Consider the following 230,686-nt stretch of genomic DNA (forward strand, 5'->3'; position numbering starts at 1 on the left):
GTTGCATCGAATTAAACCACATCATCCACCGCTTGTGCGGGTCCCCGTCAATTCCTTTGAGTTTCAACCTTGCGGCCGTACTCCCCAGGCGGTCAACTTCACGCGTTAGCTTCGTTACTGAGTCAGTAAAGACCCAACAACCAGTTGACATCGTTTAGGGCGTGGACTACCAGGGTATCTAATCCTGTTTGCTCCCCACGCTTTCGTGCATGAGCGTCAGTACAGGTCCAGGGGATTGCCTTCGCCATCGGTGTTCCTCCGCATATCTACGCATTTCACTGCTACACGCGGAATTCCATCCCCCTCTACCGTACTCTAGCCTTGCAGTCACAAATGCAGGTCCCAGGTTGAGCCCGGGGATTTCACATCTGTCTTACAAAACCGCCTGCGCACGCTTTACGCCCAGTAATTCCGATTAACGCTCGCACCCTACGTATTACCGCGGCTGCTGGCACGTAGTTAGCCGGTGCTTATTCTTACGGTACCGTCATGAGCCCCTCGTATTAGGAGAAGCCTTTTCGCTCCGTACAAAAGCAGTTTACAACCCGAAGGCCTTCATCCTGCACGCGGCATTGCTGGATCAGGCTTGCGCCCATTGTCCAAAATTCCCCACTGCTGCCTCCCGTAGGAGTCTGGACCGTGTCTCAGTTCCAGTGTGGCTGGTCGTCCTCTCAGACCAGCTACAGATCGTCGCCTTGGTGAGCCTTTACCTCACCAACTAGCTAATCTGATATCGGCCGCTCCAATCGCGCGAGGTCTTGCGATCCCCCGCTTTCATCCATGGATCGTATGCGGTATTAGCACAGCTTTCGCTGCGTTATCCCCCACGACTGGGCACGTTCCGATATATTACTCACCCGTTCGCCACTCGCCACCAGGATTGCTCCCGTGCTGCCGTTCGACTTGCATGTGTAAGGCATGCCGCCAGCGTTCAATCTGAGCCAGGATCAAACTCTATAGTTCGATCTTGAATTTTTTGCACATTTCTATGCAACTCATAAATTGGAATCAACGTGAACTTCATTTCTGAATTTCACATCTTTTTTACTTCATGAGCGTTTGTAAGCCAATTAAGACTTAGTTCCAAAGAACTTGAGCCTCTCGCTTCAAACGCCCACGCTTATCGGCTGTATGTTTTTAATGATCCCGAAAGCAGCATGTCGCCACTTTCTTTTTTACTTCACCGTGATCAGCGAAGCCTTGTATTCTACAACGCTTTTTTGCGCTTTTCTTAAAAATCCTAAGTTTTTTATTCCTCGGCAAAAAAAGATGGCCGCTAGACACGATACCGATCAGGGCTTGTTTTCACCCTCAAGATGAGCGCCTGCGCAATTTCTGCTGGCGGCAAGACCTCATCAGCAGCCCCTTGCAAAATGGCTTCCCTGGGCATGCCGAACACAATGCAGGAGGCTTCGTCCTGAACATAGTTGTAACTCCCAGCGTCTTTCATCTCTCGTAATGCCTTGGCCCCGTCGCTCCCCATGCCAGTCAGCATCACACCATAAGCATTACGCCCGACAACTTTTGCTGCTGACTTAAACAACACCTCCACTGACGGTTTATGCCGATTGACTGGTTCACTGTCCTCCACGACCGCCAGATAATTGGCACCACTTCGATCAACACGAAATTGCAATCCTCCCGGCGCGATGTAGGCATGTCCAGGCAAAAGTCTCTCACCATTGACCGCCTCTTGCACAGCCAACTTACTCAATCCGTTTAAACGGGCTGCAAAAGTCTTGGTAAAACCAGGGGGCATATGCTGGGTAACCACCACTGCTGGAAAGTCGGCGGGTAACCTGATCAAGATGTCTTTGATCGCCTCTGTCCCCCCCGTTGAAGCACCTATAAAGACCAGCTTCTCGGTAGAAAAGCTAGTCTTTACAGCACCAATAGACGGCACTACCAACGCTCGCTCTCGAGGAGCAGTCACTTCACCTGACGGCGAAACGGTGACACGTCGCACATTGGCCTTTGCCGCAACACGCACCTTCTCAACAATTTGATCAGATAAATCACTGAGACCATCCACCACACCAATTCTGGGTTTTGAAACAAAGTCCACCGCACCTAACTCCAGCGCTTTCATTGTTGCCTCAGCGCCACGTTCGGTTAGAGTAGAAATCATCACCACCGGAGTTGGCCGCAGTCGCATCAAACGGGCCAAGAAATCAAGGCCATCCATACGCGGCATTTCGATATCCAGAGTGATGACATCTGGATTGAGCTCCCGGATCATCTCTCTCGCCATCAAAGGATCATTGGCTACGCCAACACACTCCATATCAACCTGGCGATTGATTATTTCAGAGAGCAGACTTCGAACCAGCGCAGAGTCATCAACAACCAAAACACGAATTTTCTTCACCAACACCTCTCAAAACAAATCAACTGAACCACCGGAAGTCGACCTAACAACTGTCGCAGCGTTTCCTTTGCGCTCTTCTACCGCAAGAGTCTCAGGATGAGCGTGCGCCAATCGTTTGACGAGTGCTTTTCCAGAGGCAGGAAAAAAACAAACTTTTCTAGGGTGAATGTCCAAAACGTCCTGCGAGACGACAGGAATGCGCTCCGTCGCCAAGTAATCAAGCACAAACTTGGTATTTCTTTCACCAACATTCATTGAGGTGAATCCCGCCATCACTTGGGCTCCACCGAAAACCTTCGCCTGCATTGACTCCCTGCGGGCTCCCGACTTCAAAAGATGATTAATTAGCAACTCCATGGCATAGGACCCATAGCGCCCCCCCCCTTCTGCGCCGTCGCCATCAGGCAACATGAAATGGTTCATACCACCAGCGCGAACCCGACTATCCCAAATGCAAGCAGCAATACATGAACCCAAGACTGTCATCACCATCAGGTCTTCGCTAGAAACAAAGTACTCCCCTGGCAGAACTTTGACCGCATCGTATTGGAAATGGTGGTCAGCGTAAAAAAAAGAGGCTTCACCCGGACTACGAGGCAGCGATTTCAAGCGATCGAGCTGAGACACTCGCGCGCCGATCAACAGCTTTGCTCTTCCCTGCCCGTCGTCTGTCTGAGTAGACGTTCGACCTAAACCGGAAGAAGGTGAATTCATAAGAAGGCTACCGTATTGGCTAAAGATAAAGAATGTGGCACAAAGCGGCAAGCACTACAGACTCAGGCTCGCTCATACACCGTTTTGCCTCTCAAAACAAAGAGGTCACGGGACTCACTAAAGTTCTCAGCATGCCCAACAAACAACAACCCCCCAGGAGACATGACGCGATGAATGCGTTCAAGAACGCTACGCTGCGTCGGTCCATCAAAGTAAATCATGACGTTTCGACAAAATACCACATCAAATAACTCTTGAAATGGCCAAGAATCTCGAACCAAATTCACAATCTTAAAATCCACCAGCTTCTGTAGCTCCGGCTTGATTCTGACCATACCAGCATTTGATCCCTTGCCGCGCAGAAAAAAATTACGGAATTGATCGTTGTTGATATTTCTTAAATTCTCAATTCGATAAATTCCGTTTGCAGCCGTGGCAAGTACCTTTGAATCGATGTCACTCGCAACCAAAGTCAAACCAGGATTCGTCCCCAATGCATCAATTGCCGTCATCAGTATGGAGTAGGGCTCTTCACCTGTCGATGCCGCACAACACCACACTTTCCATTTACCTTTTTGCTTATGACGCCTCAAGTATTCATGAAATATTTTGAAGTGATGATCCTCACGAAAAAAGGATGTCAGATTCGTCGTTAAAGCGTTAATGAACTCCTGCCATTCAGGTCCATCACTGGACTCAAGCCACCCTAAATATTCATTAAAACTACGATGTCCGGTTTCACGCAAGCGTCGTGACAAACGGCTGTAAACCATTGCATGCTTGCCATTGTGAAGACTAATGCCGGCACGCTGATAAATAAGCTTCTGAACTCTATCAAAATCCGCATCAGTCCACGCGAACTCCCTGCCTTGAGCCTCAGATGAATTACCGTCTCGGAGGGTTGTGAATGCCAGCGAATCGGTCATGAAATGGTATCGATAAGGTCATCAAGCATCAGCGACAAGGCTCATATCCAAACTAGACATCAGCTTCTCAATATCCAAAAGAATAAGCATCCTATCGTCCAATGAACCCAATCCAATAATTGCATCGGAATCAATGATACTTTCAATATCTGGGGCACCCCGCATCTGGTCAGGCACAAGGCCCATCACATCACTCACTGAATCAACAACAATTCCAACAATACGTTGATGAAGATTCAAAATAATAACAACTGTAAATGCATCATATACCGCATTTGCGCAATTAAATTTCAACCGCATATCGACTATCGGGACAATTGTTCCTCGCAAATTAACAACACCCTTGATAAAAGATGGCGCATTTGCAATACGAGTAGGAGACTCATATCCGCGAATTTCTTGCACCTTCAATATATCAATACCATACTCCTCGCGATCAAGTCGAAAAGTTAAATACTCACAAACCTTTGCACTCGATTCATCAGCTATTTTTTCCATACCAGTTGACTCATTCATAAATCCAGCCTATTAGAGAATCAGTGACGTGAACGACGCACCAATGCACCGGTATCCAAAATCAGTGCCACCTTACCATCACCAAGAATAGTTGCACCAGATACATTGGGGACTTTTCGGTAATTTGACTCAAGATTTTTTACAACGACTTGCTGCTGCCCCAGCAGTTCATCCACCAGCAGAACAACTCTACTACTATCAGCCTCTATAACCACCATAATATCGCTAACTTTATCTGAATCGTATCTTGGCACTTGGAATACCTTCTCCAACTCGATAACAGGCATATATTCATCACGCACTTTTACCAACTGCGCGCCCTGACCCACAGTACTGACTGCATCAGATTTGACTTGGAATGACTCAACCACCGACGACAAAGGCAAGATATAGACCTCATCACCAACGCCAACGGACATACCATCCATAATCGCCAAGGTCAGCGGCAACCGAACAGACACCTTCATCCCGTTGCCCTCGGAGGACTCGATCTCCACCGTGCCATTCAGTGACGCAATATTTCGCTTCACAACATCCATACCAACACCACGACCCGAAACATCCGTCACCGCTTCTGCGGTTGAAAAACCAGGTGCAAATATCAGTTGCCAAACTTCAGCGTCGGACATCTGGTCTGAGACATCAAGCCCACGCTCTCTCGCCTTCGCCAGGATCTTCTGCCTTGACATTCCTTTGCCATCGTCGCGAACTTCAATCACGATGGAACCGCCCTGATGGGACGCAGAAAGTGTGATCGTCCCCGTTTCAGGCTTCCCGGCTCGAACGCGTTCTTGAGGGCTTTCGATGCCGTGATCACAACTGTTTCGAACCAGATGGGTCAACGGATCGGTGATTTTCTCTACAAGCCCCTTGTCCAATTCGGTTGCCTCACCCTGGGTCACAAAATCAACCTTTTTCCCAAGTTTGCTCGCCAAATCACGCAACATCCTGGGAAACCGGCTAAACACAATTGACATCGGAATCATCCGGATTGACATGACAGATTCCTGCAAATCGCGCGTATTGCGATCAAGATCTGTTAGTCCAGTCAGCAACTGCTGGCAAACCGCAGGGTCCAATGCTCGGCTGTTCTGTGCCAGCATAGCTTGGGTGATCACCAGTTCCCCCACCAGGTTAATCAGTTGATCCACCTTGCTGATGGCCACCCGAATGGTCGCGGCCTCAGGCGGTGCAGCACTTACCGCAGGTACTCTGGTGGCGCTTTGAGCCTTGGCCCCCACCTCCACCACTGGAGAAACAACCATCGGCGCCACTTCTGGTGCGTGTGGTTGCGGCGCCCCAGGCGCACCATCAAAGAAGCCAAAAATGGGCGCATCAGCAACCACTCCCCCTGTGGGTTCAGACTGCGCTACGACAGAAGACGCCACCGGTTCATGAAACACATCCGAAGCCCCAGAATCAGGAATATCAGAGATAACAACATGCTCTCTGGAGACATGGAACGCAAACAAATCCAACAAATCCTCATCGGAGGAGGTTGTGTGTACTTCAAAAACTCGAGAGTCCACAGGAGCACCGGAAAGCGTCATGGGTTTGATGTCACCCAATCCAGGGATATCCCGAAACAACTCAACAATGGCTTCGGCCTGAGTCGGCTGATCTAACTTAACCAGTCGAATCTCCAGATGACGCTGATCACCATTATTTTTTTGCACCGCAACGACAGCAGGAGTCGGCTGCAAAACAACTGCTGGTTCAACAGGCATTACTTTGACAGGCTCAGGGGGTGGAGCGACCGAAGCAGGAGGAGGCATCTCCCCGGACACCAAGGCACGAATTCGATTGACGAGGCCTGCGGTAGCAGGGCCTTGACCGACATTTCCAGATTGATGGCAAGCCAGCAAACCGCGCGACGCATCTGCAGACTCCAGCAGGACATCAACCATCGAGGCATTGGGTTTGAGTTCGTGCCGCCGAAGCTTATCCAACAGCGATTCCATCTGATGGGTCAGTTCTGCCACATCCGAAAAGCCAAACGTTGCCGCACCGCCTTTGACGGAATGTGCACAACGAAAAATACCATTGAGTTCCTCGTCGTCTGCCGTCTCCAGATTCAGCCCCAGCAACATCTGTTCCATCAGATCCAGATTTTCACCAGCCTCCTCAAAAAATATCTGATAAAACTGGCTCAGGTCAAAATCCGCACTTGACCCGCTGCTCTCATGATGTGCTTCAGCCATGTCTATCTCCAGAAATCTAATTCATTAAATTGACGAAAAACGTCATTACTTGATAACTTTCTTGATCACCTCAATCAGCCGGTTTGGATCAAACGGCTTGACCAACCATCCGGTAGCACCTGCAGCTCGCCCGGCCTGTTTCATGAGGTCGCTTGACTCAGTGGTCAGCATCAAGATGGGAACTGTTTTGAAGTGAGGATGTTCACGCAATTTGCGCGTCAAACTCAGACCATCCATACGTGGCATGTTTTGGTCTGTGATCACCAGATCTATGGGCTGCGCCTGAGCCTTCTCAAAAGCATCTATACCGTCAACCGCTTCAACGACTTGATACCCGGCTCCAACCAAGGTAAACGCCACCATCTTGCGCATGGATGGTGAATCATCGACAGTGAGAATGACAGGCATGGGTACTCCAACAATATCAAAAAAGCTCAACCGACCCCGCCTGCATTTCATCCTGAGTCACAGGGTTGGGGCGGTCCGGCACATCTTCCACAAAAGGAACAGCTTCACCATCCTCTGAGCCCATGGAGTCCGAGGCCAGGCGGTAAGCACAACCCTGCAAAATCTTGGAGGTATGAACGATCAACTGGGAAGCCATATCCTGAAACTGCAATTCAGTCAGTGCGGCATGCAGACCAGCGCGTACCCCTTCGAGCTCTTGCATGGCGACCAACGCAGGGTCAGACAGATCGGCACTCGCCGCTGTAAATCTCTGCATCAGGTTTTCCATGGTGTGGGTTAACAAGCCATCCAGTCGTTTCAAGTCATGAACCACCACCAACAACGAATCCTGCACTTCAGCCACCAGCATGACTGGCAATGCCACAGTAGGGGTCGAAAATGTTGGCTGAAGTGACATTTGAAATGGGATCTCCGTTCAGAGCACCTTAAAACAAGCAGAATCAGGCCTGCGGACAATCATAGCGCCAATCATGCTTAACGAAAATCAAAAAAAACACGCCGTATTACGGGTGCTCCATTTGGAAGACTCTGCGTCCGACCACCTGCTGGTCAAGCGTGAATTTCAAAAATCGGGAGCACCCGTTGACATCATGCGGGTGGAGAACTTGAAGACCTTCAGGAGCGCGCTACTGGAGAATGACTTTGATGTTGTTTTGGCGGATTATCGCCTTCCAGGCCTCACTGCGCTAGACGCCTGGGCATTGATGAATGAATTGTCTGTTCGCCTGCCTTTTGTGTTGCTGTCTGGTGCCATTGGGGAAACTGCCGCAGTCCAGGCGATCCAGGCTGGTATCAGCGACTATCTGCCCAAGGAAGACCTCTCCAAACTTCGCCATGTGACACAACGCGCCATTGAAATGCACCACATTGTGCTGGCCAGAGAACAGGCTGATGCAGAGTTGAAACACTCTCAAAAACAACTCGCCAGCTTTGCCGAACAGCTTCAGTCCACCATTGAGCAGGAGCGCGCGGCCATCGCTCGTGAAATCCACGATGACATCGGTGGCTCCCTGGCGGCCATCCGTTTTGACCTGGCCTGGATGGAAAGACATGTGTCAGAGACAAACGTGCTGGCCCATGTCCACGCCGCCACGGACATGCTGCAACATGCGGTGGAGGCCAGTCAGCGCATCATGATGAACCTGCGCCCGGCCATCCTGGACCAAGGACTGGTGGCCGCCATCCATTGGCTCGGCGACAGCTTTTCCCGCCGCACCGGCATTCCCACCCAGATCAAAGCCGAGTTGACCAACGACTCCCTGTCCAAAGACATCCAACTCACCGCCTACAGAACCGCACAAGAGGCACTGACCAATGCCGGCAAATACGCCCAATGCACACAGGTCAAAATTGAGTTGGCGGGGGATGAACATTTTCTGACCCTTGAAGTGGCAGACAATGGCCTTGGCATGACCGATCAGCACACAGGCACGTCAGGGGGATTTGGGCTCACAGGCCTCAAGGAACGGGCCAAGACTGTCGGCGGTTGGCTCGATGTCAGCAGCCAACGGGGTCAGGGCACGGCCATCACCCTGTCCATACCCCTCAGCAACAACTCAACCATCAAACAGGAGCGATGAGCCCATGATTCGCGTCATTTTGTGCGATGACCACGCCATGATCCGGCGCGGTATCAAAGAAACGCTCTCTGAAGCGGTAGACATCCAGGTTGTTGCCGAAAGTGGCTCCTACTCAGAGGTTCGCGAAGTTTTGCGCGCCCATCCGTGCGACGTGCTGGTCCTCGACATCAACCTGCCAGGCCGGGGTGGACTGGAGGTGCTGGCCAGTTTGCGCGAGGTGGACTCCCCCATCAAAGTCCTGATGGTGTCCATGTTCCCGGAAGACCAATACGCCATCCGCTGCTTGAAAGCGGGTGCACAAGGCTATTTGAACAAGGCCGGAGACCCGGCTGACCTGATCACAGCCGTTCGCACCGTGGCCCAGGGACGCAAATACGTCACCGCCAATGTGGCCCAAATGCTGGTGGACAACCTCAACACGCCAGAAAACACCAGTGCTCACGCCTGCTTGTCAGAACGTGAGTTACAGACCTTGTTGAAAATTGCCTCCGGCAAACGGCTGTCCGACATTGCCGAGGAACTCATGCTCAGCCCCAAAACAGTCAGCGTCTACCGGGCACGGGTTCTTGAAAAGCTCAAACTCACCAACAACGCCGAGATGACGGTATACGCCATCCGCAACGGCCTGGTCTGAAAACCCGTTACTGGATCGCAAACACCTCAATGGCCCGCTGCATCAGCGCCATCACCGGCTCGTCCAGCATCGGTAAGGTGGCCGCCATGCCAATCAAACCCACCGACAAGGTCACCGGAAAACCGATGGCGTAGATGTTCATTTGAGGCGCCACCCGCGACACAATGCCCAGCGCCAGATTGGCAAACAGCAGCATCCCGATCATCGGCAGCGCGATCCACAGCCCGCTGGCAAACAGGTCCACCCCCAAATCCAGCACTTTCATTTGTTTCAAGGCTTCCAGAAAATTCTGGTCCACCGGAAAGTTCTGAAAACTTTTGATCACCGCCATCAGCACCAGCAGATGGCCATTCATCACCACAAACATGAACAGGGTGGTCTGGCCAAAAAAGCGTGCCACGGCACTGGCCTGGGTGTTCAAGCTGGGGTCAAAAAACGAGGCAAAACTCAGCCCCATCTGAAAACCCACCACCTCACCGGCCAGCTCAACCGCCGAGAACACCACACGAATCGCAAAACCGATGGTCAGACCCACACCCACCTGCTGGAACACGGCCCCCAAAGCGGCGCTGTCGGTGATGCTGATCACCGGTTGCTGGCCCAAACTGGGCTGGGCTGCCAGCGCCACAAAAAAAGCCAAGCCAATGCGGGCGCGCACAGGAAAAGACCTGGACGACAACACCGGAGCCGAGGTAAACACCGCCAAGGTGCGCAAAAAGGGCCAGATCAGGGGCGACAGCCAGGCTGTCAACTGCGCTTCCGTGAAGGTGATCATGGCCTGCGCCAGCTCACATCACCGCCGACGGGATGGCCTCGATGGTGCGCCGGATGTACTCAATCAAAGTAGTCAACATCCAGGGTCCAGCCAGCGCAAATACAGCCATAGCCGCTATCAGTTTGGGAACAAAAGCGAGTGTGGCCTCATTGATCTGTGTCACCGCCTGAAACAGACTGACCAGCAACCCCACCACCAGAATCACCCCCAGCACCGGGGCTGACACCATCAACATCATCCACAGGGCGTCTTGCCCCATGGTCAGTACCATTTGTGCGTTCATGGTTCCACCTCAGGTGACAAAACTGGCCGCCAGGGACCCGATCAGCAGGTTCCAGCCGTCGGCCAGCACAAAAATCATGAGCTTGAACGGTAGCGCCACCAGCACGGGCGACAGCATCATCATGCCCAAGGACATCAACACGCTGGCCACCACAATGTCAATGACCAGAAAGGGAATGAAGATCATGAAACCAATCTGGAACGCCGACTTCAGCTCACTGATCACAAAGGCCGGAATCAACACCCGCATGGGCGCTGTGGTGGCATCGGTGTTGACATCGAGCTTGGCCAGTTTGACAAACAATGCCAGATCGGCCTGCCGGGTTTGCTTGCTCATGAAGGAACGCATCGGCGCCTCGGCCAAAGGCAAAGCCTGTTCAAACGACAAAGTGTTATTGCTGTAAGGCAGATAAGCGTCGGCATACACCTTGTCCAAAGTCGGTCCCATGACAAACAGGGTCAGGAACAAAGACAAGCCCACCACCACCTGGTTCGGCGGTGCCGACTGTGTACCCAGGGCTTGGCGCAACAGCGACAACACAATCACGATGCGGGTGAAGCCCGTCATCATCAACAAAATGGCCGGCAAAAAAGACAGCGCCGTGAAGAACAGCAGCGTCTGGATCGGCACGGAAAAACTCATGCCCGAACCGCCTGTGCCCACCAACAGGGGCAACTGGGCATTGCTCTGGGCCAGCCCCAGCGTGTGCAGACTTAATAGCAAAATTGCCGTCAAGCCCTTTATTATCAAGGCTCTTTCGCTATTATTTTTAATACATTCCATCAACAACTCACTCTCGCACCTGAATGACCGACGGGTCTGGCGCGTGAGCGGCGTCCGCGCTCCCCGAGCCTGCTGCGCTGGTATGCAAACAGGTGATGGCCTGCGCCGTCACCCCCAGCGTCAACCAGACACGGGCGTCAAGCGGCCCAACCTCGACGGTGACCACACGCTGGTGCGGCCCCACCGCCACAGCAGAAATCACCTTGGCACTCACCACCCCGCCCACCGCACCCACACCCATCCGGCGTTGCAACCATTTCAGCCCAAACGGAATCGAGGCCAGCACTGCCACGGCCAAAACAAGAGGAAACCATGCGGACAACATCGTTGACTAACCTTTGCTGACCCGGCGCAAACGCTCCGACGGCGTCACCACGTCGGTCAGGCGAATACCAAACTTGTCATTCACCACCACCACCTCACCCTGGGCGATCAAGTAGCCATTGACCAGCACGTCCATTGGCTCACCCGCCAGTGCGTCGAGTTCAACCACCGAACCCTGACCGAGCTGCAAAATGTGCTTGATTGGCACCTTGGTGCGGCCCAGCTCCACCGACAACAAGACCGGGATGTCCAGCACCCGGTTGATGTCGTTAATCGGCGCGTCGCTGTTGTACCCGGAAGACGACGAGTGGTTGCGCGGCAGGTCTTCAGACAACACCCCACCCGACTCGGGCGAGGCCGCCGTATCGGTGCTCTTTTGCTCCATCAAGGCCTCGGCCCAGTCGGCCAGGCCGTCGTCTTCTGCGGGTTTGTCATCAGTTGCCATAGTGATCACCTTTCCAGTTGAGGTCATTTGTCCTCAAACATTTTTCAATTTTGAGAGCGTACTTTGCATTGTGTGTACCGTATTGGCATTCAAACAGCGGCACACCGTCGACCTTGGCCTGAATCCGGTGCTGGCGGTCCAGTTCGATGAAGTCGCCCGGTTTCATGGCCAGCAGCTGCTCAACCGTTGCATCCGCGTGCGCCAGCTCGGCCACCAGCACCACCTCAGCCGCCTGAATCTCCTGTGTCAGCACATTGACCCAGCGACGGTCCACCTCCATGGAGTCGCCCTGGGTGGAGGAGTACAACACGTCGCGAATCGGCTCCAGCGTCGCATAGGGCATGCAGAAATGGATGGCCCCTGTGATTTCACCAATTTCAAGATGGAACGAGGTTGACACCACAATTTCACTGGGAGTGGCGATGTTGGCAAACTGCGGCTGCATTTCAGAGCGCTGGTAATCCAGCTCCAGCGGGTAAATGCCCAGCCAGGCTTTTTTGTACTCCGCAGTGATCACATCCACCAGTCGGTTGATTACTCGTTGCTCGGTGGCCGAAAAATCCCGACCTTCAATCCGCGTCTGGAACTTGCCAATGCCGCCATACAGCGACTCGATCACCCCAAACACCAGCGCCGGTTCACACACCACCAGACCACTGCCGCGCAGGGGCCGGATCGCCACGATGTTGAAGTTGGTCGGCACCGCCAGTTCGCGCAAAAACGCGCTGTAGCGTTGCACCGTGACCGGGCCCACCGAAATTTCTGGACTGCGGCGGATGAAGTTGAACAAGCCCACGCGCAAGTTGCGGGCAAACCGCTCGTTGACGATTTCCATCGTGGGCATACGCCCACGCACGATGCGTTCCTGGCTGGAGATGTTGTAGGCACGAACCTCACCGGTCTCGGCAACCTCTTCCGTCAGCTTCTGACTCTCCCCGGTGACCCCCTCCAACAGGGCATCAACTTCTTCCTGGGATAAAAACGATTCACTCATGGCCAACCCGGCAAGTCATCATTGAACAATCAAGCTGGAAAACAGGACCGCCACCACCGGGTATTGCACAGGCGCCTTTTTGCGCACCTTTTTGCCCGGCACCGGCTCGGGCTCCGGCTCACCGCCCCCAAACGGTTTGGAACACTCGATCAGGATGTCGTCAATCAGCTTCTGTTTGCCCTCTGCCGTCAGCAAATCGTCGGCCAAACGCTGCGACAGCAGCATCAACACACCACTGCGAATGGTCGGCATATAGGCCTTGACGGTGTCAACGGCTTTTGCGTCGAGCACTTCCAGCGTGATGCCCACCTGGGCCACCCGCTCACCACCCGGGTCGGCCAGATTGACCACCATGTTGTCCATCGGCAAATAAACCGGCGGTGTTTTTGCCACATCATGGGCTGCCGTGGCATGCGCTGCAGGCTCGGCGCCGCCCTCTTCATCGGCCGCAGCCGCGGCAGCACGCTGTTTGCTGATGACAAAAAAGGCACCGCCCCCGCCCAGCACCAACAGCAGGACAACGCCGATGATGATGATCAACATCTTCTTGCTTTTAGGTTTGGCAGCATCTGCCCCTGCTGCTTCAGGTTTGGTCGCCACGATGGTTCCTTTGGTACTTAAACACGGTCATTATTGGGTTGACATGCCTTTCTGATGGGCCGAAAAGCTCCCCAAGCACAAGGTATCTGTCCCCTTAGCGAGTCTAACGTCACACGTACAGGTCCAAGGCCCGTCCCACAGACGGGTTGCCTGGACGAGCGGCAGCGGCTTGCACCGGCTCCATGGTCACCGCCGTGGTCTGGCGCGGTGTGGGTCTGGGCTGGCGCCCCTCACTGGGGGTGTTGCCCTGGCCCGACGTGCCAACCGACATACCGGTCAGCTGCAACCCCTCGCCCGACAACATGGTCTTGAGTTGGGCTGAGGCACTCTCCAGCGCCTGGCGCACATCGGGCTGGTTGCTGCGAAAATCCACCTGGGTCTGGTCCCCATCGATCGAAATGCGCACCTCCACAGGCTCGTTACCCAGACCATCCAGCGTCAACTCGGCGTTTTGCACACCTTGGGTGGCCCAGTAACTCACGGTTTCGGCCACTGGGGTGTCGGGCACCACGGCGGACGCAGCGGCAATTTCATAGGTCGAGCTGATGCCCAGCCGGTCCGCCACCGCACCACCTGCGGCACCCTCCAGACCGGTACGCACTTGCCCGGTGCTTGCCTTGCCGTCCCGGCGCTCTGCCGACGAGAGGGCAGAGACATCGACGCTCAAAAGCGTGCTTGCCACACGGTCGGTCTCTGGCGCAGCCTGCATCAGCTGGTTGCCGGGTTGCAGACGGGCCTCACGAGACTCCAGCTGCCCCTGCAACGCGGCATGCGACTGGGTCGTGCGACGGCTGTTCAACAAATTGCTCACATCCGAAGCCACGGCCGGTGTTGCGCTGGTTGTTGTTGCCGAGACCTCCCCCAGGTCTGCGGCTTGGCGTTTGTCTGCCGTGCCTTTGCCGCCGAGCAGCGCAGGTGTGACAGGGGGCGTGGCAGCTGGAACTAAATTGATAGCCATCAGCCCTTGACCATCAAGGGCTAGAGGCACATTTTGTGCATGATCCTTGCCTGAGGTCAGATCATCCCCTGCGGCACCCTGGCTGGTATCTGACGGCAGACTCTGGACATCTGGCGCTGACAGAGAGGACATCAGGTCAGCAAAACCGCCGCCTTCGCCGCCCTGCCCGCCCGTGCCAGCGGTGCGAGCACTTGTTGCCTTGCCTCGGCCAGCTTCGGTGCTGGTCGTTTTGGCCCCTTCCGGGGCGCGGGTGGATTCGATGCTCATATGTCATTCTCCGCTTGAAGGCGCTGTTGGCGCTGTGATTGTTGGCTGGCAAACTCGTCCATCTGCTTTTGTTCCTGGCGTTGGCGGGTTTTGGCCATGGCCAGCTGGCGGGTCGCCAGCACCTGTTTGAAACTGCTGAGCCGACATCCGGCCTGCATCAGCAGTTGCCGTGCGGCCTCGATCCGTTGTGTGTGGTTGGCCAGCACCCCCTCTTGCATCTGGATCGCTTGGTCCAGTCGCCCGACAAACTGGTAGTGGTGGCGCAGCATCTCTGGCGTGGTGCTGATTTGTGCACCCTGCAGCCAACGCTGCTCGGTCTCCACCGCGTATTGCTGGAGCTGTTGCATCTGGTCTTGGGCATGGGCTTGGGCGTGCAAGATGTTTTGCAAGTGCGCCTGCGCCTCGTCACGCCGGGTGGTGGCCAGGTCGATCGCCAGCAACAGTGTTTTTTGTCCGGACATGGCTTACCTGCGCGCCATCGGGGTCAAGGCATCACGCATGCCGTCCAGGCTCGCGGCCATGGGTGCGGCCTCAAACATGTCCTGCTGCAGGAATTGCACCATAGGCTCATGCAGTGCAATCGCTTCGTCCAGCGCCGGGTCAGAACCGGCGGCATAGGCACCAATCTGCACCAGATCACGCGCTTTTTCGTAACGTGAATACACCGCCTTGAAGTTACGCGCCAACTCAAAATGCTCGCGCGACACCACGTTGTGCATCACCCGCGAGGCAGATTGTTCGATATCGATGGCCGGAAAATGCCCAGCCTCAGCCAGGGTACGCGACAACACGATGTGGCCGTCCAGAATGGCGCGTGCCGCATCCGCAATCGGATCCTGCTGGTCATCCCCCTCGGACAACACGGTGTAAAAAGCGGTGATCGAGCCCACGCCATGTAGCCCATTGCCACTGCGCTCCACCAGATGGGGCAACTTGGCAAAACAGGATGGCGGGTAGCCTTTGGTGGCGGGCGGCTCACCAATGGCCAGAGCAATTTCGCGCTGCGCCATGGCGTAACGGGTGAGAGAGTCCATCAACAGCAACACATGTTTGCCTTTGTCGCGAAAACTCTCGGCCACGGCGGTGGCGTAGGCGGCGCCCTGCATGCGCAGCAAGGGTGGTGCATCTGCGGGGGCAGCCACCACCACCGAGCGGGCACGGCCCTCTTCACCCAGAATGTCTTCGATGAACTCCTTGACCTCGCGGCCCCGTTCGCCAATCAGGCCCACCACAATCACATCGGCCTGGGTGTAACGCGCCATCATGCCCATCAGCACACTTTTGCCCACACCCGAGCCCGCAAACAGGCCAAGCCGCTGACCACGTCCCACCGTCAACAGGGCGTTGATGGCGCGCACCCCGGTGTCCAGCGTCACCCGCACCGGGTCACGGTCCATGGCGTTGATGGGTTTGCGGTCCAGTGGAATGGAGGACACCTCCGACAGCGGGCCTTTGTAGTCCATGGGCAGGCCCTGGGCGTCCACCACCCGCCCCAGCAAGCCATCGCCCAGCGGCAAGCGCAGCGCCCCCAGGCTGCTGGTGCGCTCACTCTGACGGCGCTCGCCCAACCGGGGCGCCACCACATAAGCTGCAGCGGGCTCGACACTGGCGCCGCTAGACAGGCCGTGGACATCGCCCGCAGGCATCAAAAAAGCCCGGTCGCCGGAAAACCCAACCACCTCGGTGAGTACCGGCGCTTGCCCCTTCATGCGAACCCAGCATTGCGAACCGACCGGCACACGGATGCCCACAGCCTCCAGCACCAGACCAGCAAGGCGCGTCAAAGTGCCCCGCATCTCCAGGCTGACGCCGACTTCCACCCGCTTTTGGGCATCGGCCAAAAAGTGGGCCCACTTCAGGGTGGCTTCAGGCGGGTTCACCGGGAACCTCCCAGGTGCTGCTGAGGCCCAAGGTGGCCACCGCACGCTGCCAGCGTTTTTGCAAAGTGCCGTCAATCACCGTACCGGCAGATTCCACCAGACAACTGCCGGGCAACAGCTCCGGGTCAGCACGCAGGCTCAAGCCGATACCGGCAAAGTTGGTCTGGATCTGTGGACCCAGCGCGGCCAGATCCTGGGGGTGGAGTTTGACAACCGCTGTTTTGAACTCAGCCCCGAGCAGGCCAATCGCCTCGGTTAACACGGGCATCACCACCGCCGGGTTTACCGTCACTTCGCGGCGCAGCACCTGGCGGGCCAGTTCACAAGACAGCGCCAACACACCTTGGGCCATGGCCTGCTCAGCGGCCTGCTGTTCTTGCTGGGCCGACTCGAAAAGTGCGGTCAGTTTGTCTGCGGCTTCTTGCGCCTGGTTGTCCAAAAAAGCCTGCATTTGCTGTTGCAATTCAACCTGTGCCTGCAGCTTGCCTTGCTCCACGCCAGCGGCATAACCTTCTTGGTAGGCCTGCTGCAACTGCGACTCGGTTTGAGCGGCAGCGTCTTGCTCTTCGCGTGCTTTGGTTTTGGCTGCCAATAGCTGGGCAGCGGTATCCATGGCGCGAAACTGCCACTGCTGGACCGCGTCAATTTCCTCACCGGGGATAAATCGGGCGTAGTTGTTCATGCTCATACCATCGCGTCATCACCACCACCACCAATCACGATGGTGCCCTCGTCGGCCAGACGCCGCACGGTTTTCAGAATTTCCTTTTGCTGCGCCTCCACCTCGGACAGCCGCATCGGCCCGCGCGACTCCAGGTCTTCGCGCAGCGACTCGGCCGCGCGCGAGGACATGTTCGAGAGAAATTTCTCCTTGAGTTCCGGCTGAGCACCTTTCAGTGCCACGATCAGCACATCGGAAGACACTTCCTTGAGCACGGTCTGGATCGCCTTGTCGTCGAGCTTGATCACATCGTCAAAGACAAACATCTTGTCCATGATCTTCTGCGCCAGATCGGGGTCATGGTTGCGGATCGACTCGATCACCGTGCCTTCAATCGCGGTACCCATCAGGTTGATCATCTCGGCCGCTGCCTTGATGCCGCCCAAGGACGATTTACGCATCTTGTCGCCACCCGCGAGCACCTTGAACAAGACCTCGTTCAAGTCTTTCAGCGCCGTCGGCTGGATGCCTTCCATGGTGGCCACACGCAACATGACCTCGTTGCGCTGGCGTTCTGTGAAGAACTTCAGGATGTCGGTGGCCTGGTCAAAGTCCAGGTGCACCAGAATGGCGGCCACGATCTGCGGGTGTTCATTGCGCAGCAGCTCGGCCACGCTGGAGGGTTCCATCCATTTCAGGCTCTCAATGCCCGAGACGTCGCCTCCCTGCAAGATGCGGTCGATCAACAACGCTGCCTTGTCATCCCCTAGGGCGCGTTTGAGCACCGAACGCACATAGTCGCCCGAATTCGACACCAGCAAACTCTGCGCAGCGGCAATGCTGGTGAACTTGTCCACCACCTCGGTGACACGCTCGCGCGTGATGGTTTTGGTTTTGGCGATGGCTTCGCCGAGTTTTTGCACCTCTTTAGGCGACAGATGCTTGAACACCTCCGATGCCTCGGCTTCACCCAGAGACATCATCAGGATGGCAGCATCTTCCAGACCGTCAGATTGCGACATGGTTTACGTTTCCCCGGTTCATTGCCTGGTGGATGCGGGCCTGGCCATCAAGCCGGTGCCTCGCCATTGATCCAGGTTTTGACAATATTAGCAACTGCGGCCGGGTTGTCACGTGTTAGTTTGCGCGCCTCTTCCAAAGCGAGGTCACTGGCGCTCGGCTCATTGGACAACAAACCAGCTGCCGAGGGGCCCGCCAGCATGGGGCGGTCGGGCTCATCCGACTCGATCGCGTCCAGGCCACCCATGGACGGGGTCTTGAGCTCCTGCATCGGCTGCGCCATCACTTTGAGCGCTGGCCGAATCGCCCCCATCAGCACCAAAGCAGCAAACAACAAGGTGCCCAGCGGCCAAGCCAAACTGCGTGCCAGGTCTTGCAGCTGCGGCTGCTGCCACAGAGGCACATCGTCAACAGACACCTTGTCCAGAGTGAAAGGCGCGTTGACCACATTCACCGAGTCACCCCGGTCAGCGCTGAAACCAATGGTTTCGCGCACCAGTGCAGTCATTTTCTCGAGTTGGGCATCGGTCAAAGGCACGATGGAGGTTTTGCCTTTGGCATCGGTGGTGGTCTGGTGGTTGAGCACCACCGCTGCGCTGATGCGCTTGATCATGCCGGTGCTGCCGCGCACCACCCGTATGGTTTTGTCCACCTCGTAATTGATGATGGATTCTTTTCTGCCACCGGTGCCAGCGGCAGCGTTGGCCCCATTGGCTGCTGCGGGGGTTTGCGCTGCACCGTTGATGGGTGCAGCCGTCGGGCCAGGTGGCTGGTTGGTCACTGCGCCCGGTACACCGGTGGGCACCGCGTTGGCAGCGGCGTTGGTGCTCTCCAGCAGTTGCTGGCTACGGATGGCGGCCGCTTCGGCGGTCTGGTTGGGCTTGAACAACTCAGAGGTGGACTCGGTCTGTGAAAAATCCAGCTCGGCGGTGACCTGGGCGCGCACATTCTGGCGACCCACCACCGGCTCCAAAATATCCAAAATGCGTTTGCTGTAGAGCTGCTCAATCTGCTGGACATGCTGCAGCTGCTGGGCGTCTGCCCCCATGCCCAACTCACCCTCTGGCGTGGCAGACAGCAGTTTGCCGGTGTCATCGAGCACACTCACCGCCTTCGGGTCCATCTCAGGCACGCTGGAGGACACCAGGTGAATGATGCCTGCCAACTGGGCCCGGTCGAGCGAGCGTCCGGCATTCATGCCCACCACCACCGAGGCCGAGGGTTTCTGCTGCTCCCTGAAAAAACCGTTCTGGTTGGGCAACGCCAAGTGCACCCGGGCGCTTTGCACCGAGGACAGCGCCTGGATGGAACGTGTTAACTCGCCCTCCAAACCACGCTGAAAGGTCAGCCGCTCCTGGAACTGCGTCATGCCAAAGCGGTTGGCGGTATCCATCAACTCAAATCCGGTGATGGCCCCTTTGGGCAGCCCCAGCGAGGCCATTTTGAGACGTGTGTCGTAAACCTTGTCCGCCGGCACCAGAATGGCACCACCACCCTCCGCATATTTATAAGGCACATTCAAGGTGGTGAGCTGCGCCACGATGGCGCCACCGTCTTTGTCGGCCAGGTTGGCATACAACACTCGCCACTCGGCTTGACGGCCCATGACCAAACCCACCACACCAATCATCACAAACAGCACCACGCCCACAGCCAGGCGCATTTTTTGGCCTTGATCCAGCATGGCCAGGCGTTGGCTGAAGCTGGGATTGACAGAAATGGCTGGCAGAGCAGTGGCGGCGGGCATGGGGGTCTTCCGTAAGAGGGGTGCTTGACGCAACTCGGATGCCGATGATTATTTGACACACCTCTGAAAACATGAGCTTGATAAGACCGTGTTTTACCCCCCACTTCAAATTTATGTTTTGACAGGGGCACTCTAGCATCCCTCCATCCCAACCTGCGGGCACCCAAACGCCATGAACCTCAGACTCACTCCCAACACCATGCCGCTCAGCAGCCTGCGGCCCACCATGCCGGGCGGCAAAGCAGCAGGTCAAGTGACGGGTGCCGAGTCCGAAGGGTTTGCGGGTGCTTTAAAAAGTGCGCTGGGCTCGGTGAGCGCCGCGCAAAACGAATCGTCCCGCTTGCAAAAAGAAGTGCAGCTGGAGAACCCCAAGGTCAGCCTGGAAGAAACCATGGTGGCGATCCAGAAAGCACAGATTGGCTTTCAAGCCACCTTGCATGTGAGAAACCGGATGGTGCAGGCCTACACCGACATCATGAACATGCAGGTCTAGGTCTACATACAAAAATAGCTGCCAGCCCTTGATCTACAAGGGTCAGCAGCTATTGATATATGACTAGTCAGGTCAGTGCAAGTAGGCGCGCTGCCCTTCCAGGTTTTGCTCGCAGTGAGTCAACCAGGGCTCAGCTAGGTAACGAATCTGCGCATCGTTGTTCAAAATACGCTGCATGATGCGCGTCTTCTCGGCACGCTGTTCCGGCAGAAGCTGCTCGGCGCTGGCGCGAGCGCGCAGTTGTTCGATCAACACCGCACAGGCACCTTCAAAATGGACCACCTGCTCCCAGTCTTCCGACTTGGCGGCATCCAACATGCGGGCGCTGCTGTCTTCGATGGCTTTGTAATAGTCAATGAGTTGTTGTGACATGACTCAGGCTCCCATCAACGACATATTTGAATAACTGGACATGGCCCGACGAGTGGGTGTCATCACTGCAGGCGCAGGCACGGTGTCTACCGGCTCTGGGAGCTTTTGAACCTTGCCAATCTCCTTCCAACCTTGCGCCACGGGCTCGATCAAGCGTTGAACCTCTTGCAACAAGAGATCGTCATTGGTGGCGTTTGCTAGCATCAAGCGTTTGGAACAGTACCCGTACAACGCACCGAGATTTGCAGCCAACTCGCCCCCCTCCACAGGGTCAAGGCCTGTCGTCAGACCCTCTTGCAAAATGCGCAGGGCCTTGGCAATGGCATTGCACTTTGTCGCAACGTCGCCTCGCGCTAAAGCCCCCCGGGCAGTCGCCATCGACTCCAACAAGCCGTCAAACAACAAACTCACGATCTGGTACTGATCAATCGTGTGCATGCTGGTCTCGATGTTGATTCGTTGATAGGCTGATGCGGCTCGCGGGTTGTAGGCTGTGAACATGGTGATTTTTCCGTTGTGTTTCAGAAGCTCTCTCACCATTTATCGGCTGTTGGTTGCCAAACTGAAGGGTCAAAGGTCGATCACCGTGATTAACCCGTGCTCTTGTTCCAAGTCGTCACCTGCTGCGCAATGTAGGCATTCAATCCGTTCAAACTACTCATTTGTTTATCCAAAGCGTTGTACTGGCGGGTAATACGTTGCTCAAAAGCATCCACCCGATCATTCGCCCGCTGCTGGTCTTTGTCATTGCGTTTGAGAGACGCCTGCAAGGTGTCGTCTTTCGACTTGAAAAACCCGTCGTTCGACAACAAGTTGGTGGTCAACGCTTTCACCCTCACGGCGATGCCATCAGCCGCACCACCGCCCGTGCTGCGAAACAAATCTTTGACCTGATCTGGATTGTCATTGAGTGCCTTGCTCAGCTTGCTGGAGTCTACAGACAGGTTGCCACCACGCTCCTGAACGATACCGATATCGGCCAGCCGTTGGAAGGGGCCACCACTCGTGCTGACAGACTGGATGGCCGTGCGCAGCACATTTTGCAAGGTGATAGCAGTGGAATCACCTTGCAGCAAACCAGCGGACTTGGTTGCAGCGTCGTACTTGGTCGCCTCTTGTAGCAATTGATTGATGTCGTTGTACGCCTTGACAAAAGCATCCACCTTGGCTTGCACCGCCGAATTGTCCTTGGACACCGTGATCTCAATGGGTGATGTAGTTATCTGCTCAACTTTGAAAGTCACACCAGAGATGGTCTTGTCAAAGGTATTGGTAGCGGACGTCACCGCAATGCCATTAACCTTGGCCTTGGCATCTGTGCCAGCCTGTGAGACAGTGCCATTGAGCGTTGTCAAACGCGACAGGCCGGTCATATCGGTGTTGTCAGCAGGTACACCACCTTCATCCACTGTGAGGTTGAAGCCAGCCGCCTCACCCGTGGCCTTGCTGCGCAACAGCAAACGCTCACCAGAGGCATCCGTCAACACGGTGGCGGTGACACTGGCATTGGCGCCGTTGATCTTGCTGGCAATGTCAGACAGGGTGTCACTGGCCGTCACGGCAATGTCTAGCGCCTGACCACCACCAGACGTGAAAACCCCGGCTAACCACGCCCCCTGCTCTAGTCGCAAGGTACCCGCTCCGACGGCAGTCCCCACAGGGAGCACTGGCGCCGAAGCCGTGGCTTGCGCCTGGGCCAAGCTCTGTACCTCCACCTTGAAACTGGTCGGCAAGGTACCACCCACGGCAGAGGCGCTGACATACTTGCTATCAGACGACGTGGTAGCCACCCCATTCCACCCCGTCAAACTGGTCAAACTGCCCGCGGCATCTGCCAAAGTCGAAACCAGCGATTTGATTTGGCCAAACGCAGAAATTTTGGTATTAACCGTGGCTGCCTGCACCTTCAAGGTGTCAAGCGGCCTTTTCTCTAATGCCACCAATTGGGAAATGATGCTTTTGACATCCAGTCCATTCGTGGCAAGGCCTGGTGAAGAAATGGTGGCCATACAAACCTCCTGAAAACTAAACTGCTCGCATTTTGCGGCAGTTGACCGATCTGCAAAAGCCAGTCAAACCACGCAGATCACACCTATTTCTGGTTCCTACTGAGCGAACCCCAAAAACCAAAAGAGCGGCGACAGAAAAACCGTCGCCGCCTGGGCATCTGTGACAAGGAATGCAGAGGAGGCACCCTTGCCTGTATCAACCGCGCGTTGTGCGATTAACGCAGCAGAGCCAACACGCCCTGCGGCAACTGATTGGCCTGCGCCACCATCGCCGTACCCGCCTGCTGCAAGATCTGAGAACGCGACAAGTTGGCAGTTTCTGCGGCAAAGTCAGCATCCAGAATACGGCTGCGTGAGGCAGACAAATTCTCTGACGTCACTTGCAAGTTAGCAATAGACGTCTCAAAACGGGACTGTATAGCACCGAGATTAGCCCGTTCACCGCTGATGTAAGCCAGTGCCGCATCGACCGTTTTGAGCGACAGGGTCGCCTTGCCGAAGGTAGTGATATCCAGCTCAGACACCTTTTTGAGGGTCGAATTGAGCGTGCCACCAGCCGCACCAAGCGCTGTGGTGGTGGTCGAAACCGCACTATAGGACTTGTCAGAGTCCAAGGTAATATACCCACTTACACCCACATTCTCCACCGAGGAAGCAGCCAAAAGAGTTTGTGCCGCACCTGCTGTGGCCACGCCGCCACTGCCGTCCCCGACCAGCTTCTGCACAGTCACAGCCCCGCCATTGACCGATGCGGTATCTCCAACCGCAATGGTGTTGCCAGAAGCATTTGTCAATATGATGCCCGTACCCAGTTCGTTGAGCTGGGCTACGACACCTGTCTTGGATGACTTGTCATTGATAGCCGAAACCGCACTGGAGAGGCCATCCGAACCCGCCGTGGCGGTAATCGAGAACGACACCGTTTCTGCAGTGGCGTTGTCAGACAGCAGCGTCACACTATACGCACCAGCAGCACCAAAACCCAGCTGCGCCTGTGTGCGCGCCGTGGCGGTAACCCCGGTCTTGCTGGTCTGCAGATTGATGTCTTCAGCCGTTTTTTTGCTGTGATCGTTAGCTGTTACCGCAATGGCAGCGCTGCCAAGTGCACCATTGATAGCAATAGTGCCACCCACAACACCGTTGGTTCCAAAGGCAGTGCTAGCAGCAGCAACAGTCGCAGATGCTGCGGCCCCAGACGCAGGAGTACCAGAGACTTGGCTATTGCCATAGACATTGGTTCGCAGATTGGCCGTAGCGGCCGTGATGGTCTGGTTGGCGTTGGCACCCACTTGGAACTGTTGTGTGCCAAAGCTGCCGTCAAGCAACTTCGCACCATTGAACTCAGTGGTTTGCGAGATGCGGTCCAGCTCAGACACCAACTGCCCTACTTCAGCCTGCAGTGCCTGGCGGTCACTGGCACTGTTAGAGGCATTGGCAGATTGCACCGCCAGTTCACGCACACGCTGCAGAATGTCGCCAGAAGCTTTGAGTGCACCTTCAGCTGTTTGCGCCAGAGAAATACCGTCGTTGGCGTTACGCACGGCCTGATTCAGGCCCCGGATCTGACCCGTAAAACGCTCCGAAATGGCCAGACCCGCTGCGTCATCCTTGGCGCTGTTGATGCGCAGACCCGATGACAGGCGTTGGATAGAGGTGTTGAGCGAATTCTGGCTCATGCCCAGATTGCGCTGCGCGGTGAGCGATGCCACATTGGTGTTGATGGTAGCTGCCATGATGATCTCCAATAAAGAACTGACTGAATATGGCGTTGCCGCCAGCCCGGGGGCTGCATCATGCAATCCCCTCACGTTTGCAGTGCTTGCGAGCCTTCTGTAAACAACGGGCCATCAAATGGGTCCGTTGCTAGAGTTTTCGGACTCCCAGCAGAAAACTTGAGGCCCCAACACCCAATTTATGCTGTTTTTTTGTTCGCAGCCACCACACCCAGCCCGCCATGGGCATCCGGCAAGGGACAAGAGCAGCACGCACACCCAAGCTCAAAAACCCAGATTTGACGGGCTTTTCGGATGTTTATTGAGGCACTACCGCACGCCGCCATCTCCACAATTCATCCATGTTCTGCGTTGCCCGCCTGGCCCCAATGGAAAGCAATGTGCGTTACGAGTCTTTAAGGAGTTAACTATGGCTTCCACCATCAATACCAATGTTGCGTCGCTCACCGCGCAACGCAATCTGGGCACGAGCCAGGGTTCGCTCAACACCTCTATCCAGCGTCTGTCATCGGGCCTGCGCATCAACAGCGCCAAGGATGACGCAGCGGGCTTGGCCATTTCGGAGCGTTTCACCAGCCAGATACGCGGTTTGAACCAGGCGGCACGCAACGCCAATGACGGCATCTCACTGGCTCAGGTCACGGAAGGCGCCATGAAGTCAGCAGGCGACATTCTGCAACGTGTGCGTGAACTGGCCGTGCAATCTGCTAATGCATCCAACAGCGCCAGCGACCGCCAGGCGCTACAGGCTGAGGTAGGCCAGTTGGTGGCTGAACTGGACCGCATCTCGCAAACCACCGAGTTCAATGGTGCGAAGTTGCTGGACGGCAGCTTTGGTACACAACAATTCCAGGTAGGGGCCAACGCCAACCAGACCATCACTGCCTCCACCGCCAATCTGCGTACCAATGTGTATGGCAACAATCAGGTGTCAGGCACCAACGCGGCTGGCGCGACGGCAACAACAGGTGCCACACCGGCCGCAGCCTATGGCACCAACGGTGTTGCGGCTGGCACCCTGGCCGTCAATGGCGCGCTTGGCAGTGCCGCCATTGCGGTTGCAGCGAACGAACACAGCAAAAAAACGGCCGAGAGCATCAACCTGCAAACCAGCAAAACAGGGGTTACCGCCACGGCGCGCACGCAAGCGCAGCTGGCTTTTGGCGCCACCGGCGCCTACAGCCTGACGCTGCAGTCTGACAATGCAGACGTCCAAACGGTGTCCTTTGCGATCACAGCCACGGCGGGTGCAGAAGGCCTATCTGGCGCCATTTCTTCGATCAACGACAAATCCGCCAAAACCGGGGTTGTGGCTCAGCTCAATGAAACGGGGGACGGCATCACTCTGACAAACGCCGCGGGCAACACCATTGCAGTGGGTGACACCGGGTCCACAAATGGCGGAGCCGTGACTGTGACCAAGTTGGTCGGCGACGGTAGCGGCGGGGTGGCCACAGCAGGCACAGCGCGCACGCTCACGGCTGATGCCGTGGTTGAAAATGTGGGCGTGAGTGGGTACATCACCCTAGATTCTGATAAGTCCTATAGTGTGGTTTCAACCACCACCACAGCGCTGGGTACGGCTGGTAGCACGCTTAACTCGACTCTCAAAAAGGTGTCTGAGTTGGACATCACCAGCTTTGGCAAGGCGACCCTGTCACTTCAGACGGTTGACGCGGCACTGAGCTTCATCAGCGGCGAACGTGCCAAGCTAGGTGCCCTGCAGTCTCGGTTTGAAACATCTATTGCCAGCCTGAACATCACCTCAGAAAACCTGTCTGCCTCACGCAGCCGCATTCTGGATGCTGACTTTGCCGCAGAAACCGCCAACCTGAGCCGCGCGCAGATTCTGCAACAAGCCGGTACCGCTATGGTGGCACAGGCCAACCAGATCCCTCAAGGGGTGCTGGCTCTGCTGAGGTCTTAGTGACGAGGTGTGCCGTCCATAGCTCGCCTGCTGACCTGCGTGTGGGAGAGTCCACCAACCAAGGTAGGATACCCGCACGATGACACAAGCCGATCACGACCCGCTCAGCCTGCGCATACAGTCGGCCATGGCCGCTGCTGACTGGCCTTTGCTTATCCGCCTCTGCAAACAAGCTTTACGCAAGAAGAGTCGCCACTTGGTGGCGCATCGGCTGCTCGGCTTTGCACTCCATCGCCATCATGATCCGGAGGCGGCAATTGCCGCCTACAAACGCGGCGCAGCAGTTTGGCCCGATGACGCAGAACTGCTGATCAACTACGCCAATGTGTTGCTGGAGTTGGCACGCCAACCCAAAGCCCTTGCCATACTGGACAAGGTCGTGCAGTTGCGCCCAGACCACAGCGCATGCTGGAGCAAGTTGGCGCAATCGTGTTACGCGATTGGTTTACACCAAAAAGGGTTTGATGCCAGCCAGAAAGCCCTGGTGTGCGCCACAGACACCACACAACGTGTGGCAGCGCTAACACAGTCTGCCATCCACCGCCGAGAGCTGGGGCAGGTACGCCAAGCCGTCAAAGATTGCGAGGAGGCCATTCACCTGTCGCCCACCGACCCCACTGGACACACCAACCGCATGTTGTTCATGCTGGCTGATCCCGGTTATGGCGCAGCGGACATGCTTGCAGGCGCGCAGACCTATGCACGCACCTTTGAGGAGCCGTTGCGGGCGGGCTGGTCAGATTTTGCCCAACTCGGGCGCGACCCTTGGCGTAAGCTGCGCGTAGGTTTTCTGTCACCCGACTTCCGCCACCACGCGGTGATGTACTTCATTGAAGGTCTGCTCTCGTTGTTGGACCGAGGCCAATTCGAGGTGTGGGCTTTTTACCTCTACCCCAGCGAAGACACCGCCACCGAGCGGATACGCTGCCATACAGATCACTTCGTTCGGCTCGATGGACTGACAGCGCAAGAGCAAGCACGCCGCATCCAGGAAGAACAGATCGACGTGCTGATCGACCTGGCCGGCCATACCGGCAACAACGGCTTGCTGGCTATGGCCCACAAGCCTGCTCCGGTGCAGATCAGCACCATTGGTTACCCTGGCACCACAGGGTTGCGCGCCATGGACTGGTGGATCAGTGACAACGTCACCGACTCGCCTGACGCAGACCTGTTCTATGTGGAGCGGCTGTACCGACTTCCTACACGCTGGGCTTGTTATCGCCCGATGAGCCGCAACCCGCTGTGGCGTTACCAACCGGCCTATCAGGTGCGCCCAACACCCGCTCTCCAGAACGGCTACATCACCTTCGGTTCTTGCAACAACCTGGGCAAGCTGACAGACGAGGTGCTGGCACTGTGGGGACAACTGTTGACGGCAGTGCCCGATGCACGCCTGCTGATAGAAGGCAAAAACCTGGGCAATGAAGAGGCGGCCAACAGTTATCGCCAACGTTGTCTGCGTTTGGGCGTAGACACTGAACGACTGGTGCTCGTGAATCATGATGGTGGCAACCAGTATTTGACCTACCACCTGATCGATATCGCGTTAGACCCGTTTCCACTTGTCGGCGGGACAACATCGAACGATCTGCTGTGGATGGGGCTGCCGCTCGTCACAATGGATGGGGATAGCCTGCGGTCCCGCATGAGTGTTGGCTTGCTGGCCCACCTGGGGCGACACAATTGGATCGCCCGCAGCACCGATGAATACCTGCGTATTGCAGCCGAGCTGGCCTCAGACATGACCGCTCTGAACCAATTTCGATTGGGGCTGCGTGACGAAATGGAGAACAGTGTGCTGATGCGTGAGGACGTCTATGTGTCTGAGTTCGGTCATGCGATGCGCAAGATGTGGATGCATTGGTTAGCCGAGTCGGCCCATCCGGATTGGACACCCGAGCAGGTCTCTGCACAAATCAATGAATGGTTACAGACCCGCCCTTTGCCCATGGGGAATGCACCAGAGTTTCATGTGGGGGTGGCTCCTGGCGAGAGAGTTCCACTATCGAGTGCTTATGAGCGACTGCAAACCCTGCTGGAAAAAGCCAAAAGTGGCCTACAGCCTGTGGCAGGAGAAGCGTCCAACGTGCTGTCCAACCCGAACTGGAAAGCAACAACCGAGTTGGCGGAGCGCATTTTGTGTGCCAAACCACATGACCCGGTGGCACTCACCGTGCTTGCCGAGATTGAAAATGCCCACGGTCACCTCGATTTTGGCCGCGTGTATCTAGAGCAGGCCCTGCGATCCTTGGCCGAACCAGAGCCAGCAGAGCGGGTGCTGGCACGCACACACGAGTATGTGCAAGCAGCTCTTGTGTATTTGGCCCAGCCGCCGCTGCCCTCTTCGCGCCCAGCCACGTCACTACCCGAGAGTTTAGCGACCGCAAACACGGCCTAGCCCTTATCTGGATTGCACTTGGCGCTATAGATCTGAGTCTTTCGGTACGTGGCGGTTTACGTTATTTCTTACGCCGCAAAAACCCCTGTGGTGCCACCGTGATCTGTAATTGCTGTTCAAGCGCCGTGTCCACCTCGAATTCGGGGTGCCCTGACAGCCACTGCCGTACGGCGGTTTTGGGGTTGTTGCCGACATCCCAAGGCCGATCAGCAAAAAACTTCGGCGGCATGTCGTCCACGAAAGTATCAAAGACCACGCAGTAACTTCCTGCGCTGACCAAAGACGCATAAGCGTTCAACTCACCCAGCACATGGTCGTGCGTGTGCATTGAGTCGAGCATGACCAGCACGGTCTTGTACCCAGATGCGGCGGCATGCACCTGTTGCACCACATCATCTGCCACGGACGACCCCTGAACCATCTGAATACGGGTGGCCATGGGATGCGCCTCGATGGCGGCGCGGTTATGCGCACGAATGTCAATATCAATACCGATCACCTTGCGCGCCGAGTCGCGAGGATCGAGCGTGGTACCGGCCTCAATGGCATCACACATGTCCAGCAGCGCCAACAAGGAAGCACTCAGTATGAGCGAGCCGCCATGCGCGATGCCAGTCTCAATGATGAGGTCGGGACGCAATTGCCAGACCAATTGCTGCACGCCCACCATGTCCTGCGGGTACTGAATGATGGGGCGCCCCAGCCAATCAAAGTTGTACACGTATTTGTGCTGCATGGACTCGCGCAACCAAGTCTGGGACAGTGCCCGGAAGGCTTGGTCTTGGGCATAACTCTGCACACGCTCACTACGCTCTTGAGCAAAGACCTGTTCGGGAGATGGCTGTGGTGATGAGGGCATGTGTTGCATCCTGTAATAAGTTATCTGAGGTCAAGCGATAGACGTTGTGAATCTATGGTTGTGTTATCCCGGACGGGTGGTCTTTGGGACGCAGAGTATCCGCCGTAGGCAGTAAACGGGCTGGGTTGCCAACCACCACTGCGTGATCTGGAACATCGCGCGTCACCACGGCGCCAGCCCCAATCAGGGCACCGGCACCAATGCGAACGCGGGGGAGCACGCTGGCACCAGCGCCGATGAAGGCATCTTCACCGACCCAGACACAACCACACAGCGTGGCCCCTGGCCCGACAAACACACCGGCCCCCAAAACACACTCGTGGTCCACGACAGCGCGGTGATTCACGATACAAACATCTCCAAGCGTTGCCTTCGCCGCGACAACGGCCATGGCCAGAACTTGTCCACCGGCACCCACCCTCGCCCATGGACTGACACTGGCCTGCGGATGGATCAGCGTCGGCATGTCAACACCCTGCTGGTTTAGGCTCGCCTGGATGCGCTGGCGATGGTGGCCCTGTCGGCCCACTGCCGCCGCACCATACAAGCGCAGCGCACTCGCCTGTGTCTGGCGCCACTGAAGCCAACCACTACACCCAGCCAGCACCGGCACCCCTTGCCGCAAAGTGGGCACCGGCAGTTCGTCAACAAACGCCACAACGCGGCCTTGCTGCTGCTCAATCATGTCCAGCAAAACAGTGGCATGGCCAGAACAGCCCCAGATGACCCAGGACGTGCACTGCAAAGATGAAACACCTTCACGCTCCAGCATGTTGCAGTGCCTCCCGCACGACCGCCACCACGCGGTCAATATCGTGATCGGTCATGTCGTGAAAGCTCGGCAAGTTCACAGCGCGTTCATAGACACTTTGTGCGTGCGAACCCGTCGGTCCGGGCGGCATCCAAGTCAGCGTCGACAGGGGCGCAAAGAACGGCCGAGCGTCAATATTGGCCTGCTTAAAGCGATGCAGGAGTTCGTCAGCAGACAAAGGAATGTGCTCGGCTACAACCACTGTCGGCATCCACGCACCAATACGAGTCCCCGGCAGTTCAGGATTCATTGTTATGCCAGACACGTCAGCAAAGGCCTCTCGGTAGCGCTGCATTATTTCAAGCTTGCGCGAAATCAATGACTCCACACGCCGCAACTGCGCACACCCGAAAGCAGCTTGCAGGTTGGACATCTTGTACTTAAAACCCAACATGTCGGGCCAGAACTGACGCGTCTGCCCTTTCACTCTGCCATGGTTAGACAGGGAGAGCACTTTGTCATAAAGCGCCTGCTCGTCGGTCACGAACATGCCTCCCTCGCCAGTAGTGATGGTTTTGGAGCCGTGAAAAGAAAACGCACCAAACACACCCAAAGCTCCTGCGCGGCTGCCACCATACATGGAGCCAATGGCCTCGGCAGCATCCTCTATGACCGGAATATCGAACTCACGCCCCAGAGCCAGCAGCGCATCCATGTCGCACAAGTTACCGTACAGATGGACTGCGATGATGGCGCGTGTACGGGGTGTGATGGCAGCACGCACGGCAACCGGATCAATGCACCAGGAATCCGGCTGAATATCAACCAGCACCGGGCGTGCACCCAAATGCAACACTGGAGCCACCGAAGCCACCCAATTGGTATCGGCCAGGATGATCTCATCACCTTCGCCAACCCCCAGGGCAGCAAGCCCCATATGCAAGGCCCCGGTACAGCTCGATGTTGCAATGGCGTACTTCACACCAATGTGTGCAGCAAAGGCTGCTTCAAATCGATCCAAGTAATCGTAGCAATGTGGGCCCCAGCCATTGCGTGCGGCGTCTGTCGCCAGCGCCACCTCTTCATCAGTGATAGATGGGCGAGACAGTGGAATACGTCGATTGCTATTCATTAAAACACCTCCAGGCGCGGCACGGCCACAACAAACTTCCCACCCCATTTGTGCACGTAGTCCAGCTGCGCGGCGACTTCATCTCGCAGATTCCATGGCAGGATTAACACACGGTCGGGCCGGTGGGAACGTAAGTGGGCTCCGTCAACAATGGGGATTCGGCTGCCCGGCAAAAACTTGCCCAGCTTGGCGGGGTTTTTATCCACCACATAAGGCAGCAAGTCAGGTCGCACACCGGCAAAGTTGAGCAATGTGTTGCCCTTGGCGGCGGCGCCGTAGGCACCCACGGTGAGCCCTTGAGCCTGACACTGCAATAAAAATGTGAGCAATTTGCGCTTGATACGTAAGGCCTGGGACTCAAAATCTCTGTAAAAACTCTGCCCCAACATACCGGCTGCGGCCTCGGTGGCCAGCAGTTGCTGCACACGCGCTGCGGCCTCTGGTGTGGCCTGCGGGTGGTGGTGGACATCGGCACGTGTGGCAAATACTCGCAAACTGCCGCCGTGGGTGGGTAACTCTTGCACGTCTATCACGGCCAACCCGTTGGCAGCAAAAATGCGCTGCACGGTGGTGAAAGACAAATAGGAAAAGTGTTCGTGGTAGAGCGTGTCAAACTGGCATTGCCGCACCAATTGAAGCAGGTGCGGAAACTCAAACGTGGCCACACCCTGTGGCTTGAGCAGCACCGCGAACCCGGCCACAAAATCGTTGATATTGGGCACATGCGCCAGCACATTGTTGGCCACCATTAGGTCAGCGGCATGGCCTTGTGCAACAAGCTCACGCGCCAGCGTCACACAAAAAAAACGCTCGATGATGGGAATGCCTTTGGCACGCGCAGCGGCCGCTGTGCTGGCGGTTGGCTCAATACCCAAACAGGATACCCCGCGCTGCGCCACATATTGCAACAGGTAACCATCGTTGGCGGCAACTTCAACCACATGGCTCTGTGGCCCCAATGCAAGACGCGACACCATGTCTGCCACGTAAGTCTGCGCGTGAGCCAGCCAGCTGCTAGCGTAAGAGCTGAAATAGGCATATTCAGCGTCAAACAATTGGTCAGCTTGGGCAAAGTCTTCCGTTTGCACCAACCAGCATTTCTCACATACCAACACGCGCAACGGGTACCAACGCTCGGGGGCATGTAATGCCTCTGGGCTCAGGTAGGCATTTGACGGTGGCGCACTGCCCAAATCGATCAGGGGCAGGGTGACCGGCGCGCCGCAATGCCTGCAGGTCATTGGGGCATAGTTGGCGCAGGTATTCACAGACAAATTCCTTCAAAAACATCGGTGAGCGGGGCATGGGCGGTGTCACGCGCGGATCGCTCAACGATCGCCATTGGCCAGGCGATGCCCAGGCGCGGGTCTAGTGCATCAACCCCACCCTCAAGTTCTGGTGTGTGCGGTGTGGAATGGCAGTAGATCAGTTCGGCATGGTCACTCAAGGTTTGAAAACCGTGGGCAAAACCCGCTGGAATCAACATGGCTAGCCCGTTCTCTGGCGACAACTCCTGCGCATGCCATTGCAAAAACGTGGCTGACCCGGCACGCAAGTCAACCGCCACGTCCCACACCACACCCCGCAAGCAGCTGACCAACTTGGCATCGGCAGCTGGCGAGTGTTGAAAGTGCAAACCACGTACCGTGCCACACCGGGCCGTGTAGGTGTGGTTGATCTGTGCAACAGGCATCGTCCAACCTGCGGCAGCCAGCTCTTGTGAACAAAACAGGCGCGACAAAAAACCACGTGCGTCACCCAGGCGCTGGCGCTCAATACATTTGAGGCCATCTAAAGAACTTGCTCGAACAGCGAAGCGAGTCATGCTGAGGCCTCAAACGCTGCGATATCAGCAAAACACAAGTCGCGCACGTCAGCACCAGCAAACTGCGCCCGGTACCAAGCCATGGTGCGCCCCACCGCGTCTTGCAAGCCCCAGCGTGACTGGACGCCCAACACTGTGCGGACTTTGGCCACTTCTAACGCCAAGGCATTGGCTTCGTGTGGCTGAAAACTATTGTTTTCATAGCTGGTTGTGCAATATTCATGAGGGCTTGAGGCCAACTTAATCACATCTCTGACCGATGCCACCTCGTGGGAAGGCGGGCCAAAGTTGTAGGCACCAGCCAACGTCGGTTGCGCCCATAGCTTTTCGGCCAAGCGTACATACCCCGCCAACGGCTCCAGCACATGCTGCCAGGGGCGGGTGGCGTTCGGATTGCGGATCACCAACGGGCGCTGTGCTTGCCAGGCCCGCACCGCGTCGGGGATCAAGCGGTCAGCCGACCAGTCTCCACCACCGATGACGTTGCCTGCTCTGGCGCTGGCCACGGCCACGCCCGATGTTTGCAAAAATGAAGCGCGGTAACTGGCGATGACAAGCTCAGCAGCGGCCTTGCTGGCGCTATAAGGATCGTGCCCACCCAGTGCGTCATCTTCACGGTAGGGGTAACACCATTCGCGGTTGTGATAAACCTTGTCTGTGGTGACGGCAACCACCACACGCACCGAGTCCAAGCCACGCACGGAATCCAGCAGGTTGGCGGTCCCCATGACGTTCGTGGCAAAGGTATCCAGCGGCTGCTGGTAGCTGGTGCGCACCAGGGCTTGGGCAGCCAGGTGGAAAACAACTTCCGGGCGGGCCACTCTGACCAGATTGGCCAGCGACTGGGCGTCTCTGATGTCGCAAAAGTGGCTATCCAAAGACTGCATATTGCCCAGCAAGGCAAACAAATTGGGCTGAGTGGCAGGCGGCAACGCAATGCCGATCACTTCCGCCCCCAAACGCTGCAACCACAAGGCCAGCCAAGCGCCTTTGAAGCCGGTATGCCCGGTCAACAATACCCGCTTGCCTTGCCAAAAAAGGGCGTCAGGCCGCATTACCAAATCTTCCAAGGCGCTTTGCCAAACGACCACATGTCTTCGAGCATGGTCTTTTCCCGCAGGGTGTCCATGGGTTGCCAGAAGCCATGGTGCTCAAACGCCATGAGTTGACCATCTGCAGCCAAACCAGCCAACGGTGCGGCTTCCCAAGGCGTACTGTCATCAGCAATGCGCTCAATCACTTGGGGGGACAAGACAAAAAAGCCGCCATTGATCAAACCCCCATCACCACGCGGCTTCTCCGTAAAGCCCTGCACCACTGCACCATCCATTTGCAGGGCGCCATAACGCCCGGGTGGCTGTACCGCAGTCACGGTGGCGAGTTTGCCGTGTCGGTGATGGAAAGCAATGGTGGCTGATATATCCACGTCGGAAACACCGTCGCCATACGTAAAACAAAAGGCGTCTTCGTCGCGCACGTACTCGGCTGCACGTTTAAGGCGACCGCCCGTCAAGGTGTCCTCACCCGTGTCAACCAGTGTCACCCGCCAAGGTTCGGCATGCTTGCAATGCACCTCCATGCGGTTACTCGCCATGTCAAAGGTCACATCGGACATGTGCAGGAAATAGTTGGCAAAGTATTCTTTGATCACGTAACCGCGGTAGCCGCAGCAAATCACAAAGTCGTTGACGCCATGGGCGGAGTACATCTTCAGGATATGCCAAAGGATGGGCTTGCCGCCAATTTCAATCATCGGCTTGGGTTTGAGGTGGGTTTCCTCAGATATCCGGGTACCCAAGCCCCCGGCCAGAATGACTGCCTTCATGTCACCACCCGCTCAAGCTAAATAGATGTTTGACTATAGAACCGAAAGAAGCCCATCTAGCGGTGCAATTGGCCAACATTTCACCTTCAATTCCAGATGCAAGACCACCATGTAGGAATTTGCCTTACATGATGCCATCCCAGCGACGACACCCGCAACATCCAAACACTGATTCAAGTTTTTGGACCAGGCTTCCAGAATCGGTCCCAAGGTGATGAACACGGCAATTAGGCCGCAAACACCATCCAATTGATTGACCTATTTTTCTGGAGCCGACCATGAACGACGACCAACTCTCCCGGGAAATCCGTGATGCCAACCTCACCTACTTGATGCTGGCGCAAAACGTGATTCGCCGCGACAAGGCCGAGGCACTGTTTCGCCTGGGCATCTCGGAAGAATCGGCCGACATGATTGCGATGCTGTCTCCTGCGCAGATCTTGAAGATTGCGTCGAGCCCGATGCTGCTGTGCCGCTTCCGCGTGGATGACGACATGGTCTGGAACCTGTTGACCAACCACAACGCCGCCAAGGTGGACAACGACGCCACCACCAAGTTGCATGCCAGCATCCTGATGGCCGGCCGTTTCGCCGAAGCCCTGTAAGGAGTTGCACCATGGCCACCACATCAACCAAAAGCGTCTTGAACGACTCCAAGCAGGTGGAACGCGCTGTCGCGCTGATCCAGCTGGGCGCGCGTCTGCAGGTATTGGAGAGTGAAACCAATCTCTCCTACGAGCGGCTGCTGCGCCTGTACAAAGAGGTGGCTGGCAAGTCGCCTTCCAAAGGCCAGCTGCCGTTTTCTACCGACTGGTTTCTGACCTGGCAGCCCAACATCCACGCCTCGCTGTTTCTGAACACCTACGAATACCTCAACAAGGTCAGCGCCCTGGAGGACATTGAGGCGATCATGAAGGCCTACCGGCTGTACAGCGAGCAAATCGCCAACTGCGGCGTGGAGCCGCTCTTGAGCATCACCCGCGCCTGGCGCCTGGTGAAGTTTGTCGACAACCACATGCTGGCCATGACCAAGTGCAGCAAGTGCGGCGGGCATTTTGTCAGTGAGCCCTATGAGAATTCACGTCACTTTGAATGCGGCTTGTGCACCCCGCCAGCACGCGCGGGCAAGGGGTCTGCGGGTGGCGGCATCTTGCTGCACTGAATTTGCTTCTATTAACATAGCGAATAGCCCATGCCCGATAAGGGCTACGGGCTATTTTTTTATATAGCTCAAGTCGCCTGAAAGCGGGACGATATGATAGAGATGCAGGACGCGCCATGCGTGCGACCCCACTTCTCTAACAATCGCCCCTCTTAAGTAACCCGCCTATGTTCGTTATTGTTGGTTGGCTGATCGTGATGGTGTGCGTCTTTGGCGTGTACATCTTTCACGGCGGCAACATCATGGTGGTCTTGAAAGCTCTGCCATTTGAGTTGATCACCATTGGTGGCGCCACCTTGGGCGCCTTTGTGGCCAACAACCAGATGAAGGTCATCAAGTCCAGCATCAAGGGCTTGGGCACCTGTTTCAAAGGCAGCAAATACACCAAAGCCCGCTACATGGACCTGCTGGCCCTGCTGTATGACATCTTGCAAAAGGCCCGCAAGGAAGGCCTGATGGCTATTGAAAAAGATGTCGAAGACCCCCATTCGTCTGAAATATTCAAAAAACATGGTGCGGTAGGCAGTGACCACCATGTGGTGGAGTTCATCACCGACTACTTGCGCATGATGGTCTCGGGCAACCTCAACGCCCATGAGATTGAGTCGCTGATGGATAGTGAAATCGACACCCACCACGCCGAAGAACATGCCGCAGTGGCTGCGCTGCAACGCGTGGCTGGTGGCTTGCCCGCGTTTGGTATCGTGGCCGCTGTGCTGGGGGTGGTGAACACCATGGGTTCGGTGGGGCAACCACCGGCTGTGCTGGGCGGCATGATTGCATCGGCCCTAGTGGGGACTTTCCTGGGTATTTTGCTGGCTTACGCGTTTGCTGAGCCACTGGCAGGCCTGCTGGAGCAAAAGGTGGAAGAAGCCGGCAAAGAATTCCAGTGCATCAAAACCACGCTCTTGGCCAGCATGCAGGGCTACAACCCTGCGACAGCCATCGAATTTGGCCGCAAAGTGCTGTTCTCGACGGAGCGCCCCTCATTTGTCGAACTCGAAGCGTTCGTCAAGAAGAAATAAACATCTGAATCACCAGCATGGCAACCGACGCCAAAAAACTCCAGCCCATCATCATCAAGCGGGTGAAAAAGGCCGGCCATGTCGCCCATGGTGGCGCCTGGAAGATTGCCTACGCCGACTTTGTGACCGCCATGATGGCGTTCTTTTTGCTGATGTGGCTGCTGGGTAGCACCTCAGAAGGGGATAAAAAGGGCCTGTCAGACTACTTTTCGTCCCCCTTGAAAGTCGCCATGGAGGGTGGCCCGGGTGCCGGGGCCAGCCAGAGTGTGATCAATGCCGGTGGCAACGACCTGACACAGACCGCTGGCCAGTCCAAACGAGGTGATGGTGCCAGCCCTGCGGCGCGCAAACTCTCAGGCGAACAAGACCGGGTTTCCCGCGCCAGGAAAGACGCCCAACAGATGGCGCAGTTGAGCGCCAAGATCAGCGCCATGATTTCGAACAACCCCAAGTTGGCGGAGTTCAGTGACCAGATCAAGCTGACTATCACACCCGATGGTCTGCAGATCCAGATCGTGGACGATCAGAAACGCCCGATGTTTGACAGCGGCAGCGCCAGCGTCAAACCTTATATGCGCGACATCCTGCAACAAATCGGGCTGGCGCTGGTGGACGTGGACAACAAGCTCAGTGTCGATGGCCATACCGACCAGACGCCCTACGCCAGCGGTGTGCGTGGCTACAGCAACTGGGAGCTCTCGGCAGACCGGGCCAATGCCAGTCGGCGCGAGCTGATGTCTGCGGGTGTGCTTGATGACAAGGTGGCCCGCGTCATGGGCCTGGCTTCAAGTGTGTTGCTGGATGAAGAAAATCCGCGCAGTCCGTCCAATCGTAGAATCAGCATTACCATCTTGACTCGCGAGGCAGAAGAACGTCTGCTGGGAGCCAGGCGGGTGGAAGCGCCAGCGACAACTGAAAGTGCAACAAAACCGGATCAAACAGGTGTTGCCCCCACTGTCAATCCCTAAGCTTACGTGACATCATGATCGGAAATCACTTTATGACAATTCCAGTGTGCGCCATTGAAAGGTTACCTTATGGCCAATGATCTCAAGTTCTTGGTGGTTGATGACTTCTCCACCATGCGGCGCATTGTGCGCAACCTGCTCAAGGAAATTGGCTACTCCGAAGCGGATGAGGCCGAAGATGGCGTGGTTGCGCTCAACAAGTTGCGAAATTCAAGCTTTGATTTTGTGGTGAGCGACATCAACATGCCCAATATGAACGGGTTTCAGTTGCTCAACGAAATCAAAAAGGACGACAAGCTCAAGCACTTGCCAGTCTTGATGGTGACCGCCGAGGCCCGCAAGGAAGACATTGTGATGGCAGCCCAGCAAGGCGCGGCAGGCTACATCGTCAAGCCGTTCACCAAAGCCACGCTGGAAGACAAAGTCAACCTGATCCTGACGAAGCTGGGGATGAAATGACTGCAGGCACCCCTTCCGGTTCTGTGACTGGCACGCCAGAGTTGTCTCAAGACATTCACCATCGCATTGGTGTTCTCACGCGCCAGCTGCACGATTCGCTGAATGGCTTGGGGCTGACAGACAAAGTCAAAGATTGGGCAGATGAGATTCCTGACGTCAAAAGCCGTCTGTCCTACATTGCCCGATTGACCGGCGAAGCCGCCGAAAAAGTGCTTAACAGTGTGGATCAAGCCAAGACACACCACGACCACATTGCTGCTGAAACACGCCGCATTGGCGCACTGATTGTCAAGGACCCGGTGGCGGCTGTGGCCAAAGGCCATGTGATGAACTTCATCACCGATGTCGAAGAAGCAACCAAACACATCGACAAAAACCTGACCGACATCATGATGGCGCAAGACTTTCATGACCTGACCGGGCAGGTGATCTCCAAGGTCGTCAATCTGGCGGCCAACATTGAACAGCAGTTGGTGCAACTGCTGATTGTCACGGCCCCGACGCAGCCGGTTAATAAGCCGGTTGAAACACCCACAGGCACTTTTGTGGTGCATGAGCACCCCGTTCTGCAGGGTCCAGTGGTCAACCCCGAAGGCAATCCCGACGTGGTCAAAGGCCAGTCCGAGGTGGACGATTTGCTCGCCAGCCTGGGCTTTTAAGACAGGTCAAAACAAGCAGGGAAACGCCCTGCTTATCGCGCTTTAGTTCCAGAAGCGCAAAAAGACAATGGGAAGAACACGAGGTGTCTTCCCAACATGGAATCCAGCAGTCAAGATCGCAACTTACCCGCATCAGAACGCAAGCTGCAAAAAGCGCGTGACGACGGTCAAGTCGCACGCTCACGCGATTTGGCGCATCTGGCTGTGTTGGGTGGCGGCGCTGTGACACTCATGGCCTTGGCACCCGCCATGTTTGGGCATTTCAAAACCCACATGGGTTTGCAATTGCTGTTTGATGCCCAAACCATCAAAGACCCGATGATCATGCTGAACCGCCTGGGTGCCATGACAGCCGTGGGGCTGGTGGCCAGCGCTGTTTTTGCCGCCATCGTCAGTGTCATCGCCATCCTCGGCACCGTTGCAACAGGCGGCTGGGTGACCAGCCTGAAACCAATCACTCCAGACTTCAGTCGCCTCAATCCACTCTCGGGTTTTGGCCGTTTGTTCACCAAAGACAAGGCCACCGAAGTGGGCAAGATGACATTCATCGCCTTGATGTTGCTTCTGGTGGGCTTCAACTACCTCAAAGGTGGCCTCGACACCCTGGGCGCGCTCGTGCTGCAGCCCTCAGCCAAATCCTTGAGTTACTTGGCCGACTGGATCACCACGGGCATGGGCCTGATGCTGTTGGTGGTACTGGTGGTCGCCATGGTGGATGTGCCGCTGCAATCTTTCCTGCACAAGTCGCGCATGAAGATGTCTCACCAGGAGATGAAGCAGGAAAGCAAAGAGTCTGACGGCAACCCGCAGATGAAGGGCCGCATGCGCCAACGCCAGCGCGACATCGCCAATGGCAACAGCATCTCCAAAGTGCCCAAAGCCGACTTTGTGCTGATGAACCCAACCCACTACGCGGTGGCGATCCAATACGACGACAAAACCATGCCGGCCCCGAGGGTCATTTCCAAGGGCGCGGACCTGCTGGCCTTCAAGATCCGTGACCTGGCCAAGGAAAACGCGATCCCCGTGCTTCAGTCCCCCATGCTGGCGCGCGCTTTGTACGCCAACGCGGAAATTGACCAGGACATCCCCACCAGCCTGTACACCGCCGTCGCCCAGGTGCTGGCCTACATCTACCGGCTCAAAGCCGCCATGCGCGGGGACGGCCCCTTGCCAGGCGAGGTGCCCGTGCCCTTTGTGCCACCAGAACTGGACCCTCTGTCCAAAGTGATTGCGGCTGAAACACCATGAACATAAGCTTCAACACCGTCAAAACCTGGTTTGGCAACAACTCCGCACTGATGCAGGGGGCGGCAGCCCCCATGCTGGTGGTGGCCATTTTGTCGATGATGGTGCTGCCTCTGCCGCCCTGGATTCTGGACACGTTCTTTACCTTCAACATCGCTGTGGCGCTGATGGTGATGATGGTCGCAGCCTACATGCTCAAGCCACTGGACTTTGCCGCCTTCCCAGCGGTATTGCTGCTCACCACCTTGATGCGGCTGTCTCTCAACGTGGCCTCTACCCGTGTGGTGCTGCTGGAAGGCCACACCGGCCCGGGTGCGGCCGGTGCGGTGATTGAGGCCTTTGGCCACTTTTTGATTGGCGGCAATTTTGCCGTCGGTCTGATTGTGTTCTCCATCCTCGTTGTTATCAACTTCATAGTGGTTACCAAAGGTGCAGAGAGGATTGCAGAGGTTTCTGCCCGCTTCGCGCTGGATGCCATGCCCGGCAAGCAGATGGCGGTGGACGCCGACCTGAACGCCGGCCTGATCGATGAGAAGGAGGCCAAACGCCGGCGCGCCGAGGTGTCTGAAGAAGCTGACTTTTTTGGCTCGATGGACGGCGCCTCCAAGTTTGTGCGTGGTGACGCGGTGGCAGGCATCCTGATCTTGCTGATCAACATCTTTGGCGGCTTCACAGTCGGTGTGCTGCAACATGGTCTGAGTGCCTCCCAAGCCGCAGACGCCTACATTCTGCTGGCGGTAGGTGATGCGTTGGTGGCACAGATCCCTGGCTTGCTGATCTCGGTAGCGGCAGCCATGGTGGTGTCACGCGTCGGCAAGGAGCGTGATCTGAGCGGGCAGATCGTCAACCAGATGTTCATCTCGCCACGGGTGTTGGGCATCACCGCCACCATCATGGGCATTCTGGGCATCATCCCCGGCATGCCACATGTTGTGTTCATCGGCATCGCCTTGTTGCTGGGTTATGGCGCCTGGACGCTGGCGCACAAGCCCGCACCCGTTGAAGAGGTCGCTGCGGCACCCGTCGCCGCAGCGGATGGCGAAGCCAGCTGGGACGATTTGCAGCCGGTCGACCAACTTGGCCTGGAGCTCGGTTACCGGCTGATCACCTTGGTGGACAAAAACCGCCAAGGCGATTTGTTAACCCGTATCAAAGGTGTGCGCCGCAAATTCGCCCAGGAGGTGGGGTTTTTGCCGCCGCCAGTCCATGTGCGTGACAACCTGGAACTTAAACCCAGCGGCTACCGCATCACCCTGCGTGGCGTGATTGTGGGTGAAGGTGAAGCCTTTCCTGGCATGTTTCTGGCCATCAACCCGGGTGGCATCAGCACCCCGTTGATCGGCACACCCACCACCGACCCCGCATTTGGCCTGCCAGCACACTGGATCGATGCCCAGCAAAAAGAAGCGGCACAAATGGCCGGATTTACCGTGGTTGATTCCGAGACTGTGATGGCCACGCATTTGTCACACTTGATGCAAGTTCAAGCGGCGAAATTGCTCAGCCGAACCGAAACCCAACAACTGGTAGAACACGTGGCCAAGCAGGCACCCAAACTGATTGAAGAAGTCATCCCCAAAATGGTTCCGATTGCCGTCTTTCAGAAAGTGCTGCAGCTGCTGCTGGAAGAGTCAGTGCACATCCGGGACATTCGCACCATCATCGAGTCACTGGCTGAGCACGCAGGTGCCACCAACGACCCGGCCGAGCTGGCCAAACGGGTGCGCGTGGCCTTGTCACCCGCCATCGTTCAGCAGATTTACGGCCCAACCCATGAGCTCAACGTGATTGCCATCGACCCATCGCTGGAGCGCCTGCTGGTCCAGGCCCTGGGCAACACCACGGGTCAAGGACAGGCACTGGACCCGGGTGTCGCCGACATCCTGACCAAAAAAGCCGCTGAAATGGCCCTCAAACAAGAAGAAATTGGTATTCCCGCCTGCCTGCTGGTGCCCGACCAGATCCGCAGCGCCATCGCCCGGCTGGTGCGTCGTGTCGCACCGCGCTTGCAGGTGTTGGGGCACAGCGAAATACCTGAATCACACACCATCCGAATTGGCCCCATCCTTAAAGGCGCAGCATCATGAACATCCAACGCTTTACTGCCCCCACCGCCCGGGAAGCCCTCGCCAAAGCACGCATGGCTTTTGGGGACGGCACCTTGATTCTGTCCAACCGCCCTACCTCCTCGGGTGTGGAAGTGGTGGCCACCGGAGAGGACACGCTGGAAGCGCTTGACCGCAACGAGGAAGCACGGCAAAAACAGCGTCAGACCCAGACCAAAAGCGCGCCAGCCGCCAACCCGGACAGCCAGGTGATCGAAGACACCGCCCAGCTCGCCATGAGCACCCTGTCGTTTCAGGACTATGTGCGTGAGCGCATGCTGCGCCGTCGTCACGAAGCTTTGGCCGTTCAAGCCGCACCAGCGCCCCAAGAACGGCCAGAACCACCCGCACGTGTGCCGAGCCGTCCCGCGCCCATGCAAGTTGCTCGCACCGTGTCGGCGGCACCAGATATGGCCCCAATACAAGTGAAAAAGGCGGCCCCACGTGCCCCGCTGGCCGCGCCCAGTGCCGCCCCGTCGCAAGGCATTGTGGACGAATTGCATGCCATGAAGACGTTGATTGAGGACCGCTTCAACACCCTGACTTGGCTTGGCCAGGCACGGCAGAACCCGATCCACTCCAACTTGATGCTCAAACTGATCCGCTCCGGCTACTCACCTGCACTGGCCAGAACCATCATGGAACGTATGCCGGAAGACCTGAATGCCGCCGACGCCACACGTTGGGTCATGGACGTGCTGACCCGCAATCTGCGCACCGATGCCGCATCCAGTGCCATCCATGAACAAGGGGGCACCTACGCCCTCGTGGGGGCCACCGGTGTCGGAAAAACCACCACCGCAGCCAAGTTGGCCGGCTTGTGCGCACGCACCTACGGCCCGGCCAGCGTGGGTCTGATCACACTGGACACCTATCGGGTGGGCGCCCATGAACAGTTGCGCGCCTATGGCCGTATGCTGGGGGTGGTGGCCCATCTGGCGCATGATCGCGCCGCCTTGCAAGACCTGCTGGGCCTGTTGTCCAATAAAAAGATGGTGTTAATCGACACCACCGGCATTGCCCCCAACGATCCGCGCAAACGCGACATGATGGATACGCTGGACCTGCCAGAAATCCATCGCCTGCTGGTGCTCAACGCGGGTGGCCACGGCGACACCCTGGATGACATGGTCAACTCGTTCAAAACAACCGGGCTGCAACAAACGATTCTGTCCAAAACAGATGAGGCGGCCAAGATTGGCCCGGCACTGGACGCCACCATCCGGCACCAGCTGGTACTCAGAGGTGTCACCACCGGCCAAAAGGTCCCTGAAGACTGGGAACGCGCTGATGCAAGCAACCTCGTTGCGATGTCGATGCGTGCACCGGCCAAGTCGGCGTTTGATCCCAAGATGACAGACTTGGGCTTCTTCTTTGCCGAGTCCACCCGGATGCAACCGGGACAACTTCATGCTTGAACCTTGCATCAATCAGGCCGCTGGCTTGCAAAGCCTGGCTTTGCAACAGGTGCCCCGACTGATTGCGGTCACCAGCCATGGCCAGCAGCAAGGTGAGTTGCCCTTGCTCTGGGGACTGTGTACCAGTTGGGTCAGCATGGGGTTGTCGGTGATGGTGCTTGACGGCCACACCCCTGAATCACCGGATAACCCGGGCCTGGCGCAATGGCTCAACAACCCGCTGGATCGCCAGGGGGATGAGGGCAACCCGGTCTCGTGGACCGTCATTCCTGCGGCACAAGGCCTTGCCCGCTTGTCGGTGCATGGGCTGCTGACCAGCCCCGTAGGAGAATTGTTCAAGGCCTATGCGGTGGTGCTGGTGTATGCCGACGCCGAATGCTTGACTCTTTTGCTTCGCGGCAGCAGCTTGGCACCCCTGGTGGTTGTTCCACCGGCCCAGGCGGCCACAATCACCGCCTACCAGGCACTGAAACACCTGTTGGTCAATGGCCAACTGCGACCAACTGTTGCTAACATCGTGGCCGACGCCAACACCACCATGCCCAAGCCACTGTCCTCACCCGTCCAAACCGTGATGAACTGTGCCTCGAACCATCTAGGCTACAGTGTCAAACCGGTGACCATCACCGCCAGCGCCCGGGCAGACCGCTCGCAGGACGATGTCACCCGGCTGGCCATGCAACTGCTTGAAAGTGCCATCCAGCTGAACCACGCGCCGCTGGGGAGGGTCCATTGATGTACACCGCCAAGGGACAACTGGACCGCAATGCCTTGATTCGCCAGTACCAGCCCTTGGTGCGCAAGCTGGCGCACCACATGATGGCCAAACTACCTGCCAACGTGCAGGTGGATGATTTGATCCAGGTCGGTTTGATTGGTCTGTCCGAAGCGCTGACACGGTTTGAGGCCACCCAAGGTGTGCAGTTTGAAACCTTTGCCACCCAACGCATCCGCGGCGCCATGCTGGACGAACTGCGCGAAAACGATTGGGTATCGCGCGGCACCCGCAAGAGCCAGAAAGAAATTGAGGAGTCTCTGCGCCGCCTGGAACACCGACTGGGCCGCAGCCCGCTGGAGAGCGAAATCGCAGCTGACCTGGGCATGAGCCTGAGTGACTACCAGACCCTACTGGGCAAGGTCAAAGGCACCCAGCTGGTTTATCTGGAAGACATGAACCACAGTTCAGATGACGAAGACAGTTTTCTGGATCGGCATATGGGTGACACTGAGGCCGACCCCCTGAACATGCTGCGCAACCAACGCCTGCGCGAAGCACTGGTGGCGGCCATCAAGAACTTGCCAGAACGCGAGCAGTACATCATGAGCATGTACTACGAGCAGGACATGAACCTGAAAGAAATTGCGGCCGTGCTGGACGTGACCGAGTCACGCATCTGCCAGTTACACAGCCAGTCGATTGCCCGCCTGCGGGCCAAAATGCGCACCCACTGAGTCGCGGTGGCATTGGCACAACGCCAATCAAAATTGACTGTCTCAGCACACCCATCCGTAAAAGCCCGCGCACACCACGTTGACGCACACAAGCGTGCATCAACCAGCAACAACAAGACGGTTAGGCGCTGACCACCTGAAATTCACCACTTTGACGACCGGCACTGCCATAAGGCTGGCGGGTGAACCTGCCCGCTGCGGGAGCATAGGTGGGGTTGCGGGTGGCCGGAATCAGGGTGCCCAGCGAGCTCTCGGTAAGAAAGCTGCGGCGCATCAAAGCCTCCCGACAGGCATCAAAAGCCGCCATCGTTTGGCGCATACGCAGCTTGAGAGGAGATGTAGCCTGACGGTCTAAGACAGAGAGCGGCGGCAAACGCGACATCGCGATGACGGCTGCCTGCAAATCGGCACTGGCCTGGACCAGATCGCCAGATCCAGGGTCCAGCAAACAACGGGAGACTTGGTTGAGATGAGTGTCAATGGTGTCCAGATGTGACTGGATCAAGCGGCTTGGCATGGTGCACCCCCTGAGCTAAAAGCCGGGGCAGTGTCACCGCCCCGAATCAAACGCTGCTGCGTTTCAACATGTCCTGTGCGTTGGACAACAACTTGTCGGCAATCACGCCGGGGTTGACCACATAGGTGCCATCCGAAATGGCTTGTTTGATCGTGCTGACCTTGGCCATGTCGACATCTGCCACGTCCATTTCCAAGGATCGGGCCAAGCTCGACACGGTCACCGCCACACCTGCTGTTGGCGCGCTTTTGGGAGCACTGGCGCCAGGTTTCACCTGCGCACCCGCCACCTGGCCACTCTTGGCAGGTAAGGAGGCAGCGGTGCTGCTGATGGCAACGTGGTTGTCTGTGGGCTTGATGGTGGTCATGGTGGTCTCCAAAACTACTATAAGAGTAGCCTCGTAGGATCACTTTCGGCAAAAACAGCCGCAACTTTAAACCTATTTGCGAAATCGCCTCAAAACTCACAACACAACCCTCACGGTGCGCTCGTCAGACACCGTCCCGGTGATGACCTGGCCATTCTCCATACGGACCATCGCATTCTGACCAACCACCCCGGCAGACAAGGCTTGCGCCCGGGCGGCAATCTCAAAACCGACCCCCACGGCCACCACGCGTACCTGGGCGCCGGTTTGAAACACCTGCGCAGCCTTGACCATGTCCTGGCGCAGGGCTTGGCCCGTGGACAACAATCGGGTGGCGGTCTTACCCACCCAAGCACTCTGGTTGGCCACGATGGCAGCGTTACCCTCTGCCCAATCGACCTCCATCGCCATGGCATCAGAGGCCTGCAGTGTGGCGCCGGGCGCCACTTGGCCTTTGATCACCCAGGCCGGGCCCATGGCCTTGATCGTGATCGGCAAAAAAACATTCCACTTGACGGCCCCCTGAACACAGCGCAAACCCAGACGTGCTTTACCCCACAGCCGGACATTGGGCGGCAAATAGGGTTCAACATGGGCGCAGGGCGCCAAGGTCAGGCGACGGTCCAGCTGACCAACCACCACCTCCATGCGCAGCGGCAACTCGCTGCGTTGTTGAGACAGCATGTCATTGACCCAACGCTGCGCCGACACATACAGATCATCCCCCTGGGCAGCGGGCGTGGCCATCTGGGCATGGCTGGCATGCCATGAAAAAGCCGCCACCCACAGGGTGGCAAGCATCAGGCGGCGAGACCATCGCAAGAAGTGATTCAACATGACGTACCCCTAGACAATGACAGTCACTGTAATCGTGGCACCCCTGGACAGACGGCACAAGTAAACGGGGTTTGCCCCTTTATTCGGGGTTTAGAAAAGCGACAGCGTTTTCATAATCTGCCAGACCGTGATCCGCCCGCCTCACAAGCAGCGGCTCCACATCACAGAAAGCAGAGGTGTTTGATGTTCGCTAAGTTAACCAGTGGTTTGGACTTTCATGCCAAAGCCTTGGTGCTGCGTGCCGAACGCCAACGCATTCTGGCCAGCAACATGGCCAACGCCGACACCCCCGGCTATGCCTCGCGTGATTTCAATTTCAAGGAAGCCCTGAGCCAGCAGACACAAACAAGTGATAGCGAACTCTCCAGATCTGGCAAGGGCTTCAGCCTCAAAAGCAGCCAAGGCACCACGGACAGCAGGCACCTGCAACTGCCCGCCGTGGTCAACAGTGAACTGAGCGGCAACAACGCCATGGGTTACGGTGTGCAGACCCAACCCAGCGTGGACGGCAACAGCGTCGACATGGACCGCGAACGGGCCAACTTTGTTGACAACTCGGTGCGTTACGAGTCCACCCTGCGTTTTATCAACGGCCAGTCCAAAACCATTTTGGCCGCCATTCAGGGTCAATAGCCCTGACACCTGCGGAGCAACACCATGTCGATGTTTTCAATTTTCAACGTCTCGGGCAGCGCCGTCAGCGCCCAGTCGCAGCGCCTCAATGTGGTGGCCAGCAACCTGGCCAACGTGGATGCTGTCGCCGGGCCGGACGGCCAAGGCTACAAAGCCCGCCAGGTGGTGTTCCAGACCACGCCCATGGGCGGCGACGCCACGGCCGGGGTCAAGGTCAGCTCCATTCAGGAAAGCAACGAGCCGTTCAAGCGCGTGCACAACCCGAACCACCCCTCGGCCGATGCCGATGGGTATGTGAACTACTCCAACGTCAACCCGGTGGAGGAGATGGTGAACATGATCTCCGCCTCGCGCTCCTACCAGAACAACGTCGAAGTGATGAACACCGCCAAATCCCTGCTGCTCAAAACGCTGCAGATGGGCCAATAACTCTTTAAGGACGCCCTCATGTTGACCGGAACCTCCTCTGCCACCAGCACCAGCGCCTCGACCGTTGGCGCCAAAACCACCACCCAATCCAGCTCGGAGGTGGCACAAGACCGTTTTCTGAAGCTGCTGGTGGCGCAGCTCAACAACCAGGACCCGATGAACCCGATGGACAACGCCCAGATGACCAGTCAGATGGCGCAGATCAACACGGTGACCGGCATCCAGCAGGTCAACGACACGCTCAAGAACATGGGCGACCAGTTCACCGCCATGCAGATGCTGCAGGGCTCCAACATGGTCGGGCGCGACGTGCTGCTGGCGAGCAACACCCTGTCCATCAGCGAAGGCAAAGCCGCCGGTGTGGTGAGCTTGGCGGCACGTGCCGAGAGTGTCAAGGTCGACATCCTGTCGCCAGCCGGCACCGTGATCGACACCATCAACCTGGGCGCGCTGGGGGCCGGCCAACACAACTTCTCATGGGATGCCTCCAAATACAGCGCCAGCGGCAACCCCACGTTCAAGGTCACCGCCACCCTGGGTGGCAAAGCCATCGACAACACCGCCATGGTCCGAGCCAAGGTGCAATCCGTCAGCAGCGAAGACGGCGTCATGAATGTGCAGTTGGCAGGTCGCAGCGCCGTCCCCTACAGCAGCATCAAAGCCATTTTGTGAACACCCATTGATTTAACAAGGAACCCACCATGTCATTCCAAACCGGACTCTCAGGGCTGAACGCCTCCAGCCGCAGCCTGGACGTGATCGGCAACAACATCGCCAACGCCAACACCACCGGCATGAAATCCTCGCGCACCGAGTTCGGTGACCTGGTGGCCTCGTCGCTGGGCGCGGCTGGCGGCAGCGCCGGGGCGGGCATTGGTGTCGCTGTGGCGGCCATTGCGCAACAGTTCACCCAAGGCAACATCAACACCACCGGCAACAGCCTGGATGTGGCGATCAACGGTGGTGGCTTCTTTCAACTGACCCAGCCTGATGACTCCATCGCTTACACGCGCGACGGCTCTTTCAAGCTGGACAAAGACGGCTACATCATCACCAACACCGGCGCCAACCTGATGGGTTACCCAACGGACACCGCTGGCAACACCACCAGCACAGAGGCCGGAAAACTGCAGCTGCCAACCACAGCGCCCATCGCTGGCAAACAGACCACCAAAATCACCGCAGAATTCAATCTGGATGCCAGAGCGGTAGAGGCTGCTTCGGTGACCCCACCTACCCCAAGAGGTACCTATGGCACAGCACTGCCGGTGTATGACTCCCAGGGAACACCGGTTCCGCTCAACCTCTATTTCTCAAAAGCAGCCACCACCACCACCGACAACTGGGACGTGTATGACGTCGCCACCGGTGGCACACCCTTGTTCCAAATGCAGTTTGATGGCAACGGCAAACTGGTGTCACCCCTGACCTCCCCGACCCTGACGATTGCAACACCATCGACCACCACCCCAAGCATCACCGCGACACTGGACATCAGCAAGGTGTCCCAGGGTGGCTCGGCCTTTTCCGTTTCCAACTTGACACAGGACGGCTATGCCCCTGGTGAACTGACGGGCATCAGTATTGGTGAAACCGGCGTCATCACCACCCGCTACTCCAACGGTCAAACCCAGTTCAAGGGAAAAATTGCCCTGACCGACTTCCGCAATGTCCAGGGCTTGCAGCCGCTTGGCAACAACGCCTGGGCCGCCACCTACTCATCGGGCGACCCGGTGCAGGGTGAACCTGGTGCGGGGCGCTTCGGCGGCTTGCGGTCTGGCGCCCTGGAAGAGTCCAACGTCGACCTGACCTCCGAGCTGGTCAACATGATGACGGCACAGCGCACCTACCAGGCCAACGCCCAAACCATCAAGACACAAGACCAGATCATGTCCACGCTGGTCAACCTGCGTTGATAGACCTGAACCCTTTGCGATTCTGACCAGGAGCCACCATGGACCGTCTGATTTACACCGCCATGACCGGGGCCAGCGCCGCCGCCAACCGGCAGGCTGTGTTGTCCAACAACCTGGCCAATGTCTCCACCAATGGTTTTCGGGCCGAGTTGTCCACCTACCGCGCCGTACCGGTGCGTGGTGAGGGCTCCACCACCCGGGTCATGGCGCTGGAAGCCACACCGGGCTTCTCGGACCTGCCCGGCGCTCCCCAGCGCACCGGGCGCGGCATGGACGCCATGACCACCGGCAACTCCTGGTTTGGTGTGCAAGGTCTCGATGGCACCGAGGCCTACACCCGCAACGGCTCCCTCGAAGTGGATGCCGAGGGGACGCTCAAGACCAATACCGGCTTGACCATTTTGAGTGATGGCGGCGCGCCCATCGTGGCTCCCATCGGCGCCGAGGTGACACTGGGCAGCGACGGCACCGTGACCGCCAAGGTGGGCAACCAGGCGCCCACCGGCATTGGCCGCCTCAAACTCGCCACACCCGATGCCGAAGATCCGCTCAAACGGGGTGAGGACGGCCTGTTTCGCACCACCTCGGGTGAGCCGATGCCCAACGACACCAACGCCCGCCTGCAACTCGGGGTGATCGAGGGTTCCAACGTCAATGCGATCGAGACCATGGTCGGCATGATCCAGACCGCTCGCCAGTTCGAGGCCCAAACCCGGCTGATGCAGACCGCCGAGCAAGACGACCGCGCAGCGGCTCAGTTACTCAGCATGCAAGGCTGATTTTTTTCAGGACACACCATCATGATCAACTCCCTGTGGATTTCCAAAACCGGCATGGAAGCCCAGCAAATGCAGCTGGATGTGATTTCCAACAACTTGGCCAATGTGTCCACCAACGGCTTCAAACGCGCCACCGCGGTGTTTGAAGACCTGATGTACCAGAACCTGCGCCAGGTGGGGGCCAACAGCACCGAGCAATCCACCCTGCCCACCGGCCTGCAAATCGGCCTGGGTGTGCGCACCGTGGCCACCAGCCGCTCCTTCACCCAAGGCAATATGCAGCAGAGCAACAACAAGCTCGATGTGGCGATCCAGGGCGACGGTTTTTTTCAGGTGACGATGCCCGACGGCACCACCAGCTACACCCGTGATGGGGCTTTCCAGATCAACTCGGCTGGCGCCCTGGTCACCGCCACCGGCCTGGCGATTGCCAACGGGGTCACCGTGCCGGCCAATGCCACAGCGGTCACCATCGCCGGTGACGGCACCGTGTCCGCCACCATTCCAGGCACCACCGCGCCGCAAGGTATTGGCACGATTGCACTGGCACGTTTCATCAACCCGGCCGGCCTGACACCACTGGGTGGCAACCTGTATGCCGAGAGCCTGGCCTCAGGTCAGCCGCAAGCAGGCACCGCTGGCGCGGATGGCATGGGCGCACTGATGCAAGGTTTTCTGGAAACCTCCAACGTCAATGTGGTGCAAGAGCTGGTGACCATGATCCAGACCCAGCGCGCCTATGAAATGAACTCCAAGGCCATCCAGACCTCGGACCAGATGCTGCAGAAGCTGGGCCAACTCTAAGCTCGGAGGTTCACCATGCGCACACACGCTAAAAATTATTTTTATAGCAACAAGCCCTTTCATCTATTGGGCCTAACCTGCTTTTTATCCATATTCATGAGCGGGTGTTCCTCCTTGCCCCAGACGGTGGCAGTGGAATTCCCCGACACCACGCCCAGCCGCCCGATCGCCTCCACCGAACCGATGGCCGGGCCAGCCAGTGGCAGCCTGTTCCAGAAGGCCAGCTACCGCCCGGCCTTTGAGGACGCACGCGCCCGCGTGGTGGGGGACCAGATCACGGTGCGTATTGTGGAGAAGGTCACCGCCAAACAGGTGTCGTCGTCCACCGCCAACCGCACCACCTCGGGCTCGGCCAGCGTCAGTGCGTTCCCGCTGATATCAGACGTCGACCTGGCCAAGCTGAGTGCCGGTGTCGGCACCAAATCGGCCAACGACTTCTCGGGCAAAGGCGGCACCGAGAGTGCCAACACTTTCGAAGGCACCATCTCGGCCACCGTGATTGAGGTACTGCCCAACGGCCACCTTCGGGTGGCGGGAGACAAGCAGATCGGCGTCAACCAGAATGTGGACGTGATGCGTTTCTCGGGCACGGTCGACCCACGTCTGATCCAGCCCGGCAATCTGGTCAACTCCACCCAGGTGGCCAACGCCCGCATGGAATCCAAAGGCCGCGGCGCGCAAGCCGAAGCGCAAACAGTTGGCTGGTTAACCCGGTTCTTTTTCAGCTTTTTGCCGTTCTAAAGTTGCGCAGAATCGTGCCGAGGGGTAATCCACATGCACGCTACAGCCAACACACCACAGTCAACTTTTGCCACACGCTCACGCGGGGTGTGGCTTTTTGCCGGGTTGGCCTTGTTACTGGCCGCCAGCCTGCCGAACACGGCAGACGCCGCCCGCATCAAGGAAGTGGCCGCCGTTGAGGGCGTGCGCAGCAACCAGTTGACCGGCTTTGGGCTGGTGGTGGGTCTGGACGGCACCGGTGACCAGACCACCCAGATGCCCTACACCACCCAAGGCCTCACCAATTACCTGCAGCAACTCGGCATCACCCTGCCTGCGGCAAACGTGTCGCAGTTGCAGATGAAAAATGTGGCTGCGGTGCTGGTCACCGCCGAGCTGCCCGCCTTTGCCCGCCCGGGGCAAGCCATTGATGTGAGTGTGTCGTCGATGGGCAACTCCAAATCGCTCAAAGGTGGCATGTTGATCTCGACCCCGCTCAAAGGGGCTGATGGCGAAATCTACGCTGTGGCTCAAGGCAGCCTGGTGGTGGCCGGTGCAGGTGCATCAGCAGGTGGCAGCAAGGTGCAGGTGAACCACCTGAGTGCCGGGCGTATTCCCAACGGTGGCCAGGTGGAGCGGGTGGTACCGACGCCGCTGCAGGAGAGCAACGGCATCACCTTGGGCTTGCAGGCGTCCGACTTCCAGACCGCCCGCAGCGTGGCGCTGGCCATCAACCGGCGTTTTGGCGCGGGTTCGGCCCAGGCGCTGGACGGCCGCACCATCCGGGTTACTGCGCCCACCGAGCCCGATGCACGTGTCACCTTCATGGCGGAGCTCGAAGAGTTGCCGCTGGAAAACTCGGTGCCCTCGGCCAAAGTGGTGATCAATTCACGCACCGGCTCGATTGTGATGAACCAGGCGGTGAGCCTGGGCGCCTGCGCCATCGCCCACGGCAACTTGTCGATCAGCATCACCAACACGCCCACGGTGAGCCAGCCCAATGCGCTGTCACAAGGGCAGACCGCTGTCACCAACAAGGCAGATATCCAGATTCGCCAGGAACCTGGCATGTTGATTGAGTTGCCTGCCGCACCACAGCTGTCTGACGTGGTGCGAGCGCTCAACTCATTGGGTGCCACGCCGCAAGATCTGCTGGCCATTCTGCAGGCGATCAAGGCCGCAGGTGCGCTCAACGCCGAGCTGGAGGTGATCTGATGAGCATCGGTCAAAGCACGTCGTTGTCCAACGCACTGGCGGCGGATGCCAACTCGTTGGGCAAACTCAAACTGCAGGCGGGTCAGGACAGCCCGGCAGCCATCAAGGAAACCGCCAAACAGTTCGAGTCGCTGTTCATGCGGGAACTGATCAAGAGCATGCGTGAAGCCACCATGAAGTCCGGCATGCTGGACAACCCTGGCAGTGATCTGGGCACCGACTTGCTGGACCAACAGTTTGCGGTGCAGATGTCGGGCCAGCCCGGTGGCCTGTCCGACATGATTGCCGCACAACTGTCGCGCCAGATGGGTGTGGCCATGCCCGACGGCCCACTCAACACCGGCAAACTGACAACGCCGCCGATGAGCACGCTGCAAAAATCGGCGTCTCTGGCGGCTTACAGCGCCAACGCGGTCAAACCGACCAGCAGCCAAAGCGGTTTTGTGGCACGCCACACCGAGTCGGCGATCCGCATCGAGAAAGAAACAGGCATCCCGGCCAGCTACATGGTCGGGCAGGCTGGCCACGAGACCGGCTGGGGCAAACACGAGATCAAATTGCGCAACGGCCAGTCCGCCAACAACCTGTTTGGCATCAAGGCCGGTCCGGGCTGGAAGGGTAAGGTGGCCGAGGTCACCACCACCGAGTATGTCAACGGTGTGCCCGAAAAACGCGTGGCCAAGTTCCGCGCCTACGCATCCACCGATGAGGCGTTTAGAGATTACGCCCGGCTGATCACCCAGTCGCCGCGTTACGCCAAGGTCAGCCAGCAAACCGGTTCGGCCTACGCCTTTGCCAGCAGCCTGCAAAAAGCCGGCTACGCAACCGACCCCAACTATGCGGTCAAGGTCAGTCGCGCCATTGAAACCACCCAGCGCCTGCAAGCCCGCACCCAAGTTATGGCCCAAACATCATGAGCGGCATTCTTAACGTCGCCACGCGCGCACTGATGGCCAACCAGACCATCCTGCAAACCACGGGCAACAACATTGCCAACGTCAACACACCGGGCTATTCGCGCCAGAACGCGGTGTTACAAACCGTGGAAGGCCAATTCACCGGGGGTGGGTATATCGGCAAAGGCGTGGATGTGGTCACCATCCAGCGCAACTACAGCGCCTTCCTGACCCGCCAATCGGCCTTGGCGGGGGCCACTGCCTCAGGCGACAGCGCCCGCGCGGACAAACTCAAGCAGCTCGAAGCCTTGTTTCCCGGCGGTACCAATGGCCTGGGGGCTTCGGTCAACGACATGCTCAACGCCTTTGCCGATGTGGCCAGCGCCCCCACCGATTTGACAGCGCGTACCGTGGCGCTGACTCGGGTGGATGAAGCCGCATCACGCATGCGCAGTGCCTCCACCACGCTGGACGACCTGCAGCGCGCGGTCAAACAGGAGCTGGAGCAAAAAGTCAGCGCCGTCAACAGCCTGGCCAACAGCATCGCTACCGTCAACGACCAGATTGCCCGCGCCCAGGGCACCGGACAGGCGCCCAACGACTTGCTGGATCGCCGCGACCAACTGGTACGAGATCTCAACCAATACATCCAGACCACCTCCATCCCCGCCACCGACGGCACCGTGGGCATTTTTATCGGTGGCAGCCAGGCCCTGGTCCTGGGCACCAGCGTGGCGCCGTTGAGCATCGTCAAAGATGACTTCGGTGACCCTTTGAAGAGCAAGCTGGCCATCACCCACAGCGGACAAACCACCACGCTGGATGAAAACACGCTCGGTGGCGGCGAAGTGACCGGTTTGCTGAAGTTTCAGAACACCGACCTGGCGGAAGGCCGCAACCTGCTGGGTCGGTTGACCCTGGCCATCAGCACCAGCATGAATACGCAGCACGCGCTGGGGCTGGATCTGGACGGCAATCCTGGGGGGAATCTGTTTACGCCAGCAGACATCAATACCTCGAGCAATATCCTCAAGCCAAGCACCCAGGCTGCCAGCACAACCTTGACGATGGGCATTGCCGATGTCACCAAGTTTGAGGCTTCAGACTACGAAATCACCTTTACCGGGGCCGCTGCGGGCAGCATCACACGCAAGTCCGATGGTGTGGTGACGGCATTCACTGCCGTCCCAATCACCATCGACGGTCTGACCATTGCAGCCGCCGGTGCAGCCAATGTGGGTGACCGCTTTTTGATCAAACCGTTCAGCACCGCCGCCAGCGACATCAGCGCCGAGTTTTCAACACCTCGTTCCCTGGCTGTCGCCAGCCCGATAGCGGGCAAGATGGGCAGCACCAACACCGGCAGCCTGCAACTCGCCAGCCTCACCGCCAAAACCAATACACCAACCCCGCCCCAACCGGCCCCTGTGACGATCTCTTTCACGGGTGCCAACAGTTACACCCGCAGCGACATCGCAGGCACCTTCACCTTCACGTCGGGACAAGCCATTGCTTCTGCCGATTGGTCGGTGGTTCTGCAAGGCGTGCCAAAAACAGGGGATACCTTTACCGTGGTGGGCATCAAGGACACGGCCAACAACAACGGCATAGACTTCAAACTCAACTCGGGCAATGCCTCGTCGATGATGGGACTGCGCGACACGGCCATGTTTGACGGTGCCGCGTTGACCGACGGTTACGCCAGCATGATTGCGCAGATTGGCATCCGCAGCCAAAGTGCCAACTACGCGGCCGAGGTCTCCGGCACCATCGCCGCCAATCTGGAAACTGATCGCACCGGTGTCTCTGGTGTCAACCTGGATGAAGAGGCCTCCAAGCTGCTGCAGTACCAGCAGGCCTACCAGGCATCCGCCAAAGTCATCCAGATCGCGCAGAGCATTTTTGACACCCTGATCCAGACCATGAGCCGCTGAACCAGCGCCATCAGGAGCAAGACATGAGCAACTACAGCCGCATTGGCACCGCCAACACCTACGACAGCGCCGTTCGCAACATTGCCAACCGGCAAACCGCCTTGGCCAACCTGCAGGAAAACCTGACCTCGGGCAAACGTGTGGTGCGCGCCAGCGACGACCCGACCGCCGCCGCCAATGCCGAACGGGCCATGACCCGCATCAGCCGCATTGCCACCGACCAGCGGGTGCTCGAATCCCAGCGCAACGCCATTGCCCAGGCCGAAAGCACCCTGGGTGATGTGACCGATGTGCTGCAGCGTTTTCGTGAACTGGTCGTGAATGCCGGAGACGGTGTGCACAGCAGCGCCGAGCGCCGCTCCATCGCGCTGGAGTTACAAGGGCTGCGTGACCAAGTGTTTTCGCTGGCCAACACCAAAGACACCAACGGACTGCCGCTGTTTGGCGCCCTGGCCAGTGCGCTGGCGCCATTTGTCGGACCACAAGCAGGCGCCCCGGATTACAACTTCCAGGGTTTGCCGGGTCAGTCCGCCAGCAACGACGTGGCGATACCTTTTACCCTCGATGGGGATGCCGCGTTCATGCATGACCCAACGCGTGACCGGGTCTTCAACGTCAATGTCAGCAATTCGGTGGACGGTCTGATCTCAGCAGACCGAACCCTGACCACCAGCGCCATCTCGGTGACCAACTCGGCCACCGTCAAGGCCACTGCCGACGCGGCAGCGGCCGTCGCCCCGCCCAACAACGTGCCCTACCCCAGCTACGCGATTGCGTTCACGGCGGTCGACTCCACCACGGTGCCCGGCACCACCACCGCCACTTACAGCATCACCGAAACCCCTGCAGTGAACCCACCTAGCGCCCCGGTCACGGTCAGCTACCCGACCGGCACCACGTTTGACATCACCGGCATTCCGGGCATGTCCTTGACGGTCAAGGGCACCCCCAAGGTCAACGACACGGTCACCATTGACTCCAGCGCCAGCGTATTCAGCGTGCTCGACGATGCCATCAAAAACATCCGGGAAGCCCCCAACAACAATGGCGCGGCACAAGCGGTGAGCCAGGCCTTGAACAACATCGATATCGGCATGGAGCGCATCTCGGCAGCGCGTGGTCAGGCGGGGGATTTGCTCAACCGCGCCGACCGCATCACCGCCAACCAGGAAAACCGCGGTATCCAGCTGGAAGCGGACCGCTCCCGTGCGGAAGACCTGGACATGATCAAGGGCATCTCGGACTTCAACAACCAACAAACTGGCTACCAGGCAGCGCTGCAAACCTACGCCAAGGTGCAGCAACTCTCGCTGTTCAACTTCATCAGTTAAACCATGGCGGTGGGTTTCATGAACGATGTCTCCTTGGCCTACCAGTTTTTGTGGAACGCACAGCGCCAGCCTGACCGGGTCTGGCTGTACCTGGAGCCTCTGGCAGATGGCCCGGTGAACGCCAGTCATCTGCTGGCGGCTTTGCGCCGACAGTGGTCAAACCCCTGCGTCAAACTCACCCTGTCCAGCACCAACGCCGGCTTGCTGATGGACCTGCTGGCACAGACCCCTCCCGACCTGGCCCAGGTGGAAGTCGCCGAGCGGCTGCTCTCCGACCAGGCAATCAAACAACAGGTGTCGCGCGCCCAACAACGAGGCCTGCAGCTGGTCTGGCGCGGCGAACCCGGCACACGCCCCCGGCCCGATCACACGCACAGCTTTGAACAAACCCTGCTGAGCTTGAGTCCAGAGGACGCGCTACAGAACTTGCGTTTGCTGCGTGCACAGTCCATATCGGGCACCCCCACCAGGGTGTCACCGGACACCTTTGTCAGTCACAAGCTGCTCGACGGCGTGGCCAACGTGGGCTTACTGAACTACTTCCTGGACCAGCAAGGTGCCAGCGCCCTGATGGGCTGGCCCTGCGAAGAGGTGATGTTTGCTTACCGCCAAACATCCGCCCAACCCGCTTGGCACGCATTACAAAGTTTGCTCGCGTTGATCGAGGACGATGCCGCGATCGAAGACGTGGCCTGTGCCATGAGCCAAGAGCCTCTGCTGGTTTATCGGCTGTTGCGCTTCGTCAATTCGGCCGGGCTGGGGCTCAAAGGCGAGATCACGGCCCTGCGCCACGCCCTGATGATGCTGGGTCTGGTTCGCGTCAAAAGCTGGCTGCAGGCGCAGTTGCCCCAAGCCTCCAGAGACCTCAACCTGCACCCGATTGCCACGCTGACCGTGATGCGCGCCCGGTTCATGACCGAGCTGCTGGACGCGGGCGCCGCCAGTGAACTGCAGGATGAACTGGCCCTGTGTGGACTGCTGTCACAGATAGACCTGCTGATGGGTGAGCCGCTGCAGGTGGTCTTGCAAGCGCTGGCTTTGGCGCCACGGGTCAGTGCCGCATTGCTGAACCACAGTGGCCCGTACTGGCCCTATCTGGATCTGGCGATCACGCTGGAAAGTGGTCAAGCCCAGGCCACCCAGGCGGCCTGCCTGCGCCATGGGCTGGATGCCGAGAGCGTCAACCTGGCACTTTTACGCACCATCAGCACACCGTGCACCAGCCCGGCCGCAGCCCGGGGCTTTTTCAGGCCACCAGGGCCAGCGCGCCAAAGTCACCCACACGCTCACCCAGGCCTGCACTGACCAGCTCACAGCCCTCGGTCAGCGGCGGCAACTTGCCCTGCACCGCCGCACGCAGGCGTGGCAGCAGGTAATTGCGGTGGTGCCAGTAGACACTGCCGCCAATGCTGATGCGCGCCAAGTCGAGTGTGGCAATCATGCTGTAGAGCATCCGGCCCATCACCTGGCATACATCATCTATAATGGCTATAGCCCTTTCATCACCTGCATAGATTGCTTCAAAAAGAATAGCTGCATTGGCATAACCTTCTGGGGCAAAACGGCGCGCCAGGGCGTTGCCGGCGATCAGGCCCTCAACATCCCCCACATTGCCGCAGCCACACAGAGCGTTGTTGTTGTCACTCACAAAAATGTGCCCGGCGTGACCCGCATTGCCGTTCTTGCCACGCAGCACATGGCCGTCGACACAGACCCCGGTGCCAATGCCGGTGCTCCAGGTCACATAGGCGCAGTTGGCCATCGGTACACCCTGGTCTTGCAAAGCACCCCAACGCCGCTCGGCCTCCAACGCACCAATGCCATCGTTTTCAACCCGCACATGGCCGAAGGCCGCACGCAGCGGGGCTTCCAGCAAAGCGGTTTTCCAGTCATTGGGCAGGCCACGCGCGGGCCCGGCCTGGCCACCACAGATATTGGGAGCAGCCAGCTCCACCAGGCCCTGGTTCAACACAAACGGACCACAGGACGACACACCCACCCGCGCAATGGCCTGCACCGGCACACCTGCCGCCGCACAGCTTTGCCCCACCAGCCGGATGATCTGCAAGGCCAGCGCGTCATTGCCACCGGTGGTGGCGGTCGGTTCGGCCACTTTGCCACGTACACCCTGATCATCCACCACCTGGACGGCCACCTTGGTGCCGCCAATATCGACACAGGCCACCGGCGGGCTGCCAACCGGCAAGGCAAAACTCTCGATCGTGGGGGTGATGGGATGCGTGTTCATGCTGTGAGTTCTCAAAAACGAGGGAAGGTAAGGATGGTCAGATGCGACCGTAATCATCGCTCAAACGGATGATGTCATCCTCACCCAGATAGTCACCAAACTGGACTTCAACAATTTCCACCGGACCTGTGCCCAGGTTGGCCAGCCGGTGCACCTGGCCCAAGGCGATGTCACAGGACTGCCCCACACCCAGGTCAAACACCCGCTCATCCAGCGTGACCCGTGCGGTGCCCTGCACCACCACCCAATGCTCGGCGCGGTGCGCGTGTTTCTGCAGGCTGATTTGCTGACCCGGGAACACACCAATGCGTTTGATTTTGAACCCGGGCGCTTCAGACACAGTTTCAAACCATCCCCAAGGGCGTTGTGTCCTTGGGTTGTCAGGTGGATTCAGGGGCGTCATGTTCCAGGCCATCTTGGTGCGTAGGCCCTGATGCTAACCCTTTCAACACGCGCTGATTACAGAGTGATTTCAGCGACCAGCGGTTTGGCTTGGGGCAATGATCCACCAGCGTGGTGCCTTGCTGGCGCCAGCCCAACGGGCTCGGGGACGACCTGTGCTCAGCGCGGCAGATTGGCCTGTGTCCAGCGCACGATGTCAGCCGCCCCCATGGCACCCGCCTGGCGCGCCACCTCGCGCCCACCGACAAACAGTGCCAACGTTGGAATGCTCCGGATATGGAAGCGCGCACCCAAGTTCTGATGAGCCTCAGTATCGACTTTGACCACGCGCACCTGCGGCTCCAGCTGTTTCGCTGCCTGCTCAAAACCCGGCGCCATCTGGCGGCACGGGCCGCACCACGGAGCCCAGAAATCGACCAGCACCGGGATCTGGTTGCGGCTGATGTGTTTGTCAAAACTGGCCTCGTCCAGCGCAGTGGAATGCGCTTCAAACAAAGGTTTGTGACAACTGCCGCAGTCAGGCGCGCTGTCCAGTTGGCTGCGCGCTACCCGGTTGGTGGTGTGGCAATGGGGGCAAACGATGTGGAGGGAGTCGGTCATAGGAGCACCTTTCTGCCCTTCAAATGCCGCCAGTTCCGGCAAAATCAAGCCAGGGTCAACTCACAACACCCGGGCAATACCCGCGGCGACCAGACTCAGGATGATCGTGGTGGCAAAAGGCAGAAAAATCTCTCTGCCAAAAATCTTGAAACGGATGTCACCCGGCAAACGGCCAAAGCCCAGCTTTTGCAACCACGGTGTGAAACCGTTGAGCACAATCAGCGCCAGCAGCACCACAATCAACCAGCGGATCATGGCCGGGCTCCAGTCGAAGTTCGCTGAAATGGACGAGGCATGGTGTCAGAGCGTGTGGGTCTTGTCGCCATGCTCAAAACCCATCGCCTGCCAGGGTTCCCCCTTGTAAAAACCGATCACTTTAAAAAACTCGCCCATTTCGTGCTCCATGATCAGTTTTTGCGCCATCACCCGGGTTGGCAGGTCAGCGGCTTCCATATAAGTCAGCAGCCCGCAGTTCATCAAAAAACGCGCCTGATTGCAGTAACCCAGCACATCCAAACCGGCGTTGTTACCCGCCAGCGCGATGCCGGTGAAATTGACGTGGGCGGTGATGTCCTTGAGCCCGACCGCCACCAGCGGGTCGCTGTCGGCCTGGTGCGCGTGGTGGCACATCAGGGTGCCCATGTGGCGTTGTGGGTGGTAATACTCGGCCTCGGGAAAACCATAGTCCAGCAAAAACACCGCCCCCGCGCTGAGTTTGTCACTCAGCGTGTGAATGAACGATTCCCCCTGCTGGTGGATTTCGGTCAGGTAGTCGTGTTCACCGGGAATGTCCATCGGTGGCCGCAACTCGGTGGGGCGGTCCTGCCAGACGAAGTTGGGGGTGCCATCGACTGCGGGATCACCCAGAACCACACCCCGCTCAAACCAAGCGCCCTGCACACGGGCCAACAGTTTGACCGGCATCGCATCCAGCACCTCGTTGCCCAGCACCACGCCTTGCAGGGTGTCGGGCAGGGCATCGACCCAGCACACCACATCGGCGAACTCAGCCAACTTGGCTTGTTGGCGCGCGCGCAGGCTGCCGGAAATATCCAAGATAGTGTATTTTGATAGCAGAACACCCTTCTCTTTCAGGGCCTGCAGAACTTGCAGTGCCAAAGCGCCGGAGCCCGCACCAAACTCCCAGACCGCCGATGTGCCCGTTACCTGCAGCGCCTGCGCCACCTGGTTGGCCAGGGTCCAGCCAAACAGCGGTGTCATCTCGGGGGCGGTGACAAAGTCACTGCCCGCCTGGCGTTGGCCGTCCAACACGGTGTAGGGCAAGGGGCCAAATTTGGCACTGCCATGGGCGTAATAGCCCAGGCCGGGCGTGTACAGCGCCTGGCTCATGAAGTGGTCAAAAGGGATCCACCCACCAGCCTGCGAGAGGCCTTGGGCGATGTGCTCTGCGAGCGTGTTCGTTAAACTTGGGGCTGTTGTCATCACCACCGGATTGTCCCCGAATGTCCACCTCCACGCCCCCAGCCCCTCGCCAACGCACGGTTTTGATCACCGGCGCGGCCAAGCGCCTGGGCCGTGAGATCGCCCTGACCTTGGCCAAAGAGGGCTGGCGCGTGGCGGTGCATTACCGGGATTCGGTCGAGGAAGCAGCAAAAACCGTAGCAGACTGCAAAAGACTGGCAGGGGCTTGCGCCTCTTTTCGTGCCAATTTGGCCAGTGAAACCGCAGTGCGCAACCTGCTGCCCACGGTGATTGAAGAATTTGGCCATATCGATGCGCTGGTCAACAGCGCCTCCACCTTTGAGCACGACACCGCCGCCAGCTTCACCTTTGCCGCACTCGAAAAACATGTGCGCAGCAATGCCGGGGCCGCCATTTTGCTGAGCCACGCCTTGTTTGAACACTTACAAACCCAAGGTGACGAGGCCCGTGGTGTGATCGTCAACCTGCTGGATCAGAAGTTGTGGAACCCGAACCCGGATTTCATGAGTTACACCCTGTCCAAGGCCGCACTCGAAGCTGCCAACACCATGCTGGCGATTGACCTGGCGCCACGCATGCGGGTGGTCGGTGTGGCGCCGGGCCTGACCCTGGCCAGCCACCTGCTGCGCCCGGAAAACTTTGACACCCTCAACAAACTCTCGCCGCTGGGCCACTCCTCCACGGCGGCCGATGTCGCCGCCACGGTGTCCTTTGCGCTGAACAACAAGTCGATGACCGGCACCACCCTTGTGGTGGATGGCGGCCAGCACCTGGTCCGCGCGGCATAGTGGTCAAGACGGTCCTGATCACGGGAGGTGCACAGCGGCTGGGCGCGGTGCTGAGCCGCTGCTTCGCCCAGGCTGGCTGGCAGGTCTGGTGCCACTACCAGCGCTCGGGCGCCACCGCCGAAGCGCTGCGGGCTGAGCTGGCAGAACACGGGCAGCAGCTGTACACGGTGCAGGCTGATCTGGCCGATGAGACCCAACGCCAGCAGATGATGGACAAGATTGTGGCGACCACCGGGCCCCTGCACTGCCTGGTCAACAACGCCTCCAGCTTTGAGCCCGACACGGCAAAAGACTTCAACATCCAGGCCGCACGCCAGCAACTCGAGGTCAACCTGCTGGCGCCGATGGCGCTGACGGCGGCACTGGCCCGAAGCATCCCGGCCGATGACACCAGCGGTGAACGCAGCGCGATCCATGTGCTGGACCAGAAGGTCTTCAACCTCAACCCCGACTATTTCTCCTACACCAGCTCCAAACTGGCGCTGGAACGGCTGGTGGCACTGCAGGCGCAGGCGCTGGCGCCGCAATTGCGGGTCTGTGGCGTGGCACCCGGCTTGATGTTTGTCAGTGGCCCACAAACCCAGGCCAACTTTGAACAGGCCAGCCGCATCAACCTGCTGCGCCGCCCGATCGATCCGGCGCAGGTGGCAGCGAGCTGCCTGTTTCTGGCCACCAACCCCTGTGTCACCGGCGTCACCCTCACCGTGGACAACGGGCAGCATCTGCTGCCGCTGCCACGCGACGTGATGTTTGTGGTGCAGGACCTGCAGAAAGGCGACGCATGACCCCTCTCGACCCGAGCACCTTGGCGCTGAGCTGCCGCAGGCTGTTTTTGCGCGACCACATTGTGGACATGACCATCGGCGCCCATGCCTTTGAAAAAGGCCGCAAGCAGCGGGTGATCTTCAACGTCGAGTTATTTGTGCCCTATGCCTGCTCCACACCAACCACCGACCAGTTGGACGAGGTGGTGGACTACGACTATGTCCGCGAGGTGATTCACCAGCGGGTGCAGGCCGGGCACATCCAGCTGCAGGAAACCCTGTGTGACGACTTGGCCACCCGCCTGCTGGCGCACCCGCAGGTGCTGGCGGTGCGGCTCTCAAGTTGCAAACCTGACGTGTACCCGGACTGCGCCGGGGTCGGTGTTGAAGTCTTCCGCGCCAAACCCTCTCTTTGATCAACGACCAACCCGCCATGAGCTCCTACACCCAAGGGTTGCAAACCCTGACCCTCTCCGGGCTGCGCTTTGATGCCAGCCTGGGCATTCTGGAAACCGAAAAAACCGCCCCGCAACCGATCCTAGTGGATGCCGAGCTCAACCTCGGCCCGCAGCCTCTGATGCCCCGTGACGACGACATCACCCATGTGCTGGACTACCGCAAAGTGCGCAAAATCATCATCGACGAATGCACGGCTGAACACGTCAACCTGCTTGAATCGCTGATCGGCAAGTTGGCCAACCGGCTGATGCAGCTGCCCAACGTGAAGGGTGTACGCGTGAAAATTGCCAAACTCGAAATTTTTGCCGACTGCGAAGTGGCCATTCGTATGGAAACCGGGCAATGGTGAAGGACAAACCGATGACAACTCTCTGGACTGAATCCACCAACGACAACAACGACACGGCCCTGGCCGACGAGGCTGTGTCGCCCGCTCCCACCCCGCACAAAAGTGAGCACGAAGCCGCTGTGCGTGCGGCACGTGAGGTCCATAAACTCGAAAAACGCCTGTGCCGCCAGGTCGGCCAGGCGATCATCGACTTCAACATGATTGAAGAAGGTGACCGCGTCATGGTGTGTGTGAGCGGTGGCAAAGACAGCTTTGGCCTGCTGGACATCCTGATCAAGCTGCAACAGCGTGCGCCGATCCACTTTGACATCGTTGCGGTCAACCTCGACCAGAAACAGCCCGGTTTCCCAGACCACATCCTGCCCGAGTACCTGAGCAAACTCGGCATCGAATTCCACATCGAAACCCAGGACACCTACAGTATCGTCAAAAAAGTGGTGCCCGAGGGCAAAACCATGTGCAGCCTGTGCAGCCGCCTACGCCGGGGTATCCTGTACCGCGTGGCCGACGAGCTCAAAATCACCAAGATCGCGCTCGGTCACCACCGCGACGACATGTTGCACACCTTCTTTTTGAACATGTTTTTTGCCGGCAAGCTCAAAGGCATGCCGCCCAAACTGGTCAGTGACGACGGTGGCCACATCGTGATTCGACCGCTCGCCAATGTGGCTGAAAAAGACCTGATCGCCTGGGCCGAACACCGCCAGTTTCCGATCATCCCTTGCAGTCTGTGTGGTAGTCAGGAGAATTTGCAGCGCCAGGAAATCAAGCGCATGGTGCACCAGTGGGAACGTCAGTGGCCAGGCCGCACCGAGACCATGTTCACCGCGCTGCAAAACGTGGTGCCCTCGCACCTGATGGACCGCAAACGCCACGACTTTCACAACATCCAGGTCACCGGTGTCGCCGATGCCAATGGCGACAAGGTGTTTGACGAAGAAGAGTTGCCCTTGGCGACGTTACCAGGCATTGGCCTGGTCTCCGCCAAGAATTAAGTATCAAACTGGCCCCAAGCCCTTATGTACAAAGCGCTATCAGCTCTGCTTTTTATAGTACTCCTGCTGACCGGCTGCAGCGGCATGCGGGTGGTGGACAGCCAGGTCAATAGCTTTGCGCCAAAGGCTGTGCCAGCGGGCAGCCGCTACCGCTTTGAGCGCCTGCCCTCACAAGAAAACAACCCAGGCGCGCAGGAGCAGCTCGAAGCCATGGCCGAGCAAGCGCTGGCAAAGGTTGGCCTGGTGCGTGATGACCAGGGCGCCAGCCTCAGCGTGCAGGTGTCGGTCACCGAACGCGCCGAGCAAAGTGCGATGGATCACCCGGCACTTGGGTGGAACCTGGGCTGGCGGGTTGGCAACGGCGGTGTGTGGATGGGCCGTGGCCCGCTGTTTCCGGGGCTGGATGTGCGCACCAGCTACTGGCGTGAGGTCGGGCTGGTTTTGCGCCAGCGCAGCACCCAGACGGTGGTGTTTGAGTCACGCGCCAGCCACGACGGCCCCTGGGCTGACAGCGAGGCGGTGTTGCCCGCCATGCTGGACGCCGCGCTGCAGGGTTTTCCGACGCCACCCACCGGGGTACGCCGCGTCAACATCGAGATAACACGCTGACACCGGGCCCCGCCTGAGCCAAACCAGCGCCCTGTGGGGCGTTGTTTCGTTTGTATGATCAGGCCAAACTAGAGAATTCGTCGTTCATGGAAGAAACCCTGTCTGAAAGCATTGATGTCGCGCAGTTGTTGCCCGGCATGTACATCGAGCTGGAGGTCGGCTGGCTGGCCCACCCGTTTCCCACCAACCAGTTCAAGATCACCTCCCAAAAGCAGATCGACACCATCCGTGCGCTGGGGCTGCAGCAGGTGCGTATCAACCCGGCCAAAAGCACATTGCCGGGTGACCCCCAAACCGCCACCGTGATTCCGCTGCGGCCCGCCCGCCTCGACGCGCAGGAACAGGCTTTGCGCCAGCTCGAGGCCGAACAGCGGCGCCAGCAACTGGCCACCCAAGAACGTGAACAGATCGCCTGTGAACGCCGCTTTGGTCAGACCGCGCGCCAGTACAAGCAAGCCCTGGAGCAGGTGCACAGCAACCCCCGGGAAGTGATGACGCAATGCCGGGGTATGGTCGATGGTTTTGTGACCGACATGTTGAGCTCGGGGGAGTCTGCCATCCGCCTGCTGTCCGACAGCATGGGCGACAAGCTGGCGCTGCACCCGGTCAATGTCAGCGTGATCGCTTTGTTGCTGGGCAAACAACTGGGCCTGAACGCCTCGGAGCTGAGTGACCTGGGCTTGGCGGCGTTCTTTCACGACATTGGCAAGTCCGAGTTGCCGGATCGGGTGCGCTGGTTGGAAGACAGTTTTTCGGCCCACGAACAAAAGGCTTACCAGGAACACGTGGCCCATGGGGTCATCCTGGGCAAACGGCTGGAACTGCCACCCGCCGCCTTGATCGCCATCGCCCAGCACCACGAAATGGCCGACGGCAGCGGTTTTCCCAAACGCATCCTGGGTGAATCGATGTCGCAGCTCGCCAAAATTCTGGCGCTGGTCAACCGCTACGAGGGCTTGTGCAACCCCAGCCGCCCCGCCGCCGCTTTGACCCCCCATGAAGCGCTGGCGCTGATTTTTGCGCAGTACCGACCGCGCTTTGACGCCGCCGTGCTGCGTGCCTTCATCCGCATGATGGGGGTGTACCCACCGGGCTCGGTGGTGCAGCTCAGCGACGAGCGTTTTGCCACGGTGGTCTCGGTCAATGCGGCCCGGCCGCTGAAACCACGGATTTTTGTGTTTGATCCGCGCGTGCCCAAACACGAGGCCTTGTTGCTGGACCTGGAAACCATGCCTGACCTGGGCATCAAACGCAGCCTCAAACCCGGTGCCTTGCCGCGCGCCGCCTTGGATTACCTGTCACCGCGCCAACGCATCTGCTACTTTTTTGAACGCGCCGTGGACACAGCTTTGGAAGGACCCACACCATGAAACGCATCTCCTGGAAGCCCCTGATCGAAGGGCTGCTGGAATCGGTCTGGCTGGTAGACCCGGTGGATTTGCGTATTCTGGCGGTGAACCAAGCTGGCTGTGACTTGCTGGGCCTGAGCCGGGACCAGATGCTGGGCAAACCCGTGATCGAACTGGCCGCATCCCCCGAAGACCAGTTCTTCTGGGAAGATGTGGCCCAGGGGCTGATCGACAGCATCCACTCAGAAACCCTGTTGCGTGGCGCCGACGGGGTGGCGGTGGCAGTCGAGCGGCGTGTCAGCCTGGTCTGGCCGGAGGCTGACCGCTCGGTCTACCTGGTGGGCCTGCGCGACCTGCGCCAGCAGCGCCACACCGAAAACGAGCTGGAGAAACGCGTCGCCGAGTTACGCGCCACGCTGGAGTCCACCGCCGACGGCATCCTGGTGAGTGACCTTGACGGTGTGATCCGCAACTACAACCGGCACTTTGCCAAACTGTGGTCGGTGCCCGAGGCGATGCTGCTGCACCGCGACGACAACGCCCTGTACGCCCATCTGGCCAGCCAGGTCAGCGACCCGGCACACTACCAACAGCGCCTGCAAGAGATCAACAACAACCCCTTGCTGGAAACCTCCGACATCCTGGTGCTCAACAACGGCCGGGTGCTGGAGCGGGTCACCCAGTCGCAGTACAGCCGCGGCCAGGCCACCGGGCGGGTGTTTTCGTTTCGGGACATCACCCAGAGCCTGCAGACCGAGTCCCAGCTCAAGCTGGCGGCCAAGGTGTTCGAATCCAGCTTGGAGGCGATTTTCATCACCAACCCCGCGCTGGGCATTCTGGCCGTCAACCCGGCCTGCGAGACCCTGACGCAGTGCGCCCAGGGCAAACTGCAGGGAACCACCCCGAGCGACTTCTTTTTTGACCCGCAACACGCCGAGGTGGTCGCCGACGCCCACAGCAAACTGCTCGAACAAGGGCTCTGGCGCGGTCAGCTGTGCATTCGCAAGGCTGACCTGTCCACCTGCGCCGTCCATGTCTCCTGGGTGCTGCTGCGTGACGACCATGGCCAGGTGTCACACACCATCTGCTTTTTCCGTGACCTGACCGAGGAACACGCGGCGCAGAAGCGCATTGAACAACTGGCCTACCACGACGCCCTGACCGGCCTGCCCAACCGCCTGCTGCTGTCGCAGCGCGCCGGTTTTGCGCTGCGCGTGGCCGAGCGCAATGGCTGCGAATGTGGTGTGTTTTTCATCGACCTGGACCGCTTCAAGAACATCAACGACTCGATGGGCCACACCTTTGGTGACCGGGTGCTCGTGGATGTGGCGCAGCGGCTCAAGAGCTGCCTGCGTGAAACCGACACCCTGTGCCGCCTGGGGGGTGACGAGTTTGTGATCTTCATGCAGGAACTCGACGCCCGTGGTGCCGAGGTGCTGGCGCAGCGCATCCTGGACGCGATGGTGGAGGCCTTCCAGATCGACGACATGTCGTTTTCGGTGGGTTGCAGCATCGGTGTGGCGCTGTACCCGGAGGACGGCAAAACGCTCGACACCCTGATCAAATGCGCCGACACCGCGATGTACCTGGTCAAGTCGCGCGGCCGGGGCAGCTTCCGGTTTTACCAACCGCAGATGAATGTCAACCTGCTGTCGCACCTGAAAATGGACCATGCCATGCGCCAGGCCATGGACAAGGGCCTGTTCCGCCTACATTACCAACCGCAGATTTCACTGGCCAACGGCAGCCTGCAGGGCGCCGAGGCGCTGATCCGCTGGACCGATGACGAGCTCGGAGAGGTGCCACCCAGCATGTTCATCCCGCTGGCCGAAGAGTCGGGCTTCATCACCACCCTGGGCACCTGGGTGCTGGAAGAGGCGGTGCGCCAGGCCAGCCTGTGGCAAAACCGGGGTACACCGGTCACGGTGTCGATCAATGTGTCGGCGCTGCAGTTCCATCAGGCCGATTTTGTCGAGACGGTGGCGGCGGTGATTCGCACCGCAGGGCTGGCGCCGCAGTTGCTGGAGCTCGAACTCACCGAATCGATCCTGATCCGCGATGCCAACGAGACCATGGGCCGCCTGCACGCCCTGGCCGACCTGGGCGTGGCGCTGTCGATTGATGACTTTGGCACCGGTTACTCCAGCCTGGCGTATCTCAAGCGTTTTCCGATCTCCAAACTCAAAATCGACCGCTCCTTTGTCACCGGCCTGCCCGACGACGAGGGAGACCGCGCCATTGTCAGTGCCACCATCGGCATGGCGCGCGGGCTCAAATTGAAAGTGGTTGCCGAAGGGGTCGAGACCGAAGCCCAGCGCGACTACCTGGCCAGCCTGGGCTGTGAGTCGTTTCAGGGCTTCCTGTGCACACCAGGCCTGAGCGCACCGGCGTTTGAACGTTTCATCACCCGGTTGCCGGACACAGCCAGCATGCCACTGGACCTCCAGAGACTTACAATTTCATAACCCAAACAGGGCCATAGCCCTTGCGCAAAAAGCCCAAATAGCTGCATTTTTTATAGCATTTGTCCATCCACACTGCCCCCATGCAAGTCACCCGCATCATTGCCATCCGCCACGGTGAAACCGCCTGGAACGTGGACAAGCGCATCCAGGGACAGTTGGACATTGGCCTCAACGACGTGGGCCAGTGGCAAGCGGCACAGGTGGCGCAGGCGCTCGGTGACGAAGAGGTCGACGCCATCTACGCCAGCGACCTGTTGCGTGCCTGGCAAACCGCCCAGGCCATTGCCGAGGTAACGGGCTGCCACCCTAGCCCTCACGTGGGTCTGCGCGAGCGCGGGTTTGGCCAGTTTGAAGGTCTGACCTATGCCGAGATCGAGGCCAGCTGGCCCGACATGTCTCGGCAATGGCGCCAACGCGAACCGCTGTGGGCGCCCCCCGGCGGTGAATCCCTGGTGGCGCTGCGCGAGCGGGTGTTGGCCACGGTCAGCGGCCTGGCAGCACAACACATCGGCGGGCAGATCATTGTGGTGGCGCACGGCGGGGTGATGGACATGTTGTACCGGCTGGCCACCGGGCAGGGCCTGCAAGCCCCGCGCGCCTGGGAACTGGGCAACGCCGCCATCAACCGACTGCTGTGGACACCCGACGGGCTCACCCTGGTGGGCTGGGCCGACACCAGCCACCTGGATCAAGCCGTGCGTGACGAAAGCATCAGCTGACCTCCAGCCGCAACACCCCAGGGTGATTGCGCTCAGGTCACCGAATACCGCCCCGGCTTGTGGTTGACCCACAAAAACAGGCTCATCAGCACCGCCGCCAGGATGGAGTAGGCCACCCGCTGCGGCGTCACCACCAGCAGCGCCAGCAGCACCACCACCGAGTCCACGATCATTTGCACCTTGCCCGCGCGAATGCCATGGGCTTTTTGCAGGTACAGCGTGACGATGGTGGCACCACCCAGGCTGGCCCGGTGGCGCGCCAGAAACAGGCAGCCCGAGCCCAGCAGCAAACCACCCACAATGGCCGCGTACAAGGGGTGGATCTGGCCAATCTCAAACACCTGGGGCGACCACTCGGTCATCAGCGACAACAAGGCAATCGCCAGAAAGGTCTTGAGCGTGAACTCACGCCCCATACGCGTCCAGGAAAACCAGTAAAAGGGCAGGTTCACCACAAAAAACAGTTTGCCAAAACTCACGCCGGTGGCGTAATGCAGCACAAAGGCCAGACCGGCCGTGCCCCCGGTCAGCAAACCGGCCTGGTTGAACATCAACAAGGCGAGTGAGACAAACAAGGTGCCGGTAAAAATGCCTTGTGTGTCGTCAAACACGGTGTGGCGCTCAGGGGGCTGGGGGTGGGGCGTGTCCATGGTCAATGTCTTGCATGATTTGTGCCAAAAAGGGGGATAGTGTCGGCGGGAAACCAGGACAGACTGACCCAATTCGGTGTCATTAGGTGGTCCATTTTTTGCATGCTCAAGCGTTTGGGACATGTCAACTGCTGCTCAGGCCCAATGGGGTTTTCATTTACATTCGGGCCGTGCCCGTCCAAGACCAAGGACCCGCACCACAATCGCGGTGTACAGAGCCGCTAAGGGGAATCACCTTGCATCTGTCAGAGTTGGTTGATATCGGTGAACTGCGCGGCTTGTGCGAGAGCTTCACGGCGATCACAGGCGCGGTCACCGCCGTTCTCGATCTTGAAGGGAATGTGCTGGTGGCAACAGGCTGGCAAGACATCTGCACCCAGTTTCATCGTGTGCATTCGGCCACGTGTGCGCGTTGCCTGGAAAGCGACACCGAGCTTGCCCGGCATTTGAAAGAAGGCGACGCCTACAACGTCTACCAATGCAAAAACGGCATGGTGGATGTGGCGGTGCCCATCACCATTGCGGGCGAGCACATGGCCAACTTCTTTACCGGACAGTTTTTTCTGGGGCCACCCAGCAAAACCTTCTTCATGCGCCAGGCGGACGAATTCGGGTTCGACCAAAGCGCCTACATCGGCGCCATGGCGCGTGCACCCATCTTCTCTGAACAACAAGTCCAATCGATGATGGGTTTTTTCACCCGTCTGGCCAAGGTGATGGGAGAGATGGGGCTGGCCCGGCTGCGCTTGCAGCAGGCGAACGCCCAGTTGCAAACCAGTGCGGCCATCATCCAGTCGTCGGAAGACGCAATCATTGGGAACGCTTTGGACGGCACCATCCAAAGCTGGAACGCGGGTGCCGAGAAAATTTTCGGATACACCGCGTGTGAAGCTGTCGGCAGGCCACTCCAGATGCTGATTCCTGCTGAGCGAATTGATGAAGAACTTGAGCTGGTGTCGCGGATCTCGCGTGGAGAGAGGGTCAACCACTTTGAAACCACGCGACGCCGCAAAGATGGCCAGATGATCCATGTGTCCATGTCCATCTCACCCATTGTGGATGAGGCTGGTCTGGTGATTGGCGCTTCCAAAATTGCCAGAGACGTCACCCAGAGCAAACAGGTTGCCAGAACCTTGCAACACAGACAAATCATGCTGGAACGCACGGAAAGCATGGCGCATCTGGCCAGTTTTGAATGGGAGGTCGCGTCCAACATCGCCACCTGGTCGCCCGAGATGTTTCTGATTTTTGGTCGCGACCCGGGCCAGGGGGTTCCCAACCTGGAGGGGCAGGCCGAGTTGTACACACCCGAGTCCACACACAGGCTGTTTGATGCGGTCAGCCAAGCCGTTTCAGACGGCATCCCCTATGAACTCGAACTGACGGCTGTGCGGCCCAATGGCGAGCAACGGCATTGCTTCATCAAGGGGTTTCCAGAGCGTGACGACAGCGGGCGCGTGGTGCGTCTGGCAGGCTTGGTGCAAGACATCACCGAACGCAAACGCACAGATGACATCATCCAACAACTGGCCTACCACGACAGCTTGACCCACCTGCCCAATCGCAGACTGCTGAAAGACCGTCTGCAACAAGCCATGACGGCAAGCAGCCGCAGCCGACTCTATGGTGCACTGATGTTCCTGGACCTGGACAATTTCAAACCCCTCAACGACACCAATGGCCATGTGGCAGGTGACTTGTTGTTGGTCGAAGCCACCCAGCGCTTAAAAAACTGTGTGCGCGACATGGACACGGTGGCCCGTTTTGGCGGTGATGAGTTTGTCATCATGATCAGTGAACTGGCGCCAGACCGGGACCACTCCATCACACAAGCCCGGACCATCGCTGAAAAAATACGCGAGGCATTGTCCGGGCCTTACCACTTGATGGTCAAAAACAGCCAAGGTGTTGAGACGGCCATCCAACACCACTGCTCCGCCAGCATGGGTGTCGCTTTGTTCTTGGGCCATGAGACCAGTCAGGATGATCTGCTGAAATGGGCCGATGTCGCGATGTACCAAGCCAAAGAGGCCGGGCGCAATCGGGTGCGTTTTTTTCAAGACCCCTAATCTGGAGGACCCTCCATGGCACAGTACCTCGCTGAAATTGTCTGGCAGCGCGATAACCAGAACTTTTTGGACAACCGTTACAGCCGGCGGCACCTGCTGCTTTTTGATGGTGGGGTGGAAGTGGCGGGCTCCTCGTCGCCCCACGTGGTGCCACTGCCGATGTCGGATGCCACAGCCATTGACCCCGAAGAGGCCTTTGTTGCCTCACTGTCGAGCTGCCACATGTTGTGGTTTTTGTCGATAGCGGCCAAACACCGGTTTTGTGTAGACAGCTACCGGGATGCTGCGGTGGGTGTTTTGGCACACAACGCGCAGGGCAAGATGGCCATGACCGTGGTGACCTTGCGCCCGGCCGTTGTTTTTTCTGGGGCGCATCTGCCGACCCGGGCACAGATTGAGGCTTTGCACCATGAGGCGCATGAGGCCTGTTACATCGCCAACTCGGTGACCTCCGAGGTTCGTTGTGAACCCGTTGTCTGAACCCGTCATTCGCTATACAAATAGAAGCTATCAGTCCTTTTATAAAAAGGGCTAGAAGCCAATTTCACATCAAAACACAAACAGACAAAACGGTTTGAACCAACCCGTGGATGACAGGGAACTCGTCTGCTCGGGCCACACTCAAAGTTGTTTTTGACAACAAGGACGCGACCATGCTGTTTTCCACATTTGCCCGCTCATTTGTCGCCGTGGTATGGGCCGCCAGCACACTTGGCAGCCCCGCCTGGGCGCATGACGAGGCCACGCTGGATGCGATGCCCTCGGCCCACGGCGGCCAATTGCGCATGGCAGGCATCTACCACTTTGAATTGGTGGTGGCGCCTGCTGCGGTGGCGGGCCAGGGGGTGCCGGTTCAGGTTTTTGTGACCGACCACCTGGGCCAGAAGATCCCCACCAACCAGGCCAGCGGTTCAGTCAGCTTTCTGAACGGCAAAACCCGCACAAAGGTAACCCTGAGCCCCCAGGGAGACAACGCACTGGTCGGCAACCTGGCGCAACCGGCCAAACCAGGCACCCAAGCCGTGGTGTCGATTGCGCCCGAGCCAGGGCAAGCCCCGGTGCAGGCCAAGTTCACACGTTGGCTGGCCAAGCCGGTGGCGGCTGACGCCCCCAAGATGCCGGAAGCAGCGGGCAAAGCAGAGATGCCGATGGGCGCGGCGCACCAGCATTGAGGCAGGTGGGGGCTGTCGGCCGGGCCGGGTGGTTCGTATTTGTGGCGATCACCCCGTGCGCCAGTCAGGCGCCTGCTGATATGACAACTATTTCTGCGTCTGGTGGATCGGCAGCCAGACGGTGAAAGTGCTTCCCACACCCAGCTGACTTTTCACATCGATGCGGCCACCGTGTTTGTCGATGATGCCGTAAGAGACAGACAGGCCAAGGCCGGTACCCTGGCCAACCGGTTTGGTTGTAAAAAAGGGATCAAAGATACGCGCCAACATGTCTTCGGGAATGCCTTTGCCATCGTCTGTCACCGAAACCCACACCTGCTCTTCGGAACAGCCACTTCGCAAAATGATGCGACCATGCTCGGACATCGCCTGTGACGCATTGACCAGAAGATTCATGAACACCTGATTGATCTGGGAAGGATGGCATTCAACCTTGGGCAGCGTGCCCAACTCGCGGATGACCTCGGACTTGTACTTGATTTCATTCCACACCACATTGAGGGTGCTTTCCAGCCCGGCGTGAAGATCGGCCCACTCCCAGCTGTCGCTGCCGGTGCGGGAAAAATCACGCAGATCCTGAACGATTCGCCGCACACGCGCCGTTCCTTCAATCGACTCCGAGATCAGCTCACCAATGTCTTGTCGCAAAAAATTCAGGTCAATGGCCTGGGTGATTTCATCCATGTGTTTTTTGATGGAGGGATTGCCAGCCAGCAGTGGCTCGACCGATTGGGTCATCGCATCCAGCATACCCAGCAGATCCTTGACATAGATATTGAGTGTTCCCAGATTGGAGTTGACAAAGCCAATCGGATTGTTGATTTCGTGGGCAACACCGGCGGCCAGTTGTCCAATCGAAGCCAGCTTCTCGGACTGAACCACCTTGGTATGGGCGTCTGCAAGTTGTTTGATCAGGATGCGCTGCTCTTCTTTTTCACGCTGCAGATCCCGGGTGATTCGCTCGTTTTCAAACAGCGCCACTTCCAACTCCTGGGTACGCTCGCGAATCTTTTTTTCGAGGATGACGGTGGTATGAAACAGGCCGAACTCCGACCCTTTGGCACTCATGTCACGCTCTGCGCGGTTCATGAGGGCGGTCACCATCTTGTTGAGGCGGACGACCTCCTTCTGCAAAGCAGCTGTTTCCGCTTGTTCGGCAACCGGCTCAACGTCAATCGTCATTGGCATCGCGCAACCTGCCTATGGCAATGCCGGTGAAGGTCTGGTTCACATGGACACCGCCGAATTGCTCGCCATAGGTGCAGAACCCCACCGTGTTGTTGTGTTCCAGGATAACCCCGGCAGCTTCCTTCTGATGCTTCTCGATCATTTCAATGTTGCGCAGAATACAGTCGCAGCCAATCGTCAAAGTGATCGGTCCGACCTCCTCCCGGATACGGTCAAAAGTCTGAGCCAAGTTGGCCAGCAAATCCACCCCGTGGGCGACGCGCAAAACCAGACCTTCGTCGATGGCACAGAAAAACGTCAAAGGACCCGACGCGTCCACCTTTTGGATGGACCGCACATAGTCGGTGCCATCAATGACCACCACAACCGGTGAGGTGGCATAGTGTTTCGGCCCCAGTTCATTGACGTCGATGCCCACGATGCGGGCGTATTCCTCTGCCGCGGGCAGTCCATTGATTTCGGTGACGATGCGCCGGGCGATGTCAGCTTCCGTGACCACCAGCCGCTCGTTGCCAGAGAGGAAGTGTTGCGTCTTGAAAATCTTGAAAGGCACCGCTGTGTTAACAAGCGCCAGCACGGCGCTGTCGGCACGAAAAGCACCGTCGTGGTAAACCCAGGTGCGTTCGAACTTGAAGTCGTCGCCCGCCGAACCACCGCACAGGGCGATGTCACCAAGTGCGCTCTGAAAGGTCCTGACCACCGGTTCCTCACGAATGGACAGTCCGTCAACCAGGAAAAAAGCAAAGGTGTTTGTGGACGAAACCACGTCCGTCTGGTTTTCCAACTGACGTAGAAGGCCTTGGGTAAAACCATGGCCCGCAGAAAATTCGAAGTTCTTGAGGTCCGGCATACAACCGACAGCCGAGGTGAAGTCGCGAGATGAAAAACTCATGCCAACAAGGCTGTTGCTGCAATATCCCGACGGGCCAATTTCACCCGCGGTGGTGCAGCCAATGACCTGGACACCCGCAAACAACTTGCCCATCTCATCCGCCAAGGCATCGAGGTCGTAGGTGCTGGAGCAGAAAAAAATGACCAACCCCAAGTCCGCTTGCATCAGACCAGCGTGCAATTCTCTGACCGCCTGACGTGGTTCAGCGGCACACGAATGTGCACGTTTGATGGCTGAATTGGCACTCAAGGTTTTTCTCTCCTCGTTGTGTGGGCCGCTTGGCCAAGATCACTGGTCTGGCACGTCTCGATCAATTATGCAACCGTGCACAGAACAGCGGGGGGTGAATCAAACACTGGGGCAAACCTCCCCGAAACAGACCGTGATCGTCAGCTTGACGGCCGAAGATCGCTCAAAACTCACGATTTTTTCAATCACCGATTCATCCAAGACATGGCCAGCCGTCAACAGCAGCAGACCGGCTGGCGAGGTGAGGTCACGACACAGCACCATGCCCGGCAACAGTTCGTGTGACTTCATGGATTTGGTGCAGGCCACGTTGCTGGGCAAAGCATCAAGCGAAAAATCCCGATAGATGTCCAGAAACACCTCAACAACTTTCGGGTCGAAATGGCGACCACTGCGCTGATGAATCGCGGCCCTGGCTTCTTGCTGACTGAACTGACGTGGCTCCATCACTCCAATCAACCAACTGTCGTAGGCACTGGCGACAGCCAGAATACGAGCCCCCATGGCGATCTGCCGGCCTTGTGTTCCTTGTGGATAGCCGGAGCCATCAAACCGCTCCAGCTGCGCACCAATGATCTCCACGGGCGATTTGAGCTCCACCAGCGGCATGAGCAACTGCTCTGCGCGAGCCGGGTGCTTGCGGTAGACCTCCAACTGGCGCGGCGTCATATTGGCCACCGGGGTCTGCAACAGCTCGTCGTCAAAACCCACCTTGCCAATGGCATGCAGCAGCCCGGCAACAAAGATCTCCTGGGTCTGCTTGTTGTCCAGTTCCAGGGCCACGGCCAGTTTTCGGGAAATATCCGCCACACGGCGGGTGTGGCCCGCGAGTTTGTTGTCGCGCAACTCAATCAAGGCGGTGAACATCTTGATCGAGGTGAGGAAATTGTTCTTGAGCTTGTCGTTGGCGGTATTGAGCGCCAGATTGGACTGCTTGAGTTCGGCCGTACGCGCCTCCACCCGCAGTTCCAGGCTGGCGTTGATGGTGGTGAGCTCAGCGTTTTTGGCCAGCACCAGCGCTTCCAGGCGCTTTTTCTCTTTCACCAGCGCGCTGCGTTCCAGCGCATCGCGTACCGTCAAAACAATGTCGTTGTCATCCCATGGTTTGGCAATATATCGGTAGATCTCACCCCGGTTGATGGCGCCGACGATGGACGCCACATCTGCATAACCGGTCAGCAGCAAACGCGGAACGTCTGGTTTGCGCGCACGCACGTGTTCCAGAAACACGACGCCGTCCATTTGCGGCATACGCATATCGGAGATCACCAGATCCACCGACTCCAAGGCCAGAATATCCAGGCCAGCCTGGCCGCTTTCTGCCGCCAACACCTGAAATCCGTGGGTTCTGAACAGGCGTCGCAGGGCCGACAAAATGCTGGGTTCGTCATCCACGCAAAGGATAACGGGGCGCGTGGGTTCAAGTGTTGCGGCTGTTTCGGTCATGTGTGGTTAACCTTTATCCGACGATGTTGACCCAAAGGGTCCTGAATCCCTGCCCCCTTGCCAGTGGGGGGAATTCTTCCAGAGAATCCGTGGCAGAACCCAGTGTACTGTTTGACGTAAAAGTGGCTAACCAGACCGTCACAAAGTGCAAACGACCGTCGACATCCAGGGCGGTTGCCACCACCGTCAAACACCAATTCACTATCTAAGCAATAGCTATCAGCCCTTATTAACAAAGGGCTAGAGTCCAATTACTCATATAACCAGTGGGCGACTCAGCCCCACTCACACACTGAACATATCCACCCCACCGGCCTGGTTGGCGGGCGGGGTCACACCCAGATGCCGGTAGGCGGCCAGGGTGGCGATACGGCCGCGCGGGGTGCGTTGCAAGTAACCTTGCTGGATCAGGTAGGGTTCGATCACGTCTTCAATTGTTTCGCGCTCTTCACCGATGCTGGCGGCGATGTTGTCCAGGCCTACCGGGCCGCCGTCAAAGCGGTGGATCACGGCCTCCAACAGCTTGCGGTCCATCAAGTCAAAACCTTGCGGGTCGACGTCCAACATGGCCAGCGCGCGGTTGGCGATGTCCAGCGTGATTTCACCGATGCCTTTGACGTCGGCATAGTCGCGCACCCGGCGCAACAGCCGGTTGGCGATGCGCGGCGTGCCGCGACTGCGGCGGGCAATCTCAAAACCACCCTCAGGGTTGGTCGGCACATTGAGCAGACCAGCGCTGCGTTTGACGATACGCGCCAGCTCCTCGGGTGTGTAGAACTCCAGCCGCGCCACGATGCCAAAACGATCCCGCAGCGGGTTGGTCAACATGCCCGCGCGCGTGGTGGCGCCGACCAGGGTGAAGGGTTGCAAATCGAGCTTGATGCTGCGCGCCGCCGGGCCTTCACCAATCATGATGTCGATCTTGTAGTCCTCCAGCGCGGGGTAGAGGATTTCCTCGACCACCGGGCTTAGGCGGTGGATCTCGTCGATGAAGAGCACATCGTTTTTTTCCAGATTGGTCAGCAGCGCCGCCAAGTCTTTGGGTTTTTCAAGCACCGGGCCGCTGGTCTGGCGCAAATTGACGCCCAGTTCGGCGGCAATGATGTGGCTCAGCGTGGTTTTGCCCAGGCCGGGCGGGCCAAACAGCAGCACATGGTCCAGCGCCTCGTCGCGTTTTTTGGCGGCGCTGATAAAAATCTCCAACTGCTCACGCGCCTTGACCTGGCCCACATAGTCGTCCAGCAGCTTGGGGCGCAGGGCGCGCTCAATCGCCTCCTCATTGGGCGAGGCGGGCGCGTTAGACACCACCCGTTTGGCGGGCGCCGGGGCAAAATCGTCGGTTTGGATACTCACTGCGGGCTCGGTTTCAGGGCAAAGCAGGCACTATAGCGCTCAATACCTCGGCCAGTTTTGCCGATAACAAACCATGGCTCTTTTTACAGGCCGTTGATCAGCGCAGGATTTGATATGACTACACCCCCCACCCCGCAGCAGCCCAGACAACACACCATGGTGTTGGCCGCTGGCCGGTTTCCCGCCCGCTGGTCGCGCCTGGCCTGGGCGCTGATGCTGGGTGGCTTGATGTGTGCGGGTGGTTGGTCGGCCAGCCACGCGGCCGATACCGCTGCCCCTGCCACCAAACCGGCCACCGCAGCCAAAACCCCAGCCCCAAAGGTGTCGGCACCGACCGAAACAGCCACCAATGCCGAGCCCATCGACCTGGGACAGGACATCAAAAAAGCCCTGCGCGACAAATTAATTGACCGCAAAAAACTCACCCTGGTGATCTCGGACAAACCAGAACCGGCGCCCAAAGCCAGTAGCCCCGCCCGGTCCACACCCGCCAGCGCCAGCAGCCGCGCCAAGGCCGAAGAAATTATCATGCCAGAGCCCGCCGCACCGGCTGCCTTGGTGCGCCCGCCCGCTGTGGTGGGGCGACCCAAGGCGGTGACCCAAGGCCCGGTGCTCAACCCGCGCGACAGCCGCGAGTACATCCGGGCCAAGGCCGCCGCGCTGACCGGCCACACAGCGCCAGCGGCTGCGCACGCCAAAGGCGACAGCAGCCACGGCGATGTGCACTGGAGTTATTCGGGCGCCACCGGGCCACAGGCCTGGAGCAAGCTGCAGCCAGAGTTCAGCACCTGCGCGGCGGGCCAGCGCCAGTCACCGATCAACATTGATGACACCAGCACCCTGCAAGGGCCGGCCGAAGCGCTGCAGTTCAACTACCAATCCTCCAACGCGGTGGTGGTCAACAACGGCCACACCATTCAAGTCAATTTGCAGGGCAACAACACCCTGACGGTGCGCGGCAGCACCTACACGCTGCTGCAGTTCCACTTCCACACGCCGTCTGAAGAACAGGTCAATTACCGCAACTTCGCCATGGTGGTGCACTTGGTGCACCGCAATGCCGAGGGTCAGCTGGCGGTGGTGGCAGTGCTGCTGGAGCCGGGTGAGGCCAATGCCCTGATCGACAAGGTCTGGACCTACATGCCGCTGGATGTGAACGATGCGGTGCGCACCCCCGCCGGGCTGATTGACCTGAGTGAGCTACTGCCCAAAGACCAGCGCTATTACCAGTTCATGGGCTCACTGACCACCCCACCGTGTACCGAAGGCGTGTTGTGGATGGTGCTCAAACAACCCACCCAGATCAGTCAGGCGCAGCTGCGCCTGTTCCAGCAGCTCTACCCCAACAACGCCCGCCCGGTGCAGCCGCTCAACAACCGGCCGGTGCGCAGCGCGCAGTAGCACCAACCCCGGACCTCACCAAACGCAGAGCCCATACTGCCTGCGTTTTCAAACGTGTCGGCATGGCCTCAAGCCCGCGTTACGATTGGCGCCAGATAACAGGCAAGCCCCCCTCACAATTGCAGCCAGCTGCAACTAGATGGATAATTGAGCTGTAAATTCATACAGCTTTAGGATATTTGATGAACTCTCTCGAACTCTGTGCCGGTGCCGGTGGGCAAGCCCAAGGGCTTGAACGCTCCGGCTTCCAGCACGAGGCACTGGTCGAGATCGACGCAGCTGCATGCAACACCCTGCGCTTCAATCGCCCCCAATGGAATGTGATCGAGGGGGACTTGTCACTGTTTGACGCCAGCCCTTTTCGGGGCGTGGACCTGGTTGCAGGCGGGGTGCCATGCCCGCCGTTCTCCAAGGCAGGCAAGCAGCTTGGTTCTGAAGATGCGCGTGACCTGTTCCCCCAAGCCATTCGGGTGGTGGACGAAACACGGCCTCAAGCGGTCATGTTGGAGAACGTGCGTGGCTTGCTGGACGCGGTTTTTGTCGATTACCGGCAAAAAATTGCCAAACAGCTGCAGGCCATGGGTTACTGGACAGATTGGCATCTCTTCAACGCCGCCGATTTTGGCGTCAGCCAGTTGCGCCCACGCGTGGTGTTTGTCGCGTTGCGGCAAGACGTCGCCGAGCACTTCCATTGGCCTGTGCCCAGCATGAAGCTGCCACCCACGGTCGGGCAACTTCTGCATGATCTGATGCGCGCCAATGGCTGGCAAGGCGCGGATGCCTGGCGCGACCTGGCCAACGACATTGCACCCACCTTGGTGGGTGGCAGCAAAAAACACGGCGGTCCAGATCTTGGCCCCACCCGATCACGCCAAGCCTGGTCTGCACTGAGTGTGGACGGACGCGGCTTGGCTGATGAGGCACCCTCTGCTGATTTTGTCGGCCAACCCCGCTTGACCGTTCGCATGTGTGCACGCATCCAAGGTTTTCCAGACGACTGGCACTTTGTTGGCAAAAAAACACCCAGCTACCGGCAGGTCGGCAACGCGTTTCCGCCACCTGTGGCGCATGCCGTCAGTGCCGGAATTGCCTTGGCCATCCAGAAGGCAGCCGCTGTACGCCTTTTCAGAAAGGCCGCGTGATGCCAAAAACTGACGCTGCCATCACTCCCCCATCCAAAGGCGCACGCGCCAAGTTACGCGCCCATTTTTTGGCGAACCTGGGGCGAGTGATTGAGGCCGATGAACTTCGATCTGTGGCAGGCAATATCAGCGAGTGGGCCAGACGCATCCGTGAGTTGCGCACCGAAGAAGGCTATTTGATCCTAACCAACCATGACCGCGCCGAACTGAAACCGGGTCAATACCTACTTGAGACGGCCAAACCACAACCCGCTTTTGCCAGAGGCATTTCCAAGGAAACACGCGCTTTTGTGCTGGACCGCAACGGGTTCACCTGCCAGATGTGCGGTGCCGTGGCGGGTGAGCCACACCCGTATGACCCCAGCCGAAAAACCCGGTTGCACATTGGGCATGTGCTGGACAAAAGCCTGGGTGGCTCAGACGACGCCAACAACCTCAAAGCCATTTGCTCGGTGTGCAACGAAGGAGCCGCCAACATCACGCTGCAGCGGCCTGATCTGAACAAGCTACTGGTTCAAGTCCGCCGTGCCACTTCGGCAGACCAGCGTGAACTGCTCAAGTGGTTAAAAACCAAGTTCAGGGACTAGGCCAGCCGGCCTTTCAAACTGGCTACTTCGCCAGGCTTTTGAGCGCCTGCTTGATGCCGTCGCTCACACCCACGTCCTGCGGCAGGGCTTTGAGGGCAGCGGCGGCTTCGCGGTCGCTGTAACCCAGCGCCAGCAGGGCTTGCAGGATGTCGGCCTGAGCGTCGCTGGCCACACTGGCCACCACACCCATATCTGGCCCGAGTTTGCCCTTGAGTTCAAGCAGCAGGCGCTCGGCGGTTTTTTTGCCGATGCCGGGTACCTTGATCAGGCGCCCAGCTTCCTGCAGGGTGATGGCCTGAGAGAGTTCGGTCACACTCATGCCCGACAACACCGAGAGTGCGGTGCGCGGCCCGACACCACTGATCTTGATCAGCTGGCGAAACGCTTCACGCTCAGCCGCATTGGCAAAACCGTACAGAATTTGTGCATCTTCACGCACCACAAAGTGCGTCAGCAGCGTGACTTTGGCGCCAATCTCGGGCAGGTTGTAGAAGGTGCTCATCGGCACCAGCACCTCGTAGCCCACGCCGTGGCAGTCGATGATGACCTCGGGCGGGTTTTTGTTGTCCAGCGTACCGGTGAGCTTGCCTATCATCTTTTTTACCTATTCAATCAAGAAGTCTTTGGGTCTGACGGAAAATCGGCCCACGCAGGCAGGCCCAACAACCCAGCCGCCAGCCACGGCATGTTGGCCCAACCCCACGGAGCGGTGAAACCGCCGCCCCTATTCAGAGAATTATCAACGTGATCCTTCGCCACCTGTTTTCGCCACCCAACAACACCCGCCTGAGCCACCTGTGTGGCCCGATGGACGCGCATTTGCGCACCATCGAGACCGCGCTGCAGGTCAAGATCGCACACCGGCACGAGCAGTTCAAGGTGGATGGCCTCAAGATCCACGCCCAGCGTGCGATGGAAATGTTGCAGGCGCTCTACGAGATGGCGGCGCGCCCGATTGAGCCACGCACGGTGCAGCTGATGCTCTCGGGCGACGGCGACGTGAATGGCGCCGACGGCCCCTCGCTCAAAACGCGTCGTGCCGACCTGAAACCGCGCTCGATGAACCAGGCGCACTACCTGGACTGCATCGCCAGCTGCGACATCACCTTTGGCATTGGCCCGGCCGGCACCGGCAAAACCTACCTGGCCGTGGCCATGGCGGTGGACGCCCTGCAACGCAGCACGGTGCAACGCATTGTGCTGACCCGCCCTGCGGTCGAAGCGGGTGAGCGCCTGGGTTACCTGCCCGGTGACCTGGCGCAAAAGATCGACCCGTATCTGCGCCCGCTGTACGACGCGCTCTATGACCTGATGGGTTTTGAGGCGGTGCAAAAGGCCTTTGAGCGCCAGACGATTGAGATTGCGCCGCTGGCCTTCATGCGCGGGCGCACGCTCAACACCGCGTTTGTGATCCTGGACGAGGCGCAAAACACCACGCCCGAGCAGATGAAGATGTTTTTGACCCGCATCGGTTTTGGCTCCAAAGCGGTGGTCACCGGCGACGTGAGCCAGATCGACCTGCCCGCCGACCAGCTCAGCGGCTTGATCGACGCCGAACGCGTCTTGCGCAGTGTGGACGGCATCGCCATGTGCCGCCTGACCAGCGCCGACGTGGTGCGCCACCCGCTGGTGGCTCGCATTGTGGACGCCTACGACGCGCCCGGCCGCTTCAACCCGCACCCGCGCCTGGACGCCGACCCGATGCCCACCCCGGTGGCACCGCCGCGTGTACGCAGCCGCAAGGCGACACCGTGACAGGCAACACAACTTATTGATAGCTACTAGCCCTTATGAATCAAGGGCTAGAGGCCCATTTCTTATACATATCCGTCTGACCGCACCATGAACCAACTCACCCTGTCCCTGCAATTTGGCAAGCTGCCGGATGCCGAATTACACCGCGCCGCGCTGCCGCGCCACAAGGTCATCAAGTGGATTCGCCACGCGCTGCAGGACGATGCCGAAATCACCGTGCGCATCGTGGATGCGGAAGAAGGCCAGGCCCTGAACCGCGACTACCGCCAAAAAGACTACGCCACCAATGTGCTGACCTTTGACTACACCCAGGAACCCATCGTCACCGCCGACCTGGTGTTGTGCGCCCCGGTGGTGGCCAAAGAAGCCAAAGAGCAAAACAAAACCCTGGAAGAACACTACGCCCACCTGCTGGTGCACGGCACCCTGCACGCCCAGGGCTGGGACCACGACGAGGACGAGGACGCCCAAGTGATGGAGCTGCGCGAAAGCGAAATCATGGCGCGCCTGGGGTTCGAGAACCCGTATTGAGCCGGCACCAACAACACGCTCCCCGGAACTCTGCGCCACCTCCTGACTCTGAGAGTCTTATGACGTTTCAAAAGATGCTGACCCGCTGGCTGATTGCTGTTTTATTCATAGCTATCAGCCCTTTATCCACCTGGGCTCAGGCGCCAAAAAGCATCACAAACGTGGTCACCACCGAGCAGGTGCGCGCCGAGCTGATGGCCTACGCGCCCGATGGGGTGGACCCCGGCAAAACCGTCTGGGTTGGCCTGCAACTGGCCCACCAGCCGCACTGGCACACCTATTGGAAAAACTCGGGCGACTCGGGCCAGCCCACCAGTCTGAGCTGGACCTTGCCCACCGGTGTGTTGGCGGGCGACATTGCCTGGCCCACACCCAAGATCCTGCCAACCGGCAACCTCGTCACCTATGGCTTCAACGGCACGGTGCTGCTGCCGGTGCCGCTCACTATCACGCCCGACTTCAAACCATCACCCCTCTCTTCCGAGCTGGAAGTCAAATTACAAGCCAGTTGGCTGGTGTGCAAGCTCGAATGTGTGCCGCAGGACGGTGAGTTTGTGCTGCGCCTGCCCACCAAAAGCTCCACCGCGCTTAACGCAGGTGTGTTTGAGGCCAGTTTCCAGGCCAGCCCCAAACCAGTGGCTGGCCAAAGCCAGATCAACATCGATGGCCAGCAGCTCAAGCTGACCGTCACCGGCCTGCCAGCCGCGCTGCAAGGCCAGAAACTTGAACTGTTCCCCGAAGTCACCGAGCTGGTGGACGCTGGCGCCGCCTGGACGCAAGCCTGGACCGGTGCGACCTGGACCGCCAGCCTGCCGATCTCTCCGCATCGCAGCGACAGCCCCACGGCGCTGCCACTGGTGCTGGTGGCCGAGGTGGCCGGGCAACGCAATGGCTTCGTCACCACCGCCCCCATCACCGGCAGTTGGCCAGCCAACCCGCCACCCGGCCAGGCTGAGGTGGCGCAGCCCCAACTCAACCCGGCGCTGAGTCAAATCCCCAGCGCACCGACCGTGTCAACCAGCTTCTGGCTGGCACTCGTTGGTGCGCTGCTGGGCGGCCTGTTGCTGAACCTGATGCCCTGTGTGTTCCCGGTGCTGGCGATCAAGGTGGTGGGCTTCACCCGCCACGCCGACGACCGGCGCGGCCACCGTATCAGCGGCCTGGCCTACAGCGCGGGTGTGGTGTTGTCCTTTCTGGCGCTGGGTGCCCTGATGCTGGTGCTGCGCAGCGCGGGTGAACAACTCGGCTGGGGCTTTCAGCTGCAGTCACCCGCCGTGGTGGCAGCGCTGGCGGCACTGTTCACGCTGATCGGGTTGAACCTGGCCGGGCTGTTTGAGTTTGGCCAGCTGCTGCCCAGCCGCGTGGCCACGCTGCAGTCCAGCAACCCAGCCGTCAACGCCTTCCTCTCGGGCGTGCTGGCCGTGGCCATTGCCTCCCCCTGCACCGCGCCGTTCATGGGGGCGTCGCTCGGGTTGGCGCTGGCTTTGCCGCCGTTACAGGCGCTGCTGCTGTTTGCGGCGCTGGGTGTGGGTATGGCGCTGCCGTATCTGGCGGCCAGCTGGTCACCCGCGCTGGCGCGCAAGTTACCCCGCCCCGGCCCTTGGATGGACACCTTTCGCCGCGCCATGGCCTTCCCGATGTTTGCCACCGTGGTCTGGTTGGTGTGGGTGCTGGGTCAACAAACTGGCATCGACGGCGCGGGCGCCCTGCTGGCGCTGCTGGTGGGCCTGGCGCTGGTGGTCTGGGCGTTCACACTGCACGGCGCTGCGCGCCTGCCGGTTGCTGCCATATCCATAGCTATCCTGCTAACACTGACCTGGGCTATTGGCAAAAATGTCGTGCATTTTGCAGAACCCAACAGCAGCATCAGCGCCAGCACCAACAGCCGGTGGCAGGTCTGGGCGCCAGGCAAGGTGGACGAACTGCTGGCCAGCGGCTCCCCGGTGTTTGTGGACTTCACCGCCGCCTGGTGTGTGACCTGCCAGTACAACAAAAAAACCACCCTGGCCAACACCGAGCTGCTGGCGGATCTGGAAGCCAAAAAAGTCGTGCTGTTACGCGCCGACTGGACCCGCCGCGACCCGGCGATCACCACCGCGCTGGCCACCCTCGGGCGCAATGGCGTGCCGGTGTATGTGATGTACCAGCCCGGCAAAGCACCGGTGGTGCTGTCAGAGATTTTGTCGGTGGCCGATGTGCGCGGCGCGATGGTGGGCTTGTGAAGTCGCCCTGCACACACGCCAGCCGGACTGTGGATGGCGCCCACTTGACGACAACACCCATGTTACGAATTTTTACACTGCCTGCTTGAGCACTGCCATCGTCCCCACGCGCAGCGCTCACAGGTGCCTTCTCCCTGCTTTTTTGCCGTGATCAGCCCCAAAAAACCTCCCTCCTGAGGGCCGTTGTGGCCCCTCAACGCTTCACATCGATCCGCGACAATGGTCGCTCCTCCTGAAAACACCATGAAAAACAAGACTTTTTCCCTTCTCCCTATCGTCCTCGCCATCGCTGCTGGCTCCATGTTTCCTGGCTCCGCCAGCTTCGCGGCTACACACAAAGCGACCAAACCCGCAGCTCACGCCACCAAAGCCACCGCCACCAAGAAGGTCGCCGCTGCCGCCAACGCCCTGCCGCCGCTGGCGGCGGACAACAGCTTGGCAGGTACACCGCCCGCACTGCCTGCCAAAGCCTGGTTATTGATGGACTTCGACTCCGGCGAGGTACTTGCCTCGGCCAACGCAGACGAAGCGCTGCCACCCGCCTCGCTGACCAAGATGATGACCAGCTACATCGTCGAGCAGGCGTTACGCACCGGCAAACTCAAACCAACCGACCTGGTCTCGGTCAGCGAGAACGCCTGGTGCCGAGGCTCCAGCACCGAGTCGTGTATGTACCTGCCACTCAACAGCCAGGCCACGGTGATCGACATCCTGCGCGGCATCATCATCCAATCGGGCAACGACGCGTCCAAAGCGATTGCCGAACACATGGCTGCCTCCGAAGAGGGTTTTGCCAAGCTGATGAATGCCGAAGCCCAGCGCCTGGGCATGACACACACCCATTTCATGAACCCCACCGGCCTGCCCGACCCGGACCACAAGTCGTCGGCGCGTGACCTGGCCATCCTGGCGCGCGCCATCATCCGCGACAGCGTGGACTACTACCCGATCTACGCGGAACGCGAGTTCAAGTACAACGGCATCAAACAAGGCAACCGCAACGCCCTGCTCTACACCGACCCGTCGGTGGACGGGCTGAAAACGGGCCACACGGACGCCGCCGGCTACTGCCTGGTCACATCGTCCAAGCGCAACAACATGCGCCTGATCACGGTCATCCTCAACACCCACAGCGCCCAGGCGCGTGCTGATCAGACGCGAACACTGCTGGGTTGGGGCTACAGCACCTTTGAGAAGGCCACCCCGATTCAACCCAACACCGTGGTCACCAAGGCCAAACTCAGCTTCGGCAAGGCAGACACGGTCGACGCAGGCCTGGCCACACCGTGGATGTTGACCGTGCCCCGCGGCCAGCAGGTGCAGACCTCGGTGGAACTCAAGTCGGACCTGGAAGCACCCCTGACCAAAGGCGCTGTGATCGGCAAGGTGGTCGCCACCGCCAACGGCAAACCGATCGGCGAAGCCCCGCTCACCGCGCTGGCCGATGTGGAACGCGCGGGCCTGCTGCTGCGTTTGTGGCAGCACGTGACCCAGTTGTTCGGAAAATAAACCCGGCATGGGGCGGCACGCCTACTGCCGCTTGCTGCACTATCCATAGCCACCTTGCCTGTATTGGCGGGGGCTATTGGCCAAAATGTGCTGCATTTTTCAGTACCCGGCAACGCAACCAGCAGCAGCAACAGCTGGTGGTTGGCCTGGGCACCGGGCAAGGTGGGCGACCTGAAAACAATAAAAATCGTGTTGCGACGCGCCGACTGGAGCCGCCGCTAGGCACCTGATTAGGACGCCGTTGATTCTGTAACTTTAGCCCTGAAGGGCAGAACATTTTCAGGAAGGATTCGGTCCCACTCTTCTCTGAAGAGGTCTCGGTGGACCGTTCTTCGGTACACCTCGTTGAAGTGTTCTTTGGCAAAGTGCTGGATCATCCATCGCTGCTGGTTGTTCGAGTGCTTCAAGCTGAAGAACGCATGAATTCCTACCTCTGCAATCGTTGGGCTCACTTCTTCGAAGTCTTCGCATGAGGCCACTGTGTAGGGCATGGTGTCAAGCCATGTGAGGTCAAGGTTCTTCTCTACCATTTTCGTTCGCACACCCTCTGCCAAAAGGTCTGCTGACGTACCAAGCAAGTACCAGTCTTCGAGCGTCACGACGAGCGGAAAAATTGGCCGGTCGTTTCGCGGCCAGTGCGTGTGGCCCGCCAGTGCGTCAGCTATGTTCTTGTAGATCTGTATGACAGCTTTCGCCAGGTAGTCCACTTGCTGACCAATGATTGCTGGGTCAACCGCTGATTTGGCATCCACGGTCATGCGCTTGGCCTTGCATTCGATAAACAAGTTCGCTAGGTCGTCGGTCAATATCCAGTCTACGCCGTCTTTTCGATGGCGCCCTACCTTGTACTCATGCTCCTCGTAAATCGTGAATTGAGGGCTTGGGAATGTTTCGCCCAGCACCTCACCCAAGTAGGCTTGAAACGAAGCGCCAAACGGGTTGTTGAAGCCCGCAGCTTTATCGATTTCGTAGTAGAGGCCTTGGCTTACTCGCTTCAAGACGTAGTAGGGAATAGGGCAATGGAGACGCTCAGGATGCGTTGGATCCAGTCCAACGAGTGGTTTGGCTTCGAGCGGGTTCCAGGTGTACATCCAGGTGTCGTCGTACCTGGATTCCTTATTGACTTCTGCTCGGAGTTCCTTGAAGGGTTGCGACAGTTTGCCAAACACCGTTTTGGATCGCTCCAGCTCGATACCAAAGGGGCGGTAATCCTGGTGAGCGGATATCCCGCATTCGCGTTGTAGAAGGCCTGCAGCGGCAAAGCCTATGAAAAACCATTCCTTCGTGCTGACACCAGTTTTGTGCACAAGAAGGCGCTCCACGTCGGGTTCTGAAAACACTTTGAAGTAGCGCATGAGCGCATTGAACTGACGCGGGCGCTGCCACGGAAACTGAAGCTGGCCCGTGGGGGTCAAGCTGTTGTACGCGCGGTCTGGCGTCATGTGTTCGCCTGCCATGTCGTTACTGACTCGGCGCAGCATATTGAGCACGGCTACCATGCTAGGCCAGGGACGAAGACGAAGCTTTCCATCTTGTGTCGCGTTCAAAACGATTTCGCGCGCCAGTATGGCTATCTCCCACTTGTAAAGGACTTCCTTGAGCCAGGTAAAGCCTTGGCCGGTCCATACTTTCTCATTAGAGGAGGGGAGGTCTACCGCTTGGAAGTACCACCATATGTCCTCGATTGAGTCCTGTAGGTTGTACTGGCGCAGGAGGTTTCGAAGCGGCTTGTATTGAGGAGGGTAATTGTTCACGGTCTGGTCCAGGTTGGAGTTACACCGATTTCAATGATCGCAACAGCTCTTCCGCGGATGTTGAAATGGGCTTTTTGTGACTACAAGCGTATTTGAATCGGAACACCCGCCAACAGCTGGCATTTTTAATCGGGATTCGCAAAATTGGCACACGTCCTGTCTTGCACAGTTGTTTTGCCAAAGGAAACAGATTTCCTGGATTGCATCCCCTTTTGGCGCATCACCCCATTTGGCAATACCTTGCGCAAGAGCGTACAAGTTCACGAGCCAGTGATCAACCTGTTATTTATAAGAAGTTGACCGCTAGCCCTTATATTTAAAGGGCATGCAGCTATGATTTTTGGCATTCCTTGCGTGCATTGCTGAATTGAGGAGCCCCCTTCCCCCACCGGCCCATCGCTTGGTACGTCCTCCTTTTGAACACACGGCCAAATACGGCGGTTAGGCGCCCTTTCCGCCCCGGCGGGGGTGGAAAGGGCGGGGGGATAGGGGGGATCAACGGCAACACCGATAAGACTTTCTTAAGACGCCCTTTTTAAGCTTGTCCCCAGTTCATCACTGAGGGTCAAGCATGAAATTCCAACACCACTTCCGCACCGTTTTCACCAGCCTGGCAGTTGCCCTGCCGCTGCTGGCCAACGCCAACCCGATCCTGGACAGCTACAAAGCCCAGGCCAAGGCCGAGAACCCCGCGTTCAAGGACTTCAGCGCCGCTGCCGGGCAAAAGCTCTACAGCACCCAGGGGCCGAACCAGTTGTCGTGTTCGTCCTGCCACTCCGATTCCCCCAAAAAAGCTGGCCAACACGCCAAGTCCAACAAAGTCATCGAGCCAATGGCACCCAGCGTGAACCCGCAGCGTTTCACCGACGCGGCCAAGGTCGAGAAGTGGTTCAAACGCAATTGCAATGACGCCCTGGGCCGGGCCTGCACCACGCAGGAAAAAGGCGACTTCATGAGTTATGTGTTGTCGGTCAAATAAGAAGGAAGGGGCACGATGTCACACCACCCACTCTGGACCCTCGCCACAATCTTCACGCTGGCGCTTGGCAGCCTGAGCGCCCAGGCCAAATACAACGGTGAGGACCGGGGCCGCCCGGTGATGCCGGCGCAAAACAACGCCAAATGGCAAGCTGAATGCAGCAGTTGCCACCTGGCGTTCCCGCCCGGTTTGTTGCCCGCAGCGTCCTGGCAAAAGATGATGGGCGAGTTGGACCAACACTTTGGAACCGACGCGTCGTTGTCTGCCGCTGACACCACCGAGATCACCAACTACCTGGTCAAACACGCCTCCAACCGCTGGACGGCCAACACCGCGCCGCTCAAGATCACCGAAAGCGGCTGGTACACCTCCAAACACCGCGCCAAAGAAATTGACCCGGCCGTGTGGAAACGGGCCTCGGTCAAAAGCCGGTCCAACTGCATCGCTTGCCACCGCGACGCCGACAAAGGCGAGTTTGACGAGGACACTGTCCGTATTCCCAAATGAGCCCTGGTAACAAACCTTTGCAGCCCACGCTGATCTGGGACTTTCCGACCCGTTTGTTCCACTGGACGCTGGCCGGCAGTTTTGCAGTGGCCTGGCTCACCGCCGAGTCAGACCCGTGGCTGGCGGTTCACGTGTTTTGTGGTTACCTGATGCTGGGGCTGGTGGGTTTTCGGGTGCTTTGGGGGTTTGCCGGTTCGCACTTTTCGCGTTTTACCAGTTTTGCGCTGAGCCCCTCGCGTGGCTTGGCCTATCTGAAAGAGGTGGTGGCGGGCCGCGCTGCACGTTATGTGGGCCACAACCCGACCGGCAGCCTGGCGGTCTACCTGTTTCTGGCGCTCACCTTGGTGATTGGTGTGAGCGGCATCTTGCTGCTGGGTGCGCAGGAGCGCCATGGCCCGGCGGCGGGCTGGTTCAGCTTTGCCCAGGGGGATGAGTTCCAGCAACTGCATGAACTGGCCGCCATCGTGATGCTGGTGCTGGTGGGTGTGCACATCACCGGTGTGCTGATGGAAAGCCGGGTGCACCGGGAAAACCTGGCGCGATCCATGGTTGACGGCCACAAGCTGGCCAGCCCGGACACCCCGGCGGGCCAGCCGCACAAGCGGGTGGCCGGGTTTGTGTTGCTGCTGGTGCTGGGTTTTGGCGGCTGGTGGTTTGCGTATGCGCTACACAACCAATGGGCGGCCCTGACCGGCCAGACCGTGGTGCGCCAGGTGCCGTTTGTGGGCCCCACCCTGGCCGACAACGCTGTGTGGCGCGAAGAATGTGGCAGTTGCCATGGGGTGTTTCATCCCTCGCTCTTGCCCGCACGCTCCTGGCAGAAGATGATGGCCGAGCAGGACCAGCACTTTGGCTCCGACCTGGCACTGGACGAAGCCACCACCAGCGCGGTGCTGGCCTTTATGGTGGACAACGCCGCCGAGCAGCAGGCAACCGAAGCCGCCTACAAGATCGGGCAATCCATCCCGCCCGAGGCAGCCCCGCAACGCATCACCGAGACACCTTACTGGATCAGGAAACATCGTGAGATTTCAGCCGCCGACTGGGCCAACCCGCTGGTCAAAAGCAAGGCCAACTGCGCCGCCTGCCACACTGATGCCGACGCCGGCACCTTTGAAGACGGTGCCATGCAAGTGCCCCAGCCCAGCACCCAGAGCCGTCCGTCATGAAAACCAGGCCCCCGCGTCTGCACGCCCAGCGGCTACGATGGGGGCCCCACAAACGCCCGACACACACCATGCGTATCTTGCTAGCTGAAGACGACCCCCTGCTGGGCGACGGCCTGCGCACCGGGCTGCGCCAGCAGGGTTTTCTGGTGGACTGGGTGCGTGACGGCTTGGCCGCCGAGCGCGAGATCGGCTACGACAAACACCAGGCCGCCGTGCTGGACCTGGGCCTGCCGCTCAAAGATGGCATGGAGGTGCTGCAGTCAGTGCGGCGCCAGAAGATCACCCTGCCGATCCTGATCCTGACCGCGCGTGACGCGGTGCCCGACCGCATCAAGGGGCTGGACGGTGGCGCCGACGACTATGTGGTCAAGCCGGTGGACCTGTTTGAGCTGGGCGCACGCCTGCGCTCGCTGGTGCGCCGCGCCCACGGCCACACGCAGGACCTGCTGAGTTGTGGTGCGCTGCAGGTGAATCTGGCGGCGCGCACGGTCACGTTGTCCGGGCAGGCCGTGGGTTTGTCGATGCGTGAGTTTGACCTCTTGCATGTGTTGATGCTCAACGCCGAGCGGGTCATGTCGCGCGAACAGCTGGAGCAGCAGCTCTACAGCTGGGGGTATGAGGTGGAGAGCAACGCGGTGGAGGTGCACATCCACCACCTGCGCAAAAAACTGCAGGCCGACCTGATCCAGACCGTGCGTGGTGTCGGCTACACCCTGATGCCCCCCAAAGACACGCCGGTGGCGCACGGCGCATGAACCTGTTCAAGCGGCTGGCCTCACTGCAGGCGCGCCTGCTGGTGCTGTTGCTGCTGCTGATTTTTGGGGTGTGGGTCTCGGCGGCGGTGTTGACCTGGGTTGATACCCGCCATGAACTCGACGAGTTGCTCGACGCCCACCTGGCGCAATCGGCCGCGTTGCTGGTGGCCCAACAAACCGACGCCGATGCCGCCGAGCGCAGCCACAGACCCCATAGCCGCCGCAACGACGACAGCAGCGAGCACCCAGACGCCCCCACCCTGCACAAATACGCCACCCGGGTGGCGTTCCAGGTGTTTCACAACGGCAGGTTGACGCTGCACTCTGACACCGCACCCGAAACGCCGATGTCGCAACGTCTGCGCGGTTTTGCCACGGTGGAACTGCCCGAGAGGGGCACCTGGCGCGTGTTTGGCGCCCAGGGCAACGAGGGCGATGTGCAGGTGTTTGTGGGGGAACAGTTGCGCTCGCGCCGGTCGATCTTGTGGGCGGTGATGCAAGCGGTGTTGATGCCTTTGCTGGCAGCCTTGCCGGTGCTGGCGCTGCTGGGCTGGCTGGCGGTGCGCCGCAGTTTGACCCCCCTGCGCACACTGAGCCAGGAGCTGGCGTGGCGCCAGCCGAACAGCATGGCGCCGCTGGTCATCACCGACACCCCGAGCGAGATGGCGCCGGTGGTGTCCTCCCTCAACAGCTTGCTGGCGCGTATTGGCCAGATGATGGCAGCCGAGCGGCGTTTCACCGCCGACGCCGCCCATGAGTTGCGCACCCCGATTGCCGCGATCCGCGCCCAGGCCCAGGTGGCGCTGGGCGCCGGGTCCAACGTGGCCGAGCGGGATCAGGCGCTGCGCCAGACACTGGCCGGGTGTGACCGCGCCACCCACCTGGTGGCCCAGTTGTTGACACTGTCTCGGTTGGAAACCGCCGGCCACCCGCCACCGGGTCTGCGGGTGGATGTGTGCCAGATTGCCCAGCGGGTGGCCGCCGATCTGGCCCCTGGTGCGCTGGCCCGCAAGCAGGTGCTGACGCTGGACACCAGCGCCACCGGCCCGATCAGCGCCGACGAGATGCTCACAGGGGTGCTGATCCGCAACTTGCTCGACAACGCGCTGCGTTACAGCCCCGACGGCGCCCAGGTCAGCCTGCGTGTGCACACCAGCGCGGGCTTGGTGCGCCTGGAAGTCAACGACAGTGGCCCGGGCCTGCCCGCTGCCGACCTGGCGCGCCTGGGGAAGCGTTTTTTCAGGGGGCTGGGCAGCGGGCAACAGGGCAGCGGGCTGGGCTGGTCCATCGTGCGGCGGATTGCAGAGGTCTACCGGGCACAGGTTCTGGCCACGCCCTCCAGCCTGGGTGGCCTGTGTGTCACGGTAAGCTGGCCACTTGCGCCAGATCAAGAATCAAGGCAAATTTGAGTTTACATGTGTCAACCTGCCACGACACAATGCGACAATTCGAGCATGACTACCACATCCACACCCTCCTTCGCCCCCCTCCAGAACGACACTTTTTTGCGTGCCTGTTTGCGCCAGGCGACTGACTACACGCCCATGTGGATGATGCGTCAGGCCGGGCGTTTCCTGCCGGAATACCGAGCCACCCGCGCCAAGGCCGGCAGTTTCATGGGCCTGGCCACCAATGTGGACTACGCCACCGAAGTCACGCTGCAGCCGCTCGACCGTTTCCCGATTGACGCGGCGATTTTGTTCAGCGACATCCTGACCGTGCCCGACGCGATGGGCCTGGGCCTGTCGTTTGCGCTGGGTGAAGGCCCCAAGTTTGCCCACTCGGTGCGTGACGAAGCCGCCGTGGCCAAGCTTGAAGTGCCCGACATGGCCAAGCTGCAGTATGTGTTTGACGCGGTCACCTCGATCCGCAAGGCGCTCAACGGCCGGGTGCCGCTGATCGGTTTCTCCGGCAGCCCCTGGACCCTGGCCTGTTACATGGTCGAAGGCGCAGGCAGCGACGACTACCGTCTGGTCAAAACCATGATGTACAGCCGCCCGGACCTGATGCACAAGATTCTGGAAATCAACGCCGACGCGGTAGCTCTCTACCTCAACACCCAGATCGAAGCTGGCGCCCAAGCGGTGATGGTGTTTGACAGCTGGGGTGGTGTGCTGGCCGACGGTGCGTTCCAGGAATTCAGCCTGGCCTACACCCGCCGTGTGCTGGCCAAATTGCACAAAACCTGGGATGGCGCCACCATCCCGAGCATTGTGTTCACCAAAGGCGGCGCCCTGTGGTTGGACGAGATGGAGCAGCTCGACTGCAACGCACTTGGCCTGGACTGGACCGCCAACCTGACCAAGGCCCGCATCATTGCGGGTGGCAGCAAGGCCTTACAAGGCAATCTGGACCCGAACGTGTTGTTTGCACCACCCGAAAAGATTGAGGCCGAAGTCATCAAGGTGCTCAACGCCTTTGGCACACCCCACAGCGGCCCGGGTTTTGGCCCCACCCACATCTTCAACTTGGGTCATGGCATCAGTCAGCACACCCCGCCCGAACATGTGGCGGCCCTGGTCGAAGCGGTGCACAAACACTCGCGCCTGATGCGCGGCGCCTGCTAGTTGAGCCGGTGCTAGCTGGCTAGCACTTTTTGGTCTGTTTTTGGCGGTTCCCAACAAAAAAATTTGTTACTTATGCACAAAATTGGTGAACCGCAGTGCGGGCCGTGAGCCCCGCTGTCAAGTACACTATCAAACGCATAGCAGTTGTAAGTGGTTGATTTTAAAGGGTTTTGAATTTTGCATGTTTTTTGGGCAGGCTAACAAAACCCTTGATTTACAAGGCCCGGCAGCCTCTATCGACGAGCTATCAACAAAGTTATCCACAGAAAACTTGGATGAACTTCAAACCCTCGCAGAATCAACGACTTAAGGCGAATTTCGCAAGTTCACTTGAACACCCCCTCCCAAGCTGAGCCAGTCGCCGCCACCCTGGTGTCGGTGCTGGTCCACACCCCAGCACACAGCCAGATGGCCGGTGCCCTGAGTTACACCAGTGAGCATGCCCTGCCCCCGGGCACCCTGGTGCGGGTGCCGCTGGGCCAGCGTGAGCTGCTCGGGGTGGTGTGGGAGCAGCACCCCGCCAGCGAGGACACGCCGCCGCTGGACCCCAGCAAACTGCGCCCCGTGGCGGCGGTGCTGGACGCGCTGGCGCCCTTGACTGTCCACTGGCGAACCCTGATCCACTTTGCCGCGAGTTATTACCAGCGCTCGGCCGGTGAGGTGGCGCTGGCCGCCCTGCCGCCGCAGTTGCGTGACATCAGCAGCCTGCAGCTGGCGCGCAAACTCAAAAAGAAGGCCAAGAGCCAGCTCAAGGCGCAGACCGCGCCCGCCACAGACACAAGTCCGCCTCAGGATATTCCTGAATTGGTAGCACTCACCCCAGAGCAGACAAGGGCTATCGGCCAATTTGATGAAAATCTTGGCCCGTTTTTGCTGTTTGGTGCCACCGGCAGCGGCAAGACCGAGGTGTTCATGCGCTGCGCCGCCGATGTGCTGGCAGGCTCAGACAGCAGCCAGGTGCTGGTGATGGTGCCCGAGATCAACCTGACGCCGCAGCTCGAAGAACGCTTCAAAGCCCGCTTTTGCGCCCAGTACGGTGCCGACGCGGTGGTGTCGATGCACAGCGGCCTGACCCCGGCGCAACGCCTGGCAAGCTGGCTGGCGGCACACAGTGGCAACGCGCGCATTGTGCTGGGCACCCGCATGGCGGTGTTTGCCTCGATGCCGCATCTGGCACTCATTGTGGTGGATGAAGAACACGACCCGAGTTACAAAAGCCAGGACGGCGCCCGTTATTCAGCGCGTGACCTGGCGGTGTACCGCGGCAAGTTGGAGGGCGCCAAGGTGCTGCTGGGTTCGGCCACCCCCTCGCTCGAGAGCTGGTACCACAGCCGCCCGCTGGCCGAGGGCGGGCGTTACATGCGGCTGGAGATGCCGAGCCGCGTGGGCGCCAATGCCATCCTTCCCCTGGTACGGCGCGTGGACATGAACCACCAGCCCAAGGGTTGTGTGATCTCGCCGCCACTGCTGGACGCGATTGGCCAACGCATCACGCGTGGTGAACAAAGCATGGTGTTCCTGAACCGGCGCGGTTACGCCCCGGTGCTGAGCTGCGCCGACTGCGACTGGAAAAGCAACTGCCCACACTGCAGCGCCTTTCGTGTCTTTCACAAAATCGACCGCACGCTGCGCTGCCACCACTGTGGTTTTACCGAACGGGTGCCACGCGCCTGCCCGGACTGCGGCAGCCTGGACATCGCGCCAGTGGGGCGCGGCACCGAGCGGCTGGAGGAACAACTCGCCCTGTTGCTTAGCGGCATGAGTCGCCCGGACGGCAGCGCGGTACGCATTGCCCGCATCGACGCCGACACGACCAAACTCAAAGGTTCGCTCGAGAGCCAGTTGGCGCAGGTGCATTCGGGCGAGGTTGATGTGCTGGTGGGCACCCAGATGATTGCCAAGGGCCACGACTTTCGCCGCATCACCCTGGTGGCGGCGATCAACCCCGACGGCGCGCTGTTCTCCAGCGACTTCAGATCCCCCGAGCGCCTGTTTGGCCTGCTGATGCAGGCCGCAGGCCGTGCCGGGCGCGACGCCAGCAACACCAGCCGCAGCGAGATGTGGGTGCAGACCTTCCACCCGACGCACCCGTTGTACGAGACACTTAAACAACATGACTACCCGGCTTTTGCCGCCTCGCAGCTGGTGGAGCGCCAACAGGCCGGCATGCCACCGTTCAGCTTCCAGGCGCTGGTGCGCGCCGACGCCCGCACGCAGGAAGCGGCGCAGTCCTTTTTGAACAGCGCCAGCAGCGCCTGTGACGGCCTGGCTGAACTGGCGCCCTGGCGCGAGCACATCACGCGGTACCCGGCGGTGCCGATGAGCATCCAGCGTGTGGCCAATGTGGAGCGCGCCCAGATGCTGCTGGAGAGCCCCTCGCGTGCGGCCTTACAACGCTTCTTGAACGCCTGGCAACCCACCCTGCACGCGATGCGCAGCCAGCCCCAGTGTAAAGGCCTGCTGCGCTGGGCCATTGATGTCGATCCGCTGCTGATTTAAAAGAAGATACGGGAACGGAATAACGCAGCAAAGATGTCAGGCAACACCAAACTGGATTTCAACGCGGTTGTCAGGGGAGTTCGGTCCGTTCCATGCGAGATAAACCTCTCTGCTCTCCCCGGTGAAGGCCATATTTGCAGCCACCATGTCGCGCACCAAAGGCTGATAGCCTTGGGTAAACAGTTGCCTCAGCCCGCCGTGGTAAGGGACAAAGGCGCAAGAAAATTGCCCCAGTGACTTGATGGGAAACGCGCCTGCCACAGCGTTGTCGGCCGATGCAATCGGAAGACAAAACTCCACCCGGTACCGGTCCTGGCCGTTTTTGGGCAGCTGGTAAGAAATGAACACCCACGGCCCCACAACCTTCAAATCGCTCTGTTTGGCTTGCGCCATGAGCTCCGGCAGATACGTCTCTGCGTAGCGCCCGACCTCCGGAATTGTGAGCTCCTGCGTCGCGTACAACACCGTCATGGGTTCGACCGTTTTTTTGTCCATTCACAACTCCTTGTTTTGGCATGAGGACTGCGCCGCGACGGCATCCCCCCAAAAAAACAGGCCTTGCGGAGGGTCGATCTGAAGAACACGGGACTGCTCGGCAGCAGACCCATGGGCACCCGACTCAGGCGGATTTGGTCGCCACCACCACCTGGAAGTTGCCAAAAAACACCACATGCCGCTCGCAGCTGACGCCGGGCATCTCATGCAGCAGGTTCACCGGGTCGTGGGTGCTCCACAGCGCCAGTCCATAGGGCTCAAACACCTTGAAATAGGTCCAGCTCAGGGCCCGCAGCAGCCAGGGGCGCGGGCGGTGGAACTCGGCCAGGTAGAGCTTGCCGCCAGGGGTGAGCACCCGCATCGCCTCGGTCAAGGCCTCGATCTTGAGGTGGTGTGGCAGCTCGTGTAACAGGAAAAACATGACATTGGCGCTGACCGAGCTGTCGGCCTGGTTCATCGCGATGGCGTCGTTTTTCTGGTACGTGATCTTGCCGGTGTAGTCGAGCAGCTTGCTTTTGGCGTGGTCGAGTTCGTTCTGGATGATGTCGGCCACCAGCACCTTGGACGCCCCGGCCTGCACCGCCGCCTTGACCACGCGCGGCATCACATTGCCAAAAGCGCAAGAGGTGATCAACACCTGCTGACCGGTCAGGTCGGTGCGTTTGAGGCTGTGGGTGATGATGGACACCAGGCGGCTGTACTGGAACAACAGGATGCCAGCAATGACGGGCTGGTAGTCCACCAGCCGGATCAGGCGCATGTTGGAATAAATCGGGTAGACATGGGCGGCTTCCTGTTGCAAGCGCCCCAAAGCCCCCCGCATCAACAATGCCCCGCGTGTCAGGGTGAAAAAGAACAGCGCAATACTGGCCAAAGCGGCCACCACGCCAAACACGGTATACGTCAACCAGGGGTGCATGCTTTTCCTTTGCGATCACAAGGATCGTGTGTTTTTCAGAATATCGAGCGCCAAGGGTAGCTGGTTGATAGCCACTCGCAATTGAGCTTTGTCAGGCTTCTGTCAAAAAACGAGCCTTGGCAACAACAGGCGACCAAGCTGCTTGACACCGGGCCAGAAGAGGCCTGGAAACCCGGGGCCATCACTCGGCTGGGTATGATTCGCCCCCTTCTGCGCGTTTCACCCCCATGTCCACCTCCTTCAATACCGGTCTCAACCTCGCCCAGCAGGACGCGGTGAACTACCTGCACGGGCCCTGCCTGGTGTTGGCCGGGGCGGGATCGGGCAAAACGCGGGTGATCACGCACAAGATTGGTCGGCTGATCCAGTCCGGCGTGGCAGCCAAACGCATTTTTGCGATCACCTTCACCAACAAAGCGGCGGCCGAAATGCGCGAGCGCGCCAAGGGGCTGATTGGCCGGGCCGCCAAGGACGTGGTGATCTGCACCTTTCACGCGCTGGGCGTGCGGCTGCTACGTGAAGACGGCGCGGTGCTGGGGCTCAAACCGCAGTTCTCCATTTTGGACAGCGACGATGTGACCAGCATCCTCAAAGACGCCGGTGGCAGTGTCGACGCCGCCACCGCCCGCAGCTGGCAATGGACCATCAGCCTGTGGAAAAACCAGGGGCTCAACTCGGCCAGCGCGCTGGCCGCCGCCAACAACGACAACGAGCGCATCATCGCCCGCGTGATGGCGCATTACGAGGAGCGGCTCACCGCGTTCCAGGCGGTCGACTTTGACGACCTGATTGGCCTGCCGCTCAAGCTGCTACAACAACACGAGCAGGTCAGGCAGAAGTGGCAAGGGCTAGCAGGTCATTTCCTGGTAGATGAGTACCAGGACACCAATGCCACGCAGTACGAGATGCTCAAACTGCTGGTGGGTGGCAACGGCCCCGAGCAGGCACGTTTCACCGCTGTGGGTGACGATGACCAGTCGATCTACGGCTGGCGCGGTGCCACGCTCGACAACTTGAAGAAACTGCCGATCGACTTCCCCAACCTCAAAGTCATCAAGCTCGAGCAGAACTACCGCTCCACCTCCGCCATCCTGCGCGCGGCCAACAATGTGATTGGCCCCAACCCCAAGCTGTTCCCGAAAAACCTATGGAGCGACCTCGGTGAAGGTGAGCCGGTGCGGGTGGTCGATGCCGACAGCGAAGAACACGAGGCCGAGCGCGCCGTGGCGCGTATCCAGAGCCTGCGGGCCAACGGCATACCCCACGCCGGGCCGCAGTTCAAGGAGTGGCGCGACTTTGCCGTGTTGTACCGCGCCAACCATCAAGCCAAACCGTTTGAGAAAGCCTTGCGCAAGGCGCAGATCCCGTACAAGGTGTCGGGTGGCACCAGCTTCTTCGACCGCGCCGAGGTGAAAGACCTGTGCGCCTGGTTCCGGCTGTGGATCAACAACAACGACGATCCGGCGTTTTTGCGCGCGGTGACCACGCCCAAACGCGGCATCGGCCACCAGACGCTGGGCCACCTGGGCGACTTTGCCAGCAAATACCGGATCAGCATGTTCGAGGCGCTGTTTTCCAGCAGCCTGGGCTCGGTGATCTCGGGCAAAGCGCTGGGCAGCCTGCACGAGTTTGGCCGCGAGGTCAACGACCTGGAGTTCCGCGCCCGCCACACGCTGGGGGCTGAAGCCGCCAAAACCTTTTTGATGGACTGGCTCAAAGACATCGGTTACGAGCAATACCTGTACGACGGTGAAGACAGTGAACAGGTGGCCAATGCCCGCTGGAGCAATGTGCTGGACTTCATCGACTGGATGAGTGGGCGCTGCGGTGGCCAGATTGACGACGCCTCGGGTGTCAACGCGGTCGGAGAAATCAAGTCGCTGTTAGAGGTGGCGCAAACCGTGTCCTTGTTGTCGACCATTTCCGAGCAGGAAAAAGACCAGAACGTGGTCACGCTCTCGACCTTGCACGCCTCCAAAGGACTGGAGTGGCCACATGTGATGCTGGTGGGTGTGACCGAGGGCATGTTGCCCTTCAAGTTGCGCGACAACCCCGATGCAGAATCAGCGGGGCAGGCCAGCGCCGCCCAGAAAGCCCAGGCGATGGAGGCCGCCAACGCGTCGCTGACCACCCACCTGCAGGAAGAACGCCGCCTGATGTACGTGGGCATCACCCGCGCCCAACGCAGCCTGGCGGTGAGCTGGACCCGCAAGCGCAAAAAGGGGCGCGAGATGGTGCAGGCCCAACCCAGCCGGTTTATTGAAGAAATGGGTCTGGACCAGGCCACCGTGCGTGAAGACCCACGCGCCAAACTCAAGGCGCTGCGCGCCGAATTTGCCCAGAAGGCCGCCGACGGCGCGGCAGCACGCGCGCAAACGCGCTAACTCCGTTGCAGGCTGGCGCACGCGGCCCAGCCCCCAGCAACAGCATCAAGCCGTGGTCAGTCTGGTCTTGGCACTGTTCGCCAGCGTACAGACGACACGGCGGCGTCTTTTTACAGTGTGTCATCCTGAGCTAACGGCTCACCTTTCCGACATCCTTTGAGCAAAGACGCCCATGACCGACGAACAGCGCCCTCCGTTTGACACCCTGCTGCCCGCCCCCCCATCACCCGCTGCCCAGGCCCCTTTGCAATTGCGGGTGGGTTTCGAGATGGTCTACGACTGCCCGGCGCCAACACCGATGATCCTGGCGCTCAATATCCACCATTCGCGCGCGCCCGATCTGGTGCGCCCCGACCTGTTGGTCACCAGCCCGGCGGTGCCGATCACCGCCTACCACGACCTGTTTGGCAACTGGTGCAGCCGCATCGTGGCACCCGCCGGACGTTTTGTGCTGAGCACCGACGCCCTTGTCAACGACAGCGGCCTGCCCGACATCGTGGCCCCGTGGGCCATACAAACGCCCGTAGAACTGTTGCCCGAGTCGACCCTCGTGTATTTGCTGGGCAGCCGCTACTGCGAGACCGATCAACTGTCCGAGACCGCCTGGCAGCTGTTTGGCCACGGCCCCACGGGCTGGGCGCGGGTGCAGGCGATTTGTGATTTTGTGCACCAGCACATCGAGTTTGGCTACCACCATGCCCGGCGCACCCGCACCGCCTGGGAGGCCTACAACGAAGGCCAGGGTGTGTGCCGCGACTATGCCCACCTGGCCATCACTTTTTGCCGCTGCATGAACATCCCGGCGCGTTACTGCACCGGCTACCTGGGTGACATCCGTATCCCGCCGATCCCCTGTGCGATGGATTTTGCGGGCTGGTTCGAGGCCTACCTGGGTGACCGCTGGTACACCTTTGATGCCCGCAACAACACACCACGTGTTGGCCGGGTGTTGATGGCGCGTGGGCGCGACGCCTGTGATGTGGCGCTGGCCAGCACCTTTGGCCTCAACACCTTGAGCAAGTTCACCGTCTGGGCGGACGAAGTCAGGCCCCAATGAACGCAGAGCCACAACACGTGTCCGCCTGTGCCCGGTGGGTCAGCCTCCGAACATGAAGCTCGACGCGCTGATGGCACCAAAAAAGTCATCCTGGTGGTAGACGCAGCGGCCCGCCTCGTCAGCGGCGGCCCCCACAGCCACCATCAGCGGGATCAGGTGGTCTTCCTGCGGGTGGGCGCGGCGCGCTGCGGGCGCAGCCGCCCAGTCCAGCAGGCGCTGCAGCCGCTCTGGTGCGCTGGAAACCACCAGCGTCTGCTGCAGCCACTGGTCAAAGGCCGCAGACGGTGCCCGGCCCACCGGCCCCAGCTCACGCAGGTTGTGGTAACTCAGGCCACTGCCCAGGATCAGCACACCTTCGTCGCGCAACGGCGCCAGCGCACGCCCCAGCGCGATGTGTTGCTGCGGGTCATAACCCACACGCATCGACAGCTGCAGCACCGGCACATCGGCGTTCGGGTAGATCACCGCCAGCGGGGTGAAAGTGCCGTGGTCAAAGCCGCGCTGCGGGTCAAGCCGGGCTGTGAACCCTGCCTCCTGGATCAGCGCCTGCACCTGCAGCGCCAGCTCGGGCGCACCCGGTGCAGGGTACTGGATCTGGTAGGTGTGGGGCGGAAAACCGTAGTAGTCGTACACCATCGGCGGCCTGGGGCTGCTCATGAGCGTGAACTCCGGTTCTTCCCAATGGCCGGAGATCACCAGCACCGCCTTCGGTGTCACACCGAGCTGGCCCGGCATGGCCTGCAACGATGCCGCCAGCGGCGCATAGCGGGTCTGCAGCTGGTCGGCCATCCAAGGCCAGGGGCCACCGCCGTGGGAGATGAAATAAGTGGGTAAACGTCGGCTGTGTGTCATAGGGACATCCATGCAAGGGGGTGAGTCGGGTTGGGCCAAGGTTACGCCAAAGCGGTGCTGGCTGCAGCCAGCGGCTTGGGCACAGCCACAGATTGGGGCGCCTGCGCGCGCGATGTGGGCACCGACACACAAAACCGACGCACCGCAAGGCAAAATGGCGGCTGTTCTCCTCCCATCCGCGCGGCAAGTTTTGCCGCTGCAATCACAGCGCCGTTCGCCATGACCCCTTTATCCAAGTCGTTTTTCATAGCGTTAAGCGCCGTATCCACGCTGGCAACAGCCCAGAATGCGACCCCACCCCAGGCGCGCGACTGGCAACACTGCAGCGCACTGCTTGATGACAGCGCGGCCCGTCTGCAGTGTTTTGATACCTGGGCGGCGCAACAACGCAGCGGGCCAACACCCCAAAGTGAGGCAGCCTCGGCCAACAAGCTGGCGGCCGACGGCGGCTTGCCCGCCACACCCGCGCCAGCCGTGCCACCGGTTCAGATCACGATGACCGCGCCGGAAGAGCACAACTGCAAAAACCCGCGTTTTTCCGAGCTGTCGCGTTTTTGGGAGCTGGAGACTGGCAGCGACTGCGGCACCTTTGGCATCCGTGGCTACAAACCGATCAGCCTGTCGGTGGTTGGCGCCAACAGCGTCAACACCCAGCCCGATTCCTCGCTGGCCAACCACCGCGCCACCAGCGCCACCGACTACAACACCACCGAAGCGCGCATCAGCCTGTCGGTCCGTACCAAAATTGCCCAGGGCTTGCTGACCCACGACCAGCCGCTCAAACGCGACTCGCTGTGGTTTGGCTACAGCCAGCAGTCCAACTGGCAGATCTTCAGCGGCACTTTGTCGCGCCCGTTTCGCACCACCGACCACGAGCCCGAGCTGATCTACATCTACCCGACCGACCTAAACCTGCCGGGCGGCTGGCGGCTGCGTTACACCGGGCTGTCGCTCAACCACCAGTCCAACGGCCAGCCGCTGCCACTCTCACGCAGCTGGAACCGGACGATTGTGATGGCCGGGCTGGAGCAAGGCTCAGAATTCCGACTGCTGGGCAAGCTGTGGTACCGCCTGCCGGAGAGCGCCAGCTCCGATGACAACCCGGAAATCAGCGACACCATTGGCCGCGCTGAATTGACGGGTCTTTGGAGCCCGGATCAGACCAACAGCTTTGGCCTGACACTGCGCCACTCGCTGCGTGAGCAGGCCAACGGCTCGGTCAAGCTGGAGTGGCTGCGCCGCATTGGCGACAGCTCCGGCAACAGCAGCCAGCCCAATGGCCTGCGTTTCCACACCCAGCTGTTCTCGGGGTACGGCGACTCGCTGATCGACTACAACCGCCGCCGCACGGTGCTCAGTGTGGGCCTGAGCCTGGTCGACTGGTAGCTCCTGAATGAATAGCTATCTACCCTTTACCCCATTGGGCTGGATGCCAATTTATCATTCCGTTTCAGTGGAAAATCCGGGCCTGAAGGGCCGGGGCTGGATTTCACGATAGCATCCCACCATGTCCAGCACACCCACCTACCAGTTCCACGTCCAGGTCAAGCCACGTTACCTGCCCGAGCAATCCGACCCCGAGCAGGGCTTGTACTTCTTTGCCTACAGCATCACGGTGCGCAACACCGGCACGGTGGCAGCGCAGCTGATTTCGCGCACCTGGAATGTGAACGACGCCGATGGCCACCACGAAAAGGTCAAAGGCCTGGGTGTGGTGGGGCGCCAGCCGCTGCTGCAGCCCGGTGAGGCTTTTGAATACACCAGCGGCACCCGCCTGAACACACCCACCGGCACTATGCACGGCAGCTTCTTTTGTGTGGCCGAAGATGGTGAAAAGTTTGAGGTGGACGTGCCGATGTTTGTGCTTGATGCTTTGAGTGCCAGTGGTGGCAGCCGCACTTTGCACTGACCGCCGATGACACGCCCGATTGACCTGCCCGAACTGCTGGCGCAACTCGACCCGAACGCCACCCTGGTCCAACGTCACCTGTGGCTGATCCGCCTGGCCGAGTGGCTGCGGGGTGACGCCAATTCGGTGGCCACCACCCACGCCAGACTGGCGCTGTTGCTGGACGCGCTGCAACAACGCCAAGGCACACGGGCGCTGCTGCAGCAGTGGTGGCAGACCCTGCTCGAGACGGTGGACGCCACCGCTTTGTTGGCCGACCACGGCTTTGCCACACGCAGCGCCTTTGCCAGCGAGCTGGCCGAGCGCATTCGCCTCAAGCTGCTGCCAGGCACACCCGAGACCAACGACGCCTCGACCCTGTTTGCACTGGTGCTGCACCACCCCTTTGATGCTGAGTGGATCAGCAGCCTGGATGCACATCTGCTGGCGCGCCTGGCCGAGCTGTTGCAAACCGGGCCCGAACCCGCCCCCAAACGCACGGCCTGGCAACACCCGCTGTTTGCCAACCCGGAGCCGGGCAGCCTGGCTCCCACGGCTTGGCAGGCTACCCTGATGGAGGCGCTGCATTTTTGCACCGGGCAAATCCGCGCCAACGGATTTTCGCCCGAGCTGCGCCTGCGCATGAGTGCGCTGGCGCGCCAGTCTGGCCCGTTCCACGCCCTGGCCGCCGACCTGGAGGCGCTGGAAGTCACCTGGCGCCAGAACCCGCAGCAGGCCACGGCCAACTGCCAACAGGCCCTGCAGCATTTCCAGAAACAGCTTGACGAATGCCGCCATGCGGCGGCCTCGGTCTACACCCATCTGGACGCCCACGGCATCTCGGTCAACCTGGTGTTCCAGCTGCGCCAACTGCGCGAACGTGCGCTGCGCATCCGCGCCCTGCTCGACTGCCTGTTTTCCGCCACACCGCAGCAACACACCGCCCAGCTGCTCGGGCATCTGGTCAGTGTTGGGCAAGACCGCCTGAGTGTGCGCGCCCTGATTGCGGCCAACTCCTCAATGCTGGCGTCCAAGGTGGCCGAGCGCAGTTCGGAAACCGGTGAACACTACATCACGCGCACCCGCGCTGAGTACCGGCAAATGCTGCGTGATGCGGCCGGCGGTGGTGCGGTGATGTCGATCACCACGATGATGAAGTTTGTGGTGCTCTCCTTGGGGCTATCGGCCTTCTGGGGTGGTTTTTTTGCGGGTGTGAACTACGCCCTGAGTTTTGTGCTGATCCAGCTGATGCACTGGACCGTGGCCACCAAACAACCCGCCATGACAGCACCAGCCATGGCCGCCAAACTCAAAGACCTGGGCCGTCCCAGTGCCGTTGAGGGTTTTATTGACGAGGTGGCGCATTTGGTGCGCTCCCAGGTGGCGGCCATTGTGGGCAATCTGGCCATGGTGACACCTTATGTGCTGCTGATCAGCACCGTGTTGTGGCTGACCCTGGGCCGCCCGATGATCGACGCGGCCACCGCGCACCACGTTTTGCACGACCTGACCCTGCTGGGCCCAACCGCGCTGTTTGCGGCGGGCACCGGGGTGCTGCTGTTTGCGTCAAGCATCATCGCGGGCTGGACCGAAAACTGGTTTGTGCTGCAACGGCTGGACTCGGCCCTGCGTTACAACCCCCGCATCACCGCCTTCCTGGGTGTGGCCCGCGCCGACCGCTGGGCCAGTTTCATGCGCAACAACATCTCGGGCCTGACCGCCAACATCTCGCTGGGCCTGATGCTGGGCCTGGTGCCGGCCTTTGCCGGCTTTGTTGGCCTGGGACTGGAAGTGCGCCACGTGACCCTGTCCACCGGGCAACTGGCAGCGGCGGCCTCCAGCCTGGGGGCAGACATTTTCTACATGCCCGCTTTTTGGTGGTGTCTGGCCGCTGTGGCCGTCACCGGTGTGCTGAACGTGGCAGTGAGTTTTTACCTGGCCTTCTTGCTGGCCTTGCGGGCACACAATGTCAGCGGCGTGCAGCGCAGCGCCATTTACGCGGCCCTGCGCCACAGGCTGCGCCATCAGTTGCGCAGTTTTTTCCTACCGGTACCCGAGCCAGTGACCACCACGCAATCCGAGCCCACGACGCCTGCATCTGCGTCGCCCGAGCCTGCCGCGCCCCAAACATCCGGGCAGGACTCCGCCCATGGGTGAGTTCGACCTGATCGCGCGTTATTTCAAGCGCCCGGTGCGCCAGGCGGTGCTCGGTGTCGGTGACGACTGCGCCCTGCTGCAACTGCGCCCCGGCACCCAGATGGCGATATCGAGTGACATGCTGGTGTCAGGCCGCCACTTTTTTGCCGATGTCGACCCGCGCACCCTGGGCCACAAATCACTGGCGGTGAACCTGAGTGACCTGGCTGCCTGCGGCGCCCGGCCACTGGCGTTCACCCTGGCGCTGTCCCTGCCCGAGGTCAACGAGCCCTGGCTGGCCGCGTTTGCCCAGGGCCTGTTGGCGCTGGCAGATGCCCATGGCTGCGAGCTGATTGGCGGCGACACCACCGCTGGCCCACTCAACATCTGCATCACCGTGTTTGGCGAGGTGCTGGTGGTCAACGGGCGCTCACAGGCGCTGCTGCGCTCGGGAGCCCAACCCGGCGACGACATTTATTTGAGTGGCACAGTGGGTGACGCGCGGCTGGCGCTCAATACCTTGCTGGGCCAGATTGACCTGCCGCCCGAGCTACTGACGTCATGCCGCCAACGGCTGGAAACACCCACACCACGCGTGGCGCTGGGCCAGGCGCTGCGTGGTGTGGCCACAGCGGCCATCGATGTCAGTGACGGCTTGCTGGGTGACCTCGGCCACATCCTGGAGAGTTCTGGCGTGGGTGCCTGCATCGAGGTCGACACTGCAACTACTTTGATAGCTGCCAGCCCTTATTCAACAAGGGCTACAGGCCAATTTGGCTTAGAACTCTCACCCGAGCAATGGCGCAGCCTGGCACTGGCCGGGGGCGACGATTACGAGTTGTTGTTCACCGCACCAGCCTCCCAACGCGCGGCCGTGGCCCAAGCCGGACAAGCCAGCCAGACGCCGGTGACCCGCATCGGCCAGATCCGGGCCGAGTGCGGGCTGCAACTGGTAGACAGCCAAGGCCAAACCCTGACCAACCACTACGCGTCGTTTGACCACTTTGCCTGAACGGTCAACCCGCGCACATCACTTCACCACCGCCCACACCAGCGCCAACCCGGCGGCCCACAAGTCCAGCGATGGGCCGTCTTCCCCCAATACCAGGCGGCCACTCTGATTGGCTTTGGCATCGCGTACGGCCTGCTGGCGGTCGCGCTCCAGCATCACCAGCGCATCGGCCAGCTGCGGCAGTTGGACACCCCCTTGCGCCCGGGCCGCTGACTCGTAACCCACCAGCGCCCGCTCCACCGCCTGCGGGTCCAGCAGCGACAACGCGCTTCGGCAATACGGGCAGGCGTGGTCGGCGCGCAGGTCCACCGGCGCGCCGCAGTTGCTGCAGTTGATCACTTTCAGGCGCTGCGCCATGTCGTCAATTTCAGCGGTGCTAAGTTGCCGCACAAACCCTTTTTCGACCATGAACGCGGCAAAGCTGCTGAAGCGGCCATGCCGCTGTGGGCAGCGGTGGGTGATGTAGCGGCCACTTTTGACCACATCAAACCCCTGCACCAGGGCACGGCGGCAGTGTGGGCAGCTCAGCTGCTGTGGCAGCGCCTTGGCACCTTCATGGCGATGTGCGTGTAACAGCTTGAACAGCTGGACCACCGCAGCCGGGCTGAGTTTGAGGTTCTCCTGCGGGTCAAACCAGAGGCCACGGCAGGCAAAACACAGATCCAGCTCCAAGGAGCCTCCGGCCACACTGGCCAAGGTGTGGGTGTGCATCGGGTCATGGCAGGAGGGGCAGGCGCGCGAAGTGGGCATGGTTCGGTGCAAATGCTGTGGCAGACAGCAGCATCCTAATCGCTCGCAGGGGCCTGATCGCGTCTTCTTTGCCAAATCATCCTGCGGCCCTTGTATTAACTGGGCAAACAGCTACGAACAAAATAGCATGTCATTCCCAGTAACGTGACATTGGGCTGGCGGAACAACGCCTCACAGCAGGACGCTATTGGCGACCCGGGCAGCCATTCGGACACCTCGCCGCCCATCACCACACGGCCCGGCTGGATGGTCAAGCTGGCCGAAACACCAGCACGGTCGTTTGGTGGTAGGTTTCACCGGGCAGAAGCCAGCTATTGGCTTCCGGCCACTCGGGGTGGTTCGGGCAATCGGGCAAGAACTCGGTCTCCAGCGCCAGCCCTTGTTGCGCCGAATAGGTTCCTCCGTCGCGCGCCGAGATCCCGGCCAGATAGTTGCCGCTGTAGAACTGCACAGCGGGCTTGGTGGTCAGCAGATCCATGGCCAGTTTGCCGTCGCCGGACACGAGCGTCGCAGCAACCGCCTTCAAGCCCCGGCAGGAGGGATCGAGCTGGAACGCATGGTCGTAACCGAGCGCGGTCTTCTGCTGTTCGTCAACAAGGAAATCAGCCCCAATCTTCTTGGGTGTACTGAAATCAAAGCCCGTGCCGGCCACCTGTGCCAGCTGGCCCAGAGGAATCGAATCCTTGTCGATCGGCAGGTAGTCGTGTGCGGCAATCGTCAAAACGTGTTGGCGAACATCGGTGGCCGCGCCATCCAGATTGAAGTAGGCGTGATTGGTCAGGTTAACCGGGCAAGGTGCGTCCACGGTGGCGGCGTAGACCATGCTCACGCGCAGCCCGTCTTCCAGCCGGTAACACACCGTTGCCGTCAGATTGCCGGGGTAGCCTTGGTCGCCATCGGGCGAGTCGATGCCAAGCAGCACGTGCTCCGCACTTTGTTCGAGGATGTTCCAGCGACGACGGTCAAACCCGTCCGGCCCGCCATGCAGCTGGTGAACACCCTGGTTGGGGGTCAGCTTAAACACGCGGCCATCACGCTCGATTCTGGCGTTGCCAATCCGGTTGGCGAAGCGGCCGACGGTCGCGCCCAGGTAGCCTTGCGCAGAGAAGTAGTCTGCCAGCGTGGCATGGCCAAGCAGCGTCTCGCGCTCCACGCCTGCCACCGGCATCCGGCAGGAAACCCAGGTTGCGCCCCAGTCGATCAAGTCCAATTTGAGCCCCGAAGCATGGGACAGTTGGATCAGTTTGAGTGGCTGCCCGTCCGGGCAAAGGATGTCGGCGTTTGCCATGGGTTGACCTCGATCACAGGGGTGTTGCTTGGGATGAGGGCAAGTATGGCATGGGTTGGGGGCATCCAAATACCTCCAGCCCCAGCTCGCTCGGCGCTTCAGGTATGCACGCCAGATGATGGCTAGTGCTTGCGCGCCATGCCCAGGGTTTGTTCCATCTCCACGTCGTAGAGCAGTTCGCGCAGCTTGCGCACGGGGAGCGCTCGCCGCCGGTAACCAGCAGTTTGGCCACTTGTTTTATTTTTGATTCGAGTCTGGCCCCTTTTCCACGCAACTGCGTCTGATGGCGACAAAGCTTGCTCACAGGCGCACATCCGAAATTCACGAGTTTTATGCTTGTAGCCCAGGTAACACCTGCGCAATAAACTGTAAAACAAATAGCAGTTCAATCTCAGCGCTGCCGCATCGCGAGGCCCCTGATCGGAGGGCGATTGTGCAGACCCCGCCAGCAGTTCCGACTCTCCGGCGCTTTCATCCTTGAGTTGAGGCGAATGCTGCTGCATCCACCACGTCATGGACTTAATTCGAGCCCGGCCCTGAGGTTTCCCCTTTTTCCCCGCCTGTTGGCTACTGGTTTTACAAGTATTTTTTGACTGCGTCCCAGGTATTACAACGGCAGGTTACTATTAACTAAATAGCACACTACACCTGACGCCGTGGCATCGGATCGACGACGAAACCCCTCACAGTAAGAAGTTTTTGGTGCCCCCAGCGAGCAACTCCGTCCCGCCATCTGTCTCGTCCTTGAGGTCCACCCCGGACAACTGGCGATGGCGCGCCTGCGTCAGCAGATAAACCAACTTGTGAACCGCCTCGGCATAACTCAGACCGGCCGGGCGCACATTGGAAATGCAGTTGCGGCTGGCATCTGTGAGGCCCACAAGGGGCTGCCAGGTCAGGTACAGGCCCATGCTGTCGGGCGAACTCAAGCCCGGGCGCTCACCAATGAGCACCAGCACGGCCTGGGCGCCCAGCAGTTCTGCCACCTCGTCGCCAATTGCGACGCGGCCCTGTTCGACGAGACACACCGGGGCGATGGTCAGCTGCTGGGGCACAAGGCGCTCAAACAACTGGGTCAGAAAAGGCGCAGCGTTCTGGCTGATGGCCAGCGCCGACAAACCATCCACCACCACCACCGCAAGGTCATAGGGGCGCTCGGCGGGTGACACGGATGCCGGGAGCGGCAAGGCAGTCAGGCTCTCGCGCGAGGCCGCATCCAGCCGTCGCCCCAGGTCGGGGCGTTGCAGGTAGTGCTGGCGATCGGTGGCGGCGCTGTGCAGAACTTGGCACGGCGCCACCGGATTGGGCAATGCCGCATCCAGCGTCTGCGCCAGCGTGCTTGTGTCCAGCGCCAAATGCACCGCGTCACGGGCCTGGGCGTGGGCCAGCTGGAAATCCAGGTGCGCGGTCGTGGGCAGGCTGACACCGGCGCGCCCCAGCGCAATACGCGCATCGGTGAACTGGCGCAGTGCGGCCCAGGGGTTGGCCGTGACAGGTGGTTTCGGATCGTTCATCGTCAGGTCGCTTCAGTTCAGTCGCAGCAACGCTTTCTGGAACGCGGCAGGCAGGGTCGCGTTGAGCCGGAAGTGCTGATCCGTGCTGAAGATCTGCATCTTTTGTAACCAAGCCTCGAACTCGGGCGCGGGTTGGAGCCCGAGCACCCGGCGCACATACAACGCGTCATGGAACGAGGTGGTCTGGTAGTTGAGCATGATGTCGTCCGAGCCGGGAATGCCCATGACAAAGTTGCAACCGGCCACACCCAACAGGGTGAGTAACACGTCCATGTCGTTCTGGTCAGCCTCGGCGTGGTTGGTGTAACAGACATCACACCCCATCGGCAGGCCCAGCAGCTTGGCGCAAAAGTGGTCTTCGAGCCCGGCGCGCATGATCTGTTTGCCGTCAAACAGATACTCCGGCCCGATGAAGCCGACCACGGTGTTGACCAGCAGCGGCTTGAAGTGGCGCGCCACCGCATAGGCACGCGCCTCGCAGGTTTGCTGGTCCAGCCCGTGGTGGGCGTTGGCCGACAGGGCGCTGCCCTGGCCGGTTTCGAAATACATCACGTTGTCACCGACCGTGCCACGCTGCAAGGACAAGGCGGCGCTGCGCGCCTCGGCCAGCAGGTCCAGGTTCACGCCAAAACTGCGGTTGGTGGCCTCGGTGCCACCAATCGACTGGAACACCAGGTCCACCGGCGCACCCCGGTTGATGGCCTCTATGGTGTTGGTCACATGCGTGAGCACGCAGGACTGGGTCGGAATCTGGTACTGCGCGATGATGTCGCTCATCATCGTCACCAGCTTGACGACTTGCGGCACGTTGTCGGTGGCCGGGTTGATGCCAATCACCGCGTCGCCGCTGCCGTACAGCAGGCCGTCGAGCAGGCTCGCGGCAATGCCGGTGGCATCGTCGGTCGGGTGATTCGGTTGCAGGCGCGTGGCCATGCGACCGGGCAGGCCGATGGTGTTGCGGAATTGGGTCACCACGCGACATTTTTTGGCGACCAGGATCAGGTCCTGGTTGCGCATGATCTTGGAAACGGCCGCCGCCATTTCGGGCGTGATACCGGGGGCCAGCGCCGCCAGCACGGTGCTGTCGACCTCGTCGCCCAGCAGCCAGTTGCGGAAATCACCCACCGTCAGGTGACAGATCGGGGCAAAAGCCTGGGCGTCGTGGCTGTCAAAAATCAGGCGGGTGATTTCATCGTCTTCATACGGCACCAGCGGCTCGTTCAGGAAGGTGCTGAGCGGCAGCTCGGCCAGAGCCATCTGGGCCACGACCCGCTCTTGTGCACTGCTGGCGGCCACACCGGCCAGCAGGTCGCCCGAGCGTGCTGGTGTGGCCTTGGCCATCAGGTCCTTCAAATCGCGAAAGCCGTAGGTTTTGGCTCCGACGATGTGGGTGTACTGATGGTTTTGCACGGTCACAAGCTCAGGTTGGATCTGCGGCCAGATTGTTCAGGGCGATGGCCTTGCTGCGGTGGTGGCTGGTCATCAGGAAATAGCCGTAACCGATGGCCAAAAAGCCCAGAAAAAGACCAAAAATCAAGGGGTTGTAATAAATCATTGTAGCCATGCACACCCCGGCGCCGACCAGCGCAAAGGCCGGGAAATACGGGTAAAACGGTGCCTTGAACGGGCGCACCATCTCAGGTGCGGTGCGGCGCAACTGGAACAGGCTCAGCATGCTGATGATGTACATCAGGATCGCGCCAAACACCGACATGGTGACGATGTTGGCGGTCAGGGTGTTGCCACCAATCTTGATCAACTCGTCGCTGTAGATGGCGGCAATCCCGATCACACCACCAGCCAAAATCGCGCGGTGGGGGGTCTTGAAACGCGGGTGCAACTTGGCAAAAAACGGCGGCAAATAACCTTCCCGTGACAAGGCGTAAATCTGGCGTGAATACCCCAGAATGATGCCGTGGAACGAGGCCACCAGACCAAACAGGCCGAGCCAAACCAGCATGTGCAACCAGCCGCTGTTCTCCCCCACAATCATTTTCATGGCCTGTGGCAGCGGGTCGTTGATGTTGGAGAGTTTGGTCCAGTCGCCAGCGCCACCGGCAAACACCATCACCCCAATGGCCAGCACCACCAGGGTCAGGATGCCCGCGATGTAAGCAATCGGAATCGAGCGCTTGGGGTCTTTGGCTTCTTCAGCGGCCATGGCCACCCCTTCAATCGCCAGGAAGAACCAGATGGCAAACGGAATCGCGGCAAACATGCCGGGAATGGCGGCCAGGCTGAAGCCATCCTGCCCTGACCAGCCTCCCTTGGTGAAATTGGCCATCGAGAAGCCCGGCGACACCACACCCATAAACACCAGCAGCTCAAAAATGGCGAGCAGCGTCACCGCCAGTTCAAAGGTAGCGGCAATCTGGACACCAATGATGTTGAGCGTCATGAACACCACATACGCCCCGAGCGCCGCGAGTTTGGGGTCCAGCGCCGGAAACTGCACGTTCAGGTAAGCCCCAATCGCGAGCGAAATGGCAGGCGGCGCAAACACAAATTCGATCAGCGTGGCGGCACCGGCCAGGTAACCACCCACCGGGCCAAAAGCGCGTTTGCTGTAGGCAAACGGACCACCAGCGTGCGGGATCGAGGTGGTCAGCTCGGTGAAACTGAAGATGAAGGTGGCGTACATCGCCGCGATGAACAGCGAGGTGACGGTGAAGCCCAGCGTACCGGCCGACGCCCAGCCAAAGCTCCAGCCAAAGTATTCACCAGAGATCACCAGGCCCACGGCGATGCCCCAGAGTTGCAGGGTGCTGAGCACCGGTTTGAGCACATGGGTGCCACTGTGGTGAGACGGGTCCAACGGATTCATTTTTGGGGTACTCCTATCAGGTTCAAAGTGCTTGCAGGAAGAAGAAGGGTTTGGGCATGGGGTTTGCTTGTGGTGATCTTTATCCAGAGCGGTGTTCTGGCGTTATCGAAATTTGGCAAAGTTGCCTTGATGCACTTCACACGTCTTGCCAGCAGCGGTGCGCCGGGATGCCCCCCAACCATCCAACTCATGAGGACGCACACACCATGGTTTCAGCCTCTTCCTGTGTGACCACCAGCCCCCTGGCCGCTGATGCGCCAATTGCGGGCAAAACGCACCAGATTCGCACCATCCAGGCTTTTGATGCCGACGAACACGCCCACAACCTGACCGACTGGGAGCAAAGTTACGACCAGATCACGCCGGGCCACTTTCATGGCCGCCTGACCGAGCTGCAACTGCCCCAGATGCAGGTGTTTCGTGAGGACACCAGCCAGGCGGTACACCAGTCCTGCTGCGTCTGGCCCGACACCTTCTGGTTTGGCCTGCCGGTGCAGACGGGTCAGACCCGCATCAATGGCCGACTGGTCGGCCCACATAGCATCATGGTGCGCCCGGGCCACTGCGAGTTTGAGTTACAGACGCCGTCTGACTATGTCATCTACGGCATCGTCATGCGCCAGGACAACTTGCAGCATGCCGCCGAGCGGGGTGGCTGCTTGATCGACTGGGCAAAACTGGCCCAGGCCGAAGTGATGCAGGTGGCGCCCCACCCTCACCAGCGCCTGCTACAAAGGCTGGCCGGGCTGCTGCAGCACGACGGCCCCTACACGGACCCGGCCTGGCGCCAGCAGCTTCTGCTCAACGCGCTGCTGGCACTGCTGGACACAAGCAAGGTGGATCCCGCCGTCAGCAACAGCTTTCAGCGCCGCCAGCGCATCGTGGCCAAGGCGCGCGATCTGGTGCTGTCGCAACACGACCAGACGCTGACGGTGCCAGAGCTGTGTGAGCGCCTGTTTGTCAGCCGCCGCACCTTGCAATACTGCTTTGAGGATGTGCTGGGCATGAGCCCGATGCAGTACCTGCGCCTGGTCCGCCTCAACACCGCGCGCAGGAGGCTGCGGCAAAGCAGCGCCCAGCCCGTCAGCGTGCAAGACGTCGCGACCGATCTGGGCTTCTGGCATGTCAGCCAGTTCTCCTGTGATTACCGCAAACTCTTTGGGCAGACACCCTCGCAGTCACGGCAAATGCATTGACCGGCACACCTGCCTACGTGATGGTCGGGGGCCAAACACACGCGGGATAATCGCGTGATGCAGATCACCCCGGATGACACCCTGGATAGCGCCGCGCCGCGTGCACCCGTGGCCCCCAGCGCGCGCTTCATGATGGCGCACCCGGCCCATGTGCTGGCATTGGGTTTTGGCTCGGGGTTAAGTCCCAAGGCGCCCGGTACCGCGGGCACGCTGTGGGCCTGGCTCAGTTTTGCGCTGCTGCACAACCGCTTGTCCGACCCGCAATGGGGCCTGCTGATTGGCCTGGGGCTTCTGGTGGGCTGGTGGGCCTGCAGCGTGACCGCGCGCAACATGCGGGTGCTGGACCCTGGCAGCATCGTCTGGGACGAGGTGGTCGCTTTCTGGCTGGTGCTGTGGCTGGCCAGCCCGATGGGCTGGTGGGCGCAAGTGGCGGCGTTTGCACTGTTCCGATTCTTTGATGCGGTCAAACCCGGCCCGGTGGCCTGGGCCGACCAGCTTTTTCATGACGTGGACCCAGCCACCGACCCGGGCGCCTGGCGCAAAGCCGGCTGGGGCATCATGCTCGACGATCTGGTGGCGGCCTGTTGCACGCTGCTGGTGATTGCGCTGTGGCGGGTGTGGTGATGTCTGAATCACTCTTAAATCAAGAGCTATCGACCAAGCATTTATGCGGGATAGTGGCTGATTTGTTATCCAAGAAGCAGTGGATGCTGGCCACCGCCGAGAGCTGCACCGGTGGCTTGATTGCCGCTGCCTGCACCGACCTGGCGGGCTCCAGCCTGTGGTTTGAACGCGGTTTTGTGACCTACTCCAATGCCGCCAAAACCGAGCTGCTGGCTGTGCCGACCGAGCTGATTGCGCAACACGGCGCGGTCAGTGAACCCGTGGCGCGTGCCATGGCCAGTGGTGCGCTGGCCCATTCACACGCCCAGGTGGCGGTGGCCGTGACCGGTGTGGCCGGGCCCAGTGGTGGCAGTGCCGACAAACCGGTCGGCACCGTGTGGTTTGGCTGGGCCACACCCACCGGGCTGTTCAGTGAGTGCCAACACTTTGCCGGTGACCGCGCCGCCGTGCGTGCCGCCACGGTGCAGCATGCGCTGACCCGGCTGCTGGCGCTGCTGACGTGACATCTCCAAGCCTGCCAACTGCTATCCTCTCTTTTTTCGGGAACCTGATATGACACCCCTCAAAACCCTGGCTCTGACCGTCTTGCTGGCGACCACTTCTCTGACTAGCGCCTGGGCCGCTGGACCCAGTCCCGCGCCCGCCAGCGGCGTGTTGAGCGGCGAGGTGCTGGAGGTCAAAGATGTCGAGGCCTACACCTACCTGCGCCTCAAAACCAAAGACGGCGAAACCTGGGCTGCCGTGGGCAAAACCGCTGTCAAAAAAGGCACACAGGTCAGCATCGAGAACCCGATGGTGATGGACAACTTTGAGAGCAAGTCGCTCAAAAAGACCTTCAAGACCATTGTCTTTGGCTCTCTGGCCGGTGCCCCCGGCGCCATGCACATGGCCGCGCCCAAACCGGTGGACCTGGGCCCGATCAAGGTCGCCAAGGCCAGCGGCGCCAATGCCCGCACCGTGGCCGAGGTGGTGGCGCAGGCCAAGACCCTCAAGGACAAACCGGTCACGATCAGTGGCAAAGTGGTCAAGTTCAACCCAGAGATCATGGGTAAAAACTGGATTCACCTGCAAGACGGCTCGGGCAGCGCCGCCACCCAAAACAACGACATCCTGGTGACCAGCAGCGCCACAACCAAGGTCGGCGATGTAATCACCGTCACAGGTGTGGTGCGCACCGACAAGGATTTCACCGCAGGTTACAGCTACAAGGTGATGGTGGAAGACGCGACGCTGGTGAAACCTTGATTGCTATATTTATAGCAGCTATTAGCCCTTCAAACACGAGGGCTACAGGGTGATTTTCCATATATCTTCCGGACAAACAAGCCGCGCCAACACATGGATTTTGTAAGCGGTTTTGCCACCGGTCTGGCGCTGATTGTGGCCATCGGTTCCCAGAATGCCTATGTGCTGCGCTGCGGCATCCGGCGCCAGCATGTGCTCGCGCTGGTGCTGTTTTGTGCGCTGTCGGATGCGCTGCTGATCGTTGCCGGTATTGGTGGCGCCGGGGTGCTGATTCGCGGCAACACGCTGCTGATGGACGGGGCGCGGTATGGCGGCGCGTTGTTTCTGGCCAGTTATGGGCTGCTCGCGGCACGGCGTAGCTGGTTAGGCAGCCAGATGCACCTGGACAACGCCGCGCCAGTGACGCTGGCCACCGCGCTGCTGGCCTGTTTTGGCTTCACCTTTTTGAACCCGCATGTGTACCTCGACACCGTGGTGCTACTCGGTGCGATTGCCAACCAGCGGCCCGACCCCGGACGTTGGTTATTTGGCTTTGGAGCCACCACAGCCAGCTTCTGCTGGTTTGCCGCGCTGGGTTTTGGCGCACGTTATCTGGCGCCGCTGTTCCAGACCACGCTGGCCTGGCGCGTGCTCGACGGCCTGATTGCGCTGGTGATGTTCACGCTGGCGCTGACGCTGTTGCTTGGGTAAAGCTCAGGCCGCCTGCACATCCACCAGACAGTCGTAAAAGGTCGGCGCGTTGCCCAGGTCGGTGAGCGCCTGGCTGGTGAGCTGGTTAACGTTGTGGCCATCGAGCCCGAACTTGCGCCACCAGACGCCCAGGCCCACCACCACACCGGGGCGCGCACGCGCGTTCAAGCTGAGCCGACAGCGGTGTTCACCGCGTGTATTGAAAACCCGCACCAGCGCGCCGTCTTGCAGCTGGCGCTCGGCGGCATCGGCTGGGTGCATTTCCAGCAGCGGTTCACCTTCACTTTGGCGCAGGCTGGTCACGTTGACAAAGCTGGAGTTCAGGAAGTTGCGCGCCGGTGGCGAGATCATCGCCAGCGGGTAAGTTTGTGAACTGCCCGCCGACTCGTGGTTGGGCACATGGTCAGGCAAACCGTCCAGGCCCTGGTCGGCCAGACGCTGGCTGAAAAACTCACATTGGCCTGAAGGCGTCGGAAAACCGCCCTGGGCAAACGGCGCCTCAGGCATAGGCAAGGTGGCAAAACCCTGGTCCAGCAAAGTGTTGAAGTCCACCTTGTCGCCATAGGCCTGACGGCACAGTTCCTCGTCGCTGTCGTTAAAACACGGCTCAGTGAAACCCATACGACGGCTGAGTTCGCGAAAGATCTGGGTGTTGGGCCAGGCCTGGCCGACTGTCGCAATCGCCGGGCGGTTCAGCAGTGCGTCGGTATGGCCGTAGGCGGAATGCACGTCCCAGTGTTCGAGCTGGGTGGTGGCGGGCAAGACGTAGTCGGCGTAGTCGGCGGTGTCGGTCTGGAAGTGCTCCAGCACCACGGTGAACAAGTCCTCGCGCGCAAAACCGGCCACCACCTTGGCAGAGTCCGGCGCAATCGCCACCGGGTTGCTGTTGTAGACGATCAGCGCCTCCACCGCCGAGCCAAATGCCGGGCTGGCCGGGCGCAACAAATCGTTGCCGATGGTCGCCATGTTGATGGTGCGTGACGGGCGCCCGCCACGCAGGTCGGGGCGCTCCAGCACCATGCGCTGCACCGGGAAAGCCCCCGAGTTGCTAAGCAAAACACCCCCGGCGCGGTGCCGCCAGGCACCAATCAGCGCGGGCAACAGGGCAATCAGGCGCACCGCATTGCCACCACCGTGCACCCGCTGCAGGCCGTAGTTCATACGGATGGCAGCAGCCTGGTCGCTGTTGGCAAACGCGCCGTAGTCCCGCGCCAGCGATTCGATTTGTGATGCCTCAATGCCACACACCGCTGCGGCACGCTCGGGCGGCCACTCTAGGGCGCGCTCGCGCATCTGTTCCCAGCCCAGGGTGTAACGCGCCAGGTAGTCGTGGTCGAGCCAGTCGTGAACAATCAGCTGCTGCATGATCGATAGCGCCAAAGCCCCGTCTGTTCCGGGCAAGAGGGCAATATGTTCATGACATTTGTCGGCGGTTTCACTCTTGCGCGGGTCGATGCAGATGAGCTTGGCGCCATCACGTTTGGCTTGGCTGGCGTAGCGCCAGAAATGCAAGTTGCTGGTGATCGAGTTGCTGCCCCAGATCAGGATCAGTTTGGACTCGGCAAAAAACTCAACCCGCATGCCGACCTTGCCACCCAGCGTGTGCACCAGCCCGACACCACCGGCCGCGGCGCAGATGGTGCGCTCCAGTTGAGACGCGCCCAGCTTGTTGAAAAAGCGCCCGGCGATGCTCTCGCCCTGCACCAGGCCCATGGTGCCCGCGTAGCTGTAGGGCAGGATGGCCTGCGGGTCACGCGCCGCAATGGCTTTGAGGCGCGCCGCGATGTCGTCCAGCGCCTCATCCCAGCTCACCGGCGCAAACTGGCCCGAGCCTTTGGGACCGGTCCGCTTCATCGGCTGCAGCAGGCGCTCCGGGTGGTAGGTACGTTCGGTGTAACGCGACACCTTGGTGCACAGGCTGCCGCCGGTGTGCGGGTGCGCCGGGTTACCCTGCACCTTGATCGCCACACCGTTTTCCACCGTGGTCAGCAGGGAGCAGGTGTCGGGGCAATCGTGGGGGCAGGCGCCTCTGACTTGGAAGGAATGGGGGGCGGTGGTGCTATGGGGCATGGCGGGTTTCTGAATGCGAAATGGGTGAAAGAGCATATCCGGCTTTGGATACGTCTCTTGCGAAAAGGGTAGCTTTCGGCCCAGCGCGTGCGGCGACGGGTGGCATGGAGGCAGACCGGGCCGGGCGCCTCATACTGGGGTACCAGAAATCGGCGCCCAGCCCGGTCCGCCCCCATGCTGCAAACGTTGGTGGTGTGCAAAAGGCTGCAAGACCATACTGGAGGCAACACGGGCGCGATATGGACTCTGTGGTTGTCTGTATTTCCAGATCGGCGCTCACAAGCCGCAGTTCAAGCCGGGGTGGGTATGGCCAGGGGCCGATTTCTGGTACCCCAGTATGAGGCCCCTGGCCGTACCCGCCCCGGCGCACCAGAACCGCTGAACAACCAGCACGACTGATGGCCATCACCAACGGAACAGGCACCAACAGCATCACCCGCAAGAAGGATTCAGCACCCGCTTCATAATCCAATCACCGCCCTTCGGCCCACACGTAACCTGCCCTGCCCGCCATGAAACTCATCGAAGCCCTCACACAAAACAGCCCCGACATCGCCGCGTTGCGACGAGACATCCACGCCCACCCGGAGCTGTGTTTCAAAGAAGTCCGCACCGCCGAACTGGTGGCGACCAAACTCAGCGAATGGGGCATCCCGGTGCACCGGGGTCTGGGCACCACCGGGGTGGTCGGCATCCTGCACGGGCGCGACGGGGGAACATGTGGCCGGGCGCTGGGCCTGCGCGCCGACATGGACGCGCTGCCCATGCAAGAGCTCAACACCTTTGCCCACGCCAGCACCCACCCCGGCAAGATGCACGCCTGCGGCCACGACGGACACACCGCCATGCTGTTGGCAGCGGCGCAATACCTCAGCAGCCACCGCGACTTTGACGGCACGGTTTACCTGATCTTCCAGCCCGCCGAAGAAGGCGGCGGCGGCGCGCGCGAGATGATCAAGGACGGCCTGTTTGAGCAGTTTCCGATGCAGGCCGTGTTTGGCCTGCACAACTGGCCCGGTTATGAGAGCGGCAGCTTTGCCGCCAGCCCGGGGCCAGTGATGGCTTCGAGCAACGAATTCAAGATCACCGTGCGCGGCAAAGGCGGCCACGCCGCGATCCCGCACAACGCGCTCGACCCGGTGCCGGTGGCCTGCCAGCTGGTGCAGGGTTTCCAGAGCATCATCAGCCGCAACCTCAAACCGATTGACGCTGGCGTGATCTCGGTCACCATGATCCACGCGGGTGAAGCCACCAACGTGATCCCCAACAGCTGCGAGTTGCAAGGCACGGTGCGCACCTTCTCCTTTGAGGTGCTGGACCTGATCGAACAACGCATGAAGGACATGACTGAACAGCTGTGCGCCGCGTTTGGCCTGAGCGCCGACTTCGACTTCCACCGCAACTACCCACCCACCATCAACAGCGCGACTGAGGCCGGGTTTTGCCGGCAGGTGATGGCCGAGATTGTGGGGCCCGACAAGGTGCAGGTGCAGGAGCCGACCATGGGTGCGGAAGATTTCTCGTACATGCTGCAGCAAAAACCGGGCTGTTACGCCTTCATCGCCAACGGCGACGGCAGCCACCGCGAGTTGGGTCACGGTGCGGGTCCGTGTGTGTTGCACAACGCCAGTTACGACTTCAACGACGCCTTGTTGCCGCTGGGTGCAACCTACTGGGTGCGGCTGGCGCAACGCTGGCTGAGCCGAGCCTGATGGCCCCTGGGCTGACCGAGATCACCGAGCTATACAAAAAATAGCTATCAGCCCTTTATAAAAAAGGGCTAGAGGCCATTTTTGCATCAAGCCCAGCATGAACCAAAGCCTTCGCCATCAAGAGGAAGGCCAGCGGGGAGACCGGCAACTTGGCCGTTGACACAGCCGTCGCCAGGTCACCGCAAGAGCGGCCGGGTTCCCACGGTGGAGGCAAGGTGAAACACCGAAACCGCTTGCTCCAGCTCTTGTGCCTGGCGGCGCATGGAGTCTGCGGCGGCAGCGGCCTGCTCGACCAGGGCGGCGTTTTGCTGGGTCATCTGATCGATTTCACTGACCGAGTCACCCACATGGGTGATGCCGCGCCCCTGTTCTTCGGTGGCTTCACTGATCTGGGACACCAGGGCGCTGACCCGTTTGACCGCTTGCATGATGTCGTCCATGGTCCGTCCGGCGCCTTCAACCTGCTCGCTGCCCACGCGCACCTTGTCGCTGGAGTCTGAAATCAGGGTCTTGATTTCCTTGGCTGCCTGCGCAGACCTCTGCGCCAGTGTGCGCACCTCGCCCGCCACCACCGCAAAACCACGCCCTTGTTCACCCGCGCGAGCCGCTTCCACCGCCGCATTGAGTGCCAGGATATTGGTCTGAAACGCAATGCCATCGATCACCGCAATGATCTCTTCGATACGGTGGGATGCGCTGTTGATCTCGCTCATGGTGGTCACCACACGGGACACCGCCTCCCCACCACGCTGCGCCACCAGGCTGGCTTCCTGCGAGAGTGTGTTGGCCTGTCGTGCGTGGTCGGCATTCTGGCGCACCGACTGGGTGATTTCGTCCATGGCGGAGGCCACCTGCTGCACATTGCTGGCCTGCTGCTCGGTCCGGTGCGACAAATCGTTGTTGCCCTGAGAAATTTCGGTGGACGCAGTGGCAATGCTGTTGGTGCCCTGGCGCACCTGGTAAACGATGCGCTCCAGGGAACTGGTCATCTCACCCATATTGCGCATCAGCTCGGCGAACTCGTCATGCCCCTGCACTTGCGGCTGTTGGCTCAAATCCCCCCCGGCAACCGCCCGGGCCACCGATACCGCTGCATCGAGCGAGCGTTTGATGTGCCGCGTCACACCCAAGGCCATCCACAAACCCAACAAACCCAGCACCACAGCAATCCCCAGCTGCCACAGGGCCCGTTGACGCGCCTGCGTCTTGACTTCTGCCACCTTGGCATCCATCAAGCTGCGTTGCAGCGCAGAAAAGGCGGCAATGTGTTCGTTGTAACTCTTTTGGGCAGGGACAAAGCCGTCGTCAAACGCTTTGACAGCCCCCTCCACATCGCCACTTTTGCGCAGTTCTGCCATTTGCCCCAAAGACTTGAGCAAGGCCTCGCGCTTGGGTGTCATGGCGTCAAACCAGGCTTTCTCTTGCTCAGAGGTGGACACCTCGCGAATCTGGTTGAACATGGCGCCAACCGCCTTGACCAAAGGGCCAATTTCAGGGCCAAACAACTGCGCCAGTGCGGGGTCGGTTGACCGATTGACCGCCATCAGACGCACCGTGGTTTCCTGCGACAGAGCCTTCCAGGTCTCCGTCAAACGTAATTTCTCCAGGTCGCTGCTGACCAGTTGGTCCATCGCCCGGGCGGACTGTTGTTGCTGCAACAACGCCAGACCGGCACTGGCAAACAACAGGATCAGCAAGGCGCCAAAAGTCACCGTCAACCGAGCCATGACGCTCAAACCAGATAGAAATTTCATGCGCACTTTCCGCTTCAGTGTTCAAAGTACCCCGACCGTCCTCAGGGCTCAGCGGGATGGCGAGGCATTGGGTTTAACTTCCGTTGCAGTTCAGGCTTTGTGGCCCGTGGGGGCAAAAACCAAACCCGACGAATGTAGCGTCAAAGCCCCAAATATGGCAAGCCATTCGCTGCGGTCAGTGGCCAAAGCGCCGCTCAGCCATTTCCAGCAGGCCATCAAACAGCAGGTTGTCCACCAGCTCAAAAGGCTGGGTCATGCTGGGCGCCACCTTCCAGCCGGCGCCACCGGTCATCAGACACAAAGGCTCGGCGCCACAGTGTTGGCGCACATGCTGCAGCATCCGATCCACCGCACCCACAATCGCAAAGGTGCCGCCGCTGGTGAGGGCGTCGCTGGTGTTGGTGGGGAAATCGACCACATTGCCGGTCGGCACACTCAGGCCTGCGGTGCCGGACTCCATAGCGCGCAACATGATGCCGTGACCGGGCAAAATCAGGCCGCCCAGAAAACGGCCGGTGGCGTCCAGCGCGTCCACGGTGACCGCGGTGCCCACCATCACCACAACCATCGGTCGCGCCGGGCCTTGGGCCAAGCCACGGTGCCAGGCGCCAATCATGGCCACCCAGCGGTCAGCGCCCAGGCGTGCCGGGTAGTCATATCCGTTGGTAACACCGGCCTCTTCGCTGCTGGCCACCACCCATTGGGCGGACACGTCCCACAGCTCCATCTGTTCTTCGACCCGGCGTTTGACCGCCTCCCCCGCCACCAGGCAACCCAACACACAACGCGGCGGCGTGATCTGAGCCCAGTCGCCTTCGGCCAGTGTTTCGATGTTGTCGAGGAATTGCACCCCCTGCGCCAGCACCGGGGCGTCGCGCCTGGGTGCAGCATGCAGGGCCCATTTCAGGCGGGTATTGCCCACGTCCATTGCCAAAAAAGTCATGGCGGGGATTATCAGCACAAACCAGGTGCCCATCGGCGCTGCTGCCAAGCCAGCAGGCGCTGACATCGTGTCGTTTGCGCTACCTCAATAAAACAGTGCACGTTTGTGCCGCGCTTGTGCTTGGGCGTCGACAGGCTCAGCCCAAACTTGCAGCCCACCACCGCCGGACACAGATCAGCGGCGTTAGCTGACACTAACTCTGGCGCCAAGGCAGGCCATGAAAGCGCCAGCCACCGCGCCGGTTGCGCTGGGCGTGCTCGTTGGGGTCGCCCTCAAAGCCTTCGAGGATGTTGTAGGCCTGCAGCCCCAGCTCGGTGGCCCGCTGGGCCGCTGCGACCGAGCGCACCCCGCTGCGGCACAACAACAGCACTTTTTGGCCAGCGGGTACCGCCGCGTGCAACTGCGCATCAAAGTCCGGGTTCATGGCCATACCGGGCCACTGTTTCCAGGCCACAGCAGTCGCACCGGGCACAAAACCGACCCAGGCGCGCTCAGCATCGGTGCGCACATCCACCAGCACCGCTTCACCCGCCTCAAACCATTGCCAGGCCAGCATGGGCGACACATCCCCGGCATAACCGTCAGCCGGGCGCGGCAGCAGGCTCTCTGGCGCCGGAGCGTCATGGCGCAGGCCGGAGCGCAGGTTGGCGGGCACTGCCTCCTGGATGCGTTTGGGCGGCGGCAGTTTCAGCGCGTCCATGATGGCCACAAACTCCGCCTCGGTTTTGCCTGCCACCCGGGCGTTGCTGGCCTTTTCCTGGCCGATGCTTGACTGGGTTTTGCCCTGGTAGTCATGCCCTGGCCAGACGGTGGTGTCGTCGGGCAGCTTGAACAACACCTCGGTCAGGCTGTGGTACATCTGGACCGCACTACCGGACTGGAAATCGGTGCGGCCACAACCGTTGATCAGCAAGGTGTCCCCCGTGAACACATGCTTGCGCCAGACAAAACTCATGCTGCCAGCGGTATGGCCCGGTGTGTGCAGGGCACTGATCTGCTCAGCACCGAAGGCCAGCACGTCGCCGTCCTGGAGCTGCACCGACGCGGTGCTGATGCCACAGCCTGCCGGTGCAGTGGTTTTGGCGCCAGTCAGTTCGGCGAGCTGGCCTGCGCTGGTGATGTGGTCGGCATGGGCATGGGTTTCCAGCGCCCAGATCAGTTTGAGGCCATGTTCGCGCAACACCTGCAGGTCACGCGCGATCTGGGTGTCCACCGGGTCAATGATCACGGCATCACGGCTGGCCGGATCAAACAGGACGTAGGTGTAGGTGCTGGAGGCGGTGTCAAAAAGCTGGAGGGGTGTCATGGCATCAGGTCCGATGAAGTTCAAGGCAGTGGCTGGCGACCACATGGCAATGTAACGCGAAAGCACCGTTTCAAGTACCATGCGGACCAGATTGACGTTGACGTCAACGTCAAGTCAGTTCAAACCGGTGAAATCGCGGTTTGAACCTTAAAACGATAAGTACCCGACTGGAGACAACCATGACCGACCTGTCCGCCGACCTCAAGGAACTGGCCCAATACCGCCCGACCCACAAAGTGCGTTTTGTCACCGCCGCCAGCCTGTTCGACGGGCACGACGCCTCGATCAACATCATGCGCCGCATCCTGCAGAGCATGGGCGCCGAGGTGATCCACCTGGGCCACAACCGCAGTGTGGACGAGGTGGTGACCGCCGCGCTGCAGGAAGACGTGCAGGGCATAGCCATCAGCTCCTACCAGGGCGGCCATGTGGAGTATTTCAAATACATGGTGGACCTGCTCCGGAGCCGGGGTGGCGCCCACATCCAGGTGTTTGGCGGCGGTGGCGGCGTGATTGTGCCCAGCGAGATCGCCGAATTACATGCTTACGGTGTGCAACACATCTTCAGCCCCGAAGACGGCCAGCGCATGGGCCTGGCCGGCATGATTGGTCAGATGGTGAAGTCGTGTGACCTAGACCTCACTGCTTACGCGCCGACCCAGATCGAAGCCATCCAGGGCCACACTGACGCCAGTTGGCGTGCGCTGGCGCAGCTCATCACGGCGCTCGAGAACGAAAACGCCTCGGGAGTAGGTAAAGGCGAGTTTTCAGTGCCTTTTAAGGCTCTAGCCCTTGATATACAAGGGCTAGCAGCTAGAAAAAATATACCAGTTCTGGGTATCACCGGCACCGGTGGTGCAGGCAAATCGTCACTCACAGATGAACTGATCCGCCGCCTGCGGCTTGATCAGAGCGACAGCCTGCGCGTGGCGGTGATCAGCATCGACCCGAGTCGCCGCAAGAGTGGTGGCGCGTTGCTGGGTGACCGCATCCGTATGAATGCCATCAGTCCGTGGCAGAGCGGCCCCAAGGTGTTCATGCGCAGCCTGGCCACGCGCGACTTTGGTTCAGAAATCAGCGCTGCCCTGCCCGACGTGCTGGCCGCCTGCAAGGTGGCTGGTTTCGACCTGATCATTGTGGAAACCTCGGGCATTGGCCAGGGCGACGCGGCCATCGTGCCGCATGTGGATGTGCCCTTGTATGTGATGACGCCCGAGTTTGGCGCGGCCAGCCAGTTGGAGAAAATCGACATGCTGGACTTTGCCGAGTTTGTCGCCATCAACAAGTTTGACCGCAAGGGCGCTTCTGATGCGCTGCGCGATGTGGCCAAACAGGTGCAGCGCAACCGCGAAGCCTTTACCGTGCCGCCCGAACAGATGCCGGTGTTTGGCACCATGGCCGCACGCTTCAACGACGACGGTGTGACCGCGCTGTACCAGGCGCTGAAGCTGCGGCTGGCTGAACTCGGCCTGCCGCTGTGCGACTCACATCTACCCATGGTGACGGTACGCCACAGCACCAACCAGAGCCCGGTGGTACCCGCCGCACGCACCCGCTACCTGGCCGACATTGCCGACACGGTGCGTGGCTACAAGCAAAAAGCCCGCGCCCAAGCCAAGCTGGCGCGTGAAATCCAGCAATTGCGCGCCGCCGCCACAATGCTGCAAGACAACGGCACCAGCGCAGCTGCCGAGGCCGCCCAGCAACTGGCCCATCAACGCGAGCAGACCCAAGACCCCGCCGCCCACAAACTGCTGGCCCAGTGGCCCGAGATGCAACGCGCCTACGCGGGTGACGAATACGTCGTCAAAATCCGCGACAAAGAAATCCGCACTGCCCTCACCACCAGATCCTTGAGTGGAACCCCCATACGCAAGGTGTGTCTGCCCCAGTACGAGGACCATGGCGAGATCCTCAAGTGGCTGATGCTCGACAACGTGCCTGGCAGCTACCCCTACACCGCCGGCACCTTCGCCTTCAAGCGCGAGAACGAAGACCCGACGCGTATGTTCGCCGGGGAAGGCGACCCGTTTCGTACCAACAAACGCTTCAAGTTGCTCAGCTCAGGCATGGCGGCCAAACGCCTGTCCACCGCGTTTGACTCGGTCACGCTTTACGGCAACGACCCCGATCCGCGCCCGGACATCTACGGCAAGGTCGGCAACAGCGGGGTGAGCATTGCCACCATTGACGACCTGAAAGTGCTGTACAGCGGGTTTGATTTATGCAGCCCCAATACCAGTGTGAGCATGACCATCAACGGCCCGGCGCCGAGCATCCTGGCCATGTTCATGAACGCCGCCATCGACCAGAACCTGGACAAGTTTCAGAGTGACAACGGCCGCGAACCCACCGACACCGAAGCCGCCAAGATCCGCGAATGGGTGCTGGCCAATGTGCGCGGCACGGTGCAGGCCGACATCCTCAAGGAAGACCAGGGCCAGAACACCTGCATCTTCAGCACCGAGTTCAGCCTCAAGGTCATGGGTGACATCGCCAGTTATTTTGTGCACCACAACGTGCGCAACTTCTACAGCGTGAGCATCAGCGGATACCACATCGCTGAAGCGGGCGCGAACCCGATCAGCCAGCTGGCGTTCACACTCTCCAACGGCTTCACCTTTGTCGAAGCCTACTTGGCGCGCGGCATGTTCATTGATGACTTTGCGCCGAATCTGAGTTTCTTCTTCAGCAACGGCATGGACCCTGAATACACCGTGATGGGCCGTGTCGCGCGGCGCATCTGGGCGGTGGCGATGAAAGAGCGTTACGGCGCCAACGAACGCAGCCAGAAGCTCAAATACCACATCCAGACCAGCGGGCGCAGCCTGCACGCACAAGAGATTCAGTTCAACGACATCCGCACCACCTTGCAGGCGCTGATTGCCGTCTACGACAACTGCAACAGCTTACACACCAACGCGTTCGACGAGGCCATCACCACACCGACCGAAGACTCGGTGCGCCGCGCGATGGCGATCCAGCTCATCATCAACCGCGAATGGGGTCTGGCCAAGAACGAGAACCCGTCACAGGGCGCCTTCATCATCGAGGAACTGACCGAGCTGGTCGAAGAAGCGGTGTTACTGGAGTTTGAGCGCCTCACCGAGCGTGGTGGTGTGCTGGGCGCCATGGAAACCGGTTACCAGCGCGGCAAGATTCAGGACGAGTCGATGACGTATGAGATGCTCAAACACACCGGTGAATTGCCCATCATCGGTGTCAACACCTTCCGCAACCCGCATGGTGACCCGGTGAATGACAAACTGGAGCTGGCACGCTCCACCGACGAAGAAAAACAAAGCCAGTTGCAGCGCCTGGCCGACTTCCACACCCGCCATGCGGCCGAGGCACCGGCCATGCTGAAGAAACTGCAACAAGCCGTGATCGACAACCAAAATGTGTTTGAGGTGCTGATGGACGCGGTGCGCTGCTGCTCCCTGGGTCAGATCACCAACGCCTTGTTTGAGGTAGGTGGGCAGTACCGGCGTAACATGTAATTGTGATGCAGGGTTACTCTGTTTTTGATAGCTATATGCCCTTTTGATACGAGGGCTAGAGGCTAAAAATGCATAAAAAAAACGGCCCGATTTGGGCCGTTTTTTTGGCGCCGCATGAAGCGGCTATAGCAGGGATCAGCCGCCTTTTTTGCAACGCTTGCCAGGGTTTTTCTTGTTGTTGGTGGCAACGCCGCGCTCCAGGCTGCGCATCTGGCCGTGGCCAGCGGTGTAGCACACGCCCTTGGGGGCAACAGGACGGGGCGTCGCTTTGCGGTCAGCTTCTGTACGAAATTCTTTGGCCATGATGAATGGGCTCCGGCAGGTTGGTAAAAGGGACGATTATCCTATTTTTTAGATTGGCTGTTCCCAAGCCAAAGACGAAGACCTCTCAAGCGCCCAAAAGCGGGCGATTGGTGCGTGATCAGCGCCTTACTTGGGGGTGCTGCGTTGAAAACGCCACCACACCATATAAATCGCCGCCAACAACAAAGGCAGCGACAGCATCGCCCACAACTCGCCCCGGTAGACTGAATAAATCAGGAAACGCACCTGGTGCCCGCCGTCGGTAAACGCGGTGATCAGGCCCAGTCCGGCAGAATCAAAAGACGGTGTCTCTCTGGCCAGTTTGGTGTAGAGCGGCGCCATATTGGAAGCAATCAGCAAAAACGTGATGATGACCGGCACACCGGCCACCACCGCGCGAAACACATTGCCGCGAAAGATCAGCACCGACAAGGACATCACCGAGAACAGGTTGGGCAAATCCCCTAGCGGCAAGACTTTGTTACCAGGCAGCACCAGCGCAATCAGCACCGCCAGCATCATCAGAATCAGCCCGGTGACCATCACCGACTTGTGGTGCATCAGAAAACCGGTGTCCATCGCCACAATCAAATTTTTGCGATGTGGGAAGAACCGCGTCACTTGGTCGCGCAAGGCCACGGTTACCGGCATCATCGCGTCACCAATCAGCCCGGCACTCTTGGGCAACAAGAACATGACCGCTGAAATGTGCACCGCCAATTCCAGCGTGGCACCCAAGTTATAACCTGCGGCCATGGCCAAAACCAGGCCCATCACGGCACCAATGATCATTGGTTCACCCAGCATGTCCAGGCCACTGCCGGCCGACGGCTCGTCACCCTTGCTATGGGGGTTGTAGTTCAGGTTTTTGAGCACCGGAATGCGATCTAGCAGCCAATCCACACACACGGCGTAAGGCACCAGTCCGTTGACCGACACCGGGGAGGCCGAAATACCCACCAGACCGGTTTCCCGCTCCACATCAGGTGCGGTCCATTCGGTCATCTTGAAACAAAACACCGCAATCACCAACACGGCTGACAAGCCCAGCGTCATGCTGCCAGTGACCGACATCACCAGCGCACCCATCAACGCAAAATGCCAGTAGTTCCAGATGTCAATGTAAATGGTGCGGGTCCAGCCCAAAGCCAGCATGAGTAAATTGGCCACCAGCACCAGCGGGATGGAAATAGCCGCCAGCGGCGAGGCCCAGGTGATGGCGGCCAAGGGCGGCCAGCCCACGTCCAGCACCGGGAAATTGAGCCCCCGCACGCTGGTGAGCTGCTGCACCGCCGGGCTGATGTTGGCCACAAAGAAGTTGAAGGCAATAAACACCCCAGCAAAACCCGCCGCCAAGCTGACCGTGCTGAGCACTACCTGGCGCAGCGGCAGCCGAACCGCCAGCGCAATGAAGAAGATGATGATGGGCAGCATCACATAGGCCTTGAAACTGAAAAAGGCCGTCAAAAACGCTTGGAGAGACTGCATGGTGTGGCTTGGTTCAATCTGGGAGGAGAAAGCGGGAGTGAAGGTTTGGCTAGGCAGGCGGCGCCTGGCTCAGCCCGCAGCACATGGGTCCATGGTGTCAAACAGGCGGTGTGTGTGTGGACCACCTGCTGCCAAGCTGTTACGCCGCTTCTTTGTAAAACATGTTTTTTTGCAGCGTGCGCCCGACCATGGGCGCCACCTTGTCGTGAATGGCGCCAATGTGTGCAGGGGTGGTGCCGCAGCAGCCGCCCACAATGTTGACTAGGCCTTCTGCCGCAAACTCACCAACCAGGCGGCTGGTGACATCAGGGGTTTCATCAAAGCCGGTGTCGCTCATCGGGTTGGGCAAGCCGGCATTGGGGTAACAGCTGATGAAGGTATCAGGTGCGGCTTTGTTCAACTCCTGGATGTAGGGGCGCATCAAGGTGGCGCCCAGTGCGCAATTCAGGCCAATGGCCAGCGGCTGCGCGTGACGCACGCTGTGCCAGAAGGCCGTCACCGTCTGACCGCTGAGAATCCGCCCCGAGGCATCGGTCACCGTGCCGCTGATCATGATCGGCAGGCGCTCACCACTGGCTTCAAAAAACTCGTCAATGGCAAACAGTGCGGCCTTGGCGTTTAACGTGTCAAAAATGGTTTCAACCAGCAGCACGTCTGCCCCACCCTGCACCAGCGCCTGCACTTGCTCGTAGTAGGAAGCACGTAACTCCTCAAACGTCACATTGCGTGCACCTGGGTCGTTCACATCGGGGCTGATGCTGGCGGTTTTGGGTGTGGGGCCCAGGGCGCCGAGCACAAAGCGTGGTTTGTCGGGGGTAGAGAACTTGTCGCAAGCGGCTCGCGCTAATTTGGCCGAGGCCAGGTTCATCTCGAAGGCCAGATCGGCCATGTCGTAGTCAGCCTGGGCGATACGGGTGGCGCCAAAGGTGTTGGTCTCGATCATGTCGGCACCTGCGGCCAGATACCGCTCGTGGATGTCGGTGATCACGTCCGGGCGGGTCAGGCTCAACAACTCGTTGTTGCCTTTGACATCCTTGTGAAAGTCTTTAAAACGCTGGCCACGGTATTGGGTTTCGTCAAGCTTAAAGCGCTGGATCATGGTGCCCATGGCGCCATCCAGCACCAGGATACGGGTTTCAAGCAGGGCGGGCAGTTGTTGGGCGCGGGTGTAGGTCAGGCGTGTCATGGCGCTATTGTAGAAAGCCGTCTTCTATCTGGCTCTTTGCTGGCGGTTCACCCCGTTTGGCCCATGGACGTGCGAACGCGGACTCAATGCAGCGAACAGCCGCCCGGCCCTGCCGCGTTCGGGCAGCCGCCACAGGGGCTCGGTGGCATAGCCGCCATGTCTGGGCCGGAGGCTGTGGTGGCAAACACCGACAGCTGTTTCTCGAGCACTTTGGAATGACAACTCGGGCATTCAGGAACGGTGTCTGAACGCACCAAGGCTTCAAACTTGTGGCCGCAATCGCTGCAGGCGTATTCGTAAATGGGCATGACAACTCCTTGTGTGGTGCGGAATTATCGATCTGCCGAAAGCCCTTCCAGCAACCAAACAGCCAGACACCGACTCAAGAAAAAATCAAACAGTACACAGCGGCACAGGCAGGTCTACCACAGCAGAACATTCAGAGCCCGCCCACTCACCTCCAGCGCGTGCGCCGTGTGGTTGTAGGCGATGCTGCCGTGTGTCTCGGCTTGCCTGGCATCACCCGTTTCGTGGAGCAACGCCGCTTGCCGATGGTGTTTGACGGCTTTCTCCAGTTGTACGGCCGCTTCACGGTGGAGAAACTGCGGGGTCACGATGGACACCGGGGAAACGTTTGCGTCTGTGTAGCTCATGTTCACTCCATGATGGGTCAAAAGACCATCTTAGAGTGGCGCTTTTGGGTTAACAGTGCGCCACCACACAAACGATCACAGCAGGAACTGGTACATTGGATTCGGGTCTCCAAACCCCCACGCCTCTCCTCCCTGAGCGTGGCCCCGCAAGGGGTTACAAGCCCGGACACAGCGCCGGGCTTTTTTTGGGCCTCACGCCGATGTTCGGCACCGCACAGAAGCGCGGGCGAGTACCTTATACAGTCAACAGGTCACACATCCATGGACAGCCACCGGCGTATTGGCCGGTACCGAGGACTAAACCCAGCCTTGAACCGCTGGGTTTTTTTACGTCTGGCGTCAGAAAGCAAAAAGCCCATCGCAATGATGGGCTTTTGCTATATCAACCATATGGAGCGGGAAAAGAGGTTCGAACTCTCGACCTATACCTTGGCAAGGTATCGCTCTACCAACTGAGCTATTCCCGCATTTTTCACTTTTGGCGGAGTGGACGGGACTCGAACCCGCGACCCCCGGCGTGACAGGCCGGTATTCTAACCAACTGAACTACCACTCCACTCGGTTTCTTTTGCATCACAAAAAAATATGGCTCCTCGACCTGGGCTCGAACCAGGGACCTACGGATTAACAGTCCGGCGCTCTACCAACTGAGCTATCGAGGAACAATGTGGCACAAAGAAAAGCCCATCACAGGGATGGGCTTTTACCATTTCTGGTGGCCTGGGGCGGAATCGAACCACCGACACAAGGATTTTCAATCCTCTGCTCTACCGACTGAGCTACCGGGCCTAAGCCTCATAGTATAGCAGTTTGAATGCGCAGTTCTAGGACAAGGCGCCAGATTTTCAGTTGCGTTTGGTACGCGACAGATTCACACCCAGCTGTTTGAGCTTGCGGTACAGGTGCGTGCGCTCCAGACCAGTCTTTTCGGCAACACGTGTCATGGAGCCGTTTTCTTTGGTCAGATGAAACTCAAAGTAGGCTTTTTCGTACTCGTCACGGCCTTCACGCAAGGGTTTGTCGAGCATGAAGTTCTGCGTTGACTGCGGACCGAGATCGGCCACCGCCTCATGGTTGACACCGACGATCTCACTGACCTTGATCAGGCTGTCGACACGTGGACTCATCAGACCCGGTAGTGGCGCAACCTGCTTGCGTGGCGAGCCCCGCGCCAAGCCCTGCTCCACCGCTTTGAGCAGCTTCTGCAGGGTGATGGGCTTCTCAAGAAACGCCAACGCGCCAATGCGTGTCGCTTCGACTGCGGTGTCAATGGTGGCGTGACCACTCATCATGATCACCGGCATGGTCAGCGCACCGGTGGCGGACCACTCCTTGAGCAAGGTCACACCATCGGTATCGGGCATCCAGATGTCCAGCAACACCAAGTCAGGCCGCTCACGGTGCCGGGCAGCACGCGCTTGTGCGGCGTTTTCGGCCAATTCGACGGTATGGCCCTCGTCGTTGAGGATGTCACACAACAAATCACGAATGCCCAGTTCGTCATCCACCACCAAAATGTTTGCCATGTTGTGCCGTTTCCCTTAAATGTGCCTGCTTTGTGCAGCCTTACGTCGTCTGATGCGTCTGTGCGCGTTCCACACTGAATGATAACGACACCTGAGCCCCCACCACCTGGCCATCCAGCAGCTGATTGGTGATTTCGACCCGTGTGCCGTGCTCGTCTGCTATCTTTTTCACCACAGCCAGCCCCAAACCGGTGCCTTTGTCCTTGGTGGTGACGTAGGGCTCGAAGGCGCGTTTGAGGATGTGATCAGGAAAACCGGTGCCACTGTCTTGCACACTCAGGCGCACACGCTGCGCACCGGGCAAACACCGGGTTCTGATCAGGACCGGGTGTTGTGGGCCTGTCCGGCCGGCACTGACGGTCGCATCCTGTGCGTTTTGCAACAGGTTATGCAAGACCTGGCGCAGTTGCTGGGGGTCACCCAGCACAGGGACGCAGGCGGGATCCAGCTCGGCAAGAATGGGCACCTGGGCGTGATCCGGGGCATACAGGTTGAGCACCTCTTGCACCAGCGCATTGAGGTCAAGGGATTTGAGTTCAGCTGCAGGCAAACGGGCGTAGTCGCGAAATTCGTTGACCAGCCGTTTCATGGCCTCGACCTGGTCAACAATGGTTTTGACAGACTTGGTTAGCAGGGTCTGTTCTGTGGCGGCCAGCTTGCCGGTCAGTTTCATCTCCAGGCGCTCTGCCGAAAGTTGAATCGGGGTCAAGGGGTTCTTGATTTCATGGGCCAGCCGCCGCGCCACCTCGCCCCAGGCCTGGGCGCGCTGGGCAGACACCACCTCAGAAATGTCGTCAAATACCAACAAATTCTGGTTGCCGGGCAGTTCGGCCCCCCGCGCAATCAAGGTGATGGTGGTGTTACTGGGGCGGCCTGTTGGGTCCAGGCTGGTATTGCCCAGCTCAAACGACTGTTGCCAGTGGTCCAGGTTGCGCTCACGACCATAGGCCAGAAAAGCCTCGAACTGTTGCTGCACCGCTTGACCAAATGCCGCCAGCCCATCGATGTCGGCCAAGCGCTTGCCTTCATAGGCCGCCAGTGGCAACTTCAGGATGCGGGTGGCGCCGGGGTTGGAGGAGGTGACGGTACCGTCAGGCTCCAACACCAGCACCCCAGCGGTCAAGTTGTCCAGAATGGTTTGTAAGTTGGCGCGTGCTGCATTGGTTTGCGCCATGCTGGTGTGCACCGCCTGGCGCGCCTCCAGCAGCTGCTGGGTCATGTCGGCGAAAGAGCGGGTCAGGCCATCGAGCTCGTCTTTGCCGCGCAAAGAGGCTTTGGGCGAGAGGTCCCCCGCAGCCACCTCGCGCACCCCATCGGCCAACACCAGCAAAGGCCGGGCAATTTGGTTGCCCATCACCACCGCCAACAACACACCGCCAAATACCGCCATGAACAGGCTCAGCGTCAAAGTACCGATGTACATGCGACGCAGGCCTTCCCGCGCCAAGGCGCGTTCTTGGTACTCGCGGTTGGCCTGGGTCACGGCCAAAGCGTTCTCCACCAGCGTGCTTGGCAAGGTTTTGCCGGCCAACACAAACCGAGCTTCACCCAGCGTGCCGACCGCCGCACTGTTGACGAACGCAAGAACCTTGATCCGTGCGGGTGTTGCACCGGGCACCAGACCCTCGTCCAGTCCTTCAATCCAGGTGATGGCACGTTGGCTGCGGGCGGCTCGAAACTGCTGCGGCGTGGGCATCTCCGGGGTCAGTTGGTAACGCGAATCACCGGCGGCCGCCACCAGACGCCCCGAAGCACGCCACAGCTGCAGGTCGTCCGCCCCCATCGCGTCGCGCGCACGCTCCAGCGGCAGCGCCACGCTGACGTCGGCCTTGTCAGCCAACTGCGCTGCCGCAGTGCGGGTTTTACCGACCAAGTCGGCCGACAAGGCCTCCAGCGTGGTGCGACCCAGATTCAAACCCGCAGCCAGCGCACCTTCGACCTCCACATCGAACCAGCTCTCGATGGAGCGAGACACAAACTGGTAAGACACCACATAAATCAGAACACCTGGTGCAAACCCGGCCAGGGCAAACACGGCGGCCAGTTTGACCAGCAAACGGCTGCCGAACTTTTTTTGCCGCAAGCGTTTCACCAGCCGCCAGGCAATCCAGGCAATCGCCAGCAGCAGCAACACAGCCACCACCACGTTGACGGCAAATAGCACCTGGTAGTTGCGCTCATACAAGACCCGGTTGCTGGTGGCTTGCGTCAATAAAAACATGAGCACCAAACCCACAGCCACCATGGCTGTCAGGCCAAAACCAATGGTCCAGCGCAGCGCCTTGGATTTTCTGGATGCCTCAGCGCCCGTGGCACTCACTTGACACGCTCCAGGTCAAGTGGCTGCGACAGCCGCAGTTCAATCAGCCAATCTGACTGTCCCAGGGTGCCAATCTGTAGTGGCCGCGGCAGTTGTGATGTGTCCAGCTCAAAGCTGAAATCCACCAGGTAGTTGCTGGCAGAAGGCAGGTCTTGCAGCTCCGCAATCTTCCAACGCGAAATGCGGCGCACCACTGCCATGGCGTCGTCCAGGCTGTCGAAACTTTGACCCAGCGTGAGCCCCTGGGTGGTTTCGTTCATGTCGGCGGCACCGATAGTGAGTCGCCAGCGCCGTGTCAGGGGGTGGTAGGCCAGCCGCAAACGCCGCTGCGCGGTGGCGATGGTCTTGCTGGTCCAGTACCAGCGTTCGCGCAGCAGCTCGGACTGCACCACAAAATAGATAGGGATACCTTTGTACAGCGCGTCTTCCACCACCACAGGCAGCTCAAACTTGAGCTGGACCGACAGCAGCAAGCTGTTCTCCGAGCGTTCCAGCGTCAAAGACGTCCGACCACCCGACTCTGCCGCACTGGCGGCTGCAGCTGCCACAGGCGTCCAGCCCTGCAACCAACACAGCAGGACAGCCGCCAACAGCCCAGCCCAGCCGCTAGGCCGCTTGCTTTTCGAGTAAGGCGTAATAAAAGCCATCATGGTCACCGATGAGATTGTCAGCGGGTGTTGCACCTTGTAGGTCGCCGTGGGGCAACAAATGTCCAGGGGAGCTCAGCATTGTGACTTGGCTGTGGTTGGCAAGAAACGCGGCCACCTGCTGCGCCCCTTCCTGGCGGAACACCGAGCAAGTGCAATACAGCAGCCGACCACCCGGTTTCACAAGCGGCCACAGTTTTTGCAGCAAACGCGCCTGGATGGCGGCCAGTTGGGCAATGTCGGTCTGCCGCCGCAGCCAGCGAATATCCGGATGCCTGCGCACAATGCCCGCAGCCGAGCAAGGGGCGTCCAGCAAAATCGCATCAAATGGGGTGCCATCCCACCAGGCCGACACGTCCGCGGCGTCGGCCGCCAGCACCTGAGCCTGCAGGCCCAGGCGGGCCAGGGTCTGGTGGATACGTTCACAACGCAGCGGATCCACGTCCAGCGCGGTGACCTGGGCCTGGCTCAGCTCCAGCAGATGGGCGGTCTTGCCACCGGGTGCGGCACAGGCATCCAGCACCCGCAGTCCGTCCACCGGCGCCAGGCCGGACAACAACATGGGCGCGGCCAACTGGGCCGCACTGTCCTGCACCGACACCCAGCCTTGCTCAAAACCGGGCAAGTGCTGCACCGCACAGGCGTTGGCCAGCAGCACACCATAGGCCCCAATGAGGCTGGCCGGGATGCCGACCTCAGACAGTTTCTCCAGATACTGAGCTGGTGTGCCCAGGCGGGCATTCACACGCAGCACCATGGGGGCGTGCTGGTCAGCCGCCGCCAGGATGTCTTGCCACTGGTCGGGCCAATCGGATTGCAGTTGCTTGATCCACCAGGCCGGATGGTTCCAGCGCGCCACCGGGTCGGTGTCCGTCTGCGCCACCAACAGCTCACGTTCACGCAGGAAACGGCGCAGACAAGCATTGACAAACGAGGCTTGCGCCTTGAGGGCTGGCGTGCGTTTGGCGCACTCCACAGTCTGGTTGACCAGTGTGAAGGCATCGTAGGACGCATTTTGGGGGCGCCACAACAAGGCCAGTGCCGTGCACAACAGGGCATCCACGGCAGGCGGGGGGTTGCGGGAGGCCAGCAGTTTTCGCAGCGCCTGCGCACGGCCCAGGGAGCGCAACACCTCAAAACTCAAGGCCTGCACACCAGGCCTCAGCGCTGGCGCCACTTCCGCCAAGGCGGCCGTGCCGGACTGGCCCTGGCGGATGGCATGTAGCACCTGGGTGACCGCTTGGAGTTGGCGCCACAAAGGCAATCGCTGTTCGTCATTCATCACAGATTAGGTATAAAAAACGCCTCAGGCCCTTATGTATCGGGCGTGAGGCGCTATATATTACAGAGCGATCAGCTTATTCGGCTGCAGCGCCCTCACCCAGCTCAGCTTCAGTTTCACCGGCCAGTTCAGCGGCTTCGGCTTCGGCAATGGCACGACGTTCGGCATCGTCCATGTTTTCACGCACATTGCGCGCTTCGTGGTAAGCCATACCGGTACCGGCCGGAATCAGACGACCCACGATCACGTTTTCCTTCAGGCCGCGCAACTCGTCGCGTTTGCCCATGATGGCGGCTTCGGTCAACACGCGGGTGGTTTCCTGGAAGGACGCCGCAGAGATGAACGAGTCGGTGGACAACGATGCCTTGGTGATACCCAACAACAGGTTGGTGAACACGGCGGGCACTTTGCCTTCGGCGCGCAAGGCGTCGTTGGTGTTGAGCATTTCCGAGCGTTCGACCTGTTCACCATTGATGTAGGTGGAATCACCCGCGGCTTCCACCACCACACGACGCAGCATCTGACGCACGATCACTTCAATGTGCTTGTCGTTGATTTTCACGCCCTGCAAGCGGTACACGTCCTGCACTTCATCCACGATGTAGCGCGCCAGTTCTTCGGCACCCAGCAGGCGCAGGATGTCCTGCGGATCGGCCGGGCCGTCCACCACGGACTCGCCCTTGTTGACGATCTGGCCTTCGTGCACCAGGATGTTCTTTTCCTTGGGCACGAGTTCTTCCCAGACCTTGCCTTCGGGGTCGGTGATCTGCAGGCGGATCTTGCCCTTGGTTTCCTTGCCGAAAGAAATGGTACCGGTCATTTCGGCCAGCACACCCTTGTCCTTGGGTGAACGGGCTTCGAACAACTCAGCCACACGCGGCAGACCACCGGTAATGTCGCGGGTCTTCTGACCTTCGACCGGGATACGCGCCAGCACTTCGCCAGGGCCCACGTCTTGGCCGTCACGCACTTGCACCAGCGCACCAATTGGGAAGCCGATGGTCACCGAGTGGTCGGTGCCGGGGATCTTGACTTCGTTGCCGTTGGCGTCGATCAGCTTGACCTGCGGACGCACCACCTTGGCGGAACCACGGCGTTTCGGGTCGATCACCACCAGGGTGGACAAACCGGTCACTTCGTCGACCTGTTTGGCAACCGTCAGACCTTCTTCCACATTTTCGAAGTGCGCCTTGCCGGCGAATTCGGTGATGATGGGACGGGTCAGCGGGTCCCAGTTGGCCAGGATCGTGCCAGCCTTGATGGTCTGATCCGCTTTGATCGTCAGAATCGCGCCGTAAGGCACTTTATGACGTTCGCGCTCACGGCCATGTTCGTCTTGGATGATGATTTCACCGGAACGGGAAATCACCACCAGGTCGCCCTTGCCATTGGTCACATAACGCATGGTGGCGTTGAAACCAATGTTGCCGTTGGACTTGGCTTCCACGCTGGAGGCGATTGCAGCACGCGAGGCCGCACCACCGATGTGGAAAGTCCGCATGGTCAGCTGGGTACCGGGTTCGCCGATGGACTGCGCAGCAATCACGCCCACGGCTTCACCGCCATTGACTAAGCCGCCGCGGCCCAGGTCACGACCGTAACACTTGGCACAAATACCAAAGCGGGTTTCGCAGGTCAGCGCGGTACGCACCTTGACTTCGTCCACACCAGCGGTCTCGAGCATTTCAATCGTGTCTTCATCGAGCATGGTGCCAGCCGGTGCCAGCACCGCGCGGTTTTCCGGATGCAAGATGTCGTCGGCAGCGGTACGGCCCAAGATACGGTCACGCAAGGACTCGATGGTTTCACCACCTTCAACAATGGCGCGCATCAGATAACCGGCGTGGGTACCGCAATCCTGTTCGGTCACCACCAGATCCTGCGTCACGTCCACCAAACGACGGGTCAGGTAACCCGAGTTCGCGGTTTTCAATGCGGTATCGGCCAGACCTTTACGCGCACCGTGGGTGGAGATGAAGTACTCCAACACGTTCAGACCTTCGCGGAAGTTCGCGGTAATAGGCGTTTCAATGATCGAGCCGTCGGGCTTGGCCATCAGACCCCGCATACCGGCCACCTGACGAATCTGCGCTGCAGAACCGCGGGCACCCGAGTCGGCCATCATGTAGATGGAGTTGAACGACTCTTGTGGCACCTTGTTGCCATGACGGTCAATGACGGTCTCCTTGGAGAGTTGACCCATCATCACCTTGGACACTTCGTCACCGGCTTTGCCCCAGATGTCCACCACCTTGTTGTAGCGCTCACCAGCAGTCACCAGACCGGAGGTGTATTGCTGGGCGATTTCCTTGACCTCTTTTTCAGCGCGTTCGATGATGCCCGGCTTTTCAGTCGGCACCAACATGTCTTCGATCGAGATCGAGATACCGGCACGGGTTGCCAAGCGGAAGCCGTATTGCAGCAACTTGTCGGCAAAAATCACCGTTTCCTTCAGACCACATTTGCGGAACGAGGCATTGATGAGTTTGGAGATTTCCTTCTTCTTGAGCGCCTTGTTGATGAACTCAAACGGCAGGCCCTTGGGCAGAATTTCCGACAACAGGGCACGGCCAGCGGTGGTTTCCCACAGCTTGGTCGAAGGCACCAGTTCACCGGTTTCCTTGTTCTTGGTGTACTCGGTCAGGCGGACGTTGATACGTGCACTCATCTCGACTTCACCCGCATCAAAAGCGCGCTGGACTTCGCTCACATCCGAGAAGATCAGGCCTTCACCCTTGCCGTTGATGCGGTCACGGGTGGTGTAGTACAGGCCCAGCACCACGTCTTGAGACGGCACGATGGACGGCTCGCCATTGGACGGGAACAACACGTTGTTGGACGCGAGCATCAGGGTGCGGGCTTCCATCTGGGCTTCGACCGACAAAGGCACGTGGACGGCCATCTGGTCACCGTCAAAGTCGGCATTGAAGGCCGCGCAAACCAGCGGGTGCAGTTGGATCGCCTTGCCTTCGATCAGGATCGGCTCAAAGGCCTGGATGCCCAAACGGTGCAGGGTTGGCGCACGGTTCAGCATCACCGGGTGTTCTTTGATGACCTCTTCCAGAATGTCCCAGACCACCGGCGTGCCGGTTTCGACTTCCTTCTTGGCCGCCTTGATGGTGGTGGCAATCCCCATGGCTTCCAGGCGCGCGAAGATGAAGGGCTTGAACAATTCCAGCGCCATCAGCTTGGGCAGGCCACACTGGTGCAGTTTGAGCGTCGGGCCCACGGTGATCACCGAACGGCCGGAGTAATCCACCCGTTTACCCAACAAGTTCTGACGGAAACGACCGCCCTTACCTTTGATCATGTCGGCCAGTGATTTCAGCGCACGTTTGTTGGCACCGGTCATGGCTTTGCCGCGACGACCGTTGTCCAGCAAGCTGTCCACCGACTCTTGCAACATCCGCTTTTCATTGCGTGCAATGATTTCCGGCGCCTTGAGTTCGAGCAAACGGCGCAGACGGCTGTTGCGGTTGATCACGCGACGGTACAGGTCGTTCAAATCCGAGGTGGCGAAACGGCCACCGTCCAGCGGCACGAGCGGGCGCAGGTCGGGCGGCAGCACCGGCAACACGTCCAGCACCATCCACTCGGGCTTGATGCCAGATTTTTTGAACGCTTCAAGCAGCTTGAGACGCTTGGTATTTTTCTTGATCTTGAGTTCTGAGCCGCTGGGGTCGTTGCGCAGCTTCTCGATTTCGCTTTCGATATCGAGGTTTTGCAACAATTCCTTGACGCCTTCGGCACCCATCTTGGCCTGGAATTCGTCGCCGTATTCCTTGAACTTGGCGTCGAAGTCGTCTTCGCTCATGATGCTGAATTTTTTCAGCGGGGTCATGCCGGGGTCAGTGACCACATAAGCTTCAAAGTACAACACGCGTTCGATGTCACGCAGGGTCATGTCCAGCACCAAGCCCAAACGGCTCGGCAGGGACTTCAGGAACCAGATGTGGGCACAAGGTGCGGCCAGATCAATGTGACCCATGCGTTCACGACGCACCTTGGTCTGGGTGACTTCAACGCCGCACTTTTCACAGATCACACCACGGTGTTTCAGGCGTTTGTACTTGCCGCACAGGCATTCGTAGTCTTTGATGGGGCCAAAAATCTTGGCGCAAAACAGACCATCACGTTCAGGCTTGAACGTACGGTAGTTGATGGTTTCGGGCTTTTTCACCTCGCCAAAAGACCACGAGCGGATCTTTTCGGGCGAAGCCATACCAATCTTGATCGCATCAAAATGTTCGTCGGGCGTGAATTGCTTGAACAGGTCGAGTAATGATTTCATGAGACAAATTCCTTTTAATCAGTGGAAGGCAACATCCGCTCGCAGAGCGAAGCGGATGCCACCCAGCAATACTTTTCGCTATTCAATTAAGAGCGTTCAAGCTCAATATCCAGGCCCAAGGAACGGATTTCCTTGACCAGCACGTTGAACGACTCGGGCATGCCCGCTTCGATCGAGTGTTCACCCTTGACGATGCTCTCGTAGACCTTGGTACGACCCTGAACGTCATCTGACTTGACCGTCAGCATTTCTTGCAAGGTGTAAGACGCGCCATAAGCCTCCAGTGCCCACACTTCCATTTCACCGAAGCGCTGACCACCAAACTGGGCTTTACCACCCAGAGGTTGTTGTGTGACCAAGCTGTACGGACCAGTCGAACGGGCGTGCATCTTGTCGTCCACCAAGTGGTGCAGCTTCAGGTAATGCATGTAACCGACCGTGGTCGGACGCTCGAAGCGGTCACCGGTGCGGCCGTCGTACAGGTAAGCCTGGGTACGGGTTTCAGTCAAGCCCTTGAGCTTGGCGATGTCGTCCGGGAACGCCAGTTTCAACATGGCGCGGATTTCGTCTTCCGTCGCACCGTCAAACACGGGTGTCGCGAATGGCATACCGGTGGTGAGGTTCTGCGCCATCTCCAACAACTGGTCGTCGTTGAGTTGGCTCAGGTCTTCCTTGCGGCCGGTCGTGTTGTAGATCTCTTCAAGGAACTTGCGCAGTTCGGCCACACGGGACTCGGCTTGCAACATGTCACCAATGCGCTGACCAATGCCCTTGCCTGCCCAGCCCAAGTGAACTTCCAGCACCTGACCCACGTTCATCCGTGACGGCACACCCAACGGGTTCAGCACGATGTCACACGGGGTGCCATCGGCCATGTGCGGCATGTCTTCCACCGGGACGATCTTCGAGACCACACCCTTGTTACCGTGACGGCCGGCCATCTTGTCACCCGGTTGCAGGTGACGCTTGACCGCCACATACACCTTGACCATCTTCAACACACCTGCGGGCAAATCGTCACCTTGGGTGAGTTTCTTGCGCTTTTCTTCAAAAGCCAGGTCAAAACTGTGGCGGGTTTGTTCGTTGGAGTTCTTGATGCTCTCCAGTTGCACCGACACATCATCTTCAGCCGGACGGATGTCAAACCAGTGGTAACGGTCCACCGAAGCCAAGTACGCTTTGTCGATCTTGGTGCCTTTGGCCAGCTTTTGTGGGCCGCCATTGGCGACTCTGCCAACCAACAACTTCTCAATTCGGTCAAACGCATCGTTTTCCACAATCCGCAACTGATCGTTCAAGTCCAGGCGGAAGCGTTTCAGTTCGTCGTCGATGATCTGCTGGGCACGACGGTCGCGCACAATGCCTTCACGGGTGAAGACTTGCACATCGATCACGGTGCCTTGTGAACCTTGGTCCACACGCAGCGAGGTGTCTTTCACATCGCTGGCTTTTTCACCGAAGATGGCGCGCAGCAGTTTTTCTTCAGGCGTCAGCGTGGTTTCACCCTTGGGTGTGACCTTGCCCACCAGCACATCGCCAGGTTGCACTTCGGCACCCACGTAGATGATGCCGGATTCGTCCAGACGGTTGAGCTGTTGCTCACTCAGGTTCGGAATGTCGCGTGTGATTTCTTCGGCACCCAGCTTGGTGTCGCGCGCCATCACAACCAGCTCTTCGATGTGGATCGAGGTGTAGCGGTCTTCTGCCACGACTCGTTCGCTGATCAAAATCGAATCTTCGAAGTTGTAGCCGTTCCAGGTCATGAAGCCAATCAGCATGTTCTGGCCCAGGGCCAACTCACCCAGATCGGTGGAGGCGCCATCCGCAATCACGTCACCCTTGGCCAGCCGATCGCCCTTTTTCACAATCGGACGTTGGTGGATGTTGGTGTTCTGGTTGGAACGTTGGTACTTGATCAGGTTGTAGATGTCGACACCGACTTCGCCAGCTTGTGCTTCGGCGTCATTGACACGCACCACCACGCGGGTTGCGTCGACATAGTCCACCACACCACCACGGGTTGCCGTCACGACGGTGCCCGAATCAATGGCGGCCACGCGTTCAATACCGGTACCCACCATGGGTTTTTCCGGACGCAGCACCGGCACGGCCTGACGCGACATGTTGGCGCCCATCAAGGCGCGGTTCGCATCATCGTGCTCAAGGAACGGCACCAATGAAGCAGCCACCGACACGATCTGTGCGGGCGACACGTCCATGTACTGCACACGTTCGGCACCCACCAAAATAGATTCACCGGCTTCCCGTGCCGAAATCAGGTCACCCGACAGGCGGCCTTCTTTGTCCAGCGCGGCGTTGGCCTGGGCGATCACGTATTTGCCTTCTTCGATGGCTGACAGGTAATCGATGTCCATCGTCACCTTGCCATCCACCACGCGGCGATACGGGGTTTCGATGAACCCATATTCGTTCAAGCGGGCGTACAAAGCCAAGGAGTTGATCAGACCGATGTTCGGACCTTCGGGCGTTTCAATCGGGCACACACGGCCGTAATGGGTCACGTGCACGTCACGCACTTCAAAACCTGCACGTTCGCGGGTCAAACCACCTGGGCCAAGAGCAGAGACACGACGCTTGTGGGTGATTTCCGACAGCGGGTTGGTCTGGTCCATGAATTGCGACAACTGCGACGCACCAAAGAACTCTTTCAAAGCAGCTGAAATCGGCTTGCTGTTGATCAGGTCGTGCGGCATCAGAGGTTCTTGCTCCGCCTGACCCAGACGTTCTTTCACGGCCTTCTCAATACGGGCCAGGCCCATGCGGTATTGGTTTTCGGCCAATTCGCCCACACAACGCACACGGCGGTTACCCAAATGGTCGATATCGTCCACTTCGCCATGGCCGTTACGCAAGTCAACCAGAATCTTGACCACAGCCAAAATATCTTCGTTGGTCAACACCATCGGGCCAGTCGACTCAGGACGCCCCATTTTGGCATTGAACTTCATCCGACCAACACGCGACAAGTCATAGGTGTCGGGGTTGTAGAACAAGCGCTGGAACAAAGCTTGCACAGCATCTTCTGTTGGCGGCTCGCCAGGGCGCATCATGCGGTAGATCGCCACACGGGCGGCGAACTCGTCAACGGTTTCGTCGGTGCGCAAGGTCTGAGAGATATATGCGCCTTGATCCAACTCATTGGTGTAGATACACGCCAGATCCTGCACACCCGAGGTGCGCAGTTTCTTGAGCAAGGCTTCGGTCAATTCTTCATTGGCTTTGGCCAGAATTTCACCGGTGTCGCCATCCACCACATTGCGGGCCACAACACGGCCAATGAGGAAATCCTCAGGCACCGACACGTGGGTGGTAGCAGATTGCTCCATCTCGCGGGTATGGCGCGCCGTGATACGTTTGTCCTTGGCGACAACTACCTTGCCGTTTTTGTCGGTGATGTCAAAACGTGCAACTTCACCGCGCAGGCGTTCGGCCACGAACTCCATCTGCGCACCACTGTCCATCAAGCGGAAGTTGTCGTTGACGAAGAAGTTGGCCAGGATGGATTCGTGGTTCAAGCCGATGGCTTTCAACAGGATCGTCACCGGCATCTTGCGGCGGCGGTCCACCCGGAAGTACAGAATGTCTTTCGGGTCAAACTCAAAGTCCAGCCAGGAACCGCGGTAGGGAATGATGCGTGCCGAGAACAGCAACTTGCCGGAGCTATGGGTTTTACCCTTGTCATGCTCAAAAAACACGCCAGGAGAACGGTGCAACTGCGACACGATGACGCGTTCGGTTCCATTGATGACGAAAGAGCCCTTTTCAGTCATCAAGGGCACCTCGCCCATGTACACCTCTTGCTCCTTGACCTCTTTAACGACCTTGTTCTGCGTCGTGGAAGACTCGCGGTCATAAATGATCAACTGCACCTTGGCGCGAACGGCCGAGGCGTAGGTCAAACCACGGGTTTGGCACTCGCGCACATCAAACGCTGGTTTCGCCAGGTTGTATTCGAGGTACTTCATCTCGACAAAACCATTGTGCGAGACGATCGGGAAGGCTGCACTGAAGGCAGCCTGCAGGCCTTCGGTCGAACGCTTCTTGGGAGCAACATCAGATTGCAGAAACGCGGTATATGCGTCCTTTTGCATCTGCAACAGGTAAGGAATTTCAAGCACGCTGTCGCGATTGCCAAAATTTTTACGGATTCGTTTGCGTTCGGTGTATGAGTAAGCCATGAAATCTCCGGGCAACTGAGGAACCTGGCGGGTCCTGGACGACTTTTTTCTTGGCGATTGGCCGCTACCAATCTATGGCGGACAGTTGCACCTTGCGTGCAACCCGAACCAAGGCATCTTCTTCTGTCGGGATGAGAAGACACTGAAAAACGATTGTTTGCTAGGTTTTGAACTAGCTTTTTTAGGCTAGCCAATGGGGCAAAAAATGGCTTTACGGTGCGTTCTTTAGAAACACCAAAGGCTGGAGGCCTTTGACAGCACTCCAGCCCTTTGACCTAACTCAATTATTTGAGTTCAGCCTTGGCACCAGCTTCAATCAATTTCTTCAGAGCGGCATCAGCGTCAGCCTTGGCCACGCCTTCCTTGACGTTCTTCGGAGCGCCGTCAACCAGGTCTTTCGCTTCCTTGAGACCCAGACCGGTGATTTCACGCACGGCCTTGATGACCGACACCTTTTGGGCGCCTGCATCCAGCAGAACAACGTTGAACTCAGTCTTTTCTTCGGCAACTGCAGCAGCAGCACCGCCGCCAGCAGCGGGAGCCGACATGGCTGCTGCGCTCACACCAAATTTCTCTTCGATGGCTTTCACCAGATCGTTGAGTTCCATGACCGTCATGCTGTCGAGCGCGGTCAAAAATGCGTCTTTATCGAATGCCATTTTGATTTCCTAACAATATTGATTACTAAATGCCGCAAGCGGATCAGGCTGCCACGGCTTCGGCGGGTGCTTCTGCACCGCCGCCTTTTTGCTCTGCCAGAGCCGCCAACACGCGCGCGGTGCGCGAAATAGGCGACTGCATCAAGCCCAACAACTGCGCCAACAACACTTCCTTGGAAGGGATACTGGCCAACTGCTTCACACCCTCGACGTCCAGAGCTTTACCGCCATATGCACCACCACGAATCACCAACTTGGCATTGGTTTTCGCGAAATCAGCCACCACTTTCGCGGCAGCGACTGCATCTTCAGAAAAGCCATAGATCAGCGGCCCGGTCATCTGGGCAGACACAACTTCAAAGCTGCTGCCGGCAACAGCACGGCGAGCCAAGGTGTTTTTCAACACGCTGAGGCTAACGCCATTGCTGCGCGCGGTGGAGCGCAATTTGGTCATGTCGGCAACCGTGATACCCCGGTATTCCGCCATCACGAGCGTTTGAGCTTTAGCGGCGAGGCCAGTCACATCACTGATGACCGCTTCTTTCTCACTGCGATTTAAACTCAAGGTCTACTCCTTCAAAATGTGCCTTCGGGCAAAGATCAAATCCATGCCACCCAACACGCCATATTTCAGCGACCAACTGTTAAGAAACCCAACGATTCTTTAGCAGCGGGGTCGCCATCTGCGTTGGCGAGTGATTCATTAAGTGCAAACATTGCAAAGCAAATCATGCACACCAACGGTCTTGGATGGCCTGCTGACATCTTGCGACATCAGCAACCCACCACACCAGGCACCCTTTTCAGGACGCCCAATTTTTCACATCAAGCGGCGATGGTTTGCAAATCAACGCGGACACCGACACCCATCGTGCTGGACACGGCAACTTTGCGCAAATACAAACCCTTGCTTGTTGCAGGCTTGGCTTTAGCCAACGCATCAACCAATGCCGCCAAGTTGCCTTGCAGCTTGTCGTTGTCAAAAGAACGACGGCCAATGGTGGAATGCACAATACCGGCTTTGTCCACACGGAACTGCACTTGACCGGCCTTGGCGTTGCGAACCGCGGTTGCCACATCAGGCGTCACTGTGCCGACCTTGGGGTTAGGCATCAAACCACGTGGGCCCAGGATTTGACCCAGAGTACCAACGATACGCATGGCGTCAGGTGCGGCAATCACAACATCAAAAGGCATGTCACCGGCCTTGACCATGGCAGCCAGATCATCCATACCCACGATGTCGGCACCAGCAGCTTTGGCTTCTTCAGCCTTAGCACCTTGGGCGAACACAGCCACACGTTTGGTTTTGCCTGTGCCATTGGGGAGCACCACAGCGCCACGCACCACTTGGTCAGACTTCTTGGCGTCAATGCCAAGTTGAACCGCCACGTCAATCGACTCGTCGAACTTGGCATTGGCGCATTCTTTCACCAAACCAAGCGCGTCACCCAGGGCGTACAGCTTGCTGCTGTCGACCTTACCTTGGAAGGCCTTTTGTTTTTTAGTCAAGCGTGACATTTAGACACCCTCCACATTCACGCCCATCGAGCGAGCTGAGCCAGCAATCGTCCGAACCGCGGCATCCATGTCAGCAGCAGTCAGGTCCTTCATCTTGGTCTTGGCGATTTCTTCGAGCTGAGCGCGTGTGATCTTGCCGACCTTGGTCTTGAGCGCGTTGGCTGAACCCTTGTCAATCTTGACAGCCTTTTTGATCAAAATGGATGACGGGGGCGACTTGATGACAAAAGTGAAACTCTTGTCAGCAAAAGCCGTGATCACCACAGGCAAAGGCAGACCTGGCTCAACACCTTGGGTTTGCGCATTAAATGCCTTGCAAAACTCCATGATGTTCAAACCACGCTGACCCAACGCTGGACCAATGGGGGGGGATGGATTGGCTTTGCCTGCTGGTACTTGCAGTTTGACAAAACCGACGATTTTTTTCGCCATGGTTTACTCCTGACGGGTACTAACGCCGAGGCTTGTTTTCAACAAACACTGGCTCCCCGGTATTAACGACTCCACTTATCAGCATTCACACCGAGTCGGAAAGTGCGAACGCCTCTAGCAAAGCGGACAAAGGGAACCCCCATCCACCAAGCAATAATTCAACTCAGGTTTTTTCGACTTGCGAAAACTCCAACTCAACAGGTGTGGAGCGACCAAAAATAGTCACAGCAACACGAACTTTGCTCTTGTCGTAATTAACTTCTTCCACCGACCCATTAAAGTCAGCAAAAGGACCTTCTTTGACACGCACAAATTCACCCACCACAAATTCAATTTTGTGACGGGGCTTTTCTGTACCCTCCTGCATCTGGCTAACGATCTTCAAGACCTCAGCTTCAGAAATTGGAGAAGGACGAGTCTTACCACCACCCACAAAACCAGTGACCTTATTGGTGTGCTTTACCAAGTGCCATGTGTCATCGTCCATGACCATTTCCACCAGAACATAGCCTGGAAAAAATTTGCGCTCGGTGGTTTTTTTCTGACCATTCTTGATTTCAACCACTTCTTCCATGGGAACCAGAATGCGTCCAAATTTGGCTTGCATACCTGCACGGTTGATGCGCTCAAGAATATTGCGCTCAACCGCTTTTTCCATGCCGGAATACGCATGAACAACATACCAACGCAAATCTGGATTGGTAGGTGCGGTAGCCAGGGTTTGTGCCGCAGTGGGCAAACCCGGAACAGGTTCTGCTACAACATCGTTCATTATTTTTTCCATCCAAGGATCAGGTCGTAAAACACCCATTCAAGCGTTTTGTCTGTCAGCCACAAAAACAAAGCCATGACAAAAACAAACCCAAACACATACAAGGTCATTTGAATAGCCTCGCGCCGTGTTGGCCAGACAACCTTCTTGATTTCACGCACCGAATCTTGACCAAAAGCAGTCAGCGCCTTGCCAGATTCCGATGCCAAGAAGACGACGGTCGCCACCGCCAGACCCACCAAGAGACCCAACCACTGGTACAGCGGACCCTGTTTGGCCAAAACGTAGTAAGCAACCAGCGACAAAATCACCAAAACAACAGCCGCCGCCAATTTGGCTTTGTCTGCAGTGGTGTTGACGGTTTGAACTTGAGGAGTAGCCATTGTCAGTTGATGTCGAGCATGTTAGTTAGCCGTATTTTTGGCGCTTCCCAGACGCACAAGCCCGCCGTTTTCACAGCGGGCTTTTTAGCCACCTCTTGGCCAATTCAGGTGGCAGGGGCAGTAGGAATCGAACCTACAACCTTCGGTTTTGGAGACCGACGCTCTGCCAATTGAGCTATACCCCTACTGACAATTAAGCAAGAATCTTGGCAACCACACCGGCACCAACGGTCTTACCACCTTCACGGATAGCAAAGCGCAGACCTTCTTCCATGGCGATGGGTGCAATCAGCTTCACAGTGATCGACACGTTGTCACCAGGCATCACCATTTCTTTGCCTTCTGGCAATTCAATGGCACCGGTCACGTCGGTCGTACGGAAGTAGAACTGAGGACGGTAGTTGCTGAAAAACGGGGTGTGACGACCACCTTCGTCTTTGGACAGCACATAGACTTCACCAGTGAAGTGGGTGTGCGGCTTGATCGAACCCGGTTTGCACAGCACTTGGCCGCGCTGGACGTCTTCACGCTTGGTGCCGCGCAACAAGATGCCAACGTTGTCGCCCGCTTGACCTTGGTCGAGCAGTTTGCGGAACATTTCAACACCGGTGCAGGTGGTCTTTTGGGTGTCATGGATGCCGACGATTTCGATTTCTTCGCCGACTTTGACGATGCCGCGCTCGATACGACCAGTCACCACAGTACCACGACCCGAGATGGAGAACACGTCTTCCACTGGCATCAGGAAGGCACCATCCACAGCGCGCTCTGGCGTGGGGATGTAGCTGTCCAATGCGTCAGCGAGTTTGAAGATGGAACCTTCACCCAATTCACCTTTGTCGCCTTCCATGGCGAGCTTGGCTGAGCCATGGATGATGGGGGTGTCGTCACCTGGGAAGTCATACTTGTCCAGGAGTTCACGCACTTCCATTTCAACAAGTTCAAGCAGTTCAGCGTCATCCACCATGTCGCACTTGTTCAAGTAGACGATGATGTAAGGCACACCGACCTGGCGAGCCAACAGGATGTGCTCACGGGTCTGAGGCATGGGGCCGTCAGCAGCAGAACAAACCAGGATAGCGCCGTCCATTTGAGCAGCGCCGGTGATCATGTTTTTCACATAGTCGGCGTGTCCAGGGCAGTCAACGTGGGCGTAGTGACGTGCAGCGGTTTCGTATTCAACGTGGGCGGTGTTGATGGTGATACCACGAGCCTTTTCTTCGGGCGCTGCGTCGATTTGATCGTAGGCTTTGGCTTGACCGCCAAATTTAGCTGCCAGCACGGTGGTGATGGCTGCAGTCAAGGTGGTTTTGCCGTGGTCAACGTGACCAATGGTGCCCACGTTGACGTGGGGCTTGGTACGTGTGAATTTTTCTTTTGCCATTTTGTGACTCCGAAAAGTAAAAAACCGTCGAACTAATAAATCTGGTGCCCATTCCGGGAATCGGACCCGGGACCTCTCCCTTACCAAGGGAGTGCTCTGCCACTGAGCCAAATGGGCGAAATCTTGTCAAATCGATCAAACTGTGGAGCGGGGTAGGAGAATCGAACTCCTCGCTTTAGCTTGGAAGGCTAAGGTATTACCACTATACGAACCCCGCACAAATCAGCTCTACAAACAACTTCTGTAGAACCCCCTGCCTTGAGCACGCGCCCCAATCAGCTACACAACAATCAATTTATCACTGGTGGAGAGGGATGGATTCGAACCATCGTACTCGTAAGAGGGCAGATTTACAGTCTGCTGCCATTAACCACTCGGCCACCTCTCCAGGGTGAGCACAAGATTATGCCATGTAGTTTTGCTTTTTCACACTGCTCTCCATGTTTTTACAAAACTGCTCAAAAAAATTGGTGTCTGCATGATGAGTCCATCTAGGTTTGTTGCGTGCCGTGATACTTCTCTCGCCAGGCTTTGGCTTGGGAAAAGTGTCCACACCCGATAAACGGCACCGGCGGGCGCAAGGCCGACAACGGCGAGGGATGGTTGGCGCACAACACCAGATGGCGCTTGGCATCAATCAATGCCCGCTTGCTTTGCGCGTGACTACCCCACAACATAAAAACAACCGGAGAGGTGTTGCGCGAGACAGCCTGAATGATGCTGTCGGTCAACACCTCCCAGCCTTTGCCCGAATGGCTGACGGGCTGCCCCTCCTCCACCGTCAGACAGGTGTTGAGCAACAACACACCATGGCGCGCCCAGCGCACCAGACTGCCACCTGGGCTGGGAAACACTGGCGGAGGTTCACCCAGATCACGCTGTAACTCTTTGAAGATGTTGCGCAAGGAAGGCGGCAGCGCCACACCGGGCGCGACCGAAAACGCCAGCCCTTCGGCCTGGCCCCGGCCATGGTACGGGTCCTGGCCCAGGATGACCACTCGCACCGCGTCGGGCGGGGTCAGCTCCAGCGCGCGTAGCGGCGCGGGGGGAAAAACGACCGCCCCGCTGTCCAGGCGCTGGCGCAGAAACGCGAGCAAGGTCGCGCCCTTGTCAGATTCAAAAAAGTGAGCTACCAGCCCTTGCCAACCGGGGGCTACAGGCCAATTTTCTGGATCAGATGATGTCAGTTGCGTCGTTTCAACCATGGCGCGTGAGACTCCCTGGGCTCAGATCAACCAAACAACGCCGCCAGTGCCTCACCCGGCTCGGGCACACGCATAAAGGCTTCACCGACCAAAAAGGCGTTGACACCCGCCGCCGCCATGCGCAACACATCGTCGCGGGTGTGGATGCCGCTTTCACACACCAGCAAACGGTCTGGGGGGATGTCTTTCATCAGGGTCAGCGTGGTGTCGAGTGACACCTCAAAGGTTTTCAGGTTGCGGTTGTTGATACCAATCAGTGGCGTTTTGAGCTTGAGCGCGCGCTGCAACTCGTCTGCGTCATGCACCTCCACCAGCACCGCCATGTCCAGGCTGCGGGCGATAGCCTCAAACTCCTTCATCTGCGCGTCATCCAGGCAGGCAGCGATCAGCAGCACCGCATCGGCCCCCATGGCTCGTGACTCATAAATTTGGTAGGCGTCCACCATAAAGTCTTTGCGCAACACCGGCAGCTGGCAGGAGGCGCGGGCCTGTTTCAGGTAGTCGACGCTGCCCTGGAAAAACTGCTGGTCGGTCAGCACCGACAAACAAGCAGCGCCAAATTCGGCATAACTCTGGGCGATGTCGGCCGGGATGAAGTCGGCACGGATAACGCCTTTGGACGGACTGGCTTTTTTGATTTCGGCAATCACCGCCGGCTGGCCTGCGGCGATCTTGGTACGCAGGGCACCCACAAAGTCGCGGGTCAGCACCCGGCTCTCAGCATCGGCGCGCACCACATCGAGTGGTTTGCGATTTTTGGCGGCGGCCACTTCTTCGTGTTTCACCGCCACAATGTTGTTCAGGATATCAGTCATGTTTAGATGCCTCAGGGGTGGCAGAAAAAGAGTCGGCAGGGGTGGCGCCTTGTTTCAGGATGTTGACAAACACACGTTTCATCAGCACCCCGACCACGATGAAAAAGACCGAAATGCCGATAGCAATCCAGGCGCCGTCGGTATGGAGCAGCTGCATCATCCGGCAGCGCTCAAGCTGTGGGCTACCGTCACCAGTTGATCAAGCTTGGCTTTGGCAGCGCCTGATTCAAGAGCAACCCGTGCTTTCTGGATACCGGCTGCCATCGAATCCACAACATTTGCCGCATACAGCGCAACACCGGCGTTGAAGATCACAATCTCCTTGGCCGGGCCGTCCACATTGTCCAGCACACCCAACAACATGGCACGCGACTGCTCTGGTGTCTCGACCTTGAAGGCGCGGGTGCTGGCCATGGTCAGGCTAAAGTCTTCGGGGTGGATTTCATACTCGGTGACCTTGCCGTCTTTGAGTTCCCCCACCAGGGTGGCGGCGCCCAGACTGACCTCGTCCAGGCCATCCTTGCCGTACACCACCACCGCGTGTTCGGTGCCCAGGCGCTCCAGCGCACGCACCTGGATACCGACCAGATCGGGGTGAAACACGCCCATCAAGATATTGGGTGCACCCGCCGGGTTGGTCAGTGGCCCGAGCAGGTTAAAAATCGTCTTGACACCCATTTCACGGCGCACCGGCGCCACGTTTTTCATGGCCGGGTGGTGGTTTGGCGCAAACATGAAGCCCACCCCCACCTGCGCGATGCACTGGGCAATCGCTTCGGGCTTGAGGTTGATGTTGACACCGAGCGACTCCATCACATCGGCGCTGCCACTCTTGCTGCTGACACTGCGCCCGCCGTGTTTGCTGACCTTGGCACCTGCGGCTGCGGCCACAAACATGGCACAGGTCGAGATGTTGAAGGTGTGGGAGCTGTCGCCGCCGGTGCCCACGATGTCCACCAGATGGGTTTTGTCGGCGACATCGACCTTGGTGGCGAACTCGCGCATCACTTGCGCGGCGGCGGTGATCTCGCCGATGGTTTCTTTCTTGACACGCAAGCCGGTGATGAAGGCCGCCAGCATCACCGGCGACCATTCACCGGCCATGATCTGGCGCATGATGTAGAGCATCTCGTCGTGAAAAATCTCACGGTGCTCGATGGTGCGCAACAGCGCTTCCTGCGGGGTGATTTTGATGGTGTGTGTCATACGCGCTCCTGGTGCGGTCGATACAAAAATCTACGAGACGGGATTGTCGGTCAGGGCCAGTTTGAGGCCGAAGGTGATGAACAGGGCGCCAGCGACCCGGTCCAGCCAGTGCATGCCACGCTGCACCAGGCTGGCCCGGCGCGCCATCCAGGCCGCGGCCAGTGCCCAGCCGGTGTTGACCGGAATGGCATTCACATTGAACAGCACACCCAGTGCCAGAAACACCCAGGTGGTGTGGGTTGTGCCGGGGGTGATGAACTGCGGCACAAAGGCCAGAAAAAAGATCGCCACCTTGGGGTTGAGCACATTGGTCCAGAAACCGCCGCTGTAGACGCGCCACAGATCGGCGGGCAGCGGGGCACCGGCATTGATGCTGGCACTGGGCAACACGTTACCCTGAGCACGGGAGAACAGCAGCCGGATGCCGACATACAACAGGTAGGCCGCACCCGCCCACTTGAGCAGGTTAAACGCGGTGGCCGAGGCCGCCAGCAAGGCGCCCACCCCCAGCGCTGCGGCAAAGATATGCACAAAACAGCCGGTGGTGATGCCCAGCCCGGCCACGATGCCAGCGCGCGCACCACTGCGCAGGGCATGGGTCACGATGTACAGGACATCGGGGCCGGGCGTCAGGTTCAGCAACCAACCGGCGGCGATGAACAGCAGAAGTTGGTGGGTATCGGGCATGGCGCGTGCTCAGTGGTGTTCAAAATAGGCACGTATCACCGACACCGCGTGGTCGATGCCCGCGGCATCCACATCCAGATGGGTGACAAAACGCAACCGGTACAAGCCGGTGGCCAGCACCCCGTGCGAGGTGAGATGCGGTATCAGCCCGACCCCGCGCGCCTTGGCGCTATCCACCAAGTCCACAAACACGATGTTGGTCTGCGGCGGCTCCACCACCACCCCAGGCAGGCCCTGCAGGCCGTCGGCCAGACGGCGCGCCAGCGCATGGTCGTCGGCCAGCCGTGCCACGTGGTGGTCCAGCGCGTGACTACCCGCTGCGGCCAGAATGCCAGCCTGGCGCATGCCGCCACCGACCATCTTGCGGATGCGATGGGCGCGGGTGATGAAGTCAGCGCTGCCGCAGAGGACCGAGCCCACCGGTGCACCCAGGCCTTTGCTCAGACACACCGACACACTGTCAAAACACTGGGCGATGCGGCGTGCCTCGTTAACGATGGCGTCATAAGTGATAGCTACTGGTCCAATATTCACGAGGGCTTGAGGCTGATTTGACACATTCATGCCAGCCAACTGCGTGGCCTGCGCCACCGCCGCGTTGAACAGTCGCGCGCCGTCCAGGTGCCGCGCCAGACCGTGGCTTTTGGCCAAATCGGTTGCCGCTTGCACATAGTCCAAGGGCAGCAGCTTGCCGCCAAAGGTGTTCTCCAGCGTGAGCAGCCGGGTCTTGGCAAAGTGGGCGTCGTCGGGTTTGATGGCCGCGTCGATGTCGGCCAGCGCCAGCGTCCCGTCAGCTTGATGTTCGAGCGGCTGGGGCTGGATGCTGCCCAGCACCGCCGCGCCACCACCCTCCCAGCGGTAGGTGTGCGCCATCTGGCCCACGATGTATTCGTCTCCGCGCTGGCAGTGCGCCATCAGGCCACACAGATTGCTTTGTGTGCCAGTAGGCACAAATAATGCGGCCTCAAAACCCAGCATGTTGGCCAGCTTGTCCTGCAAAGCATTCACGCTGGGGTCATCGCCAAACACATCGTCACCCACGGGTGCCGCAGCCATGGCGGCACGCATGGCGGGAGTGGGCTGGGTGACGGTGTCACTGCGCAGATCAACAGTTTTCAGCATATTTATGAGATTTTGGCTTCTAGCCCTTATTTAACAAGGGCTAGAAGCTATGGTTACTGAAGCAGCTCGCGCATCAAGCGCGCTGGTTATCGGCGGGACGCGGGGCCAGGAAGTTCTTCAGCATCGCGTGGCCGTGTTCGGTCAGGATGCTCTCGGGGTGGAACTGCACACCTTCGATGTCCAGCGTGGTGTGTTTCACACCCATGATTTCACCGTCATCGGTCCAGGCGGTCACCTTCAAACAAGCCGGGCAGTTGTCGCGCTTGATCGCCAGCGAGTGGTAACGATTCACGGTGAACTGCGCGGGCAGGCCCGCAAACACACCTTCCTGCGTGGTGGTCAAAACACTGGTTTTGCCGTGCATGAGCTGCTGCGCCCGGATGATGGTGCCGCCAAAAGCCGCACCAATCGCCTGGTGGCCCAGGCAGACGCCCAGAATCGGCAGCTTGCCAGCAAAGTGCTGGATCGCCGCGACCGAGATGCCGGCCTCAGCTGGTGAACATGGGCCGGGCGAGATCACCAAGCGGTCCAGTTGGCCCGCTGCCAGCATCGCGTCGATCTCGTCAATCGTGATTTCGTCGTTGCGCGCCACAGTGACCTGCGCCCCCAGCTCGCCCAGGTACTGGACGATGTTGTAGGTGAAGCTGTCGTAGTTGTCGATCATCAGGAGTTGGATAGGTTTGCTCATGATTTACTCCAGACCTTCTTCAACCAGTTCTGCCGCCCGTAACAAGGCGCGCGCCTTGGCTTCGGTTTCTTTCCATTCGAGCTCAGGCACCGAGTCGGCGACCACACCGGCTGCCGCCTGCACATAAAGCATCTGGTCCTTGATGATGCCGGTGCGAATCGCAATCGCCACGTCCATGTCGCCCGCGTAACTCAGGTAACCACAGGCGCCACCGTAGATGCCGCGTTTGGTCGGCTCCAGCTGGTCGATCAACTCCATCGCATGCACCTTGGGCGCACCGGTGAGCGTGCCCGCCGGGAAGGTGGCTTTGAGCACGTCCATGCTGCTCATGCCGTCCAGCAGCGTACCTTCGACGTTGCTCACGATGTGCATCACATGGCTGTAACGCTCCACACAAAACGCGTCGGTGACCTTGACGCTGCCGATTTGGGCGATGCGGCCAATGTCGTTGCGCGCCAGGTCGATGAGCATGACGTGTTCAGCGCGTTCCTTGGGGTCGTTGATCAGCTCCACCTCGGCGGCCTTGTCCAGCTCGGAGGTGGCGCCGCGCGGGCGCGTGCCGGCCAGCGGGCGGATCGTGATTTTCTGAGCGGCTTGGCCTGCCTCCGTGACCTGCTCCTGGCGCACCAGAATCTCCGGGCTGGCACCGACCACATGGAAGTCCGCACCACCCTGCACTGCCCCGCTGAAGTTGTAGTAATACATATAGGGGCTGGGGTTGAGCGAACGCAGCGCGCGGTACAGACTCAAAGGGCTTTGTGTGTAGCGTTTCTTGATGCGCTGGCCGACCTGCACCTGCATGAAGTCGCCACCGGCAATCAGCTCCTTGGCGCGCTCCACGGCAGCGATGTAGTCGACCTTGGCAAAGTCGCGCTGCGCGGTCTGACCTGCGCTGGGCCGGATCTCGGGCGCCTGGACACTGCCACGCAGCAGGGTTTTTAATTCCGCTAACCTTTTTGTAGCTTTCTCATAAGCACCCGCCTGGGTCGGGTCGGCATACACCATCAAATGCAAGGTGCCAGACAGGTTGTCGATCACCGCCAGCTCCTCACACTGCAGCAGCAAAATGTCGGGCGTGCCCAGCTCATCGGGCGGACAGGTGGCTTGCAGTTTTTTCTCGATGTAACGCACCGCGTCGTAGCCAAAATACCCCGCCAAGCCACCACAAAAACGCGGCATGCCGGGCTGCAGCGCGACCTTGAAGCGCTTCTGGTAGTCGGCAATAAAGTCCAGCGGGTTGGCTTGGCTGGTTTCCACCACCACACCATCGGTCACCACCTCGGTACGCGCTTGTTCACCAAAACCGCTGGCACGCAACAGGGTGCGTGCGGGCAGGCCAATAAAGCTGTAGCGACCAAAGCGTTCGCCCCCCACCACCGACTCCAGCAAAAAGCTGAAAGCAGCGCTGCGGGTGAGCTTGAGGTAGAGCGAGAGCGGGGTTTCCAGATCGGCAAAAGCCTTGGCACTCACCGGGATGCGGTTGAAGCCCTGGCTTGCCAGTTCATCAAATTCGGATTGAGAAATCACGGAAGAGGTTCTTTCCATCAAGTGCCGTTGGCCTGAGCCATCCTCATACAAGGGAGAAGGCCTCAAAACCATCCGGCTGCAGCACGGGGCTGCGGTTCATACAAACAGGACAAGGGTGTCAGCGCAGGGCCAACGACGTGTGCAACGGACGCCAGGGCCAGGCTCCCCGGTCGCTGCAACCTGTGAGGATGATTTTGTGGATGAACATGGCTTGAGTGTAGCAAAGCACCTTGCTGGCACGGGTGATGCTTGGACAAATCCACCCACATAACGCGGCGTCATCTGGCTATTGCGGATGAGTTCATGTACTTATGGCAACAAGCCTTGATGCATTGCAATAAAACAGCCATGCCGCGTTGGGACAATGGATCTCGTCACGCTCGTTTTCACTCTGAAAGTTCTTAGGCCATGTTTTCTTTTTTTGATACCCTGCGCGGCAAAGTGGTCGGTGTCACTGGCACCCTGGTTCTTTTGGGGCTGCTGGTCCTGACGGCGACCAATCTGTGGATGGCCCGGCAAAACGCCATGACCTCGATGGCCGACCAGACCCGTGCCCTGGCCCACGCCCATGCGGTGGGTGTGGCCGACTGGATGGCGACCCGGCACCAGGTGGTCAAATCTGTGGCGAGTCGGATCGCAGAGGCCGACCCCGTTCCCTTTTTGCAAGATGCCAAAGTTGCCGGCAGCGTCGACACCGTGTACATCGGCTACCCGGACAAACGCATTGTTTTTTCAGAGCCACAGAATCTTCCGCCGGACTACGACCCAACCGCCCGGCCCTGGTACAAAAAGGCCGCTGCCGCCACCGGCCCGGTGGTGACTGATCCCTATGTGGACGCTGCGAGCAAAAAGCTGGTGATCACCTTTGCCTCGGCCATCCAGTCTGGCGGCCAAGTGCAGGCCGTGACCGCTGCGGATGTGTTCATGGACGGGGTGGTTCACAACATCGCATCCATCCGCCCAACGCCCGGAACCTACGGCATGGTGGTGTCCAAAGACGGGCGCATTGTGGTGCATGAGGACAGCACCCTGCTGCTCAAACCCCTGTCTGACCTGGCGCCAGCGCTGGCCAACCGGACCATGGATTCACTCACTCAGAGTGAAGGTCTGCAGGCATTGGAGATCAACCACGAAAGTCGGCTGGTTCAAGCGCAAGCCATTCCTGGCACCGACTGGGTTCTGTTGGTGGCATTGAAGCCCGATGAGGCCCTGGCCGGCATCACCGCCATGATGTGGTCGTCCATCATCAGCAGCTTGGTGCTGGCGGTGGTCACTGTGTTAATCATTGCCGCGTTGCTGACCAGCCTGCTCAAACGCCTGCCGATCCTGCGTGATGCGATGGATGACGTGGGTGCAGGCCATGGGGATCTGACCCACCGCGTGCCGGTCAGCGGCAACGATGAACTGGCGGCTATTGGCTCGGGCTTCAACCAGTTTGCCGAAAAAGTACAGGCCGTCCTGATCAGCGTGCGCCAACATGCCGAGGGCGTGGCCACTGCCAGCTCCGAGATCGCCCAGGGCAATCAGGACCTCTCCAGTCGCACCGAATCGCAAGCCAGTGCGCTGCAGGAAACAGCGGCTTCCATGGAAGAGCTGTCTTCCACCGTCAAACAAAACGCGGATAACGCGCGCCAGGCCAACCAGTTGGCCCTGAGTGCCTCGACAGTGGCGGTGCAAGGTGGTGAAGTCGTCGCGCAGGTGGTGGACACCATGAAGGGTATCAATGAAGCGTCAAGAAAGATCAGCGACATCATCAGCGTGATCGACGGCATTGCCTTCCAGACCAACATCCTGGCCCTGAATGCTGCGGTAGAAGCCGCCCGCGCTGGCGAACAGGGTCGTGGTTTTGCAGTCGTCGCCTCAGAAGTGCGCAGCCTGGCCGGGCGCAGTGCCGAAGCCGCCAAGGAAATCAAACTGCTGATCAACAACAGCGTAGAACGGGTCGAACAAGGCACTGCCTTGGTGGACAAGGCTGGCAGCACGATGACCGAGGTGGTGACCTCGATCAAACGCGTGACCGACATCATGGGCGAGATCAGCGCCGCCAGCCATGAACAAAGCCAAGGCGTGAGCCAGGTCGGTGAAGCCGTCACACAGATGGATCAGGCCACGCAACAAAACGCGGCTTTGGTCGAAGAAATGGCCGCAGCGGCCAGCAGCCTGAGGAGCCAGGCGCAAGATCTGGTGCAAACAGTGGCGGTGTTCAAGCTGGGGGCGGGGGATAGCAGCTTGGGTGGCATCCACACGACAGCCGTGCGGGTCCAGCCAACAACAGCGACACCCATCAAAGGGCCTGCACCACGGCCAGCAGTTGCCAGCAAAACACACCGTCCCCAAGCGCGACTGCCCGCAGCCAATGCAACACCGGCACGCGCCGCAGCACCGGTTGCCAAAGCGCCCAAGGCAGCCGCCAGCGAAGAAGGTGACTGGGAGAGTTTTTGATCCGGCGCACAGTGGCCACAGGACAACTACTTAATCAATAGCTACCAGCCCTTTACACATAAGGGCTATCTCGTCTTTTTACACACAATCAACCCTGGTCGCGTTACCCAACTTGGCCGATAGTGGTTGGCCCATCTGCTTGTGCTAAAACACATGAAGAAGTGCAGCACAATAACCTTGTTAGCCTTGTTGGATTGCGAAAATAGGCGTTCTTGACATTTTTCCTGAACTGAGGGCTCTTCACCATGTTTTCATTCTTTCGTACCTTACGTGGCAAAGTGGTCGGCGTCACCGGCGCCCTGGTTCTTTTGGGGCTATTGGTCCTGAGCGCGACCAATCTGTGGATGGCCCGGCAAAACGCCCTGACCTCCTTGGCTGACCAGACCCGGGCCCTGGCTCATGCCCATGCGGTGGGTGTGGCGGACTGGATGGCGAGCAAGCACCAGGTGGTCAAATCTGTGGCAGGCCGAGTCGCTGAGGCAGACCCCGTTCCCTTTTTGCAAGACGCCAAAATTGCGGGCGACGTTGACACCGTGTACATCGGCTACCCCGACAAACGGTATGTTTTTTCTGATTCACGGGTCCAGGCTCCAGAGTACGACCCAACCGCCCGGCCCTGGTACAAAAAGGCAGCCGCCGCCACCGGCCCGGTGGTGACTGATCCCTACATCGGCGCCAAAAGCAAAAAGCTGCTGATCACTTTTGCCTCGGCCATCCAGTCTGGCGGCCAGTTGCAGGCGGTGACGGCAGCCGACGTGCTGATGGACGCGGTGGTTCACAACATCGCCTCCATTCGCCCCACACCAGGCACCTACGGCATGGTGGTGTCCAAAGACGGGCGCATTGTGGTGCATGAGGACGGCGCCTTGCTGCTCAAACCCCTGTCTGACCTGGCGCCAGCGCTGGCCAGCCGGAACGTGGAATCACTCATCCAGAGTGAGGGCCTGCAGGAACTGGAGATCAACCACGAAATGCGGCTGATCCAGGCGCAAGCCATCCCGGGCACCGACTGGGTTCTGTTGGTGGCTTTGCAGCCCAGCGAAGCGCTGGCGGGTGTCAACGCCATGATGTGGTCGTCCATCATCAGCAGCTTGGTGCTGGCGGTGGTTACCGTGTTAATCATTGCCGCGTTGCTGAGCAGCCTGCTCAAACGCCTGCCGATCCTGCGCGACGCGATGGAAGACGTGGGTGCAGGTGATGGGGATTTGACCCACCGCGTGCCGGTCAGCGGCAACGATGAACTGGCTGCCATTGGTGCTGGCTTCAACCAATTTGCAGAAAAAGTGCAAGCGGTGCTGATCAGCGTGCGCCAACATGCCGAGGGCGTGGCCACCGCCAGCTCCGAGATCGCCCAGGGCAACCAGGACCTCTCCAGTCGCACCGAATCGCAAGCCAGTGCGCTGCAGGAAACCGCCGCGTCCATGGAGCAGCTCAGTTCCACCGTCAAACAAAACGCGGACAACGCTCGTCAAGCGAACCAGCTCGCTCTGAGTGCGTCTACCGTTGCGGTGCAAGGTGGTGAAGTTGTTGCCCAGGTGGTTGACACCATGAAAGGCATCAACGAAGCGTCTCGCAAAATATCGGACATCATCAGTGTCATCGACGGTATCGCGTTCCAGACCAATATCCTCGCTTTGAACGCTGCTGTCGAAGCCGCCCGCGCCGGTGAACAGGGCCGTGGTTTTGCCGTGGTGGCCTCAGAAGTGCGCAGCTTGGCTGGGCGCAGTGCCGAAGCCGCCAAGGAAATCAAACTGCTGATCAACAACAGTGTGGAACGGGTCGAACAAGGCACTGCCTTGGTGGACAAGGCTGGCAGCACGATGACCGAGGTGGTGACCTCGATCAAACGCGTGACCGACATCATGGGCGAGATCAGCGCCGCCAGCAACGAACAAAGCCAAGGCGTGAGCCAGGTGGGTGAGGCAGTGACACAAATGGACCAAGCCACCCAGCAAAACGCGGCTTTGGTCGAAGAAATGGCCGCTGCGGCCAGCAGCCTGCGCTCACAAGCACATGACCTGGTGCAAACGGTGGCGGTGTTCAAGCTGGGGGCGGGGGACAGTGGCGGTACAGGCAACATGGGCAACACAGCGCCGGTGCGGGTATCACCAGCAGCGCCAGCTCAGATCAAAGGACCGGGCCTGAGCACAACAGCAGCAAGCAAGGCGCGCAATACCCCCATGGCCCGGCTTCCTGCGGCAAGCGCCACCCCGGCGCGGCCTGCTGCACCGGTTGCCAAAACGCCCAAGACAGCCGCCAGCGAAGAAGGGGACTGGGAGAGTTTTTGATCCGGCGCACGGTGGCCACCGGAAAACTACTTAATCAATAGCTACTAGCCCTTTACATATAAGGGCTGAATCGGCTTTTGGCATCAAACTCAGCCCGCTTCCAGGGCCTCAATCACCTCCAGCACCGCCGCGCCGTAGGCCTCCAGCTTGCGCACCCCCAGGCCGCTGATGCCTTGCAGTTGCTCCAGCGATTGCGGCGCGGTCTGGGCAATCGCCACCAGCGTGGCATCGTGAAAAATCACATAAGCGGGCAGGTTGTGCTCTTTGGCGACTTCGGCGCGCCAGGTTTTGAGTGCGGCGTAGCGCTGTTGCTGGGCGGCGTCCAGCACTGCCGGGGCTTTGGCCGTGCTGCCGGGGCTGCCGCTGCGGCGCGACTTGCGCTCAGGCTTGGCCAGCGCCTGGCGCAGGCGGATCGGCACCTCCCCTTTGAGCACCGCACGTGAGGTTTCGGTGAGCGCCAGCGTCTGGAACGCCTGTGCGTCCACCGCCACCGCGCCAATGGCCAGCAATTGGCGCAAGACGCTGCGCCATTGGGTCTCGCTCAAATCGGCACCAATGCCAAAAGTGCTGAGCGCCTCGTGGCCGCGCTGTGTCACCTTCTCGGTAACCTTGCCACGCAGGATGTCCACAATGTGCCCGGCACCAAAACCAAAACCGCTCATCTGCTGCACACGGTAGATGGTGGACAGCAGCTTGCGCGCGGCGTCAGTAGCGTCCCAGACCTCAGGCGCTTGCAGGCAGTTATCGCAATTCCAGCACTTGGCCCCCACGCTTGCCACTTCGTGTGCTGCGCTGCCCCCCGAGGGGGCCGTGCCTAGCTTGGGACGGCCCGGCGCGTCGGCGTGCGCTTCGTAGGTCTCGTCGAAGTACGCCAGCAGTCGCACACGACGGCAGTCGGTGGCTTCGGCCAGGCCCAAGAGCGCATCCAGCTTGCCGCGCAGGCCTTGTTTGAACTCTTCCTCGGCCGGGCTCTCGTCGATCATGCGGCGCTGGTTCACCACGTCCTGCAAGCCGTAACACATCCAGGCGTCTGCAGGCTCGCCGTCGCGCCCGGCGCGACCGGTTTCCTGGTAGTAGCCTTCGATGTTTTTGGGCATGTCCAGATGTGCCACAAACCGCACGTCGGGCTTGTCGATGCCCATGCCAAAAGCGATGGTCGCCACCATCACAATGCCCTCAGACCGCAAAAACCGGTCCTGGTTGGCTTGGCGCACCTTGGCATCCAGCCCGGCGTGGTAAGGCAAAGCGGCAATGCCGTTGTCACACAACAGCTCGGCCGTGTCCTCGACCTTTTTGCGCGACTGGCAATACACCACACCGGCGTCGCCCATGTGTTCGTCGCGGATAAAGCGCAGCAATTGCTGGCTGGCTTCGCGCTTCTCGACAATCGTGTAGCGGATGTTGGGCCGGTCAAAACTGCTGATGAACAGGCGTGCGTCCTGCAGTTGCAGCCGCTCAATGATGTCGGCACGGGTCAGCGCGTCGGCGGTCGCGGTCAGCGCGATACGCGGCACGCTGGCGTAGCGCTCGTGTAATACGGTGAGCGCGCGGTATTCGGGCCGGAAGTCGTGGCCCCACTGGCTCACACAATGGGCCTCGTCAATCGCAAACAGGCTCAAATGCCCACGTTCTTGCAAGGCGTCGAGTTGCGCCAGAAAACGCGGTGTGGTGACCCGCTCGGGGGCCGCGTACAGCAGGGTGATGTCGCCCTGCATCAGGCGGCGCTCGACCTGGCTGGCCTGCTCAAACGACAGCGTGGAGTTCAGGAACTCGGCCTTGACACCGGCCTCATGCAAGGCGCCGACCTGGTCGTGCATCAGCGCAATCAGCGGCGAGATCACCACCGTGATGCCCTGCCCGGCCTGCTGGCGCGCAATCGCCGGGATCTGGTAACACAGGCTTTTACCGCCCCCGGTGGGCATCAGCACCAGCGCGTCGCCGCCGCGCGTGACGTGTTCAATGATCTCGTGTTGCGGCCCGCGAAAGGCCTGGTAACCAAAGACGTCTTGGAGAATGGAGGTGATGGACAAGGTGGTCTACTGATATTTTGATAGCTACTCGCCCTTTTTACATAAGGGCTGGAGGCCAAAAAAGCTTATAACTTGGACCTCAGAAGCCGGTGCAGCTCAGGCGAGCGGCGCTATTGTCCCATTTGGCGCAGTTGGCCAGTGTCCTTACACAGCCTCGGACCGCCTGTTGGCGAGGGATCACGCCGCTGATATTGGCCATGTGCAGCACGTCAAGCGCCCTCAATGCACCGGATCAGCATTGTCTTCAAATGAGAACTGTTGTCATTTACAATCAAAACATGAGCCAAATTACCCCACTCAATCTGGCACAGGCCGCCCACAAGCCCAAGATAACGGTTTGAGAAAGACACCACGCCATCCTCCACGCATCGGGGCACCCATGAACCTGAACCCACACGACATGGACCAATTGATCAGTGAACACCATGCGCTGATGCGTCACTGCGGCCAGATTCAGACACGCTGCAGCAATCTGGTGCAGGCACAGGCCATCACCATCCATCAGCTAAGTGCCCAGGTCATGCGCCTGCGCGCGGCGGTTATCGTCCGCGACACCACGCTGGCATGGGCACGCGAGGATCGCGCCGAACTGGAGGCCACCATGCCCGGTCTGCCCAGACGGGTCTCGCTGTCGCGACACGTGGACACACTGCTCGCACGCATCCAGGACTTGATGCGTGAGCGGTTTCACTGGCAGCAAGGTGGTCTGGCAAAACGTGTGGCGGCCAGCGACGACTTCCCGCCCCCGGTGCGCGCCAGCGCCCTCGGTAGTCCCGAAGATGTCGCGCCAGTTGACGACTTGGCCAGCCTCGAAAACAGCCTGGTTGCCGCTGATCTGGTAATTTGCCAGACTGGCTGCCTCAGCCACGGTGCGTACTGGCGCGTGCAGGACCATTGCAAACGCACCGGCAAAACCTGCGTGTTGGTCGAACAGCCCGATGTTGTCCGTATCGTCCACATCCACAACCCGCTGACGCGCGAAACGGCCGCCGACGCGGCTTCTTCGCTGGACATGGCCCCGTCATGATGCGGGCAGACACCCGCCAGAGGCAAGACATGTGTGGAGATCGGGCTATGAAGCGGATCTATCAAAGATTGAGGTTCAGGCAGACCACGCCAAGCACGATGAATGCGAGACCCATCAGCCGTGCAACATGGAAGGCCTCGCCGAACCACAACATGCCCACCATGGCGGTCAGCGCGGTGCCAACACCGGCCCATACCGCGTAGGCCAAGCCCATCTCAAGCTGCCGCACTGACACAGACATCAACCAGACCGCCAGCGCATACAACGCGCCAACGGCCAGTGATGGCAACAGCCGCGTGAACCCATCGGCATAACGCAAGGCAAGGCAAGGGTACCGGCCACTTCGGCCGCGATGCTGGCTGCGAGCAACAACCAGGCGAGTGTTTGGGAATGCATGGCATACCTCTCCTTCAACCCCGCGCTGTACCGGGCAGGGTTGGGAAGAAGAAAAGCGGTACCCCAACGCCAAAATTGTAGTCTGAAGCGCTTCTGCCACACCGACGGCACAACACCCAGTTTGACTCAAGGCAGGCCCAGTTTTTCCTTGAGTTCTCCGAGCAAACGGCGGCTGACCGGGATGCGCCGTTTGTGGCGGGTCAGGATTTCGACCGCGCCGGTCTCCAGGAAGCTGATTTCCTGGATCTGCTCGGGGTTGACCAGGTACTGCCGGTGGCAGCGCAGAAACGGGGTTTTTTCCTCCAAGGTGCGCAAGGTCAGTTCGGTGAAGTGTTCCGTGCCTTCGTTCGTGGTGACATACACACCGGCGGTGCGCGAGGTGGCGTATTCGATGTCGTCGATCTTGATCAGCAACACCCGCTGATGCCCCGGACACGGGATCTGTTTGAGCGGTGCCGCTGCGGTAAACAGGGCGGCGCTGGGCTTGCGGTCACGTCGCAGGCGTTGCAAGGTGAGCGCCAGGCGCGCCGGGTCAATCGGTTTGAGCAGGTAGTCAAAGGCGTTCTGGTCAAAGGCCTGCAAGGCGTATTCGTTGAACGCGGTCAGGAACACCACGCTGGGCATTTTCTCGGGGTCGAGCATGCCCAGCATCTCCAGCCCGCTGATGCGCGGCATCTGGATGTCGAGAAAGATGACCTCGGGGTTGAGCCGGTGGATGGCCGAGATGCCTTCGATGGCGTTGCTGCACTGGCCCAGGATCTCGATGTCGCTCTCCTGACCCAACAGCCTGGCAATCTCTTCGCGCGCGGGCAACTCGTCGTCAATGATCAGGACTTTCATGCCGGGTACACCTCCATGGTGGTTGAAACCTCGCTGGGTGCCAGCGGCAGTTGCAGGGTGACGCGGGTGAACACCTCACGCTCACAGCTCACCTCCAACCCGTAGGCCGGGCCGTAACGGGTGGCAATCCGCCGACGCACCAGGTGCATACCCAGGCCGCTGCCGGTGCCTGGGGCGGGCTCCACATACAGGCCAGCGTTGTCCTCGACACTGAGCAGCAGCATCTCGTCCTGCGCCCGCGCCGATATCCGGATGCGGCCAATGCCCAGCAACTGCGAGGTGCCGTGTTTGATGGCGTTTTCGACAATCGGCTGCAGAGAAAAAGCGGGCATACGAACATGGCGCAAACCGTCCGGGATGTCAAAGTCCAGCACCAGCTGGCCGAGAAAGCGTGCCTGCTCGATTTCGAGGTAAGCGGTCACATGCTGGACTTCCTCACTCAGGCTGGCCTCTTCGCTGGGGCGTTTGAGGTTGTTGCGGAAAAAGGTCGAGAGGTTCAGCACCAAGTGGCAGGCTCGCTCCGAGTCGCGCCGGATCACGGCCGACAAGGTGTTGAGCGCGTTGAACAAAAAATGCGGGTTGACCTGGGCGTGCAACAACTTGATCTCGGACTGCGCCAGCAACTCGCGCTGGCGCATGTAATGGCCCGCCAGAATCTGGTTGGAGAGCAGCCGAGCAATGCCTTCACCCAAGGCGCGGTTGATGGTGGAAAACAGACGGGTGCGGGGCTCATACAGCTTGACGGTGCCAATCACATGGTTTTCCTCACCTAGCAACGGGATGATCAGCGAGGCCGCCAGCGGGCACTTGGGGTTGATGGAGCAGCGGTAGGCCACCTCGTTGCCATCGGCATAAACCACCTCGTTGTTGGCGATGGCCCGTTGTGTCAACGCCGAATTGATCGGTGTGCCTGGCAAATGGTGGTCGCTGCCGATGCCGATGAAGGCCAGCAGGTTCTGGGTGTCGGTGATGGCGACCGCACCCACCCCGGTTTCTTCGTAAATGATGCGGGCCACCTGGTGGCTGGTGTCGCTGTTGAAACCCGAGCGCAGCAGCCCCTCCACCCGCGCCGCAATCGCCAGCGCCTTGGTCGAAAACACGCTCGACTGGCGCTCGTAGAGCTGGCGCCGGTCCAGCAAAATACGCATGAACAGACCCGCCCCGAGTGAGTTGGCCAGCAGCATCGGCACCGCAATCTGCTCAACCAGATGTCTGGCGACCTCGGGAGGCTCCACCAGCCAGAGCAGGATCGACATCTGCGCTATTTCGGCACACAAGGTCACCAGCGCAATCGGCACCGGCCGAAACAGGGTGCCAAAACGCCCGCGCCGGATCATGTACAGGTGAAACAGACCACCAATCAGCCCTTCCACCACGGTAGAGACCATGCAGGCAAACGCCGAAGACCCGCCCAGCGAATACCGGTGTAGGCCACCGGTGAACCCCACAGCCAGCCCCACCGACGGCCCGCCCAGAACCCCACCGAGAACGGCGCCGATGGCGCGTGTGTTGGCAATCGAATCGTCGATCCTGTGACCGAGATAGGTGCCCATGATGCAAAACAGCGAGAACACCACATAACAGGTCACCCGGTGCGGCAGCCGGATGGTGACGTGCATCAGCGGGATAAAAATGCGGGTGCGACTCAGCAGGTAGGCAATGACCAGGTAAACACAGGTCTGCTGCAGCAGGGTCAGGATCAGTTCGATGGAAGCAAGGCTCATGGGCTTAACTTTACTGGCAGATGCCTTGCGTCACCCGGCCACATGGGTTCTGCAACCATGTGGCCCGGGTTCTACGCCCTGATCAGGCGTCTTTGAAGCTGCTTTTCTGCGTCGCCGCCTTGCTCGGCTGGCCGCGGCGGTAAATCGCCCAGTACACCCCACCCACAAGCAAGGCGCCCCCCACCCAGTTGCCCAAGGTCACAGCAACCATGTTGATCGCAAAGTGGTCAACCTGAATACTGGGCCGGGCCATCCCGTGGCTGGCCAGATCAGCCCAGAACGAGTCCGGTGCCCACCATTCGATGAACAGGCCCATCGGAATGAAATACATATTGGCCACACAGTGTTCGAACCCGGCGGCAACAAATGCCGCAACCGGGAGAAACATGGCCATGATCTTGTCACCGATGCTGCGCGCGGCCATCGCACACCAGGTCGCCAAACACACCAGCACATTACACAGAATGCCGAGGAAAAACGCATTCACCGGTGGTAGCGAACTCTTCGCTGTTGCAAAGTACAAAGCAGAAGCCCCCACCTCACCGTGGCCAAAGGTGTACTGCCCCGAGAGGAACACCAAGGTCGCCACGCCAAGGGCCCCGACAAAGTTGCCGAGCCAGACGGTGACCCAGACACGGAACATGTGACCGGTCTTCACGCGGCCACTGGCCCAGGCCATCACCATCAAGGCGTCACTGGTGAAAAGCTGCGCCCCGGCAATCACCACCAGGATCAGCCCGAGCGAAAAAGTGGCCCCCATCAACAGCCGCATCACCCCAAAAGGCAGGTGGTCTGCTGCGCCAGAGATGGTGACCGTGGCAAACAGGCCACCCAGGGCAACAAAGGCACCGCCCAGGATAGCCAGGCCGAACAAGACCCAAGGTGCCAACTTGGCTTTTTTAACGCCCACATCTTCAGCCGCCAGGGCAACGGCATCGGGCAGCAAGGGGTCCATGGAGAAACCGGCGCTTGCGCCGGGAGTGGCCGAGCTTTTGGCGTGCTCAGCATGGTGCTTGGGAGAGCATCCGTCCTCAGTGTTTTTGAACATGACAGTCGTGTGGTGACAAGGCCGGGCTGATCAGCCCGGCCTTGGGTTCTTTGGTGGAAAACTCAGGCTTGGCCCAATGTGTGCCCCAGCACCCGGATGGTGTGTTTGGCGATCATTTTTTCTTCGTTGGTCGGAACAATGAACACCGGCACCTTGGCGTCAGCGGCAGAGATGTCATAGGCCTTTTTCGCATTGGCAGCGGCATCGACCTTGACACCCAGCCAGGCCAGTTGTTGAACCACAGCGGCACGGATTTCTGGCGAGTTTTCACCAATGCCGGCGGTGAACACCAGCGCATCAAGCCCGCCCATGGACGCGGCCATGGCCGCCACTTCCTTGGCCACGCGGAAGCAGAACAAGTCCACGGCCTTCTGGGCTGCGGGCTCACTCGACTCTTGCAGCACCTTCATGTCGTTCGAAATCCCGGAAATGCCGAGCAACCCGGACTGGCGGTACAGCAGGTCTTCGAGCGCTTCGAGTCCCATGTTCTTCTCGCGCATCAGATAGAACAAGACACCGGGGTCGATGCTGCCGCTGCGGGTGCCCATTGGCACGCCGTTGAGCACCGAGAAACCCATCGAGGTATCCATGCTCTGCCCGCCCTTGACCGCACACAGGCTGGAGCCATTGCCCAGATGGCAGATGACCACATGGCCCTGGGCCAAATCGGGACGGGTTTCCCGCAAATGGCTGGTCACGTATTCGTAGGACAGGCCGTGAAAGCCGTAGCTGCAGACACCTTCGTCGGTCAGCGCCTGGGGCAGACCAAAGTGGCGCGCCATGGCTGGCTGGGTGCTGTGGAAAGCGGTGTCAAAACAAGCCACCTGTTTCAGATCAGGGAAGTTCTTGGCCAGGATACGGATCGGCGCCACATTGTGTGGCTGATGCAGCGGGGCCAGGGGCACCAGGCTGTCGAGCTCGTCGAGCAAGGTCGGGGTCACCTGCATCGGCTGACCCAGGTTCATGCCACCATGTACCACGCGGTGGCCCACAGCCACAATGTCGTAGTCGACCAGGGTGGTGCCGAGCCAGTCCAGCACATACTGGAGCAGGGTGTCGCGGTTATCGGAGTCTTTGGCGTTCCAGGTATGGGCACCCAGCGGGCGGCGGTCGGCACTTTTGGCTTCGAAGCGGGCCTCGCTGCCGATGCCTGAAATCTGCCCAGACAGCAGAGTTTCCAGGTCGTCACCCTGTGCGTTTTGGCGGAAGGCCGAGAATTTCAGGCTCGACGAACCGGCGTTGAGCACCAGGTAAGCGGCTTGTTTGGCAGAAACGGTATCAGCTAACACGTGATTTTCCTCTTAGTGAAAAGGGCTTGACCCAGCCGGGACGAGCAAACGCCGACAGGTCAAGCGACTTTGGCTGGACGCAGCCCAGCCAGTCATAGCGGTCACGGGCACTTGGATATGTGTTGGGTGACCAGGCGGCACTAACACGCCCTCACCCTCGCCCGTGACTTGCCGCCATCTATACAGGATGGCGGCGGAAGACCTCCAACCGACCTCAGTGACCGGCGTGGAAGGTGCGATTCACCACATCGAGTTGCTGCTCACGCGTCAGCTTGATGAAGTTCACCGCGTAGCCTGACACGCGGATGGTCAGTTGCGGGTACAGCTCGGGATGGTCCATCGCATGCAACAGGGTTTCACGGTCCAACACGTTCACGTTGATGTGGTGGCCATTGCTCTCGAAGTAACCATCCAACATGCCCGCCAGGTTCTTGACCCGTTCACCTTCGGTGCGGCCCAGGGCGCCTGGCACCACGGTGAAGGTGTAAGAGATACCGTCTTGCGAGCAGGTGTAGGGCAGCTTGCACACCGAAGACATCGACGCCAGCGCGCCCTTTTGGTCACGGCCGTGCATTGGGTTGGCACCCGGTGCAAACGGCTGACCGGCCTTGCGGCCATCGGGCGTGTTGCCGGTCTTCTTGCCATACACCACGTTGGAGGTGATGGTCAGCACCGACATGGTGGGTGTGGCGTCGCGGTAAGCGCGTTGTTGCTTGAGGTAACCCATGAAGGTCTCAACAGCCCAGGTGGCAATGCTGTCAACACGTTCGTCGTTGTTGCCGAAAGCCGGGTACTCACCTTCAATCTTGAAGTCGGTCGCCAGGCCACGTTCGTCACGAACCACCGAGACCTTGGCATAACGCATGGCCGACAAGGAGTCAGCCACCACCGACAGGCCGGCAATACCGCACGCCATGGTGCGTAGGATGTCGCGGTCATGCAGTGCCATTTCGATACGTTCGTAGGCGTATTTGTCGTGCATGTAATGGATGGCGTTGAGCGATTTCATGTAAACGCCCGACAGCCACTCCATCATTGGCAGGAACTTGGCCACCACATCGTCGTAGTTGAGCACGTCACCCAGGATCGGCTCGAACTTCGGACCCACCTGGTCACCACTGAGCTCGTCGCGGCCACCGTTGATGGCGTAAAGCATGGTTTTGGCCAGGTTGGCGCGGGCACCAAAGAACTGCATCTGTTTGCCAATACGCATGGCGGAGACGCAGCAGGCGATGCCGTAGTCATCACCCCAGTACGGACGCATCAGGTCGTCGTTTTCGTATTGCACCGAGCAGGTGTCGATCGAGGTTTTGGCACAGAATTCTTTGAAGCCTTGTGGCAGTTTCTCGGACCACAACACGGTCAGGTTTGGCTCGGGTGCAGGGCCCAGGTTGTACAAGGTGTGCAGCACGCGGAAGCTGGTTTTGGTGACCAGGGAGCGGCCATCTTCACCCACACCACCGATGGACTCAGTCACCCAGGTCGGGTCGCCAGAGAACAATTGATCGTATTCTGGCGTACGCAGGAAACGCACGATACGCAGCTTGATCACCAGGTCATCCATCATTTCCTGGGCGTCTTTTTCGCTGATCAGGCCAACCGCCAGGTCACGTTCGAAATAGATGTCGAGGAAGGTTGAGACACGGCCAATCGACATGGCGGCGCCGTTTTGCTCCTTGACCGCAGCCAGGTAAGCCAGATAGGTCCATTGCACGGCTTCGCGGGCGTTTTCTGCCGGGCGACCGAGGTCAAAGCCATACTTGGCACCCATTTGTTTGAGCTCGTCGAGGGCACGGAATTGCTCGGAGACCTCTTCGCGCAAACGAATCACACTTTCGGTGAACTCCACACCGTCGAGTTCGTGGAACGAGGCTTTCTTGAAAGCACGCAGCGCGTCGATGCCGTACAGGGCCACACGGCGATAGTCACCAATGATGCGGCCACGGCCATACGCATCGGGCAGACCGGTCAGGATGGCCGATTTGCGGGCCTTCATGATTTCTGGCGAGTAGACGTCAAACACGCCGCTGTTGTGGTCTTTGCGGTATTTGGTCCAGGTCTCTGTCACTGCTGGGTCCATCTCGAAACCAAAAGCGTTCAGACCACCTTCCACCATGCGCAAACCACCGTTGGGCATGATGGCGCGTTTGAGCGGCGCATCGGTTTGCAGACCAACGATGATTTCTTTGTCTTGATCGATGTAGCCAGCGTCATGGGCGGTGATGCTGGAGGGTTTCAGGGACACATCGAGAACCCCCTTTTTCTGTTCCTGTTTCAGCAACTCTTGCAGCTTGGCCCAGAGGGCGGTGGTACGTGCTGTTGGCCCCTCGAGGAAAGAGGCGTCGCCGAGATACGGCGTGTAATTGGCCTGGATAAAGCCCCGAACATCCACACTTTCCGTCCAAGCACCGGTCGCAAAACCAGCCCAGGGATCCTGACGACTTGCAATTTTTGTTAACGCGTTCATTGACATTCCTATAAGGTTAAGTTGGCTTGTGGCTATTGGATGCATTAACCTGGTAGATCAAGACATCCTGTTATCGCGACAAAGGCCGGGTGGGCCTTTGTCGTAGATGGCATATCAAGCGGCGGACGGCAACATGCTCGGAGGAATCGCTGTAGATTCACCCCGGGCTTTCCATAACTCGGCCCAGCGCTTGAGTGAGGCAAACATGATGACCATGCCCAGGACCATCATGGCCGAGGCGATCACCGCATTGAACAGGCTGTACCCTTTGACAGCAGCATTCAGATAAACATTGGCAATCATCCAGTAGCCGGCGTAGTTCACCGTGACAAACAGGTAAGCCAGAGGAATCAGGCAGGTCAGGGCATAAATGCGTTTCTTGGAGATGCGCATGATGATGGTGGCACCGATCATCAGACCCACCGAGGCCATCAACTGGTTGGACACACCAAACAGCGCCCAGACCGAGCTGATGTCACCCGAGAGCAGCAGGTAGCCCCACAACACACAGGCAATGACACTGGCGGTGATGGCCGCAGGCATGGAGTCCAGGCGTTTCATGGCCGGAAATACATCACCCAGCAAGTCCTGAATCAAATAACGTGACACACGGGTGCCGGAGTCCACTGCGGTCAGAATGAACACCGCTTCGAACATGATCACAAACTGGAAGAAGTAAGCCGCCAGATCGGTGAACCAAGACAACTTGGTGAAGATGTAGGCCATGCCCACAGCCAGCGTCACCGCACCACCGGTGCGACCGACCAGGTCAAGGCCCATTTCCTGGCTCAGACGAGGCAAGTCCACCACGGTCATACCCAGGGTCTTGAACACTTCGGGGGTGGAGTTGATGGCAAAGTAGTCAGCGGGATGCAAGGAGGTTGCAGCAATCAGGGCCATCACGGCCACCAGACATTCCACCAGCATGGCGCCAAAGGCCACAGGAAGGATATCGCTCCACTTGTCAACCAGTTTGGGCGTGGTGCCCGAGCCAATGAAGGCATGGAAACCAGAGATCGCACCACAGGCAATGGTGATCGAAATGAACGGCCAGACCGAGCCCTTGATGATCGGGCCACCGCCGTTGATGAACTCGGTCACCGCTGGGAATTGGATGGTTGGGTTGATGAACACCACACCCACCACCAAAGCCGCAAACACACCAATCTTCATGAAACTCGACAGGTAACCACGTGGTGTCAGCAACATCCAGACCGGCAAGGCGGTCGCAAAGAAGGCGTAAATCGGCAGAATCCAGCTCACAGTGGTCTTGTGTAGCGTCAGCCAGTCACCCACCATCGTGCCTTGCAAATGGGGGCCGTAGGCAATAGAGGCCACGATGGCCGCCAGCCCCAGGTAGGTTGCCCATTTGGAGGAGCCAAAGTAACGCTCAAACAAGCCCAGCGCAATCGCGATTGGCACCGTCATGAACACCGCAAACGTGCCCCAGGCGTTGCGCTCGAGCGCATGAACCACCACAATCGACAGACCCGCCATGGTGATGGTGATGATGCACAACATCGCTAGGCCGGTACTCCAGCCAGCCACCGGGCCAAGCTCGGCTTTGGCGACTTCCGAGAGCGACTTGCCCTGGTGCTTCATGGAAGCAAACAGCACCACGGTGTCGTGCACCGCGCCACCGATCACCGCCCCGACCAGCAGCCAGATGAAGCCCGGCAGATAACCGAACTGCGCCGCCAGCACCGGGCCGACCAGTGGTCCGGCTGCCGCAATCGCGGCAAAGTGTTGACCTGCATTCACCCACTTTTTGGTGGGCACGTAGTTTTTGCCATCTTGCAGCTGGTGCGATGGCGTCACATCCCTGTCGTCGGCAGCCAGGACCTTGTTGACAAAGAATACCCCGTAAAAGCGGTATGCAATGGCAAGGACGCAGACTGTAACGATCACGAAATATATCGCTTGGTCCATTTTTACTTCCTCAATAAATGCTTAAGTGTTTGATCACGGGGCGCATGTTAGGAGGGGTCAAATGGCCTTGGAGGCTTTTCCAGAGAGCGGTAAAAAGACGGGGGTGAACGGTCAAAACAGCAGGTTGAACGGAAGCTTGCATCTCGGTTCGGCACGGTGTTTCAAAAAATTTTATTTCCGTTTCACAATGTGGCTATCTTACCTCAAGCTGACACCGTTTTTCCAAAAACCGGCTTGGCTCGATAGACGCTCTTTAATTGATATCTATAAACCCTTGTTACAAAAGGGCTACAGCCGAATTTGATATAGAAGACACGGCCAAGCAGGCCCATCGGATTGGCCGTCACCCACACCGACAGGGAGCTTTCAGGGTTAGTCTGTCAGGCCAATAAACGGCCATCTGCGGCCAGGGTTTCACCTTTTCTGGCCGTGATCAAGCCATAAGCCTGCGGCTGGCGATGCAGGTCGAAGTTGAACGTGGTGCGTTTGTAAATGGCACAGAAGTCCAGGTCGCAGCGGGCAATAGCCATCTCATCACCTTTAGTCAGGCAGCGCGCCACCACCTCGCCTGAGGGCGCAATGATGCAGCTGCCTCCAATGCTGTCCACCCCTTCTTCGACCCCGGCTTTGGCCACCCCCACCACCCAGGTGCCGTTCTGGTAGGCCCCGGCCTGCATCGAGAGCTGATTGTGAAACAGTGACAAATCGTCATGCTCGGGCGCGGGTGCGTTGTGCACCGGGGTGTTGTAACCAATCAGCACCATCTCAACACCTTGCAAGCCCATTACGCGGTAGGTTTCAGCCCAGCGCCGGTCATTGCAGATGGCCATGCCCAAAACACCACCAAAGGCCTGCGTCACCTGCCAGCCCGTGCCGGGAGTGAAGTAACGTTTTTCCAAATGCTGGAAACGGCGCCAGGGTTCGTGCTCAGAATGGCCGGGCAGGTGCACCTTGCGGTACTTGGCCACGATCTGGCCGGTGCGGTCCACCAGAATCGAGGTGTTGTAGCGCACCTCGCCTGCGGCCTCCTGCGCCAGTTCGGCGTAGCCCAGGTAGAAGCCTACCCCCAGTTCACCCGCCAGGTCAAACAGCGGCTGGGTGGCAGCATTGGGCATGCTGCGCTCAAAAAAACTGTTGAGCTCGGCCTCGTCTTCGATGTACCAGCGCGGGAAAAAAGTGGTCAGTGCCAGTTCTGGAAACACAATGAGCTGGGCGCCCACGGCGTGGGCCTGGCGCATCAGCGCACACAGGCGCGCCACCACCTCGGTGCGGGAGTCTGAGCGCTGGATGGGGCCAAGTTGCCCGAGGGCGACATTGAGATAACGTGACATAAGAGGGATGACTCCAAGTAGGTTCAAGACGGGCGGTTGGCCAATGCCAGCACCACCTGCAACAGCAGCTGCGCGCCGCGTTGCAAATCGGCGGGTTCGGTGTGCTCACGCACGTTGTGGCTCAGACCACCCACGCTGGGCACAAAAAACATGGCGGTGGGACACACACGGGCCAGCATCTGGGCATCGTGCCCTGCCCCGCTGGGCAGTCGCTGGTAACTGCAGCCCAGGGCTTGTGCCTGCTGCTCCACCAGATCAACCACGGCGGGGTCAAAGGCCACCGGATCAAAACGCGCCAGGGTGCGGGTGCGGATGGACACGCCTTCAGCCTGCGCTACGCTGTTGGCATAGGCAAGAAGATCACGCTCCGCTTGCGCCAGCGCACTGGCATCGGTGTTACGCAGGTCTACGGTAAACACCGCCTTTTGTGCGATGACATTGACCAAGTTCGGACTGAGCCGCAACGCCCCGACGGTGGCCAGTTGGCGGCCACCCATGCGCTGACTCAACGCACGTGCAAACACCGCCACTTGCGCCGCCACCAGCGCGGCATCGTGGCGCATGCCCATCGGCGTGGTCCCCGCGTGGTTGGACTGACCCTCCACGGTGAACTCGGTCCACGAGATGCCTTGCACCCCTTCGACCACACCAATCTGCAAGTCCATTTGCTCCAGCACGGGGCCTTGCTCAATGTGCAACTCCACATAACTGTCCACCTGCGGTGCACCCACCGGGACGCAGCCCAGGTAGCCGATGTGTTGCAACTCGCTCTGCACCGATACACCCTCGGCATCACAGGTGGCCAAAGCGTCAGCCAGAGGCAGACCACCCACATAGACCAAGCTGCCCATCATGTCGGGCTGAAAGCGCGCACCCTCCTCGTTGGTGAACACCGCCACGGTCAAAGGGCGGCGGGTCTGTATACCGGCATCAATCAGCGTGGCCACGAGTTCCAAACCGGCCAACACACCATAGTTGCCGTCGTACAAACCGCCGGTGCGCACGGTATCGATGTGGGAGCCCACCATCACCGGTGGCAAGTCTTGCGTTCCGGACAAGGTGCCAAAGATGTTGCCAATCGCATCCACCTCAACACGCAGACCCAATTCGCGCATGCGCGCCACGGTCCAGTCGCGGCCCTGACCATCGGCCTCGGTGAGTGCCAGGCGATTGACACCACCACCGGGCAAGGCGCCGATCTGTCCCAGCGCCTGCAGACTATCCAAAAGACGCTGACCATTGATTTGTGGGGTGCTCATGCTGCAACCACATCCTGGCGTACCTGGCTGGCACTGCGGCCCACCAGTTGTTGGTACAAGGCTGGGTCGGTGTCGCCCTCGCTGCCAAACAACAGCACCCGACTATCGGGTGTCAGGTCCAGGGCGGTGCGGGCTGCGCTGTCTTGCGCCATCAGCAGCAGCGCCGCCAGACCGGCCACCGCAGACTCACCAGCCACGATGGTGGGGTCCCCCTGCGGCGGGCTGGCCAACAAACGCATAGTTTCCACCGCCGCCGCATCGGGAATGGTGCAAAAGGCGTTGGCACCGCTGGCCAGCACCTGCCAGGCCAACAAAGACACCTCGCCGCAGGCCAGGCCAGCCATCAGGGTGTCCAGATCCCCCTTGACCGCCACCACCTCACCTGCACCTGCACGTGCACTTTGCAACAGGCAGTCGGCCCGCTCAGGCTCCACCACAACAAACACCGGGCGCTGCTCGGGGTTGCGTTCCCAGAAATAGGCACACACCGCCGCCGCAAAACCGCCCACACCGGCCTGCACAAACACATGGGTGGGCCACTGCGGCAAGGCGTTGACCGCCTCATGCACCATCAACTGGTAACCCTGCATCACATCACGCGGGACGTCCATGTAACCCGGGTACGAGGTATCCGAGATCACAAACCAGCCATGGGTCTTGGCATCAAGATCAGCCTGTTGCACCGCCTCGTCGTAATTGCCGCTGGTACGCACCACTTGGGCGCCGTAGCGGGCAATCGCCTGCTTGCGCCCCTCACTGACGGTTGCGTGGATGTAGATGACACAACGGCAACCCAGCATCTGCGCGCCCCAGGCGACGGAGCGGCCGTGGTTGCCATCGGTGGCGCAGGTCACGGTGATGTCGCCACAGGCCTGGCGCAAGGCCGGATCACGCTGCAACTCGGCGTGACTCACCGGGCGGCCCAGACGTTGACCCAGTTCACGACACAACAGGCGTGCCACCGCATAGGCACCACCCAGCGCCTTGAAGCTGCCCAAGCCAAAACGCGAACCCTCGTCCTTGTAGTGGATGCTGCCCACACCTGCAGTGCGTGCAAGGCTAGGTAAAACACACAAGGGCGTGACCGCATAACCCGGCCAAGCGGTGATGACGGCTTGCGCTTGTGCCAGTGCCGGGGCACTGAGCAGGCTGGCGCGCTGTTCACCATACAGTTCGGCAGGCTGAAAACGGGGATTAACGAGCAAAGTAAAAGGGTGGGTAGTCAATGGATTCATGGGTGGGGTTTCAAAAAGAAGGTTCAAGGTCAGCCAATTGCGCATGGGCCTGCTCGATAGCAGCCATGCGGGCGCGGGCTTTGGGGGTGAGTTTGGTCAAGGTGGTGCTGGCCAGGTAATTGATCAGGCTGATGGCGCCCACATAGGAGTCAAAAACCGCGTCATCATCGGCCGGACAGACAAACAGCGCCTGTGCACGCGACGACAGGGCAGACACATGGGCGTCGCTGACCAGCACCAGCACCGCACCCGCATCACAGGCGAGATTCACCACCTGGCTCAGGCGACGGGTGCGGCGGCGAAAGTCCATGGCCAGCAACACATCACCACGGCGGATGTCGGCCAGGCGCTCGGCATCGGCCCCGGCGCCATCGTTGAGCAGAAACACATTGCCACGCAACTGCGACAACAGGGCCTGCGCATAAAAAGCGGCCATGTAGCCATTGCGGTAACCCACCACCCAGACCCGTGGCGCGCCTGCCAGCCACTTGGCGGTCTGCTGCACCTGACTGTCTTGCACACTGTCGGCGATGGCCTGCAACTGCTGCGCATCCTGCGCCATGTGCTGCTGCAGCGGGCTGGCGCGTGTGCCCTGCTGCGCCATGCGGTACAGCGGCGAGGGCTGGGGCGCACCGTCACGCAGGTGTTGCCGAAAGGCCTGAAAGTCGGCAAACCCCAGGCGCTTGAAAAAGCGTGCGGTACTGGCCTTGGACACACCTGCCAGCGCCGCCAGTTCGGTGGCGTTGTAGGCCAGCAGGTCTTTTTCATGTGCCAGTACCACATCGGCCAGTTTGCAGTCCACCTGCGACAGGTCTGCGTACTGGCTCTGGATACGTTCTTTTAAGGAGGGGATCTGGGTCATGGCAAGTTGGCTGGCTGGTTTTGGTGCCTATCTCCCCAAAACAGGGCAGTCGGCGCACCATCAAGAAACATATTTTTCATAGTTTAGTTTTGTGAAACATATTTTCCATATTGTCCACGATCTGTTTGCAAGGGTGGTGCCAGGCGGAATTCAGGCGGCACACATCTTGCGTCAAGCCCACTGTGTCCCATTTTTTTACAGGAACCCCCATGACATTCAAAGCGATCTCCACCTTGGCTGGCCTGTTGGCTAGCGCTGTTTTGTCCCTGGCAAGTCCCGCGCATGCGGCCGATGACTCCCTCACTGCGGTGTTGGCCAAGAAGTCCATCGCCCTGGGTGTGGCCTCTGACTTTCCCCCTTATGGCTACATGGGACCTGATTTCAAACTCACCGGTGTGGACGTTGCCACAGCGCAACTGATCGCCGACAAACTCGGCGTGAAAGCCGACTTTGTGCCGGTCAGCACCCCCAACCGTATCCCCTACCTGCAGACCAAAAAGATTGACTTGATCGTCTCGGCTCTAGGCAAAAACCCGGAGCGTGAAAAAGTGATCGATTTCACCGTTGCCTACGCACCGTTCTTCCAGGCGGTGTTTGGCCCCAAGGCGCTCAGCATCAAGAGTTTTGACGACCTGGCTGGCAAAAGTATTGCCGTCACTCGCGGCACCATCCAGGACGACGTGTTGCAAAAAGTGGCCCCACCCACGTTGAAGATCCAACGCTTTGAAGACGACTCCACCACCGTAGCCGCCTTCCTGTCGCAACAGACCCAACTGCTGGCCACCGGTGCGGCCGTGGCTGCCGCCGCCATTCAGAAAAACCCACAGATGCAGGCCGAATACAAGCTGCTGCTGAAAGACTCGCCCAACTTCATTGGTGTGCGCAAGGGTGAAACCGCGCTGCTGACCAAGGTCAACGAGATCCTGCGCGCCGCCAAGGCCGATGGCACGCTGGAGCAGTATTCCCAAAAATGGCTGGGCCGCGGCACCGGCGTTTTGCCTGACTAAACAGCAGTTGCTCGCCAGCCCCAGATCACCATGATTGAATTTGACTTTGGCACCGTCCTGGCCCAGTGGCCCATGCTGCTGCGTGGGCTGGTGCTCACCGTCATCCTGACCGCCATCTCGGCGGTGCTGGGTGCACTGCTGGGCACCGCCTGTGCCTGGGCGCGGCTGCATGGTGGTCCGCTGCTGAAACGGGGGGTGGGCGCCTATGTGGAGCTGGCGCGCAACACGCCGTTCATCATCCAGCTGTTTTTTATCTTCTTCGGCCTGCCCTCACTGGGCTTGCGCCTGTCGGTGGAGGTCGCCTGTGTATTGGCCATGGTGCTCAACCTGGGCGCTTATGCCTGCGAGATTGTTCGCGCCGGTCTGCAGACCACGCCCAAAGGCCAGCTCGAAGCCGCTTTGAGCCTGGCGCTCACGCCCTGGCAAACCTTCTCACGGGTGGTGTTGCCACCGGCGCTGGCGCGCATCTGGCCGGCGCTGGTGAGCCAGATCATCATCGTCATGTTGGGTTCGGCGGTGTGTGGGCAGATCTCGGCCGAAGAGTTGTCGCAGGCAGCCAACCTGATCTCCAGCCGCACCTTCCGCAGTTTTGAGTCCTACATCATCGTGACCGCCATCTACCTGCTGCTGGCGATCGCGCTGCGCCAGTTGTTGTACTGGGTCGGGCCACGTTTCATTTTTGCCAGACGTTAACAAGCAGGCCACCATGGTTCAGTTTTCTCTCTGGGACATCTTCACCTTTTTGCTGGGGGCCGCGCGCTGGACAGTGGCACTCTCGCTGATCGCCTTCATCGGCGGCGGCCTGGCCGGTCTGGGCCTGCTGATGCTGCGTTTCTCCAAGCTGCCGGGTGTGTCCACGGCGGTGGTTTGGTATGTGCAGATTTTTCAAGGCACCCCCTTGCTGATGCAGCTGTTTTTGGTCTACTTTGGCCTGGCGCTGCTGGGCATGGACACCTCGCCGCTGGTGTCTGCCGCCATCTGCCTGACTTTGTACGCCAGCGCCTACCTCACCGAAATCTGGCGCGGCTGTGTCAATGCGGTGCCCAAGGGGCAATGGGAAGCCTCCACCAGCCTGGCGCTGACCTACACCGAGCAGATGCGCTATGTGATCTTGCCGCAGGCGATGCGGGTGGCGATTGCACCCACCGTGGGTTTTCTGGTGCAGATCATCAAGGGCACAGCGCTGGCATCCGTCATCGGTTTTGTCGAGCTGACCAAAGCCGGGCAGATGATCTCCAACGCCACCTACCAACCGTTTCTGGCCTACTGTTTTGTGGGCCTGTTGTACTTTGTCCTGTGCTACCCGCTCTCGTGGTGGAGTCAGCGCCTGGAAAACCGCCGTCTGGCCTGATTTATGACCTCATCCTCCGCTCCCCCCTTTGCCCTGGTCGACATTCGCGGCCTGCACAAAAGTTTTGGCGCCACCGAAGTGCTCAAGGGCATCGACCTGCAAGTGGGCCGCAAAGAAGTGGTCTGCATCATTGGCAAAAGTGGCTCAGGCAAAAGCACCTTGTTGCGTTGTATCAACGGGCTGGAAAGCTTCGAGCGCGGCAGCCTGTCGGTTGACGGCCAGGCGCTGAAACATGGCGACGCCAATGCCATGCGGGAACTGCGCCAACAGGTCGGCATGATTTTCCAGAGCTTCAACCTGTTTCCGCACCTGAGCGCCGGGCGCAATGTGATGCTGGCGCCAACCCTGGCCAAAAACATCCCCAAGGACGATGCACGTACCCGGGCCCTGGCCTTGCTGGAGCGTGTTGGCCTCGGGCAATTGTTTGACCGCATGCCCGACCAGCTTTCGGGCGGGCAGCAACAACGTGTGGCGATTGCGCGTGCGCTGGCGATGTCACCCACGGTGTTGTTGTGTGACGAGATCACCTCGGCGCTGGACCCGGAGCTGGTGGGCGAGGTGCTGCAAGTGGTGGAAATGCTCGCGGCCGATGGCATGACGCTGATCCTGGTCACCCATGAGATGGCTTTTGCCCGCAAGGTCAGCGACCGCGTGGTCTTCATGCACCAGGGCCTGATCCACGAAGCGGGCACCCCCGACGAAATCTTCAACCACCCGAAAACCCCCGAGCTGCGGCAGTTTCTGTCGATGTAGCCTGGCTGAACCAAGTGAACGATGGCGCTTTGTGCTGACCAGAACCAGCTGCAGCAGACATATCGCTATAGCTTAAATAGCTTCTAGCCCTTTTAACAAAAGGGCTAGAAGCACAAAACACCTGAAAGTTTGACCTACACAAAGTGTGGACCAACCTACGCCATCTGCCACGCCTGGCCACCCTCACCCTGCGTGCAAAGCCCCACACCAACAAGTCACTCGCCACGTCTAAGGATGCTTCCGGCCTTCATGCTTGTGCCAATAGACCAAAAATGCCTTTGAATTGATGGCCGGGCTGTAGAGGTAGCCCTGAAACTCGTCACAGCCCAGTTGCGCGAGTTTGTCACGCTGCGCAGCGGTCTCCACAAACTCGGCCACCACCCGCACCCCCTGCTTCTTGCCCAGCATGCCAATGCTGCGAATGATGTCCGAGCAAACGCTGTTGTTCATCACGTCCCGGGTCAGACTGCCGTCGATCTTGATCGCGCTGACCTCAAAACGCTGCATGTACAACAGCGAACTGCTGCCCATGCCGAAGTCATCCACAGACAAATGCACACCCAGAGCACACAACTTCCTGAGCGTGGCATCGGCCTGCGGTGTCGTGGCCAGGGTGCGGCCCTCGGTGACCTCCAGCTCAAGCTCTGAGGGGCTCAGGCCAAAACGCGCCAGACACTGCCCCACAAACGCGGCGAAGCTCGCGTCCTCCAGCTGCACTGGCGACAGGTTGACCGACATACAAATACCCCCAACACCCTGGCGCTTCCAGTCCTGCAGCGCCGCACAGGCTGTCTCCAGACTCCAGTTGCCAATCTGGTTGATGAGCCGCGTCTCTTCCGCCACATTGATGATCGCCGCAGGCATGATGGCGCCGTGCACAGGGTGGGTCCAACGTAACAAGGCCTCCACACCACAGACCCGTCCCTGCACATCATGTTTGGGCTGGTACATCTGAAACACCTGCGGCGTGCCCAGGGCGGCCTCAAAATCAGCATGTAACGCGCGCGCAAAATCGCCCAGCTCATCAAATCGGTGGAGAACCTGGCGTCGGGGAGCTTCCAGATGACATAGCTGCACCAGAGCCTGGGTCACCGTGTCCGCCTGGACGCGACTGCGCTCGGCTTGCAGCCGCTTGACAAAAGGCCAATACAAGGCGGTGCTGACCAACACCCCTACCAGCTGTGTGAACACACCTGCAAGCCCACCGGAAACCACATAACCAGAAATGAAGATCGGCGTGCTCCATGTGACGGCATGCCCGGACAACACCAGCCACCCGGCGCCGTGCGCCAACAAGGCGATCGAGGCACAGACCAGTGGCGCCAAAAGAAAAGGCATCAGCAGAATCGGGCTGAAGATGATGGGCAGGCCAAACACCAGAACTTCATTGACATTAAAAACCGCAGGCACCACCGAATATTTGCCAAGCCGCCGCATCTGGGCGTCTTTGCACACCAGCCACATCGCCAACAGCAGGCCATAGGTGGCGCCAGAGCCGCCGAGGTAAGCAAAGGTGTTGACAAAATTCGCTGAGGCCAAGTGGGCATCAAACACCACATCGGCTGGGGCCAACAAATTGCCACCCACGGCCTCTACCAGAATGCCGCCATGCAAACCAAGCAACCACAGCAGCTGGTTGACAAAAACGATCAACAGATTGAGGGCATAGGCCCCACCCAGCCGAAGAGGGTCAAACACCACCAACATCTGCAACAGATGCGTGAGTCCAGTGCCCAATAACGACAGCAATGCCATCACCAAGCTCGTCATGACACAGACCAATGCCGCCGGAACCAACTGGTGAAAAGAACGCCTGAAGAGCAGACTGCCGTCCAGCCCCACCGTGCGCATGGCGACAGGCTTGAGCCGAATGTAGACATGAAACACCTCAACAGTGAGGATGCCCGTCAGAATGCCCAACAGCAGTGATTGCCCGAGCGAGTTTTCCAGACCACCCACTAAAAACACCATGCCGACTGAAAAATTCACCAGACACAAGAGATTGACCAGCATCGGCGTCAGCCAACTGCTTTCCACACGTTTCAAAGCCACATAGAGCCGGTTGCCAACACACAGCGCCATGCCCAGCCCCATGATGACGCCCAACGAGGCATCCAGCCGGGCGGCCACCAGCAGCCAGGACGCTGTTGACTGCATCCCCCATGCCTGGGGCCAATCGTTCCACGGAAAGTTCAAGGCGATCGTGATGACGACGCGGATGAATGTGAGGGGAAGCAGCATAACCAAACCATCCCGGCTGGCAGACAGCCACAACTGGGCGCGTGTTTTGGCCCGCTCAAGGTTCATGGTTTGCATAGAAAAAGAATGGCGTTCAAACCGCCTGGACAGTTTTGTTGTTATGCCTGTTCAGGCCGCCGTGATGTGACTGGGTTTGGCCAATGCATCGCAGCGCGACGCCCTTCCCGCTGACTTGGCCACCTCCACTCAACCACCAAGAAAGACATTCATTTTAGATAGCAATACCCCCAGACAAAGCATGGGCTACAGGCTCATAACGTTAACAAAGTCACGCTAAGCTGCAATAGCTGGCACATCATGTTTCTGATCTCCGGCCAAGCGCCTGCGCGCACTCTGCGCGTTGCACCGGTCTGGCTGCCAGATACCGCCAGGTCGCTGTGTTACTTGGTATAAAGCACCATCTATAACCACCACACAAGGTCAGTCTTGCCATGAAAAAAGTTAACTGGGGCGTGCTCAGCACCGCCAAGATCGGCCGCGAAAAAGTCATTCCGGCCATGCAGAAAGGCCTGCACAGCCAGGTGAGCGCGATTGCCTCGCGTTCGCTCGATTCGGCACAAAAAGTGGCTACCGAACTGGGCATCCCCAAGGCCTATGGCTCGTATGAAGAACTGCTGGCCGACCCCGAGATTGAGGCCATCTACAACCCGCTGCCCAACGACCAGCATGTGGCCTGGACACTGGCCGCCGCACGCGCTGGAAAACATGTGTTGTGTGAAAAACCCTTCTCGATGACCGCGCAGGAAGCCGAACAGCTGCGCGAGGTAGCGGGCCAGGTGCACATCATGGAGGCTTTCATGGTGCGGTTTCACCCGCAGTGGCAGCGTGCACGCGAGCTGGTGCGCAGCGGCGCTTTGGGGGAGCTGCGCACGGTGCAGGCCTTTTTTTCGTACTTCAACCGCCAGAGTGACAACATCCGCAACCGCGCCGATGTGGGCGGCGGCGCGCTCTACGACATTGGTTGTTACGCCATCGTGGCCGGGCGTTTTCTGTTTGAGGCAGAGCCACTGCGTGTGATCACGCTGATCGACCGCGACCCGGAGTTCCAGACCGACCGCACCACCAGCGCCATACTCGACTTTGGCGGCGGGCGCCGCTTGGACTTCACCGTCTCCACCCAATCGGTGCCGTTCCAGCGTGTCCAGGCCGTTGGCACCAAACAGCGCCTGGAGCTGGTGATCCCGTTCAACGCGCCGCTGGGCGGCACGACCGACTTGTTGCTTGACGATGGCAGCCAGATCGGCGGGGTGTCGGCAGTGCGTGAGACGCTGCCTGCGTGTGACATGTACACCCTGCAAGGGGACGCGTTTTCACAAGCGGTGCGAGGTGAGATTCCCCTGCCCTATGGACTGGATGACGCGATCTGCAACATGCGCATCATCGACGCCTTGTTCAAGTCAGACCAGAGCGGGCAGTGGGAACAGGTCTGAACACCTGAATGATCAGGCCGCTGGCCGCAGCGGCCCAAACACAGCCAAGCAAGACGTGCACGGCCACACCCAGCCGGGTCAGGTATCTTGCCGCCAGGCCCGTTTGCGCTCATACATCTCCTGGTCGGCCCGTTCAATCAGCAGCTCGGCGGTGTCACCGTCCAGCGGGAACATCGCCAAACCGACCGCCCCACCAAAACCGGCACCATCTGGCACCGCACCAAGGTCCACCTGCTGCACTGGTTCAAGCAAGGTGGCCTCCAACTTTTTGCGCACCTGATCCGCAACCTGCCGCGACGGGATGTCATTGATCAGCAGCACAAACTCATCACCCGCGTAACGAGCCACCACATCCCCGGGGCGCACCGCCTTGCTCAGGCGCGTGGCGATCTCCATCAGCACCCGGTCACCGGCGTCGTGCCCCAGATGGTCGTTGATCAGTTTGAAGTTGTTCAGGTCCACAAACAACACCGCAAATGACAAGGCGTCGCGCTGGCGGCGTTTGTGTTCGATACGTTGGGTGATGCTGCGCAACAACATCTCCCGGTTGCTCAGCCCGGTCAGCACATCGGTGCGCAGCCGGTACTGCATTTTGCGGAAGGTGTTGGCCAGCACCCCAATTTCGTCACTGCGGTACACCTCCAGCGGCGCCTCCAGACGCCCCTCACCCACTTGCTTTGCCGCCTCGGTCAGGCGTTTGATGTCCCGGTCCACCCAGCCCACAATGCGCAAGCCCAAGACCACCGCCGCCATCACACCGAGCAGCCCGATCAAGGCGGTGCGAAAGATATTGTCAGTGATCCCTTCCATGAAATCGCTGCGCGGCACCGCCACCACAATCAGCCAGTCCAGGCCCGCCTGGTCCAGCACGCGGTCAAACGCCAGTTCAATCACCTCGCCGTCAGGTCCGTTGAACTCTAGCGTACGCGGGCCCACGCCCAGGCTGGCTGACTGAAGTCGGTCCCGCACCTGCTGGTAAGCGGCACGCTGCAAGGCGCTGACGCTGTCGATGGCCATCATGCGTTCACTGCCACCGTCAGGAAGGCGTTTGATATTGGGTCCACTGGACGAAGCAATCAGTTTGCCATCCGGCTCGATGATGAAGGCCACGCCGTGTTCACTGAGCATGAGGCTGCTGACAAACTGGTTCAGCCGCTGCAAGGAAATGTCGGTGGCCACCACCCCTCGCAAACCACCTTGTTCGTCCAGCACCCGCCGGGCACGGGTGGCCACCAGCTCCGCGGTGGTGAAGTCGATGTAGATGGCGGTCCAAGCCGACAACACACTGGTCTGCGCCGCCTTGTACCAGGGACGCTCGCGCGGATCAAAGTGTTTTGTCTCGAAAGTCTTTGGCCCCAACGCCCCGTTGATCCCGCTAAAACGGCTGAAACTGCGGAATTGATCGGCCCGCAACTTATAGCGCAGCTCAGCCTCGTCGGAACTCAAACGCAGCAGACCAATGGCCTGGCCGTGCCGGTTGCCGTAATAGACAAAGTTGTTGGGGTCGGTGTGTAAAGAGGTGGCGATCCAGAGCCGGGTGCGTAAAGTGTCCAACTCGGCGTCGATGGTGTCGGGCACCTCCAAGCCTGTGGGGAAGGCCGCCTCCAGCACCGCAGCCGACCCCACCACATGCCTGTTAACAGCCTGGCCCACGCGGGCCACCATCTCCTGCAGCAGGTGCTGCGAGACCGTATTCACCGCCTGGCTGCCGGTGAAGTACGACAAGGCGCCCATCAGCACCACCACACCGACCATCAAGACGGTGAATGGCACAGTCAGCCACTGACGCAGCGTCAACGACGACAACACGTTCATCCAACAAGCCTCTTAAAGTGAACACAGGTCCGGGTAAAACATCAACACACCACAACCACGGCTCAGGACAAGGACGGGCAATTTGGCAGGGCGCGCATCTTACCTGTCAACCCGCTTTGGGCGCCCTTTTTTGGCAGTTAGCCCCCATACCATGCGGTGGTTAGCAATGGTTCTTGCGGCTTCACACCCTGGTGGGCAACCCAAGCATGCGGGGTGGTGGATTCGGCCGCGACACGTGGTGTGTGATGTGAAGGGGCGCCCCGCTAAAATCGGCGCCTTCCAAGGAGCGTTGCAGCGGGCCACACGACCCGTCAGGCTTGGATATACACAACGACGCTCACCTGCCATTCTGAATTTCACAGGTGAGTTACATGTCTGAAACTGTTGTCCCCCCCCTGAAACTGTCCGGCCTGGAGCCATTGACGATTGGTGTGGCTGTGGCCGCCGACGCCGCGCCGAGCGCCACTTTTGTCAACGTGGGTGAACGCACCAACGTCACCGGCTCCAAGGCTTTTGCCCGCATGATCCTCAACGGTCAGTTCGACCAGGCGCTGAGTGTGGCGCGCCAGCAGGTGGAAAACGGCGCCCAGATCATCGACATCAACATGGACGAGGCCATGCTCGACAGCCAGGCGGCCATGGTGAAGTTCCTGAATTTGATAGCATCTGAGCCAGACATCTCCAGGGTTCCGGTCATGATCGACTCCAGCAAGTGGAGTGTCATTGAGGCCGGCCTGCGTTGTGTGCAGGGCAAGGCGGTGGTCAACTCGATCAGCATGAAGGAAGGTGTCGACGCCTTCAAACACCACGCCAAATTGCTGCGCCGTTATGGTGCCGCAGCGGTGGTGATGGCCTTTGACGAACAGGGCCAGGCCGACACCTATGAGCGCAAGATCCAGATTTGCGAGCGCGCCTACCGCCTCCTGGTCGACGAGGTGGGGTTCCCTGCGGAAGACATCATTTTTGACCCGAACATCTTCGCGATTGCCACCGGCATCGAGGAGCACAACAACTACGCGGTCGACTTCATCAACGCCACACGCTGGATCAAAACCAATCTGCCGGGCGCCAAGGTCAGCGGCGGCGTCTCGAATGTGAGCTTTTCCTTCCGCGGCAACGACCCGGTGCGTGAAGCCATCCACACCGTGTTCCTGTACCACGCGATCCAAGCGGGCATGGACATGGGTATCGTCAACGCCGGCATGGTCGGTGTCTACGACGACCTGGAGCCTATCCTGCGCGAACGTGTTGAAGACGTGGTGCTGAACCGCCGCCCCGACGCCGGTGAGCGCCTGGTCGAAATCGCCGAGACCGCCAAAAGTGGCGCCAAGGACGAGAGCAAACGACTCGAATGGCGCGGCACACCGGAACACCCGGTCACGGTCGAACAGCGTCTGAGCCACGCCATGGTGCACGGCATCACCGACTTCATTGTGGAAGACACTGAAGAGGCTTACCAGGCCATCGTTGCCAAAGGTGGCCGCCCCCTGCATGTGATCGAAGGCCCGCTGATGGCGGGCATGAGCATCGTGGGTGACCTGTTTGGCCAGGGCAAGATGTTCCTGCCGCAGGTGGTCAAGTCGGCCCGCGTCATGAAGTCGGCCGTGGCGCACCTGATCCCGTACATCGAAGAAGAAAAGCGCCGCGACGAGGCCGCAGGGCGCGACGTCCAGACCAAGGGCAAGATCGTGATTGCCACCGTCAAGGGTGACGTGCACGACATCGGCAAAAACATCGTCACCGTGGTCTTGCAGTGCAACAACTTTGATGTGGTCAACATGGGCGTGATGGTGCCCTGCCACGAGATCCTAGCCCGCGCCAAGGCCGAGGGCGCCGACATCATTGGACTAAGTGGCCTGATCACCCCCAGCCTGGAAGAAATGCAGTACCTGGCCGGTGAGATGCAAAAGGACGACTACTTCCGCATCAAAAAAATCCCGCTGCTGATTGGTGGCGCCACCACCAGCCGGGTGCACACTGCCGTGAAAATTTCGCCGCATTACGAGGGCCCGGTGGTCTATGTGCCCGACGCCTCGCGCAGCGTCGGTGTGGCGCAGAGCCTGCTCGGTGAACATGCCGATACCTATCTGGCCGAGTTGCAGACCGACTACGACAAAGTGCGCCAGCAACACGCCAACAAAAAACAGATTCCGCTGTGGCCGCTGGCCAAAGCCCGCGCCAACAAAACCCCGATCGACTGGACGACCTACCAGCCCACCCGGCCTAAGTTCATTGGCCGACGTGAGTTCAAGAACTTTGACCTGGCAGAGCTTGCCCGTTACATCGACTGGGGCCCGTTCTTCCAGACCTGGGACCTGGCCGGGCCGTTTCCCGCGATTCTGGACGACGAGGTGGTCGGGGTGGAGGCCCAAAAGGTCTACGCCGATGGTTTGGCCATGCTCAAGAAAATCATCGAAGGCCGCTGGCTCAGTGCCAACGCGGTGGTCGGTCTGTACCCCGCCAACGCGGTGGGTGACGACATCGTGCTCTACACCGATGACAGCCGCAGCACTGTCGCGCTGACTTGGTACGGTCTGCGCCAGCAAGCCGTCCGCGAGAAGGAAGACGATGGCAGCTACCTGCCCAACCGCTGCCTGGCCGACTTTGTGGCTCCCAAAGACATTGCTCCTGACAACGTAGCATCCAGCCCAGAAGGTATAAGGGTTAAAGGCCAAAAAGACTTACAAGAACCAGCATCATCCGGCGTCACACCCCCCAACTTGCAGGACTACGTCGGTGTGTTCGCGGTAACCGCCGGCCTGGGTGTCGAGAAAAAAGAGCAGCAATTCCTGGCCGCCCATGACGACTACAGCGCCATTCTGTTCAAAGCCATGGCGGACCGGCTGGCCGAGGCCTTTGCCGAGTACCTGCACCACCGGGTGCGCACTGATTTGTGGGGGTATGCCCCAAGCGAGGCCTTGGGCCCGCAGGAGCTGATTGCCGAAAAATACACTGGCATCCGCCCGGCACCTGGTTACCCGGCTTGCCCGGACCACAGTGTCAAAAAAGACCTGTTTGCGCTGCTGCAATGTGAAGACATCGGCATGAGCCTGACCGAGAGTCTGGCCATGAGCCCGGCCGCCAGCGTCAGCGGCTTCTACATCGGCCACCCGCAGGCCAGTTATTTCAGCGTCGGCAAAATTGGTGACGACCAGTTGCAAGACATGGCACAGCGCCGTGGCCTGGAGGCCAAAGACCTGCAGCGCCTGCTGGCACCTAATCTGTAAACCTCGCCTACAAAACCCTAGCCTTGTGAAGGACCGCGCAGAATGACACTCGCCAAACTCGCTACCACCCTGGCCCTTGGCCTGGGTTTATGTGCCCCGGTGTTGGCGACCGACTGGCCCCAGACCCTGGCACAGGCCAAGGGACAGACGGTGTATTTCAACGCCTGGGGCGGTGGTGAGGCCATCAACAGCTACATCGACTGGGCGGCCAAAGAGGTACAGAGCCGTTATGGCGTCACCGTCAAACACGTCAAGATCGTTGATGCGGCCGAGGTGGTGAAGCGGATTCAGACCGAGGTAGCTGCGGGTCGCAACAGCAATGGTTCGGTCGACCTGATGTGGGTCAACGGTGAAAACTTCCGCAACCTCAAACACGGCATCCTGCTGTACGGCCCGTGGGCCGAGTCGCTGCCGAACTGGGGGCTGGTGGACCTCAATAAACCGGTGCGCAGTGATTTCTCGGTGCCGACCGACGGTTACGAAGCGCCCTGGGGCACAGCACAACTGACGTTTATTGCCGACAAGGCGGTCACACCCACACCACCCCGTTCAGCGACCGAATGGCTGCGTTTTGCCAAGGCAAACCCGGGCCGGGTGACTTACCCCAAACCGCCGGACTTTCACGGCACCACTTTCATCAAACAGCTGCTGCTGGAGCTCACACCCAACCCGGCGTTACTGCAACAGCCCGTGACGTCCCAGGCCTTTGCCAGCGCCACACCGGCGTTGTGGGCCTATCTGGACGAGTTGCACACTGCGGCCTGGCGCGCTGGCAAAAGCTTCCCGGCCAGTGCGGCGGCCATGCACCGCATGCTGGCCGATGGTGAACTCAAGCTGTCGCTGACCTTCAACCCCAACGAAGCCGCCAACCTGATCACCAGCCGCCAGTTGCCAAACACCGCCTACAGCTTTGGCTTTACACGCGGCACGATTGGCAATGTGCATTTCCTGGCCATTCCGTCCAATGCCCGCGCCAAAGCCGGTGCCCAGGTGTTTGCCAATTTCTTGCTGTCTGCACAAGCCCAGGCCCACAAGGCCGACACCCGGGTCTGGGGTGATGGCAGCGTGTTGGACCTGGGCAAGTTGCCTGCTGACCTGCAGGCACAGATGCGCAACAAGGCACCGGGCGTGCTGACTGAGAACGTGCCGACCCTGGCCGAACCCCACGCCAGTTGGGTCGAGGCACTGGAGGCCGAGTGGCTCAAGCGTTACGGCGCTCGCTGAAAACCTGGGCCGGACCACAGAGCGCCAGACCGGGTTGGATTTCCCACCCAGCGTTTGAGTTCAACCAGTAAAGCCTCATGACCACCGCGCTGCGACAGGCCCCGGCACCGGAAAAACACCGACTACCACGATGCAATTGGGGTGCGGTGACGGCGCTGACCCTGGTCGGACTGGTGTTTGTGCCGCTGCTGCCGGGCCTGTATTGGGCGCTTGGCCCTAGTTTCAAACTGGACGTGTGGCAGGCTTTGCTGGTCGATCCGCAATGGCCGCAGGCGGTGTCTGCCACGCTGATGTCGGCACTGCTGGGCACCTTGCTGGCGGGGCTGATCACCGCCGGGTTGGCCACTCGCCTCTACCCCAGTCCCACCTGGCAGCGCCTGCAGCAGCGCCTGCCTGTGTTGCTGTCTGTGCCGCATGTGGCGTTTGCTGTGGGCCTGTTTTTTTTGATAGCACCTTCCGGTTGGTTGGCAAGGGTTACAGGCCATTTTTTATCATGGGCCAGCCCACCGGACTGGGTCACGGTGCAAGACCCGTACGGCCTGAGCCTGGCACTGGCCCTGGCGCTCAAGGAAAGCTGGTTTCTGCTGTGGGTGCTGGCGGCGCTGATGGGTGAGCAGGCGGTGACACGGCAACTCGCGGTGGCGCGTTCACTGGGTTACAGCCCGGCACAAACCTGGCGCCAGGTGTTGTGGCCGCTGCTGCTGCCGCGACTGCGCTGGCCCTTGGCAGCGGCCCTGGCTTACAGCTTATCGGTGGTGGACATGGCGCTGATTCTGGGGCCGGGCACTCCCCCCACCCTGGCGGTGCTGACCTGGCAGTGGCTCAGTGACCCAGATACCAACGTGCAAGCGCAAGGTGGTGCCGCAGCGTTAGCGCTGTTGCTGTTGTTTGGGGTCATCAGCGCACTGGCCTGTGGCGTATGGTGGCTGCTGCGGCGTTGGCGGGCTTACCCCAGCGGGCAGCGTCGGGCTGCTGTGCCACACCCTTGGCCGTGGCAGACACCGCTGCTGGCCATCAGTTATGCGGTGTTGGCTGTGTTGGTACTCTGGTCGGTGGCAGACAGCTGGTTTTTCCCGGCGCTGTGGCCGGATGGGCTGTCCTGGGATGCCTGGCGCAACGCCAACCTCGCGCCATTCTGGACCACCCTGTGGCTGGCGCTGGTAGTGAGCCTGCTGGCCATGCCGCTGGTGCTGATTTGGTTGGAGTGGGGGCCACAACGCTGGAACGCGGTGTTATATCTGCCGCTGATTGTTCCGACACTGCCACTGGTGGCGGCGCAATACGCGGCCCTGCTGCGTTTGCAGCTGGACGCCACCGCGCTGGCGCTGGTGTGGAGCCACCTGCTGTGGGTCTTGCCCTACATGTTGCTCACGCTGGTGGGTGCCTACCGGGCTTTTGACGCCCGGCTGATGACCAGCGCCCGTGCGCTGGGCTGCTCCTCGCTGCAAGCCTGTTTACGCATCAAGTGGCCGCTGCTGCTGCGCCCCATGTTGACAGCCTGGGCGGTCGGGTTCGCGGTGAGTGTGGCGCAATACCTGCCCACACTGTTTGTTGGCGGCGGGCGTTTTGATACGGTCACCACCGAGGCGGTGGCCTTGAGTGCGGGAGGCAGCCGACAGGTGCTGGCGGTGCAAGCCCTGTTACAGGTGGCGCTGCCTTTGGCCGCTTTTGTGTTGGCGACGGTATTGGCACGGGCCTGGGGCCGCCATCACCAAGGGGTGCGCTGAGATGCTCAAGATCATTGACCTGAACCTGTTTCTGGGGCGCCAAGCGCTGCTCTCGAACTTACATCTGAGTATCCAGCCGGGCGAGATCGTGACCCTGGCCGGCGTCTCCGGCTCGGGCAAATCCACCCTGCTGAGTTGGCTGCTCGGGGATCTGGCACCGGCGTTTAGCGCCCAGGGTGAACTTTGGCTCAACAATCGCCCGCTGCACAACCTGCCAATCGAGGCGCGTGGCATCGGCATTCTGTTCCAGGACGATTTGTTGTTTGCACATATGAGCGTCGGCCAGAACTTGGCCTTTGCCCTGCCCGCTGGTCAACGCGGCGCAGAACGCCGTGAGCGGGTCGAGCAGACATTGGCCGAGGTTGGCCTTGCGGGGTTCCACGACCGCGACCCGGCCACACTCTCAGGTGGCCAGCGCGCCCGCGTGAGCTTGATGCGGGCATTGCTGGCGCAACCGCAGGCGCTGCTGCTGGACGAGCCGTTTTCGCGGCTGGACGCCGTGTTGCGGGAGCAGTTTCGCAGTCTGGTGTTTGAACAGATCACCCGTCTGGGCATCCCGACCCTGTTGGTCACCCACGACGTGGCCGATGTGCCGCCGGGCGGGCGGGTGTTGGACATCAGCAATTGGCAAGCAGACCATGTTTGACCGCGCCCTGAACGCCCTGCTGAAACGCCCGTTGACAGCGGTGGCCACGCACTTGGTGCGCCAAGGCTGGTCGGCCAATCAACTCACCTGGATCGGATTTGCCCTGGGCCTGCTGGCGCTGCCGCTGATTGCCCTGGGCCACCCGCTGTGGGCGCTGGCGGCCATGGCGCTGAACCGGCTGGCGGACGGCCTGGACGGCACGGTGGCGCGCCTGACCCGACCGACCGACCGTGGTGCGTTTCTGGACATCACGCTCGATTTCCTGTTTTACGCGTCGATTCCCCTGGCCTTTGCGCTGGCAAACCCGGCGGCCAACGCCCTGCCAGCAGTTGTGCTGATCTACAGCTTTGTGGGCACAGCGGGCAGCTTTCTGGCGTTTGCGGTGCTGGCGGCCAAACGGCAGATCAGCAGCGAGGCCTACCCCAGCAAAGGTTTGTATTACCTGGGGGGCCTGACCGAAAGTGTCGAAACCATGGCCGTGTTCACGCTGATGTGCCTGGCACCCGGCTGGTTTGCACCACTGGCCTACGGTTTTGCGGCCTTGTGTGCGCTGACCACGGTGACCCGCATCGTTGCAGGCATCCGCACCTTCAGGCCAGATTGAGTATTCAAGCGGCAGGCATCTGGGGTGGCGTCAGGCTGACTTCAGTGTCCTGCGGTACTGCATGGCCTCGGCCACATGGGTCACCTGGGTGCTGTGTGCACCGGCCAGATCGGCAATGGTGCGAGCCACTTTGAGCGCCCGGTGGGTGCTGCGCGCTGACCAGCCCAGACGGGTGGCGGCCACGTTCAAAAACTTGGCGGCAGCCTCGTCCAACAGCACAAACTGGTCGATCTCCTGCCCCTGCAAGGCCTGGTTGGGCTTGCCCTGGCGGGCCATGGCGCGTTCACGTGCGGCCATACAACGGGCACGCACCACCGCGCTGGCCTCCCCCGGCGGCGCCTGCATCAGCTCGTTGGACGTCACGGCAGGCACCTCCACATGCAGGTCAATGCGGTCCACCAGCGGGCCACTGAGTTTGCCCTGGTAACGCTGTAGGTTTTCAAAGTACATGAATTGGCATCCTTAACCAAATCAATGACTTACACAACAACGGTGAAACCCCATAGTTTTAACAGTTCACAGTAATTGATGTAGAGCCATTTACTGGTCAAAGTTACTGATCTCATAGCCGAGAAACTCAAATAGCCTTTGGCTTATCGAACCTTTTCCGGAATTAACTTCTTAATTTCAGACTCTGCGCAGAGAGGATCACTTTCTCAGCCTGCTTAATAGCCGAGATCAAATCTAACACACGCTTTGGCGCGACCTTGGAGGTGTAACAAAACGGACAAAATCACCGACGAGCATAGCCCAATTCCCCTGACGTTTCGCACTAACTGAGACCTTACCTTGAATGACCGGAACCGGGGAAAATGTAGTTCGGATCTGCAGCGTTTGCAGACATACAAGTGCGTTCTCCACTGGGGATATAGTTCTTAGCAAATGAAACCAATGTCGAAGCTTGTCGGTTATCTTGCTGTAGGCACAATGACGGCGGTGAATGCCATTGTCTTTGGATTCTTCTCGTTGTTCGCGGTGCGCGGTGATGGCGGGCCTCAATTCATTTCGACCGTCTGGATATTCGGATTCATTTGGGTGGCATTTTTTGCGGCGTGGGGATTTAGCCTAGTTGTGCGAGGCGAGCCACAGAAGGGGCTGAACGCAACGGCGCGCGCCCTCCCTATCATTTTTGGTTTGGCCCTAGCTTGGGGCGTAATCGCTTCATTCGTTGGAAAGTAGCGTCAAGCCCCTCTTTGAATATCCAACTCGTTGGTTGGCACGACCGTCCAGGCGCGGACTGCTGCTGTGCGCAAGTGCGTGGACGTCGGTCAAATCGAACGCTGTGACCGCATTGAAGAACGCCTTATGTCCGCTTCCAGCCTATTGCAGTAGTAGAAACAGGTACTCCAATTCTCAGTCCGGGTGTCACCAACATCACTTTCTGTGACTGTTTCTGGGCTACAACAATCTTTTTGCGGGTGCTCATCGACCATCTTCCAGAGGAATCGCCCCATGTCTGAAGATGGCATCTATAAAGCTGGGGCACATTACGAAATTCAATCCGGAGTGCCATTTGCACGAGAACGATCTTGAATGAGTCCATCAAGAGCGGCTTCATGGATCTCAAAATCGCTTTACCAGCATGTCGCGCAGCGGCCCCGTTTGCGTCGTCTGGAAGCCCTGCACGGTGTCAGTTAAAAACAAGTTCGGGCAATTGGGTTGAAACCACGATGGGCGGTCGTCTATGGCGAGCCATGGCGTACCTGGTGGGCGATTGGTCGCCAGCCAGGCCATGCACTCACGCTCTCGCACGAATGCAGGCGCTAGTGCCTGGTCCCAAAGGTTGGGCGTGACACCGATCACGCGGCTTTGCATGTCTTGGGAGAAAAACTCCCGCATATCCTCAAGCCCATGATATTCCCGCCAACTGCTGCTGATGACGATATGGACGCCTTGCAGTTCGCGCTCGCGCAAAACCGCCTCGATCAGATGCAACTGGCAAAAGACGTTTTCATCACCACAGGGTTGCGGGTGCGTGACACCATCGAAGTCAAGAAACAGGATCATCGCCGGGCAGTCCAATGGGTCGAGCTGGTCGCCTGCCTCAAAAAACACCACGTAGCTTTAATTGCAATCGGGTCCATTCATCAAAGAGATCACACCATTGCCAGGTGCTTTGTCCTGTCTCTGTATCTAGTGACTCGATCCACGAGTGGCCTTCATCCCGGTCGGGCTTCTCTGGGCTTCGGGACGCCAGCAATGCTTTGGTGACATTTGCCAGAAGTTCCGAATCTGTCAATGCACGCATGGTCATTGAATCCTCCTGATTGGTGCCATAAACTGATCCCAGGCTTGGTAGCCTGCCCTAAGTGCCCGTGCGTCGGCCAGCGCATGGTGTGGGGGCCAGTCCTGGGTGTAGGTGAAATTTAGCGCCTTCTCAAAAACAGGGTGCGTGATGGTGTGGCTGTCCAGGTGGCGTTTGTCGCCAATGTTGGGCGGCGGTTTCTGGTGAGCCGCGTCCAGCAGGGCGGACGCCAAGAGCAACCAGTCACCGCCAAAATCATAAACAAGCGTGACCGGTTCCGGCAAGTCGTTAAACCATGCGTGCAGCCGGTTGGTGAGCTGTCTGCGGTCGCAAGCTGCGCCAGGTACACGGTGCAGCACTGGCAAGACTTCTTTGCGCACAAATTCGCTGCACGCGTCCCGGTGATAGTCAGTGCGTTCGGCGTAAAACTCGCGGCCATCCTCACCCACAAGTGCAATGCTGATGAGGTCGGGGCGGTCGAATTGGGTGAATTCGGTATCGAGAAAAATTAGCATGGCGGTTCCGGCACAGTATCGAGTTCGCGAGCACGAACCACCTGCCCGGTCATGTCGGCAATCCCGCGCAGGCCGACGCCAACGGCGTCGAAACCAAGCCGGGCGCGTTCTGTGCTGTAGTCAAGCTGCTCGTGGTGGTGACCGTGGAATGTTGTTCTCACGCCCAAGCGGCGGGCCAGCTCGTCAATGGCGGCAAAACCATGTGGGTGTGCGCTGGGGGCCTCGTGCGTGACCAGGATGTCGGCACGCTGCTTTTTCAAGTCCTCGTAATCGACCGGGAAGATGGTGCTACGGTGCTTGAGTGGCAAACCGCCGCGCCAAAGGTTGCCCTTACCGCATTGGGCCAGATACTGTTGCGGGGTGTCAAAACGTGCCGGTGCCGGGGGGGTCCACACTTTGCCGCGAAACACGCCACCCAATCCTGCAACGCGCAGGCCAGCAATTTCGACCACTCGGCCATGCAAGTTCCGGTCGGCAAGGTCAGACCCAAACAGGTGATCGTGGTCGGCTTCGGAATCGGTGTCATGGTTGCCGTGGATGAACCAGAGTTCGGTCATGGCCAGGATCGGTGCCAGCTCAATCTCCAGGGGCCTTTGCGGTTGCAGGTCGCCCAAAAGGATGACGGCAGCAGGCCGGTACTCCTGCACCGCCGCGATGATGTGCTCGAATTGGCCATGCGGGTCGCCGCAGAAGAGGATCATGGCACCCGCCGTCGAAGGCTTAAAACTCGGGCCTCCGCTTGGGCGACGGCATCACGCACTGCTTGAGTTTGGGTGGTAGGCGCGGCCTTGCCTGCCCGCCAGTAAAGTCGCAACCCGCCAAATTTCTCTTTGATCTGAAAGCACCCCGGCAGATCATCAATAGCTACGCCACCGGTTACCATTTCATTGAGTGCCGATTCAATAGCGGTGACCGCATCTAGCACGATTTCAAGCCAGACATCCGGGCACTCTATGCCCCAAGTGTGGATGGGCGGATACCGGCGTTCTTGCACATACTCGGGGAGGCCGAGTTCGGCTCTGAGGGCGTGATCATCCTCCGTGAATACATCATCCGGGTCAAAATAGCCCTCTGTTTTGTGCCTGAAGAACAGTGGCGCGGCGTTGAAAATGGTATGGTCTGAGATAGCCATGCCTACCTCCGAGGGAAAGCTAACATTTGGACGCCAGTGTCGCCTGCAAACTGGCATACTTCTGACTTTCTAAGGACTTCCAAGCGTGCCTCCAGCAGTGCCAGCACGACAGGATCCGAAAGCCCAGTCTCGCTACGGGTGTGAACCAGCTTGTCCAGGTCGTCGGCGCTCCAGCTTTCCGGCTGATCGTCGATGGCAACCCAATCAGTTAGCCCAGCGCGGCTCGCGTATCGCTTTATTTGCTGGTAGCGCGTCGCCTCGTCCCACCAGGTGGAGAGACTGCGAAAGCCGTCGTGCTTAAACGACATGGCACTGTGCCAGGTAGATCCAACGACACGGGTACGCAATGCCTCTGGCAACCAGCGACGGGCACGCGAAAACGACAACTCCCTTACCCAACTCGTTGATAGTACGATTTGCACCTCTGGGAAGTCGGCCAGCGCCTCCACCAGAAGCGGTGCCCACATGAACAACTCACCTTCTGCTTTGAGCGTGGGTCTCCCCTTGACCAAAAAAGCTGAGTCCGGGTGCAGCACCCCGTCGTAGTCAAGAAATAGGATCACAGCCATTTTTCGGCAGACAAGTTGCTCGCCAGTGAGCCCTTGGACATCCCATCGGCCAGACCACCAGCACGCGTTCGAATTGTGCTCAACAGGATGTCCACCAGCAGAGCGGTCCCACGTCTTGCCGTACACCACCACGCAATCGAGTAGCCGCCATCGCAGTCCAAAATCATGAGAAATTTGCTCATTTAACGAGCAGGGCCTTTCCGCAAATAGCACTTTCGCCGCCCACGCGATCGTTTGCGCATGGCTGGAGAATTGGAAACAATACCAACATATTTTGAATTCATCGTAGAACCCACTCGCCGTGCGCTTTGATTTCGTCATACATCGCATCAGGTGCCAGGTCCAGCTCTCCCGGCCACGTCACAACACCAGTATCCAAACGCACCTGATTGAAGAACGCCGGGTCGTTCAAGACCTCGAAAACGCCGGTCAGGTGGGTAGGTTCAAACCTAACCATGCCTTGCACCCCGTCGGCAAAGCGTACCTGCAAGCTCAAGTTCCCTATCACCTGAACCTCCACCACGCGCCAAGCTTCCCTCAGGTGACTTTCCAGGGGCGCAATGCGCAAGTTGCTTTCATTGACGAATTCAATTGCTTCGTCAATCGAGGCGATTGAGCCATCAGTGGCACTTTTGGCTTCATCCGCCAACAAGTCTATTGCCGTGACATTGGTTTTTGACTTGCCCCGGTGTTTATGCATTTTTGCTCTAGCAAGGTTCCTGTGGAACTCTGCGCTCGCGGCATCGGCGACGGCTTTGTTCATGTCGTCATTACTGACGGTCCGGCAGACTTGTTGCGCAAAAAGGCCTTGGAGAACTGGCTCGACACCCGGAACGGGGATTGCAATCTCTGCATCCAGCATTTGCGCATGCAAAGCGTCAAGGGTGCCGAGTCCAAGTAGCAGCAGTGCTTGGCTACTGCTGATAACACCATAAGAATATAGATCCAGAACTTCAAGGCGTTCGTAGTCCGGACTTCCAAACTCCCTTCCAACCGGGGTCACATTCAACCATTCGCAATCCTCAGCGGACCGCCAAATAAATGCTGAGTGAAATCGTCCGTGAAAAAGATTCAGGACGCGCCGCTTGTTTGATCTTGAACTCATGATGCGGCCCTGGCTCTGAGCGCGTCCAACTCAGCTTTTGAAACAGCACGAAGTTCATCCTGAGTTGGAAAGTCGTCATCCGTGAATAGGCGTTCAAGAATAGCGCCACGCGCGTCCATGGTGGCGATGGCGTAATCAAGCCAGGAGTTGAATCCTGTCGGCAGAGGTATTGGTTTCTTCATGTTCGAGTCTCCTCTATCAAGTTCATGTCGACAGTCGCTTGCAGTGCAGATCAAGGCAGGTTACTCGTCGACATTCCCTGCATCTGAATTGAAAGACTGCATTTCGTTGAAGAGGGACATGCTCTGTGGGCATTTCTCAAGTTGTGAGGTAAGACCTCCATCTTTGACAAGCAGCCGTACCCCGGCCCCCCAGTCATTTACACCTGCCCGGCGCAAAAGGTCTGCAAATCGAGCAGCCAATCCATTTCCACCACTAGGGCGACCAAAGCGAGTAATAAAATACCGATTGGTCTTCTGCTGGTATAGACAAAATCTGTGCCTCACGCCATTTGCATAGAGGTCTCCCCACCGGCAAAAAATCTGTGCCAATCGAATTTCATGGGTGCTGATAAGTTGTCTGCTGGTTTCGTCTCGTACTACAAGCGCCTGCCATGTTCGATTCAGCGCAAGGCCATCACTCAAAGTCAATTCACAAACTTTAGTGAAACTCAAGCCCAGCCATGTCGCCGCCGCGATACAACAGGCATCTCGTATCGCACTGGCTTTTGCCTCCCTGGCAGAGGTTGTAGTCTGAATATCCACTTCCAGCATGCCCATAATCGTGTAGATGGTGTCGTGGGACAGCGCCTTCAGACGTGCTGGCAGCAACGCATCCAATGCCTTACCTTCCGTCACGCCCAGCTGGCGTTTCAACGCGATTTTAGAAATCGGCTTTGTTGATTTGGACATCGCGGCTTTTGCTGCCCGGACCTCCTCTTGATTAACCTGGTATCGCTTGCCGTAGAGTGATTCGTTGACTACCGCATATAGCCAGTAAGGCAACCCGAACTCCATGGCGCTAAAGTCGCAGGCTGTGATGCCCGCCGCTTTCACTGTCCCAACGAAATTTGCGGGCCAGTCACGGGTTAACCAGGCAGCCATACGCAAGAGGTCATGCCGGACGGAAAGCGAATGCCGCGCGAAATCGACTCGTGGGGACTGTGCAATCATCCGCAAAGTGGGAAGATATGTCGATGGTACTTTCGACACGGCAAAACGCGTCGCGCGACGAGGGATGCAGAGTACGAAAAACAGCGCACGTAAGCCCGCCCACCACAGCCGGGGGTCAATCACTTTCAGCGGCAGGTGTTCTTGAAGAACAGCCAACGGCGCCATTTCAATCCATTCGGATCGGGAATGGCGATAGGTTCTTTCCCTGCGTTCAGCATAGGCCGTGCCGCAGGATTCGCATTGGTCCAACGGTGTCTTGCGTTGATGTGCCAAAACGATTGGTTCCCCACACACGGGGCACCGGTCGATCAACGCATGGTGGTGTACTGGGCAACGCACCGCCGTCGCCAATCGCCAAAATTGGCGCCAATAAGGGACTGCGTCTTCGCGAAGGCAGGTAGTACAGATGGCGTGGCGTGCACCCTTGCGTTTACTGGCTGGTGGGACGTAATTGAGAACCCATGGATGCCCCATCAGACTTTCTTCTACACCAAGATACTGGAGGTTTTTCGTTAAGGTGAGGCTTGCCACTTCCTGCCGTGGCAACAGCGTCAAGTTGGAGAGCACGGCGGTAGCAATATGGCAAGTGGGTCCAAGATCAAGGCGTGAGAAATCCTGCAGCTTCGTCCCTCCACTGCGAAGCAAATTCCATGCATCCAAGTACCCGTTGGCCTGGGCCAGTCGCCATACCCAGGATGCCATGGATTCGCATAAAGTGGGGTCATTGCCCTCAATGGGATCGACGCAGAAGAGTAGTGATGAAAGACCCAAGCCAGTCTCGAAAGGCAAACCAGCATCGTCCAGTTCAGCGGCAAGGATATTGACAGGCATCATTGCCTCGCAAATGTTTGATTACTCGTCTGCTGTTCTGTCCACTGAAACAATGGAACTTGCGCATGAAGTAACTCACAACCCAGCCATTTAGTTAAATGCCTATTGTTTAGGCGCATTGCTAACCTCTGCAGAGGGATTGAGCTCTTCCTTTCAACCGTGGCATGGAGATGTTGCACGCAAGATGTCCACGCGTTTATCGTTTGCAAGGCTTGTTTCAGCGGGTCGTCCTGAGCGACGCCTGGATTGCCGTCTATGCAGGGGCCTAACGCACCCCGTTTCAAAATTATGGCTTTAGCACCGAGGATGAACCTTAACTTTGATTCCACCGAGCCTGACATTGCCAACACCCTTGCATTGAGCGCCCTGACAACGCGAACCGTGTAATCTGGTGTCCATCGATGTGCAAGCGGGTTGTTCTGCCCTTTGGGAACGGTTCTTTTCCGATGTTTAAATACTGGCACGGAAATGCATGCGACTGGCTGGGAAAGCAAGGGACGTTGGCGCTGTCGGGAAGGTATGTTAGAGGCTCTTGTACGCAATTCCAGCTGCGACAGCGCTTCTTTAATCCACTGCGGCTCAGCCTTGGTTAAACACATTGCTAACTTGTAACTATCCCCCGCACATGCCAACAGGTTTACGAAATTATTGGGCCAATTTTTTGTCAACCAATCCATGCATCGCAGAGCGGTATGCCGGTTCCGGACTGACCATTCCTCGAAACAACGCCTGGTGTTCTGACTGATATGGAGAAACAGGCCTCGAAACTCAACTGGAAGCTCACCATGCACTAGCGAGCCTGCTCTTCTAGGATCCTCAAAGTAGGTCAGTATGTGCCGGACCCCGGACCACCAGTGGTGCTCGCTGCTTTGAGCGACGGGTAGCGTGGAGGGCTGATTGTGCCCAGCCTTTCGCGCAAATGTCGGAGCCGCGTTTGTAGTATTGCATGCTTCGACAGGCATCTCGCTGAAATGCAAATTGCAACATTCACAGCGGTCGAGCGGTTGGGTTCGCTTTCCGTGTATTACGAAGTGCGCATCGCAATTGGAGCAACTATCCAGGAGCAATATATTGTGAAGATGACACTCTGTGGTCGTCGACAGGCGCCAGGATTGCAACCAAAATGGATCTGCGGCGTCCAGGACACACAGTGGACAAATGACATGGCGCATGCAAGGCCCAATTCGTTCGATCTTTCCAGACCTCAACATCCACTGACCTTTCTTATTCTTGGGCTTACCTTGGAACGCAAGTAAAGCTTGACTAAGCATGAGCCTTTCTACCTGTTCAAATGAGACGTTCGCTACAGCTGCGATCAGTTGAATATTGGCCTGCAATTTGTAGGGCGCATCCGTCGAGGCTCCCATAGTCAATGCACGGGGTCCAAATTCCGTAGAAAAGAGGCTGTTGATACCTGGATAGCCATTGGCATGGCAAAAGCGAAACAACCATGACCCGAGCGATTCCTGAAGTGGCACTGGACTATCTGGTCTGGTTTGCGGCGTCACCGGAAAAAGCGGCGCACTGAAAGTGTGATATTCACCGGCACAGAACGTCATGCTTCGTTCCTTCGCATGTAGTCATTGGCCCCTTTGGCGTGGTTGTCACCGTCTAATGCCGTTGCCGAGTAAGGCTCTCCGGGTTCACACAGGCGACGCAATGGAAAAGTGTCGCCGAATGGGTTGAGCCCAGGCTGAACACCCTCCCAAAAGTAATCCTTAAAAACTCGTGTCAAAAGGGTGAAGTTCAAGGAGCCTGATCCATTGCGTATTGCGACCCCGACCTGAGCCACAAAGCGGGCAATTCCACGGTGTATGCCGTCGGTGGCGAAGAAGATGCGACTTGCAACCTCTGGGCTGGCCAGCCAGTTTGCGGTTTCTTCATCTTGATCTATTTCTGACAATGCGAATATGAATCCGCGCAGGTCCTCGAATCGTTCCTCCAGATTGAATGCACGCAAGGTCAACGAGGCCATAACTCGAGAGCGCAATTGCATGTTGGTATCAAATAGGACGTGAGACCTGGATGCACCGGAAAAGACCGTGGGTAAGTTCAAGGACTCCAGCATTTCTTTGAGCGCGTCCCCAACGGCCTCCCTGGTGCGAATTTGCCCACGATCCGTCAGGTGATTGAGTTCATCCACCAGAAAGAGCTCAACTCGGCAAGCGCTGCACAGTACCCGCGCACGGTGTCGAAGGGCTTCAACGGTGCCATTGGCGCCGTGTAGACCCAGACTTTCTAGGAACGCAATATAGATACCCTTCACGGTTGGCGCTGACGGGATCGTTAACAACGCAACCGGCACGTGCGTTCCCCTCGTATTTCTAACTGCAGGGAAAGCATCGCGGTACTCTTTCAGGAGAAACGTTTTGCCGAGACCGGACTGCCCAAGCAAACGCAAATGCACTGGCCCAGAATCACGCTTGCCACTTTCGTGGCACTCCTGAATGCGCGCCCATGCTCGCTGAAAATCAGGGATTTCAATGCGAGTGGGCATCTGCATTCTTTCCTGAGCTTGAAGGGGGCTGGTTTCGTGTTGATCCTTGCCGTACGACTTTGAATTTTGGTGGGGATGATGCCGGAGTGCTCTTTTTCGGAGGCATCTCGATATCTGCGGCCACGGCGTCTACTTTTTCCTCTTGAACCGCGTTAGCAGCGCCGTTTCCGGAAGCCTTCACTTTTGACGTTGCTTTGGGCGCATTCACTTTTGTTTTTTCTGGCGTGATGTCGTTGGCGATCAAACCCAGAATTTTGAGTGCACGTCGGCGTTCCAGCATGGTCTTCGCGCGCACCAAAGGGCTGTAAATATCTTCCATTCGCTTGCGCGCCTGTGCGCGCGTGATAACCGTTCCGATGGGTTGGGACTTGTGGCGGATGGACTCCAATATGGCGACCTGTTTGGCGCTTAAATCCTTGGTGGCTGGATCATGATTTAAGACTTCAAACCGATGCAGTGTTACAGGGTCCTGCACCCAGATGCGATCCATCCGAGCGGTGTTGTACCTGAGCTGAACCATCGTCTGACCGCCAGGGGCAACGCGCCGACGCAATTGTTGTAGCTCCGAATTGTTAAAAGTACAGTTTCCCAACTCGATGCCGGTGTGCGACACCCTTCTTGTGTCGGACTCACAGCAGGTCACGGAGAGTTCATCGATGTCTCCGGGCAGGCGCACCTGCTCCAAAGTACAGCGTTCTTTCCAGGCGTCAAGAGAACTTGTCATACGCGCCCCTTTCTTGGCATGGTCATGTACACATCGACGATCCAGATGTGCAAGATGCGCTGCAATGAGTCGAGATCAAGGACTGGCAAGTTGGCGTCCTCAACATCTTTCCTACGCTGGAGGTTGATACCTGTGGCACCAGGAAGGGAGTTCAGCAGGCTCTCATTCAGTGTTCGGAAGAACCGCTCAATTCGCCCCTTGAACCAAGGCTGAGCAACTGGACAGAACTGCAATTCGATACCAAGTTCAAAGCATGCGTCTTTCAGTGACTTTGAATGGAACTCGACGCCGTTGTCCATTTTCAGAACCATGGGCACACCATGGCACGGCCATTCACCTTGCACTTCAGGGAATCGCTCTTTCAGGTATGTTTTTGGAGTGATGGCATGCTTCAAACAATTCAAAACGGCTTGTGCTGAGGCACCTGAGAAATCAATGTCGAATCCCATCAATGACCCCGTTGAGTATTCAGCTACAGCAGTAACGCGGGGACGACCCAGAACCAATTTTGTTTTAGGGTCGACCACCATGAGATCAAGTACGGTGTGGTCAATCTCCCAACATTCGTTGAACGAATAAATCTCTGAAGATCTGTTGGTGCTGCGGAACATGCGTTCTGCTGCCTTGGCACCATTTCGTGATGCTGCAACTTCAAATTTGTTTCTGGCGAGGATGGCGCGTCTGAAGGTGCTGTAGGAAGGAATCTTTGTCTTGTTGAATTGGGATGACGCATTTAACTTTTCTTCAACTCGGCGAACAAGGTCCTCATACGCGGCCAATATCGTGTGACCTTCAGTGGTTAGATACATGTTGTCAATGACAGCATTCATTTCATTCTGAACGTCCGGCGGCATGCGCGATTTATTTCGCCCACCACGCAGGTCGTAACGAGGCATGACTGCGGCAACATCGCCACCGCTACGGTAAGCCTTGGCTTGCCAGCGCTTCAAACTGCTGATGGAGGGATTACGCTGGCGTCCGGTGCTCTTCGTCACCTCGCCTAACAACTCTGTCAGGGCCGGTCCGGCTTTCAGTGGTATGTGTTCAGATGCAAGAGCACGAAGGTATTCATAGCATGCAAAACCCTCGCTCTGGGATTTTGGGCTCATGTCCGAGACGAATCGCCGCGTCACGCGGCGGACGACCGCTTTTTCACCTAACCCGCGTGGTCTCGGATGGAAGGCCTTGAGGTTTCCAGCCGTGTAGTGCTTGAGTAATGTTTCAATTTCGAGCGTGCGTGTGGCGCCTGTGTCCGAACGAAGTGTCAGCAGTTGGTCGTTCTCAACGCCTTGAACCACATAGGACTCACTGAACAGTCTAATTGGTTGATTTGCGATAAATGAAATTTGCAGCATCAAAATTCTCCTGAAAGGGTTGCAGCGCGGTGGTTCTGGTCAGGCGCTGGTGGGTATCAAAATAGGACATGCCTCGGGCCAATGCAACAAGCGCATAGTCATGGCCAACAAGGTCGGCCAGTTCACCAAAAGCCATTGGTTGAATTTCCGAGATTCGGCGATTCAGCGTCGCTTTCGCACTCGCAGTTATGAGTGTGCGGATGCCACGCACCAGATCCCTCGAATTGAGCCGGCTAACCTCACACGCGAGGTCGTTGTCCGTAACAACGACAAACCTAATGCCGACTTGTGCTAGCCACAACTTGACGGCGGCGTGTTTGGCTTGAATGTCTGGCTCATCGGCAAAGCATTGGGATTTGCATTCGCCGCATACCAGGTGATCGTGCCAATCTATGAGTGCAAAGTCTGGGGTGTAGTCGAAAGGAGTGCCCATCCGCTGCCAATGAAGGTATGCGCATCGTGAGTGGCTGCATCGCTGCCTCAGCGATCCGCCAGGAGGCTTCCAGCCGATTGATCAGTTCGCGTTCGATGGCGGATTCCCAGTGCATCTCACAATCGAAACGTCTGGACGGGAAAATGCCGCGAACGCGCACCCCAGATCGGGTGACGACTCGGCGTGGCCGCAAATTGGGATTCAGGTCAAGTAAGTAGGCGAGTTTTTTGACTATTGATGAGGTCATTCACAGCTCCGTTGCATTTTGGGCAAAGAAAATCCATCGCGAAGCAAAAAACTTCGCTAAAGGTCATGGGAGGGCTTGACTTTGCTTGCAGCAAAGATGGATACTGTGAGTGTCGAAGTCGACAGATTCATCTTGTCGCTGAGAAGCGCCGTATTGCCCTTGGGTAATGCGGCGTTTTTTTATGGGCTTTTCATATCTTTCCCTTTCTTGTATTGGGCCGGTGTGGGTTGCACGAGCTCAATGACACATTGGACCAAACGAAGGACTTGCCTCCAAGATAGACGGCATGGGTATTTTCGCCATGTGACTGTGGTTCACTGGTTGCTCAATTCAAAAGTAGACCGATTTTCCTGAGTAGGGGCCGCGCCACTGTGTGCATTGAAGGCAGATTCCATGTAGGCGGCAATCTGCTCGGTCAGTCCAAAGTAGCCTCGGCGTCCTTCTAATTCAGCCAACTTAAATGTGACACGTCCACGCGCCTTGGCAGCCAGAAGCGCTGCAACACTTGGATAGCGCAGCACTTTGCACATGTCCTTCGAGTCCATCATCGGCCCATAGGTGGCCAACATCATTTCTCTTAAATTTGCGCTCATTTGTGAGTATTCGTTGGCGAACGTAATTGAATTTTGTTTGAGGATCTATCCATTGATCACAACCAAATCGTATTGGAAATGGATAAGTATTGCAAGTAAAAGATCGCCTATTTGAGTTGTATTTATATTAAACAGTTGTCAGCATATTTTAAAATATACATACTACATTTATTAATACAACTTTTGCAGCAAAAGATGGCTTTATTTCTATGCAATATATTAGTATGTATACAGAAAATAATAGGGGTAGCTAATGTGACAAATCTAGAGATTTAAGCTTCCCACAGATTGCTGAAGTCAAATTGTGGCTTTGTATGAGTCAGAATCAGCATGGGGATCTATTGCCGAGGTGGTTCGATGCAGGAGGGCATGCCTGTGTGTTAGAAATGACCGAACCGGGCGCGGTACGTGTCGGATTGCCATCGACAGGACCCGACCCAAAGCGGAATCCGGTTGGCCCAGACTCATTGCCTGATAGCAGACATCCAGGACTTGCCCTCCAAGGAGGTACGATGAACAGCCGAACAGGACTGATTGGCTTCTTCCAGTCTGTATACGCCTCGGCAAAGAACCCTAACCGGTAGTTCGCGGTTCAGCTTAAACATTAGGTCGCATGAAACCACCAATCCTCCACTTCCCGTTTACTGCGTCCGATGGAATTCACGAGTGCCGAATAGAACTCGATTGGCTAGGATCGGAGCGCTACTACGTAGATGATTCACTAGTCCTAGATCAGTGGTCACTTCTTGGCAAAACCGCAACTTTCACCGCCCACGGTGTAAAAATTCAAGTGCGTACTCGAATTGAGATGCGCCATGGCGTCATGGAAGTACTTCTAGACGAGCAAGTGGTCATTAACAATCTGCTTGCGGACTACAACACCGAATTCAGTGCAAGTTTGAAGAAGTTTTGGGTGGCGGAAAAACCCATGGTGCTTGGCTCTTTGCGTGCAGAAGTGGGCATATGGATAGTCTTATTCGTCGCGTTCTTCATTTTCTTCAAGTGGTTGAAGTGACCTGCCCCCTATAAGGAAAAGCCTTTGCCAACGAATGAGACGCCCAAAGCAGTTATTGACCGATGACTCCAACTGGCCGCAAAGAGTCATTCGCTCACGGAATAAACGAGTCTTGTGCCGGTACATCGGCACCAGCCAATAGTTGGCCTGTTGGATACTGCCGCATAAAGTCCATGCTCTGCTCAGGTTTGGCTTTAAGCCAGGCGTCATAACTGTCCGTTGGCAGGATCACCACCATGCGTTTTTCGTCAACTGGCTTGTGAAACCGGCCCATCAGTTCATGACCATCGGCGTTGATGGTCAACATGGTGAAACTGTGCAACACGCCTTTGGCTGACTTCCATGACGACCACAAACCGGCAATGCCCAACGGCTCACCGTTCTCACTGGCGATCCGTGTCGCAACAGCCTTGCCATTGCGCCAGTCGGGCTCATAAAAGGCATCCACCGGAATGATGCAGTGTTGGGCATGATTCCAGGCATCCCGGAAACTGGGTTTGCTTGCCACCGTCTCGGATCTGGCATTGAAGGTCTGGCGGCCAATCTTGGTATCGGTGGCCCAGTGCGGGATCAGGCCAAAGACACCAGAGAGCGCTTCCCGCTCAGGTACAGCCTCATCACCCAAATCGGCTTCTCTGGGCCTGTGAATGAAAGAAGCGGCATATCCCGGCCAGACATCGAACTTGCCCGGCTCGGCAGGTGGCTCCACACCAAAATGGCGGATGTAACGCTCACGCTCCTTGACGGCTTGATAGTGGCTGCACATTTGTTTGACCTTGAGCTAGCCCTGCACGGATTCACCAGTGGCATAAAACTGCCCACCAGCAACATGGTGAATGGTTCGCAGCTCATCCGGCGCCGCCTCGAAATGCCAGCGGCCACCCTGAAACACCCGCTCATCGGCCCATGCCGAGACAACTTCCCCGATGAACAGATCAAAGGTTTGCTCGTTGTGGGGTTCCGGCACCCGCTTGCACACCAACCATCCGACGCAACCGGCCACCAGGGGGACATTGGAGCCAGTTGCGGTAAACAGCTCAACGCCATGCTTGCTCAGTTTGTCTGGCACCTCTTTGGCGCTATCGCTGCCGACACCCACTGTCAGGCTGACCATGGCCTTGGTTGGCAGTTGCAGTGCAAACTCACCGCTGGCCATCAGCAACTCGCGTGTGTAGGTGGCCTTGTCCAGCACCACTGTGACCTTGGGCGACTGACCGAAGTCGAGCACACAGGCCCAGGCAGCAGCCATTACGTTTGAAATGCCACCATAGGCGGCAGACACCAGCACCGTTGGCCCATGGTTGAGCAGCCGGTAGGATTTGTCGAGAGGGACGGCAGTGAAGTGTTCTGGTTGCATGGCAGTCCGGGCTCATCGTTTCAAAGTAATGGACATCGTATCTCAGCCCTTGTCCCCAATAAGCGGGACCAAGCCTGTGGACAAGAGCATGAACAAGTCGGCAAACCCAGGCCAGCTCTGGCCTGGCGAAGGTGTGCTTAAACAATAAGCAAAATACTCATGGAAACTTGTCTTCAAGCAGGGCAGTGAAATATACTGGTTAAATGTACAGTTATATTTCTGCCCTGCAGCCGGTGCCCACCTCCGAGGCACCGCTGCAGGTGCTGCTTCTCAACAATCGGGTCCATGCCGGTTTCCCGTCACCCGCTGAAGACCTCGGTGGCCAGCGCATTGATCTGACCCAGGTCCTGATCACCCATCCCCAGGCGACGTACTTTCTGCGGGCCAGCGGCCACTCCATGGTGGAGGTTGGTATCTTCGACAAAGACATCCTAGTGGTGGACCGCGCCATCAAGGCCCGGCACAACCACATCGTGGTGGCCATTGTGGATGGTGACTTCACGGTCAAGCAGTATTACCAGCGAGCCGGGCGCATCAAGCTCAAAGCCGCCAACCCCACTTTTGCCGACATCGTCCCCAGAGAAGGTCAGACCCTCGAAGTCTGGGGTGTCGTCACCAGCAGCATCAAGCAGTTCCCGGTTTAACCCCCCGACCGGCCCACATTCAAATTCAAAGCATAGTCATGTACGCCCTGATTGATGGCAACAACTTCTTTGTGAGTTGTGAGCGGGTATTCCGTCCCAGTCTCAACGGCCTGCCGGTGGTGGTGCTGTCCAACAACGATGGCTGTGCCATTGCCAGATCCAACGAAGCCAAGGCCCTGGGTATCGCCATGGGTGCCCCCTGGTTCCAGATCAAACACCTGTCAGAAGAGGCAGGGCTGGTCGCCCTGTCCGCCAACTTCGCCCTCTATGGTGACCTCAGTGACCGGATGATGAGCCTGGCCGCCGGTCTTGGCCCGCATCAGGAGGTGTACTCGATTGATGAAAGCTTTATTGACCTCAGCGGGGTTCGCGGTGACCTGGTGGCACGCAGCCACAAGATCCGTTCACGCATCCTGCAGTGGGTCGGCATTCCCTGCGGCATTGGCATCGGGGTCACCAAGACCCTGGCCAAGCTGGCCAACCATGTTGCCAAGACGGCAGAGCGTAAACCCGGCAGCTATCCAGCGCATCTGGCACAGGTGTGTGACCTGTCAGCACTGAAGCCGTCAGAACTGGAAGCGGTGTTGGCAGCCACCCCGGTCAATGAAGTCTGGGGTGTGGGCCGGCAAATCTCGAAGCAACTGACGGCAGCCGGTGTCAACACCGTGTTGGACCTGATTCGTCTTGATCCGGTGATGGTCAAAAGCCGCTGGTCGGTGGTGCTGGAGCGCACCCTGCGTGAATTGCAAGGCACCCCCTGCATTGACCTGGACCATGCACCGGCCCCAAAAAAGGAAATCGCCTGCACCCGTTCCTTTGGCCATCCGGTTACCGAACTGTCCGACCTGGCTCAGGCGGTGACAGAGTTTGCCAGCCGAGCTGCAGAGAAGGTGCGCAAGCAGCACAGCCTGGCTACTCAGGTCATGGTCTTCATCCGCACTAGTCCCTTTCGCAAGGATGCCCAGTACAGCCAATCGGTGATCGTGCCGTTGGTGCGGCCCAGTGCCGATACCGCTGTCATCCTCTCTGCAGCCTTGTCTGGCCTGAAGACCATCTACCAACCCGGGTTCCAACTGGCCAAGGCTGGAGTCATGCTGCTGGACCTGCAGTCCGACACCGTGGTTCAAGGTGAACTGGACCTGCAAGACGACGCGGATCATCATCAGGGGCAAGACTGTGACAAGACCCAGCTCATGTCGGCCATGGATGGGTTGAACCGGCGTTATGGCCGTGGCACGCTGAAGATGGCCAGTGCCGGTCTGGCCGGAGACAAAAGGATCTGGTCGATGAAGCAGCAACGCCGCACCCCGGGCTACACCACCTGTTTTGACGACATGCCGGTGGCCAGGGCCTGAGAGGAGGGCGGGCTGGAGCACGCCCAACGTCAACGGTCACGACCTGGTGCGGGTCACCGATGCCAGTATTGCCCATCAGGCCCAAGCCACCCAGGTCAACCACCAGGCCCGCTCGAACCACGAAAACCTGAAATCTAGCTGAAACGGAAATCACTGGGCAGGCTGATCTGACGGCTGATGACTTGACAACGTGGGCAGGTCTATTCACCCAAATGCGTCTTCAGGCCACTTGGCGCTAATTACCATTAACGTTTTCCAACTGATTCACCTCGTGCCACATTTGCTTCGCTTTGTCATTACCCTTTTGCTGTGGGTGTCCGTGTCCACCGGCCACGCCGCTGAAAACTTTGCAGCCTGCCCACAGTTTTTTGCCAATGGCAAGCCACCGGTACTGAAACTACACCCCACAGATCGGGCTTTGTGTTACGACTCTTTTGCGATTCTGCATTCCAGTCAAAGTAAAACGCCGGTGTATGTTGCCGAGAAACTGAACCGGGCGGTGATGGCTGAGCCACCGCAGCAACGTTCGGACCACTTTTTTGAAGAGGCCAGGTTACGAGAGGCAGAGCGAGCCACGCTTGATGATTACAAAGGCAGTGGTTATGACCGGGGTCACATGGCCCCTGCTGGAGACATGAGAACGGCAGAGGCGATGGCACAAAGTTTCTCGCTGGCTAACATGGTTCCGCAGGCACCTGAACACAACCGGGGGGCATGGGCAAAGTCTGTTGAGACACCCACTCGAAAATACGCATCCAGAGCCACTGGCGATGTGTTTGTCATCACCGGTCCGGTGTTTGTGCCCAATATTGCTCAAAGTCCGAGCATTGGGGCAGGACGGGTGCATGTTCCCAAATACCTGTTCAAGTTGGTTTATGACCAGAGCAAAAACAGGGCCTGGGCTTACTGGCATTTGAATGACGACGCCACCCGTGGCTCGAAGCCGATCAGCTATGGTGAATTGGTCAGGCGAACTGGGATTGAATTCTTGCCGGGAATGAGCCCTGGGGAGTGAGAGGCTGGTGGAATCAGCATGTTGTTCGCTATCGCCCTCATTACGGGCTTCGCAGCGGAAGCGGGCATTCAGTGACATCCCCCAATTGGGGGGTGTTCAGGTCACACACACAGACAGTCACAATGCAGCGAAGGCAGTTTTTTATTTTTCCCGAATGAAATTTGCAACTTTGAAGTCGGTTGGTCATAGCATTGCGGATTCCCTTGCAAATGGAATCTGCTTACTGATTGGGTACACGAAGTTGACATTTTTAGCGAAGCTGCTGATTCCGACTCGGGCAATATCGAGATTGATTTTGGTTTCGTCATTTTTGTTCATATAAGAGAAAAACAAAGCGCATCAAAACCGCGGTTCCTGCGCCGGATTTCGCCAATCAGACTTGGAATTGAATTTCACGAGCTCCACGCCACCAGGACGAACCACGACAGAGTTGGCCATCTTGTCGTGCCAGCCTTGCTTACGGCGATCAAAAGCGACCCAGATGAACCCTACGCCCAGCGGGATCATGGAAACGAAGTAGCCCACGTATCGGATGACCGATTGCATCGTCGTCAACGGCGCTCCGGTATCGGCATCAACAATGCGCGCTGACAAAGCCATCTTTCCGGGGGTTGCGCTCTTGTAGACCCAGAACGCAATGACCGCGGCGGCGGGCAAAAGCAGGTTGATAAACATATCCCCGACGCCCATGAACGTCCGGCCTGGATCGGAAAGTCGACCATAGACTGCGTAGGTCAGCGGCAGCATGATGGCGAGCTGCAGCAGCATGTCGATGACAGATGCGCCGACACGAGGCCAGAAGCCCACGTACTCAAGATCATTTTGTTGCATTGAATTTTTGCCTGGTTGTTTTGGTTGGGATCATCATAATTTAGCGGTCGCCGCCAAAATAGCCAAATTTCGTCGCCGCCGCCAAATCTCGCCATTTTTTGGCGCTTGGTCAACCCAGGTAAGTAACCCTTACGAAATGCTGAGATGCCCTGCGTTATCGGCGAGCCTTTAAAGTCGTAAACACAACAACTTTTTGTCTTGTGCAGCAGGTGGCTGTGGTGCCTGCTGTGGGCCAGTTGCTGTCAGTGGTGAGTGACAGCTTTGGGGAAGCAAATTTAGTGGTTCCGCGTACACTGGTTGTTGCGACTAAGTTTCCATAGTAGGCTGATTGCGGGCCATCGCCCAAAACGCGGCGATGACCGCTGCTGTTGCAGTTCGTCATTGGCCTACTCAGTTTAATCTATGCCGCATTGCTGGCTGGCTGACAAGGGCCCTTTTGATGCAACCCGGACGGCTCGCAAAGAAAATGCTACGGTTAGGTCTCCGATTGGCATGCGCGCGCGGAGATACGAAGGCATTGCGCGATACTGTGGCCTATGGTTGCCGACTATGGTCAAGAACATTGCGCAAAAGCGCGTCGGATGGCAGGGCCATTGACCAGATTGTTGCCGGTGAGTAAACCGTGAGTTCGCGCAGATATCGCTGGCTAAAGCGGGTCATCGTGAAGGCGGTACGCAGGTTCCTATCGTGGATTGAGGAGCAGAATGTGGCGGTGATTGACGTGAGAAGCTTGGTTGGCCAAGAGGTGCAGGGTTGGGCCTTGTGGGAAGTCTTGGGAAAAGGCGCAGACGGGATCGTATACGTGGGCGAGCGCGCCGGCGAGCAGGCAGCTGTGAAAGTGTTTTTTCCTGAGCAATTGGAGCGGTATGGTTTTGAGCAACAGCAGCAACGACTCGAACTCCAGCTTCAACTCAAAGGTAGGAAGCATCACCCCAGCCTTGTAGAGATATTTGATGGTGGTGTTGATGCAGAACTACAGACACTTTATTTGGTAATGGAGTACGTTCCCGGTCAGTCTCTTGACAAAATACTGGACAAACTGCCCTACGAAGCCATAGCACCTCTAGTCAATCAACTTGCCGGTGCGGCGCAGTTTCTGGAGGAGCGAGATCTGGTTCATCGCGATATCAAGCCAGCGAACATAGTGATTAGTGATGACTTCAAGACGCTAACGCTGCTTGACCTTGGAGTTGTACTGCGTCCACCAGATGCCATGGATGACCGCATATCAGGCGACGAGTTTGTTGCATCGGTTCGCTACAGCCCCCGTGAGTTTGTGTGGCGGGACGAACTGGGAACGGACCGAGACGCGTGGCGCGCGGTCACTTTCTACCAAATCGGCGCAACGCTACATGACATGATCATGCGTTATCCGATCTTTCGTGGCCGTGACACGCCGCCGGCCAAGCTTTATGAGGCGGTCAAACTTCACACGCCGGAGATTTCTTCGTCGGATTGCGAACCGTGGCTGGTGAAGTTGGCGGAGGCGTGCCTAATCAAGAGTTGGCGCGAACGCCTGAAGCATCTAGACTGGGCAAGCTTCTCAGGGCCAGCTCCAGCGGGAGACAGGTCTCAACTGCGCGATGTTCGGCTGAAGCAGATTCAGGCGGATGAACGGCGACTCCAGGTACAGGAGACGCTAAGCGCAATGCCGCCTAGGGCTTCTCGTGCACAGGAGCTTTGGAAGCTTCAGAACGGCGTCTTCCTTGAACTGCGTCAGTTCTTAATGAGCGACCCCGTTTTCCCAACCTTCAGTGGAAGCCATTCCGCCTCCGGTGGTGTCTACGAGCTTCTGTTTTCTTTTGATAAAAACGCTGATTTGCTGTTTTACAAGGTTGTCACAGTCAGCATCGTTCTCCGCATTGCTAGCGACACCGAGGCGGCCACGGATATTGGCTTTACTGGCAAGATGGATTCACAGGAATTATTCGCGGCGAGTTGGCGTGAGATGTTCTCTGTCGAAAGGGCGGCAGAGCTTTGTGAGCAGGCGTTTGCTCAAACAGTGGCAAAGGCACTTGAAAACTGAGAACCCCAAGGATCGCGCTCATGAATCACACGTTCTGGATTAACGATAAAGACCTCGACAAAGAGCAGGGGCGAGCCGTTCAAAATATCGGCATTGACGAGAGTTTTCTCATCCGTGGCCCAGCTGGGTCTGGGAAGACCAATATTCTTTTGTTGCGCGCCAAGAGGCTGGTCTTGAAGAAGCTGAGCAACCTCAAGGTGATAGTCTTCACATCGAGCCTAAGAGACTTTGTAAGGCTGGGATGCGCGCAATATGGAGTACCACCGGAAATTGCGACGACGGGAATTCGCTTGTTTCGAGATTTGCTTGATGAATATGGTGTCTCATACTCGCTAACAAAAGATTTTGAAGTAGATCGCAACCTATTGGCTGGCAAGGCCAAAGCATTGCTGGACTCACACGGCATCGAGAACACTTTTGATTCTTTGCTTGTCGATGAAGCGCAGGACTATACCGATACAGAGTTGCTGGTACTTCGAAAATTGACTAAGAGGTTGGTTCTGGTTGCAGACACGCGACAGTCAATTTACAAGATGACACACACGCCCGGCGTACTGGAACAACTGGTTGGCGATAACGTTGTGAACTTGAAGTATCACTACAGGAGTGGTCTGCATATCTGCAAAGTTGCCGACGGGATATTGAAGGACTCGAAGAACTTTCCAGCAATTGCTGCTGAGTCAAAGTACGACGAAAAATCGAAACCTTCATCTGTCGTTATTGTTCGATGTGATGGCTTTGATGAGCAAATCGCAGCGATCCTCAAGAAGTTGGGTCCGCAACTTAACCTTTACCCCACGGAACACATTGGAGTGCTCTTTCCGAAGAAGGAGCAGTGCGTGGCCTTCGAGAAGTTTCTAGCTGACTCCTCACTGGTTGACAAAGGGCGTATATGGTCGGACACGTTGCATGGGGGGAAGGGGTGGGAGTTTCGCGCTGTACACATTGGCGGATGTGAAGCGCTTTACAGGATGGGCGCGACACAGAAGAGATTGGTCTATACAGGGGTCCTTCGGGCGAAAACATCGGTAAGCCTCTACTACACGGGGAGTGTTCCAGGCTACCTAGACTCCGCAGTTGCATTGTTGTCGCCGCCCCCTGACGACACCGAACTTAGTGATCTATTTTAACGAGTTGGCAATTTGATGCGTATAACCAAGCTCACCACCTCAGCGATCTTCGGCGCTGACCTAAAGTCTGCTCAAATTCCCGAAGATCTATTTTCTAAGAAGGGCCGACAAGCGCTTCACGAGTGTTTTTGGTCTGAATATGGAGATGGGCTGGAGCTGCCCGTGGCGCTTCGGCCAGCATTAGGTGATGCTGAATCGCTTTTTGCGGACGCGGCGACGTACTTTTCCGCGTTTGTTCCGATCACAGCGTACCTTCGTGTTTTGGACAATGATTCATTAAAGGAACCATTGCACCGATTTAAAGAGATATCTCCCGATCTAAGTACTCACCAACTTAGATCAGCGATTGGATTGGCCATAGGCGAGCTTTTGACAGCCTCACTGAGGAACTCCAAGTCGCCCACTGAGAGTGCCAGCTATGGAGCGTCAAGATGGACACTTTCCTTCGCGGTATATCGATCGGCAGCATTGCACGGAGACTTGTCGTCCGATGTAGTTGTAGAGCGGTGGTTGCGCATTCGGGAAATTATGAAAATGGACTCCCCAATGGAGCACGCCGCTTCGATCTCGTGGATAAGAACTCTGCAGGGTAAAGGCGCTTCACCGCAATTGGGAGACGGGCCGCAGGCTGCTATAGCGGAGACAGTCTCCGGGCGTCAATCTCTAAGCTGGCTTGGAGGCAAGTTGGCGGAGTCACTCGGGGGTATCCGTCGCGAGGTTGAAGCTATGCGCGGTCCCTTCGATGACAGGTCGGTGGCATTCAGCCAGTTGGTGCAAGCCGTGACAACCAAGCTCCCAAACGGGGAGCTTGGCGCAATTTGCATTGCATTCTTCTGCAATGAAATACTTCCGGGTTCTCTGTCCCACTTCAGGTTGTTGGCGCCCTTGATTTCCGCCTATCCCACTGTGGTGATTTGGTATGGCATGTTTGCAAGCCTATCGGAAGGATTTGACTGGCGGGAGGCATTCTCTGGATTCGGCCTCAAGATGGCTCGTGATCTACTTCAGCCTTTCTCGCCGGGGCGACGGCCAACCTGCGATATCGCATTTGCGGAGTTAGAAGTTCTATCTCGCCTGCCGCTGAAGGCAGATGTCATGAAGCCGACGCACCCCAGGGCCTGTTCGGTAGAGCTGTTCCCGGGAGTGGATGTTTTCTTCAGGTTCGGCAATGATGACGATTCGAGAGCGCAGGCAGGCGATGAGAGACAGCTAATGGAGGACCATGCGAGGCGGGATGGACTATTGAGACGTCTGCTGCACGAAGCACTGGAATTGGTGCCAGAGCGGAAGTTGCCAACGCCATCTCCCGCACTGAACCGCTCTAAACGTTTGCGTGGTTAATTGGACCGGTATATATGGAGTCCTTTGAAACGCTCACGTTCTTGCGAGGAATCGCCACTGTTATCTCTCATCCTTTCGTTGCGCCGACACGCAAGGACCGCAGGCCGAGGGATCTAGCATTAGATTTGCATGAAGCTGCGGACGATTGGTTCCTCAAGCGCTTCGGAGTCAGATTCCGAAGTCAGTCGATATTTGTTACGAGCCTGCGTGTCGTCGCATCAGGTTATGGCCAGCAGACGGTCCGCATCCTACCGCTGGGCAACTACCGATACTGCTGGTCAAGGTCCACCTCGGACTTGCTCTATATTCTGAAAGGCGCAACCGTGGGACAGGTTCAAGGACTATTAGATGCTGCACAGTATGTGGATGTGGATTTGGCAGCCGCTCACCGCGAGGGGCACGAGGTGATGTTGCATTGCGACGACTACGTCGCGATTCCGTTCGAGAACTGTCCCGATCCGGTTTCGGTAACTACAGCCAATGGAGCCAAATTGATCATCTTTTAGAGGCTGGCTTGTACTGTTGATTTGCGGGCAATGTGATTTGTTGCCCCCCCAAAATACTTCGCCTGAATAGATGAATGTTTGCTTACGCTCGATTAGATTGAATGAGGGCCTCAGCTATGGGTAGGTCAGCACCAGTGAGTTAAGAGACACCGAGAGACCCGGATCCGCCACTGGCGAGTGGCAGCTTTCATGCATTGAAACTGATCGTTCGGAATTCCACTTTCGGTCGGTAGCTGAGGTATCCAGAACGCTGAGATTCTGTTGGCTTTGGTTGAATATTTGGTGCCCAGGCCACTTGCTCATTAGCACATTGAATACTTGCCACCATTTTTTTCAGGATTTCGTAGCGGAAACTGGCAGCAACTTCGAATGAACCAGCGCAGCAACTCTGAACAGATGTCACTAATTACGAAAACCAACAAACGCGCCACCTGGTCAGGGGTGCAACGGCAGGCCTTCTGGTTGGAGCCCAGGTAACCACAGGGGCAGGGGTTCATCGCACCAATCAGCTGGAAACGCGCCGGAAACTCGCTGCGCCGCGCTGCGCGCGAGATGGTGATGGTGCCGGTCTCCAGCGGCTCACGCAGGGCCTCCAAAGCGGCTCGTGGAAACTCCGGAAATTCGTCCAGGAACAAGACGCCATGATGCGCCAGCGAGATTTCGCCGGGGCGCGGTGGTGATCCGCCACCCACCAGCGCCACTGCGCTGGCCGTGTGATGTGGCTGGCAGGTAGGCCGACGCGCCCAGTTGGCCAGCGAAAAGCTCCCACCCAGGCTGGCGACGGCGGCACTTTGCAGCGCTTCATCGGTGCTCATGGGTGGCAGCAGGCCCACAAAACGCTGCGCCAACATCGATTTGCCCGCGCCCGGAGGCCCCATCAGCAGCAGGCTGTGGCCACCTGCGGCGGCAATCTCCAGCGCCCGTTTGGCGCCCAACTGGCCTCTGACATCGGCCAGATCGGGGTAATCGACCACTTTTACAAAAGGCTCAGAATCGACCCTGACCCAACCATCACCTGGCTCGGCCGCTCTGTTTTCTGAAGCAGCTGGCAAGAAGTTCTGTACCACATCGAGCAGATGCCGGGCACGGTACACCTGGGCACTGGGCACCAGCGCGGCCTCTTCGGCGCTGTCTGGCGGCAACACCAGCTGGGTGACAACACCGCTGCCATGCAAGGCCAGGCTCATGGCCAGCGCACCCCGCACCGGGCGCAATTCGCCCGACAAGGACAACTCACCGGCAAATTCCCAGCCCGTCAAAGCAGCTGCATCAATCTGGCCACTGGCGCCCAGAATACCCAGCGCAATCGGTAAATCAAACCGGCCCGAGTCTTTGGGCAAGTCGGCCGGCGCCAGGTTGACCACAATTTTCTTGTTGTTGGGAAACTCCAGGCCCGAGTTCTGGATGGCCGAGCGCACCCGCTCACGCGCTTCTTTCACCTCGACATCGGCCAAACCCACCAAAGTGAAACTTGGTAAACCGTTGGCCAGGTGGACTTCGACGGTGACAGCCGCCGCATCCAGGCCCAGCAGGGCCCGGCTTTGCACCAAAGACAGACTCATGAAACCTCCTGACTAAAACGGTGCACGACCAACAGGCAGCGCCTCCGATTGATGCACCACGATGGTGCTTACTGGTTATTTATACAGATATCTTAACCCACAGTTTTCATGCTGATTTACAAGGCTCCAGCCAGGCAAAACCAGGCGTCTGGCACGAACCCTGCTTTACAAGCTCGTCAACCCACTTGTTGGAGAGGCCGATGACTCTGAACCCGCCGAGTGTGACCCACTCTTTCCAAGCCAAGGAGAACTCATGAAACTTGTCACTGCTATTGTTAAACCCTTCAAGCTCGATGAGGTGCGCGAAGCGCTCTCCTCCATCGGTGTGCAGGGCATCACCGTTACCGAAGTCAAAGGCTTCGGTCGCCAAAAGGGACACACCGAACTCTATCGAGGTGCTGAGTATGTGGTGGATTTTCTGCCCAAGGTCAAGGTCGAGGCCGCCGTGTCTGACGAGATGCTCGACCAGGTCATCGAAGCCATCGAAGGCGCCGCGCGCACCGGCAAGATTGGTGATGGCAAGATTTTTGTCACACCGGTTGAGCAGGTGATCCGCATCCGCACCGGCGAAACCGGCAAGGAAGCGCTCTGACGCCCACTTCTCACTTCACACGAGATTCACAACATGAAAAAACTACTTGCATCCTTTGCGCTGGGCATGAGCTTGTTGCTTGGCGGCACCGTTGCCTTGGCGCAGGCCCCCGCCCCAACCACGTCTGAAGCTGCGGCAACCACCGCTGCACCCGCAGCCCCTGACGCCGCTGCTCCGGCGGCCGCTGCGCCTGCCGAGGCACCTGCTGCAGCCGCTGCTGCTGCCCCAGCCGCCGCCGAAGCGGCTGCGCCCGCTGCCGCGCCCGCACCTGTTCCAAACAAGGGCGACACCGCCTGGATGATGGTCTCCACCCTGCTGGTGATTTTGATGACGGTGCCTGGTCTGGCGCTGTTCTACGGCGGCCTGGTCCGCTCCAAGAACATGCTGTCAGTGCTGATGCAGGTCATGGTCACCTTCTCGATGATCGTGGTGTTGTGGTTCGTTTATGGCTACAGCCTGGCGTTCACCGAGGGCAACGCGTTCTTTGGCGGCTTTGACCGACTCTTCATGGCGGGCGTCTGGGACAACGTTGCAGGCACCTTTGCCAACGGCGCGACCTTCAGCAAGGGCGTGGTGATTCCTGAAATCGTGTTCGCCGCCTTCCAGGCCACCTTTGCCGGTATCACCGGTACCCTGATCGTGGGCGCTTTTGCCGAACGTATGAAGTTCTCTGCGGTGCTGGCTTTCATGGTGCTGTGGTTCACCTTTGCTTACGCACCGATTGCCCACATGGTCTGGTTCTGGATGGGCCCCGATGCCTACAGCGCTGCGTCCGTGGCTGAAGAAATGACCAGCAAGGCCGGCATGATCTGGCAGTGGGGTGCGCTGGACTTCGCGGGTGGTACGGTGGTGCACATCAACGCCGCTGTGGCCGGTCTGGTGGGTTCCTACATGGTTGGCAAACGTATTGGCTACGGCAAAGAGTCGATGGCGCCTCACAGCCTGACTTTGACCATGGTCGGCGCCTCCCTGCTGTGGGTGGGCTGGTTTGGTTTCAACGCTGGCTCCGCTCTGGAAGCCAACGGTTTTGCGGCTCTGGCCTTCATCAACACCTTTGGTGCCACCGCTGCGGCCATCCTGGCCTGGTGTATCGGTGAAACCCTGATGCGCGGCAAAGCCTCCATGCTGGGTGCAGCTTCCGGTTGTGTGGCGGGCTTGGTTGCCATCACACCCGCCGCTGGCAACGTCGGTATCGGTGGTGCGCTGGTGATTGGTTTCCTGTCTGGTTTTGCTGGCCTGTGGGGTGTGAATGGCCTGAAGAAACTGCTGGGCGCTGACGACTCGCTGGACGTGTTCGGTGTGCACGGTGTCTGCGGTATCTTGGGTGCCATCCTGACCGGTGTCTTCAACAGCCCCGCCCTCGGCGGCCCCGGCTACGTGGCGGACTGGGTCACAGCCACCATGGTGACATCGGCCGACTACTCCATCGCAGCCCAAGTCTGGGTGCAAACCAAGGCGGTGTTGACCACCGTGATCTGGTCGGGTGTGGTGTCGTTCGTGGCCTACAAGATTGTGGACATGACCATTGGTCTGCGTGTCAGCGAAGAAAGCGAACGCGAAGGTCTGGACATCACCTCCCACGGTGAAACTGCCTACGGCCGTTAAGGTCTGGCGGGTTGCAGGCCCCGTGCCTGCAACAGGTATTTTTTTTGAGTGCTTCCTAGAGAGTTGGCCCACCGGGTGTTTGCGACCCCGGTGGGTTTTTTTTGGTCAAGTCGGTGGCCAAACTGGGCCAAGCACTTTGGCCAACACCCTCTTCATGCCATGTTGAGATCACGCCACAAGCACATCGCGGCGTTTCAGAGGGCATAGGTCCTCAGGGCTTCAGAAACTCTCCCAATTGGCATCCGTCGTGCTGCGGTCCTGTGCCAATGATGTGACTGAAGCGGGGGCAGCCAAAGACACTTGAACTGGCTTGCGCGCCTGGACACCCACAGCAGGCGTCGACAAAAGGGAGGCTCGGCCGTGGTCGTTAACACCCAGCTTGAACACCGCCACCGTTTGCACCAGGTCATGTGCTTGTGAGCGCAGGCTGCTGGCCGCTGCGGCCATTTCTTCGACCAAAGCCGCGTTCTGCTGCGTGGCTTGGTCCATCTGTGTGACTGCTTCACCGACCTGGCTGACGCCTTGGCTTTGTTCGTTGCTGGCGGCACTGATCTCGCCCATGATGTCGGTCACCCGTTTGATCGAGGTCACCACCTCGGTCATCGTGCTGCCAGCCTTGTCCACCAGGGCCGTGCCTTGTTCGACCCGTTCCACACTGTTGTTGATCAGCAGTTTGATTTCCTTGGCGGCTTCGGCGCTGCGCCCGGCCAGGCTGCGCACTTCTGAGGCGACGACTGCAAAACCTCGGCCTTGTTCACCGGCGCGGGCTGCTTCAACAGCCGCATTCAGGGCCAGGATATTGGTCTGGAATGCGATACCGTCGATGACGCTGATGATGTCCGATATTTTGCGAGACGCTTCGTTGATACCCTTCATGGTGTCCACCACCTGCGCGACGACTTCACCACCTTGCGCCGCCACTGTCGAGGCACTCAGGGCCAACTGGTTGGCCTGGCGCGCGTTATCCGCGTTTTGTTTGACGGTGGAAGACAGCTCTTCCATGGACGCGGCGGTTTCCTCCAAAGCGCTGGCTTGGGATTCGGTACGCGAAGACAAGTCGTGGTTGCCCTGCGCGATCTCGGAACTGGCGGTGGCCACAGACTCGGAGCCTTGGCGCACACGTTGAACCACCCCAACCAGATTGGCTTGCATTTTGGAGAGGGCTTGTAACAGATGGGCGATTTCGTCTTGGCCGTCCTGCGGCAGGGTCTGGCTCAAGTCGCCTTCGCCAAAACGCTCGGCGGCGCTGCTGGCCAGCGTGATACCTTTGGCAATACCGCGTGAGATGCTCCAGCTGGCAAACACTGCGATGCCCACACACAGGGCCAGCAGCGCACCACCCACCAAGTAGAGCTGGTTGAAAATGGCCTCAATGTCATCCTGTGTTTTGGCGATGCTGACCAGCTGGCCGTTCACCAAAGCCTGGGTGGCCCGCACGTACTCGGCGGCGGCCGGGGCGAACTTGCTGCGCACCAGTTCCTGGGCACCCGCGCCATCACCCGAGTCCTTCAGCGTGATCGCTTCTTCACGCGCCTCCAGATAGGCCTTGCTCGCCTGATCCACAACGCCTACCTGCTGGAGGATACTGTCGTCCTTGGCCAGTTCCAGGAACTTCTTCTGTGTGGCAACCGTCTGCGCGGTAGTGGCATCCACGTCAGCCTTGAAAAATGCCAACATCACCGTCCCCGGGCCA

The 230,686-nt window shown here is 58.9% G+C and carries 210 protein-coding genes, 8 tRNA genes, 1 rRNA gene, 4 pseudogenes and 1 riboswitch (1 of these 224 cut by a window edge); of the genes and pseudogenes, 92 read left to right on the top strand and 131 right to left on the bottom strand.

Translation table 11 applies throughout. The annotated features are described in order from the left end of the window. From FDG13_RS00005 to FDG13_RS00040, 8 genes are all read right to left on the bottom strand, one after another. Positions 1-963: ribosomal RNA gene (locus FDG13_RS00005) — 16S ribosomal RNA — on the bottom strand; the annotation flags it as partial. Positions 964-1,276: 313 nt separating this feature from the next. Then, positions 1,277-2,371, bottom strand: coding sequence for a chemotaxis response regulator protein-glutamate methylesterase (locus tag FDG13_RS00010; protein WP_218942566.1), 1,095 nt, complete (start codon positions 2,369-2,371; stop codon positions 1,277-1,279). A 6-nt stretch (positions 2,372-2,377) separates the two neighbouring features. Beyond that, positions 2,378-3,082 (bottom strand): chemoreceptor glutamine deamidase CheD, encoded by a 705-nt coding sequence (gene cheD, locus FDG13_RS00015; RefSeq protein ID WP_180124675.1) that lies wholly within the window; start codon positions 3,080-3,082, stop codon positions 2,378-2,380. Between the two features lie 62 nt (positions 3,083-3,144). Further along, positions 3,145-4,008, bottom strand: coding sequence for a CheR family methyltransferase (locus tag FDG13_RS00020; RefSeq protein WP_180124676.1), 864 nt, complete (start codon positions 4,006-4,008; stop codon positions 3,145-3,147). A gap of 21 nt (positions 4,009-4,029) precedes the next feature. Beyond that, entirely contained in the window at positions 4,030-4,524 is a 495-nt protein-coding gene (locus tag FDG13_RS00025) for a chemotaxis protein CheW (protein WP_180124677.1), read from the bottom strand. A gap of 20 nt (positions 4,525-4,544) precedes the next feature. Beyond that, positions 4,545-6,725: a chemotaxis protein CheW gene (locus FDG13_RS00030; RefSeq protein ID WP_180124678.1), complete on the bottom strand. Its 2,181-nt coding sequence runs from the start codon at positions 6,723-6,725 to the stop codon at positions 4,545-4,547. A gap of 45 nt (positions 6,726-6,770) precedes the next feature. Then, complete coding sequence (locus FDG13_RS00035) at positions 6,771-7,133, bottom strand: response regulator (RefSeq protein ID WP_180124679.1); 363 nt, start codon at positions 7,131-7,133, stop codon at positions 6,771-6,773. A gap of 16 nt (positions 7,134-7,149) precedes the next feature. Then, positions 7,150-7,590: a hypothetical protein gene (locus tag FDG13_RS00040; protein ID WP_180124680.1), complete on the bottom strand. Its 441-nt coding sequence runs from the start codon at positions 7,588-7,590 to the stop codon at positions 7,150-7,152. Positions 7,591-7,663: 73 nt separating this feature from the next. On the opposite strand from FDG13_RS00040, the gene FDG13_RS00045 reads away from it, so the two are divergent. Together FDG13_RS00045 and FDG13_RS00050 are read left to right on the top strand one after the other, a co-directional pair. Next, positions 7,664-8,773 (top strand): ATP-binding protein, encoded by a 1,110-nt coding sequence (locus tag FDG13_RS00045; RefSeq protein WP_180124681.1) that lies wholly within the window; start codon positions 7,664-7,666, stop codon positions 8,771-8,773. A 4-nt stretch (positions 8,774-8,777) separates the two neighbouring features. After that, positions 8,778-9,407 (top strand): response regulator transcription factor, encoded by a 630-nt coding sequence (locus tag FDG13_RS00050; protein WP_180124682.1) that lies wholly within the window; start codon positions 8,778-8,780, stop codon positions 9,405-9,407. A 7-nt stretch (positions 9,408-9,414) separates the two neighbouring features. Here the strand turns inward: FDG13_RS00050 and fliR are convergent, their stop codons facing one another. The 13 genes from fliR to fliF form a co-directional block, all read right to left on the bottom strand. After that, a complete protein-coding gene (gene fliR / locus FDG13_RS00055) occupies positions 9,415-10,182 on the bottom strand; it encodes a flagellar biosynthetic protein FliR (protein WP_180124683.1) in 768 nt (255 codons plus the stop codon). Positions 10,183-10,195: 13 nt separating this feature from the next. Then, positions 10,196-10,465, bottom strand: coding sequence for a flagellar biosynthesis protein FliQ (fliQ, locus tag FDG13_RS00060; RefSeq protein ID WP_180124684.1), 270 nt, complete (start codon positions 10,463-10,465; stop codon positions 10,196-10,198). Positions 10,466-10,474: 9 nt separating this feature from the next. Continuing rightward, positions 10,475-11,248, bottom strand: coding sequence for a flagellar type III secretion system pore protein FliP (gene fliP, locus FDG13_RS00065; RefSeq protein WP_180124685.1), 774 nt, complete (start codon positions 11,246-11,248; stop codon positions 10,475-10,477). 7 nt (positions 11,249-11,255) lie between these two features. Then, positions 11,256-11,573, bottom strand: a complete 318-nt coding sequence (locus FDG13_RS00070; RefSeq protein WP_180124686.1) for a flagellar biosynthetic protein FliO — start codon at positions 11,571-11,573, stop codon at positions 11,256-11,258. A gap of 6 nt (positions 11,574-11,579) precedes the next feature. Continuing rightward, positions 11,580-12,017: a flagellar motor switch protein FliN gene (gene fliN, locus FDG13_RS00075; protein ID WP_180124687.1), complete on the bottom strand. Its 438-nt coding sequence runs from the start codon at positions 12,015-12,017 to the stop codon at positions 11,580-11,582. Further along, entirely contained in the window at positions 12,007-13,011 is a 1,005-nt protein-coding gene (gene fliM, locus FDG13_RS00080) for a flagellar motor switch protein FliM (RefSeq protein ID WP_180124688.1), read from the bottom strand. The genes fliN and fliM overlap by 11 nt, the downstream gene beginning before the upstream one ends. Before the next feature lie 18 nt (positions 13,012-13,029). Continuing rightward, on the bottom strand, positions 13,030-13,611 hold the full coding sequence (locus tag FDG13_RS00085) for a flagellar basal body-associated FliL family protein (RefSeq protein ID WP_370528127.1): 582 nt from the start codon (positions 13,609-13,611) through the stop codon (positions 13,030-13,032). A 109-nt stretch (positions 13,612-13,720) separates the two neighbouring features. Next, positions 13,721-14,836: a flagellar hook-length control protein FliK gene (locus FDG13_RS00090; RefSeq protein WP_180124689.1), complete on the bottom strand. Its 1,116-nt coding sequence runs from the start codon at positions 14,834-14,836 to the stop codon at positions 13,721-13,723. Continuing rightward, positions 14,833-15,297, bottom strand: coding sequence for a flagellar export protein FliJ (gene fliJ / locus FDG13_RS00095; RefSeq protein WP_180124690.1), 465 nt, complete (start codon positions 15,295-15,297; stop codon positions 14,833-14,835). The genes FDG13_RS00090 and fliJ overlap by 4 nt, the downstream gene beginning before the upstream one ends. Positions 15,298-15,300: 3 nt before the next feature. Continuing rightward, positions 15,301-16,632, bottom strand: coding sequence for a flagellar protein export ATPase FliI (gene fliI / locus FDG13_RS00100; protein ID WP_180125324.1), 1,332 nt, complete (start codon positions 16,630-16,632; stop codon positions 15,301-15,303). A 70-nt stretch (positions 16,633-16,702) separates the two neighbouring features. Further along, complete coding sequence (locus FDG13_RS00105) at positions 16,703-17,398, bottom strand: flagellar assembly protein FliH (RefSeq protein ID WP_180124691.1); 696 nt, start codon at positions 17,396-17,398, stop codon at positions 16,703-16,705. Between the two features lie 2 nt (positions 17,399-17,400). Continuing rightward, the gene (gene fliG, locus FDG13_RS00110) at positions 17,401-18,399 is read right to left on the bottom strand and encodes a flagellar motor switch protein FliG (RefSeq protein WP_078366635.1); all 999 of its coding nucleotides are present in this window, start codon (positions 18,397-18,399) and stop codon (positions 17,401-17,403) included. A gap of 47 nt (positions 18,400-18,446) precedes the next feature. Continuing rightward, entirely contained in the window at positions 18,447-20,144 is a 1,698-nt protein-coding gene (gene fliF / locus FDG13_RS00115) for a flagellar basal-body MS-ring/collar protein FliF (RefSeq protein ID WP_180124692.1), read from the bottom strand. A 226-nt stretch (positions 20,145-20,370) separates the two neighbouring features. Between fliF and fliE the strand changes: the two genes are divergently transcribed. Further along, a complete protein-coding gene (fliE, locus tag FDG13_RS00120; RefSeq protein ID WP_370528146.1) occupies positions 20,371-20,637 on the top strand; it encodes a flagellar hook-basal body complex protein FliE in 267 nt (88 codons plus the stop codon). A gap of 72 nt (positions 20,638-20,709) precedes the next feature. On the opposite strand, the gene FDG13_RS00125 is transcribed toward fliE, so the two are convergent. The 4 genes from FDG13_RS00125 to FDG13_RS21255 form a co-directional block, all read right to left on the bottom strand. Then, the gene (locus FDG13_RS00125) at positions 20,710-21,009 is read right to left on the bottom strand and encodes a flagellar protein FliT (protein WP_180124694.1); all 300 of its coding nucleotides are present in this window, start codon (positions 21,007-21,009) and stop codon (positions 20,710-20,712) included. A 3-nt stretch (positions 21,010-21,012) separates the two neighbouring features. Beyond that, positions 21,013-21,510 (bottom strand): flagellar export chaperone FliS, encoded by a 498-nt coding sequence (fliS, locus tag FDG13_RS00130; RefSeq protein ID WP_180124695.1) that lies wholly within the window; start codon positions 21,508-21,510, stop codon positions 21,013-21,015. Between the two features lie 89 nt (positions 21,511-21,599). Further along, a complete protein-coding gene (gene fliD, locus FDG13_RS00135) occupies positions 21,600-23,018 on the bottom strand; it encodes a flagellar filament capping protein FliD (RefSeq protein WP_180124696.1) in 1,419 nt (472 codons plus the stop codon). 215 nt (positions 23,019-23,233) lie between these two features. Next, on the bottom strand, positions 23,234-24,751 hold the full coding sequence (locus tag FDG13_RS21255) for a flagellin (RefSeq protein ID WP_180124697.1): 1,518 nt from the start codon (positions 24,749-24,751) through the stop codon (positions 23,234-23,236). A 409-nt stretch (positions 24,752-25,160) separates the two neighbouring features. Between FDG13_RS21255 and FDG13_RS21260 the strand changes: the two genes are divergently transcribed. Continuing rightward, on the top strand, positions 25,161-26,678 hold the full coding sequence (locus tag FDG13_RS21260; RefSeq protein ID WP_180124698.1) for a flagellin: 1,518 nt from the start codon (positions 25,161-25,163) through the stop codon (positions 26,676-26,678). 79 nt (positions 26,679-26,757) lie between these two features. Then, a complete protein-coding gene (locus tag FDG13_RS00150; RefSeq protein ID WP_180124699.1) occupies positions 26,758-29,079 on the top strand; it encodes a tetratricopeptide repeat protein in 2,322 nt (773 codons plus the stop codon). A gap of 61 nt (positions 29,080-29,140) precedes the next feature. On the opposite strand, the gene FDG13_RS00155 is transcribed toward FDG13_RS00150, so the two are convergent. From FDG13_RS00155 to rfbF, 7 genes are read right to left on the bottom strand one after another with little or no spacing between them, the layout of a single operon-like run. After that, complete coding sequence (locus FDG13_RS00155) at positions 29,141-29,947, bottom strand: cephalosporin hydroxylase family protein (protein WP_218942567.1); 807 nt, start codon at positions 29,945-29,947, stop codon at positions 29,141-29,143. Between the two features lie 43 nt (positions 29,948-29,990). Continuing rightward, positions 29,991-30,683 (bottom strand): NeuD/PglB/VioB family sugar acetyltransferase, encoded by a 693-nt coding sequence (locus FDG13_RS00160; RefSeq protein WP_180124700.1) that lies wholly within the window; start codon positions 30,681-30,683, stop codon positions 29,991-29,993. 13 nt (positions 30,684-30,696) lie between these two features. Continuing rightward, positions 30,697-31,821, bottom strand: a complete 1,125-nt coding sequence (locus FDG13_RS00165) for a DegT/DnrJ/EryC1/StrS aminotransferase family protein (protein ID WP_180124701.1) — start codon at positions 31,819-31,821, stop codon at positions 30,697-30,699. Beyond that, a complete protein-coding gene (locus FDG13_RS00170) occupies positions 31,821-33,062 on the bottom strand; it encodes a class I SAM-dependent methyltransferase (protein WP_180125326.1) in 1,242 nt (413 codons plus the stop codon). The genes FDG13_RS00165 and FDG13_RS00170 overlap by 1 nt, the downstream gene beginning before the upstream one ends. Positions 33,063-33,085: 23 nt before the next feature. Further along, complete coding sequence (locus FDG13_RS00175) at positions 33,086-33,646, bottom strand: dTDP-4-dehydrorhamnose 3,5-epimerase family protein (protein ID WP_180124702.1); 561 nt, start codon at positions 33,644-33,646, stop codon at positions 33,086-33,088. Next, positions 33,643-34,701, bottom strand: a complete 1,059-nt coding sequence (gene rfbG, locus FDG13_RS00180) for a CDP-glucose 4,6-dehydratase (protein WP_180124703.1) — start codon at positions 34,699-34,701, stop codon at positions 33,643-33,645. The genes FDG13_RS00175 and rfbG overlap by 4 nt, the downstream gene beginning before the upstream one ends. Continuing rightward, positions 34,701-35,471: a glucose-1-phosphate cytidylyltransferase gene (rfbF, locus tag FDG13_RS00185; RefSeq protein WP_180124704.1), complete on the bottom strand. Its 771-nt coding sequence runs from the start codon at positions 35,469-35,471 to the stop codon at positions 34,701-34,703. The genes rfbG and rfbF overlap by 1 nt, the downstream gene beginning before the upstream one ends. A gap of 278 nt (positions 35,472-35,749) precedes the next feature. Between rfbF and flhD the strand changes: the two genes are divergently transcribed. The 11 genes from flhD (at position 35,750) to FDG13_RS00240 (ending at position 45,967) form a co-directional block, all read left to right on the top strand. Next, on the top strand, positions 35,750-36,076 hold the full coding sequence (gene flhD / locus FDG13_RS00190; RefSeq protein WP_180124705.1) for a flagellar transcriptional regulator FlhD: 327 nt from the start codon (positions 35,750-35,752) through the stop codon (positions 36,074-36,076). Between the two features lie 11 nt (positions 36,077-36,087). Next, a complete protein-coding gene (gene flhC, locus FDG13_RS00195) occupies positions 36,088-36,633 on the top strand; it encodes a flagellar transcriptional regulator FlhC (protein WP_180124706.1) in 546 nt (181 codons plus the stop codon). A gap of 167 nt (positions 36,634-36,800) precedes the next feature. Next, positions 36,801-37,658: a flagellar motor stator protein MotA gene (motA, locus tag FDG13_RS00200; protein WP_180124707.1), complete on the top strand. Its 858-nt coding sequence runs from the start codon at positions 36,801-36,803 to the stop codon at positions 37,656-37,658. A gap of 17 nt (positions 37,659-37,675) precedes the next feature. Then, entirely contained in the window at positions 37,676-38,626 is a 951-nt protein-coding gene (gene motB / locus FDG13_RS00205) for a flagellar motor protein MotB (RefSeq protein WP_180124708.1), read from the top strand. A 69-nt stretch (positions 38,627-38,695) separates the two neighbouring features. Continuing rightward, a complete protein-coding gene (gene cheY, locus FDG13_RS00210; protein ID WP_180124709.1) occupies positions 38,696-39,085 on the top strand; it encodes a chemotaxis response regulator CheY in 390 nt (129 codons plus the stop codon). Further along, positions 39,082-39,744: a protein phosphatase CheZ gene (locus tag FDG13_RS00215; protein WP_180124710.1), complete on the top strand. Its 663-nt coding sequence runs from the start codon at positions 39,082-39,084 to the stop codon at positions 39,742-39,744. Before cheY ends, FDG13_RS00215 begins: the two co-directional genes overlap by 4 nt. A gap of 96 nt (positions 39,745-39,840) precedes the next feature. Beyond that, a complete protein-coding gene (locus tag FDG13_RS00220) occupies positions 39,841-40,995 on the top strand; it encodes a flagellar biosynthesis protein FlhB (RefSeq protein WP_180124711.1) in 1,155 nt (384 codons plus the stop codon). Beyond that, positions 40,992-43,079, top strand: a complete 2,088-nt coding sequence (gene flhA, locus FDG13_RS00225) for a flagellar biosynthesis protein FlhA (RefSeq protein ID WP_180124712.1) — start codon at positions 40,992-40,994, stop codon at positions 43,077-43,079. The genes FDG13_RS00220 and flhA overlap by 4 nt, the downstream gene beginning before the upstream one ends. Beyond that, a complete protein-coding gene (gene flhF, locus FDG13_RS00230; protein WP_180124713.1) occupies positions 43,076-44,515 on the top strand; it encodes a flagellar biosynthesis protein FlhF in 1,440 nt (479 codons plus the stop codon). Before flhA ends, flhF begins: the two co-directional genes overlap by 4 nt. Further along, a complete protein-coding gene (locus FDG13_RS00235) occupies positions 44,508-45,251 on the top strand; it encodes a hypothetical protein (RefSeq protein WP_180124714.1) in 744 nt (247 codons plus the stop codon). Before flhF ends, FDG13_RS00235 begins: the two co-directional genes overlap by 8 nt. Beyond that, on the top strand, positions 45,251-45,967 hold the full coding sequence (locus tag FDG13_RS00240; protein ID WP_180124715.1) for an RNA polymerase sigma factor FliA: 717 nt from the start codon (positions 45,251-45,253) through the stop codon (positions 45,965-45,967). The genes FDG13_RS00235 and FDG13_RS00240 overlap by 1 nt, the downstream gene beginning before the upstream one ends. A gap of 121 nt (positions 45,968-46,088) precedes the next feature. On the opposite strand, the gene FDG13_RS00245 is transcribed toward FDG13_RS00240, so the two are convergent. The 3 genes from FDG13_RS00245 to flgA all read right to left on the bottom strand — a co-directional run bounded on the left by FDG13_RS00245 (position 46,089) and on the right by flgA (position 47,688). Beyond that, entirely contained in the window at positions 46,089-46,484 is a 396-nt protein-coding gene (locus FDG13_RS00245) for a hypothetical protein (protein ID WP_180124716.1), read from the bottom strand. A 46-nt stretch (positions 46,485-46,530) separates the two neighbouring features. Further along, positions 46,531-46,851 carry a flagellar biosynthesis anti-sigma factor FlgM gene (gene flgM, locus FDG13_RS00250; RefSeq protein ID WP_180124717.1) on the bottom strand — a complete coding sequence of 107 codons (321 nt, stop codon included), beginning with the start codon at positions 46,849-46,851 and terminating at the stop codon, positions 46,531-46,533. Positions 46,852-46,947: 96 nt separating this feature from the next. After that, the gene (flgA, locus tag FDG13_RS00255) at positions 46,948-47,688 is read right to left on the bottom strand and encodes a flagellar basal body P-ring formation chaperone FlgA (protein WP_180124718.1); all 741 of its coding nucleotides are present in this window, start codon (positions 47,686-47,688) and stop codon (positions 46,948-46,950) included. Positions 47,689-47,871: 183 nt separating this feature from the next. Between flgA and flgB the strand changes: the two genes are divergently transcribed. The 12 genes from flgB (at position 47,872) to FDG13_RS00315 (ending at position 59,650) form a co-directional block, all read left to right on the top strand. Next, a complete protein-coding gene (gene flgB, locus FDG13_RS00260; protein ID WP_180124719.1) occupies positions 47,872-48,321 on the top strand; it encodes a flagellar basal body rod protein FlgB in 450 nt (149 codons plus the stop codon). A 24-nt stretch (positions 48,322-48,345) separates the two neighbouring features. Next, a complete protein-coding gene (gene flgC, locus FDG13_RS00265; RefSeq protein ID WP_180124720.1) occupies positions 48,346-48,750 on the top strand; it encodes a flagellar basal body rod protein FlgC in 405 nt (134 codons plus the stop codon). Positions 48,751-48,768: 18 nt separating this feature from the next. After that, positions 48,769-49,422 (top strand): flagellar hook assembly protein FlgD, encoded by a 654-nt coding sequence (locus FDG13_RS00270; protein WP_180124721.1) that lies wholly within the window; start codon positions 48,769-48,771, stop codon positions 49,420-49,422. A gap of 29 nt (positions 49,423-49,451) precedes the next feature. Then, positions 49,452-50,666 (top strand): flagellar hook protein FlgE, encoded by a 1,215-nt coding sequence (gene flgE, locus FDG13_RS00275; RefSeq protein ID WP_180124722.1) that lies wholly within the window; start codon positions 49,452-49,454, stop codon positions 50,664-50,666. Between the two features lie 38 nt (positions 50,667-50,704). Further along, positions 50,705-51,445 (top strand): flagellar basal body rod protein FlgF, encoded by a 741-nt coding sequence (locus FDG13_RS00280; protein WP_180124723.1) that lies wholly within the window; start codon positions 50,705-50,707, stop codon positions 51,443-51,445. Positions 51,446-51,466: 21 nt separating this feature from the next. Beyond that, positions 51,467-52,249: a flagellar basal-body rod protein FlgG gene (gene flgG / locus FDG13_RS00285; RefSeq protein ID WP_180124724.1), complete on the top strand. Its 783-nt coding sequence runs from the start codon at positions 51,467-51,469 to the stop codon at positions 52,247-52,249. Between the two features lie 96 nt (positions 52,250-52,345). Continuing rightward, entirely contained in the window at positions 52,346-52,990 is a 645-nt protein-coding gene (locus FDG13_RS00290) for a flagellar basal body L-ring protein FlgH (RefSeq protein WP_255435006.1), read from the top strand. 33 nt (positions 52,991-53,023) lie between these two features. Further along, a complete protein-coding gene (locus FDG13_RS00295) occupies positions 53,024-54,184 on the top strand; it encodes a flagellar basal body P-ring protein FlgI (protein ID WP_180124726.1) in 1,161 nt (386 codons plus the stop codon). Then, complete coding sequence (gene flgJ, locus FDG13_RS00300; protein ID WP_180124727.1) at positions 54,184-55,101, top strand: flagellar assembly peptidoglycan hydrolase FlgJ; 918 nt, start codon at positions 54,184-54,186, stop codon at positions 55,099-55,101. Before FDG13_RS00295 ends, flgJ begins: the two co-directional genes overlap by 1 nt. Further along, positions 55,098-57,014 (top strand): flagellar hook-associated protein FlgK, encoded by a 1,917-nt coding sequence (gene flgK, locus FDG13_RS00305; protein ID WP_180124728.1) that lies wholly within the window; start codon positions 55,098-55,100, stop codon positions 57,012-57,014. The genes flgJ and flgK overlap by 4 nt, the downstream gene beginning before the upstream one ends. Before the next feature lie 23 nt (positions 57,015-57,037). Then, a complete protein-coding gene (gene flgL / locus FDG13_RS00310) occupies positions 57,038-58,345 on the top strand; it encodes a flagellar hook-associated protein FlgL (RefSeq protein WP_180124729.1) in 1,308 nt (435 codons plus the stop codon). A gap of 18 nt (positions 58,346-58,363) precedes the next feature. Continuing rightward, on the top strand, positions 58,364-59,650 hold the full coding sequence (locus tag FDG13_RS00315; RefSeq protein ID WP_180124730.1) for an HDOD domain-containing protein: 1,287 nt from the start codon (positions 58,364-58,366) through the stop codon (positions 59,648-59,650). Here FDG13_RS00315 and FDG13_RS00320 read toward each other — a convergent pair. From FDG13_RS00320 to FDG13_RS00340, 5 genes are all read right to left on the bottom strand, one after another. Continuing rightward, complete coding sequence (locus FDG13_RS00320; protein ID WP_180124731.1) at positions 59,592-60,593, bottom strand: ROK family protein; 1,002 nt, start codon at positions 60,591-60,593, stop codon at positions 59,592-59,594. The genes FDG13_RS00315 and FDG13_RS00320 overlap by 59 nt on opposite strands. 37 nt (positions 60,594-60,630) lie before the next feature. Beyond that, positions 60,631-61,008, bottom strand: a complete 378-nt coding sequence (locus FDG13_RS00325; protein WP_180124732.1) for a phosphomannose isomerase type II C-terminal cupin domain — start codon at positions 61,006-61,008, stop codon at positions 60,631-60,633. Positions 61,009-61,154: 146 nt separating this feature from the next. Next, on the bottom strand, positions 61,155-61,595 hold the full coding sequence (gene trxC, locus FDG13_RS00330) for a thioredoxin TrxC (RefSeq protein WP_180124733.1): 441 nt from the start codon (positions 61,593-61,595) through the stop codon (positions 61,155-61,157). 60 nt (positions 61,596-61,655) lie between these two features. Next, entirely contained in the window at positions 61,656-61,850 is a 195-nt protein-coding gene (locus FDG13_RS00335; protein ID WP_180124734.1) for a DUF2905 domain-containing protein, read from the bottom strand. A 45-nt stretch (positions 61,851-61,895) separates the two neighbouring features. Further along, positions 61,896-63,038, bottom strand: coding sequence for a class I SAM-dependent methyltransferase (locus tag FDG13_RS00340; protein ID WP_180124735.1), 1,143 nt, complete (start codon positions 63,036-63,038; stop codon positions 61,896-61,898). Positions 63,039-63,058: 20 nt separating this feature from the next. On the opposite strand from FDG13_RS00340, the gene FDG13_RS00345 reads away from it, so the two are divergent. The 9 genes from FDG13_RS00345 to FDG13_RS00385 all read left to right on the top strand — a co-directional run bounded on the left by FDG13_RS00345 (position 63,059) and on the right by FDG13_RS00385 (position 71,535). Next, a complete protein-coding gene (locus FDG13_RS00345; protein ID WP_180124736.1) occupies positions 63,059-63,826 on the top strand; it encodes an SDR family oxidoreductase in 768 nt (255 codons plus the stop codon). Continuing rightward, on the top strand, positions 63,826-64,611 hold the full coding sequence (locus FDG13_RS00350) for an SDR family NAD(P)-dependent oxidoreductase (RefSeq protein ID WP_180124737.1): 786 nt from the start codon (positions 63,826-63,828) through the stop codon (positions 64,609-64,611). Before FDG13_RS00345 ends, FDG13_RS00350 begins: the two co-directional genes overlap by 1 nt. Beyond that, positions 64,608-65,006, top strand: coding sequence for a dihydroneopterin aldolase (locus FDG13_RS00355; protein ID WP_180124738.1), 399 nt, complete (start codon positions 64,608-64,610; stop codon positions 65,004-65,006). The genes FDG13_RS00350 and FDG13_RS00355 overlap by 4 nt, the downstream gene beginning before the upstream one ends. A gap of 17 nt (positions 65,007-65,023) precedes the next feature. Next, positions 65,024-65,398, top strand: coding sequence for a dihydroneopterin aldolase (locus FDG13_RS00360; protein WP_180124739.1), 375 nt, complete (start codon positions 65,024-65,026; stop codon positions 65,396-65,398). An 11-nt stretch (positions 65,399-65,409) separates the two neighbouring features. Then, the gene (gene ttcA / locus FDG13_RS00365; RefSeq protein ID WP_180124740.1) at positions 65,410-66,393 is read left to right on the top strand and encodes a tRNA 2-thiocytidine(32) synthetase TtcA; all 984 of its coding nucleotides are present in this window, start codon (positions 65,410-65,412) and stop codon (positions 66,391-66,393) included. 24 nt (positions 66,394-66,417) lie between these two features. Then, positions 66,418-67,002: a DUF4136 domain-containing protein gene (locus tag FDG13_RS00370; protein ID WP_180124741.1), complete on the top strand. Its 585-nt coding sequence runs from the start codon at positions 66,418-66,420 to the stop codon at positions 67,000-67,002. Between the two features lie 86 nt (positions 67,003-67,088). Further along, positions 67,089-68,372 carry an HD-GYP domain-containing protein gene (locus FDG13_RS00375; RefSeq protein WP_180124742.1) on the top strand — a complete coding sequence of 428 codons (1,284 nt, stop codon included), beginning with the start codon at positions 67,089-67,091 and terminating at the stop codon, positions 68,370-68,372. Further along, positions 68,369-70,816 carry an EAL domain-containing protein gene (locus tag FDG13_RS00380; protein WP_180124743.1) on the top strand — a complete coding sequence of 816 codons (2,448 nt, stop codon included), beginning with the start codon at positions 68,369-68,371 and terminating at the stop codon, positions 70,814-70,816. The genes FDG13_RS00375 and FDG13_RS00380 overlap by 4 nt, the downstream gene beginning before the upstream one ends. Before the next feature lie 80 nt (positions 70,817-70,896). Then, the gene (locus FDG13_RS00385; RefSeq protein ID WP_180124744.1) at positions 70,897-71,535 is read left to right on the top strand and encodes a histidine phosphatase family protein; all 639 of its coding nucleotides are present in this window, start codon (positions 70,897-70,899) and stop codon (positions 71,533-71,535) included. Between the two features lie 32 nt (positions 71,536-71,567). Here FDG13_RS00385 and FDG13_RS00390 read toward each other — a convergent pair whose 3' ends face one another. Then, positions 71,568-72,185 carry a YitT family protein gene (locus FDG13_RS00390; protein ID WP_180124745.1) on the bottom strand — a complete coding sequence of 206 codons (618 nt, stop codon included), beginning with the start codon at positions 72,183-72,185 and terminating at the stop codon, positions 71,568-71,570. Positions 72,186-72,421: 236 nt separating this feature from the next. Between FDG13_RS00390 and FDG13_RS00395 the strand changes: the two genes are divergently transcribed. The 3 genes from FDG13_RS00395 (at position 72,422) to FDG13_RS00405 (ending at position 75,426) form a co-directional block, all read left to right on the top strand. Continuing rightward, positions 72,422-74,254 carry a PocR ligand-binding domain-containing protein gene (locus FDG13_RS00395; RefSeq protein ID WP_180124746.1) on the top strand — a complete coding sequence of 611 codons (1,833 nt, stop codon included), beginning with the start codon at positions 72,422-72,424 and terminating at the stop codon, positions 74,252-74,254. Positions 74,255-74,269: 15 nt separating this feature from the next. Further along, positions 74,270-74,734, top strand: a complete 465-nt coding sequence (locus tag FDG13_RS00400) for an OsmC family protein (protein ID WP_180124747.1) — start codon at positions 74,270-74,272, stop codon at positions 74,732-74,734. Between the two features lie 173 nt (positions 74,735-74,907). Further along, the gene (locus FDG13_RS00405; protein ID WP_180124748.1) at positions 74,908-75,426 is read left to right on the top strand and encodes a hypothetical protein; all 519 of its coding nucleotides are present in this window, start codon (positions 74,908-74,910) and stop codon (positions 75,424-75,426) included. An 87-nt stretch (positions 75,427-75,513) separates the two neighbouring features. On the opposite strand, the gene FDG13_RS00410 is transcribed toward FDG13_RS00405, so the two are convergent. The 4 genes from FDG13_RS00410 to ruvB form a co-directional block, all read right to left on the bottom strand. Then, positions 75,514-76,608 (bottom strand): ATP-binding protein, encoded by a 1,095-nt coding sequence (locus FDG13_RS00410; RefSeq protein ID WP_255435008.1) that lies wholly within the window; start codon positions 76,606-76,608, stop codon positions 75,514-75,516. Beyond that, positions 76,598-77,755 carry a nitric oxide-sensing protein NosP gene (nosP, locus tag FDG13_RS00415; protein WP_304621502.1) on the bottom strand — a complete coding sequence of 386 codons (1,158 nt, stop codon included), beginning with the start codon at positions 77,753-77,755 and terminating at the stop codon, positions 76,598-76,600. Before nosP ends, FDG13_RS00410 begins: the two co-directional genes overlap by 11 nt. A 99-nt stretch (positions 77,756-77,854) precedes the next feature. Continuing rightward, on the bottom strand, positions 77,855-79,201 hold the full coding sequence (locus tag FDG13_RS00420) for an HD domain-containing phosphohydrolase (protein ID WP_180124750.1): 1,347 nt from the start codon (positions 79,199-79,201) through the stop codon (positions 77,855-77,857). Between the two features lie 285 nt (positions 79,202-79,486). Further along, positions 79,487-80,554, bottom strand: a complete 1,068-nt coding sequence (gene ruvB / locus FDG13_RS00425) for a Holliday junction branch migration DNA helicase RuvB (protein ID WP_180124751.1) — start codon at positions 80,552-80,554, stop codon at positions 79,487-79,489. 114 nt (positions 80,555-80,668) lie between these two features. Here ruvB and FDG13_RS00430 point away from each other — a divergent pair, with 114 nt between their 5' ends. The 3 genes from FDG13_RS00430 (at position 80,669) to FDG13_RS00440 (ending at position 83,684) form a co-directional block, all read left to right on the top strand. After that, on the top strand, positions 80,669-81,955 hold the full coding sequence (locus tag FDG13_RS00430) for a carbonic anhydrase (protein ID WP_180124752.1): 1,287 nt from the start codon (positions 80,669-80,671) through the stop codon (positions 81,953-81,955). A gap of 182 nt (positions 81,956-82,137) precedes the next feature. Continuing rightward, complete coding sequence (locus FDG13_RS00435; protein ID WP_180124753.1) at positions 82,138-83,097, top strand: DNA cytosine methyltransferase; 960 nt, start codon at positions 82,138-82,140, stop codon at positions 83,095-83,097. Then, positions 83,097-83,684 (top strand): HNH endonuclease, encoded by a 588-nt coding sequence (locus FDG13_RS00440; RefSeq protein WP_180124754.1) that lies wholly within the window; start codon positions 83,097-83,099, stop codon positions 83,682-83,684. Before FDG13_RS00435 ends, FDG13_RS00440 begins: the two co-directional genes overlap by 1 nt. Positions 83,685-83,706: 22 nt before the next feature. Here FDG13_RS00440 and ruvA read toward each other — a convergent pair whose 3' ends face one another. Then, the gene (gene ruvA, locus FDG13_RS00445; protein WP_180124755.1) at positions 83,707-84,279 is read right to left on the bottom strand and encodes a Holliday junction branch migration protein RuvA; all 573 of its coding nucleotides are present in this window, start codon (positions 84,277-84,279) and stop codon (positions 83,707-83,709) included. 149 nt (positions 84,280-84,428) lie between these two features. On the opposite strand from ruvA, the gene FDG13_RS00450 reads away from it, so the two are divergent. The 4 genes from FDG13_RS00450 (at position 84,429) to FDG13_RS00465 (ending at position 89,701) form a co-directional block, all read left to right on the top strand. After that, the gene (locus FDG13_RS00450; protein WP_180124756.1) at positions 84,429-85,439 is read left to right on the top strand and encodes a PhoH family protein; all 1,011 of its coding nucleotides are present in this window, start codon (positions 84,429-84,431) and stop codon (positions 85,437-85,439) included. An 87-nt stretch (positions 85,440-85,526) separates the two neighbouring features. Further along, complete coding sequence (ybeY, locus tag FDG13_RS00455; protein WP_078365522.1) at positions 85,527-85,970, top strand: rRNA maturation RNase YbeY; 444 nt, start codon at positions 85,527-85,529, stop codon at positions 85,968-85,970. 59 nt (positions 85,971-86,029) lie between these two features. After that, the gene (locus FDG13_RS00460) at positions 86,030-88,192 is read left to right on the top strand and encodes a protein-disulfide reductase DsbD (protein WP_180124757.1); all 2,163 of its coding nucleotides are present in this window, start codon (positions 86,030-86,032) and stop codon (positions 88,190-88,192) included. 243 nt (positions 88,193-88,435) lie between these two features. Continuing rightward, a complete protein-coding gene (locus FDG13_RS00465; RefSeq protein WP_180124758.1) occupies positions 88,436-89,701 on the top strand; it encodes a D-alanyl-D-alanine carboxypeptidase family protein in 1,266 nt (421 codons plus the stop codon). Between the two features lie 230 nt (positions 89,702-89,931). Here FDG13_RS00465 and FDG13_RS00470 read toward each other — a convergent pair whose 3' ends face one another. After that, on the bottom strand, positions 89,932-91,455 hold the full coding sequence (locus tag FDG13_RS00470; protein ID WP_180124759.1) for a hypothetical protein: 1,524 nt from the start codon (positions 91,453-91,455) through the stop codon (positions 89,932-89,934). A gap of 571 nt (positions 91,456-92,026) precedes the next feature. Here FDG13_RS00470 and FDG13_RS00475 point away from each other — a divergent pair. From FDG13_RS00475 to priA, 7 genes are all read left to right on the top strand, one after another. Continuing rightward, complete coding sequence (locus FDG13_RS00475; protein ID WP_180124760.1) at positions 92,027-92,434, top strand: DUF1924 domain-containing protein; 408 nt, start codon at positions 92,027-92,029, stop codon at positions 92,432-92,434. Positions 92,435-92,449: 15 nt separating this feature from the next. Next, positions 92,450-92,941: a diheme cytochrome c gene (locus FDG13_RS00480; RefSeq protein ID WP_078365515.1), complete on the top strand. Its 492-nt coding sequence runs from the start codon at positions 92,450-92,452 to the stop codon at positions 92,939-92,941. Continuing rightward, entirely contained in the window at positions 92,938-94,110 is a 1,173-nt protein-coding gene (locus tag FDG13_RS00485; RefSeq protein WP_180124761.1) for a cytochrome b/b6 domain-containing protein, read from the top strand. The genes FDG13_RS00480 and FDG13_RS00485 overlap by 4 nt, the downstream gene beginning before the upstream one ends. A gap of 68 nt (positions 94,111-94,178) precedes the next feature. Further along, on the top strand, positions 94,179-94,865 hold the full coding sequence (locus FDG13_RS00490; protein WP_180124762.1) for a response regulator transcription factor: 687 nt from the start codon (positions 94,179-94,181) through the stop codon (positions 94,863-94,865). After that, a complete protein-coding gene (locus FDG13_RS00495; RefSeq protein ID WP_180124763.1) occupies positions 94,862-96,274 on the top strand; it encodes an ATP-binding protein in 1,413 nt (470 codons plus the stop codon). Before FDG13_RS00490 ends, FDG13_RS00495 begins: the two co-directional genes overlap by 4 nt. 45 nt (positions 96,275-96,319) lie before the next feature. Beyond that, positions 96,320-97,432 carry a uroporphyrinogen decarboxylase gene (gene hemE / locus FDG13_RS00500; RefSeq protein ID WP_180124764.1) on the top strand — a complete coding sequence of 371 codons (1,113 nt, stop codon included), beginning with the start codon at positions 96,320-96,322 and terminating at the stop codon, positions 97,430-97,432. 330 nt (positions 97,433-97,762) lie between these two features. Continuing rightward, the gene (gene priA / locus FDG13_RS00505; protein WP_255435010.1) at positions 97,763-99,931 is read left to right on the top strand and encodes a primosomal protein N'; all 2,169 of its coding nucleotides are present in this window, start codon (positions 97,763-97,765) and stop codon (positions 99,929-99,931) included. Positions 99,932-99,967: 36 nt separating this feature from the next. Here priA and FDG13_RS00510 read toward each other — a convergent pair whose 3' ends face one another. Further along, the gene (locus tag FDG13_RS00510) at positions 99,968-100,426 is read right to left on the bottom strand and encodes an AraC family transcriptional regulator (RefSeq protein ID WP_180124765.1); all 459 of its coding nucleotides are present in this window, start codon (positions 100,424-100,426) and stop codon (positions 99,968-99,970) included. A 124-nt stretch (positions 100,427-100,550) separates the two neighbouring features. Next, positions 100,551-101,345, bottom strand: a complete 795-nt coding sequence (locus tag FDG13_RS00515; RefSeq protein WP_180124766.1) for a class I SAM-dependent methyltransferase — start codon at positions 101,343-101,345, stop codon at positions 100,551-100,553. Between the two features lie 227 nt (positions 101,346-101,572). On the opposite strand from FDG13_RS00515, the gene FDG13_RS00520 reads away from it, so the two are divergent. Together FDG13_RS00520 and FDG13_RS00525 are read left to right on the top strand one after the other, a co-directional pair. Further along, the gene (locus FDG13_RS00520) at positions 101,573-103,729 is read left to right on the top strand and encodes an ATP-dependent helicase (RefSeq protein WP_180124767.1); all 2,157 of its coding nucleotides are present in this window, start codon (positions 101,573-101,575) and stop codon (positions 103,727-103,729) included. A 244-nt stretch (positions 103,730-103,973) separates the two neighbouring features. Then, a complete protein-coding gene (locus FDG13_RS00525; protein ID WP_180125329.1) occupies positions 103,974-104,786 on the top strand; it encodes a transglutaminase family protein in 813 nt (270 codons plus the stop codon). Between the two features lie 39 nt (positions 104,787-104,825). Here FDG13_RS00525 and FDG13_RS00530 read toward each other — a convergent pair whose 3' ends face one another. Beyond that, positions 104,826-105,638 (bottom strand): class III extradiol ring-cleavage dioxygenase, encoded by an 813-nt coding sequence (locus tag FDG13_RS00530; protein WP_180124768.1) that lies wholly within the window; start codon positions 105,636-105,638, stop codon positions 104,826-104,828. A 219-nt stretch (positions 105,639-105,857) separates the two neighbouring features. Here FDG13_RS00530 and FDG13_RS00535 point away from each other — a divergent pair, with 219 nt between their 5' ends. The 4 genes from FDG13_RS00535 to thiL all read left to right on the top strand — a co-directional run bounded on the left by FDG13_RS00535 (position 105,858) and on the right by thiL (position 110,674). After that, positions 105,858-107,024: a phospholipase A gene (locus tag FDG13_RS00535; protein ID WP_180124769.1), complete on the top strand. Its 1,167-nt coding sequence runs from the start codon at positions 105,858-105,860 to the stop codon at positions 107,022-107,024. A gap of 121 nt (positions 107,025-107,145) precedes the next feature. After that, positions 107,146-107,547: a Co2+/Mg2+ efflux protein ApaG gene (gene apaG, locus FDG13_RS00540; protein ID WP_180124770.1), complete on the top strand. Its 402-nt coding sequence runs from the start codon at positions 107,146-107,148 to the stop codon at positions 107,545-107,547. Between the two features lie 6 nt (positions 107,548-107,553). Then, on the top strand, positions 107,554-109,683 hold the full coding sequence (locus FDG13_RS00545; RefSeq protein ID WP_180124771.1) for a site-specific recombinase: 2,130 nt from the start codon (positions 107,554-107,556) through the stop codon (positions 109,681-109,683). Then, positions 109,676-110,674, top strand: a complete 999-nt coding sequence (thiL, locus tag FDG13_RS00550; RefSeq protein ID WP_180124772.1) for a thiamine-phosphate kinase — start codon at positions 109,676-109,678, stop codon at positions 110,672-110,674. Before FDG13_RS00545 ends, thiL begins: the two co-directional genes overlap by 8 nt. A gap of 18 nt (positions 110,675-110,692) precedes the next feature. Here the strand turns inward: thiL and FDG13_RS00555 are convergent, their stop codons facing one another. The 6 genes from FDG13_RS00555 to eat all read right to left on the bottom strand — a co-directional run bounded on the left by FDG13_RS00555 (position 110,693) and on the right by eat (position 117,050). Next, positions 110,693-111,424: a zf-TFIIB domain-containing protein gene (locus FDG13_RS00555; protein WP_180124773.1), complete on the bottom strand. Its 732-nt coding sequence runs from the start codon at positions 111,422-111,424 to the stop codon at positions 110,693-110,695. Between the two features lie 250 nt (positions 111,425-111,674). Next, positions 111,675-112,712 (bottom strand): galactose-1-epimerase, encoded by a 1,038-nt coding sequence (gene galM, locus FDG13_RS00560; protein WP_180124774.1) that lies wholly within the window; start codon positions 112,710-112,712, stop codon positions 111,675-111,677. A 122-nt stretch (positions 112,713-112,834) separates the two neighbouring features. Beyond that, a complete protein-coding gene (locus FDG13_RS00565; protein ID WP_180124775.1) occupies positions 112,835-113,227 on the bottom strand; it encodes a hypothetical protein in 393 nt (130 codons plus the stop codon). A 168-nt stretch (positions 113,228-113,395) separates the two neighbouring features. Beyond that, on the bottom strand, positions 113,396-114,226 hold the full coding sequence (gene eutC / locus FDG13_RS00570) for an ethanolamine ammonia-lyase subunit EutC (RefSeq protein WP_180124776.1): 831 nt from the start codon (positions 114,224-114,226) through the stop codon (positions 113,396-113,398). 12 nt (positions 114,227-114,238) lie between these two features. Continuing rightward, complete coding sequence (locus FDG13_RS00575) at positions 114,239-115,636, bottom strand: ethanolamine ammonia-lyase subunit EutB (RefSeq protein ID WP_180124777.1); 1,398 nt, start codon at positions 115,634-115,636, stop codon at positions 114,239-114,241. Positions 115,637-115,646: 10 nt separating this feature from the next. Further along, on the bottom strand, positions 115,647-117,050 hold the full coding sequence (gene eat, locus FDG13_RS00580) for an ethanolamine permease (RefSeq protein WP_180124778.1): 1,404 nt from the start codon (positions 117,048-117,050) through the stop codon (positions 115,647-115,649). 206 nt (positions 117,051-117,256) lie between these two features. Between eat and FDG13_RS00585 the strand changes: the two genes are divergently transcribed. From FDG13_RS00585 to FDG13_RS00605, 5 genes are all read left to right on the top strand, one after another. Next, entirely contained in the window at positions 117,257-118,246 is a 990-nt protein-coding gene (locus FDG13_RS00585; protein WP_180124779.1) for a helix-turn-helix domain-containing protein, read from the top strand. Positions 118,247-118,303: 57 nt separating this feature from the next. After that, positions 118,304-118,870 carry a phosphatidylglycerophosphatase A gene (locus FDG13_RS00590; RefSeq protein ID WP_180124780.1) on the top strand — a complete coding sequence of 189 codons (567 nt, stop codon included), beginning with the start codon at positions 118,304-118,306 and terminating at the stop codon, positions 118,868-118,870. Next, the gene (locus FDG13_RS00595) at positions 118,870-119,373 is read left to right on the top strand and encodes a CinA family protein (RefSeq protein ID WP_180124781.1); all 504 of its coding nucleotides are present in this window, start codon (positions 118,870-118,872) and stop codon (positions 119,371-119,373) included. Before FDG13_RS00590 ends, FDG13_RS00595 begins: the two co-directional genes overlap by 1 nt. 49 nt (positions 119,374-119,422) lie before the next feature. Beyond that, entirely contained in the window at positions 119,423-120,115 is a 693-nt protein-coding gene (locus FDG13_RS00600; protein WP_218942568.1) for an OB-fold nucleic acid binding domain-containing protein, read from the top strand. A 93-nt stretch (positions 120,116-120,208) separates the two neighbouring features. Then, positions 120,209-120,805, top strand: coding sequence for a LysE/ArgO family amino acid transporter (locus FDG13_RS00605; protein ID WP_180124782.1), 597 nt, complete (start codon positions 120,209-120,211; stop codon positions 120,803-120,805). Between the two features lie 3 nt (positions 120,806-120,808). On the opposite strand, the gene FDG13_RS00610 is transcribed toward FDG13_RS00605, so the two are convergent. After that, positions 120,809-122,875, bottom strand: coding sequence for a molybdopterin-dependent oxidoreductase (locus tag FDG13_RS00610; RefSeq protein WP_180124783.1), 2,067 nt, complete (start codon positions 122,873-122,875; stop codon positions 120,809-120,811). Positions 122,876-123,387: 512 nt separating this feature from the next. Between FDG13_RS00610 and FDG13_RS00615 the strand changes: the two genes are divergently transcribed. Then, complete coding sequence (locus tag FDG13_RS00615) at positions 123,388-124,587, top strand: M20 aminoacylase family protein (RefSeq protein ID WP_180124784.1); 1,200 nt, start codon at positions 123,388-123,390, stop codon at positions 124,585-124,587. 176 nt (positions 124,588-124,763) lie between these two features. Here the strand turns inward: FDG13_RS00615 and FDG13_RS21265 are convergent, their stop codons facing one another. The 4 genes and pseudogenes from FDG13_RS21265 to FDG13_RS20935 form a co-directional block, all read right to left on the bottom strand. Beyond that, positions 124,764-126,341, bottom strand: coding sequence for a methyl-accepting chemotaxis protein (locus tag FDG13_RS21265; RefSeq protein WP_180124785.1), 1,578 nt, complete (start codon positions 126,339-126,341; stop codon positions 124,764-124,766). Positions 126,342-126,516: 175 nt separating this feature from the next. Beyond that, positions 126,517-127,284: a type III pantothenate kinase gene (locus tag FDG13_RS00625; protein WP_180124786.1), complete on the bottom strand. Its 768-nt coding sequence runs from the start codon at positions 127,282-127,284 to the stop codon at positions 126,517-126,519. 193 nt (positions 127,285-127,477) lie between these two features. Beyond that, positions 127,478-127,840, bottom strand: coding sequence for a rhodanese-like domain-containing protein (locus FDG13_RS20930; RefSeq protein ID WP_255435044.1), 363 nt, complete (start codon positions 127,838-127,840; stop codon positions 127,478-127,480). Between the two features lie 42 nt (positions 127,841-127,882). Then, a pseudogene (locus tag FDG13_RS20935) lies at positions 127,883-128,635 on the bottom strand (MBL fold metallo-hydrolase); the annotation flags it as partial. A gap of 134 nt (positions 128,636-128,769) precedes the next feature. On the opposite strand from FDG13_RS20935, the gene icmF reads away from it, so the two are divergent. Further along, positions 128,770-132,090 carry a fused isobutyryl-CoA mutase/GTPase IcmF gene (icmF, locus tag FDG13_RS00635; protein ID WP_180124788.1) on the top strand — a complete coding sequence of 1,107 codons (3,321 nt, stop codon included), beginning with the start codon at positions 128,770-128,772 and terminating at the stop codon, positions 132,088-132,090. Between the two features lie 135 nt (positions 132,091-132,225). Here the strand turns inward: icmF and FDG13_RS00640 are convergent, their stop codons facing one another. The 34 genes from FDG13_RS00640 to FDG13_RS00805 all read right to left on the bottom strand — a co-directional run bounded on the left by FDG13_RS00640 (position 132,226) and on the right by FDG13_RS00805 (position 162,404). Then, positions 132,226-132,393 (bottom strand): hypothetical protein, encoded by a 168-nt coding sequence (locus FDG13_RS00640; protein WP_169906443.1) that lies wholly within the window; start codon positions 132,391-132,393, stop codon positions 132,226-132,228. A gap of 126 nt (positions 132,394-132,519) precedes the next feature. After that, the gene (locus tag FDG13_RS00645; RefSeq protein WP_180124789.1) at positions 132,520-133,881 is read right to left on the bottom strand and encodes a PTS transporter subunit IIC; all 1,362 of its coding nucleotides are present in this window, start codon (positions 133,879-133,881) and stop codon (positions 132,520-132,522) included. A gap of 139 nt (positions 133,882-134,020) precedes the next feature. Beyond that, the gene (locus tag FDG13_RS00650; RefSeq protein WP_180124790.1) at positions 134,021-135,067 is read right to left on the bottom strand and encodes a homocysteine S-methyltransferase family protein; all 1,047 of its coding nucleotides are present in this window, start codon (positions 135,065-135,067) and stop codon (positions 134,021-134,023) included. Between the two features lie 83 nt (positions 135,068-135,150). Beyond that, on the bottom strand, positions 135,151-135,375 hold the full coding sequence (locus tag FDG13_RS00655) for a zinc ribbon domain-containing protein (RefSeq protein WP_180124791.1): 225 nt from the start codon (positions 135,373-135,375) through the stop codon (positions 135,151-135,153). A 114-nt stretch (positions 135,376-135,489) separates the two neighbouring features. Next, the gene (locus FDG13_RS00660; protein WP_180124792.1) at positions 135,490-135,720 is read right to left on the bottom strand and encodes a hypothetical protein; all 231 of its coding nucleotides are present in this window, start codon (positions 135,718-135,720) and stop codon (positions 135,490-135,492) included. A 391-nt stretch (positions 135,721-136,111) separates the two neighbouring features. Next, a tRNA-Gly gene (locus FDG13_RS00665) sits at positions 136,112-136,187 on the bottom strand. A gap of 12 nt (positions 136,188-136,199) precedes the next feature. Next, positions 136,200-136,276 (bottom strand) — tRNA-Asp (locus FDG13_RS00670). A 30-nt stretch (positions 136,277-136,306) separates the two neighbouring features. After that, positions 136,307-136,382, bottom strand: a tRNA-Asn gene (locus tag FDG13_RS00675). Between the two features lie 51 nt (positions 136,383-136,433). Then, positions 136,434-136,509 (bottom strand) — tRNA-Phe (locus FDG13_RS00680). A gap of 56 nt (positions 136,510-136,565) precedes the next feature. Further along, positions 136,566-137,246, bottom strand: coding sequence for a response regulator (locus tag FDG13_RS00685; RefSeq protein WP_180124793.1), 681 nt, complete (start codon positions 137,244-137,246; stop codon positions 136,566-136,568). A 40-nt stretch (positions 137,247-137,286) separates the two neighbouring features. Further along, the gene (locus tag FDG13_RS00690) at positions 137,287-139,566 is read right to left on the bottom strand and encodes an ATP-binding protein (protein WP_370528130.1); all 2,280 of its coding nucleotides are present in this window, start codon (positions 139,564-139,566) and stop codon (positions 137,287-137,289) included. Next, entirely contained in the window at positions 139,563-140,114 is a 552-nt protein-coding gene (locus tag FDG13_RS00695; protein WP_180124794.1) for a DUF4390 domain-containing protein, read from the bottom strand. The genes FDG13_RS00690 and FDG13_RS00695 overlap by 4 nt, the downstream gene beginning before the upstream one ends. A 58-nt stretch (positions 140,115-140,172) precedes the next feature. After that, positions 140,173-141,495, bottom strand: coding sequence for a 16S rRNA (cytosine(967)-C(5))-methyltransferase RsmB (gene rsmB, locus FDG13_RS00700; protein ID WP_180124795.1), 1,323 nt, complete (start codon positions 141,493-141,495; stop codon positions 140,173-140,175). Positions 141,496-141,571: 76 nt separating this feature from the next. Further along, positions 141,572-145,786, bottom strand: a complete 4,215-nt coding sequence (gene rpoC, locus FDG13_RS00705; protein WP_180124796.1) for a DNA-directed RNA polymerase subunit beta' — start codon at positions 145,784-145,786, stop codon at positions 141,572-141,574. Between the two features lie 86 nt (positions 145,787-145,872). After that, positions 145,873-149,985: a DNA-directed RNA polymerase subunit beta gene (gene rpoB / locus FDG13_RS00710; protein ID WP_180124797.1), complete on the bottom strand. Its 4,113-nt coding sequence runs from the start codon at positions 149,983-149,985 to the stop codon at positions 145,873-145,875. A 284-nt stretch (positions 149,986-150,269) separates the two neighbouring features. Further along, positions 150,270-150,644, bottom strand: a complete 375-nt coding sequence (rplL, locus tag FDG13_RS00715; protein WP_180124798.1) for a 50S ribosomal protein L7/L12 — start codon at positions 150,642-150,644, stop codon at positions 150,270-150,272. A gap of 43 nt (positions 150,645-150,687) precedes the next feature. Further along, positions 150,688-151,209 (bottom strand): 50S ribosomal protein L10, encoded by a 522-nt coding sequence (gene rplJ / locus FDG13_RS00720; RefSeq protein ID WP_180124799.1) that lies wholly within the window; start codon positions 151,207-151,209, stop codon positions 150,688-150,690. Between the two features lie 260 nt (positions 151,210-151,469). Next, positions 151,470-152,165, bottom strand: coding sequence for a 50S ribosomal protein L1 (gene rplA / locus FDG13_RS00725; RefSeq protein ID WP_180124800.1), 696 nt, complete (start codon positions 152,163-152,165; stop codon positions 151,470-151,472). Further along, complete coding sequence (gene rplK / locus FDG13_RS00730) at positions 152,166-152,597, bottom strand: 50S ribosomal protein L11 (RefSeq protein ID WP_078365476.1); 432 nt, start codon at positions 152,595-152,597, stop codon at positions 152,166-152,168. A gap of 163 nt (positions 152,598-152,760) precedes the next feature. Beyond that, a complete protein-coding gene (gene nusG, locus FDG13_RS00735; protein WP_180124801.1) occupies positions 152,761-153,369 on the bottom strand; it encodes a transcription termination/antitermination protein NusG in 609 nt (202 codons plus the stop codon). After that, positions 153,369-153,752 (bottom strand): preprotein translocase subunit SecE, encoded by a 384-nt coding sequence (gene secE, locus FDG13_RS00740; RefSeq protein ID WP_180124802.1) that lies wholly within the window; start codon positions 153,750-153,752, stop codon positions 153,369-153,371. Before secE ends, nusG begins: the two co-directional genes overlap by 1 nt. 109 nt (positions 153,753-153,861) lie before the next feature. Beyond that, positions 153,862-153,937, bottom strand: a tRNA-Trp gene (locus FDG13_RS00745). A gap of 8 nt (positions 153,938-153,945) precedes the next feature. Then, complete coding sequence (gene tuf, locus FDG13_RS00750) at positions 153,946-155,136, bottom strand: elongation factor Tu (protein ID WP_180124803.1); 1,191 nt, start codon at positions 155,134-155,136, stop codon at positions 153,946-153,948. Between the two features lie 42 nt (positions 155,137-155,178). After that, positions 155,179-155,253, bottom strand: a tRNA-Thr gene (locus tag FDG13_RS00755). Positions 155,254-155,279: 26 nt separating this feature from the next. Continuing rightward, a tRNA-Gly gene (locus FDG13_RS00760) sits at positions 155,280-155,353 on the bottom strand. 85 nt (positions 155,354-155,438) lie between these two features. Then, a tRNA-Tyr gene (locus FDG13_RS00765) sits at positions 155,439-155,524 on the bottom strand. Between the two features lie 103 nt (positions 155,525-155,627). Next, complete coding sequence (locus FDG13_RS00770; protein ID WP_180124804.1) at positions 155,628-156,341, bottom strand: uracil-DNA glycosylase; 714 nt, start codon at positions 156,339-156,341, stop codon at positions 155,628-155,630. Positions 156,342-156,367: 26 nt separating this feature from the next. Continuing rightward, the gene (trpC, locus tag FDG13_RS00775) at positions 156,368-157,156 is read right to left on the bottom strand and encodes an indole-3-glycerol phosphate synthase TrpC (protein ID WP_180124805.1); all 789 of its coding nucleotides are present in this window, start codon (positions 157,154-157,156) and stop codon (positions 156,368-156,370) included. Next, on the bottom strand, positions 157,149-157,313 hold the full coding sequence (locus tag FDG13_RS00780; RefSeq protein WP_180124673.1) for a hypothetical protein: 165 nt from the start codon (positions 157,311-157,313) through the stop codon (positions 157,149-157,151). Before FDG13_RS00780 ends, trpC begins: the two co-directional genes overlap by 8 nt. Then, a complete protein-coding gene (gene trpD / locus FDG13_RS00785) occupies positions 157,313-158,362 on the bottom strand; it encodes an anthranilate phosphoribosyltransferase (protein WP_180124806.1) in 1,050 nt (349 codons plus the stop codon). Before trpD ends, FDG13_RS00780 begins: the two co-directional genes overlap by 1 nt. A 30-nt stretch (positions 158,363-158,392) precedes the next feature. After that, positions 158,393-159,049, bottom strand: a complete 657-nt coding sequence (locus tag FDG13_RS00790) for a LysE family translocator (RefSeq protein ID WP_180124809.1) — start codon at positions 159,047-159,049, stop codon at positions 158,393-158,395. Between the two features lie 9 nt (positions 159,050-159,058). Continuing rightward, positions 159,059-160,171, bottom strand: a complete 1,113-nt coding sequence (locus FDG13_RS00795; protein WP_180124811.1) for a GntG family PLP-dependent aldolase — start codon at positions 160,169-160,171, stop codon at positions 159,059-159,061. 73 nt (positions 160,172-160,244) lie between these two features. Next, positions 160,245-160,859, bottom strand: a complete 615-nt coding sequence (locus FDG13_RS00800; RefSeq protein WP_255435011.1) for an aminodeoxychorismate/anthranilate synthase component II — start codon at positions 160,857-160,859, stop codon at positions 160,245-160,247. 3 nt (positions 160,860-160,862) lie between these two features. Then, positions 160,863-162,404, bottom strand: a complete 1,542-nt coding sequence (locus tag FDG13_RS00805; RefSeq protein ID WP_218942569.1) for an anthranilate synthase component I family protein — start codon at positions 162,402-162,404, stop codon at positions 160,863-160,865. Positions 162,405-162,794: 390 nt separating this feature from the next. On the opposite strand from FDG13_RS00805, the gene FDG13_RS00810 reads away from it, so the two are divergent. Beyond that, positions 162,795-164,828: a methyl-accepting chemotaxis protein gene (locus FDG13_RS00810; RefSeq protein ID WP_255435012.1), complete on the top strand. Its 2,034-nt coding sequence runs from the start codon at positions 162,795-162,797 to the stop codon at positions 164,826-164,828. A gap of 245 nt (positions 164,829-165,073) precedes the next feature. Continuing rightward, positions 165,074-167,116: a methyl-accepting chemotaxis protein gene (locus tag FDG13_RS21270; protein WP_304621503.1), complete on the top strand. Its 2,043-nt coding sequence runs from the start codon at positions 165,074-165,076 to the stop codon at positions 167,114-167,116. Between the two features lie 89 nt (positions 167,117-167,205). Here FDG13_RS21270 and FDG13_RS00820 read toward each other — a convergent pair whose 3' ends face one another. After that, positions 167,206-169,146: a RecQ family ATP-dependent DNA helicase gene (locus tag FDG13_RS00820; RefSeq protein ID WP_180124816.1), complete on the bottom strand. Its 1,941-nt coding sequence runs from the start codon at positions 169,144-169,146 to the stop codon at positions 167,206-167,208. Positions 169,147-169,546: 400 nt separating this feature from the next. Between FDG13_RS00820 and FDG13_RS00825 the strand changes: the two genes are divergently transcribed. Further along, the gene (locus FDG13_RS00825; RefSeq protein WP_255435013.1) at positions 169,547-170,173 is read left to right on the top strand and encodes a DUF2325 domain-containing protein; all 627 of its coding nucleotides are present in this window, start codon (positions 169,547-169,549) and stop codon (positions 170,171-170,173) included. A 61-nt stretch (positions 170,174-170,234) separates the two neighbouring features. On the opposite strand, the gene FDG13_RS00830 is transcribed toward FDG13_RS00825, so the two are convergent. The 7 genes from FDG13_RS00830 to FDG13_RS00860 all read right to left on the bottom strand — a co-directional run bounded on the left by FDG13_RS00830 (position 170,235) and on the right by FDG13_RS00860 (position 179,866). Beyond that, positions 170,235-170,492 (bottom strand): multidrug efflux SMR transporter, encoded by a 258-nt coding sequence (locus FDG13_RS00830; RefSeq protein WP_255435014.1) that lies wholly within the window; start codon positions 170,490-170,492, stop codon positions 170,235-170,237. A 203-nt stretch (positions 170,493-170,695) separates the two neighbouring features. Next, complete coding sequence (gene btsR, locus FDG13_RS00835) at positions 170,696-171,409, bottom strand: two-component system response regulator BtsR (protein ID WP_180124821.1); 714 nt, start codon at positions 171,407-171,409, stop codon at positions 170,696-170,698. Beyond that, positions 171,406-173,133 (bottom strand): sensor histidine kinase, encoded by a 1,728-nt coding sequence (locus FDG13_RS00840; RefSeq protein WP_180124824.1) that lies wholly within the window; start codon positions 173,131-173,133, stop codon positions 171,406-171,408. Before FDG13_RS00840 ends, btsR begins: the two co-directional genes overlap by 4 nt. A gap of 82 nt (positions 173,134-173,215) precedes the next feature. Next, entirely contained in the window at positions 173,216-174,181 is a 966-nt protein-coding gene (locus FDG13_RS00845; protein WP_370528131.1) for a formate/nitrite transporter family protein, read from the bottom strand. 62 nt (positions 174,182-174,243) lie between these two features. After that, positions 174,244-175,470 (bottom strand): acetate/propionate family kinase, encoded by a 1,227-nt coding sequence (locus FDG13_RS00850; RefSeq protein ID WP_370528132.1) that lies wholly within the window; start codon positions 175,468-175,470, stop codon positions 174,244-174,246. A gap of 214 nt (positions 175,471-175,684) precedes the next feature. Continuing rightward, positions 175,685-177,937, bottom strand: a complete 2,253-nt coding sequence (pflB, locus tag FDG13_RS00855; protein ID WP_180124826.1) for a formate C-acetyltransferase — start codon at positions 177,935-177,937, stop codon at positions 175,685-175,687. 114 nt (positions 177,938-178,051) lie between these two features. After that, entirely contained in the window at positions 178,052-179,866 is a 1,815-nt protein-coding gene (locus FDG13_RS00860; RefSeq protein WP_180124827.1) for a carbon starvation protein A, read from the bottom strand. 61 nt (positions 179,867-179,927) lie between these two features. On the opposite strand from FDG13_RS00860, the gene FDG13_RS00865 reads away from it, so the two are divergent. Further along, positions 179,928-180,170 carry a hypothetical protein gene (locus FDG13_RS00865; protein ID WP_180124829.1) on the top strand — a complete coding sequence of 81 codons (243 nt, stop codon included), beginning with the start codon at positions 179,928-179,930 and terminating at the stop codon, positions 180,168-180,170. Positions 180,171-180,246: 76 nt separating this feature from the next. Here the strand turns inward: FDG13_RS00865 and FDG13_RS00870 are convergent, their stop codons facing one another. Genes FDG13_RS00870 through FDG13_RS00885 form a run of 4 tightly spaced genes read right to left on the bottom strand, consistent with a single transcriptional unit; the run spans position 180,247 to position 184,553 of the window. Then, on the bottom strand, positions 180,247-181,197 hold the full coding sequence (locus FDG13_RS00870; protein WP_180124832.1) for an N-carbamoyl-D-amino-acid hydrolase: 951 nt from the start codon (positions 181,195-181,197) through the stop codon (positions 180,247-180,249). Positions 181,198-181,220: 23 nt separating this feature from the next. Further along, on the bottom strand, positions 181,221-182,456 hold the full coding sequence (locus FDG13_RS00875; protein ID WP_180124834.1) for a Zn-dependent hydrolase: 1,236 nt from the start codon (positions 182,454-182,456) through the stop codon (positions 181,221-181,223). Continuing rightward, a complete protein-coding gene (locus FDG13_RS00880; protein WP_180124836.1) occupies positions 182,453-183,691 on the bottom strand; it encodes a diaminopropionate ammonia-lyase in 1,239 nt (412 codons plus the stop codon). Before FDG13_RS00880 ends, FDG13_RS00875 begins: the two co-directional genes overlap by 4 nt. A 10-nt stretch (positions 183,692-183,701) precedes the next feature. Further along, positions 183,702-184,553 carry a MurR/RpiR family transcriptional regulator gene (locus FDG13_RS00885; protein ID WP_180124838.1) on the bottom strand — a complete coding sequence of 284 codons (852 nt, stop codon included), beginning with the start codon at positions 184,551-184,553 and terminating at the stop codon, positions 183,702-183,704. A 209-nt stretch (positions 184,554-184,762) separates the two neighbouring features. On the opposite strand from FDG13_RS00885, the gene FDG13_RS00890 reads away from it, so the two are divergent. From FDG13_RS00890 to FDG13_RS00905, 4 genes are read left to right on the top strand one after another with little or no spacing between them, the layout of a single operon-like run. After that, on the top strand, positions 184,763-185,560 hold the full coding sequence (locus FDG13_RS00890) for a transporter substrate-binding domain-containing protein (RefSeq protein ID WP_180124840.1): 798 nt from the start codon (positions 184,763-184,765) through the stop codon (positions 185,558-185,560). A 30-nt stretch (positions 185,561-185,590) separates the two neighbouring features. Next, positions 185,591-186,253, top strand: a complete 663-nt coding sequence (locus tag FDG13_RS00895; RefSeq protein WP_180124842.1) for an amino acid ABC transporter permease — start codon at positions 185,591-185,593, stop codon at positions 186,251-186,253. Positions 186,254-186,266: 13 nt separating this feature from the next. Continuing rightward, complete coding sequence (locus FDG13_RS00900) at positions 186,267-186,911, top strand: amino acid ABC transporter permease (protein ID WP_180124844.1); 645 nt, start codon at positions 186,267-186,269, stop codon at positions 186,909-186,911. Between the two features lie 3 nt (positions 186,912-186,914). Further along, the gene (locus tag FDG13_RS00905) at positions 186,915-187,664 is read left to right on the top strand and encodes an amino acid ABC transporter ATP-binding protein (protein WP_255435015.1); all 750 of its coding nucleotides are present in this window, start codon (positions 186,915-186,917) and stop codon (positions 187,662-187,664) included. A 228-nt stretch (positions 187,665-187,892) separates the two neighbouring features. Here FDG13_RS00905 and FDG13_RS00910 read toward each other — a convergent pair whose 3' ends face one another. After that, positions 187,893-189,980, bottom strand: a complete 2,088-nt coding sequence (locus FDG13_RS00910) for an EAL domain-containing protein (RefSeq protein WP_180124846.1) — start codon at positions 189,978-189,980, stop codon at positions 187,893-187,895. Positions 189,981-190,354: 374 nt separating this feature from the next. On the opposite strand from FDG13_RS00910, the gene FDG13_RS00915 reads away from it, so the two are divergent. Continuing rightward, a complete protein-coding gene (locus FDG13_RS00915) occupies positions 190,355-191,353 on the top strand; it encodes a Gfo/Idh/MocA family protein (RefSeq protein ID WP_180124848.1) in 999 nt (332 codons plus the stop codon). A 78-nt stretch (positions 191,354-191,431) separates the two neighbouring features. On the opposite strand, the gene FDG13_RS00920 is transcribed toward FDG13_RS00915, so the two are convergent. Then, a complete protein-coding gene (locus FDG13_RS00920; RefSeq protein ID WP_180124850.1) occupies positions 191,432-193,168 on the bottom strand; it encodes a diguanylate cyclase domain-containing protein in 1,737 nt (578 codons plus the stop codon). Between the two features lie 275 nt (positions 193,169-193,443). After that, a riboswitch (S-adenosyl-L-homocysteine riboswitch) is annotated at positions 193,444-193,514 on the top strand. A 25-nt stretch (positions 193,515-193,539) separates the two neighbouring features. On the opposite strand from FDG13_RS00920, the gene FDG13_RS00925 reads away from it, so the two are divergent. The 5 genes from FDG13_RS00925 (at position 193,540) to FDG13_RS00945 (ending at position 200,596) form a co-directional block, all read left to right on the top strand. Further along, positions 193,540-196,395, top strand: a complete 2,856-nt coding sequence (locus FDG13_RS00925) for a vitamin B12 dependent-methionine synthase activation domain-containing protein (protein ID WP_180124852.1) — start codon at positions 193,540-193,542, stop codon at positions 196,393-196,395. 42 nt (positions 196,396-196,437) lie between these two features. After that, on the top strand, positions 196,438-197,619 hold the full coding sequence (locus tag FDG13_RS00930; RefSeq protein ID WP_180124853.1) for an ABC transporter substrate-binding protein: 1,182 nt from the start codon (positions 196,438-196,440) through the stop codon (positions 197,617-197,619). Between the two features lie 77 nt (positions 197,620-197,696). Next, the gene (locus tag FDG13_RS00935) at positions 197,697-199,346 is read left to right on the top strand and encodes an ABC transporter permease (RefSeq protein ID WP_180124855.1); all 1,650 of its coding nucleotides are present in this window, start codon (positions 197,697-197,699) and stop codon (positions 199,344-199,346) included. 1 nt (position 199,347) lies between these two features. Beyond that, entirely contained in the window at positions 199,348-199,992 is a 645-nt protein-coding gene (locus FDG13_RS00940) for an ATP-binding cassette domain-containing protein (RefSeq protein WP_180124857.1), read from the top strand. Beyond that, positions 199,985-200,596 carry a CDP-alcohol phosphatidyltransferase family protein gene (locus FDG13_RS00945; RefSeq protein WP_180124859.1) on the top strand — a complete coding sequence of 204 codons (612 nt, stop codon included), beginning with the start codon at positions 199,985-199,987 and terminating at the stop codon, positions 200,594-200,596. The genes FDG13_RS00940 and FDG13_RS00945 overlap by 8 nt, the downstream gene beginning before the upstream one ends. Positions 200,597-200,626: 30 nt before the next feature. Here FDG13_RS00945 and FDG13_RS00950 read toward each other — a convergent pair. Then, positions 200,627-201,037: pseudogene (locus FDG13_RS00950) on the bottom strand (ATP-binding protein); the annotation flags it as partial. A gap of 450 nt (positions 201,038-201,487) precedes the next feature. Here FDG13_RS00950 and FDG13_RS00955 point away from each other — a divergent pair. Beyond that, positions 201,488-201,775: a hypothetical protein gene (locus FDG13_RS00955; protein ID WP_180124861.1), complete on the top strand. Its 288-nt coding sequence runs from the start codon at positions 201,488-201,490 to the stop codon at positions 201,773-201,775. A 384-nt stretch (positions 201,776-202,159) separates the two neighbouring features. Here the strand turns inward: FDG13_RS00955 and FDG13_RS00960 are convergent, their stop codons facing one another. The 16 genes and pseudogenes from FDG13_RS00960 to FDG13_RS01030 form a co-directional block, all read right to left on the bottom strand. Then, positions 202,160-202,603 (bottom strand): HAD domain-containing protein, encoded by a 444-nt coding sequence (locus FDG13_RS00960; RefSeq protein ID WP_180124862.1) that lies wholly within the window; start codon positions 202,601-202,603, stop codon positions 202,160-202,162. A 37-nt stretch (positions 202,604-202,640) separates the two neighbouring features. After that, positions 202,641-202,850: a hypothetical protein gene (locus tag FDG13_RS00965; protein ID WP_180124864.1), complete on the bottom strand. Its 210-nt coding sequence runs from the start codon at positions 202,848-202,850 to the stop codon at positions 202,641-202,643. Then, positions 202,847-203,356 carry a 3'-5' exoribonuclease gene (locus FDG13_RS00970; protein ID WP_180124866.1) on the bottom strand — a complete coding sequence of 170 codons (510 nt, stop codon included), beginning with the start codon at positions 203,354-203,356 and terminating at the stop codon, positions 202,847-202,849. Before FDG13_RS00970 ends, FDG13_RS00965 begins: the two co-directional genes overlap by 4 nt. Continuing rightward, positions 203,350-204,057 carry a metallophosphoesterase gene (locus tag FDG13_RS00975; protein ID WP_180124868.1) on the bottom strand — a complete coding sequence of 236 codons (708 nt, stop codon included), beginning with the start codon at positions 204,055-204,057 and terminating at the stop codon, positions 203,350-203,352. Before FDG13_RS00975 ends, FDG13_RS00970 begins: the two co-directional genes overlap by 7 nt. Then, a complete protein-coding gene (locus FDG13_RS00980; RefSeq protein WP_180124870.1) occupies positions 204,054-204,488 on the bottom strand; it encodes a hypothetical protein in 435 nt (144 codons plus the stop codon). The genes FDG13_RS00975 and FDG13_RS00980 overlap by 4 nt, the downstream gene beginning before the upstream one ends. Positions 204,489-204,490: 2 nt before the next feature. Then, on the bottom strand, positions 204,491-205,378 hold the full coding sequence (locus FDG13_RS20950; protein ID WP_255435016.1) for an HAD domain-containing protein: 888 nt from the start codon (positions 205,376-205,378) through the stop codon (positions 204,491-204,493). Then, entirely contained in the window at positions 205,338-206,162 is an 825-nt protein-coding gene (locus FDG13_RS20955) for a DUF2442 domain-containing protein (RefSeq protein WP_255435017.1), read from the bottom strand. Before FDG13_RS20955 ends, FDG13_RS20950 begins: the two co-directional genes overlap by 41 nt. After that, positions 206,159-206,344, bottom strand: a complete 186-nt coding sequence (locus FDG13_RS00995; protein ID WP_180124873.1) for a hypothetical protein — start codon at positions 206,342-206,344, stop codon at positions 206,159-206,161. Before FDG13_RS00995 ends, FDG13_RS20955 begins: the two co-directional genes overlap by 4 nt. 60 nt (positions 206,345-206,404) lie before the next feature. Beyond that, positions 206,405-208,165, bottom strand: a complete 1,761-nt coding sequence (locus tag FDG13_RS01000; RefSeq protein ID WP_180124875.1) for a TniQ family protein — start codon at positions 208,163-208,165, stop codon at positions 206,405-206,407. Beyond that, on the bottom strand, positions 208,165-208,842 hold the full coding sequence (locus tag FDG13_RS20960; protein WP_255435018.1) for a hypothetical protein: 678 nt from the start codon (positions 208,840-208,842) through the stop codon (positions 208,165-208,167). The genes FDG13_RS01000 and FDG13_RS20960 overlap by 1 nt, the downstream gene beginning before the upstream one ends. 444 nt (positions 208,843-209,286) lie before the next feature. After that, positions 209,287-209,724, bottom strand: a pseudogene (locus tag FDG13_RS21335) (TniQ family protein); the annotation flags it as partial. Beyond that, positions 209,721-210,662 (bottom strand): TniB family NTP-binding protein, encoded by a 942-nt coding sequence (locus FDG13_RS01010; RefSeq protein WP_180124879.1) that lies wholly within the window; start codon positions 210,660-210,662, stop codon positions 209,721-209,723. The pseudogene FDG13_RS21335 and the gene FDG13_RS01010, both read right to left, overlap by 4 nt. Continuing rightward, on the bottom strand, positions 210,646-211,386 hold the full coding sequence (locus tag FDG13_RS01015) for a Mu transposase C-terminal domain-containing protein (protein ID WP_180124881.1): 741 nt from the start codon (positions 211,384-211,386) through the stop codon (positions 210,646-210,648). The genes FDG13_RS01010 and FDG13_RS01015 overlap by 17 nt, the downstream gene beginning before the upstream one ends. Further along, on the bottom strand, positions 211,383-212,741 hold the full coding sequence (locus FDG13_RS01020; RefSeq protein ID WP_180124883.1) for a DDE-type integrase/transposase/recombinase: 1,359 nt from the start codon (positions 212,739-212,741) through the stop codon (positions 211,383-211,385). The genes FDG13_RS01015 and FDG13_RS01020 overlap by 4 nt, the downstream gene beginning before the upstream one ends. Beyond that, entirely contained in the window at positions 212,704-213,174 is a 471-nt protein-coding gene (locus FDG13_RS01025; protein WP_180124885.1) for a hypothetical protein, read from the bottom strand. The genes FDG13_RS01020 and FDG13_RS01025 overlap by 38 nt, the downstream gene beginning before the upstream one ends. Before the next feature lie 561 nt (positions 213,175-213,735). Further along, on the bottom strand, positions 213,736-214,014 hold the full coding sequence (locus FDG13_RS01030; RefSeq protein WP_180124887.1) for a hypothetical protein: 279 nt from the start codon (positions 214,012-214,014) through the stop codon (positions 213,736-213,738). 613 nt (positions 214,015-214,627) lie between these two features. Between FDG13_RS01030 and FDG13_RS01035 the strand changes: the two genes are divergently transcribed. Further along, positions 214,628-215,029 (top strand): hypothetical protein, encoded by a 402-nt coding sequence (locus FDG13_RS01035; protein ID WP_180124889.1) that lies wholly within the window; start codon positions 214,628-214,630, stop codon positions 215,027-215,029. 94 nt (positions 215,030-215,123) lie between these two features. Here FDG13_RS01035 and FDG13_RS01040 read toward each other — a convergent pair whose 3' ends face one another. Together FDG13_RS01040 and FDG13_RS01045 are read right to left on the bottom strand one after the other, a co-directional pair. Continuing rightward, positions 215,124-215,795, bottom strand: a complete 672-nt coding sequence (locus FDG13_RS01040; RefSeq protein WP_180124891.1) for an SOS response-associated peptidase — start codon at positions 215,793-215,795, stop codon at positions 215,124-215,126. Positions 215,796-215,810: 15 nt separating this feature from the next. Beyond that, positions 215,811-216,386: a flavin reductase family protein gene (locus FDG13_RS01045; protein WP_180124893.1), complete on the bottom strand. Its 576-nt coding sequence runs from the start codon at positions 216,384-216,386 to the stop codon at positions 215,811-215,813. Between the two features lie 203 nt (positions 216,387-216,589). On the opposite strand from FDG13_RS01045, the gene FDG13_RS01050 reads away from it, so the two are divergent. From FDG13_RS01050 to FDG13_RS01060, 3 genes are all read left to right on the top strand, one after another. After that, positions 216,590-217,030 carry a LexA family transcriptional regulator gene (locus tag FDG13_RS01050; protein WP_180124894.1) on the top strand — a complete coding sequence of 147 codons (441 nt, stop codon included), beginning with the start codon at positions 216,590-216,592 and terminating at the stop codon, positions 217,028-217,030. 38 nt (positions 217,031-217,068) lie between these two features. Continuing rightward, positions 217,069-218,385 carry a Y-family DNA polymerase gene (locus FDG13_RS01055; RefSeq protein ID WP_180124896.1) on the top strand — a complete coding sequence of 439 codons (1,317 nt, stop codon included), beginning with the start codon at positions 217,069-217,071 and terminating at the stop codon, positions 218,383-218,385. A 280-nt stretch (positions 218,386-218,665) separates the two neighbouring features. Further along, complete coding sequence (locus FDG13_RS01060; protein WP_180125340.1) at positions 218,666-219,400, top strand: DNA/RNA non-specific endonuclease; 735 nt, start codon at positions 218,666-218,668, stop codon at positions 219,398-219,400. Between the two features lie 339 nt (positions 219,401-219,739). Here the strand turns inward: FDG13_RS01060 and FDG13_RS01065 are convergent, their stop codons facing one another. After that, entirely contained in the window at positions 219,740-220,231 is a 492-nt protein-coding gene (locus tag FDG13_RS01065; protein ID WP_180124898.1) for an RDD family protein, read from the bottom strand. A 622-nt stretch (positions 220,232-220,853) separates the two neighbouring features. Between FDG13_RS01065 and FDG13_RS01070 the strand changes: the two genes are divergently transcribed. The 4 genes from FDG13_RS01070 to FDG13_RS01085 are packed head-to-tail and all read left to right on the top strand — an operon-like array spanning position 220,854 to position 225,234. Beyond that, positions 220,854-222,257 carry a protein kinase gene (locus tag FDG13_RS01070; protein ID WP_180124901.1) on the top strand — a complete coding sequence of 468 codons (1,404 nt, stop codon included), beginning with the start codon at positions 220,854-220,856 and terminating at the stop codon, positions 222,255-222,257. Positions 222,258-222,277: 20 nt separating this feature from the next. Then, entirely contained in the window at positions 222,278-223,387 is a 1,110-nt protein-coding gene (locus FDG13_RS01075) for a UvrD-helicase domain-containing protein (protein WP_180124903.1), read from the top strand. 15 nt (positions 223,388-223,402) lie between these two features. Next, entirely contained in the window at positions 223,403-224,728 is a 1,326-nt protein-coding gene (locus tag FDG13_RS01080; RefSeq protein ID WP_180124905.1) for a hypothetical protein, read from the top strand. Positions 224,729-224,742: 14 nt separating this feature from the next. Further along, a complete protein-coding gene (locus FDG13_RS01085; RefSeq protein ID WP_180124908.1) occupies positions 224,743-225,234 on the top strand; it encodes a hypothetical protein in 492 nt (163 codons plus the stop codon). A 422-nt stretch (positions 225,235-225,656) separates the two neighbouring features. On the opposite strand, the pseudogene FDG13_RS01090 reads toward FDG13_RS01085, so the two are convergent. Then, positions 225,657-226,796, bottom strand: a pseudogene (locus tag FDG13_RS01090) (YifB family Mg chelatase-like AAA ATPase); the annotation flags it as partial. Between the two features lie 253 nt (positions 226,797-227,049). Between FDG13_RS01090 and glnK the strand changes: the two are divergent. Then, complete coding sequence (gene glnK / locus FDG13_RS01095) at positions 227,050-227,388, top strand: P-II family nitrogen regulator (protein WP_078365450.1); 339 nt, start codon at positions 227,050-227,052, stop codon at positions 227,386-227,388. A 33-nt stretch (positions 227,389-227,421) separates the two neighbouring features. Further along, on the top strand, positions 227,422-228,993 hold the full coding sequence (gene amt, locus FDG13_RS01100) for an ammonium transporter (RefSeq protein WP_180124909.1): 1,572 nt from the start codon (positions 227,422-227,424) through the stop codon (positions 228,991-228,993). A gap of 219 nt (positions 228,994-229,212) precedes the next feature. Here amt and FDG13_RS01105 read toward each other — a convergent pair whose 3' ends face one another. Beyond that, positions 229,213-230,686 carry the 3' portion of a methyl-accepting chemotaxis protein gene (locus tag FDG13_RS01105; protein ID WP_180124911.1) on the bottom strand. 212 nt of this gene lie beyond the right edge of the window, so only the last 1,474 of its 1,686 coding nucleotides appear in the window; its start codon lies beyond the right edge, outside the window — the gene reads right to left on this strand; its stop codon occupies positions 229,213-229,215.

Origin of the sequence: Rhodoferax sp. BLA1 (assembly GCF_013416775.1) — a bacterium.
In the GTDB taxonomy this organism is placed as follows: Bacteria; Pseudomonadota; Gammaproteobacteria; order Burkholderiales; family Burkholderiaceae_C; genus Rhodoferax.

What these genes read in the sequence shown, in the direction of transcription:
- cheD (WP_180124675.1), bottom strand. Translation starts at nt 3,082, where the DNA reads ATGAATTCACCTTCTTCCGGTTTAGGTCGAACGTCTACTCAGACAGAC.
- FDG13_RS00020 (WP_180124676.1), bottom strand. Translation starts at nt 4,008, where the DNA reads ATGACCGATTCGCTGGCATTCACAACCCTCCGAGACGGTAATTCATCT.
- FDG13_RS00025 (WP_180124677.1), bottom strand. Translation starts at nt 4,524, where the DNA reads ATGAATGAGTCAACTGGTATGGAAAAAATAGCTGATGAATCGAGTGCA.
- FDG13_RS00030 (WP_180124678.1), bottom strand. Translation starts at nt 6,725, where the DNA reads ATGGCTGAAGCACATCATGAGAGCAGCGGGTCAAGTGCGGATTTTGAC.
- FDG13_RS00035 (WP_180124679.1), bottom strand. Translation starts at nt 7,133, where the DNA reads ATGCCTGTCATTCTCACTGTCGATGATTCACCATCCATGCGCAAGATG.
- FDG13_RS00040 (WP_180124680.1), bottom strand. Translation starts at nt 7,590, where the DNA reads ATGTCACTTCAGCCAACATTTTCGACCCCTACTGTGGCATTGCCAGTC.
- FDG13_RS00045 (WP_180124681.1), top strand. Translation starts at nt 7,664, where the DNA reads ATGCTTAACGAAAATCAAAAAAAACACGCCGTATTACGGGTGCTCCAT.
- FDG13_RS00050 (WP_180124682.1), top strand. Translation starts at nt 8,778, where the DNA reads ATGATTCGCGTCATTTTGTGCGATGACCACGCCATGATCCGGCGCGGT.
- fliR (WP_180124683.1), bottom strand. Translation starts at nt 10,182, where the DNA reads ATGATCACCTTCACGGAAGCGCAGTTGACAGCCTGGCTGTCGCCCCTG.
- fliQ (WP_180124684.1), bottom strand. Translation starts at nt 10,465, where the DNA reads ATGAACGCACAAATGGTACTGACCATGGGGCAAGACGCCCTGTGGATG.
- fliP (WP_180124685.1), bottom strand. Translation starts at nt 11,248, where the DNA reads ATGGAATGTATTAAAAATAATAGCGAAAGAGCCTTGATAATAAAGGGC.
- FDG13_RS00070 (WP_180124686.1), bottom strand. Translation starts at nt 11,573, where the DNA reads ATGTTGTCCGCATGGTTTCCTCTTGTTTTGGCCGTGGCAGTGCTGGCC.
- fliN (WP_180124687.1), bottom strand. Translation starts at nt 12,017, where the DNA reads ATGGCAACTGATGACAAACCCGCAGAAGACGACGGCCTGGCCGACTGG.
- fliM (WP_180124688.1), bottom strand. Translation starts at nt 13,011, where the DNA reads ATGAGTGAATCGTTTTTATCCCAGGAAGAAGTTGATGCCCTGTTGGAG.
- FDG13_RS00090 (WP_180124689.1), bottom strand. Translation starts at nt 14,836, where the DNA reads ATGAGCATCGAATCCACCCGCGCCCCGGAAGGGGCCAAAACGACCAGC.
- fliJ (WP_180124690.1), bottom strand. Translation starts at nt 15,297, where the DNA reads ATGTCCGGACAAAAAACACTGTTGCTGGCGATCGACCTGGCCACCACC.
- fliI (WP_180125324.1), bottom strand. Translation starts at nt 16,632, where the DNA reads ATGCGGGGCACTTTGACGCGCCTTGCTGGTCTGGTGCTGGAGGCTGTG.
- FDG13_RS00105 (WP_180124691.1), bottom strand. Translation starts at nt 17,398, where the DNA reads ATGAACAACTACGCCCGATTTATCCCCGGTGAGGAAATTGACGCGGTC.
- fliG (WP_078366635.1), bottom strand. Translation starts at nt 18,399, where the DNA reads ATGTCGCAATCTGACGGTCTGGAAGATGCTGCCATCCTGATGATGTCT.
- fliF (WP_180124692.1), bottom strand. Translation starts at nt 20,144, where the DNA reads ATGCCCGCCGCCACTGCTCTGCCAGCCATTTCTGTCAATCCCAGCTTC.
- fliE (WP_370528146.1), top strand. Translation starts at nt 20,371, where the DNA reads ATGCCGGGCGGCAAAGCAGCAGGTCAAGTGACGGGTGCCGAGTCCGAA.
- FDG13_RS00125 (WP_180124694.1), bottom strand. Translation starts at nt 21,009, where the DNA reads ATGTCACAACAACTCATTGACTATTACAAAGCCATCGAAGACAGCAGC.
- fliS (WP_180124695.1), bottom strand. Translation starts at nt 21,510, where the DNA reads ATGTTCACAGCCTACAACCCGCGAGCCGCATCAGCCTATCAACGAATC.
- fliD (WP_180124696.1), bottom strand. Translation starts at nt 23,018, where the DNA reads ATGGCCACCATTTCTTCACCAGGCCTTGCCACGAATGGACTGGATGTC.
- FDG13_RS21255 (WP_180124697.1), bottom strand. Translation starts at nt 24,751, where the DNA reads ATGGCAGCTACCATCAACACCAATGTGGCATCGCTCACCGCGCAGCGC.
- FDG13_RS21260 (WP_180124698.1), top strand. Translation starts at nt 25,161, where the DNA reads ATGGCTTCCACCATCAATACCAATGTTGCGTCGCTCACCGCGCAACGC.
- FDG13_RS00150 (WP_180124699.1), top strand. Translation starts at nt 26,758, where the DNA reads ATGACACAAGCCGATCACGACCCGCTCAGCCTGCGCATACAGTCGGCC.
- FDG13_RS00155 (WP_218942567.1), bottom strand. Translation starts at nt 29,947, where the DNA reads ATGCAACACATGCCCTCATCACCACAGCCATCTCCCGAACAGGTCTTT.
- FDG13_RS00165 (WP_180124701.1), bottom strand. Translation starts at nt 31,821, where the DNA reads ATGAATAGCAATCGACGTATTCCACTGTCTCGCCCATCTATCACTGAT.
- FDG13_RS00170 (WP_180125326.1), bottom strand. Translation starts at nt 33,062, where the DNA reads ATGACCTGCAGGCATTGCGGCGCGCCGGTCACCCTGCCCCTGATCGAT.
- FDG13_RS00175 (WP_180124702.1), bottom strand. Translation starts at nt 33,646, where the DNA reads ATGACTCGCTTCGCTGTTCGAGCAAGTTCTTTAGATGGCCTCAAATGT.
- rfbG (WP_180124703.1), bottom strand. Translation starts at nt 34,701, where the DNA reads ATGCGGCCTGACGCCCTTTTTTGGCAAGGCAAGCGGGTATTGTTGACC.
- rfbF (WP_180124704.1), bottom strand. Translation starts at nt 35,471, where the DNA reads ATGAAGGCAGTCATTCTGGCCGGGGGCTTGGGTACCCGGATATCTGAG.
- flhD (WP_180124705.1), top strand. Translation starts at nt 35,750, where the DNA reads ATGAACGACGACCAACTCTCCCGGGAAATCCGTGATGCCAACCTCACC.
- flhC (WP_180124706.1), top strand. Translation starts at nt 36,088, where the DNA reads ATGGCCACCACATCAACCAAAAGCGTCTTGAACGACTCCAAGCAGGTG.
- motA (WP_180124707.1), top strand. Translation starts at nt 36,801, where the DNA reads ATGTTCGTTATTGTTGGTTGGCTGATCGTGATGGTGTGCGTCTTTGGC.
- motB (WP_180124708.1), top strand. Translation starts at nt 37,676, where the DNA reads ATGGCAACCGACGCCAAAAAACTCCAGCCCATCATCATCAAGCGGGTG.
- cheY (WP_180124709.1), top strand. Translation starts at nt 38,696, where the DNA reads ATGGCCAATGATCTCAAGTTCTTGGTGGTTGATGACTTCTCCACCATG.
- FDG13_RS00215 (WP_180124710.1), top strand. Translation starts at nt 39,082, where the DNA reads ATGACTGCAGGCACCCCTTCCGGTTCTGTGACTGGCACGCCAGAGTTG.
- FDG13_RS00220 (WP_180124711.1), top strand. Translation starts at nt 39,841, where the DNA reads ATGGAATCCAGCAGTCAAGATCGCAACTTACCCGCATCAGAACGCAAG.
- flhA (WP_180124712.1), top strand. Translation starts at nt 40,992, where the DNA reads ATGAACATAAGCTTCAACACCGTCAAAACCTGGTTTGGCAACAACTCC.
- flhF (WP_180124713.1), top strand. Translation starts at nt 43,076, where the DNA reads ATGAACATCCAACGCTTTACTGCCCCCACCGCCCGGGAAGCCCTCGCC.
- FDG13_RS00235 (WP_180124714.1), top strand. Translation starts at nt 44,508, where the DNA reads ATGCTTGAACCTTGCATCAATCAGGCCGCTGGCTTGCAAAGCCTGGCT.
- FDG13_RS00240 (WP_180124715.1), top strand. Translation starts at nt 45,251, where the DNA reads ATGTACACCGCCAAGGGACAACTGGACCGCAATGCCTTGATTCGCCAG.
- FDG13_RS00245 (WP_180124716.1), bottom strand. Translation starts at nt 46,484, where the DNA reads ATGCCAAGCCGCTTGATCCAGTCACATCTGGACACCATTGACACTCAT.
- flgM (WP_180124717.1), bottom strand. Translation starts at nt 46,851, where the DNA reads ATGACCACCATCAAGCCCACAGACAACCACGTTGCCATCAGCAGCACC.
- flgA (WP_180124718.1), bottom strand. Translation starts at nt 47,688, where the DNA reads ATGTTGAATCACTTCTTGCGATGGTCTCGCCGCCTGATGCTTGCCACC.
- flgB (WP_180124719.1), top strand. Translation starts at nt 47,872, where the DNA reads ATGTTCGCTAAGTTAACCAGTGGTTTGGACTTTCATGCCAAAGCCTTG.
- flgC (WP_180124720.1), top strand. Translation starts at nt 48,346, where the DNA reads ATGTCGATGTTTTCAATTTTCAACGTCTCGGGCAGCGCCGTCAGCGCC.
- FDG13_RS00270 (WP_180124721.1), top strand. Translation starts at nt 48,769, where the DNA reads ATGTTGACCGGAACCTCCTCTGCCACCAGCACCAGCGCCTCGACCGTT.
- flgE (WP_180124722.1), top strand. Translation starts at nt 49,452, where the DNA reads ATGTCATTCCAAACCGGACTCTCAGGGCTGAACGCCTCCAGCCGCAGC.
- FDG13_RS00280 (WP_180124723.1), top strand. Translation starts at nt 50,705, where the DNA reads ATGGACCGTCTGATTTACACCGCCATGACCGGGGCCAGCGCCGCCGCC.
- flgG (WP_180124724.1), top strand. Translation starts at nt 51,467, where the DNA reads ATGATCAACTCCCTGTGGATTTCCAAAACCGGCATGGAAGCCCAGCAA.
- FDG13_RS00290 (WP_255435006.1), top strand. Translation starts at nt 52,346, where the DNA reads ATGAGCGGGTGTTCCTCCTTGCCCCAGACGGTGGCAGTGGAATTCCCC.
- FDG13_RS00295 (WP_180124726.1), top strand. Translation starts at nt 53,024, where the DNA reads ATGCACGCTACAGCCAACACACCACAGTCAACTTTTGCCACACGCTCA.
- flgJ (WP_180124727.1), top strand. Translation starts at nt 54,184, where the DNA reads ATGAGCATCGGTCAAAGCACGTCGTTGTCCAACGCACTGGCGGCGGAT.
- flgK (WP_180124728.1), top strand. Translation starts at nt 55,098, where the DNA reads ATGAGCGGCATTCTTAACGTCGCCACGCGCGCACTGATGGCCAACCAG.
- flgL (WP_180124729.1), top strand. Translation starts at nt 57,038, where the DNA reads ATGAGCAACTACAGCCGCATTGGCACCGCCAACACCTACGACAGCGCC.
- FDG13_RS00315 (WP_180124730.1), top strand. Translation starts at nt 58,364, where the DNA reads ATGAACGATGTCTCCTTGGCCTACCAGTTTTTGTGGAACGCACAGCGC.
- FDG13_RS00320 (WP_180124731.1), bottom strand. Translation starts at nt 60,593, where the DNA reads ATGAACACGCATCCCATCACCCCCACGATCGAGAGTTTTGCCTTGCCG.
- FDG13_RS00325 (WP_180124732.1), bottom strand. Translation starts at nt 61,008, where the DNA reads ATGGCCTGGAACATGACGCCCCTGAATCCACCTGACAACCCAAGGACA.
- trxC (WP_180124733.1), bottom strand. Translation starts at nt 61,595, where the DNA reads ATGACCGACTCCCTCCACATCGTTTGCCCCCATTGCCACACCACCAAC.
- FDG13_RS00335 (WP_180124734.1), bottom strand. Translation starts at nt 61,850, where the DNA reads ATGATCCGCTGGTTGATTGTGGTGCTGCTGGCGCTGATTGTGCTCAAC.
- FDG13_RS00340 (WP_180124735.1), bottom strand. Translation starts at nt 63,038, where the DNA reads ATGACAACAGCCCCAAGTTTAACGAACACGCTCGCAGAGCACATCGCC.
- FDG13_RS00345 (WP_180124736.1), top strand. Translation starts at nt 63,059, where the DNA reads ATGTCCACCTCCACGCCCCCAGCCCCTCGCCAACGCACGGTTTTGATC.
- FDG13_RS00355 (WP_180124738.1), top strand. Translation starts at nt 64,608, where the DNA reads ATGACCCCTCTCGACCCGAGCACCTTGGCGCTGAGCTGCCGCAGGCTG.
- FDG13_RS00360 (WP_180124739.1), top strand. Translation starts at nt 65,024, where the DNA reads ATGAGCTCCTACACCCAAGGGTTGCAAACCCTGACCCTCTCCGGGCTG.
- ttcA (WP_180124740.1), top strand. Translation starts at nt 65,410, where the DNA reads ATGACAACTCTCTGGACTGAATCCACCAACGACAACAACGACACGGCC.
- FDG13_RS00370 (WP_180124741.1), top strand. Translation starts at nt 66,418, where the DNA reads ATGTACAAAGCGCTATCAGCTCTGCTTTTTATAGTACTCCTGCTGACC.
- FDG13_RS00375 (WP_180124742.1), top strand. Translation starts at nt 67,089, where the DNA reads ATGGAAGAAACCCTGTCTGAAAGCATTGATGTCGCGCAGTTGTTGCCC.
- FDG13_RS00380 (WP_180124743.1), top strand. Translation starts at nt 68,369, where the DNA reads ATGAAACGCATCTCCTGGAAGCCCCTGATCGAAGGGCTGCTGGAATCG.
- FDG13_RS00385 (WP_180124744.1), top strand. Translation starts at nt 70,897, where the DNA reads ATGCAAGTCACCCGCATCATTGCCATCCGCCACGGTGAAACCGCCTGG.
- FDG13_RS00390 (WP_180124745.1), bottom strand. Translation starts at nt 72,185, where the DNA reads ATGGACACGCCCCACCCCCAGCCCCCTGAGCGCCACACCGTGTTTGAC.
- FDG13_RS00400 (WP_180124747.1), top strand. Translation starts at nt 74,270, where the DNA reads ATGGCACAGTACCTCGCTGAAATTGTCTGGCAGCGCGATAACCAGAAC.
- FDG13_RS00405 (WP_180124748.1), top strand. Translation starts at nt 74,908, where the DNA reads ATGCTGTTTTCCACATTTGCCCGCTCATTTGTCGCCGTGGTATGGGCC.
- FDG13_RS00410 (WP_255435008.1), bottom strand. Translation starts at nt 76,608, where the DNA reads ATGACGATTGACGTTGAGCCGGTTGCCGAACAAGCGGAAACAGCTGCT.
- FDG13_RS00420 (WP_180124750.1), bottom strand. Translation starts at nt 79,201, where the DNA reads ATGACCGAAACAGCCGCAACACTTGAACCCACGCGCCCCGTTATCCTT.
- FDG13_RS00430 (WP_180124752.1), top strand. Translation starts at nt 80,669, where the DNA reads ATGACTACACCCCCCACCCCGCAGCAGCCCAGACAACACACCATGGTG.
- FDG13_RS00435 (WP_180124753.1), top strand. Translation starts at nt 82,138, where the DNA reads ATGAACTCTCTCGAACTCTGTGCCGGTGCCGGTGGGCAAGCCCAAGGG.
- FDG13_RS00440 (WP_180124754.1), top strand. Translation starts at nt 83,097, where the DNA reads ATGCCAAAAACTGACGCTGCCATCACTCCCCCATCCAAAGGCGCACGC.
- ruvA (WP_180124755.1), bottom strand. Translation starts at nt 84,279, where the DNA reads ATGATAGGCAAGCTCACCGGTACGCTGGACAACAAAAACCCGCCCGAG.
- ybeY (WP_078365522.1), top strand. Translation starts at nt 85,527, where the DNA reads ATGAACCAACTCACCCTGTCCCTGCAATTTGGCAAGCTGCCGGATGCC.
- FDG13_RS00460 (WP_180124757.1), top strand. Translation starts at nt 86,030, where the DNA reads ATGACGTTTCAAAAGATGCTGACCCGCTGGCTGATTGCTGTTTTATTC.
- FDG13_RS00465 (WP_180124758.1), top strand. Translation starts at nt 88,436, where the DNA reads ATGAAAAACAAGACTTTTTCCCTTCTCCCTATCGTCCTCGCCATCGCT.
- FDG13_RS00475 (WP_180124760.1), top strand. Translation starts at nt 92,027, where the DNA reads ATGAAATTCCAACACCACTTCCGCACCGTTTTCACCAGCCTGGCAGTT.
- FDG13_RS00480 (WP_078365515.1), top strand. Translation starts at nt 92,450, where the DNA reads ATGTCACACCACCCACTCTGGACCCTCGCCACAATCTTCACGCTGGCG.
- FDG13_RS00485 (WP_180124761.1), top strand. Translation starts at nt 92,938, where the DNA reads ATGAGCCCTGGTAACAAACCTTTGCAGCCCACGCTGATCTGGGACTTT.
- FDG13_RS00490 (WP_180124762.1), top strand. Translation starts at nt 94,179, where the DNA reads ATGCGTATCTTGCTAGCTGAAGACGACCCCCTGCTGGGCGACGGCCTG.
- FDG13_RS00495 (WP_180124763.1), top strand. Translation starts at nt 94,862, where the DNA reads ATGAACCTGTTCAAGCGGCTGGCCTCACTGCAGGCGCGCCTGCTGGTG.
- hemE (WP_180124764.1), top strand. Translation starts at nt 96,320, where the DNA reads ATGACTACCACATCCACACCCTCCTTCGCCCCCCTCCAGAACGACACT.
- FDG13_RS00510 (WP_180124765.1), bottom strand. Translation starts at nt 100,426, where the DNA reads ATGGACAAAAAAACGGTCGAACCCATGACGGTGTTGTACGCGACGCAG.
- FDG13_RS00515 (WP_180124766.1), bottom strand. Translation starts at nt 101,345, where the DNA reads ATGCACCCCTGGTTGACGTATACCGTGTTTGGCGTGGTGGCCGCTTTG.
- FDG13_RS00520 (WP_180124767.1), top strand. Translation starts at nt 101,573, where the DNA reads ATGTCCACCTCCTTCAATACCGGTCTCAACCTCGCCCAGCAGGACGCG.
- FDG13_RS00530 (WP_180124768.1), bottom strand. Translation starts at nt 105,638, where the DNA reads ATGACACACAGCCGACGTTTACCCACTTATTTCATCTCCCACGGCGGT.
- FDG13_RS00535 (WP_180124769.1), top strand. Translation starts at nt 105,858, where the DNA reads ATGACCCCTTTATCCAAGTCGTTTTTCATAGCGTTAAGCGCCGTATCC.
- apaG (WP_180124770.1), top strand. Translation starts at nt 107,146, where the DNA reads ATGTCCAGCACACCCACCTACCAGTTCCACGTCCAGGTCAAGCCACGT.
- FDG13_RS00545 (WP_180124771.1), top strand. Translation starts at nt 107,554, where the DNA reads ATGACACGCCCGATTGACCTGCCCGAACTGCTGGCGCAACTCGACCCG.
- thiL (WP_180124772.1), top strand. Translation starts at nt 109,676, where the DNA reads ATGGGTGAGTTCGACCTGATCGCGCGTTATTTCAAGCGCCCGGTGCGC.
- FDG13_RS00555 (WP_180124773.1), bottom strand. Translation starts at nt 111,424, where the DNA reads ATGCCCACTTCGCGCGCCTGCCCCTCCTGCCATGACCCGATGCACACC.
- galM (WP_180124774.1), bottom strand. Translation starts at nt 112,712, where the DNA reads ATGGCAAACGCCGACATCCTTTGCCCGGACGGGCAGCCACTCAAACTG.
- FDG13_RS00565 (WP_180124775.1), bottom strand. Translation starts at nt 113,227, where the DNA reads ATGACGTGGTGGATGCAGCAGCATTCGCCTCAACTCAAGGATGAAAGC.
- eutC (WP_180124776.1), bottom strand. Translation starts at nt 114,226, where the DNA reads ATGAACGATCCGAAACCACCTGTCACGGCCAACCCCTGGGCCGCACTG.
- eat (WP_180124778.1), bottom strand. Translation starts at nt 117,050, where the DNA reads ATGAATCCGTTGGACCCGTCTCACCACAGTGGCACCCATGTGCTCAAA.
- FDG13_RS00585 (WP_180124779.1), top strand. Translation starts at nt 117,257, where the DNA reads ATGGTTTCAGCCTCTTCCTGTGTGACCACCAGCCCCCTGGCCGCTGAT.
- FDG13_RS00590 (WP_180124780.1), top strand. Translation starts at nt 118,304, where the DNA reads ATGCAGATCACCCCGGATGACACCCTGGATAGCGCCGCGCCGCGTGCA.
- FDG13_RS00595 (WP_180124781.1), top strand. Translation starts at nt 118,870, where the DNA reads ATGTCTGAATCACTCTTAAATCAAGAGCTATCGACCAAGCATTTATGC.
- FDG13_RS00600 (WP_218942568.1), top strand. Translation starts at nt 119,423, where the DNA reads ATGACACCCCTCAAAACCCTGGCTCTGACCGTCTTGCTGGCGACCACT.
- FDG13_RS00605 (WP_180124782.1), top strand. Translation starts at nt 120,209, where the DNA reads ATGGATTTTGTAAGCGGTTTTGCCACCGGTCTGGCGCTGATTGTGGCC.
- FDG13_RS00610 (WP_180124783.1), bottom strand. Translation starts at nt 122,875, where the DNA reads ATGCCCCATAGCACCACCGCCCCCCATTCCTTCCAAGTCAGAGGCGCC.
- FDG13_RS00615 (WP_180124784.1), top strand. Translation starts at nt 123,388, where the DNA reads ATGAAACTCATCGAAGCCCTCACACAAAACAGCCCCGACATCGCCGCG.
- FDG13_RS21265 (WP_180124785.1), bottom strand. Translation starts at nt 126,341, where the DNA reads ATGAAATTTCTATCTGGTTTGAGCGTCATGGCTCGGTTGACGGTGACT.
- FDG13_RS00625 (WP_180124786.1), bottom strand. Translation starts at nt 127,284, where the DNA reads ATGACTTTTTTGGCAATGGACGTGGGCAATACCCGCCTGAAATGGGCC.
- FDG13_RS20930 (WP_255435044.1), bottom strand. Translation starts at nt 127,840, where the DNA reads ATGCTGGCCTGGCAATGGTTTGAGGCGGGTGAAGCGGTGCTGGTGGAT.
- icmF (WP_180124788.1), top strand. Translation starts at nt 128,770, where the DNA reads ATGACCGACCTGTCCGCCGACCTCAAGGAACTGGCCCAATACCGCCCG.
- FDG13_RS00640 (WP_169906443.1), bottom strand. Translation starts at nt 132,393, where the DNA reads ATGGCCAAAGAATTTCGTACAGAAGCTGACCGCAAAGCGACGCCCCGT.
- FDG13_RS00645 (WP_180124789.1), bottom strand. Translation starts at nt 133,881, where the DNA reads ATGCAGTCTCTCCAAGCGTTTTTGACGGCCTTTTTCAGTTTCAAGGCC.
- FDG13_RS00650 (WP_180124790.1), bottom strand. Translation starts at nt 135,067, where the DNA reads ATGACACGCCTGACCTACACCCGCGCCCAACAACTGCCCGCCCTGCTT.
- FDG13_RS00655 (WP_180124791.1), bottom strand. Translation starts at nt 135,375, where the DNA reads ATGCCCATTTACGAATACGCCTGCAGCGATTGCGGCCACAAGTTTGAA.
- FDG13_RS00660 (WP_180124792.1), bottom strand. Translation starts at nt 135,720, where the DNA reads ATGAGCTACACAGACGCAAACGTTTCCCCGGTGTCCATCGTGACCCCG.
- FDG13_RS00685 (WP_180124793.1), bottom strand. Translation starts at nt 137,246, where the DNA reads ATGGCAAACATTTTGGTGGTGGATGACGAACTGGGCATTCGTGATTTG.
- rsmB (WP_180124795.1), bottom strand. Translation starts at nt 141,495, where the DNA reads ATGAATGACGAACAGCGATTGCCTTTGTGGCGCCAACTCCAAGCGGTC.
- rpoC (WP_180124796.1), bottom strand. Translation starts at nt 145,786, where the DNA reads ATGAAATCATTACTCGACCTGTTCAAGCAATTCACGCCCGACGAACAT.
- rpoB (WP_180124797.1), bottom strand. Translation starts at nt 149,985, where the DNA reads ATGGCTTACTCATACACCGAACGCAAACGAATCCGTAAAAATTTTGGC.
- rplL (WP_180124798.1), bottom strand. Translation starts at nt 150,644, where the DNA reads ATGGCATTCGATAAAGACGCATTTTTGACCGCGCTCGACAGCATGACG.
- rplA (WP_180124800.1), bottom strand. Translation starts at nt 152,165, where the DNA reads ATGTCACGCTTGACTAAAAAACAAAAGGCCTTCCAAGGTAAGGTCGAC.
- rplK (WP_078365476.1), bottom strand. Translation starts at nt 152,597, where the DNA reads ATGGCGAAAAAAATCGTCGGTTTTGTCAAACTGCAAGTACCAGCAGGC.
- nusG (WP_180124801.1), bottom strand. Translation starts at nt 153,369, where the DNA reads ATGAACGATGTTGTAGCAGAACCTGTTCCGGGTTTGCCCACTGCGGCA.
- secE (WP_180124802.1), bottom strand. Translation starts at nt 153,752, where the DNA reads ATGGCTACTCCTCAAGTTCAAACCGTCAACACCACTGCAGACAAAGCC.
- tuf (WP_180124803.1), bottom strand. Translation starts at nt 155,136, where the DNA reads ATGGCAAAAGAAAAATTCACACGTACCAAGCCCCACGTCAACGTGGGC.
- FDG13_RS00770 (WP_180124804.1), bottom strand. Translation starts at nt 156,341, where the DNA reads ATGGTTGAAACGACGCAACTGACATCATCTGATCCAGAAAATTGGCCT.
- trpC (WP_180124805.1), bottom strand. Translation starts at nt 157,156, where the DNA reads ATGACTGATATCCTGAACAACATTGTGGCGGTGAAACACGAAGAAGTG.
- FDG13_RS00780 (WP_180124673.1), bottom strand. Translation starts at nt 157,313, where the DNA reads ATGCAGCTGCTCCATACCGACGGCGCCTGGATTGCTATCGGCATTTCG.
- trpD (WP_180124806.1), bottom strand. Translation starts at nt 158,362, where the DNA reads ATGACACACACCATCAAAATCACCCCGCAGGAAGCGCTGTTGCGCACC.
- FDG13_RS00790 (WP_180124809.1), bottom strand. Translation starts at nt 159,049, where the DNA reads ATGCCCGATACCCACCAACTTCTGCTGTTCATCGCCGCCGGTTGGTTG.
- FDG13_RS00795 (WP_180124811.1), bottom strand. Translation starts at nt 160,171, where the DNA reads ATGCTGAAAACTGTTGATCTGCGCAGTGACACCGTCACCCAGCCCACT.
- FDG13_RS00800 (WP_255435011.1), bottom strand. Translation starts at nt 160,859, where the DNA reads ATGAGCAAACCTATCCAACTCCTGATGATCGACAACTACGACAGCTTC.
- FDG13_RS00805 (WP_218942569.1), bottom strand. Translation starts at nt 162,404, where the DNA reads ATGGAAAGAACCTCTTCCGTGATTTCTCAATCCGAATTTGATGAACTG.
- FDG13_RS00810 (WP_255435012.1), top strand. Translation starts at nt 162,795, where the DNA reads ATGTTTTCTTTTTTTGATACCCTGCGCGGCAAAGTGGTCGGTGTCACT.
- FDG13_RS21270 (WP_304621503.1), top strand. Translation starts at nt 165,074, where the DNA reads ATGTTTTCATTCTTTCGTACCTTACGTGGCAAAGTGGTCGGCGTCACC.
- FDG13_RS00825 (WP_255435013.1), top strand. Translation starts at nt 169,547, where the DNA reads ATGGACCAATTGATCAGTGAACACCATGCGCTGATGCGTCACTGCGGC.
- btsR (WP_180124821.1), bottom strand. Translation starts at nt 171,409, where the DNA reads ATGAAAGTCCTGATCATTGACGACGAGTTGCCCGCGCGCGAAGAGATT.
- FDG13_RS00840 (WP_180124824.1), bottom strand. Translation starts at nt 173,133, where the DNA reads ATGAGCCTTGCTTCCATCGAACTGATCCTGACCCTGCTGCAGCAGACC.
- FDG13_RS00845 (WP_370528131.1), bottom strand. Translation starts at nt 174,181, where the DNA reads ATGTTCAAAAACACTGAGGACGGATGCTCTCCCAAGCACCATGCTGAG.
- pflB (WP_180124826.1), bottom strand. Translation starts at nt 177,937, where the DNA reads ATGAACGCGTTAACAAAAATTGCAAGTCGTCAGGATCCCTGGGCTGGT.
- FDG13_RS00860 (WP_180124827.1), bottom strand. Translation starts at nt 179,866, where the DNA reads ATGGACCAAGCGATATATTTCGTGATCGTTACAGTCTGCGTCCTTGCC.
- FDG13_RS00865 (WP_180124829.1), top strand. Translation starts at nt 179,928, where the DNA reads ATGGCCTTGGAGGCTTTTCCAGAGAGCGGTAAAAAGACGGGGGTGAAC.
- FDG13_RS00870 (WP_180124832.1), bottom strand. Translation starts at nt 181,197, where the DNA reads ATGTCACGTTATCTCAATGTCGCCCTCGGGCAACTTGGCCCCATCCAG.
- FDG13_RS00875 (WP_180124834.1), bottom strand. Translation starts at nt 182,456, where the DNA reads ATGAGCACCCCACAAATCAATGGTCAGCGTCTTTTGGATAGTCTGCAG.
- FDG13_RS00880 (WP_180124836.1), bottom strand. Translation starts at nt 183,691, where the DNA reads ATGAATCCATTGACTACCCACCCTTTTACTTTGCTCGTTAATCCCCGT.
- FDG13_RS00885 (WP_180124838.1), bottom strand. Translation starts at nt 184,553, where the DNA reads ATGACCCAGATCCCCTCCTTAAAAGAACGTATCCAGAGCCAGTACGCA.
- FDG13_RS00890 (WP_180124840.1), top strand. Translation starts at nt 184,763, where the DNA reads ATGACATTCAAAGCGATCTCCACCTTGGCTGGCCTGTTGGCTAGCGCT.
- FDG13_RS00895 (WP_180124842.1), top strand. Translation starts at nt 185,591, where the DNA reads ATGATTGAATTTGACTTTGGCACCGTCCTGGCCCAGTGGCCCATGCTG.
- FDG13_RS00900 (WP_180124844.1), top strand. Translation starts at nt 186,267, where the DNA reads ATGGTTCAGTTTTCTCTCTGGGACATCTTCACCTTTTTGCTGGGGGCC.
- FDG13_RS00905 (WP_255435015.1), top strand. Translation starts at nt 186,915, where the DNA reads ATGACCTCATCCTCCGCTCCCCCCTTTGCCCTGGTCGACATTCGCGGC.
- FDG13_RS00910 (WP_180124846.1), bottom strand. Translation starts at nt 189,980, where the DNA reads ATGCAAACCATGAACCTTGAGCGGGCCAAAACACGCGCCCAGTTGTGG.
- FDG13_RS00915 (WP_180124848.1), top strand. Translation starts at nt 190,355, where the DNA reads ATGAAAAAAGTTAACTGGGGCGTGCTCAGCACCGCCAAGATCGGCCGC.
- FDG13_RS00920 (WP_180124850.1), bottom strand. Translation starts at nt 193,168, where the DNA reads ATGAACGTGTTGTCGTCGTTGACGCTGCGTCAGTGGCTGACTGTGCCA.
- FDG13_RS00925 (WP_180124852.1), top strand. Translation starts at nt 193,540, where the DNA reads ATGTCTGAAACTGTTGTCCCCCCCCTGAAACTGTCCGGCCTGGAGCCA.
- FDG13_RS00930 (WP_180124853.1), top strand. Translation starts at nt 196,438, where the DNA reads ATGACACTCGCCAAACTCGCTACCACCCTGGCCCTTGGCCTGGGTTTA.
- FDG13_RS00935 (WP_180124855.1), top strand. Translation starts at nt 197,697, where the DNA reads ATGACCACCGCGCTGCGACAGGCCCCGGCACCGGAAAAACACCGACTA.
- FDG13_RS00940 (WP_180124857.1), top strand. Translation starts at nt 199,348, where the DNA reads ATGCTCAAGATCATTGACCTGAACCTGTTTCTGGGGCGCCAAGCGCTG.
- FDG13_RS00945 (WP_180124859.1), top strand. Translation starts at nt 199,985, where the DNA reads ATGTTTGACCGCGCCCTGAACGCCCTGCTGAAACGCCCGTTGACAGCG.
- FDG13_RS00955 (WP_180124861.1), top strand. Translation starts at nt 201,488, where the DNA reads ATGTCGAAGCTTGTCGGTTATCTTGCTGTAGGCACAATGACGGCGGTG.
- FDG13_RS00960 (WP_180124862.1), bottom strand. Translation starts at nt 202,603, where the DNA reads ATGATCCTGTTTCTTGACTTCGATGGTGTCACGCACCCGCAACCCTGT.
- FDG13_RS00965 (WP_180124864.1), bottom strand. Translation starts at nt 202,850, where the DNA reads ATGACCATGCGTGCATTGACAGATTCGGAACTTCTGGCAAATGTCACC.
- FDG13_RS00970 (WP_180124866.1), bottom strand. Translation starts at nt 203,356, where the DNA reads ATGCTAATTTTTCTCGATACCGAATTCACCCAATTCGACCGCCCCGAC.
- FDG13_RS00975 (WP_180124868.1), bottom strand. Translation starts at nt 204,057, where the DNA reads ATGATCCTCTTCTGCGGCGACCCGCATGGCCAATTCGAGCACATCATC.
- FDG13_RS00980 (WP_180124870.1), bottom strand. Translation starts at nt 204,488, where the DNA reads ATGGCTATCTCAGACCATACCATTTTCAACGCCGCGCCACTGTTCTTC.
- FDG13_RS20950 (WP_255435016.1), bottom strand. Translation starts at nt 205,378, where the DNA reads ATGACGAAATCAAAGCGCACGGCGAGTGGGTTCTACGATGAATTCAAA.
- FDG13_RS20955 (WP_255435017.1), bottom strand. Translation starts at nt 206,162, where the DNA reads ATGAGTTCAAGATCAAACAAGCGGCGCGTCCTGAATCTTTTTCACGGA.
- FDG13_RS00995 (WP_180124873.1), bottom strand. Translation starts at nt 206,344, where the DNA reads ATGAAGAAACCAATACCTCTGCCGACAGGATTCAACTCCTGGCTTGAT.
- FDG13_RS01000 (WP_180124875.1), bottom strand. Translation starts at nt 208,165, where the DNA reads ATGCCTGTCAATATCCTTGCCGCTGAACTGGACGATGCTGGTTTGCCT.
- FDG13_RS20960 (WP_255435018.1), bottom strand. Translation starts at nt 208,842, where the DNA reads ATGGATTGGTTGACAAAAAATTGGCCCAATAATTTCGTAAACCTGTTG.
- FDG13_RS01010 (WP_180124879.1), bottom strand. Translation starts at nt 210,662, where the DNA reads ATGCCCACTCGCATTGAAATCCCTGATTTTCAGCGAGCATGGGCGCGC.
- FDG13_RS01015 (WP_180124881.1), bottom strand. Translation starts at nt 211,386, where the DNA reads ATGACAAGTTCTCTTGACGCCTGGAAAGAACGCTGTACTTTGGAGCAG.
- FDG13_RS01020 (WP_180124883.1), bottom strand. Translation starts at nt 212,741, where the DNA reads ATGCTGCAAATTTCATTTATCGCAAATCAACCAATTAGACTGTTCAGT.
- FDG13_RS01025 (WP_180124885.1), bottom strand. Translation starts at nt 213,174, where the DNA reads ATGGGCACTCCTTTCGACTACACCCCAGACTTTGCACTCATAGATTGG.
- FDG13_RS01030 (WP_180124887.1), bottom strand. Translation starts at nt 214,014, where the DNA reads ATGAGCGCAAATTTAAGAGAAATGATGTTGGCCACCTATGGGCCGATG.
- FDG13_RS01035 (WP_180124889.1), top strand. Translation starts at nt 214,628, where the DNA reads ATGAAACCACCAATCCTCCACTTCCCGTTTACTGCGTCCGATGGAATT.
- FDG13_RS01040 (WP_180124891.1), bottom strand. Translation starts at nt 215,795, where the DNA reads ATGTGCAGCCACTATCAAGCCGTCAAGGAGCGTGAGCGTTACATCCGC.
- FDG13_RS01045 (WP_180124893.1), bottom strand. Translation starts at nt 216,386, where the DNA reads ATGCAACCAGAACACTTCACTGCCGTCCCTCTCGACAAATCCTACCGG.
- FDG13_RS01050 (WP_180124894.1), top strand. Translation starts at nt 216,590, where the DNA reads ATGTACAGTTATATTTCTGCCCTGCAGCCGGTGCCCACCTCCGAGGCA.
- FDG13_RS01055 (WP_180124896.1), top strand. Translation starts at nt 217,069, where the DNA reads ATGTACGCCCTGATTGATGGCAACAACTTCTTTGTGAGTTGTGAGCGG.
- FDG13_RS01065 (WP_180124898.1), bottom strand. Translation starts at nt 220,231, where the DNA reads ATGCAACAAAATGATCTTGAGTACGTGGGCTTCTGGCCTCGTGTCGGC.
- FDG13_RS01075 (WP_180124903.1), top strand. Translation starts at nt 222,278, where the DNA reads ATGAATCACACGTTCTGGATTAACGATAAAGACCTCGACAAAGAGCAG.
- FDG13_RS01080 (WP_180124905.1), top strand. Translation starts at nt 223,403, where the DNA reads ATGCGTATAACCAAGCTCACCACCTCAGCGATCTTCGGCGCTGACCTA.
- FDG13_RS01085 (WP_180124908.1), top strand. Translation starts at nt 224,743, where the DNA reads ATGGAGTCCTTTGAAACGCTCACGTTCTTGCGAGGAATCGCCACTGTT.
- glnK (WP_078365450.1), top strand. Translation starts at nt 227,050, where the DNA reads ATGAAACTTGTCACTGCTATTGTTAAACCCTTCAAGCTCGATGAGGTG.
- amt (WP_180124909.1), top strand. Translation starts at nt 227,422, where the DNA reads ATGAAAAAACTACTTGCATCCTTTGCGCTGGGCATGAGCTTGTTGCTT.